The organism is Caballeronia sp. GAWG2-1, assembly GCF_023631405.1.
Taxonomy (GTDB): Bacteria; Pseudomonadota; Gammaproteobacteria; order Burkholderiales; family Burkholderiaceae; genus Caballeronia.
Window position 1 is genome coordinate 1 of record NZ_JALQDD010000015.1, and the last position, 194,086, is coordinate 194,086.

Genomic DNA, 194,086 nt, shown 5'->3' on the forward strand with positions numbered 1-194,086 from the left:
GCGACGGCAAGCGGCTGCAACTCATCCGGGGACTCGACGAGGATGGCGCGATCCGCGCCGATTGCAAGCGCCGTGCGCAGCGTTTCCTGGCATTGCGTGACGCCGCACGACACGGCGATCACTTCGGTTGCCACGCCCGCTTCTTTCAGACGCACCGCCTCTTCCACGGCGATCTCGTCGAACGGGTTCATGGACATCTTCACGTTGGCGATATCGACACCCGTGTTGTCCGACTTGACCCGGACCTTCACGTTGTAGTCGACCACGCGCTTGACTGGCACCAGAATTTTCATCCACACGCTCCAAAAGGGTCTCTCCGCGCTAACGGAGGAAGCTTGTTCTTCCGATTCCTTGCGGATTCGGCGATCGATTGAGTCAACCCAGCCTCACATTATACGAGCGCTGCGTGTGCGCTTCCCCCGCCGAAACGGGTGGGCGAGGCGACGCACGATCGGCATACACCGAATAATATCGAACGACCGTTCTATTCACTATCCCAAAAAACCCGCAGTCCGCTTTCTGCTGGCTTACCAGGCGGCAATCACCGCGCCCGAGTATTTGCCGGCGATGAACTGCTTCACTTCCGGCGAGTGATACGCGGCCACCAGCTTCGCAACCCAAGGCTTGTCCTTGTCCACCGCGCGAATGGCGATGATGTTGGCGTACGGACCATGCGGATCTTCGATCGCGATGGCATCCGCGTTCGGCTTGAGACCCGCTTCCATCGCGAAGTTCGTGTTGATCGCGGCGGCGTCCACGTCGGCGAGCGAGCGCGGAATCTGCGCGGCATCGAGTTCGACGATCTTCAGCTTCTTCGGATTTTCGACGATATCGATAGGCGTCGCCTTCAATCCGGCATCGGCGCGCAGCTTGAGCAAGCCTTGCTTTTGCAGCAGCAGCAATGCGCGGCCGCCGTTGGTAGGATCGTTCGGAACCGCAACGCGCGCGCCGTTCTGCAACTCGCCAAGCGACTTGATCTTCTTCGAGTAGATGCCCATAGGGAACGTCACCGTGTCGGCGACCTTGATGAGCTTGTAGCCGCGATCCTTCACCTGTGCATCGAGATACGGCAAGTGTTGATAGCTGTTCGCGTCGAGGTCGCCCGCGGACAACGCGGCGTTCGGCTGCACATAGTCCGAGAACTCGATGACCGTGATCTTCAGGCCGTTCTTCGCCGCGACCTGCTTCACGACATCCAAGATCTGCGCGTGCGGCCCGCCCGTCACACCGACCTTGATCGCGTCTTCGGCATGCGCGACGCCGCTGACCAGCATGACCGCGGACAACGCGGCGGCGAACTTCAGAATGAATCGACGTTGCATGAACTGACCTTTCGTTATGAGGTTGATGCGAACTTCACTTGTGACTGAGACGGCGCACGAGCCAGTCGCCGAACGACTGCACGAGCTGCACGAACACGATGAGGATGATGACCACCGTGAGCATCACTTCGGGCAAGAAGCGCTGATAACCGTAGCGGATGCCGAGGTCGCCGAGCCCGCCGCCGCCGATTGCACCGGCCATCGCCGAATAACCGACAAGCGAAACGAACGTGATGGTCAGCCCCGCCACCACGCCCGGCAACGATTCCGGCAGCAGCACCTTGAAGACGATCTGCCGCGTGGTCGCGCCCATGGCCTGAGCGGCTTCGATAAGCCCGCGATCCACCTCGCGCAACGCGGTTTCGACGAGCCGCGCGATGAACGGCGCGGCCGCGATGGTCAGCGGCACGACAGCCGCCGCCGTACCGATGGACGAGCCCACGACGAGCCGCGTAAAGGGAATGACCGCGACGAGCAGAATGATGAACGGCGTCGAGCGCACGGCATTGACGATGCCGCCGAGCACTCGATTCACGGCGAGATTGGGCAGCACGCCGTCGCGATCCGTCAGATACAGGAGCACGCCGAGCGGAAGCCCAAGCGCCGCGCCGATCAGCCCGGAGATGCCGACCATGATCAGCGTCTCCCAGAACGACTGCACGAACATGTCGAACATTTCACTCAACATGGGAAAGCTCCTCCACCACGACGCCTTGCGAGCGCAAATAAGTAATCGCCTCGGCGACCTTCACCGGCTGACCGCCCGCGAGCACCGCGAGCGAGCCGAACGCCTGGCCCTGAATCTCGTCGATCTGGCCATGCAGGATATTGAAGTCGAGCTCGTAGCGGCGGATGGTCTCGGAGAGAATCGGCTGATCGACGCCCGAGCCCGTGAACGCGAGCCGCAGCAAATGGCCGCTGCCGGTCTTGAGACGCTCGGCCACGCGCACCTTGAGCGCGGGCGGCAACTCGTGCGCGATGACATCGCCGATCAGCGCGCGCGTGACTTCGTGATGCGGTTGCATGAAGACATCGACCACCTTGCCCTCTTCGACCACGCGCCCGGCATCGAGCACGGCGACGCGATCGCACACTTGCTTGATGACGTCCATCTGATGCGTGATAAGCACGATCGTGAGCCCGAGCTCGCGATTGATTTTGCGCAGCAGGTCGAGAATGGAACGCGTGGTTTCGGGATCGAGCGCGGAGGTGGCTTCATCGGAGAGCAGCACTTTCGGCTTGCTCGCAAGCGCGCGCGCGATACCCACGCGCTGCTTCTGCCCGCCGCTGATCTGCGCGGGATATTTGTCCTTGTGCGTGGTGAGGCCGACGAGTTCGAGCAGCGGCAACACCACGGCCTCGATCTCCGCGCGCTTGTTGCCCGCGAGTTCGAGCGGCAGCGCGACGTTGTCGAACACCGTGCGCGACGACAGCAGGTTGAAATGCTGGAAGATCATGCCGATGTCACGGCGCGCGGCGCGCAAGTCGTGCTTGCCGAGCGTCATGAGATCGCGGCCATCGACCACGACGCTGCCTTCGCTCGGTCGCGTCAGCAGGTTGATGGTGCGCACCAGCGTGCTCTTACCCGCGCCGCTGCGCCCGATGATGCCGAACACTTCGCCGGCGGGAATCGTCAGATTGACGTTGTGTAGCGCTTCGACCCAGCCTCGTGGGCTCGCGAAACGCTGTGAGAGATTGCGGATTTCGATCATTCGACCAGGACGTGATTCATGCGTGGTCCGGAAAATACAAACGGCGGGAGGCTTTCGCGGACACTGTAGCGTCCGCGCAGCCAGCCGCCGCTCGTTCTAACTTCGTTGCTGTTCAGCCGCAGGATTTTACCGGAGCATCAACATTCTGTTTAATAATGAATTTCGATGATTTAATTACTGAATCGAATTTGCTTGATGCCTGGCCGCAGCCGATCACTTCGAAGCTCACCGCATGCCAACCAACGTCTACTCCACCAGCACCGTCACCACACGCCAGGGCGTCGAACTCTTCCTGCACCGCTGGCAGCCGAAGCCTCCACTGGAGCCGACAGCGCGCATCGCGCTCGTGCATGGCCTTGCCGAACATGCCGGCCGCTACGACGCGCTGGCGCTAGTGCTCAACGCGGCGGGCATCGAACTGTTCGCAATCGATCTGCGGGGTCACGGCAAGTCGTCGGGCGAGCGTGCGTGGGTGCGCGTCTTCACCGACTATCTGCTCGATGCCGAAGTGCTTCTCGAAGCCTGCGCCACGACACCGCCCGCCGACACGCCGCTCTTTCTGATGGGCCACAGCATGGGCGGCGCGATTGCCGCGCTCCATGCCGCCGAACGCGAGAGCGAGAAGAAGCTGGCTGGATTGATTTTGTCGAGCCCGGCATTGCGCATTGGCAGCGGCACGCCGCGCTGGAAGACGACGCTCAACCGCATCGTCGGCACGCTGATGCCGCGCTGGCCCGCGTTCTCGATCGATCCCGCGCTGCTCTCTCGCGCGCCCGGCGTCGTCGAGGCGAACCGGCGCGATCCGCTCGTGCATCATGGTCCGGTTCCGGCTCGCACGGGCGCGCAGATTCTCGCGGCGATGGAGCGCATCGCGGCAAAGCGCGATCTCATCAAGTTGCCGCTTCTGGTGTTTCATGGCACGGCGGATGTCATCTGCGATCCGGCCGGCAGCCGTGAATTCGAAGCCAACGCGGGCTCGACCGACAGCACGCTCGAAATGATCGACGGCAGCTATCACGAGACGCTCAACGACCTGGACCGCGATCGCGTGATTCGCGCGCTCATCGACTGGACGCTCGTGCGCGCCGACTATGCGCGCACGCATCCGTGACAGGCTAGATTTCGGCCAGCGCTCGAAGATGCGCGACGACGCTGCGCCCGAGCGCCGAGAGGTTGTAGCCGCCTTCGAGACAACTGACGATGCGCCCTTGTGCATGACGCTCGGCCACCGCGCGAATCTTTTCGGTGATCCACGCGTAATCGTCCTCGACAAGTCCCATGTTGCCGAGATCGTCTTCGCGGTGCGCATCGAAGCCCGCCGAGACGAACAGCATCTGCGGCTTGAATTCCTCGAGGCGCGGCAGCCACATCAGGTCGACCACTTCGCGTACTGCCATGCCCTTGGTGCGCGCGGGCAGCGGCACGTTGACCATGTTCGACGCGTGATTGTCCGCGCCCGTGAACGGATAGAACGGATGCTGGAAGAAGCTGCACATCATGACGCGCGAGTCGCCCGTGAACGCAGCTTCGGTGCCGTTGCCGTGATGCACGTCGAAATCGATCACGGCGACGCGCTGCAGACCGTGCACTTCGAGCGCGTGCCGCGCCGCAATGGCCACGTTATTGAAGAGACAAAAGCCCATCGCGCGCGCGGGCTCGGCATGATGACCCGGCGGACGCACACTGCAAAACGCGTTTTCGTATCGGCCTCCGATGACGGCATCGGTCGCCGCGATCGCCGCGCCCGCCGCACGCAAGGCCGCGCGATACGACTGCGGACACATCGACGTATCCGGGTCGAGTTCGCTTCTGCCATGCTCGGGCGTGCGGCTCTTGATGTAATCGATATGCGACTGCGTGTGCACGCGCGCTAGGTCGGTTTCCCCGGCGAGCGGTGCTTCCTCGCGCTCGACGAGCATGTCGATGCGGCTTGCGATCAGTTGATCTTCAATCGCCTGCAAACGCGCCGCGCATTCGGGATGCCACTCGCCGTTGTCATGCTTGAGGCAGTCGGGGTGGGAGTAAAAGCCGGTGGCCATGATGTCTCGCAGTGCCGTCGGGGTCGGCTCTCGTCTCGTGTTTTTTCGTCATACGCGTATCCCGCACCGCGCATTTGACGTTAAGTTACCACACCGTTCGAAACGGCCGCCTTCTCGCTCTCCACGGCAGTCCGGGCACCATGCGTCGGTTATACTGCCCCGAGCCGAAGGCAGCCTTGCATGCGTGCACGGCATGTCGCCGGCCGCTGCGTTCCGTTGAGAAACGTTGCGGATCGTTGCACCGTTCAGCAGGCGTCTGACCGTTCGAACATCCGGCTACGCCCCTTATCGCACAACCACGCAGACTATGACTTTTCAGTTCGCCCCGTTCGTCTCTCCTGTCTCGCTCAAGCGCGCCCTTCTCGCCTCGTTCGTTTGCGCGATCGCCACGTTTGGCGGCAACAGCGCGTGGGCGCAGTCGCAGCAACCGCAAACCGCAACGCCGCAAGGACAGGATTTCGAGGAAGAGATCGTTCCGCAGCGCTACGCGAACAACCCGAATGTCGATGCGTTCATCAACGACATGGTCGCGCGCTACGATTTCGACTCCGCCGCGCTGCACGACCTCTTCAATCACGTCAGTTATTCGGCGACGGCAGTCAAGCTAGTGCTGCCTTCGCCCACGCCGTCCGCGAAGAACTGGCGCGCGTATCAGGCGCGCTTCATCGAGCCGGTGCGCATCAACGCGGGCGTGAAATTCTGGCGCGCGAATCAGGCGACGCTGCAGCGCGCCTCCGAGCAGTTCGGAGTGCCGCCGGAAGTGATCGTCGGGATCATCGGCGTGGAGACGATCTACGGCAAATACATGGGCAACTTCCGCGCGCTCGACGCGCTGACCACGCTCACGTTCGACTACCCCAATGTGCCGAATCGCGTGGACCGTCAGGCGACCTTCCGCAAGAATCTCGAAGACCTGCTGGTCTGGACGCGCGACGCGCAAATCGACCCGACCACCGTGCTCGGCTCGTACACGGGCGCGATCGGCATTCCGCAGTTTCTGCCAAGCAGCATCGTGCAATATGCGGTGGATTACGACGGCAACAGCCGTATCGATCTGCGCACGAGTCCGGCGGATGCCATCGGCAGTGTCGCGAATTATCTGAAGCAGAACGGTTGGGAACCCGGGCGACCGGTGGTGTGGAAAATCGCGGGCGATGTCGGCAGTCAGGGTATCGCGGAAGCGGCCGCGAACGGTCAGCCGGAGCCGCGCTGGTCGCTCGCGCAACTGACGAAAGCGGGCATGATAATCGACCAGCCGGGCCTTAATGTCGATGCCGAAGCCGGCACGCCGCTTACGGTCGTCGATCTACCCACGCCGGGCCGCGCCACCGAATACACGCTCGGGCTCAGGAACTTCTATGCATTGACGCGCTATAACCGCAGCTTCTTTTATGCGCTCGCGGTGTATCAGCTTGGCGAGGCCGTGAAGGCGCGCATGGCAACAGGCGCGCAGTAAGGGCTTCTTTGGCACCAAGCAAAAACCCCGGCGCGCCGGGGTTTTTTTTTTTCGGCCGCGGAAGGACTCACGCGGGAAACACGCCTGTAGACAAATAGCGGTCGCCGCGATCGCACACCACGAACACGATGGTCGCGTTCTCGACCTGACGCGCCACGCGCAGCGCGACTTCGCACGCGCCGCCCGACGAAATGCCCGCGAAGATGCCTTCGACCGATGCCAGCCGGCGCGCCATCGCTTCCGACGCTGCCTGACTCACGTTCTCGACGCGATCCACGCGGCTACGATCGAAAATTTTCGGCAGATACGCTTCCGGCCATTTGCGGATGCCCGGAATGCGCGAGCCTTCCTCCGGCTGCGCACCGACGATCTCGATCTGCTCGTTCTTCTCTTTCAGAAACTGCGACACGCCCATGATCGTGCCCGTGGTGCCCATCGACGAGACGAAGTGCGTGATGCGTCCTTCCGTCTGCTTCCACAGTTCCGGCCCGGTGGTTTCGTAGTGCGCGAGCGGATTGTCCGGATTGGCGAATTGATCGAGGATGATGCCGCGGCCATCGCGCTGCATCTGGTCGGCCAAATCGCGCGCGTATTCCATGCCGCCCGTGACCGGCGTGAGGATGATCTGCGCGCCATACGCGCCCATGCTCTGCCGGCGCTCGATGGACAAGTCCTCCGGCATGATCAGCACCATCTTGTAGCCGCGCACTGCCGCAGCCATGGCAAGCGCGATACCGGTGTTGCCGCTCGTCGATTCGATCAGCGTGTCGCCGGGCTTGATGCGGCCGCGTTCCTCAGCTTTCCTGATCATCGACAGTGCCGGACGGTCTTTCACCGATCCCGCCGGGTTATTGCCTTCCAGCTTGCCGAGAACGACGTTGTTGCGGCTGCGGATTTCATCGTCCACGACGCGGACGAGTTGCACGAGCGGCGTGTTGCCGATCGTGTCTTCGATAGTCATGTAAGCCATAAGCGGACCGGATTCATATCCCGCCGAAAAGGTCACACCGCGTGCGATCTTCGTGGGGATTTGGTATGGGAATCCGTCGATTGTAGCCCAGCGGTCCTTTCCATGTTCTTCACCCCTCTTGCACGGATGGAATGCCGGGCGCATCGGCGTTCATGCAAAAACCCCGCGACGAGACAGACCGCGGGGAGCCCAAACCATCCGAGGCTGAAGGAGCTTTTTTGATGCGAGGAAAGAGCCGCCGGCTATTTCTTGACGACCACGGGCTTCGCCGCCGTCGATGCCGAGACCGGCGTCGCGTTCACGGAATTGGGCGCTGCCGCTTTCGGTGCCGCGCCGATGCTCAGTCCTTCGGCCTCCAGGCGCGATACGGTCTTGCCGCCCATGCCCTTCACGCGCGAGCCGAGATCGGACGCGTCCTTGAAGGGGCCGTGCGCCTGACGTTCATCGAGGATGGCTTTCGCCTTGGCCGGGCCGATGCCCTTGATGCCGCGCAGGGCGTCGGCGTTGGCGGTGTTGACATCGACCGCCGCGAGCGCGGAACCGATGGAAAAGGTGAGCGCGAGCGCGACGATCGTTGAGAATGCTTGCTTGAACATGACTGAGTCTCCAGAAGAACCGGCCGGCGAACAGTGCCGACCGCGAGACCCAGTGTAGAGAGACTTCGATTGCCTTTATAGCTGGCCGAATAGCCAACGCACGTAGCGATCGACACCCTCTTGCACCGTCAGAAACGGCGCGTCGTAACCGGCCGCGCGCAGATGCGACTGGTCCGCCTGCGTGAAGCATTGATACTTGCCGCGCAGCGCATCCGGGAACGGCACGTATTCGATCAAGCCGCGCTGCACGAGCTCCGCCAGCGAGAGCGCGGCCTCGCCATTCAGTGCGCGCAACGAGTTGACGACCGTCGAGGCGATGTCGTTGAACGGCTGCGCGCGGCCCGTGCCGAGATTGAAGATGCCCGACTTCTCCGGATGATCGAGAAAGTACAGATTCACCTTGACCACGTCTTCGACGGAGACGAAATCGCGCGTCTGCTCGCCTGCGGCATAACCGTTGTATTCGCCGAAGAGCTTGACCTTGCCTTCCGAGCGAAACTGATTAAAGTTGTGGAACGCCACGGACGCCATGCGACCCTTATGCGTTTCGCGCTGACCGTAGACGTTGAAGTAGCGAAAGCCGACGATCTGGCTGCCCGCCTTCGGCAACACCTGACGCACGATCTGGTCGAACAGCAGCTTCGAATAACCGTAGACGTTGAGCGGCTTTTCGTATTCGCGCTCTTCGACGAAGCGGCTCGAACCGCCATACGTCGCAGCCGAGGACGCGTAGAGAAACTGCGCGCCCTGTGCGAGACAGATATCCATCACGTCGCGGCTGTAACGGAAGTTGTTCTCCATCATGTAGCGGCCGTCGGTTTCCATCGTGTCCGAACAGGCGCCTTCATGGAACACCGCGCGCACCTGACCGAAGTCGCCGCGCCTGAAGCGCTCGACGAATTCGGTCTTGTCGAGGTAATCGTCTATCTCGCAATCGACGAGATTCTTGAACTTGTCGGCACGCGTGAGGTTGTCCACCGCGATCACGCGATGCTCGCCGCGCTCGTTGAGCGCCTTGACGATATTGCTGCCGATGAAGCCAGCCGCTCCGGTAACGATGAAGGTCATGATGGAGTTGCCCGAGTTGCCCGAAGAGTCAGGCGAAGAGTTCGTTGTAATCGACGGTCGCGGTGCCGAGCTTGCCAACCACGATACCCGCCGCGCGGTTCGCATAAGCCACGGAATCGACGAGCGGCACACCCGCGCCGAGCATGGTCGCGACGGTCGCGATGACGGTGTCGCCCGCGCCCGAGACATCATACACTTCGCGTGCTTCGGCCGAAGTGTGCAGCACCTGGTTCTCGGTGAAGAGTGTCATGCCCTCTTCCGAACGCGTGAGCAAGAGCGCGCTCAGGTCGAGTTCCGCGCGCAGCTTGTTCACGCGCTCGTGCAAATCTTCTTCCGACTTCCACTGCCCGATCACCTCGCGCAACTCCGCGCGATTCGGCGTGATGAGTGTCGCGCCGCGATAGCGGTCCCAGTCGTCGCCTTTGGGGTCGACCAGCACCGGCTTGCCTGCTTGCCGCGCCTCGCTGATCATCTGCGTGACGTGCGTGAGCCCGCCCTTCGCATAGTCCGACATGAGGATGACGTCGTGCTGCGGCAGCAGTTCCGCGAAGCGCGCGAGGCACGCCGCCAGCACTTCGTGATTCGGCGTGTTTTCGAAATCGACACGCAGCAGTTGCTGCTGCCGCGACAGCACGCGCAGCTTGATGGTCGTCAGCAGTTCGGGATCGCGTTCGAGATGGCCCGCGACCCGGCTCTCGCCCAGCAATTCGACGATGCGCTCGCCCGGTTCGTCATGCCCGACCACACACAAGAGGCCAGCCTGCGCGCCGAGCGCCGCCGCATTGCGCGCGACGTTGGCCGCGCCGCCCAAGCGGTCTTCCTTACGCTGCACGTGCACGACAGGCACGGGCGCTTCCGGCGAGATGCGATTCACGTCGCCGAACCAGTAGCGGTCGAGCATCACGTCGCCCACTACGAGCACGCGCGCCGCCGAAATGCGCGCGCGCGGCACCACCGGAATGTCGGCGGAATCAGCTGCGCTTGCCGTTACTGTCGAGAGCGACATGAGGACGTCCTATTGCGTAGTAATCGATGCCCATCTCGGACATCGCTTCCGGTTCATACAGATTGCGGCCGTCGAAGATCACCGGCATTTTCAACGCGCTCTTCAGATGCGCGAAGTCCGGGCTCTTGAACTCCTTCCATTCGGTCACGATGACGAGCGCATCCGCATCCGTCAGCGCTTCCTGCTGCGAGCGCACGAAGTGCAGACGCTTGATGTCGTCGGGCCGCTCGGCCAGATCGAGCGCGAGTACGCGTTCGGCTTCCTGCAATGCGACGGGATCGTAAGCGCGCACGGTCGCGCCGCGCGAGAGCAGCGCCTCGACGATGCGCCGGCTCGACGCCTCGCGCATGTCGTCGGTATTGGGCTTGAACGCGAGCCCCCACACGGCGAACGTGCGCCCGCGCAGATCCTCGCCCATGCGCCTGACGATCTTGTTGACGAGCACTTCCTTTTGCGCGTCGTTGACTTCCTCGACCGCTTCGAGAATGCGCAGCCGATGGCCGTTTTCACGCGCGGTCTGAACGAGCGCCTGCACATCCTTCGGGAAACACGAGCCGCCGTAGCCGCAGCCCGCATACAAAAAGTGATAGCCGATGCGCGGGTCCGAACCGATCCCGCGTCGCACCGCTTCGATATCCGCGCCGACCATGTCCGCGAGATTCGACAGGTCGTTCATGAACGAGATGCGCGTGGCCAGCATGGCGTTGGCCGCGTACTTGGTGAACTCGGCGGAATGCACGTCCATGTAAAGCGTGCGCTCGTGATTCCGGTTGAACGGCGCGTAGAGCCGCTTCATCTTCTCGCGCGCAAGCTTGCCGTTCTCGTCGTCGTCGATACCGATCACGATGCGATCCGGCCGCATGAAGTCGTCCACGGCGGCGCCTTCCTTGAGGAACTCCGGATTCGACACGACCGAGAAGCCGTGTTCGTCCGAACCTTCCAGTCCGCGCGCCTTTAGTTCGGCTTCGACCACGTTGCTGACCTGCAGCGCCGTGCCGACTGGCACCGTGGATTTATCGACGATCACCTTGAAGCCGTTCGAATAGCGGCCGATATTGCGCGCCGCCGCGAGCACGTACTGCAAGTCGGCGGAGCCATCCTCGTCGGGCGGCGTGCCGACCGCGATGAACTGGATCTCGCCATGCTCGACGCTTGCCTGCACGTCGGTGGAAAACTGAATACGACCCGCCGCGCGCGTGCGCCGGAGCATTTCCTGCAAGCCCGGCTCGTGGATCGGCACGCCGCCGTTGTTGAGAATATCGATCTTGCGCGGATCGACATCCACGCAAAACACGTCATTGCCGATTTCGGCGAGACACGCGCCGGTAACCAGACCGACGTAACCCGTGCCGACGATGGTGATTTTCATACGCTTTTAACTGATTCCTGAAATGCCGGTGGCGGAGACGACGCCTCGCGCTCTCGAGCGCGTCCGCCCTCAGGCGGAACTGGTGATCGGCTCCACGCGGCGCGGCGCGTAGGTTTCCCAGCCGCTGCAGCCGGGGCATTGCCAATAGAATAGACGCGCGCGGAAGCCGCAGGTCTGACATGTATAGCGCGGCAGATTCTTCGTGCGCTGTTTGACGAGCGTGCGCATGAGTTCGAGCTCGCCGCGGCGCGGCTCCTCGGCGGTCGCTTCCTGCGCTTCGAGCAGACGCGTCATGCCCGCGAGGTTCGGCGCGCTTTCCATTTGCTTCCTCGCAAGCGCGTGCGCCGCGTCGAGTCCGCGCAACTCCTGAACATGCTTGTACGCGACATCGAGCAAATCGTTCGATGGATAACGGCTCGCGTAATCGATCAACAAGTCGACGCCCTCTTCCTTGCGGCCAAGCGTGCTGTACGCCTTCATCAGCTTTTCGGCGACGAGCGGCAGATACGCTTCGTTCTGCGCCTCCACGCGCTTCCAGCTTTCGATCGCCGTTTCGACATTGCCGGCGGCGGCTTCGACATCGCCCGAGAGAATGGTTGCGCGCACGTTATCCGGATTCGACGCCAGCGCGAGCTTCAACTCGTCGCGCGCGCCTTCCGGATTCTTGCGCTGCAAAGCCTCCTGCGCAAGCTCGCAGTGGAAATGCGCGATCTCCATATGCAGCGACGGCGCGCCCATCTTTTCGATGCGCTCGGCGGTCGAGATCGACTTCGGCCAATCTTTTTCGATTTCATAGATGGTCAGAAGCGCACGTTGCGCGCCGAGCGAGTATTCGCCGGCTTCGAGCGAGCGGAAAGTTTCCTCGGCGCGATCGAGCAGCCCAGCCTTCAGAAAGTCCTGACCGAGTTCATAGAGCGCGTGATCGCGCTCGGCCACGGGAAGATCGGCACGGCTCAAGAGGTTCTGATGCACGCGGATCGCGCGATCGGTTTCGCCGCGCCGCCGAAACAGGTTGCCGAGCGCAAAGTGCAGTTCGATGGTTTCGGGATCGAGCTTGGCCACCTCGATGAACGCGTCGATCGCCTTGTCGTGTTGCTCGTTGAGCAGGAAATTCAGGCCGCGAAAATACGAGCGCGGCAGGCTCGCATTTTCGGATAGCAGCGTTTTCAGGTCATAGCGGGACGCCATCCAGCCGAGAGCGAAGGCAACGGGAATGACGAGCAGCCACCAGAAGTCTAGATCCATGCGCTTTTGTCGAAGAGTCGGTTAGGTGTCTGCTTTTTAACAACCCTCACGGCGCTCGCCGGGACAGTTGCGAATGATTTCTTTAGATGAGCGGCGGCATGGGCGGCTCTTCCTTCACCACCGGCGTCTCGCGTGCGACACGCAACTCGCGCTTGAGGCGCCCGTTTTCCATGCGCAAACGCAGCATCTTCGGCACAGCCGAAACCAGTCCCGCCAGCAAGCCCACGAGGAAAAATGCGAGGCCGATCAGGATCAACGGGGCTTGCCATTGAAATCCTCCGGGCGCGTTCAGCGTGACGGGGTCGCGATTCGCGAGCGCCAGCACGAGCAGAAGCACGAATACCAGGACACGGATCAGCCAGACGATGAATTTCATGTACGGTTTTCCAGGAGCGGTCGCGCGTGTCAGTGGTTGGCATGACGCCAAGCCCGCGCGGATGATAACCAGGTCAAAGTGACCGGTATTGTAATGGATGCCTTCGCGCGCCAGCACCTGCGGCGCGCCGACCTCAATTGGAACGCATCGGGCGCGAAAGGGCTATCACCAATCGTTGAAATTGATCAGCAGGCGATGGCTGAGCAAATGCCGCACCCGTAACGTGCCGCTATAAGGCCGCGCAAGTTGGGCCGGCAATAAAAAAAGCACCCCGCAGGGTGCTTTTCTGGTCGATTGCCTCGTGGCCGGACGCCGCGAACCTGAGATCAAGTTGATCACGGGGACGATGGGCGCCGATCAGAGATCGTCCGCATCGTCGTCATTCGACTCCTTCAGCGGCTCACCCGCACGACCATCCACGCGTTCACGCAACTCCTTGCCCGGCTTGAAGTGCGGCACGAATTTCTCCGGTACCAGCACTTTCTCACCCGACTTTGGATTGCGCCCGACGCGCGACGGACGGCGATTGAGCCCGAAGCTGCCGAAGCCGCGAATCTCGATACGATGACCGTTGGCCAAAGCCTCCGACATCGCATCGAGCATCGTCTTCACCGCGAAATCCGCATCCTTAAGGACAAGTTGCGGAAATCGCGACGCCAACTGGGCGACCAATTCCGATTTGGTCATACTGCAGCAGTACCGTTAAGGCTTAGCTGTTCTGGCCGTCAAGCTTGGCCTTGAGCAGCGCGCCGAGGTTGGTCGTGCCGGTGGCGGCGGCGTTCGAGTCCGAAGTCTGCAGACCACGAATGGCTTCCTGCTGTTCGGCCGAATCCTTCGCCTTGATCGACAGGTTGATGCCACGCGACTTGCGATCGATGTTGATGATCATCGCGTTGACCTTGTCGCCTTCCTTCAGCACGTTGCGAGCATCTTCCACGCGATCTTGCGCGATTTCCGAAGCACGCAAATAACCTTCGACGTCCGCCGTCAGGGTGATAACCGCACCCTTCGCGTCCACCGACTTCACCGTACCGTCGACGATAGCGCCCTTGTCGTTGATCGCGACGAAGTTGTTGAACGGATCGCCTTCGAGCTGCTTGATGCCGAGCGAAATACGTTCCTTGTCCACGTCGATGCCCAGAACCACGGCTTCGACTTCGTCGCCCTTCTTGTACTTGCGCACGGCTTCTTCGCCGGTTTCGCTCCACGACAAGTCGGAGAGGTGAACCAGGCCGTCGATGCCGCCCGGCAGACCGATGAACACGCCGAAGTCGGTGATCGACTTGATGGCGCCGCTGATCTTGTCGCCCTTCTTGAAGTTGCGGCTGAAGTCATCCCACGGATTCGGCTTGCATTGCTTCATGCCGAGCGAGATACGGCGGCGGTCTTCGTCGATTTCCAGAACCATGACTTCGACTTCGTCGCCCAGCTGCACGACCTTCGACGGTGCAACGTTCTTGTTCGTCCAGTCCATTTCCGACACGTGAACCAGGCCTTCGATGCCCGATTCCACTTCGACGAATGCGCCGTAGTCGGTGATGTTGGTGACCTTGCCGAACAGGCGCGTGCCCGACGGGTAACGGCGCGAGATGCCTTCCCACGGATCGTCACCCAGTTGCTTGATGCCGAGCGAAACGCGGTTCTTCTCTTGGTCGAACTTGAGGATCTTGGCGGTAACTTCCTGGCCAACCGACAGAACTTCGCTCGGGTGACGCACACGACGCCATGCGATGTCGGTGATGTGCAGCAGGCCGTCGATACCGCCGAGGTCAACGAATGCGCCGTAGTCGGTGATGTTCTTGACCACGCCTTCCACGATCGCGCCTTCCTTCAGCGTTTCGAGCAGCTTTGCGCGCTCTTCGCCTTGCGTCGCTTCGATGACAGCGCGGCGCGACAGCACGACGTTGTTACGCTTGCGGTCGAGCTTAATGACGCGGAATTCGAGCGTCTTGCCTTCGTACGGCGTCGTGTCCTTGACCGGACGCGTGTCGACCAGCGAACCCGGCAGGAATGCGCGGATGCCGTTGACCATCACGGTCATGCCGCCCTTGACCTTGCCCGTGATCGTGCCGGTCACGAGTTCGTTGTTGTCGAGGGCCTTTTCCAGCGACAGCCACGAAGCCAGACGCTTCGCCTTGTCGCGCGACAGGATGGTGTCGCCATAGCCGTTTTCCAGCGCGTCGATTGCGACGGAAACGAAGTCGCCCGCCTGCACTTCAACCTCGCCCGCGTCGTTCAGGAATTCTTCGAGCGGAATGTAGGCTTCGGACTTGAGACCAGCGTTCACGACCACGAAGTTGTGGTCGACGCGCACGACTTCGGCGGAGATCACTTCGCCGGCGCGCATGTCCTGCTTGGTCAGCGACTCTTCGAACAGAGCCGCGAAAGATTCGGTATTCGGGGTAGAGGTTTGCAGGTCGGACATAAAAATCGATATTTGCACGGCTTTTGCGCGATGGCCTTTGAAGTTTCCGAAGAGCCGGAATATGGCCGGATAAGTGCGCGAGGCGATGCGGGGTTAAGGGGTTAAAACACGCTCCGCCACATGGAAGAGCACCTTGCGTCTACAGCTGACTACTGTTCTTCACAACTCGCTAAAAACGAACCGCTATACACGAACCGCGCTGTACCAACCGATGATTTGTTCCACCGTCTGATCGACCGACAAACCGGAGGTGTCCAGCGTCTTCGCGTCCGCCGCGGCTTTGAGCGGTGCGGTGGCCCGGTTGGAGTCCCGGGCGTCGCGCTCACGCAAATCTCGCAGCAAGTCATCCATATTAGCAGAAAAACCTTTTTGCATCAATTGCTTATGCCGGCGTGCCGCGCGTGCTTCGACGCTTGCGGTCAGAAACACTTTCAACGTGGCATCGGGAAAGATGACGGTGCCCATGTCGCGGCCATCGGCGACCAAGCCCGGACGCTTGCGGAACGCCCGCTGCCGCGCGACGAGCGCCTGCCGCACTTGCGGATGCACGGCGATCGCCGACGCGCGGTTGCCGACTTCCTCGGCGCGAATCTCGCTAGATACATCCACGCCGTCGAGCTGCGCACAGCCCTCGCGGAAGGTGATGTGAAGCGCACCGATGAGCTTTGCGAGGGCGGCAGCGTCGTCCGTGTCGATGTCGTAGCTCAGGCTTGCCAACGCCGTCAGCCGATAAAGCGCGCCGCTGTCGAGCAGGTGGAAGCCGAGCGTGGCCGCGACGAGCGCCGCGACCGTGCCCTTGCCCGAAGCGGTCGGCCCGTCGATGGTGATTACTGGTGTGGGGTCGAATGGACGGGTCGGTTTCATTGCTCTCGGCCTTTCTGGCCCGTTATTACTGCTTTCGTTGAAGTCGAAATGGTCGCGTTTCATATTGCGGCGTTCGTTGGCGTTTGAGTCTTGGGCGTCTCTTTCAGGCGTGGGCGAGCGTCGCGAAGCGATCGAAATAATCGGGGAACGTCTTGTTCACGCACTTCGGATCGTTGATGCGAACCGGCACGCCGCCCAGACTCACGAGCGAAAAACACATGGCCATGCGGTGATCGTCGTAAGTATCGATCGCGGCGTTCGGCGTGAGTTCGGCGGGTGGCGTGACGACGAGATAATCCGCGCCCTCTTCCACCGTCGCGCCGACCTTGCGCAACTCGGTTGCCATCGCGGCGATGCGGTCCGTTTCCTTCACGCGCCAGCTAGCGATATTGCGCAGCGTGGTCGTGCCGTTGGCAAAGAGCGCGGCGACGGCAATGGTCATCGCCGCGTCGGGAATCAGGTTGAAGTCCATGTCGATGGGCGCGAGTTTGCCGTCGTCGGACTCGACGCCGCGCACTTCGATCCAGTCTTCGCCCATCATCACGTTCGCGCCCATGCGATTGAGCGCGTCGGCGAAACCGACATCGCCCTGGATGCTCGCCCGGCCCACGCCTTCCACGCGCACCGGACCGGCGCCGATTGCGCCCGCCGCCAGGAAATACGACGCGGACGATGCATCGCCTTCGACCATGATCGCTCCTGGCGACCGGTAGCCCGCGCCGGCCGGCACGGTAAAGCGCGCCCAGCCGTCGCGCTCGACCTGCACGCCGAAACGCTCCATCAGCCGGATGGTGATGTCGATGTACGGCTTCGAAATCAGCTCGCCTTCGACTTCGATGGTCACCGACGCGTCACGCCCCTCGATCACCGGAAGGCTCATCAGAAGCGCGGTCAGAAACTGACTCGATACATCGCCGCGTACGCGGATGGGTTGGTCGATGGCGATTTTCGCCGCATGAATCTTGAGCGGCGGGAAGCCGTCGTTGAGCTCGTAGTCGATTTTCGCGCCGATCTGACGCAAGCCATCGACCAGATCGCCGATTGGCCGTTCGTGCATGCGCGGCACGCCATGCACGCGATATTCGCCGCCGTTGACCGCGAGCGCCGCCGTGAGCGGCCGCACCGCCGTGCCCGCGTTGCCGAGAAACAGTTCCGCCGCCTTCGACGGAAACGCGCCGCCCGTGCCGTTCACGATGACGCGTTCGCCGTCGTTTAGAAGCGTAACGCCGAGCGTTTGCAGCGCGGCGAGCATCACGCGTGTGTCGTCGGAATCGAGCAGATTCGTGATCTGCGTTTCGCCGCTCGCGAGCGCGGCGAGCAAAAGCACGCGGTTCGAGATGCTCTTCGAGCCGGGCAGCCGCACCGTGCCGGACGCGCGGGAGAAGGGTCCGAGATCGAGATGTTCCATGGTCTTTCCTTATTTCGCGGCGGGATCGCCGGACGTCTTGATGCTGCCGCGTTCCTGCCATTCTTTTCTGGCGACACGCGAACGCGCGAACGCCGCTTCGAGCGCCGCGCCGTCCGACGCATCGATGGCCGCGCGAAACCGTGCGAGCACGGCGGCGTAATCGTCGAGTTCGGCGAGCAGCGCGGCGCGATTCGCCACGCAGATGTCGCGCCACATTTCCGGACTCGATGCCGCGATGCGCGTGAAATCGCGAAATCCGCCCGCGGCGAATGAGAACTTGAGCTCGGCGTCGGGTGCTTCCAAAATCTGCTCGACGAGCGCGAACGAGAGCACGTGCGGCAGATGGCTCACCGACGCGAACACGCGATCATGCTGCGTCTCGCTCATGCGATGCACCGCCGCGCCGGTCGCGCGCCACATCGCGGCGATGCGGTCGACATCGGCCGGCGCGTTTTCGGCGAGCGGACAAAGCACGACGTTGCGATCCACGTAAAGGTCGGGCAAGGCGGCATCGACGCCGCTCGATTCGCGCCCGGCGATCGGATGCCCGGGCACGAACTGCGCAAGCTTTACGCCGAGCGCCGCGCGCGCCGCCGCGACGACGTCGCTCTTGGTGCTGCCTGCGTCCGTGACGATGGTCCGCGCTTCGAGCAAGGGCGCGATGCGCGCGAGCAGCGGTTCGGTCTGCGCGACGGGCGCCGCGATCAAGACGAGATCCGCGCCGTGCAACGCGCGTGCGAGCGCCGCGTCGTCGTCGAGCGCGACGGCTTCGTCGATCACGCCGAGTTCGAGCGCGCGCTCGACCGAGCGCAGCGAGCGTCCGATGCCGACCACGCGGCCTTCGATTCCCGCGCGCTCGCGCAACGCGCGCGCAAGCGATCCGCCGATCAGGCCGACGCCGAAAATAACCAGTTTATTGAAAGAGAATGCGTCCACGGAACATCGATAAGTGCGCGCCGTTCGACGCTGGAAAAATCGGCCGCTGCCCAATCGAGCGGCGGCCCGCGAAAACTCGGGTCAACGCGCGCGCGGATAGGACCCGAGAATCTTCAGAAACGCGGCCTTGCGCCCAAGTTCATCGAGCGCGGCGGCGACGAACGCATCGTCGCGATGCCCTTCGATATCGATATAGAAGTAATACTCCCACGTGCCGGCGCGCGCGGGCCGCGATTCGAAGCGCGTCATGGAAACGCCGTGCTTTGCGAGCGGCTCCAGGAGCTTGAACATTGCGCCCGATTCATTGGTCACCGTCACGATGAGCGAAGTTTGATCGTGACCGCTCGGCCCCGTCGGTTCGCGACCGATGATCACGAAGCGCGTGCGGTTGTGCGGGTCGTCCTGAATCTGCGAATAAACGACGCCCAAGCCGTAATGCGTGGCCGCGCGGTCGCCAGCGATGGCCGCGACGGCCGGGTCGCCCACCGCGATACGCGCCGCTTCCGCGTTGCTCGAAACCGCCTGCCGTTCGAGCTGCGGCGCGTTCGCGGTCAGCCAGTGCTGGCACTGCGCGAGCGCTTGCGGATGCGCATAGACGCGCTTCACGCCTTCGAGCGTGCCGGACGCGGTCAAAAGATTGTGGTGAATCGGCAGCGCGAGTTCGCCGCCAATCAAGAGCGACGTTTCCAGCAGCAAGTCCAGCGTGCGCGACACCGCGCCTTCCGCCGAATTCTCGACCGGCACGACGCCATATTGCGCGGCGCCCGCTTCGACCGAGCGAAACACTTCGTCGATGGACGGACACGCGAGGCCCTCGATCGAATGACCGAAGTATTCGAACATCGCCTGTTCGCTATACGTGCCGACCGGGCCCAGGAACGCTGAACGGATAGTCTGTTCGAGCGCGCGGCTCGCGGCCATGATCTCGCGCCAGATTGCGGCGATGTGCGCGTCGGCGAGCGGGCCGTCGCTCATTTCCTGCAGACGCGCGATGACTTGCAGTTCGCGCTCCGGCCGAAACACGGGCGCGTTGAAATGCTTCTTCACTTCGCCGACTTCGAGCGCGACGGAAGCGCGCTGATTCAAAAGCGCGATGAGTTGCGCGTCGAGCGCGTCGATGCGTTCACGCAGCGGTTTGAGTCTTGAATTGAGATCGTCGTCCATGCGGTGCTTGGGGCAGAGGCAGTTAAAGGAGCGATGAGGCTTACGCGCTGGTCTGCTCGAATTCCTTCATGTACTCGACGAGCGCTTTCACGCCCTCGACCGGCACCGCGTTGTAGATCGATGCCCGCATGCCGCCGACGGACTTGTGGCCCTTCAGTTGCAACAGACCGCGCGCCTTGGCGCCGGTCAGGAAATCGGTATTGCGCGATTCGTCGGCGAGGAAGAACGGCACGTTCATGCGCGAGCGCGCGTTCCGGTCGACCTTGTTGACGTAGAAATCGCTGGAATCGATGGTGTCGTAAAGCAACGTCGCCTTTTCGAGATTGCGCGCTTCCATGGCTTCCAGGCCGCCCTGTTTCTTCAGCCACTTGAAGACGAGGCCAGCGACGTAGATCGCGTAAGTGGGCGGCGTGTTGTACATCGAATTGTTCTCCGCGACGATCTTCCACTCGAACGCGGACGGGCAGATAGACAGCGCGCGGTCGAGCAGATCCTCGCGCACGATCACGACCGTCACGCCCGCCATGCCGATGTTCTTCTGCGCGCCGCCGAAGAGCACGCCGTACTTGGCGACGTCCATGGGACGCGAAAGAATGTGCGACGACGCGTCCGCCACGAGCGGAATGTCGCCGAGATCGGGAATTTCGAAGGCCTCGACGCCGTCGATGGTTTCGTTCGTGCACAGATGCACGTAGGCGGGATCGTCCGAAAGCTGCCACTCGCTCAACACAGGCACGCGCGTGAAGCCCTGCTCGGTCTTGCCAGTCGCCGCGAGATGCGGCGTGCAGTACTTCTGCGCTTCCTTGAGCGACTTGGTCGACCATGAACCGGTGACGACGAAATCGGCGGTCTTCTTCGTACCGAGCATGTTCATCGGCACGATGGCGTTTTCGCCAATGCCACCGCCCTGCAGAAACAATATGCGATGCGACGCCGGCACCTTGAGCAATTCCCGCAGATCGGTCAGCGCCGCTTCATGGATCGACGTGAACTCCGCGCCGCGGTGACTCATCTCCATCACGCTCATGCCGCTGCCTTGCCAATCGAGCATTTCATCGGCGGCTTGCTTCAACACTTCTTCTGGCAAGGCGGCCGGGCCGGCGGAGAAATTGAACACGCGCATCTGGAGATCCCGATTTGTCTCGTTCGACAGACGCGGAGCCTGAAACGATGAGCCGAAAAGCTCGTTGTCCGCGCCTAAAAAAGAAATGGCTGCTTGCGCTTGCGCGCAAACAGCCATTATCGCACTGTCCTGAAAACCCGCCAATGCGCGAGCCTTCCAGACTATGCCACCGTGCTTACTTGCCCGGCTTGACGCTTGCCACTTCCTGGTCGGCTTGCGTGCGCGTTGCCTTGATGGCTTGCGGCATGTACTTCTGCATCAAACCATTGACCACGTCGCGACCAACTTGGTCTTGAACCTGAATGAACTTGCGGCCCGTCGTGCTCTTGTAGAACGAGGTCAGGTCCTTGATTTCATCGGTCGTGTAGTACTTCGCGTATGCGTCGTACTGAGCTTTCATTGCGTCCTGACGGAAGCTGTCAGTTGCGAACACCTGCCCTGCCGAGTCGACCAGCTTCGGCACTGCGTTCTTTTGCAGCGTCGGAACGGCAGCTTGCTTCTGCTTGTCGTTCAGCGACTTGTTTTCCGACAGCGCGTCCGACAGGATTGCCGGGACGAGTTGCTTCGACTGCATTTGCGCGCTGTTGCCGATCGCGCCGACCAGCTTCTGCGCGTCGATCGCGTCGAGCAGGTCCTTGATCGCGGCTTGCTTGGCCGGATCAACCGGGGCTGCTGCGGCCGGTGCCGGAGCTGCCGCCTGGTTCGGCGCCTGGTTCTGAAGCGACTGAGCCATCGCGAAAGTCGGCACGAAAGCGGCCAGCAACATCCACTGCTTGAAACGTCCTTGCATCATTACTCCCTGTAAAAAATATCCAGTTCTGCACCGGCGACGAGCCTTCAGATTTTCGACGCTGGCTTCGCACATAACGAAGCACAGCGCCGACAACAGGCCCGAGTCGCGCAGCTTAACCAATTCAGGCTTTCAAAAGCGAATACGAGAAGCTTGCGTCACAAAAAATATCAGGCGTCTTCGCCGTTTTCATCATTTTCTGAGTCGCCCGGCGCGGCGGCGGAGCCGTTCGTGCCGGTGTCGCCTTCGTCGAGTGCTTCAGCTTCTGCTTCCACTTCGGCTTCCGCCTCCGCGATATGCTGCAGTCCCGACAACTTGGTGCCCTCGTCAAGGCTGATGAGTGTAACACCTTGAGTTGCACGCCCCATTTCGCGGATTTCGGACACGCGCGTGCGGATGAGCACGCCCGATGTCGTGATCAGCATGATCTCGCTTTCCGGCTCGACGAGCGTCGCGGCGACCACGCGGCCGTTGCGCTCGGAAGTCTGGATCGCGATCATGCCCTTCGTGCCGCGGCCATGGCGTGTGTATTCGTTGATCGGCGTGCGCTTGCCGTAGCCGTTTTCCGTCGCGGTGAGCACCGACTGGATTTCGTCGCCGGCCACGAGCATGGCGATGACCTGCTGACCGTCTTCCAGTTGCATGCCACGCACGCCGCGCGCTTCGCGGCCCATGGCGCGCACGTCGTTCTCGTCGAAACGCACCGCCTTGCCTGAATCGGAGAACAGCATGACGTCATGCGCGCCGTCGGTAATGGCCGCGCCGATGAGAAAGTCGCCGTCATCCAGACCGACCGCGATGATGCCCTTCTTGAGCGGACGGCTGAACGCTTCGAGCGGCGTCTTCTTGACGGTGCCGAGCGAAGTGGCCATGAAGACGAACTTGTCGGCCGAGAAGTCCTTGATAGGCAGCACGACGTTGATCTTCTCGCCTTCCTGCAGCGGGAACATGTTGACGATTGGCCGGCCGCGCGAATTGCGCGAGCCTTGCGGCACTTCGTAGACCTTGATCCAGTACACGCGACCGCGGTTCGAGAAGCACAGCATGTGATCGTGCGTGTTCGCGATGAAAAGCGTGTCGATCCAATCGTCTTCCTTCATTTGCGTGGCCTGCTTGCCGCGCCCGCCACGCTTTTGCGCGCGATACTCGGAAAGCGGCTGCGACTTCACGTAGCCGGTATGCGACATGGTCACGACCATTTCCTGCGGCGTGATCAGGTCTTCGGTGTTCAGCTCGGTTGCATTCAACTCGATACGCGAACGACGCTCGTCACCGAACTCGGCGCGTACCTGGCCCAGTTCTTCGACGATGATCTGACGGATACGCTCCGGCCGCGCGAGGATGTCGAGCAAGTCGGCGATCTGCGCCATCACGTCACGATACTCGGCGACGATCTTGTCTTGTTCGAGACCCGTCAGGCGTTGCAGGCGCATCTGCAGAATTTCCTGCGCCTGGACGTCCGACAGCTTGTAGAGCCCATCTTCCTGCAGCCCGTAGGCTGGATTCAGTCCTTCCGGACGATACGCAATACGCCCGCCCGTCGCCTCGGTCTCGGTGCGCGTGAGCATTTCGCGCACGAGCGACGAATCCCACGGACGGTTCATCAACTCTTGCTTCGCCACAGGCGGGGTTGGCGCGGCCTTGATGATCGCGATGAATTCGTCGATATTCGCGAGCGCCACCGCGAGGCCTTCGAGCACGTGTCCGCGATCGCGCGCCTTGCGCAGTTCGTAGACCGTGCGCCGCGTGAGCACTTCCCGCCGATGCGACAGGAAGCATTCCAGCATTTCCTTCAGGTTCAGCAGCTTGGGCTGGCCGTCGACGAGCGCGACCAGATTCATGCCGAAAGTGTCCTGAAGCTGCGTCTGCTTATACAGATTGTTCAGAATGACTTCCGGCACTTCTCCGCGCTTGAGTTCGATCACGACACGCATGCCGCTCTTGTCGGACTCGTCGCGAATGTCGGAGATGCCCTCGATCTTTTTCTCGTTGACGAGTTCGGCGATGCGCTCGAGCAGCGTGCGCTTGTTCACCTGATACGGAATCTCGTCGACGATGATGGCCATGCGCTGGCCGCGGTCGATCTCTTCGAAATGCGTGGTCGCACGCATGACGACGCGACCGCGCCCCGTGCGATAACCGTCGCGCACGCCCGCGACGCCGTAGATGATGCCGGCCGTCGGGAAATCCGGCGCCGGCACGATCTCGATGAGTTCGTCGACCGTCGCCTCAGGCGTGGTGAGCAGATGCAGACAGGCGTCGACGATTTCGCGCAAATTGTGCGGCGGAATGTTCGTCGCCATGCCGACCGCGATACCGGCTGAGCCGTTGATCAGCAGATTCGGGATGCGCGCCGGAAGTACGAGCGGCTCGCTTTCGCTGCCGTCGTAGTTCGGGCCGAAGTCGACGGTTTCCTTGTCGATGTCGGCCAGCAGTTCGTGACCGATCTTCGCCATGCGGATTTCGGTGTAACGCATGGCGGCGGCGTTGTCGCCGTCGACCGAACCGAAGTTGCCCTGGCCGTCCACCAGCATGTAGCGCAGCGAAAACGGCTGAGCCATGCGAACGATCGTCTCGTACACCGATGCGTCGCCGTGCGGATGGTACTTACCAATCACGTCGCCGACGATACGCGCCGACTTTTTATACGCGCGATTCCAGTCGTTGTTCAGCTCGTGCATGGAATAAAGCGCGCGACGGTGTACGGGCTTCAGTCCATCGCGGACATCGGGAAGCGCTCGCCCGACGATCACGCTCATCGCGTAATCGAGATATGAGCGGCGCATTTCCTCCTCTAGGGAGATTGGCAGAGTCTCTTTGGCGAATTGATCCATTATCCGTGTCTTGAACTGTGCAGCAGCGACACAGCAGCGCGATCCGACGATTCGAAAACATTACCTCGAGTTTCGCCCTCGCCCGCCGGCCGCGCGACCCGCGCCGGCCAGGCGCGTAAGCCATACGCTGCGGCGCTGCGAACGCAGCGCATCCAAAGATTCTAACATGCGCGACATCCGCGTCCGGAGGCTCGGCGTATACATAGTGTATGGGACGCTCAACCGCCGTTCCCGATCTTGAGGAATGAGGGATAGATGCACTTGTTCCAATTACTTACAAAAACCAGGGAACGTTTCACTGATTTCGTCACTTAGGCGGGCTATGATGCCGCCTCGTCGTTTTGCTAAAGCAGTACAAACCCGACGATAAAGATACGCAGATATTGGCTCGCGGGCACATAAAGTGCGCACGTTTCGCGCCTTCCGCGGCCAAGACCGGCTCCTGTCCCTTTCTTGTTGCGCATGCACCACATAAGGTTGCGGGCGCAGAGGGTGCGGGGATATTTTTATCGTTGCAAGGGAACGATATGGCAAAATGCCAACGCACAAAGTTAGACACTGCTCGAAGTCTACACAGCCGCGTTTTGTTCCGTAGGGAATGTTATACTCCGAGCAATGTATGACTTGTCTTTGTCTACAGGCTCGCAGTAAACCTGCGGTAATCTCAATTTCGAGAGGAGAAATATGAATAAACTTTCAAAGCTCGCGTTCATTGCAGCTACCGCAGTTATGGCTGCATCGGCCTCGGCGCAATCGGTGCCGGCCTCGCGACAAGCCGTGAACGACAACTGGGTGAACGGCACGGGCGAGTATGTGTGGATGAACGGCACGAACGAACTCTGCTGGCGCGACGCATTCTGGACCCCGGCCACGGCCAACGCAAAGTGCGATGGCGCTCTGGTCGCAGTCGCGCCGACGCCGCCCGCACCGGTCGCTCCGCCGCCCCCGGTTATCCAAAGCCAGAAGGTCACCTATCAAGCTGACGCTCTGTTCGACTTCGACAAGGCAGTTCTGAAGCCGGCTGGCAAGACCGCGCTTGACGATCTCGCATCGAAGATCGGCGCGCTGAACCTGGAAGTCGTGGTCGCTACCGGCTACACCGACCGCATTGGTTCGGACAAGTACAACGACCGTCTGTCGCTGCGCCGTGCGCAAGCTGTCAAGGCTTACCTGGTCAGCAAGGGCATCGAAGCCAACCGTATCTATACGGAAGGCAAGGGCAAGCGCAACCCGGTCACCACGGGCTGCAACCAGAAGAACCGCAAGCAACTTATCGCCTGCCTCGCACCGGATCGTCGCGTGGAAGTCGAAGTTGTCGGCACGACGCGTCAGCCGCAGTAATTGCGCTGATTGCCGCAGGATCGAACCCCCGCTTCGGCGGGGGTTTTTTTATGCCTGCGATTTTTGTGAATCTCCGTGAGATGCCCGCATCGAATAAAGCGCAATAACCGTGGCCCCGGCGCAGGCGGCTTCGACGGCTATGGCACGGAACGAGCGAAGTTGTCGGCGACGCGTCACTTCAGCTTTTTGCCGCCCTTTTCCCGCGCCTATATACTCGATCCTTAACGATTCACGACTTAGAAGGGCAATTGAGAATATGACCAACGTCGATCCCCACGAACTGCAGAAATTTAGCGAGCTTGCGCATCGCTGGTGGGACCCGAACGCCGAGTTCAAACCGCTTCACGAATTGAACCCGGTGCGGCTCGACTGGATCGATGCGCACGCGCATCTGATGAGCAAGCAAGTGCTCGACATCGGCTGCGGCGGCGGCATTTTGTCGGAATCGATGGCGGCGCGTGGCGCGAAGGTCAAGGGCATCGACTTGTCGTCGAGTGCGCTTGGCGTCGCGGATCTGCATAGTCTGGAAAGCGGCGTGGAGGTGGCGTACGAGGAGATCGCAGCCGAAGCGCTGGCCGCGCGCGAACCCGCTTCCTACGACGTCGTGACCTGCATGGAAATGCTCGAGCACGTGCCGAATCCGGCGGGCACCGTTGCCGCGTGCGCCGCGCTGGTCAAGCCAGGCGGCTGGGTCTTCTTCTCTACGCTGAATCGCAACGCGAAGGCGTATATGTTCGCCGTGATCGGCGCGGAGTACATCGCGCGCATGTTGCCACGCGGCACGCATGACTACGCGCGCTTCATCAAGCCGTCCGAACTCGCTACCTTCGCGCGCACGGCGTCGCTCTTGCCGGTCGACATCAAAGGCATCACCTACCGTCCGTTCTCGCGCCACTTCGGGCTGTCTACTGACACGAGCATCAACTATATGATGGCCTGCCGCCGGGAAGCCTGACGCCATGACCCAAGAAGACCAGAACGGTGTTGTCCAGACGACGCCCCTGCCCGACGATCCCACCCCGCTGCCCCAGCGCGCCGCCGAGGGCGATTCGCTCGGGCTCTGCCAGGCCGTACTGTTCGATCTCGACGGCACCATCGCCGATACTGCGCCCGATCTCGTCGCGGCCGTCAACAAGATGCGGCACGATCGCGGACTCGAAATGCGCCCCCTCGAAACCCTGCGGCCTTACGCATCGGCGGGTGCGCGCGGGTTGTTGGGCGGCGCGTTCGAGATCAGCCCCGAGCATCCCGATTTCGCGGCGATGCGTGATGAGTTTCTCGCCAACTACGAAGCGGATTTGTGTATCGAAACGACGCTGTTTCCCGGCATCACCGAGTTGCTCGATCAGCTCGATGCACGCGGCGTGCGCTGGGGCATCGTGACGAATAAGGTGACGCGCTTCGCCGAACCGCTCGTCGCCCTGCTCGGACTGGATAAGCGGGCCGGTTGTCTCGTTTGTGGCGATACGACGGCGCATTCGAAGCCGCATCCCGCGCCGCTGCTGCACGCGGCCGAATTACTGGATGTGGCGCCGGAGCGAATCGTCTATGTCGGCGACGACTTGCGCGACGTTCAGGCAGGCTTTGCAGCCGGCATGATCACCGTGGCGGCGGCCTATGGCTATTGCGGCGACGACATTCCGCCGCACCGCTGGCACGCGACTCACGTAGTGGACACGCCAGAAGAACTGCAGCAATTGCTGCGCGATATCGCTTGAAAGTGGCCGCGGTTCGCCTCACATGGCTTTTCATGGGATAATCCCCGTTCTGCTTGGGGGCGACCTGGTTTCGACAGGGGTTGCGAAGCGGTCAGGGCATACCGAGGACCCGTCACCTCGTTAATCAATGGGAAAAACGTAACTGCAAACGACGAAACGTTCGCACTGGCAGCCTAAGGGCCGCCGTCCTCTCACTAACTTACTGACGGGTTAGGGTAGCAATACCACGAGAGGTCATATACGTCAGTTAAGCTTTGTCGGCGTCACGACGCCAAAGTCGAAAATTTAGTGAATCGCTGTAGCGAAGCGTGTTCGTCCGCGTTGCTACGGTTAAATCAAAAGATAGAACTAAGTATGTAGAACTGTTCGTAGAGTGCTTCTGGACGCGGGTTCGATTCCCGCCGCCTCCACCACCCCATTTGAAACCCGCGCATGCGAAAGCACCGCGGGTTTTTTCTTGCCACGGCTCGCCAACCCGCGCGAATAAGCGCATCCGCGAAACCCGTAGCCAAAAAAAAAGCCCCGCGCGGGGCGGGGCAAACATCCTTGAGAGACGTAGCTCTGGCAGAGACAACCTCGGCTACGGAAGAGAGAATAGTCGGCGGCCAGTACTGTTCGAATCAGAGCGGTCCTAAAACGCTGCCTTACGGCAGTTATCTTGATGCACGTAAGCCCGGCGCAAGGCGATGCCCTTCTATGCCGCGAGATTGGACGCGTCAGCCCCATTCATGTTCGCTCGGCCACTGACCGATTTCTCGTTCGCACGGCAATCTTCTGCTTTATTCTGTCGACGATCGGCGCGTCGATAAGCGCTTACGGGGAAAGCATGCGCAGAAGCATAGCGAGACGGTGGATCGGCAATCTGATTCTTTCTTTGATGTGGGCGCTATGCGGCGCGCTCCTCCCGGCTGGCGCCCGCGCGGCCCCGCCCGTCGCCGATTGCCACGCGGGCACTCTCATCACGGTAGTCGCCCACCTGGACGACGATCTCCTCTTCGTGAATCCCGGCATCAGCGACAAGCTCGACGCCGGCTGGTGCGTGACGACGGTTCACCTGATCGGCGGCGCAAACGGTGCGAAGTTCGATTACGTCGTGCTTCGCGAGACCGGCACGAAGCTCGCCTATGCGCGCATGGCAGGCGTGCCGGACAAATGGCAAGAATCGACAGTGATGCTCGCGGGGAAGCCCGTGCATCAGCTCGTGCTTACGCAGCAGCCGCGCGTGAAGCTGCTCGAATTGCGGTTGCCCGGCGGCGGTGTGCGCGGCGGCAAGGTGCCGCTCGGTCTGCTGTGGGATCGCGGGCAGACGCTCAATACCTATCCGCTGCAAGCGGACGGCACCGGTTCGACCACTTACGACCGCGCCGCCCTTTCCGCGACGTTGCGCGCGATCCTCTCGCAAGCCACGGAAATCTACACGCTCAATCCGGATACGGTCGCCTTCATGGAGCATCCGGATCACATTCTCGCGGCGCGCATTACGCGTGTGGTTGCGCAGAGCCTGAAGCGCGATGTGCCGATCGGCTATCACGTCACCTATCCGACGGGCGGCTTGCCGAAGAATCTCGACACCGCGCAGACGCTGCGAAAGCGCGATGTCGTCGGCAGCTATTTCGCGATCGATGGCAACGACGCCGGTCACGTCTTCGGCGAGTACATGTGGGACGGCAACTGGGTCGCGCGCCGCTACTGGAGCATGGCCCATGCGAACGACGCCGGTCCGGAGTTCCAGTTGCGCCCGTTCCAGCTCGTCAACGAATACTCGAGCCGCTGCCTGACATCGGCCGGTGCGGGTAAGGCACCGACGCTCGCCGCATGCACAGGCGCCACGACGCAAAACTGGTTCTGGCAACAGTTGCCCGCCGCGCCGGGCGCTAAAAACGATGCGCTCTTCGTGAGCGCGGCGACGCGCGGGTGTATCGCGGAACGGGAAAACGGGCTTGTCGAGGAAAGCTGCAAGCCGGAAAGCGCGGTACAGCACTGGACGCCGTGGGACTTCGGCTTCGTGTACACGCCGCTCGATCACTGTCTCGGCGAGAAAAACGACTTACTGACGGCAAGCCGCTGTTCGATGCTGACGGCGCAGTATCGTTGGTCGCCGTCATCGCAAACGGTGTGGACGGACACGCGGCAGGAAGGCGCCCTCTTCGGCGACGTTCGTGGCGAAGGCCGCGACAGCGCCGTGTATGTGCAGCGGCGCAAGGACGGGCCCGGCTTCAACGTATGGGTGGCGGAGATGTCGCGCTTCGACCGGGCGTCGCCGTGGTTTCTGAACGCCGTGCCGTTCGACCCGCAAGCCACCGCGCCGACCTGCAATGCCGATTCGCTTTGCTTCGACAGCGCGCGCTTTCTGTTGGGCGATTTCGATGGCGACGGCCGCGCCGATCTGATGGCGATCACGCCGCGCAACGGCGGCACCGCGTTCTGGCTTTTAAAAAGCGCCGGCACGCATTTCGAGGCGCCCCGTTTGTGGTTTCAGACGAGCGCGGCATGGACGCCCGAAATCGCGCAGCAATACGTGGCAGGCGATTTCAACGGCGACGGCCGCGCCGACGTGATGATCGCGCAGAAAAGCAAGGACGCGGGGCTCGACCTCTGGGTGCTGACGTCGGGCGGCGCGACGGCGAACGCGCCTGCGCTGTGGTTAAAGGCGAGCCAGTTGAGTCAGAGCGCGCGTTTCATGCCGGCTCGCGTCGCGCAATCGAAGCACGTGGGGCTTCTCGCGATCGAGAATATCGACGGCGCGCTCGCGCTCTCGCAATTCGCGAGTGACGGAAGCGCCTTCGCGCCGAGCTATCGCACGAACGTCTATCCGCAGTTGCGCGCGCCGTTCGCCAAGGTCGTGGCGGGCGATATCGATGGCGACGGCATCGACGATCTGGCCGTGCTCGAACCGCGTGGGGACAGCGCGAGCACGCGCGTCTTCACGATGAAAGGCGGCAAGGCGTTCGGCCCGGCCATCGAGACGACGACGCTCGCCGATACGTCCTACGCGGATTCAATGCCCGCAATCGCGCGCGTCACCGAACACGACGATCACGCCACGCTGGTGCTGTTCAAGCGCGCGAACGCGTTGCTCGGCGAGTTCTATTACACGGGCGGCGCGCCGAGTCTCTACGGCTACGAATTCGATACGGCGTTCAAGCTCGGGCCGGTGAAAATTTGGGGCGAATTGCCAGGGCTGTTTTCCGAGTCGCTGTGGCTCAAGACGCTGGCTTACTGGGGGCAGTGAAAGCGCGTTCGTCGTCACCAAATCAAACGCGCCGACCGGGCAACCGATGCGGCGCGTACTTGTTCAACAAGCCGACGCTCAACTTAGGCCCACGCGCAAGTTCAGAACGTCCCGCGCGATCGCCAGATACTTGTCCGCCGTGCTCTGCAGGGTCAGGCCGTTGAGCGGGCGCGTCGCGCGCGGCTGATTGAGCGCATCGAGCAAGGCGTGGCCGTAGGCGTCGCTGTCGGCGGTATCGAGTAATTGCACGCCGGGAAAACCACCCGCGAAGGCGAACGATGCAATCGCGCTCGCGACCACCGGAATGCCCGACGCCAGCGCCTCCAGAAAGCCGATGCTATGCGCCTCGAAGCTCGAAGGCATCGCGAACACGCTCGACGCCTTCAGAATCTGCGCGACGTTCATCTGCGGCCCTTCGATCTTCACGCGATCGCCAAGACCGAGCTTCGCGACTAGATCGACGACCGCCTTGTGATAGTCGAGATTTTCGATGACACCGCACAGCAGCAGTCGCGCATCCGGCTCGGCGCGCGCGACGCGCGCGAACGCTTCGACCGTCTGCAACTGATTCTTCTCGGGAATGTAGCGGCCCACCTGCACGATCTGCTTGGCGGCCACGGGAATGGACGGTTGCGCGTCGTCGGCGAAACGGGAGACATCGACGCCGTTGGGCACGACGATCATCGAAGGATGCAGCCCGATTTCTTGCACGTAGTTGTCGATATTCTTCTGCGACACGCCAATCACCGCCTTCGCCCGGCTCGACAGCAATCGCTCGGCGCGCAAAAGCGCCCGGTTCGCGAAATCGTTCGCGCCGGAGTGCATGACCCAGACGATCGGCACCCGCGTCGGCAAGGCGCGAACGTAGAGCGCGGGAATGGTGGCGTGCGCGAAGATGATGTCGGGCTTGAACTGACGGATCGCGCGATGCAAGAACAGCAAGCGTCCGAGCTTGCCAGGGTTTTTCGTCGGGAAAAGGCAGATCACGCCGTGCGAACCGAGTTCCGCGCTGATGTGTTTGAAGTCGTCGTGTTCCGGCATCAGCGATGCGATGCAGACGTCGTGGCCCGATCGCTGATGCCCGATCGCGACGCCTTTGGCAAGCACTTCGGCCCCGGATAGTCGGGGCGCCAGTATGACCTGGAGAATACGCATTTTGCAGTCCCTCGGCTGATCCGAAGTGCGCTCAGTGGCCACACGCTTTGCCCAAAGTATCGTGGTCCCCGTCGCCGCCCGCCGGTTCGCATCATCCGGCGGCCAGCGCACTTCCTGTTTTTTGTGTTTTATGACTAATGAGCCATGCCCACGCAAAACAGCACACGGGAGCACGCCGTCATAAGGTACTCCGGAGGTCATACCAAACGCCCGCCATCACATAGCGTTTTTCAGTCGATGCGTAAGACGTTGAAAGTGCATGTGTGACTGCGCGCACACGTCCTGCCGCGTCGCGTCAGTGCAAAGCGGTTATGGCACGAAGGTAAGGGGAAGATTTTGCTGCAACCGCACACGCTGTCCGGCATTCGGCAATGCGGTCGCAGAAGTGAGAATGGCGATCAGTTGGTGCCGTCCTTCGGGCACTTCAGATTGCAGCCGTCCGGGTCGCCGAGGTCGCCGCGACGGCGCATGGGCGAGCTGCCCTTTTGATACTTATCGGTTGGCGCGGAAGCCGCAAACTGCATTTGCGGATGCTCGTTGAGGCGGAACTGGTCTTGCAGCACGCCGCCCGGCACGCCAGGCGAATTCTGGGCAAACGCAACGGGAATCAGATAGAACGCACCGGCGACGAGCGCAGCGGTGGTGGAAGCGAGCAACGTAAGTTTCATGGCGGAATTTCGCGCGGGACAGCCGCGTCTGGAACAGGGTTGAGTCGACAGCAAAGCGTTAGGTTAACCCAATTCACCGCCGCCAGCAGTTTCTTCCGGGCCGCCATCTTCTTACCGTTCGTTTCTCCCGCGCGCGTCGGCGCGTGTCTCAACCGCGCAAGCCTTCTTCGATATCGACGAGCGAGCCGCAACGCGCCGGGTCGTAACCTTCCAGATGCGCCACGCTGTCGTTGAACGCGTCGCTGCGTAGCACGCGCAATACGGTGGCAAGCCGCGCCTCGTTGAGCCGCGCGCGTTCGCATGCGAAGAAGTAGTCCTCGTCGATGATCGGAATGAAGTCGAGCGCGAAGTGCTGCGCGGCGGGCTGCACGCCAAAGCCCAAGTCGGCCATGCCGCTCGCGACGAACGCGGCGATGGCCGAATGCGTGAGTTCGGTGGTCGCGTAACCGTTGATCTGATCGGGATCGACACCGACGCCGCGCAAGGACAAATCGAGCAGCATGCGCGTGCCCGAGCCCGGCTGACGATTCACGAAGCGCACGTCGCTGCGCGCGAGATCGCGCAGTCCCGTCACGCGCTTTGGGTTGCCCTTCGGCACGAAGAGGCCCTGCGTGCGCCGCGTGAGCCGAATGAGTTGATGCTTGCCCGCATCGAGATAAGGACGATAGCTCTCCGCACACGTCGCGCGAAACGGGCCGATCGGCAGATGAAATCCCGCCAGTTCGCACTCGCCGCGAGCCAGCGCACTCACGGCTTCGTAACTTTCGCGGTATTTGATGTCCACCGGCACGCGCTGTTCGCCGAGCGCGTGCACGAGCGTCGCGACCGCGTAGCCGTGCGAAGCATGAATGCGCACTTGTGCAAGACCACTGGCGAGTTTGCGATTGAGTTCATTGGCGACATCGCTTGCGACGGATTGCAACGGCGTTTCGAGCCGGTCGCCGCAAACGCGCTGCGCGCGCAACACGGACTCGCCAAGTTCCGACAAGACCGACCCGCGTCCGCGCGATTTTCGGATCAGCGCGCCACCCAGCCGCGCCTCGATTTCGCGCAACAAACCCCATGCATGCCGATAGGACAAACCCTTAGCGCTCGCGGCATTCGCGATGCTGCCAGTTTGAGAGACGAGCTTCAAAAGCGGCACAACCGCGCTCAGGCTGGTCTCCCGGCCATCGGCGTCGCGAAGGATGAGTTCGGCGCGGCATTCGACATCGACCATATGCATTGCCCCTTCCTATTGCCAAGATATATCACGACGCCTATTGTTCTTTTACCTGCTCGGTGCTTACGATTATATGATCGAAATATGCACTAATAAAACATATACCGAGCGTTGGAGGAGCCCCATGACACACACGCAGCCGTTGTCCGCCGCTGCCGCTGAAGACCTCGTGCGCCGCCATGCCGTGCACGACGCCACCTTGATGACCATCCTGCATGCCATCCAGGACGAAACCGGCTTCGTGCCGGAAGAAGTCGTCGCGCCGCTGGCGCGCGTCCTGTCGCTGTCGCGTGCGGAGGTTCACGGCACGATCACGTACTACCATCACTTTCGAAGTGCGCCGCCCGCGCGCGTGACCGTGCAGTTGTGCCGCGCGGAAGCGTGCCGCAGCATGGGCACCGAAGCGCTGAAGGATCACATCGAAGGGCATACCGGATGCCGTTTCGACAGCGGTCATACCGAAGGCACCGAGCTCGAATCGGTGTATTGCCTCGGCCAATGCGCGCTGTCGCCGTCGATGATGATCAACGGCGAGATTCACGCGCGCGTCACGCCGCAGAAGTTCGACCGTCTATACAAGGCAGCGAGCGAACAAAGCCAGAAGACAGAGGTGACGGCATGACGCGCATCTACGTTCCCTGCGATTCCGCCGCGCTCGCATTGGGCGCGGACGGCATCGCGAAGGCCATCGAAAGCGAAGCGGACAAGCGCGGCATCGACGTGCAGATCGTGCGCAACGGTTCGCGCGGCCTCTTCTATCTCGAACCGCTCGTCGAAGTGGAAACGCCGCAAGGGCGCATCGGTTATTCGAATGTCGATGAAGACGATATCGCCGCCCTCTTCGATGCCTCTTTCCACGAAGGCGGCGTCCACGCGAAGAACGTCGGCCTGGTGGACGACATTCCGTACCTCAAGAAGCAGCAGCGGCTGACGTTCGCGCGCATCGGTATCACGGACCCGCTTTCTATCGACGATTACACCGCGCTCGGCGGACTCGCGGGCCTGCGCCAAGTGCTCGACATGAACGGCGACGCGGTGTGCGAAGCGCTCGTCGATTCCGGCCTGCGCGGACGCGGCGGCGCGGCATTCCCCGCCGGCATCAAATGGAAGACCGTGCGCGGCGCGTATGCGGACCAGAAGTACATCGTCTGCAATGCGGATGAAGGCGACTCCGGCACCTTCTCCGACCGCCTCGTCATGGAGAGCGATCCGTTCATGCTGATCGAAGGCATGATCATCGCGGGCGTGGCGACGGGCGCGACCAAGGGCTACATCTACGTGCGCAGCGAGTATCCGCATGCCATCGCCACCCTGAATCGGGCGATCGAGCGCGCGCGCGATGCCGGCTGGCTAGGCGCGAGCGTGCTCGGCACCTCGCATGCGTTCGACCTGTACGTGGCGAAAGGCGCGGGCGCGTATGTCTGCGGCGAGGAAACGGCGTTGCTCGAATCGCTCGAAGGCAAGCGCGGCATCGTGCGCGCGAAGCCGCCGGTGCCCGCGCTCGTCGGTTTGTACGGCAGGCCAACTGTCATCAACAACGTCATCACGCTCGCCACCGTGCCGATCATCTTTGCGAAAGGCGCGGCGTTTTATCGCGACTTCGGCATGGGACGCTCGCGCGGCACGCTACCCTTCCAGCTCGCGGGCAACGTCAAGCAAGGCGGACTCGTCGAACTCGCGTTCGGTGTGAGCCTGCGCGAACTGATACATGAATACGGCGGCGGCACGGCGAGCGGCCGTCCGGCGCGCGCGGTGCAGGTGGGCGGTCCGCTCGGCACGTATCTGCCGGAAAGCCAGTGGGATATTCCGCTCGACTACGAGGAATACGCAAAGGTCGGCGCAGTGGTCGGCCACGGCGGTCTCGTGATCCACGACGACACCTCGAACCTCGCCGAACTGGCGCAATACGCGATGCACTTCTGCGCGCTCGAATCGTGCGGCAAGTGCACGCCGTGCCGCATCGGCTCGACGCGCGGTGAAGAGGTCATCGGCAAGATTCGCGACGGCGATACGTCGGTGAAACAGATCACGCTGCTGCGCGAACTGTGCGACACCATGGTCGCCGGCTCGCTCTGCGCAATGGGCGGCATGACGCCGTTCCCGGTGCTGTCCGCGCTCGATCACTTTCCCGAAGATTTCGGGCTGCCCCGCACGCCCGCCCGAAAAGCGGCCTAAAGCAAGGGAGACAAGAACATGTCCAACACCATCAACGACTGCGGCTCGGGCAATTGCGCATGCAAGAGCGCGGCCTCGGTTCAGCGCCGCGACCCGTTCGACGAAACCGATTACGGCACGCCGCTGCGTCACGCGGATATCGACGTGACGCTGGAAATCGATGGCCAGGCGGTCACGGTGCCGGCGGGAACGTCGGTGATGCGCGCGTCCATCGAAGCGGGCATCAACGTGCCCAAGCTCTGCGCCACGGATTCGCTCGAACCGTGGGGTTCGTGCCGCCTGTGTCTCGTCGAGATCGAGGGCAAGCGCGGCTATCCGGCTTCGTGCACGACGCCCGTGGAAGCCGGCATGAAGGTCCGCACGCAGACCGACCGGCTGCAGTCGCTGCGCCGCAACGTGATGGAACTCTACATTTCCGATCACCCGCTCGATTGCCTCACCTGTCCCGCCAACGGCGATTGCGAACTGCAGGACATGGCGGGCGTGGTCGGCTTGCGCGAAGTGCGTTATGGCTACGAAGGCGCGAACCATCTGAAGGACAAGAAGGACGAATCGAATCCGTACTTCACTTACGATCCGTCGAAGTGCATCGTCTGCAATCGCTGCGTGCGCGCGTGCGAGGAAACGCAAGGGACGTTCGCGCTGACCATCGCCGGGCGTGGTTTCGAATCGCGCGTGGCGGCAAGCGAAAACGTGCCGTTCATGGAGTCGGAGTGCGTGTCGTGCGGCGCGTGCGTCGCCGCGTGCCCGACCGCGACCCTGCAGGAAAAGACCGTCATCATGCTCGGTCAGGCGGAGCATTCGGCCATCACGACGTGTGCGTATTGCGGCGTCGGCTGCTCGCTCAAGGCCGAGATGAAAGGCAACACCGTCGTGCGCATGACGCCGAACAAGAACGGCCAGGCCAACGAAGGCCACGCGTGCGTGAAGGGCCGCTTCGCGTGGGGCTATGCCACGCACAAGGATCGCATCAAGAAGCCGATGATCCGCGCGAAGATCACCGACCCGTGGCGCGAAGTGTCGTGGGACGAAGCGATCAACTACGCGGCAAGCGAATTCCGCCGCATTCAGGACAAGTACGGGCGCGATTCCATCGGCGGTATCACCTCGTCGCGCTGTACCAACGAGGAAACCTATCTCGTGCAGAAGCTCGTGCGCGCGGCGTTCGGCAACAACAACGTCGATACCTGCGCGCGCGTCTGCCATTCGCCGACCGGCTACGGCCTCAAGTCCACGCTCGGCGAATCGGCGGGTACGCAGACGTTCGCGTCGGTCGAGAAATCCGACGTCATCGTCGTGATCGGCGCGAATCCCACGGACGGCCATCCGGTCTTCGGCTCGCGGCTGAAGCGGCGCGTGCGTGAAGGCGCGCAACTGATCGTGATCGACCCGCGCCGCATCGATATCGTCGATACGCCGCACGTGAAGGCATCGCATCATCTGCAATTGCGGCCGGGCACCAACGTCGCGATGGTCAACGCGCTCGCGCATACCATCGTGACCGAAGGACTGGTCGATGAACCCTTCGTCGCCGCACGCTGCGAAACGCGCGCGTTCCAGCAATGGCGCGATTTCGTCTCGCTCGAAGAGAACTCGCCCGAAGCAATGGAAGCCGTCACGGGCGTGCCTGCGAAGCTCGTGCGCGAAGCCGCGCGCGCCTACGCGAACTGCGGCAACGGCGCGATCTACTACGGTCTCGGCGTGACCGAACACGCGCAAGGCTCGACCACGGTCATGGGCATCGCCAACCTGGCGATGGTTACGGGCAACGTGGGCCGCGAAGGCGTCGGCGTGAATCCGTTGCGCGGACAGAACAACGTGCAGGGTTCGTGCGACATGGGCTCGTTCCCGCACGAGTTGCCGGGCTATCGGCATATCAGCGATGCCGCGACGCGCGCCCTCTTCGAGGAAGCCTGGGATGTGAAGCTGCAGCCGGAACCGGGTCTGCGCATTCCGAACATGTTCGATGCCGCCGCGCACGGCACCTTCATGGGCCTCTATTGTCAGGGCGAGGATATCGTCCAGTCGGACCCGAACACGCAGCACGTCGCCGACGCGCTCTCGGCGATGGAATGCATCGTCGTGCAGGACATCTTCCTGAACGAAACGGCGAAGTACGCGCACGTTCTGCTGCCAGGCTCGACGTTCCTCGAAAAGGACGGCACCTTCACCAACGCCGAACGCCGCATCTCGCGCGTGCGCAAGGTCATGCCGCCGCTGCCTGGTCTGGGCGACTGGGAAGTGACCATCAAGCTCGCGCGCGCACTTGGCTACGAGATGAACTACACGCATCCGTCCGAGATCATGGACGAGATCGCGCGACTCACGCCCACGTTTCACGGCGTGTCCTACGAGAAGCTCGACGAGCTCGGCAGCATTCAGTGGCCGTGCAACGAGCGTGCGCCGGAAGGCACGCCGACCATGCATATCGACGAATTCGTGCGCGGCAAGGGACGCTTCGTCATAACCAAGTTCGTGGCGACGCCGGAAAAGGTCACGCGCAGATATCCGTTGCTGCTGACGACCGGGCGCATTCTGTCGCAGTACAACGTCGGCGCGCAGACGCGTCGCACCGAGAACTCGCAGTGGCACGACGAGGACCGTCTGGAGATTCATCCGGTCGATGCGGAAGATCGCGGCATCAAGACGGGCGACTGGGTTGGTATCGAATCGCGTGCGGGACAAACCGTGCTGCGCGCGAAGATCACCGAGCGCATGCAGCCGGGCGTCGTCTACACGACCTTCCACTTCCCGGAATCCGGCGCGAACGTGATCACCACGGACTCGTCGGACTGGGCCACCAACTGTCCTGAATACAAGGTCACGGCGGTGCAGGTCATGCCGGTGGAACAACCGTCGCAATGGCAAAAGGAATATTCGCGCTTCAACACGCAGCAGCTCGAACTGCTCAACATGCGCGATGTCGCGGCGACTACGGGGAAATGACGCATGGACGTGGATAACCTGATCGACATGGCGAACCGCATCGGCGAGTTTTTCGATTCGATGCCGGATCGCCCCGAGGCCGTCGATGGCGTGGCGGATCACATACGCCGCTTCTGGGAACCGCGCATGCGGCTCGCGATTCTTGCCGCACTCGACAATCCGGAGGCGAGCGCGTCGATGCTGCCAATTTTGCGCGAGGCATTGACCGCGCATAAGGACGATCTTCAGCCGAAAGTGCCGGCTTAACCTAAGCGATGGCGTCGTACCGACGCCCTGCCCGCTTTCACGAGCGGCAGGGCGTTTTTCGTTTTACTCGCGATACTCGTGCACGGGTGGCTCGTTGTTATCCGCGCCCTGTGCGCTGAACCACGTCTCGCAGTGGCGCAGCAACGAGTGGACGTCCGAAGGCGCCCGCCCGCGCGCCGCGATATAACCATCCGGCCGCACGAGATAGAACGCGGGACGCGTGCGCCCGTAATTGTCGGTGAGCGAAGTCGCACCTTCGCCTTGTGTATCGGTGATACGCCATACGCGCACGGCATTCGGCATGAGCGCTTCGATGGAGCGCACGAGGCCGTCGAGATCGGGATCGCGCATCGCGTGCGCCACGGTGATGGTCGCCGGCGCCAGCGCGATGTCGTCCTCGCCCGACGGGTTCAGCAGCAGGAACAGCGAGAAGCAGCCCGGATCGTGCAGGTCGTAGAGACAGCCGACGCCGGGCAAGCGGCCGAGCGGGCCATCGACGACATGCACGCGTGCATCGGGCGCGCGTTCGCCGGCGCGCGGACCGCCATCGAGTAGACGTTCCAGCGTGAGCGGGCTCTTGCGATAGTTGATCGAAAGCTCGCTCACCGTGCGCCGCATGGCATCGCGCAACGGGCCGATAGCGGCGAGCATCGGCATGACGTGATCGCGCATGAGCTTCATCGGGCCGTGTTCCGCGCCCGCCATCTGCAACAGCATGTTCGACTGACGCAGCACGTCGCGCTCGATCGGATGCCGTTCCGCGTGATAGCTGTCGAGCAGGCGTTCGGGTGCACCGCCCGCGAGCATGCGCGCGAGTTTCCAGCCGAGATTGAACGCTTCCTGAATGCCCGTGTTCATGCCTTGCGCGCCTGCGGGGCTATGAACGTGAGCGGCGTCGCCCGCAAGGAAAATGCGCTCCACGCGCAGACGATCCACCATGCGGCTATTGACATGAAAGTACGCCGACCACGTGAGATCCGACAGCGTGACGCGATGATGCACGCGCCGCTCGACGATCGCGCGGCATTCCTCGATGGTGGGCCCTGCCTTCTCCTTGTCGTCGACGGGCGCGGGCAAGTCGGCGATGAGACGCGCGCGGCCATCGCTCATCGGAAAGAGCGCGGCGAGGCCTTCGCCCGACGCGAAGATATGGAGTTCGTCGTCGGGCCAGTCGGAATCGGCTTGCAGGTCGGCGAGCAGGAAGGTCTGGTCGAACGTCTTGCCGTCGAAGCCGATTTCCAGCCGATGCCGCACGAAGCTATGCGCGCCATCGGCGGCGATCATGTAGGACGGGCGCAGGATCTCATCGCGGCCATTGGCGTGCCGCAAGGTGGCTTGCACGCCCGCCGCGCCCTGATTGAAATCGACTAGTTCGACGCCGCGCTCGATCGTCACGCCCTGGCTTTCGAGATGCCCGGCAAGCAGGCGTTCGGTTTCGGATTGATCGAGAAACAGCAGATAGGGATAGCGCGTCTGCAGCGGATCGAAGTCGAGCCGCGCGAGGCGCTGACCGTTCGAATAGAGGTTCGCCACCCGTGAGCGGTGCCCGCGTTCGAGAAACGGCTCGACTACGCGATGCTGTTCCAGCAGTTCGAGCGTGCGCGCCTGAATGCCGATGGCGCGTGAATACGGCGAGCGCTCGTGCGCGCGGTCGATGAGCCGCACGGGAATATGCGCGCGCGAAAGGCTCATGGCGGCGGCGAGTCCCGTGGGACCGGCGCCGACGATCAGAACGGGCGCGACATCCAGCTTGTCGTTCGGATTCAGCTTTGGCGCAAACATGCGGTCCTCCCTGAAACGTCACGTTGTCGAGTGTACGCCGTGGCCGCGCCTCGGTGGACCTGGGCGCCGACCTCGGCGCACACGCGCGGCCGTGCCTTCAATGCGCGTGCGCGCGTTCCTGCTGCAGTACGCACTCGTGGCAGCTCATGCCGAGTTCCACTTGCAAGGTCGAATGATGCATCGAGTAGTCGCTTCGCAAGGTGGTCACGACGCCCTGCACGAAGGCATCGCCGGGATGGCCTTGCGGCATCACGAGATGCACGGTGAGCGCGTTCTCCGTGGTGGACAGCGCCCACACGTGCAGGTCGTGCACGTTACGCACGCCGGGCAAGCGCGTCAGATAGCCTTCGATACGCGCCAGATCCACGCTCGGCGGCACGGCTGCCATGGCAAGGCGCATCGCGTCGCGCCCGAGGCCCCACGTACCATAGACGATCACCGCGACCACGACGATGCTCATCACCGGATCGAGCCAGCTCATGCCCGTGAAGAGGATGACGAGGCCGCTCACGGCGACGGCGGCGGAGATCGCGGCATCGGCGGCCATGTGCAGGAAGGCGCCGCGCACGTTGAGGTCCTCCTTGCTGCCGCGCATGAAGAGCCACGCCGAGAAGCCGTTGACGACCATGCCGAGCGTCGCGACGATGAATACGTCGAGTCCCGCGACGGGCGCCGGATTCAACAGACGCTGGACGGCTTCGAGCACGATCGCGCCGCACGCGAAAAGCAGAAGCGCGGCATTGGCAAGCGAGGCGAGTATCGACGAACTTCCGAGGCCGAAGGTATAGCGCGCGCTCGGCCGGCGCGTGCCGAGCCATACCGCGCCCCACGCAAGCAAGAGACCGAGCACGTCGGAGAGATTGTGACCGGCGTCGGCGAGCAGCGCGGTGGAATGCGCGAGGAAGCCGTAGACGGCCTGCACGATCACGATCAGCACGTTCAGGCCGACTGCCAGCGCGAACGTGCGCCCTTGTCCGGCCTGCGGCGCGTGATGGTGATGATGTCCTCCCGCGCCGTGGTCGTGACCTTTGTGGTCGTGACCGGCGTGGTCGTGACCTTTGTGGTCGTGACCTTTGTGGTCGTGACCGGCGTGGTCGTCGCCGGCATGCTCATGACCGGCGTGGTCATGTCCCGCGTGATCGTGGTCTTCGTGGTCGTGCTGCATTTGCTTGTTCATCGTGGTGCCCGTGATTCGTTCGATCAGTCGATATCCGTCGCGTCCTGCGGCTGCGGCTCGGCAATGTGTTCCAGCAATTCGCCGAGCATCCCGCTGATATGGCGATCCGCCGCCACGTAAAAAACCTGCTTGCCCTGCCGCTCGGCCCGCACGATCCGCGCCGCGCGCAGGAGCCGCAAGTGATGGCTCACGAGCGAACCCGACAACCCGAGCCCCTCCGCGATCGCGCCCACCGCGCGCCTTTCAGCGACACACGCGAGCACGATGCGCAAGCGCGTCGGGTCGCCAAGCAAGCGAAACAGGTCGGCAAGCGGTACGACGCGGTCATCTGAAGTGATGCCGCCAGCAGGATTCAGTGGAGTCGAAGCCACGACTTGATCGTCAACATATGAATAGGTGTTCACATGTTAAGGACCATCGACGCGACATGTCAACCGTACAGGCGGAAATCGCTCGGGCCAGTGTGGGAAAATACGTGTGTTTTGCACAAACTTCCCGTCATGGACACCGTATTTGCCCGCGGCTTCGCGGCCCATCGTGACGGCCGCCTGACCGAGGCGGAGCGCGACTATCAGGCCGCGCTCGCCGCCGAACCCCTTCACGTCGACGCGCTCCACTACCTCGGCGTGCTGCGCCATCAACAAGGCCAGCACGAGGAAGCGGCTTCTCTCGTGCGCCGCGCGGTAGACCTGCGTCCGACCGATGCCGGTCTGCAACTCAACCTGGGCAACGCGCTCAAGGCGCTCGGCCGTATCGACGACGCTATCGAGCGTTTTCGTAACGCGCTCACGCTCGAACCGGGCTTTCCACTCGCGCAGTACAACCTCGGCAACGCGTACACGGCGGTCGGCCGCCATGAAGACGCCGCCGATGCCTTCGAGAAAGCGCTGCGTCTGCAGCCACGAGACGCCGCCGCGTGGAACAACTTCGGCAACGCGCTGGCGTCGCTTGATCGTCATGCGGATGCCGCGCGCGCGTTTCGCCGCGCGCTCGATTTACGGCCGCGCCACGCGGGCGCGCACAACAATCTCGGCATGGCGCTCAATGCACTCGGCGACTCGGTCGGCGCGGTCGCGCATTTTCGCGCGGCCATCGACGCGGAGCCGAATTACGTCGCCGCGCATTTCAACCTGGGCAATCTGCTCGACAAGACCGGGCACCCCGAAGAAGCGCTGCCCGCGCTGCACAAGACGCTCAGCTTGCAGCCGCGCTTTGCCCCGGCGCACTTCGGACTTGGCCACGTGCTTGCCAAGCTCAATCGCCACCACGAAGCGGTCGTGAGCTATGAGCGCGCGGTCGGGCTGGACCCGAAGTACGGCGTGGCGTGGCTGTGTCTCGGTAATTCGCAGCTCGCGCTCGCATCGCCCGCCGCGGCGATCCGCGCATTCGATCAGGCGTTGCGGCTCGACCCGCACATGCCCGCCGCGCATCTGAACCGTGGTCTCGCGCTACTCGCGCTCGGCGATTACGAGCGCGGCCTGCCCGCTTACGAATGGCGGCTCAAGACGCCGGGCGCCGACGACGCCCCGCCGCTGCCGCGCTGGAACGGCGAGCCGCTGCCGCAGCAGACCCTGCTCGTGCGCTCCGAACAAGGCTTCGGCGACACCCTGCAATTCGTGCGCCTCGTGGCGTTTGCGGCCAAGCGCGTCGGCAAGCTTGTGCTCGAAGTACAAGCGTCGCTGGTGCCGCTGATCGCGCCGGCGGCACACGCGGCGCGCATCGAGCTCGTCGGCAGGACGGAAGGCGTGCGCATCGTCGCCGATGCGTTCTGTCCGCTCCTCAGCCTGCCGCTCGCGCTCGGCATGACGACGCCCGAGGCGATCCCGGCGCGCACGCCCTATCTCGTGATTCCGGCCGACTATCGCCGGAAGTGGCGCGGGTCGATCGGCGGACAGGCGAAGCGCAAGATCGGCATCGCGTGGTCGGGACGGCTGCAGCCGGGCGAAACGCGCTCCATGCCGGTCGAAGCGCTCGCGCCGCTGTTGGCGCTCGAAGGCATCGACTGGGTCGTGCTGCAGCCGTTTCTCACCGAACACGAGCGCGACACATTGCGAAAGCATCCGAACGCGAAGTCGGCGCATCGCTTCGAGGGCAAGCTGGAGAATTTCGCGGATACCGCCGCCATCGTCGACCGACTCGACGCCGTGGTGTCGATCGATACCTCGATCGCGCATCTGGCCGGCGCACTCGGCAAACCGGTCATCGTCATGCTGCCGTTCGCGGCCGACTGGCGCTGGGGTATCAGCGGCGCGACATGCGTGTGGTATCCGCGCGCGCGGCTCGTGCGGCAGCAGGTGCCCGGCGACTGGCACGGCGTGGTCGAAAAGGTCGTGGCGGCACTGCGCGAGTGATGCCCGCAGGTTTCGTCGATGCAAAAAAATCCCTCGCCGCGACGAGGGATTTTTATTTCAGCCAGCTACGGACGTCAGGCTGTCTTGTACTGATTGCGCGCTTCCGGCGAGCGATACAGCACGAGCGTGGCGATCAGACCGCAGATGGCCGCGAGACCCATCCACAAGCCCGGCGCGGCCTTGTTGCCGGTCGAGTGAATCAGATAGGTCGAGATGGCAGGCGTAAAGCCGCCGATGGTCGTCGCGAGACTGTAGGCCATCGAGAAGCCGGTGGTGCGCACGTCGACCGGCATGACTTCCGTGAGCGCCACGACCATCGCGCCGTTGTAGCTACCGTAGAGGAACGACAACCACAGTTCGACGATCAGGAGCCGCCCGAACGATGGATCGGCGACGAGCCATTGCACGGCCGGATACGACGTGAGAATGGTCAGAATGGTGAAGAACAGCAACACCGGACGACGCCCGATGCGGTCCGACAACGCGCCCATGACAGGCAGCCAGACGAGGTTGGAGAGCCCGACGCATACGGTGACGACGAGTGCATCGATGGAAGACAGCTTCAGCACTTCCTTGCCGAAGGTCGGCGTGTAGGCGGTGATCATGTAAAACGACACGGTCGTCATGATGACCATGCCCATGCCCGCGAGCACGATCGGCCAGCTTGTTGCGATCGAGCGCGCGATCTCGGCCATGCCGGGACGATGCTTGCGCGCCAGGAACTCGTCCGTCTCACGCAGCGAACGGCGGATGATGAAGAGGAACGGCACGATCAGGCAGCCGATCAAAAACGGCACGCGCCAGCCCCACGCCGTCATCTGGTCGGCCGGCAGCAACTGGTTCATGACCACGCCGATGAGCGCGGCGAACACGACGGCCACTTGCTGGCTGCCCGACTGCCATGAACAATAGAAGCCCTTGTTGCCCTTGGTCGCGATCTCGGACAGATACACCGACACGCCGCCGAGCTCGACGCCCGCCGAGAAGCCCTGCAGAAGCCGCCCGAGAAGCACGATGATCGGTGCAATCGCGCCGATGGTGGCGTAGCCCGGCACTAGCGCGACGCAGGCGGTGCCGATAGCCATCAGCATCAGCGTGAGGATGAGGCCCTTGCGCCGCCCGTGATGGTCGATGTACGCGCCGAGTACGATCGCCCCGACCGGACGCATGAGGAAGCCTGCGCCGAATACGGACAGCGCGAGCATCAGCGAGGCGAACTCGTTGCCGCTCGGGAAGTAGGTTTTAGCGATGGCGGAGGCGTAATAGCCATAAACCATGAAGTCGTACATTTCAAGGAAGTTGCCGCTGACGACGCGGAAAACCGTCTTGAACTTCGATTCATTGGCGGGTGCAACGTGAGTCGTGGACATGGACTTTCTCGAATCAGGCTGAACGACGCATCGCGGTTCGCGAACCGCTTCTGGCCGTTGGCGAAGGGTTTTCGCTTGATTAGGGTTTACCCGTAATTCTTTTGTAAATTCACGAGTGCCTCAATCTTAACGCCTGCGGACGTTTCTCTGCACGCAACTTCGGTCAACATCACTCAAAAGAAGATTAACAATAGCTTACATATGCCTATCTCCAAGCCTACAAATTCAGCGATCGTTTTCAGGACCGCAACGCCGGCCGACACCGCTCTGATCGTGTCGATGCACACGCGCAGTTGGGTGGCCACCTATCGCGGCATCGTGTCGGATGTCTATCTCGATCGGGATATTCACGCCGAGCGCGCCGCGCACTGGCAAACCCGTATGCGGGAAATCGAGGCCGGCGTGGGTCGCGTGCTGATCGCCGAACATGCGGGTGAGCCGGTGGGTTTCGTATGTCTCGTCGAACCGGACGACACGGGCAGCGTGCTCGTCGACAATCTGCATGCGCTGCCGGGGCACAAAGGCCTTGGCGCCGGGACCGCGATGCTCGCCGAAGCCGCACGCTGGGCGCGCACACGTGGCGCGCGCGAACTGCACCTTTACGTGCTGGAAGACAACGCGGCGGCTATCGGCTTTTACGAGTCGCGCGGATGGACGCTCACTTCGCGTCAAGCCGACAACATGGCGGGCCTCGACCTGTTCTCGTTGCGCTACACGCTCTCTCTGGATTAAATGCGGCTCACAAGCAATGCTTCCGACATAGAAGCGGCCTTCTGTCAATAAGCATTCCTTTTAAGATCGAATCATTAGGATAAGTCTGGTCGTTTAGTTCAGTGCTGTTTCGTATGATCGCGAGTCAATCTAGCTGACCTCGGGCCGATGCCCGCACGTCCCAATCGTGCGCGCATCGGCGCATCCACCTGGAACACTCATGAACGAGCCTCTGATCGTCGTGGAAGGCAATCTACGCCTGCCAACGGTGCGCCCGCTCGCCGATCCATCGCTGAAATTCGGCCGCGAGTGGTCGCCCGCGCGCGCTCGGCCGAGTACGTCGCGCTCCGAGATTCCGCTCTACGGCGCACGGTTTAATACCAAGTACTCGCGCATGTCCGACTCGTCGGACTCGTTGCATGCGCGTTCTCCGTATCAAGCGACGAGTATCTGGGGAAAGCTCGCCAAGGGCGCCACGCGTCCTTCTACGTCGCGTATGAAAGAGCCTGCCGCACCGGTCGATGCGGCTGCGGAAAGAAAGCCCATGCGTATCGATCTGCGCACTCCGTCGCCGTTACGCAAGCGGCCTTACCGCATGGGCAGCTTTGAAAAATCCGCAATTGCCATCGCGGTTTCGGCGTTGTTCGTCTGGGTGCTGTTCGCGCATGAACAGTGGTTGGAACGAAGCGGGTCGAAGCCCCCGGTTGATGAAGCAGAACAGATGCAGATTGGACAAGCGGTGTCGCGCGACAGACCGGCGGATGCGACGCGCGTGCCCACGGTAAGTCAACCGGCGGACCCGCGCCCGGTCGACCCAACGCAGCCTGTCGCGGCGCGCGTTCTCATGGCAAGTCGGCCCGCGCATGCGCGTGAGTTAGAACCAGCGCCGGCTTCCGTACATGCCGAAGCGTCCCACACACGAACTCCTCGATACGTGAACGCGGGCGCACATCGCGCGAAGCGGGCAGCCACGAAACCGGTTATTCGATACGCGGCATCGACACATCGCGGCGCGAGCACGAAGCCCACGCAACTCACTGCGGCGCCGCGCACCACTGAGCCGCTGAACGTCGCCGCCCTCTACTCCATGCTCCAGCATTCGCCCACGCTCGACAGCAATGTCGCTTCACGTCCCGACAATGCATCGGCCAATCAGGCCCGGTGATGAATCGCTTAACTTTATCGGCATGAAGCCAACATGATCCACTTACGTTTCATTCGTCACGCAGTACTTGTCCTCGCTTTGTTCCTCTCCGGATTGCTTGCTTTTTTCGCCGATGCATCGGCTGTCACGAGCCCGGCTCCGGCTCCAAAAGCCGATCGAACAAACAGCGCACCGGCGCTATCGCCTGAAGACCTCTCCGATCTTCAGAGCGATGGCGCGTCGCCCTCCGCGAGCAACCTCGCCGAACTGCAGGACATGGTGCAGGCGGGCCGACTGACCGAGCTGCGCGTCACGCGCAATGGCAGCTATGGCGCGAGGCTCTATTTTCTGCCGCAAGAGATGCTCTATTACGTGGCGTTGTCGCAGGACTCGCATTCGTGGCGCGTCGTGAAGACGCAGGAGGAGAATCGCGCCGAATCGGTCTACGCGCAGTTCGCGCGCAAGACACATGATCTTGCCGATGGCGAGATTCGCCGTCTGCAGTTGCAGGCGCAAAAAGCGCTGCTCGACCGCGTGATCGCCGTGTCGGCGAATCGCGCGAACCGGTTATCCGCCGATCTCGCGCTCGCGCAGCAGCAGGACACGCAGGTGTCGGAACGTCAGCAACAATTGCAGGCGGAATCGGCTGCGCTGCAGAGCGACAAGCTCGAATCGGAACGCAAGCTGCGCGCATTGCAGATGCAGGTCGATCAGTTGCAGCGTGCGAGCGAAGCCGGGCTGGCTCCGGTGGGTTCGGCGCGGTGACTTTCTGATTCGGTGAGTTTGCGCGCGTGAGCGGATTTCACGGTCGCGGTACATCATCCCGACGTGCATTCTCGGCGTCACTTAGAACCAAAGTCGGTCGTCGACGACTATCACCCAAATCCGCGCTTCAACCCCAATCATGCAAAACAAAAAGGCCCGCTCATTACGAAGCGGGCCTCGATGCCAACGCACGTCCAAACCAACGCCCTAGAACCGCGTCTCCCGCGCCACGCGCAAAAACGTATCGAGCAGCGGCGTGCAATCGAGCAATTCCGATCCGCCCGCGCGATGAAACTCCGGGTGCCACTGCACGCCCACCACGAACGGCGCCTTGCGATACCGCACCGCTTCGATGATCCCATCCTGCGCCGAGACCGCCTCGACGTTGAGATCCCGCCCAAGGGACTTCACCGCTTGGTGGTGAATCGAGTTGACGATTGCATCGCGCTGATTCGGAAACATGTTGGCGAGCGTCGAGCCATCGGGAAAACGCAGCGAGTGCCGATGCTGATCGTAGTGCTCGTTCACGTGGATGCCCGCAGTCGGCACTTCGGTGGCGATATCGCCGTAGAGCGTGCCGCCGAATGCCACGTTGATGAGCTGACAGCCGCGACACACGCCGAGCACCGGCTTGCCTGACTCGATGAATTCGTGCAGCAGTTCCAGCTCATACATGTCGCGCACGCGATCGCCCGGCCACTCGGGGCGCGTCACGACCTCCTCGTAAGATTGCGGCGACACGTCCGCGCCACCCTGAAGCAGCAGCCCGTCGAGATTCTTCGCATAGTCGCGCAGCCGGATATTGCTTGGATGCAGCATGCCTTGCGTGCCAACCGTCGGAATCATGAACACGAGCACATCGCGCGACATGACCCAATGCGCGATGGATTCCTCCAGATATTGCAGCGTCTTGCCACGCAAACCCTTTGCGCCCGGCTCCGGATGAAAAATGCGCGCCGACACGCCGATCCTCAACGTGCGCTGCGTGATGCGCTGCCCTGCCCGGTCGAAAATTTGTCGCGCACGCGCGGCGATCACGCGCCCGAACACGGACCACGCCGAATCCGATTGCTTGAGATACGCAGGCGGCGCTTGCGTCGCGCCCGCTGTCTGCTGACCGGGCGGCGGCAAGGGCGGCGGATTGAGCGTGCCGAAATCCGGCGCGGCGGTGAACTCGGGCGGCAGAACGCTGGCCTTCACCGGTTGAGGTTCGGGTTCGGCTTCCGTGCCCGCGATGATGCTTTCGATATCGCTGCCCGCTTGCGCCTCGGTCGCGGCTTCGAGACTCTCGGCCAAGTTCGCTTTTGCATCGAGAGGCTTCGCGCGCACGACTGGTTCCGGCGCGACCTTGGCGTTTGCTTCGAGTGCCTCGGCCCGTCGCGCCGCTGCCTTATCGACGGGCTCAACGGTCGATGCGCTTGAAGGCGCATCCGTCGATGCCCGCTCGGTCGCGCTCGGGTCCGAACCCGGCGTGGTTGAAGTTTGAGGTGCCTGAGGTGCCTGAGGTGCCTGAGGTGCTTGCGGTGCGTGAGGTGCGCCATCTCGCGCCACGTCCGCCGCCGATGCATCCGCCCCACTTCGGCGGGCGTCGGGCGCCGCGCCGTTTGCGATGGAGCCTGAGTCGTTCGAGGTTTTGTTTTCGCTCATTCCGTTGTCCGGCGCGCGAACGCCAGGGAAAGAATCAACACGTTTCGATTATCCGCCTCTCGAACAGACGGGGCAAACCAGCACACATTTGCTCACATTATCGCGGCAATCGTAATGAATGGATGATTCCTTCAGTGATCGCGCGGCTCCTCGAAGGTTTCGCGCAACGCGATCTGCATGGTCGCGTGAATCTTCACGCACCAGCGCCAGAGTACCGTCAAGAGCAACGCCGCGCAGACGAGCACGGCCACCATCAATCCGAAAGGCGGCAAGATGCCGCCCGAAAGCGCGGCCACGAGCAGAAAGACGCCGAACATGGCGACGATGGGAATCAGCCCCGAGATGGCCGAACGAATCGCGCTCGTGAAGCGTCCGGCCTTCGCGGGTTGCACGCTGACTTCGGCGAGCAGGAGCGCAAGCGAATCCAGCTTGCGATACACCGCCACCAGAAACGGCAGCGCGATCAACAACGCCGCGCTCCACAACACGACGCGCTGCGCATTGTCCGATTCGAGCCAGCGCGCGAGGTAGCCGGAAGCGAACGGCGCCGAATACGACGCGCCCAGAAAAATCGCAGCCACGAGCGCCAGGTTCACCGCGATCTGCAGAACGATGCGCCGCGTCATCGAAAAGAGCGTCGGGCCGCCGGTCGCGGGCGTGAGACTCGCGAGCCACTGCGAGTAGAGGCCGAAGGTGTTGGCGAGCGGCGCGGGCATCGCGCGGGCAAGACGCATGGTGATGGGATCGGCGGCGCGAATCAGATACGGCGTGAAGAGCGTGGTGAGCGCGGAGACGGCGACCGCGATCGGATAGAGAAACGCGCTCGTCACCTTGAGCGACAACCCGAGCGACGCGATGATGAACGAGAACTCGCCGATCTGCGCGACGCTCATGCCGACGCGCATCGCCGTGCGCCCGTCCTTACCGGCGAGAAAAGTGCCGAGCCCGCACGATACGATCTTGCCGAACACGACCGCCACGGTGATGACCGCGATCGGCCACGCGTAATCGACGAGCACGGACGGATTCAGCAGCAAGCCGATGGTCACGAAGAAGATGGCCGAAAACATGTCGCGTACCGGCGCGATGAGATGCTCGATGCGCGCGAGATTCTTCGACTCCGCCATGATCGCGCCGATCAGAAAGGCGCCGAGCGCGATGCTGTAATCGAGCTTCACAACCAGCAAACAAAAGCCGAAGCAGAAGCCGAGCACGGTGACGAGCAGCATCTCGTCGCTTTTCGCGCGCGCCACGTAATCCAGCGCGCGCGGCACGATGAGAATGCCGACCACGAGCGACACGGTCATAAAAAGCAGCAACTTGCCGAGCGTGATGGCCGCGACGCCCGCTGTGACGGAACCTGTCTGCGCGATGCCGGAAAGCAGCACGAGCATTGCGATGGCGAGAATGTCCTCGACAATCAAGATGCCGAACACGAGTTGCGCGAACGGCTCGCCTTTCATCTTGAGCTCGGACAGCGCCTTCACGATGATCGTCGTCGACGAAATCGCCAGCACCGCGCCGAGAAAGAGCGAATCCATCGAATTCCAGCCGAACCAGCGGCCTATCTCGTATCCGATCCAGATCATCAGCACGATCTCGGACAGCGCCGCGACGAACGCCGTCGCGCCCACCTTGAAGAGTTTGCGCAGACTGAATTCGAGGCCGAGCGAGAACATCAGGAAGACCACGCCTAGTTCGCCGAGCGTCTGGATGGTGGCTTCGTCGTGAATCAGCTGAAACGGCGGCGTGTATGGCCCGATGATGACGCCCGCAACGATATAACCGAGCACGACCGGCTGACGCATGCGATGAAACAACACCGTCACGACGCCCGCGATGGCCATGATTACCGCGAGATCCTGAATGAAGCCGATCGCGTGATGCATCCAAAAAATCCTTACAAATTGGTAAACGGGATTCGATGTTACCGCACGGCAACGAAATCGCGCCGAGTTCGGCACTCAGTCGGGCGGATTGGAGATCAAGCAGGAGTCAAGCGGACGAGCGACGCGCATCGTGCTGGTGCATGCGATGCGGAAGAAGACGAGCCCGCGTGAGAAAAGCGGGCTCGATGGAACAGGGAAAACCTCGAAGCGCTCACACCGCCGCTTCGTTTTCCTCGCCGGTACGAATGCGAATGACGCGCTCGACTTCGGCCACGAAGATTTTTCCGTCGCCGATCTTGCCGGTGCGCGCCGCACCGATGATCGCGTCGATGACCTGATCGGTTTGATCGTTGGCGACGACCACTTCGATCTTCACCTTCGGCAGAAAATCGACGACGTACTCTGCACCACGATAGAGCTCGGTATGTCCTTTCTGACGGCCGAAGCCTTTGACTTCAGTAACCGTCAGCCCGGTCAGGCCTACTTCGGCGAGCGCCTCACGGACTTCATCGAGCTTGAACGGTTTGATGATGGCGGTGATACGTTTCATGGCGTGCCTCGCTTGAGTTCAAGAATCTTCGGAATGGGTCGTGTCCGCGAAGGACAGATGCTTTTGATTCTAGCAGGCTGCCGGTTATCGATTCAGCGCTTATGCGGCTGTTTTTCAGGCGTTTTTGGTGCATTCAACGCGAAGGGCTGCGTCGTGGCCGATACGTCGGCGATATCGCAAGTCCGCATTGCAGGCGCGCCGGTTGATTTTATGATGTGGATCGACCCGACGGCGCTTCGGAACGCGAGCAACGTCGAACAAAAACCAAGGAGGAGGCACAGCATGACCCGAACTCGAATCGCCGTGGCCGGAGCCGGATATATCGGACAGGCGCATATCGGCGTCCTGGAGAACAGCGCGACGTGCATGCTGTCGGCCATTGTCGATCCGTCGCCGGCTGCGCGCGCCATCGCGGAACGGGCGGACGTGCCGATCTACGCGACGCTCGACGAGCTCTTCGCACAGGACAAACCGGACGGCGTGGTGCTCGCAACGCCGAATCAGCTGCATGTGCCGCAAGCATTGCAATGCCTCGACGCGCGCGTACCGATGCTGCTCGAAAAGCCGATTGCGCCGACTGTCGCCGAAGCCGAAGCGCTCGTGCGCTCAGCGGATGAAGCGGGCGTGCCGATTCTCATCGGCCATCATCGCGCGCATAGTCCGATCATGGCGAAGGCCCGTGAGGTGATCGAATCCGGCGTGTTGGGGCGCCTTGTCGCCGTGACCGGCAGCGCGATGTTTCTGAAGCCCGATCATTACTTCACGGATGCGCCCTGGCGTCGCGAGCCTGGCGGCGGCCCGATCCTGCTCAACATGATCCACGAGGTTCACAACCTGCGCATGCTTTGCGGCGAGATCGTCGCGGTGCAGGCGTTTCTATCGCATGCGGCGCGCGGCTTTGCCGTCGAGGATACGGTCGCGATTAATCTGCGCTTCGAAAGCGGCGCGCTCGGCACGTTCCTGCTTTCGGATTCGGCGGCGAGCGCGCGCAGTTGGGAGCAGACCTCCGAAGAGAACAAGGCTTACGCGAGTTACGCCGACGAGGATTGCTATCTCGTCGCGGGAACCAACGGCAGCCTCGCCATTCCGACCATGCGTCTGAAAACCTATCCGCGCGATGAAGACCGTTCGTGGTGGAAGCCGTTCGAAGCGGGTGTCGTCGGCATGGTGCGGGACGACCCCATCAAGCATCAGATGGAGCACTTCGGCGCGGTTACGCGCGGCGAGGCGGCGCCGCTGGTATCGGCCCGCGACGGGCTCAGGAACCTGCGCGTGACGGAAGCTATCGTGGCCGCGGCGAAGTCGGGCGCGGTGATCGAGTTGCCACGGGATTGAAGGTTTCGAAGGCGTCGTGTGCATTCATCGCGCATACGACGCCCTTTCTGCGTGCAACGAACGTCACGACGCGTCAGGAATATTCTCCAGATCATCGAGCCAGACCGTAGCTTCCGAATCGCTCGGCGCGCGCCAGTCTCCACGCGGCGAGAGCGAACCGCCCGTTCCCACCTTCGGCGCATTCGGAATACACGACCGCTTGAACTGACTCAGCTTGAAGAAGCGATACAGGAAGATGCGCAGGTTCTTCTTGATCTGCGTGAGGTCGTATTCGTGATGAACGAGGTCGACATCGGCAGGCCACGCGCCCGCGTCCTTGTCGCCCCACGCCGTCGATGAAAGAAATGCCACCTTCGACGGCCGGAAACCGAAGCGAAGAATGTAGTAAAGGTTGAAGTCCTGAAGCTCGTACGGCCCGATCACGCTCTCGGTTTTCTGTTCGAGCGCGCCTTTCACCTTGCCCGGAATGAGCTCGGGGCTGATCTCGGTGGCGAGAATATCGTTGAGCACATCGGCGCCGTCGTTGCCGATCTGCGCCGTCTCGGCCACCCATCGCACGAGATGCGTGATGAGCGTCTTCGGCACGCTGGCGTTCACGCCGTAGTGCGACATGTGATCGCCGACGCCGTAGGTGCACCAGCCGAGCGCCAGTTCGCTCAAGTCGCCCGTGCCGATCACAATGCCATTGCTGTAGTTCGCGAGCCTGAACAGATGGTTCGTGCGCTCGCCCGCCTGCACGTTCTCGAAGGTGATGTCGTACTGTTCCTCGCCCGTCGAATACGGATGACCGAGGTCCTTCAGCATCTGGATGCAGCTCGGCCGGATATCCACTTCGGATGCCGAACAACCAACCACGTCCATCAGCCGGCGCGCCTGGGTGAGCGTGCGCTCGCTGGTCGCAAAACCGGGCATGGTCACGCCGAGAATGTTGGTGCGCGGCAGGCCGAGCCGGTCCATGGCCTTGGCGCAGACGAGCAAGGCATGAGTCGAATCGAGCCCGCCGGAGACGCCGATCACGACCTTCGAAATATTGCTCGAAGCGAGCCGTTGCACCAGCGCCTGAACCTGAATGTTGTAGACCTCCATGCAGCGCTCGTCGCGTCTGCTCGCGTCGATCGGCACGTAAGGGAAGCGCGGCACCGCACGTTGCAGAGGCAACACGGACGCCGCGGGCACGGCCACTTCACATCGCACGATACGGAACTTGCGCGCCTCTTCCTGATGTCTGCGCGCCGACTGAGCGAAGGTCGTCTGATGCATGCGTTCGCGCGACAGCCGCTCGACATCGACATCGCCGAAAATGACGTGCGATGCGTCGCTGAAGCGCTCCGACTCGGCGAGCTGCTCGCCGTTCTCGTAGATGAGCGCCTGCCCGTCCCACGCGAGATCCGTGGTGGATTCGCCCTTGCCCGCCGACGAATAGAGATACGCCGCGATGCATCGCGCCGATTGCTGCCCGACCAGTTGATGCCGGTACGACGATTTCCCGACGACGATATTCGATGCCGACAGATTGATGAGCACCGTCGCACCCGCGAGCGCGGCGAACGACGATGGCGGAATGGGCACCCAGACGTCCTCGCAGATTTCCACGTGGAAGCGGAAATACGGAATCGACGGAATATCGAACAGCAGCGATGAACCGAAGGGAACCTTCGCGCCGAGCAGATGGATCTCGTCGACCAACGCGCAATCGGCGGCACTGAATTGGCGCGCTTCGTAAAACTCCGCGTAATTCGGCAGGAAGCTCTTGGGAACCACGCCCTGCACGCGCCCGGACGACACCACGGCCGCGCAGTTGTACAACGCGTGATCGACGCGCAACGGCAAGCCAACCACCATGACGATATCGAGCGAGCGGGACTCTTCCACCAGCGCGGCCAGCGCGCGCTCGCACGCGACGAGCAACGCGTCCTGATGGAACAGGTCTTCGCACGAATAAGCGGACAACCCCAGCTCGGGAAACGCGACCAGCACGGCGCCGTTTTGCGCGGCCTGCCGAGCGAGCGCGATGGTCTCTCCGACATTGAACGATGGATCGGCCACCTTGCATTCCGGCACCGCGACGGCAACCCGCGCGAAACCATGGCTGTAGAGGTTCAGGAATTCGGTTTTCATTGTTTGCGTATCCTTTGGATACTCGTCATCATGCCGCACGCTTCAATCCGTCGCCATCTTCCTGAATGGCGTATGCGCTTCGAGTTCCTCGATATGCTGCGTCATCGCGGCGGTTTCTTCATCGAGAAACTCGCCGATCGCATGAGCAAAGCGCTGGTCGGCGATCCAGTGCGCGGACCATGTCGGCGTGGGCAACATGCCGCGCGACATCTTGTGCACGCCCTGCGCGCCGCCTTCGAAGCGCGCCAGCCCGTGCTCGATGCAATACGCGATGCCCTGCATGTAGCAGGTTTCGAAATGCAGCCCCGAAACGAACTCGCGCGTGCCCCAGTAGCGGCCATACATGGTGTCGCCGCCGATCATGTTGAGCGCGCAGGCGAGCCGCTCGCCGTCCGCTTCGGCGATGACGAGCAGCATGTTGTCGGGCGCATCGGCGTGAATTTGACCGAAGAACTCGCGCGTCAGATACGGCGCGTTCCAGTGCTCCTTGTACGTGTTCTCGTAGCAGCCATAGAAGAAGTCGAGCGCGCTTTTGTCGATCTGACGGCCGCGCAGCCACTTGTAAGTCACGCCCGCTTCGGTCACGCGGCGGCGATCCTGCTTCACCTTCTTGCGCTTGTCGTGGCTCATGGTGGCGAGAAACGCGTCGAAATTCTCGTAGCCCGCGCCCGGCAGATTCTCCCAATGAAACTGCACGCCTTCTCTCAACATGTAGCCCGCGTCCTTCAGCGCCTCGATGTCCTGTGCATGCGGAAACAGCACGTGCAGCGACGAGATGTCGAGTTGCCGCGTAAGCTCGATCGCACCGCGCGCGAGCAGCACGCGATCCGCGTGTTCGGCCGCGATGAGACGCGGACCCGTCACCGGCGAGAACGGCACGGCCGAGAGCGCCTTGGGGTAATAGCGCACGCCGTGGCGTTCGAAGGCATCGGCCCAGGCGTGGTCGAAGACATATTCGCCGCGCGAGTGCGACTTGAGATAAAGCGGCATGGCGCCGGCGAAGACGCCGTTGCGCTTCAGAATGAGGTGATGCGCCCGCCAGCCGGTGCGCTTGACCGCGCAATGCGTGTCCTGCAACGCCGACAGGAAGCCGTGACTGACGAAGGGATTCGCGCCCGCGAGGCGGTTCCACTCCTCGGGCGAAATGTCCTCTAGCGTGTCGACTACCTGGATTTCGACTTCGCGATTCAACGGAAGACCTCGAATGATGAGTTTTGCCCTTGCGGGCATGAACGGCTATTCTCGCGCAAGTTTTAATTCGTCGTTTAGTCGGGCGTGGCCGCTCTCGAAGGTTGCGCCGATTCGGCGATAATCCCGGCCATGCCCTGGTTTCTCTATCTCATCGAATGCGCCGATGGCAGCCTGTACACGGGCATCGCCACGGATGTAGAAGCGCGCTTCGTCGCGCATGCCGCCGGCAGGGGCGCGCGTTATACACGCGCGCGCAAGCCGCTGCGCGTCGTGGCGTCGTTCGAACTGCAGGGAAGATCGGAGGCGTTGCGCGCCGAATATTGGGTGAAGCAGCTCACCGCGCGGCAAAAGCGCGCGTTGATCGCCGGCGAGCGCACGCTCGATTCCGTGCTGCCGCCGCCCGCTGTCGCCGTCGTGGATGACAACCTGGACGAAGCCCACGACGCGCCCGCAAATTGAAACGGCCGCGCATCGAGCGCGGCCGTGCGGACCACTCGCATCGCGTCTACGCAACGCGACGCGCGAAAGCCAGGCTTACTTCTTGAAGTTAGCCGCGCCTTCCGAGATTTCCTTGTGCGCGGCTTCGATGCCGTCCCAGCCTTCGACCTTCACCCACTTGCCCTTCTCCAGCGCCTTGTATTGCTCGAAGAAATGCTTGATCTGGTCTTTGAGGTACTCGGGCACGTCGTCGATCGACTTGAGATCTGCCGTCATCGGGCAGATCTTGTCGTGTGCAACGGCGATCAGCTTCGCGTCGACGCCGGATTCGTCGGTCATCTTCAGCATGCCGAGCGCGCGCGAGCGGACCACCGAGCCTGCGAGCAGCGGGAACGGCGTGATGACCAGCACGTCGACCGGGTCGCCGTCGCCCGACAGCGTCTGCGGGATGAAGCCGTAATTCGCCGGATAGCGCATGCCGGTGCCGATGAAGCGGTCGACGACGAGCAGGCCCATGTCCTTGTCCGCTTCGTATTTCACCGGATCGCTCTGCGCGGGAATCTCGATGATGACGTTGAAGTCCTGCGGAAGATCCTTGCCGGAAGGTACGTTGTTGAAGCTCATGAGCGCTCTCTGATGAAGTTGAGTTCGGAAATCTGTCAGCGCCGCGCGCGCGAGGCATTCTCTTCGGCGCGGTGGCCGCGTTTCTGCGCATTCGCGCGGTCGCGCGAGGCGGCGTGGATGCAGCGAAGTGCAACCCGGGCATTATAGCCAAACGCGCCTGCGCGCCCTTTCGCTTGCCTTGGCGGGAGGATCGCCGGACGTTGCACGCCACACGTTCATCCGTGTTTTCCCCGATCCGAAACCCTCGCCTCGGCTTGCCGCCTGGCAGCTAGAATCCTTACGCGTCTGTAATCATCGAACGAACCCGAACGCGCAAGAGAAAGAGGAGACGACATGGCCCGCACCGCCGATTCAGTGCAAAGCCCCGCCACGGGCACGCCTTCCGCATTCGAGGAGGCAACCTACAAGAAGGTCGCATGGCGGCTCTCGCCGCTTCTGCTCATTTGTTATGTGGTCGCGTATCTGGACCGCGTGAACGTCGGCTTCGCCAAGCTGCAGATGGCCGCCGATTTGAACCTCTCCGATGCCGTCTATGGCTTCGGCGCGGGCATTTTCTTTTTCGGCTATTTCATCTTCGAGATACCGAGCAACGTGATTCTTCATCGCGTCGGCGCGCGCGTGTGGATCGCGCGGATCATGATCTCGTGGGGCGTCATTTCCGCGCTCACCATGTTCATCACCACGCCGACCATGTTCTACGTCATGCGCTTTCTGCTGGGCGTGGCCGAAGCGGGCTTCTTTCCCGGCATCATTCTTTATTTGACGTACTGGTTTCCGGCGCAACGGCGCGGGCGCATGACGACGCTGTTCATGACGGCGATCGCGTTGTCGGGGTTGATCGGCGGGCCGGTGTCGGGCTGGATCATGAAGCGTTTCGATGGCACGAACGACTGGCATGGCTGGCAGTGGCTGCTATTGCTGGAAGGCATTCCGTCGATCGTCGTTGGATTCGTCGTGTTCTTCAAACTCGACGACCGCATCTCGAAAGCGAAGTGGCTCACGGCCGACGAGCGAGCGTTGCTCGAACGCAATATCGCCGCCGATAACGTCGAGAAAGAGGACATGCCCATCGGCAAGATTCTGTCGAGCCCGAAAGTCTGGCTGATGAGCCTGATCTACTTTTCCTTCGTGATGGGTCTTTATGGCGTGAGCTTCTGGCTGCCGACGATCATCAAGGCCACCGGCGTCTCCGATGCGCTCACGGTCGGCCTCCTCTCCGCGATTCCCTACGGCGCGGCGGTGATCGGCATGCTGCTGGTCGCGCGCAGCGCGGACAAGCGCGGCGAGCGGCGCTGGCATATCGCCATTCCGGCGTTCATCGGCGCATTGGGGCTGGTGCTCTCGGTCGTGTGGTCGGCGAACACGCCGCTTGCCATGCTCGGACTCACGCTTGCGACCATGGGCATTCTCACGACCTTGCCGTTGTTCTGGAGTCTGCCGACTGCGTTCCTCGCGGGCACGGGCGCGGCCGCCGGCATCGCGATGATCAATTCGCTCGGCAATCTCGCGGGCTTTCTGAGCCCGTATCTCGTGGGATGGCTCAAGCAAGCCACGGCATCGAACGCAAGCGGCATGTATATGCTGGCCGGCTGTCTGATCGTGGGCGCGCTGCTCGTGCTGAGCGTGCCTGCGCGAATGGTCAATCGGTGAATCGAAGGAGAGCCGCCGTGCAAACGAGGCGGCCCTCCTAATGGCGCAGGCGGTACGTCGCCGCGATGATGCATCGCACTCCCGCGCTTTATAAGCTCCTATGTAGGAGTCTTGCCGGGCGTGTCGAGGAACTCGATCGACTCGATAATCTTCAACGCCTCCGGTATTACTCCGGTCTTGCTAAAGCGAGGTACCGCCACGACGGGTGCGCTGCCGCACAGGGCCACGGCTGCGCGAAGCAAACAGAACCCTAATGAGACACTTCGATTTTGCGGATCACCGACGATCATGCGCTGAAGCACTACTAAACCGGAACTTCCAACAGCCTTTACCGAAAGCCACTGCACAGCCGGAACCAACACCTTCTTGTCGCGTGCAGACACCCCCGATAAATCCCTGAACCAACGTCCTTTCTGTGCGTCATATCGAGCCAAGGTGTAGTCGCGAATTGAGCCCGCATCGGACGAACTTAGACAAACGAAGGTAATTGCAAGACTCCCGATGCCGGTTTTTTTGTACGGCAAGTCGTCTACCGCATAGCTGTTGCCGGATATCCATCCTCCGTAAGGATCTTTGAATCCAATGGAACAATGATGGTTACCGCTGCTAACAAGTAATTCCTTTCGCTCGTTTGGTTCAGACTTTGCGGATGAAGCGCTGTGCAGCCCGAGAGCAATGAAACAGATGGCCAAGCCTTTTGCGATTAACTGGCAAGCTTTAGAGCCACATAGCAGACATAATTTTTTATTCATCTTTGGCCTCTTCGCAGAATATCGTAATCTGGCGCGTCTGCCGCCTGACCCGGCGCGATCGGGAATTTCACTTCGGATAAGACTGCGAGAGCCACGTTGTAAGCCATACAGCGCGCCTCAAATCCGTTAAGCCGTATCGAATAGAGACTATCGATTGCCCCTGGCAAGTTCACCGATGCCGATGCTTTCCAAAAACTAGCGCTGCGGTAGTAACTATGCGCACGTCGATTTGCGGTAAGCCCTACTCGCTCCAGTACATGCGGCTCATCGGCATACCTGGCCATCCGCAGCTTCACCCAGTAAAAGCCTGCGCTCAACGCGGCATCCGACTGATCCGGAAGCGAGACGTTTGCCCGCCACTTATGCATGTCAGGTGTAAGAGCAGTCTCAGTGGCTTGCCAAACATCGTTGCTCCGTGAACGATCTGCCGCTCGCTGCGCAGTGAGAAGTTGTACACGTACAGCTGACGGGATTTGTGATGCTCGCCCGTGAAAATCCCAATGTCGAGGTAGTTGCTTGCCCATGTCAGCTGTAGGAAGCCGCGCCCAAACCAAGGGTAATATCTTTGAGTTGTAGGAGAGCCCTCTTCCAGCAGTTGCAACCATTGAGATTCTTGAATAGCGTTGCCAAAAAAACTTGCCATACGTAACGGCGTGTTGATGCCGTAGGTGCACATCATGCGATTTAAAACGACTCGCTGGTTCTTGAAGATATTTCCGCTAGTGAAAGTGCCTGGGACTAGCTCCCACAATGTTTGCCCGCCGTGCTTACGGACCGTAAAAGATGGTACTAGCTGCTTGAACTCTTTTTCACTCAACCACGCACACTTCCTAAAGTGTCGAATAAACGCCGTCGGATGAAAAAACCAAAGCTTATTCGCCTCGCCTAGCGGCGTCTGCTTTATAAACTGAAACTGCTTGACGAAGCTGAGGAAGTTTTCGTAGCCACGCGGATCGGTCTCCTTGCGCTTACCAAAGAATCCATTCGGTTCATTCAGCGCACGGAAGCGTTCCTCATTGTTGCTCGTATCCCATTCGCTTTTGGCGTGACAAATAAAGCCCTTGAGCTTGACTCGCACTTCCGCCTCGCCACGCACATAAGCCGCCAGTCGCTGGTCATGGTCGAACTCCGTTGGTGTTTGGGCATGTAACGCTAGGCGTGTATCGGTCACACCCGCAATCGTGCAAAGCTCGTCATAGCCACAAAACCCCTCTTGATTGAACGGCGTATTGCCCTCCTCGATTTTCTGCCAGCCCATGAAGAAAGGGAAGTCTGCATCCGACAGCTTTTGAATGCTGGCCAAATTCACGTCGATATAGCCCGTCGTACCTTGAGCAAACGGTACCTCGACCCAAGTAGCTCGATTGCCGGCGGGCAAGGTCGGTGTATCCGTGCTCAGGATGCGGCCGAAACGGAGCAACTCATAGCCTTCGCTTGGGCACGCTTCGTATAGCGTGGTTGCGCGCTCGTAAAGGTCATATTCATACTCCGCGAATTCATCCTGCACAGGTTCCGGAGTCAGCGAAACAAGCTTTCGATCGCCCTTGTCAATCCACGCACGCATGAAACGCTCGCCCCGGCTAAAGTACGTCTCGACGTAAAGCGTGCTGTTGGCATCCAAAGCGCCTGCGTTCAGTGCGGGGAAAAGCAGCTTGGGTGTGCGACCTTTCGTCTTCAGGTTTCCTTGGCCCGGCGGCGTGCTCATGAACGTGGAGCCCTTTGGAATAACAAAGTATGTGTGCCCCCAATAGTCCTTCGACGCTGGCGTGTTTGGCTGTGCATCACCCAACGCAACCTTATGCCCCACCTGATCGAACCACGCGGTGAAATCCGCCTCGGTCATGAAGATCTCAAAGTGCAGATGCTTCTCACCCTGACTTTGGCCGACAAAACCCAGGCGATCCTTCCGATAAACCTTCTTTCCACCGCCCGCTTGCACGCCTTCTGTCTCCCTGAGCAGCCAAGCGGCGAGCGCACCGGGGGAACTCTCAGGCATCGGATTATTTGGCTGCGACGCAAGCGCATTGGTGCTAATGACGTCAAGCAAGTGCATGTAAAGCGAATAGAAGGTGATGGTGCGGCCTTCGCCTGTTTCGGTCACGTGTTTGAGCAGCACGAAGCCGATGTTGCTGTTGAGCGCAAGGCTGCCGTCGGAATTTGTTTGGCCATCCGAGACGGCCTTCAAAGCGACGCGATAAGCAACGACTTCTCCATCTGCGATCGCCCGCACCGGTTCGAGTTGACCATCGCCCGCGAAAGGCACCAGATGCATGCCGCAATGCCAGCGTCGATCGAATGCGATTGGGAAAACACCACTATGCGATAACTCGAAGTCATCGACCTTATCCATCATTGGATCGGTCTTCCATTTTTCTATGGGCGTGATCAGGCCTTCGACGGGAAGTAAAGGGGGGCTAATGATCATTGGTGGACTCGGCAAGGCTACCTGCTGATTACGGTAGTGCCGGATTGTTGCGGAAAACCGGAACGAAACGCAGGGCGGAATCGCTTTTCCGCGGACATTTCAGATAATCCTCAAACTGCTTAGGACAGAGTCGCTCCTTGTATAAAGCACCCGCGCACCACGACGACGCACACCTCGCCACGATGCACCAAAAGCAACCGCGCCAGACGCCTCCGTCACGCTGTAATTCCTTCCCAAAAACTCCGCAAACCCATAGCCATCGGTCAAAAGCCCCCGATTGGCATAGCACTTGCAGAACCCCCTTGCTGGTCGCGGGCGTCGACGCTCACACCACGTCAAGCAAATACACATCGGCAAGGGGAACACACAAATGAAACGACGCAGTCTGCTGAAGTTCGGCTCCATGTCGGGCGCGCTCGCCCTCGCGGGTCAGCTTCCGATCACCAAGGCGCAAGCCGCCGATACGGGTCCGATCAAAGTCGGCATCCTGCATTCGCTGTCGGGCACCATGGCCATCTCCGAGACGTCGCTCAAAGACACGGCGCTCATGACCATTGCCGATATCAACAAGAGCGGCGGCGTGAACGGCCGCCAGCTCGAACCGGTGGTCGTGGACCCGGCGTCCAACTGGCCGCTCTTCGCCGAAAAAGCCCGTCAGCTTCTGACGCAGGACAAGGTCGCCGTCGTGTTCGGCTGCTGGACGTCCGTGTCGCGCAAGTCGGTGCTGCCGGTCTTCGAGGAACTCAACGGCCTGCTCTTCTACCCCGTGCAGTACGAAGGCGAAGAGATGTCGCGCAACGTGTTCTACACGGGCGCGGCGCCGAACCAGCAAGCGATTCCCGCCGTCGAATATCTGATGGGCGCGGAAGGCGGCAGTGCCAAGCGCTTCTTCCTGCTCGGCACGGACTATGTGTATCCGCGCACGACCAACAAGATCCTGCGCGCCTTCCTTCATTCGAAAGGAGTCAAGGATGAGGACATTCAAGAGGTCTACACACCGTTCGGACATAGCGACTATCAAACCATCGTCGCGAACATCAAGACCTTTTCCCAAGGGGGAAAGACAACTGTCGTCTCTACGATCAACGGCGACTCGAACGTACCGTTCTACAAGGAACTCGGCAATCAAGGCCTGAAGGCGACGGACGTGCCCGTGGTCGCGTTCTCGGTCGGTGAAGAAGAATTGCGCGGTATCGATACGAAGCCGCTCGTCGGCCACCTCGCCGCATGGAACTACTTCATGTCGGTGAAGAACCCGAACAACACGAAGTTCGAGAAGGAGTTCTTCGCGTACGCCAAGGCGCAGAATCTGCCGGGCGGCGACAAGCGCGTGACCAACGATCCGATGGAAGCGACCTTCGTCGGCATCCACATGTGGAAGCAGGCGGTCGAGAAAGCGAAGAGCGCCGATGTGGACAAGGTGCGCGTCGCGATGATCGGTCAGAGCTTCGCCGCGCCCTCGGGCTTCACCTTGACGATGGATGGCAACCACCATCTGCACAAGCCCGTGATGATCGGCGAAATTCGCGGCGACGGTCAGTTCAACGTCGTGTGGAAGACGAAGACCGCCATCCGCGCGCAGCCGTGGAGCCCGTATATCGCCGGCAATCAGGGCAAGCCGGACGTGGTCAGCTCGATTCCCTCGTTCCTGCGCCGCGCGCGCACGCGCACGGCCTAACCTATCGAGTCGAGGAAAGGGCCGCGCGTGTCATCGCGCGCGGCCAGTCACCATCAGAAAGGCCACCATGACCGGTTCGTTCGCCCGCCTCTTCCCGCGTATGCTGCTTGCGCTTTTCATCGCGCTCGCGCCGTTCTCCGCGCATGCGCTCACCAGCGACGATCTCGCGCCGCTCGCCGCCGACGACTTCGAGGCGAAGTCCGCGGCCATCGACAAGCTGATCGCCAACGCGGATGCGCCTTCGGTCGCCGTGCTCTCCGCGCTCGCGGACGGCTCGCTCGTCGCCACCGACAATGGCCACGTTTATCTGCAGACCGACGACGGCAACAAGGACCCGCTTACCGGCAAGGTCGTCGAAGCGCCCGACGCGCAGGCGATCACGCTCAACAACATCCTGCGCACGAAAGTGAACGGCGCATTGTCGGGCTTGCAGCTCGCTTCGCCGGATATCGCCAAGCGTCGCGATGCTGTGGCCGCGCTCCTGAAGAATCCCGATCCGTCGATGAAGCCGCTGATCGACCGCGCACGCGCCGGCGAAACCGATCCCGAGCTCAAGAAGCGTCTCGACACGCTCTGGGCGATGACCGCCCTGCACGACGCCGACGTCGTCAAGCGACTGGACGCGGTCAAGCTCGTCGCCGCGCGGCACGATCTCGACATGTACGAATTGCTGCGTCCGCTCGTCGCGAAGAAAGCGGACGGCACCTTCAACGAACCCGACGACCGCGTGCGGGCCGCGGCGCAAGCGGGCATCGAAGACCTCGATTCGATTCAGCATCGCGGCGAAATCTTCGGCACGCTGTTCGCGGGCCTTTCGCTCGGCAGCGTGCTGTTGCTCGCGGCGCTCGGTCTTGCCATCACGTACGGTCTGATCGGCGTCATCAACATGGCGCACGGCGAGTTTTTGATGATCGGCGCCTACGCGACTTATGTCGTGCAGAACCTCGTGCAGCATTACGCGCCTGCCGCGTTCAACTGGTATCCGCTCTTTGCCGTACCCGCGTCGTTTGCCGCGGCGGCGCTCGTCGGCATCGTGCTGGAGCGCCTCGTATTGAAGCATCTCTATGGACGTCCGCTCGAAACGCTGCTGACGACCTTCGGTATCAGCCTCATCCTCATTCAGGCGACGCGCACGCTCTTCGGTGCACAGAACGTGCAGGTGACCAATCCTTCGTGGATGAGCGGCGGGATTGCCGTCATGCCGAATCTGATCCTGCCGTATAACCGGCTCACCATTCTCGCCTTCTCGCTCGCCGTCGTGGCGATTGCATGGGGCGTGCTCACGCGCACGCGGCTCGGGCTTTTCGTGCGCGCGGTCACGCAGAACCGCCGCATGGCCGCGTGCGTCGGCGTGAAGACTTCGCGTGTCGATTCGTATGCATTCGCGTTCGGCGCGGGCATCGCGGGACTCGGCGGCTGCGCGCTTTCGCAGATCGGCAACGTCGGACCGGATCTCGGGCAGAGCTACATCATCGATTCCTTCATGGCCGTGGTGCTCGGCGGCGTCGGTCAACTTGCAGGCACGGTGATCGGCGGCTTCGGACTGGGTCTCGTCAACAAGGCGATCGAGCCGTTCTGGGGCGCGGTGCTCGCGAAGATCGCGGTGCTCGTGCTGATCGTGCTGTTCATTCAGAAGCGTCCTCAAGGCATGTTCGCCCTGAAGGGCCGCAGCGCGGAGGCCTGATCCCATGACTGCCTCGACCAATCTCTCGGCCAATCTCGACGTCGCGCCGCAACCCGACGAGAACGCCGCCCGCGCGGGCTTCGCGCTCGGCCTGCCGCCGCGCGCCGCGCTCTTGCCGCGCAACGGCTGGATCGCGCTGATCGCGCTCATCATCGCGATGGGCATCGTCGTGCCGGTCTCCGCGCTCGTGCTGCCGGAAACGAGCACGTTCCATCTGTCCGCGTATGCGATGACGCTCATCGGCAAGCTGATGTGCTATGCCATCGGCGCGCTCGCGCTCGATCTCGTGTGGGGCTACTGCGGCATTCTGAGCCTGGGTCACGCGCTGTTCTTCGCGCTCGGCGGCTACGCAATGGGCATGTACCTGATGCGCTCGATCGGTCGCGAAGGCACGTATCAGAGCGACCTGCCCGACTTCATGGTGTTTCTCGACTGGCACAAGCTGCCGTGGTTTTGGGAAGGCACGGAGCATCTTTGGTATGCGCTTTTGCTCGTCGTGCTCGTGCCGGGCGTGCTCGCGTGGGTGTTCGGCTTCTTCACGTTCCGTTCGCGCGTGAAGGGCGTGTATCTGTCAATCATCACGCAAGCCATGACCTTCGCCGCGATGCTGCTCTTCTATCGCAATGAAACGGGCTTCGGCGGCAATAACGGCTTCACCGACTTCAAGCGCATCGCGGGCTTTCCGATCACGCATCCGGGCACGCGCACCGGCCTCTTTCTCATCACGTTCGCGGTGCTGGTGCTCGCGTTTCTCGCGGCGCGCTGGATCGTCACCTCGAAGCTCGGACGCGTGGTGACCGGCGTGCGCGACGGCGAGACGCGGCTCATGTTCCTGGGCTACAGCCCGCTCGCATACAAGCTCTTCATCTGGACCGTGTCGGCGGTGCTGTGCGGCATTGCCGGCGCGCTCTATGTGCCGCAAGTCGGCATCATCAATCCGAGCGAGATGTCGCCCGCCAATTCCATTGAAATGGCGATCTGGGTTGCGGTAGGCGGACGCGGAACGCTCATCGGCCCGATCATCGGCGCGTTCGCCGTGAATGGCGCGAAGAGCTTCTTCACCGCTTATTTCGCGGAATACTGGCTGTTCTTCCTCGGCCTCATCTTCACGCTCGTGCCGCTGCTTCTGCCGAACGGCATCATGGGACTCATCGACATGGCGCGCCGCAAGAAGGCTCACGCAGGAGACGCCGCAGAATGACCGCACATAACGCACTGATCGTCGATCTGCCGCCGTTGCCGCAATCGGAGGAATCGAACGAACGCAACATGAACGGCATCACCGGGCTCGGCCATGTGCTCGCGCCCGGCGAGATCGACGTATCGCACGGCACCATTCTCTACCTCGAAGACGTGACCAAGAGCTTCGACGGCTTTCGAGCGCTCAACAAACTGACCTTGTCGATCGACGTGGGCGAACTGCGCTGCGTCATCGGCCCGAACGGCGCGGGCAAGACCACGATGATGGATGTCGTCACCGGCAAGACGCGTCCCGATACGGGCAAGGTCTTTCTCGGACAGACACTCGACCTCACGCGCATGTCGGAGCCGGTGATCGCGCGTACTGGAATCGGCCGGAAGTTTCAGAAGCCCACGGTGTTCGAGAATCATCCCGTGTGGGAGAACCTCGAACTCGCGATGAAAACGGACAAGCGCTGGTTCGCGTCGCTGCGTTCGCGGCTCGACCGCGCGGCGCAGGCACGTATCGAAGAGACACTGGAGCTGATTCGCCTTCATCATCAGGCCACGCGGCTCGCGGGCGAGTTGTCGCACGGGCAAAAGCAGCGGCTCGAGATCGGCATGTTGCTGATGCAGCAGCCTGCCCTCTTGCTGCTCGACGAACCCGCTGCCGGCATGACCGATCACGAGACCATGGAACTTGCCGAGCTGCTCAACAAACTGCGCGGCTCCTGTTCGATGATGGTCGTCGAACACGACATGGAGTTCGTCGCCGCGCTCGCGGGCGCCGATGGCAAGGTCACGGTCATGGCCGAAGGCAGCGTGCTCGCCGAGGGCACGCTGGAAGACGTTCAGCGCGATGAAGCGGTGATCGAGTCCTACCTCGGACGCTGATCTCACCGCCCGCACAGATCACCAGAGCGAAGCCCAAGGCACCCATGCTAGAAGTCGAATCCCTGAATCAGTACTACGGCGGCAGCCACATTCTTCGCGATGTGAAGATGACCGTCCCCGATGGCAAGCTGACGGTGCTGCTCGGCCGCAACGGCGTCGGCAAGACGACGCTCCTGCGCTGTTTGATGGGCGTCGTGCCGACGCGCAGCGGCATCATCACCTGGCGCGACAAGAAGATTTCGTCGATGCCCACGCATGCGCGCGTGACGAGTGGCCTCGCCTATGTTCCGCAAGGCCGGGACATCTTCGGCCGCCTCACCGTGGAAGAGAACCTGCTGGTCGGCGCGGCGAGCCGCAAGTCGCCATCGAAGATTCCCGATCACATCTATCAGCTCTTTCCGGTGCTGAAGGACATGAAAAACCGGCGCGGCGGCGACCTTTCGGGCGGTCAGCAACAGCAACTGGCTATCGGCCGCGCGCTGATGAGCGAACCGCAGCTGCTGATTCTCGACGAACCGACCGAAGGCATCCAGCCGTCCATCATTCGCGACATCGGCAGGACGCTGCGCCAACTCGTCGATGAAATGGGCATGACGGTCTTGCTCGTCGAACAGTACTACGACTTCGCGCGCGAACTCGCCGACCGCTACTGGGTGATGAGCCGCGGCGAGATCATCGCGGGCGGCGCGGGCTCCGAGATGGATGAACAGGGTGTGCGAGAGTTGATCGCCGTCTGACTTTTCGGCTTAACATGGCGGCTCACCTCGTCTGCTCAGTTCACTAGTCACTGCTCGCTCATGCATCATGAATCGCACGCGGCACTCGCTGCCGCGCAAATCGACGCCGATCCAAACGTCTGGCGCGGCCGGCTCGAACTCGGTTTCGAGCAGAAGCATGGGCGCACGGTCTTTTCGCATCGCAAACACGAAGGGCCGCTCAGGCTGCAACGTCCGCTCTATCCGGAAGACGGCATCTGCCACGCGGTGATCGTGCATCCGCCGGGCGGCGTCGCGGGCGGCGACCGGCTCTCCATCGACGTGAAGCTCGGCGAAGACACGCATGCCGTCGTCACGACGCCCGGTTCGACCAAGTGGTACAAGGCCAACGGCAAGCTCGCGACGCAGCGTATAGATATCGCGCTCGCCGCGCATGCGAAGCTCGACTGGCTGCCGCAGAACAACATCGTGTTCGAATCGTCGAACGTGAAGCTCGACTTCAGTCTGACGCTCGGCGAAGGCGCGAGCGCCATCGGCTGGGACGCAATGCTGCTTGGCCGCGCGGCGGCGGGCGAGCGCTGGACGCATGGACATATCGAAGCGGTATCGCGCATTGCGCATGCCGATGGCAAGCCGCTCTGGTTCGAACGCAGCCTGCTCGATGCGACCGATCCTCTTTGCGATGCGGCGCAAGGACTCGCGCGCTTTCCCGCTTACGGCACGCTATGGGCGATAGGTCCGGCTTGCGACGATGCGCTCGCCGAAGCCCTCACCGCCGAACTGCCCTTCGACGATACGTTGCGCGCGGCTGCATCGTGCATTACGCCTGGCGTGTTGATCGTGCGCGCCATCAGCCACTCGATGGAGCCGCTGCAACGCGCGATGACCGAATGCTGGTTGCGGCTGCGGCCTCTCGTGCATGGCGTGAAGGCGCAGCCGTTGCGGCTCTGGACGACGTGAGGACGCAAGCGGCCGCTTCGTTGAAACACTGACTTAGCGCACTCGACGCCGGGCTCTTACGATCAGCACGACGGCAAACAGCGCGGCGAGAATCAATACGCCAAGCCCGATACGCGCAGCGCTCGCCATGGGCGAGACCCGACCACCGGCACGCAACGTCGCCACATCCTGCGCCGTCACTTGCACATTCTGGCGCCCGAACTGCTGCATCAAATAGCTCGATAACGTGGCGATCTGCGTATCGGACAGCCGGTCTGCAAAGGCGGGCATGTCGACGCTATCAGACGCGCGGTTTGCGGACTCCGGATGCGACGCGCCCTGCAGAATCGACATCACGACATTGTTCGGCTGGCCGTTGCGAAAGACCGAGTTACGCGACAACGGCGGCAGCGCGCCATCGGCCGTACCTTGACCGCTCGCCTGATGGCAACTTGCGCAATTCGAATCGTAGAGTTGCGGGCCGTTCAACCGTTCGGGGTCGGCGGGCCACGGCGTCTGACGGACAGCATCCGGATCTTCGATAAGGCCGGACGCCACGTCGAGCGCGAGCGTATCGGCGTCGTCGTGGACGGCGGGAACCGTCTTCAGGTACGTGGCGATCGCTCCGAGGTCCGCATCGGTCAGATACTGCAGGCTGTGATTCACGGCCTCCGCCATCGGGCCGGCTGCCTGCGCCTTGCCCCGCACGACGCCCGTTTTCAGGTACGCGACGATATCCTGCTCGCTCCATCCGCCGATACCGCTCGTCGAGTCGGACGTGATATTGGGCGCGTACCACGCGCCGACCGCACCGCCCGCCAAGCCACGCGAGGTCTGCTCCGCCATCAGCAGATTGCGTGGCGTATGACAGACGCTGCAATGCGCAAGGCCTTCGACGAGATAAGCGCCGCGATTCCACTCCACGCTCTTTTGCGGGTCGGGCTTGAAGCGATCCTTGTCGACGAAGAGCAGATTCCACGGAATGAGCGATGCCCGAATGCTGAACGGGAACGGCAGATCGGTGTGCGGCACGGCGCTATCCACAGCGGGCACGGCCTTCATGAAGTACGTGTAAAGCGCGTGTACGTCGGGATCGGTGAGCTTCGCAAACGAGGTGTACGGCATCGCCGGATAAAGCTGTGCGCCGTCGGCACGCTTGCCGGCGCGCAGGGCATCGGCGAACTGCGCCTCGGTGTAGGAACCGATACCGTGCGTCTTCGATGCCGTGATGTTGGTCGACCAGATGGTGCCCATGGGAGAGGCAATCGCCAGTCCGCCCGCGAACGGCTTGCCGCCGGTCGCCGTGTGACAGGCCACGCAATCGCCCGCGCGCGCGAGATACTCGCCACGCTGAATCAACGCGGATTCATCGACTGCGGCTTCCGCGTGAGCGCTCGCCGGCATCCACCCGATGGCAAGCGAGGCGACAGCCACGCCAGCCGCCATTGCACGCTTGATGAAACTTCCGATGACGAACGCATGGCGTTCGACTGCGCTTGTTCGCGACATGATGTGTTCGTGCTTCATCGCGCTTCCTTCACGATGTGATCGACAGTGCGCAGCGCGAGCGCGGCGCCCGTGAGCGTCGAGTTGACGGTGGCGGCAGTCGGCATGACGCCGGTACTCGCGAGGAAGAGGTTTTCGTGATCGTGCGTGCGGCCCCAGGCATCGCACACGGAATCGGCCGGGTCCGCGCCCATCGAGAGCGTGCCGGTGATGTGCTGATTGTTGCTGTAGACGCCATCGGGACTGTGACGCAGGTTGGTGCCGCCCATGAGGTCGGCGACCTTCAGGTAGAAGGCTTTCGACGCCTGCATGCCCTTCTCGACGTAATCGCTCATGCGATATTCGACCGCCGGACGCGGCAGCCCGAGCGCGTCTTTCTGATCGCTGAGATAGATCCTGTTGCGCCGGTCGGGCAAGATTTCGAGCACGTTCTTCAGGCTGACCTGATGCGCCGCGCGCTCGCGCAATTGCTTCTCGAATTCCGGACCATAGATACCCTTGCCGATCAGGTCCTGCGTAATGGACAACACCTGCGACGAATTGCCGATGTCGACGCGAAACGCCGCGTGTTCACTGCGGAACGCGCCATCGCGCATCGACTGGATCGACGACGGGCTCATCGGCCCGCGACCGGCCCAGACCTCGTCTTGCGCGTCGAAGGTCAACGAGTTGCTCGGATGATCCATCAGGTTCTGGCCCAAGGTGCCCGAACTGTTCGCGAGACCATTCTTGAACTTGTCGCTTGCCGACATCAGCAAGAGGCGCGGACTTTCAACGCCGTTCGCCGCCAGAATGAAGGTCTTCGCCGTCACTCGAACCGATGCCTTCTCAGGCGTGTAGTAATGCACGGCGACGATCTTGCCGCTGGCATCGTGCTCGATCTTGTAGACCACCGCGTTCGGCAGCAGCTTCACGCCCGAGGCTTCGGCGGCATCGGCTGCAAGGCCACCGTGGTATTGCGCATCGATCGGGCAAATCGGCATGCAGTTGTTGTTGCCGCAGCAGGCTGGCCGGCCATCGTATGTGCGGCTGTTGCGTGCAGTCGTGTTCGTGATCACCGCGATGCCCGCCGGTGCAAGCCGCTCGCGAAAGCGCTGCTCCAGATACGATTCGGTCACGGGTTGCATCGGGAACGGCTTGCTGCGCGGCGAACCGTTGTCGGGTGCGCCGGAGACGCCCATCTTCACTTCCGCTTCGAAATAGAACGGCTCCAGGTCTTCGTAGGCAATCGGCCAGTCGCGGCCCACGCCATACAGCGTCTTCAGACGCATGTCGTTGGGCAGGACGCGCCAAGCCTGCGCCGCCCAGTGCCACGTCGTGCCGCCCACGGCGCGGATATATTCCGGCTCGTACGGATACGGACCGTTCTGCACGATGTAGTTGTTCTTGGTCGGCTTGTAGACCGGATGCGGCGACCACGACGAGAACGGATACGGCGACATGAAGTCGTTCTTGCGAGGCGAGTTGCGAAAGCCCGCCACGATCTGTTCGCGCGTGATGCGTGGACCCGACTCGAGGATCAAGACGGATGCGCCGTGCTGCGCCATTTTTTGCGCGGCAAGCGAACCGATGATCCCCGAACCGATCACGACGACATCGGCGCTGTTCGGCACGTTGGTTTGAGAGGACATGTTCGAGGCAATGAAAAGTGCCGGCGCGCGTGCGCTGCGGGCCGGGGCATGGATGGGAAACGTTTGGAGTGTGTTTGGCGCCGGAAAACCGGCAGTGCGGGTTCTGCTGGCTACACGCGCGCGGCAGCGGGAGCCACGAGCGGCGGCAGGCTCACCGTGCGGGGATCGACTCGCCAAGCGCCATAACCGCCGTAGGCATAACTCGGCGGACGCAGGCGGTCTTCGACGACGCGGTTCATCAGGCTGGTCGTGTAGGTGATGGCGCGCGCACGTTCGCCATCGCCGACCACGCCGACATACCAGGCCGTCACGATACGACGCGGCAAGGAGGCATAAGAAGCCTTGGCCGCATCCAGGTCCGCTTGCAGATGCAGCGGGTCGGGCTTGTTTGCCGTGAGATACGCCGCCAGTTGCTGGCACGCGGCGCCGAAGCCGGCATCGCCGTCGAGCAGCGCTTGCAGGAGTCGCGATGTCTGCGTCGGGTCGAGCGAGCGCTCGCCGATCAGATAGCGCGAGACATCGGCGAATGCACGAGTGGTCGCGGCGTCCGCACCCGAGCTTGCGCCCGCGGCAAAGACGGGACGCATGAACGTGACCGCGGGAACCAGGGTCAATGAAGCGACGACACCACCGACGATCAACCTGCGCAACGGGTTTGGTGTATCGGGAAAGAGCGAGGCGGAAGTGTGCGGGAAGGATACGACGCTAGAGTCGTGCAGCGACTCCAGGCGTTTTTTATCGGCAGACATAGAGGTCAAACATGAGGCTTCGTTGAGCGGACACATGGCCGGCATTCGGCCTGTGGCGATACATTGAACGAGGCGCTTTGCGGCCATGACAGGCGAAGCTTCAAGCGCGGGTCGGCACGTTCGACGGGTGGCTCATTCTGCCAGACAGGTACTTACGATTAGTGCATCGAGGCGTCGGCACGACGTAAATTCACATTTTCAGCAAGCGGACACGTCCGAGTTTACGATCCAGCCGCACGAGTCATTTCGCGCGACTTTCACCTGGATGGCATGGCAGCGGAAACGAATCCGCATGTCGTTCAATAAGACAGTGCCGCCGCCCGAACTTTACGCACCAAGAACAGGCACCCGCACGCCCCGCGATTGTGCAAGCGCATACAGCCGCCACGCCGGATCCTCCTGCCCACAAGCCGTGGGCCGCAATGGCATGACTTTCGCTTGAGACATCCTTCAGAAGCCGCGCTCTCCAACGCGGTCGATTCAAGAACGAAGGATCTTCGATGCACATCAAGCTTGCTCTCGCCCGCCGCCGCACGGCGTTCGCCGCGCTTCTCGCCGCCCCGCTCCTCGCACTGACACCGCTCGCCGCACACGCCGATGCACTCGACAACATCGCGAAGAGCGGCACGCTGCGCGTCGCGGTGCCCGAGGACTATCCGCCTTTCGGTTTCGTGGGCGCCGACATGAAGCCGCAAGGCTACGACGTCGATACCGCCGCGCTGCTCGCCAAGGCGTTGAACGTGAAGCTCGAACTCGTGCCGGTGAACAGCGCGAACCGCATCCCTTATCTCACCACCAACAAGGTCGATCTCGTGATCTCGTCGCTCGGCAAGACGCCGGAGCGCGAGAAGGTCCTCGATTTTTCCGCGCCTTATGCGCCGTACTACCAGGGCGTGTTCGGCCCCGCCGACATCAAGGTGACCGGTCCCGCCGATCTCACCGGCAAGACCGTCGGCGCCACGCGCGGCGCGCTGGAAGAAATCGCGCTCTCGCAGATGGCGCCCAACGCCACCATCAAGCGCTTCGAGGACAACAACGCCACCATCTCCGCATTCCTCTCGGGTCAAGTGCAGTTGATCGCCGCGGGCAACATCGTGGCTGCCGCGATCATCGCGAAGAATCCGCCGCGCCGTCCGGAACCGAAGTTCGTCATCAAGGACTCGCCGTGCTTCGTCGGCCTGAACAGGAACGAGCCGAAGCTGCTCGCGAAGGTCAACGACGCCATCGCCCAGGCGAAGAAGGACGGCACGCTCGGCGCGATGTCGAAGAAATGGTTCGGCCAGCCGCTGCCCGCAAGCCTCTGATCGAGGACTGCCCAAGCGATGGCCTATGAACTCCAATTCGGCGATCTCACGAACTATGCGGGCATGTTCGCGAGCGGCGCGGCGACGACGCTTGCGCTCACGGCCGTCTCGACGGTGCTCGGCGTAACCGTCGGCGTGCTCGGCGCGGCCGGTCGCAACAGCACGCGGGCGTGCTTGCGCGCATCCGTCGGCGGCTATGTCGAAGCCATCCGCAACACGCCGTTCATCGTGCAACTGTTCTTCGTGTTCTTCGGCTTGCCGGCGCTCGGCATCCACTTGAGCGAATACGTCGCCGCGATTCTCGCGATGACCCTCAATCTCGGCGCGTACAGCATCGAGATCATTCGGTCGGGGATTGCCGCCGTGCCGAAGGGTCATCACGAAGCGGCCGCTTCGCTTGCCATGTCGCGCGGCGAGATCTTTCGTCACGTCGTGCTGCCGCAAGCGATCGCCAAGGTGTTCCCGGCGCTCACGAGTCAGATCGTCATCACCATGCTCGGCTCGGCGGTGGTGTCGCAAATCTCCGTGCCGGATTTGACCTACGCGGCGAGCTATATCCAGTCGCGCAACTTCCGCGCGTTCGAGACGTGCTTCCTGATCACGGCGGCTTATCTCGCGCTCGCGCTGATACTGCGCGCGGCGTTGAACGCGGCAGGCAAGCGCTTTTTCGTCAACAGCCGGAGTCCCGCGCGATGATCGAATTCACTTTCGCTCAGATCGTCGAGAACCTGTTGCTGGCCGCGCGCTGGACTATCGTGCTGTCGATCGTCTCGTTCGTGCTCGGCGGTGTCGTCGGCTTCGCGCTGCTCGTGATGCGCGTGTCGAAGTCGGAGTTTTTGCGCACCGTCGTGAAGGGCTACATCCAGATTTTTCAAGGCACTCCCTTGCTGATGCAGCTTTTTCTCGTGTTCTTCGGCTTGCCGCTGATTGGTGTGGAAGTCTCGCCGTGGCTCGCGGCGACCGTGGGTCTCACGTTCTTCACGAGCGCCTATCTCGCGGAGATCTGGCGCGGCGCGGTGGAAGCCGTGCCGAAAGGTCAGTGGGAAGCGTCGTCCAGCCTGGCGATGAACTACTTCGAGCAATTGCGTCATGTGATCCTGCCGCAGGCGCTGCGTATCGCCATTGGCCCGACGGTCGGCTTCGCGGTGCAGGCGGTGAAGGATACGGCGCTCGTTTCTATCATCGGCTTCACCGAACTCACGAAAGCCGGCACGATGATCTCGAACGCGACGTTCCGGCCGTTCCTCGTGTACGGCCTCGTTGCGATCATCTACTTCGTGCTTTGCTATCCGCTCACGCGCTATGCACGGACGCTCGAAAGGAAATGGAATGCCGCTCGTTGAAACCCGCAATCTGCAAAAACAGTTCGGCTCGAATCAGGTTCTGAAGGGCATCGACTTTTCGGTCGAGCAAGGGCAAGTGGTGGCCATCATCGGGCGAAGCGGCTCGGGCAAGAGCACGCTCTTGCGGACCTTGAACGGACTGGAAAGTATCGACGAAGGTTCGATCGAGATCGATGGCGAACATATCGATGCGCGCCGCGCCGACCTCCGCGCGTTGCGTCTGAAAGTCGGCATGGTGTTTCAGCAGTACAACCTCTTTCCGCATCTGACGGCGGGACAAAACGTGATGCTCGCGCAGACGGTCGTCAAAAAGATCCACAAGGCGAAGGCGCGCGCCACGGCCCATAGCGTGCTCGAACGCGTGGGACTCGGCGACAAGTTCGACGCCTATCCCGAGCAGCTATCCGGAGGACAGCAGCAGCGCGTGGCCATTGCACGCGCGCTTGCCATGAAGCCGACCGTGCTGCTGTGCGACGAAATCACCTCGGCGCTCGACCCCGAACTCGTCGGCGAAGTGCTGGCGGTCGTCGAAAGCCTGGCTCGCGACGGGATGACGCTCATCATGGTCACGCATGAGATGCGCTTCGCGCGCAAGGTTTCCGACAAGGTCGTCTTCATGCACCAGGGGCGAGTCTGGGAATCGGGCGCGCCCGAAGAGATTTTCGAGCGGCCTTCGACGGTGGAGCTGCAAAGGTTCATTCAGTGAGGCTCGTTTGCCGCGATGCATGGGCTCGATTCCCCATTCCACCCTTGAACCAGTGCTAGCATAGATCACCCGCCCCCAAGCGAAGTCAACGTCCCTGACCGATGAAACTCACCCCTCGCGAAAAAGACAAACTGCTGATTTTCACCGCGGCGCTCTTAGCCGAACGCCGCCGCGCTCGCGGCCTCAAGCTGAACTATCCGGAAGCCATCGCCTTCATTTCGGCGGCGCTCATGGAAGCGGCGCGCGACGGTCAGACCGTCGCCGAGGTCATGCATTACGGCACTACGCTGCTAAGCCGTGACGACGTCATGGAAGGCGTGCCCGAAATGATCCCCGACATCCAGATCGAAGCCACCTTCCCCGATGGCACGAAGCTGGTCACGGTCCACCATCCGATCCCCTAAGCACATGATTCCCGGCGAATACTTTATCGACGACGGCGAGCACGAACTCAACGTGGGCCGCGAAACCGTTACGGTCACCGTCGCGAATCACGGCGACCGCCCCGTGCAGGTCGGCTCGCACTATCACTTCTACGAAGTCAACACGGCACTCAAGTTCGAACGGGAGAAGGCGCGCGGCTTTCGTCTCAACATCGCGGCCGGCACCGCCGTGCGCTTCGAACCGGGACAGGAGCGCACCGTCGAACTCGTCGCGCTCGCGGGCGATCGCCATGTCTATGGCTTCAATGGCCTCGTGATGGGCCCTCTCTGACCAGGATACCTACGATATGACGTTACGCATCGGCCGCCGCGCCTACGCGGAAATGTTCGGCCCGACCACCGGCGACCGTGTGCGCCTCGCCGACACCGACCTCATCATCGAAGTCGAACGCGACTTCACCACGTACGGCGAGGAAGTGAAGTTCGGCGGCGGCAAGGTCATTCGCGACGGCATGGGCCAGTCGCAGCGCCCATCCGCCGAAGTGGTCGATACCGTCGTCACCAACGCGCTGATCCTCGATCACTGGGGCATCGTGAAAGCCGACATCGGCATCAAGGGCGGACGCGTCTTCGCTATCGGCAAGGCGGGCAATCCCGACATTCAGCCGAACGTGAACATCGCGATCGGCGCGGCCACCGAAGTCATTGCGGGCGAAGGCATGATCGTGACCGCGGGCGGCATCGACTCGCATATCCACTTCATCAGCCCGCAGCAGATCGACGAAGCGCTCGCAAGCGGCGTGACCACCATGCTCGGCGGCGGCACCGGTCCCGCGACCGGCACCAACGCCACGACCTGCACGCCCGGCCCGTGGCATCTCGAACGCATGCTGCAAGCCGCCGATGGCTGGCCGGTCAACCTGGGCTTTCTCGGCAAGGGCAACACGAGCTTGGCGGAACCGCTCGTCGAACAGATCAAGGCGGGCGCGATCGGCCTCAAGCTGCACGAAGACTGGGGCACGACGCCCGCGGCTATCGACAACTGCCTTTCCGTCGCCGACGACACCGACACGCAAGTCGCCATCCACACGGATACGCTGAACGAAGCCGGCTTCGTCGAAACCACCGTCGCCGCGTTCAAGGGCCGCACGATTCATACGTATCACACCGAAGGCGCGGGCGGCGGTCACGCACCCGACATCATCAAGGTGTGCGGCGAGTCCAACGTGCTGCCCTCTTCCACCAATCCCACGCGCCCTTACACCATCAACACGCTCGACGAGCATCTCGACATGCTGATGGTGTGCCATCACCTCGACCCGTCGATTGCGGAAGACATTGCATTCGCCGAATCGCGCATTCGCCGCGAGACCATTGCCGCCGAGGATATCCTCCACGATCTGGGCGCGCTTTCCATGCTTTCGTCGGATTCACAAGCGATGGGCCGTGTCGGCGAAGTGATCATTCGCACCTGGCAGACGGCGCACAAGATGAAGGTGCAACGCGGCGCGCTGCCCGAGGACACCGGACGCAACGACAACTTCCGCGCGAAGCGTTATGTCGCGAAGTACACGATCAACCCGGCGATCACGCATGGCATCGCGCATGAAGTGGGCTCCATCGAGCCGGGCAAGTGGGCCGACCTCGTCTTCTGGGAACCGGCGTTCTTCGGCGTGAAGCCCGCGATGATCGTCAAGGGCGGGATGATCGCGGTGGCGCAGATGGGCGATCCGAACGCATCGATTCCTACGCCGCAGCCGGTGCATTATCGCGAGATGTTCGCCACGCGCGGCGGCGCGCTCGGCAAGACGTCGCTGACGTTCGTCTCGCAGATGGCGGCGGAAGCGCGCATTGCGGATCGCTACGGTTTGAAGAAGCAGGTCGTCGCCGTGAAAAACTGCCGCAATGTGACGAAGGCCGACATGATTCACAATGCATGGCAACCGTCCATCAGCGTCGATCCGCAGACCTATCAGGTGATCGCCGACGGACAACTGCTCGCTTGCGACCCCGCCACCGTTCTGCCGATGGCGCAACGCTACTTCCTATTCTGACGCACGCCATGCGCACTATCGATAAACGTCTTACCGCCAAGCTCGCACCTGTACTCGTCAAACGCGCGCCCACGCTCACGCTCGCCTTCGATGCGCGCTGCAAGAGCCGCCTTGCCGCCACGCTGGACCACGGCGAGGAAGTCGCGCTCGTGATGCCGCGCGGCACGGTGCTCGCGGACGGCGACATGCTCGTCGCGGACGATGGCGGTTTCGTGCGCGTGGTGGCCGCGCCGGAGGACGTGCTGATCGTGCGGGCGCCGAGCGTGCGTCTCTTGACACGCGCGGCTTATCACCTTGGCAACCGGCATACGCCGGTCGAAGTCGGCGCGGAGTATTTGAAGCTCGAAGCCGATCCGGTGCTCGAAGACATGCTCAGGCGTCTCGGTTGTATCGTCGGGCATGAGTCGCAGCCGTTTCAGCCTGAGACCGGCGCTTATGGCGGCGGGCACAAGCACGGCCACGATGAAACCTTCGGCGAGGACTATGCGCTCGCGCAGAAGGTTTATAGCGAGCATCACGGGCATTCGCACGACCATGACCACGAACACGAGCACAAGCACGCTCACGATGCCCATAATCACGATCACTCCCAATGCGGCCACGATCACTCGCATGATCATGGCCACGACCACAAGCACAAGCACAAGCACGATCACTGATGCAAACCGCTGAGCTCACCGCGCTGCTGCATCTGGCGTCGCCTGCGCTGCCTATCGGCGCGTTCAGCTATTCGCAAGGACTCGAAGCGGCCATCGAACACGGTTTCATCCACGATGCCGACAGTGCCCGCGACTGGATTGCAAGCGGGCTCGTCAACGTGCTCGCACGCGGCGAACTGCCGTTTCTCGCGCATCAGCTGCAACGCTGGCACGCGCACGACGAAGCCGCCTTGACCGCGGCGAACGACGAATACATCGCGAGCCGCGAGTCGTCGGAGTTGCGCCGCGAGACCGAGCAAATGGGCTGGTCGCTTGCGCAGTTGTGCGCGTCGCTCGAATGGGGCGATGCCGCGCGCCGCGCCACGCTTGCCGCGATCAAGCCGATTGCGCAACCGACGGCGTTTGCCTTTGCCGCCTTCGCGCACGATGCCGCGCCCGACGCGATGCTCGCCGCCTACGCGTTCAGTTGGGTCGAGAATCAGGCGGCCGCGGCGCTCAAGGCCGTGCCGCTCGGGCAACTTGCGGGGCAGCGCATCATCGTGGCGTTACGCGCGCCGATAGACGACGCCGTGCGCCGCGCGCTGGCGACATCGCCGAACCAGGTCAATACTTTCGCGCCGCAACTCGGCATTTTGTCGGCGCGGCACGAGTCGCAATATTCGCGGCTTTTCCGCTCCTGATCGCAGAAACCAAAGCACTTCAAACAACGCCCATGAACGCCCCTGCTTATTCTTCCGCCGCCCGTCGAACCAAGAAGCTGCCGCCGTTGCGCGTCGGCGTGGGCGGGCCGGTCGGCTCCGGCAAGACCACGCTGCTCGAAATGCTCTGCAAGGCGATGCGCGAGAAATACGATCTCGTCGCCATCACCAATGACATCTACACGAAGGAAGATCAGCGCCTCCTGACCGTTGCGGGCGCGCTGCCCGCCGAGCGCATCATGGGCGTGGAGACGGGCGGTTGCCCGCACACGGCCATTCGCGAGGATGCGTCGATCAACCTCGAAGCCGTCGATCGCATGGTGTCGCGCTTTCCGGATGCGGACATCGTCTTCATCGAATCGGGCGGCGACAATCTCGCGGCGACCTTCAGCCCCGAGCTGTCGGACCTGACCATCTATGTGATCGATGTCGCGGGCGGCGAGAAGATCCCGCGTAAAGGCGGACCGGGCATCACGAAGTCGGATCTGCTCGTCATCAATAAAACGGATCTCGCGCCTTATGTCGGCGCGAATCTCGACGTGATGGCAAGCGACGCAAAGAAGATGCGCGGTGAACGTCCGTTCGTGATGTGCAACCTCAAGGCGCTCGATGGCGTGGATACGGTAATCGGCTTCATCGAAAAGAAAGGCTTGCTGGTTTAAGCGCTTCGAGCGCCGTCAATGACGGTGCCGATGATGAATATCCGGAAAATGTGCATGCGTGTGCGTGATCGGCAGATGCCGATGCTGATGCACATGCGGCTCGACGCCATCCCATTCGAAATCGTGTTCATGCCGATGATGCTCGTCATGTCGATGCCGGTGCGTATGCGCGAGCGGCTCGTGCGTGTGGGCATGTTCGTGACGTTCCCGCAGATGCAGCCATACGCCGAGCGTCATTAGCGCGGCGGCGCACCAGAAGAGCATCGAGGGCGATTCCGGCCATAGAAGCAGCGAGAGCGCGACGCCGAAAACCGGCGCAACCGAAAAATACGCGCCGGTGCGCGCCGTGCCCAGATTGCGCAGCGCGACCACGAAGAGAACGAGGCTCACACCATATCCGGCAAATCCCGTAAGCATGGCCATGAGCGTATGCGACGCATCGGGAAGCCGCGCGCCGAGCATGCAGGCGATGCCGAGATTGACCGTCCCCGCGACGAGCCCTTTCACGCACGCGATGACGAAGGCATCGTTCGTCGATACCTTGCGCGTCAGATTGTTGTCGATGGCCCAGCAAAAGCACGCGCCCGCGACCAACAGCGCACCGGACGTCATGCCACCCGCGCCCGGCTGCCACGAAAGCACCGCGCCTCCGGCGACGATCGCGACCATGCCGAGGAACACCTGAAGATCGACGTTTTCCCGAAAGACGACCCACGCGATGACGGCGGTGAACACGCCTTCGAGATTCAACAGCAGCGAACTGGTCGCGGCAGGCGTGGCGGCGAGTCCCAGCATGAGCAGCGCCGGGCCCGCGACGCCGCCGGCCGCGATGGCGCCGACGAGCCACGGCGTTTCTTTTCGCGGGATGCGGATGTCGCCACGCTCGACGCGTGTGGCGGAAAGCGTCTGCCGCACGACCAACACGATGGCAAGCCCGATGCCGCTGCCGAGATAGAACAATCCGGCAACCATGAAGGGTGCAAGCGTGCCCAGGAGCGCCTTGGCTATGGGTGTGGTCGCGCCGAATAACGCGGCGGCGAGCAAGGCGGTGAAGGCGGCGTTCGGGCGAGTGGTCATCGATTTCTTGGTCCGGCTACATGTTTCCAAACCGCCCGTATCCGCCGCCCGCGATCCTCGAACAAATACCACCCGACGAGCGCCAGCACACCGGAAGTCAGCCCCGTCATCAAAGGTTCGAGAAACGGAACACCGTAGTGATTCGCATGCGAATAAGCGTCGCCGATCATGGTGAGAACACCGACGACGAGCGCATTGCCATATCGATTCAAAAACAGCCTGCGCGCCGGCGTGAACGTGATCAGCACAGCGAGAATGCCCGTGGCGAGCCCTGTCTTGAAAGCCAGCGTCCAGTGCGCGAGGCTCATGACGTTCATCCAGCTTCCCGGCATGCAGGTCATGCACGCGCTCGTCGGTTGCCAGAAGCGTTTCACGAACACGATGATGCGCCGCTTCCATTCGCTCGCCATGACGTGCCTTCTTCGTCCGATGATGATCTTCAACGACGCGCGGCCAGTAACTCCGCCGCATTTTCCGGCGGCTTTCTGCATCGCCACACCCCGTGCGGTAGCATACCGGCTTCCTCGATCCTCACGTTCGCCTGCGCCGAAATTGCGAGCGTGATACATGATGCCCACTGCTGCTTTGTCCGAACAACCGTCCACGAACCCTTTTCCAGGCCAAACCGGAATCGATTCCACGCCCGTCCCCGTCCTCTTCCACATCGTGGACTTCGGCGATGGCGGTATCGAGTCCTCGCTGATTCAATGGCTGCGCGTCTTCGACCGCACGCGCTTCGCCGTCACGTTGTCCGTCATGCACCCGTCGCCCGCGTTCGAAAACCGCTTTCGCGCGCTGGTGCCGCCGGACGTGAAGATCGAAATCCTCGCGGAAAAGCCGTGGCTCAACACCTTTCAGGCGCGGCGCTACGCGAAGCGCCTGGGCAAGCTCGGGCGCATCGGCCGCGATGTCTTCAATACGCTCGTCGTGCGGCCCTATGTGAAGCGTCGTGTAGAAACGCTCGCGCGCCAGCATGCGCTGATCGTCGATTACGACATGTCGCTGCGCCGGCTTGCGGGTCAGTTCGACATAGCGTGGCTCGGCGTGAATCATTTCAGCTTCGACGCGAGGCTTGCCAGCCGTCCGCGCCGACAACGCCGGCTTGCCGAGCAGTTCGCGCGCTACGACGGCGTCGCGGCGCTCAACGATCACATGGCGGCGGAAGCGCGCGCCATGTTCGGCAGCGGGCTGAAGCGGATCTTCGTTTTGCCGAACGCCATCGATATCGAGCGCATCCGGCAGAACGGACAGATCAGCGAAGCAGCGCCGTGCGACGCGCCGTATATCGTCTCCGTCGCGCGGCTCGACGAAATTCAAAAGGACCATCGCACGCTGTTGCGCGCTTATGCCGAACTCGTGCGCGACGGGCAGATCGTCGAACATCTCGTGATCGTCGGCGACGGCGCGTTTCGCCGCGAACTCGAAGGTCTCGCCAACGAACTGGGGATCGCGGCGCGCGTGCATTTCATGGGGTATCGAAACAATCCGCATGCGCTCGTCGCCCGCGCGCGCCTGCAGGTGCTGAGTTCGCGCTACGAAGGCATGCCGATGGTGCTGCTCGAAGCGCTCGCGCTCGGCAAACCGGTGGTCGCGAGCGATTGCCCGACCGGCCCGCGCGAGATTCTCGGCGATGGGCGCTTCGGTCTGCTGGTTCCGGTGGAATCCGTGGATGAAATGGCCAATGCGCTGCGCCGCGTCTTGACCGACGACACGTTATGCGCCGACATGCAGGCGCGCGCGCTGGAACGCGCGGAGGAATACGGCATCGCGGCGAGTAACGAACGCTTCGCGCGATGCGTTGCGGCCTTGCTGGCACGCTGAGTCATCGCCGTTGGCTCAACGCTCCGCGTCGCTCTCCTCGTCCAGCAACGCACCCAGAATAGACACCGTGCGCTCCGTCGCCCCGCGATGCCGCGCCGCGAACGCCGCAGCCGCCGCGCTCATTGCGAGACGCTGCGGCTTGTCGGTGAACAACTCGCGCAGGCCGCGCGCGAGTTCCTGCGGGTCTTGCACGCGCAACGCCGCGCCCGCCGCGATGGCATCGTTGGTCGCCTGCGTGAAGTTGAAGGTATGCGGTCCGATCAGCACCGGCACGCCCGCCGCGCACGCCTCGATCAGATTCTGCCCGCCAAGCGGCAACAAACTCCCACCGATAAACGCCAGATCCGACGCCGCGTAGTACGCGCCGAGTTCGCCCATGGAATCGCCGAGCAGAACCTGCACATTCGATGGCAACGGCTCCGGCACGTCCGCGCCCGATCCCGCCGCCACGGCCTTTGGCGCCCACACTGAACGGCGCGCGCTCTTCATGCCGGCGGCCGCGATCATCGCCGATACTTCGTCGAACCGTTGCGGATGGCGCGGCACGAGAATCAGCAACGCATCGTGCACGTTCAGCGCGGCGAACGCGCGCAGCACCAAAGTTTCCTCGCCTTCGCGCGTGCTTGCCGCCACCCACACCGGCCGATTGCCGATGGCCGCGCGCCAAGCCTGTCCGCGTGCGACGAGTTCAGGCGGCGCGCTCATGTCGAACTTCAGGTTGCCGAGCACCGCGACATTGCGCGCGCCAAGCGCGATGAGCCGCTCGGCATCCGAAGGCGTCTGCGCCAGCACGCGAGAAAAGCCGCCGAACACTTCGCGCACCGCGCGGCCGAAACGCGCCGCGCGCTTGAACGAACGCTCCGACATGCGCGCGTTCGTCAGCACGAGCGGCACGTCCGCGTGCTTGCATTCGTCGATGAGCGTCGGCCACACTTCCGTCTCCATCACGATGCCGAGCGACGGCCGCCAAGCACGCAGAAAACGCCGCACGAAACGCGGCGAGTCGTAGGGAAGATAAGCGCGCATGACGCGATCGCCATAAAGCTGCTCGCCGGTCGCGCGGCCGCTCGGCGTCATGTGCGTAATGAGCAGCCGCGCTTCGGGATGCGTCTTGAGCAACGCTTCGATGAGCGGTTGCGCCGCGCGCGTCTCGCCCACGGACACCGCATGCACCCAGACGAGCGGCGCGAGATCGTCGGCGCGGCGCGCGGGACCGCGACCGAAGCGCTCGGCAATATGCTCGCGATAACCGCGCTCCTTGCGCGAACGAATCAACAGGCGCAGCACGGCAAGCGGCGCGACGAGCCACCACGCCGCGCGATACACGAGCCTCATCAGCACCGCCGAGGCAGGCGGCGCGCCGGCTCCGATAGCTGCGCCGTTCAAACGAGCGCCCTGCCCTTGAGACGTTCGAGAATGCCGAGCGGCGCGCGCTCAGGCCGCGCCATCGACTTGACGGGCAGAAAGAACGTCTGCTCCATCATGAACTGGCCGGACATCACCGCGTGCGACGTCTGGTCGGAGAAACAGACCCATACGGAGCCGGGCGGAAACGGCATCGTCACTTGCGGCGAAACCTTTTGATAATCGAGATCGGCTTTCATCGCGTCGTGCAGATGCAGCATCAGGTGATCGTATTCGCTGCGCTTCGACTTCGTGATGTGCAGCAAATTCATGAGCCACGCCGCGCCCGGCGTCTGCGCCTTGATGTTCGGCAGGAAGCGCTTCGCCATGTCCTCGAACGGCTCGCCCACGCGCCACACGCGCGGCGCGCCTTGCGGGTTCACGTTGGTGAAGACGCGCAGAATGCGTTCGCCGTAATTCGGCCGCGACGGAAAGGCATCGACGTGAAGACGGCTGTCGTCCTTGCGCCAGGATGTCTCGCGCGTTTCCACCTGATGCAGCCGCAAGCTGGTTGGCGCGACGCGCAACTTGCCGTCGTATTCGGGGAAGAGGCCATCCACCAGGGAGCGCGCGTTCGTCTGATAGCGCGCGATGAGCGAGCGCACCGCCGACTGCATCACGTTGTCGCCGAGCACGCCAGCAAGCGCGCCGCCGTTGGGCGCGAGGCTGATGTTCTTGCGCTTCGGGTCTGCTATGCGCGGGTCGAGCAGCGCCTGTTCGCCGCCCGCAATCTCGAACCGCAGATTAGGAAAATAGAGGACTTTGCCGTTTTCGACGCTGGCGAGCAGCGTTTCGCGCGGTACGGAAAGATTTTTGCCGTGCCAATCGCACGAAGCGACTTCGATGATTTGAGATTCCGTCATGTGCCTTCGACCTTGAGTTGCTTGGCGCCTGAAAACGTAATGCGCGACGGGCACGCTATCACGGCACGCTACAAGAGACCGAAGCCCGCGAGCGCTGCCTTGACTTCGGACAACGTGGGATGCCGGCTCGCGTCGCCAAGATTGACGACCTTCGGCGACCAGTAGCCGCCGGTGCGCCAGGCGGTCGAGAAATTGTACAACTCGACGGTCGGACGCTTCAGCGCCGCCGCGATATGAACCAGTCCGGTATCGACGCCAACGGTCGCGGCCGCGCCATCGATCAGCCCGACGACCGCGGGCAGCGAGAGTTTCGGCGGCACGATGGCAGCCGCGCCGAATTCCTTCGCGAGTTTCTCGCTCGTCGCGCGTTCGGCTTCGTTGCCCCACGGCAGCACGATCGATGCACCGCGCGTGACGAGCGCCTGTCCGAGCTCGATCCACGCGGCTTCGGGCCATTGTTTGTCGGCGCGGGAGGTCGCGTGCACGAACACGACATAAGGCACCGGCAGATTCAGCCCGAGCTCTGAAATGGCGAGCGTTGCACGGCGCGTATCGATGCCGAAGTCGATATCGTCGGTGGGCTGCGGGCGCGGCAGATCGAGCGCGGCGGCCACGAGCTGGCGCGTGCGTTCGACCACATGCGTGCGCGGCTCGATCGGCACGCGGCGGTCGTAGAAAAAGCGCACGGGCCATTCAAAGCCCGCGCCTTCCGTGCGATTCGCCAGGCCGACGAGCGGCCCGCGCGCCCAGCTCGCGACCCACGCGGTCTTGATGAGCCCTTGACAGTCGATCACGAGATCGTATTTCTCGGCGGCGAGCTGGCGCTTGAACTTGCCGATCTCGCGCCAGTTCGCGGGCGACGCGAAACTCTTGCGCCAGCGCCGCAGCGAAAACGGGATCGCGCGATGCACGCCATCGACGAGTTCGACGAGACTCGCGAAACTTTCCTCGACGAGCCAGTCGATCCGCGCATCGGGATAACGGCGGCGAATGTCGGCGATGACCGGCATGTTGTGAACGACGTCGCCAAGCGACGACACGCGAACGATCAGGATCTTTTGCACGCTGATTGGGACAGGCGCGGATTCGCGTTCGGGCGATTCTCGCGGTGAATGGAGATGGGGAAACGGGATTTTAGCGCGGGTTGTGCGCGCGGCGGCGCTCGCTGTCTCCTGAAGCGATTTAAGGGCGCCAAAAAGCCGGTAACTTGACGATCACCGGGCAAGCTGTACCGGATATCCGATCACAAAGGGAGTTGCGATGGGAACGCGTTACGAACAGGACGTGGTGGCGTGGGCGCGGGAACAAGCCGAGTTGCTGCGGGCCGGTAAGTTCTCGGCCATCGATGTGGAACCTATCGCAGAGGAAATCGAGGACGTCGGCAAGAGCGAACAACGCGAGCTTTCCAGCCGTATGGCCGTGCTGCTTGCGCATCTTCTCAAGTGGCAATACCAACCGGGACGTCGTGGCTCGAGTTGGCAGCGTACGATCAAGGAACAGCGCCGCGCCGTCGGCGTCGCGCTGCAAAAGACGCCGAGTCTGAACACTTCGTTGCGCGACTCGGGCTGGCTCACCGGAACGTGGGCCGATGCCGCTTCGAAAGCCGCCGAAGAACAAGGACTAGATGCGTTCCCGGAAGAACTGCCCTGGTCGACCGAGCAAATTATTTCGGCAGAGTTTTATCCCCAATGAAAAACGGCGCGGTTTGCCCAACCGCGCCGCTTCCCAACCATCTAGACCCACTCCGTCCAAATCAGAACGGCAGCTTCGCGTCCGGCTTCTCCGCCAGAATCACGCGGCGGAAATCTTCCTGAATGCGCTTCAACGCCTCTTCGGTGTCCGCCTCGAAACGCATCACCACGACCGGCGTCGTGTTCGACGAACGCGCGAGACCGAAACCATCCGGATATTCGACACGCAATCCGTCGATGGTCAGCACATCGTCCGCGCCTTCGAACTTCGCCGACTTCTGCAAGCGTCCGATCAGTTCGAAGTTTTCGCCTTCTTCCAGCTTGATCTGCAATTCAGGCGTCGACAGCGAGTTCGGCAGGTCGTTCAGCAGCTTGCTCGGGTCGTCCACGCGCGAAAGGATTTCGAGGAGTCGCGCGCCCGTGTAAAGGCCGTCGTCGAAGCCGTACCAGCGGTCCTTGAAGAACACGTGACCGCTCATTTCGCCCGCGAGCGGCGCGCCGGTTTCGCGCAGCTTCGCCTTCACGAGCGAGTGGCCCGTCTTCCACATGACCGGCTCGCCGCCCTGCTCGCGCACCCATTTTGCGAGATTGCGCGTGCACTTCACGTCATAAATGATCTGGCCGCCCTTGTTGCGCGACAGCACTTCCTGCGCAAACAACATCAGCTGGCGATCCGGATAGATCATCTGGCCGTCCTTCGTCACCACGCCGAGACGGTCGCCGTCGCCATCGAATGCGAAGCCGATCTCGGCATCCGTTTCCTTTAGCGCCTTCATGACGTCCTGCAGATTCTCGGCATGCGCCGGGTCCGGGTGATGGTTCGGGAAGTTGCCGTCGATGTCCGTAAAGAGTTCGACCAGCTCGCAACCGAGCGCCTTGAACAGACGCGGCGCGAGACCGCCCGCGACGCCGTTGCCTGCATCGATGACGATCTTCATGCCGCGCACCGGCTTCACATCGGACAGGATTCGGTCGAGGTAGATCTGCTGGACGTCGAACTCGGTGTAGCTGCCTTCGCCCGTTTCGAAGTCGTCGTTGACGATCCGCTGATACAGGCTCTGAATCTGCTCGCCGTAGATGGCCGCGCCGCGCAGCACCATCTTGAAGCCGTTGTAGTCGGGCGGATTGTGGCTGCCCGTCACGACGATGCACGAATCCACGCGCCGCTCGCCCTCGGGCAAGGGCAGCGGCACGCTCGCGGCGAAGTAGCCGACGGGCGTCGGCACCATGCCGATATCGATGACATCGACGCCCGCCGCGCGCAGGCCGTCCGCGAGCGCGCCGACGAGTTCCGGGCCGGACAGACGGCCATCGCGCGCAACGACGACGGAATCGCCGCCCTGCTTGCGGATCTCGCTGCCGAACGCTTGGCCGATATTCTTCGCGACGTCCTTGTCGACCGTCTTGCCGACGATGCCGCGGATGTCGTAGGCCTTGAAAATGGATTGGGATACCTGGGTCATAAGATGGCTACCTCTTCTCGTTTGATTGATGGATTCTCGGCGATGCAGCCATGAGGGCGTGCAGGTCGAAACGTGATCGATGTAAAACGCGCCGGCATGCAAGCGCATGCCAGATGACGGTTCGAATTCTGCCTGCAAGTGTGCTTGCGCATCGCGACCGCGGCTTCGAGGATCGAGCTTCGGTTCGCACTTATAATCGCTGTCTTTCAGCGCTTTCCACGTTTTCATGCTGCGCGTCGCGGTAAAGCCTCGCGCGCTCATTCTAATCCAATGCCTAATCGCTCTTTCGCCTCGATGCCCGGGAATGAGGCGCCTTCGCGCGCCACCACACAAAACTATTTTCCGTTGCGGCGAACGTTTGTCACGAAGCTGGCGAAAATCGCGAAAGCGTCGGACCGTCAGGTTTTGCTAGCACACGGCATGCCCGACCACACCTCGGTATGCGCGGCATGAAGGCGTTGACGCGCTCGGGCAATCCGGACGTCGCGCGGGCGCTCGCCAACATCGTCTGGCTCGGGCTCGAAAGGCTGACGCAGATTGCGGTCGCCATCGTCATTTCGGGGCTGCTCGCGCGCTATCTCGGCCCGGACGCGTTCGGCAAATGGCAGTACGCGAATACGCTCTTGCTCGTTATCGCGCCGATCACGTGGGTCTGCGGCGCGGAAATCCTGGTGCCGACCATCGTGAAGGAACCGCCCGCGCGCACGGGCGTCGTGCTCGGCAGCGCCTTCGTGCTGCGCATCGCGGTCTCGGCGATTGCGCTCGTCATGACCTGGACATGGATCGCGGCGGGCTTCACCGACCCGCTCGTCGGCGCCATGCTCGCCGGTCTTGCGCTCACCATGTTGTTTCGCGAGCCGTTCATCGGCGTGATCAACGCGTGGCTGCAGAGCATGACCTACAGCAAGCCGCAATTGATCGCGAGCATGTTCACGGCCATCGTCAAGGCGGCGCTCGTCTATGCCTTCGTGCGCATGGCGATGAGCGCGGCGAGTTTCGGCTGGCTGTGGGCGCTGGAAGCGGCGGCAATAGGCGGCGTGCTTCTCGTGTATTACATGCGGCGGCACGGCGGCAGGCTCGGCTGGCACTTCGACCGCGCACTTTTCAGGCACTTCGCGAGCGCGGGTACGGTGTTCTGGATCGGCCTCATCTGCATGTATCTGTTCCTTAAACTCGACCGGCTGATGCTCGCGCATCGCGTATCGTTCGCGGAACTCGGGCTTTATTCCGCCGCGCAGCAATTGAACGAAAACTGGATCGCGCTTGCGCTGATGCTGGCGCAGACCATCGCGCCGGCGTTCGTTTATCGCGTGACGGACACCGCGCAACTGAAGCGCAATCTGTTGCGCCTCTTCGCGCTGACCGCCGTTTTGATGGTCGCCGGCGCCGCCGTGCTCGACGCCCTTGCGGGCTTCATCATCACGCGAGTCTTCGGGCCGAACTATGCGGGCGCCACGGAAATTTTCCGCTGGGCGGTGTGGCTTTCGGTGCCGGCGGGCATCGAGGCAATCGGCAATCTCGTGGTCCTGAAATTTCAGGCGAAGTACGTGCTGCTCGCGAAATGGCTGCTCGCGCTCGGCGTCGCGTTCGCGGTGAATGCGTTCGCCATTCCGCGCTTCGAAGGCTACGGCGCGTTGATCGGACTGGCTGCGGGTTATCTGGCGGCGGCGTCGGTAAATTTCTATTACATACGCTTGCGCCTGTCAGCATGAACGCTCTCTCCGATGTCGCCGTCCTCATTCCCGCGTACAACGGTCAGGCCGACCTGGAACGCACGCTCGCCTCGTTCGATGAAACGTCGCCCGTGCAAGTGCTGATCGTCGATGACGGCAGCACGCCACCCATCGTCGCGCCGATCATCGACGGCATGCGGATCGCGATTCTGCGACTGCCGGAAAACGGCGGGATCGAGCGCGCGTTGCAGGCCGGCATCGAAGCGCTTGCCGCGCGCGGTTTGCGCTACGCGGCGCGTATCGACAGCGGCGATCTCGCGACGCCCGGGCGGCTCGCGATGCAGCGTGCGTATCTCGAGGCGCATCCGCGTGTAGCCGCGCTCGGCATGTGGACGCACGTGGTAGCCACCGGCGGCGCGCCGCTCTTCGATCTCACGCCGCCGACCGAACCGGACACGATCCGCCGCATGATGCTCGCGCGCTCGTGCTTCGCGCATCCCTCGCTGATGCTGCGTGTCGAGGCGGTGCGCGAGGTCGGCAACTATCGCGCGGACTATCGCGCGGCGGAAGACCTGGATCTGCTGCTGCGTCTGCTTGCACGCTACGACGGCGCGAATCTGCCGGCGTTCGGTCTTTACTACGAGTTGAACGAGAACGGCATCAGCGCCACGAAACGCCGCACGCAGACGTTGTCAACGCTGCGCCTGCAATGGCGTTACTTGCGGGCGGGCAACGTGTTCGACTGGGCGGGCATCGGCAAGAGCATTGCGCATCTGCTGCTGCCGTATCGCGCGCTCAAGGCGTTGAAGGCGAAACTGCTGCGGCCTTCCACGCCCACGAAATAGTTGCACCCTGAACTTATTGTCGAATTGCTTTCGATTGATTTTTCGCTACGGTTGGCCGTGCACAAGCGCAAGCGCGCGGCGTGTTCCGCCTTGCACGGCGAACCGTAAAAAAACGACTCCCGGATGACGAAACCACCGCAGCGCCTTCGCATCGCCCTCGTGTGCAACACGGCATGGGCCATTTATACCTACCGGCGCGGCGTGCTGCGCATGCTGACGGACAACGGAGCCGAAGTGACGATCATCGCGCCGCGCGACCGCACGTTCGAGCCGCTGGAGGCAATGGGCTGCCGCTGCGTCGAATTGCCGGTGGCGTCCAAAGGCACGGACCCGCGTCAGGACCTGAAGACGCTCGTCGCGCTGTATCGCGAATATCGCGCGACGCGTCCGCATCTCGTTTTCCACTACACGATCAAGCCGAATATCTACGGCTCGCTTGCGGCCATGCTGGCGCGCGTGCCGTCGATTGCGGTGACGACGGGACTCGGCTACGTGTTCATCCAGAAAAGCCGCACGGCGCAGATCGCCAAGCGGCTTTATCGCTTTGCGTTCCGTTTTCCGCGCGAGATCTGGTTTCTGAATCAGGACGATCTCGCCGCCTTCAACGATGAAAAACTGCTTGTGCACCCGGATCGCGCGCGCCGTCTGCATGGCGAAGGCGTCGATCTCGACGAGTTCGCCTTCGAGCCGTTGCCCGAACGCGAAGACTTCGTGTTCATCCTGATCGGGCGGCTCTTGTGGGACAAGGGCGTGGCCGAATACGTGGAAGCGGCGCGACGGCTCAAGCGCCGCTATCCGCATGCGCGTTTCCAGTTGCTGGGGCCCGTTGGCGTCGATAATCCCAGCGCGATCGGCCGCACGGACGTAGAAGCGTGGGAGCGTGAGAATATCGTCGAATATCTGGGCGAAGCGAACGACGTTCGGCCGCTCGTCGCGGCGGCGGATTGCGTCGTGCTGCCTTCGTATCGCGAAGGCGTGCCGCGCACCTTGATGGAAGCCTCCGCGATGGGCCGTCCGATCGTCGCGACCGACGTGCCCGGCTGCCGCGAAGTGGTCGCGCACGGCGAAAACGGCCTGCTTTGCGAAGTCAAGAGCGCGGACAGCCTCACCGCGCAACTCGAAAGCATGCTGACGCTGCCACGTAGCGCGCGCGAAGCAATGGCGCAACGCGGCCGCGAGAAAGTCACCCGCGAATTCGACGAAAAAAATGTCGTCGAACGATACAAGGGCACAATACACGCCATAACCGGCATTTCACTCTGAATTTCGATTTCTGGGGAGCACACGATGAATGGCAACGGGGCGCATGAGAACGCGGCGCAGGACACGGCACAAACCACCTCGCGAGGCACGATTCTGGTGACAGGCGGCGCGGGCTTCATCGGCTCGCATACCTGCGTCGAACTGCTCGGCGCGGGCTACGGCGTGGTGGTCATCGACAATCTCGTCAACAGCCGCGCGGAGTCGCTCAAGCGCGTGGAGCGCATTGCGGGCAAGCCGGTGGCGTTTTATCAGGAAGACGCGCGCGACGAAGCCGCGCTTCGTCGAATTTTCGATGCGCACGAGATCACCGGCGCGATCCACTTCGCCGCGTTGAAGGCGGTGGGCGAATCGGTCGCGAAGCCGATCGAGTACTACAGCAACAACATCGGCAGCCTGCTTGCCGTGCTCAACGTGATGCGCGAGCGCAACGTGCGCAACTTCGTGTTCAGTTCGTCGGCAACGGTGTACGGCGTGCCGCAGAGCGTGCCGATCGACGAGAGTTTTCCGCTCTCCGCGACCAATCCGTACGGGCAATCGAAGCTCATCGCCGAGCAAATTTTGCGCGATCTCGAAGTGTCCGATCCTTCATGGCGTATCGCGACGCTGCGCTATTTCAACCCGGTCGGCGCGCATGAAAGCGGGCTCATCGGCGAAGATCCGGCGGGCGTGCCGAACAATCTGATGCCTTACGTGGCGCAAGTGGCGGTCGGCAAGCTGGAACGCCTGCGCGTGTTCGGCAGCGACTACGAGACGCCCGACGGCACCGGCGTGCGCGATTACATTCACGTCGTCGATCTGGCGCGCGGGCATATTGCCGCAATCGATGCGCTGAAGTCGCTCGACCGAAGTTTCGTCGTCAATCTCGGCACGGGACAAGGCTATAGCGTGCTGGATGTGGTCAAGGCATTCGAAACGGCGTCGGGCAAGCCCGTGCCTTACGAACTCGTGCCGCGCCGTCCGGGCGATGTCGCCGCTTGCTACGCCGACCCGGCCGCGGCGCTCGCGCTGATCGGCTGGCGCGCGGAACATGGCATCGAGCGCATGTGCGCGGATCACTGGCGCTGGCAGTCGCAAAATCCGCGAGGCTTTGCCTGAGGCGTCGCGGCGCCTTTGCTTCACTCGTATCAACTGGTCCTATTTCATGCTTAGTTTCGCGCTTGCTTTTCTGGTGTCGCTGCTGGTGACGTTGTTGATCGTGCGGTTCGCGCACCTGCATGAAGGCGTGCTGGGCGACACCGATCTTGCCGGCGTGCAGAAGTTTCATGCGCGACCGGTGCCACGCATCGGCGGCGTCGGCATTTTGTGCGGACTGACGGTATCGGCCGTGCAATTGCGATGGAGTTACCCGCTCGTTTCGGGCGGGATACTCGGCATCATCGCGTGCGGCATGCCGGCGTTTCTCTCCGGCCTGATCGAAGACATGACCAAGCGCGTGACGCCGCTCATCCGGCTTGTCTGCACCATGGCGGCGGCCGGGCTCGCGTATGCAGTTCTGAATATCGCGGTGACGCGCATCAGCGTGCCGCCGCTCGACTTTCTGCTTTCCTACGCGGTCATTTCCTGCGCGGTCACGGTGATCGCGGTGGCGGCGCTCGCCAACGCGGTGAATATCATCGACGGCTTCAACGGCCTCGCTTCGATGGTCACGTTCATGATGTTCGCCTCGCTCGCCTACGTGGCGTTTCAGGTGCACGATCCGGTCGTGCTGTCGGGCTCGCTCATCATGATGGGCGCGGTGATGGGCTTCTTCATCTGGAATTTTCCGGCGGGACTGATCTTTCTCGGCGATGGCGGCGCGTACTTCGTCGGTTTCATGCTCGGCGAACTGTCAATCCTGCTCGTGATGCGCAACCGCGATGTCTCCGCATGGTATCCCGTGCTGCTTTTCATGTACCCGATCTTCGAGACGTGTTTCTCGATCTACCGCAAGAAGTTCATTCGCGGCATGTCGCCGGGCATTCCGGATGGCGTGCATCTGCATATGCTGGTCTACAAGCGGCTGATGCGCTGGGCGGTCGGCGTGCAGAATGCGCGTGAACTCACGCGGCGCAATTCGCTGACTTCGCCCTATCTCTGGCTGCTATGCCTGATTGCGGTGATTCCCGCGACGTTGTTCTGGCGGCACACGCTGCATTTGTTCTGTTTCGTGATGGTGTTTGCGGCGACTTACGTGTGGCTGTACATCAGCATCGTGCGATTCAAGGTTCCGCGATGGATGGTGTTTCGACGGCCGCACGTGGTGCGCAAGTGAATCATGTTTTCTAAACCGCCCGTCTTGCACGGGCGGTTTGGTTTCAGGCGGGGGATTTGGGGCTGCGACCCAGATACTCCTTTAGAGCATCGCCGATTTCGCTGATGACCGTTTGCCAGATGGTGACGCTGTTCTTGTTGTCGTCTTTGTCTCCGAGTTGCCGGAATACCAGGCGGACGATGGGCAGCATGGACACGGCGACCAGTGAAGCCAGCACCACAAGCGGCGCCAGCAACAACTCGACATGCGATGAATAGTTTCGGGCTGAAGAACCGAAAATGCGCCAGCCGAACGTGATAATCCACGCGGCTAGCATGACGAGAAGAACTGCGATCAATCCGGCCATACCGATGAATGTGTAATGCCTGAACCTTCGATATTGCCGTCGGTCGGCAACCTGCTCTCTCAGTAAATACGGATGCACTATCGTTGTCACTGATAGCTCCTCAGCGTCGGTATCCAGATAGACCCGTTCGTCTCGCACTTTCGCCGACCCAGCTTCTGCGTTCATGAAACCCATCCCATTTGCCCCAACTTGATCGTCATTGCGCCTTGGCCGACATGAAACTGTTCGCTCAATCTTTTGATGCTCGTGATATTCCTTTTGTCGATAAGAATGTCGACCGCAAAACCCGGGATGAGCAGCTCCAGCGCGAAAGTATTGGCTTGTAACTCGACCAATCTTCGCGGCACTTCCACAAATTGCTTCGCCGTATCGACGAAGGAATTGCCATGTCTGAGAGCGAAGTGCCCAAGTTCATGCGCAATTGAAAATCGCTGCCGCCGTTTCCCCTCGCGCGAATTGATGTAGATATGCGGTTTGCCGTCCACTCTCTCGAAGCGCCCGAAAACCTCGCCCATATCAGGATCGAAGTTGACCGTTACGCCTGCCGCCCGCGCGATGGCCTCCGGATCGACCGGCAACCGACCATCCCAGTACTTCGAATATAGATACTCCGCCGTTCTTATCGGCATAATTCCTGCCCTCCATCAACAAAATAACCCTCGCGTCAATTACTTCGTCATCCTTCGCGATCCTGTCGTCTGGAGTCTATCATCCACGATACATCTATCCTGCGCACCTCATCCGAATGGCCAACGCGTAACGCGTGACTCGCCCGCAAGAACGAGTCACGCAAAGCCTGTTTAACTCTCGATGAAAGCCAGCAAGTCCGCATTCACCTTATCCGCCTCGACCGTGCACATGCCGTGCGCGCCGCCCGGATACACCTTCAACGTCGCATTCTTCACGATCTTCGACGCCTTCTCCGCCGCCGCGCCGATGGGCACGATCTGGTCGTCGTCGCCATGCAGAAAGAGCGTGGGCACGTCGAACTTTTCGAGGTCGGCCGTGTAGTCCACTTCCGAGAACTGCTTGATGCACTCGTAATGCCCCTTGATGCCGCCGCGCATGCCCTGCAGCCAGAAGAGGTCGCGCACGCCCTGCGAAATCTTCGCGCCTTCGCGGTTGTAGCCGTAGAACGGCATCGTCAGATCCTGATAGAACTGCGAGCGATCCGCCGCCACACCCTGGCGTATGCCGTCGAAAACGTCGATCGGCAGGCCGTCCGGATTTGCCTCGGTCTTGAGCATGAGCGGCGGCACCGCGCCGATCAGCACGGCCTTGGCCACGCGCTTCGTGCCATGCCGGCCGATGTAATGCGCGACCTCGCCGCCGCCCGTCGAGTGGCCAACGAGCGTGGCGCCCGTGATATCGAGCGTGTCGAGCAGCGCGGCGAGATCGTCGGCATAGGTGTCCATGTCGTTGCCTTCCGACGGTTGATCCGAACGACCGTGTCCACGACGGTCGTGCGCGATCACGCGGTATCCCTTGCCCGCGAGGAAAAGCATTTGAGCGTCCCAGGCATCGGCGTCGAGCGGCCAGCCGTGCGAGAACACCACCGGCTTGCCGCTGCCCCAGTCCTTGTAATAGATGGAGGTGCCGTCTTTCGTCTTGATCGTGCTCATCGTGTGGAACTCCTCGAAAATCCAACAATTGGGAGAAGCGCGGTTTCCGCGCTGCAGCCTGCGCCAATGGCGATGCCTATCACGCACGCGCGCGATTTCTGCAGTGAAGTGTGAAGCGATTGTGTGACCGGCGGACGTGATGCGAACGGCAAAGCGCCGCATCCGAAGCGCGTGCTTGCCGAAGCCTGGAAGGGATCGAGGCAATGGCGGTCCGGACAGCGACCGTGGCGCAAGCCCTCAATTGATACGCGAAAAATTATGAGTGCGCCAGTGTTGAATCGACGGGAGGATATGGACCGGCTTTACGCCATCGCGCCGCCCACAAGCCGCGCGTGATCGAAGACGCGGCGCAGGCGTTCGGTTCGAGCTGAAACGGCAAGCGGTCGCGTCTTCCGGATTCGGGAGGGAAGGACAGCGGCGCAATGGCCGCTTGCACGCAGCAGATGTGAAAAAACCTCGGCGCGGCGCCAGGTCGAACTTCACGCCGGCGCAATGCTCGACGAACGCCCGCCGCGTCAAGCCATCAACGATGAAACCTCAAGCCGGCGCGGCGCCACGCGGCAGCGCCTGCGTGACCTGACGCGCCACCGCGAGATATCGCGCGGCGGTATCGGCGAGCGTGAGCCCACCAAGCGGACGATGCGAGCGAGGCTCGGTCAGCGCACGCACGAGCGCGTCCGCATAAGCGTCGATATCGTCGGGATCGCAGAGATGCACGCCCGGAAAATCCGCCGCGAAGCTGAACGGCCGAATGGTGCTCGCCACCACCGGCACGCCGGACGCGAGCGCCTCCAGAAACGCGATGCTATGCCCTTCCGAACGCGACGGCATGGCGAACACGTTCGACGAGAACAGCAGTTCCGCGACATCCGAACGCGGACCTTGCAGACTCACGCGATCCGACAATCCGAGCTTGGCGATGAGATCGCCGACCGCCGCGTGATACGCCGGATCTTCGATCACGCCGCACAACAAGAGCCGCGCGGACGGCACTTTCTCGACGACGCGCTGAAACGCATGCACCGTGGAAAGCTGGTTCTTCACCGACGTATAGCGGCCGATCTGCACGATCTGCGCTTCCTTCGTCACGCTGCCGGCCGGGCGCTTGCCGAAGCGCGCCATGTCGACGCCATTCGGAATCAGCGTCATCGAAGGATGACGGCCCACCGCGTCCACATAATCGTCGATATTGGTCGGCGACACCGCGATCACCGCGCGCGCCCGCCGCGACAACAAACGCTCGACGCGCCTGAAGGCTTCGCTCTCGAAGTCGTTGGTGGCCGAGTGCATCACATAGACGATCGGCACGTTGAGCGGCAGCATGCGCGCGTAGAACGCGGGAATGGTCGCGTGCGCGAAGAGCACGTCGGCGCGCGCGTCCTTGATCGTGCGATACAGATTCCACAGCTTGCCGAAGCGCCCGTACATGCGCTCCGGGAACAGACACTCCACGCCATTCGCGACGAGTTCCGCCTTGAGCGCCGTGAAATCGTCGTGCGCCGGCACGAGTGAGGCCACCGCCACCGACTCGCCGCCCTTCTGCTGATGAATCGCCAGATCTTTCGCGAGCACTTCGGCGCCGGACAGACGCGGTGCAAGTACGAGGTGAACTATGCGCATTCAAGCCTCCCTGACGATACGAAACAGCATCCATGACGCCGCGGCGCCGAGACCGAGCGTCATGGCCCAGGCAATACCCGTCACGCCCCACAGATGTGTCGCGATGGGCACGGTCACGCACAGCACGATGGCCTGCACGATCGACGCGTGCGTCGCCACCTTCGGCATGCCGACCGCGCGCAGCCACGACACCAGCACCGCGATGATCGCGCCGATCGCCATGTTGATCACGAAAATACGGAAGAGCGGCACGGCCGAAAGCCATGCCGGTCCGAGCACGAGATTGAAGAGCGGCTCGGCGGCCAGACGCAGCACGATCACGAGCACCGTGAGCCCGACGCCCGCGATCAGCAGATAACGCGTGAAGAGCTTGCGCGCGCCTTGTGTATCGCGCCGGTGATGCTCGGAGAATGTCGGAAACAGATACTGCGACATGGCGATGGCGGCATCGGCGAGGAGCATCTGCGCGAGCTTCGACGACATTTGATACGCGCCCAGTTGCATCGGCCCGAGCAGCTTGGCGACGACCACCTTGTCGAACTGATTGAGCAGCAGATTGACCACGCTGCCCGCCCAGATCCAGCGGCTGAAACCCACGTAATGCGAGATGCCCGCAACCGAGAAACGCAGCGGCGGACGCGGCGACATGCTGCTCCAGGTGAGCGTGGTCTTGAGTATCTCGCCGGCGACGAGGCCGATCAGCACCGAGTAGGCGCCCGCGCCCGAGAGCGCGCAGATGAGGCCGACGGCGCAATCCGTGAAACTCGCGGAACACTCGACGCCCGCGAGCTTCTGGAAGCCGCGCTGCCGCGTCACGATGAAATACGCGGGCGATGCCACGCCGCGCACGATCGGCAACACGGCTGCAAGCAGGATCAGCCCGATCGAGCCGCTCATATGAAACTGGCTGCTCATGAACGGCGCGAGCACCGCGAGCAAGAGACCGATGAGCACGCCGCGCATCGCGAGCGTGGACCACACCGCGCCGAGCTCGTTATGCGTGGGCGCATCGCGGCCTTGCACGACGGCTTGCGCGAGCCCGGTATCGGACAAGGATTCGGCGATAGCCACCGCGAGCAGCGCGATGCTGACCGCGCCGATCGCCTCGGGTCCGAGAATCCGGCCGATGGCGAGAAACTTGACGGCGACGAAGCCGCGCACGACCACTTGCTGCAGAAGCACCCAGAATGCGGCGTCCTGCTGGAAACGCCCGCGCGCCGGTATGAAAGGTAGCCGGACAGATCTCACTCGAATTCCCCGCGCTGCTGTTATTTCGTTGGCGTGGCGTTCGCGCTTGAGGCCTGGCGCGCTCGACCACCTTGCGCGTCGCGCAACGCTCCCATTCCGGACGACGGGTGCGCGCGTGACGCCGCTTCTTCTTCAGGCGACTGTGCCAAAAGTATCGTGGCAGCGGTTGCGGCGGACGACAACGCGTAGTCGAAATCGGCCCGAAATGGGTGTCAATGCGGGTTGACGAATTTCAAAGCGTGTCCCCGCACACAGGGCGTACGCGGAAAAACGCTGAAATTTGGCCGTTGCGTACGCAGTGGCGATGCTATCGTCGGTTTCGTCGGCGTTATGGCGTGGCGCGAGCCATCTCGCGCTCAATGTGCGTTCACATCTGCCGGATGCAACGGTGAAATCAATGGCGAAAGATCAAGTCCTCATCATCGAGCCCAATTTCAGCGGGCATCGCTGGCGTTATGCCGAATGGGCCGCGAACGCTTACATGGAAGCGGGGTATCGCTGCATCATCGTGACCGAGCCTGGCAACGCGGCGCATCCGCTCGTGAAGAAGATTCAGGAGCAAGGCGGCGACGCGCTCGAAGTCATGATGGTCGCGCCGCCCGTGCGTCATGGGCGCGGCCTGCACTCGGTCAGCTACGTGCGCGCGCATCAGGACTTCAAGCATTTCTTCGATACCGCGAGCCGTGGGCGTTCCATCGCGCTCGTCGTGGTGCCTTACGTCGATTACTTCCTGCTCGCTTTGCCGTTCCTGCGCTCGCCGTTCGCAAAGACGCCGTGGGTCGGCATCACGATGCGTTCGAATTTTCATCATCATCTCGTGGGTGTGCGTGCGCCGCGCCGGCCGCTCGTGAATGCGGTGAAGGGAAGACTTTTTGCGCGCGCCATTCGCGTGGGCGGCATGAAGACGCTGCTGACCATCGACCCGACCTTGCCGGACTGGTGGAAGCGCAACGTATCGGCCGTGCGCGACACGACCTCGATCGAATATCTCGCCGATCCGTTTCCCGACGCACGCGCCGCCGAGCCCTCAGCGGCTCGCGAGCGCCTCGGCTTGTCCGATGGGCTGCATGTGCTCGTCTACGGTGCGATCAACGAACGCAAGGGCCTTTTCGAACTGATCGAAGCGCTCGCGCAACGCCCGAGTGCGCAGTCGCCGACGCTCGTCATTGCCGGCGCTCAGGACGAAGACGTGCGCGCTCGGCTCGCAACGGCAATCGCAAAGTTGCAGGCGCCCGTGCCCGTGGTGTTCGACCGCTTCATTCCCGCCGAGATGGAGCTGGATCTCTTCTCGGCCTGCGATGCCGTCTGGCTCGGATACAAAGGGCACTACGGCATGAGCGGCGTGCTCGTGCAGGCGTTCCGCTTCGGCAAGCCGGTGATTGCCACCGCGGATGGCTTGATCGGATGGTTCTGCCGCACGGGAGAGCTTGGGCCTGTGGTCGACGAGCTTTCGCCCGCGGCGATCAATCAGGCGCTCGACGATGTGCTCGCACGACGCGTGGCGCCGTTCGCTTCGGGGCATCTGCTGGAGCGCAACACGCTTCTGCAATTCAAGGAGACGTTGCGGCAGGCGGTTTGATGGCGTTTTGCGGTGCATCAACGAAAGAAGCCGCCTTTCCTCACGAAAGGCGGCTTCTTTTTTCCTGCTCCCGTAAGCCGATCAAGCCTGCGGCTCAACCGCCGAAACCGGCACCTCCGCCTTCCGCTTCGCCGGAAAGAGCGCGTCCCGAATCTTGAGGAACGGAAACTCGACAGCGCGCGTGGTCACGTATCCCACGACGATGGCAATAGCGAACTGCGCGCCCATGATCGCGAACCAAGCGGGAATGGCCGGCACATGCAGCGCCGCGGCCCGGCGAATGAGCATGTCGCCCGGAGCCAGCGCCAGCGAATGCCAAAGATAGATGCCGTATGAATACACCCCGATCCATCCGATCACGCGATAAATCTTGCTCTGCCTGGTCGACTTCGAATATTCGAGCGTCAGCACGATGAGCGCGCAGAATCCGATCGCCTGGATCGTATAGCCGATGCTCTGATCGAGCGCCACGTTGCGCGTTCCGAAGACGAGCCACAACACGACGCCGACGACCATCGCGATCAGCAAGTGCTTTTGCGCCGCAATCGAACGATAGATATTCGGCTTGAGCCAACGAACGGTCGCGAGCATCACGCCGAACAGCAAGCTGTCGATGCGGTACTGCGTATAGAAGAAGGTCTCCTCGAGATGCCCGTTATAAACCGCGATACTTCGTGCAACCAACACCACCACGCAGATCGATCCCAGTACGGCAAGAATCGTCTTGAAATCCGCACGCCACCGCGCCAGCACGATCAGAAGCAACGGCAGGAACAGATAGAAATGCTCTTCGACGGCAAGACTCCAGGTCTGTGCAATCGACGAACCAAAGAAGTTCTGCATGTGCGTGAGATTCTGCACGAGGAAGGTATCGGTCGGATGCCGTCCCGCCACCACATGAAACAGAATCAGCGCGTAATAAGCAGGCCAGATCTTGAAGATCCGACGCACGATGAAGCGCCCCGCATCGATACGTTCCTCTTGCGCGTATTGCCTGAGCAGCAATCCGCCGACGAGATAGCCGCTCAGCGTGAAGAACAGATTCACGCCTTCGTGCCCGAAGCTCTTGAGCGGATACTCGATCGCCGCGATAAACGCGCTACCCGTGGGATACGAATGGAAGTGATATCCCATCACCGCGATGATCGCGAGACCCCGGATGAAGTCGAGCTCGATCGAGCGACTCGCTCCCTGAATGCGCGGCACGCCGAACAGGCTCATGTCTTCCCCCTTCTGCGAAGGTCTTTCTGTTGTAGTTGACGCCGCATTTGACTGTCCCGTCGACGGCGCGCGCACGCACGCTCGTGCACGAAGAACGAGCATCGCGGCTGTCCAATAATCGGTCCAGACTATCGTTGCGATCCGCCAGAATCGCGCAGTTAGCCGACATCGGCGAATCTCGTATGCGCGCTCGGCAACAATGTCTTTAAGCGCTCACGGCGAGCGTGGTGCGGCGCACATGGGCGTCCGTCGTTTCGCGCCTAACGCTAGTCGCAAAACGCCGCCGCGACGGCATGCTCGAAAACCCGCTGATATATTCGACCCACAAATACGGGGCTCCCGGAACCGTCGCATCCATCAACAGCATCACGAAACGAAACGCGACTCAGGCTTTCCGGGTATGCAGCGGCAGACGCCGCGAGGATATGAAGCTCGAAGAGCTTTGCGATCTAAAGAGAACGCCATGCGCAACAAGTTCGCCGTCGTCTGGATCTGGCTCTTCCTGCTGCCGCTCGCTTTCGACTTCAAGGCCGCCGAGACAGCCAGCAAGGCCATCCAGATTCTTCTCACCGTGCCTTCCATCGGCGCCGCCATCGCGCTTATGCTGATCGGACCGCGCTTTGCTTATCGCTCGCGGCTGCGCACGGTCATCACGTCGCTCTTCATGCTCACCATGGTCGGCAGTATCGCCACGCAGGTGTTGCAGGGCAACGACTCCGGCAACTACATGCGTGTGATTCTGCCGTTCCTCCTAATGCTGCTCGGCTATTTCGTCGCATGCCGTCCGTGGGACTCTCAGCGTCTCGAACAGATCGAACGCGCAATGTACTGGTCGATGATCGCCTCGCTCGTCTTCAGCTTCGCCTACGGCATGGCAACCGGCGGCGGCCTCGACAGCGTGCGCTTTCGCATCGTCTCCGTGACGTTCCTCTGCTTGCAAGGACTGTTGCTGCATGAGTTCGTCATCGCGCGGCGCGTCACCAAGTTCACCGCGTTGCTGTTTCTCGGCACCGTCGTGATCGAACTGCTCAGCGTGACGCGCAGTCTGCTCGTCGGCACCATCCTGCTGTTCATTTATGCGACCTGGCTTGCCGCGCCGTCCATCCGCCATCTCTTCACGGCCGGCTTGCGCGCGGTCATGATCGCGGCGCTTCTCGGCGCGATGGTGGCCGCGTCTGCCGCGTTCTTCCCGAGTGTTGCCGAGCACTGGGCGCAGCGCATGTCGTTCTCGAAAGACACGGAGTCCGGCCGCGATCCGACCACCATCACGCGCCTTGCCGAGATGAAGGATCAATACGATCAGACGATGGCCTCGCCACTCTCCGTCGCGGTCGGTCTCGGTTACGGTCACGACTATCGCTATTCGCCGACGTATCTGCCGGACCTCGCCGGTCAAATGACCAAGAAGGATTTCTACGCGATCAAGGAATGGGCGGCCGGCCACAACTTCTGGGTCTATCAGTTCTTCGCGGGCGGCATCATGTTCGGCATTGCGTTGCCGATCGCGTTGCTGTGGGCGCTCTATCGCGGCTCCATGGCGTATCGCGCATGGAAGCATCGCGCGCCGGATGTGATGTATCTGCCGGTGCTCGGACGCGCGTTGCTCGTGGTCGCCTCGCTGCCCGCGACGTCGGTGGGTGGCAATCCACTCGGCAACCGTTTCTCGGGCATCGTGTTCGGCGTCGCGCTCGGTCTGCTGGTCGCCGCCTATGCGCGCATCGCTCATGCATTGCGCACGCGTGCGGCTGAGACGGCGGCGCCGCGGCCATCGTTCAGAAGTCCCTTCGGTCCCGTGCATCCCGACATGCAGCCGTTTTTCGAGCCCACGCCCGATGCCTTGCCGACGCACGCATCGCACGCACCGGGCCTCACGCATGGTCATCATGACGACGGCCGGCGCGAGTCGCCGCCGGGCGCGAGCACCTTCGCGCCGTCCGCCTGACACGAGCCAGTTCATACGCCATGAAGATTCTGCATCTGCTTTCCACTGTAGATCCACGCGCGGGCGGTCCCATCGAAGGCGTGCTGCAAAGCGGCATCAGCATGCAGACGATGGGCCATGAGATCGAAGTGGTCTCACTCGACGCACCCGATGCACCGTGGCTCGCGAGTTTTCCCCTGCGTCTTCATGCGTTGGGGCCGGCGCGCGGCTTCTACGGACTCACGCCGAAGCTCGTGCCGTGGCTCAAGGAACACGCAACGCGCTTCGATGCCGTGATCGTCAACGGTCTCTGGCAGTATCACGGCTACGGCACGTGGAAGGCTCTGCGCGACAGCAGCGTGCCCTATTACGTGTTTCCGCACGGCATGCTCGATCCGTGGTTCAAGCGCACGTATCCGCTCAAGCATCTGAAGAAAAGCCTCTATTGGCCGTGGGCCGAATATCGCGTCCTGCGCGATGCGCGCCGCGTGCTGTTCACGACGCAGGAAGAGCGACTGCTTGCACGCGAGTCGTTCAAACTGTATCGCGCGAATGAGGAAGTGGTCGCGTTCGGCACGCGTCCGCCGCCCGCCGATTCCACCGCGTTGCGCGAAGCGTTCCTGGCGAAGTTTCCGCAACTCGCGGGCAAGCGCACCATTCTGTTTCTCGGCCGTATTCACGAGAAAAAAGGCTGCGACTTGCTGCTGAAGGCGTTCGCCAACGTGCGCGATATCGACACGAACGCGCATCTCGTGATGGCCGGTCCCGACGACGGCGAGTTCGCCGCGAATCTGCGTACGCTCGCCAAGGAACTCGGCATCGAGACTCGCATGACGTGGACCGGCATGCTAAGTGGTGACCTGAAGTGGGGCGCGTTTCGCACGAGCGATGTCTTCGCGCTGCCTTCGCATCAGGAGAACTTCGGCATTGCGGTTGCGGAAGCGCTGGGTTCGCGCTTGCCGGTGCTGATCTCCGACAAGGTCAACATCTGGCGCGAAGTGAAGGAAGACGGCGCGGGAATCGTGACGACCGATACCGTTGAGGGCGCCGCCGATGCGTTATCGACCTGGCTGCGCATGGATACCGCCGCGGTCGAAGCCATGCGCGAGCAAGCGTTCAAGACCTTCATGCAACGCTTTCATGTCGACGCCATGTCGAAGGATCTCGTCCGCGTGCTGCGCGAAACGGCGGGACCGCGCGGCGGCAGGACCGATGCCTTGCGTTTGAAGCGGCAAGCCGGTTGATGCGTGCTTATTTCGCGACCAGATTGGCCTTCAGGTAATCGACGAAGCCGTTCTGCGTGGCGATGATCTTTTCCGCGCAGCCGTTGTAGTCCGAGCCGACGGTGCGCTCTTCGCCGTACATGTCGCGGCATTGTGCATATAGCACGATGGTTGCGCCACTGCCCTTCGCCGTGCGCGTCGCCGAATAGACCGGCTTGCCTGAGCCTGAAGGCATGTCGGTGTCGATCGCGACATCGTCCGCGCGCAACAGACGTTCCTTCGAACTTTTTTCCACATACGTCTTCGTCAGCTTCCAGGCCGCGTCGCATTGCGCGGCGTCGTTGCATTCGACGGTCGCGTTGCGCTGCGCCTCTTCGAGCGATTGCTCGGTGCGCGTGAAGCGGCCAGCCTTCTGCGCCTCGGTTTCGGAGAACGAGCAGGCTACGAGCAAGAGCTGGGCAAGTGTCAGGGCGATAAGCAGTTTCACGAGCGATATACCTAAAAAGCCGGGTGTGGACGGCGATTATAGCGATGCCCGCTCGCACGCATCAAAACGAAACGCCGCCGGTCCTCGACGACCGGCGGCGTTTTGCGCTTCAGGTGCTGCTGCCCTGCCTCACGCCTTGCTCAGATCACCCGGCATATGCATGGCCGATGCGGCCATCGGCATTTCCTCGGTGACGATACCCTTGAGCGGCGTGCCGGACGAAGAGACGAGCGTCGCTGCCGGCGTGCTTTCATCGTTCTTCAGCATGCGGCCGAGATGGCTACCGAGACGCAGGGTCATCGCGGCGATCGTGATGGTCGGGAAGTTTGCGCCAACCGTCGGGAACACCGAGCTGCCCGCCACATACAGGTTGCTCATGCCGTGAATCTTCAGGTTGCGATCGACCACGCCTTCCTTCTCCGAGTCGTGCATGCGCGTCGTGCCCATGTGATGCCATGTGCCTTCGAGCTGCGCGGGCCACGGCTTGCCTTCGAGCGGCTCGTCGAGCTCCACGTCGGCCACGCCGCCGCGCTTCAGTTCCTCGGCAAGAAGCGTCACCGTGCGATCGAAGGTGCGCTTCACGAGCTCGGTCACTTGCCAGTCCACCGACACGCGATTCATTCCGAGCGCGTCTTTCTGCGCCGAGAGCGTCACGCGGCTGTCGCGATTCGGCTCCGCTTCCACGATCGTCTGAATCTTCACTTCGGTGATGAGCGAACGCGGTTGCAACAGACGCGCAAGACCGAAGCACGCGGTATCGACGGGATGCGCCATCATGGTCATGAGGTCGCCCGCCATGCTGTAGCCCGGCTGATCCTTCTTGAGCATGGCCTGTTTCGCGCGGATCAACGCTTCGGAACCCTCGGTGTTCTCACCACGGAACACCGAATAGAACCACGAGCGCGCGTTCAGGAGCTTCTCGCGTTCCAGCACGGACTGCGTGAGCGCGAATTGCGAAGAGATGAACGTACCGTGCGCCGAGACCGCTTTGTTCTGATAGTGATACTTGATGTCGTAGAGCTTGTTGCGCGCCCATTCCTTCTTGAAGTTCACCTTCGCCGACATGATGCGCGGATGGTCCATGAAGTAACGGCCCACCAGATCGTTGCCGTTGCCGAGACCCGCCTTTTGCACCTTGTTCGACGACAACAACAGACGCGCGTTTTCGATACCGCCTGTCGCGAGCACGAAGACCTTCGCGCGAATCGCAAAGCGCCGGCCGCTGATGGTGCCGATATCGATCTTCGTGACGGTGCGTGCGTCGGTGTCGGTGTCGATGTTCATCGCGTTCGCGTACAGCATCACGCGCACGTTCTTCGCATCGAGCAGATGCTTGCGATACACCTTGCCGAAGCGCACCGGCGGGCTGAACTGCGAGATCGTGTCGCGCACCTTGCCCGTCGGGAATGGATGACGCTTGACATCCGAACGATGAATCGCCGCTTCCCAGTAGGCCGGATCGAAATTATTCTCGCCGAGCTGCAGCAGTTGATGCGTGCGCGCATAGTAAGGGCGCAACTCGTCCAGGCTGAAAGGCCAGCCGCTGTCTTTCACCCAGTCGCGCTTTTCGAAATCCCACGGATCGAGCGGACGGCACCAGCCGCCCCAGCAATTGCTGCTGCCGCCGAGAAAACGGCTGCGGCAACCGTCGGCGAACTCGTACGGCACGCCGACGTTCTCGCCGCGATACAGATCGCGCGTTTCGTCGTCCGCTTTGTACCCGCCGCTTTCCAGGAGGCACGCGTCGATGCCCTGCCTTTCGAGTTCGAGCGCCAGCGTGATGCCGGCCACCCCCGCCCCGACGATGCAGACCGTGGTATCGATTACCGCGCCTTGCTCTACGCTTCGGCTGTCAATGAACATGCCCCGTGCTCCTTCTTACTCGTGCTTAAGCGGTGTGCCATGTTGCCGGCAATGCACCGCGCCCCTGACCCGTTGTCCAAACGCCGCATCCGGTTGCGAGGCGTCGCTCGTCTTGGCGACGCATCTTCTTGCCGGATTCGAACGATCCCGACGGCGCCCTGTACGCCATATACGCGCTATTCGCGCTTGTTCGCGTGTGCTGCCGCAGGGCTCCGCATGAGCTTGCAAGTCTCCTTCGCTGTCGGTTCACGAAAGCCCGCCGTGATACGCGGCATCGAATGCCCGCATCACGCCGCGCGCGCTTTGTCTCCGTGCCTCAGATGTCTTGTGCTTTCAAAAACGACCGGGCCGCGTCGATCACGAAGCGCGCGACCGCGATAAAACTCATGCAGGGAAGCGTTTTTTGATGAAGCGCACTGGGTTGCCGCCATACACGCCTTCCGCATCGAGCGAACGATGCACGACGGAAAGCGGTGTGACGACTGCCGAGCGCCCGATGGTCACGCCCATCTGCACCACGCATTTCGAAGTGATCCAGACGCCGTCTTCGATCACGATCGGTGCGACCTGCAAGTCCATGTTGCCGCCCACGTCGTGCGAGCCGGTAGTGAGAAACGCGCCCTGCGAGATGCAGACGTTGGAGCCGATGCGAATCGTGGTCTGGTTGTAGATCCAGGCATCGACGCCGAACCAGCAGTTGTCGCCGACCTCGAGATTCCACGGCGCCTTCACGCGAATGGGATGCGGCATGCGGCAGTTGCTGCCGATACGCGCGCCGAATGCGCGCAGAAGCGCCACGCGCACAAACGAGACCGGAATGAGCTTGTTATTGATGAAGCATGCTTCGATGAAGAACCACACGAGCTCGGTCAGTAAGCCGCGCTTCGCAACGAAGTTGCCGGGACCCGCGAGCGACAGGTCGATGACCTTGCCCGACGCTGCCGCGCGCCGTGTGGCAGTCTCGCCAGCGTTGCCATTTCTGGCCGCGCCGATGCCACGCTCTTCGATCGCTCTGTCCATTAGGAACCCCCGCCCCAGTCACTCCGCTTCACTACTCGCCCAGCTGCCCGCATACTGCCGATTCATTGCTGTGCAGCGCTTGTCGCACGGTGCCTGTCATCGAGCGCGCTTTTGTTTTCTGGCGACTCGTGTTTGGCCTTGTCCTTAGGTACGCTTCAAGGCGTACTCGTCTTACCTTTTCTGATACGCATGATCGCTCGAGATGCCTTGCATGCCGCCCGCCCGTTGCCAGGGAAAGCATGCCTATGCAGCGCGGCTCAGGCGCATACGGTAGGTTGATTATCGGCGAAGGGTGCACGCGCCCGCGTGCGCTAATACACGAATGGCCGCATCTGCAGGGCTTTTGGCGGTAGTGATCGGTTCTGCGCCATATCCTGTTTTCATGTCCGATTTATTCGTTGCAAGCGTTGTATCCGGGTTCACCGAATCGATGCAGGAAGCGCACCGAATGAGGTCTTGCGACCAGACAATCACCTGCCGACTTGCGGAAACTTCGCACTACCGTTTTGGAGATTTCGATGAAAAACGCGCTACGTGTAGTGCTTTTACCGCTCATCGCCGCGACCGCGTTCGCCGCGGCGCCCTTTGCGCATGCAGGCAATTTCGCCGATGCCGCCATGAGCAACGGTCAGGCCGCGGGCGGCGCGGGTGAGATGGACTTGCTCGGAAGTCCATCGACGTATTCGGACCCGTATGGCGCGCCGACCAACGGCAAAGGTGGTAAGCGCGGACCCATCACGAACGGGCAGACCACTGAGGGCATCTCGCCCACCGACAAGTTGCTGGCCCAGCAGAACGGCTATGTGGGCAATCCCGGTGCGGGTGCGCAGTTGCGGGCAACGGGTCGAAGAAACGATGCAGCCACCGCCAAGGCCATGTTGATGCCGCAGGGCGCGGCGGCCACGCTCTATCCCACGCCGGCGGGACTCAAGCCTCCGGCCAATCCCGCGCGCGCTAGAGACATCTACAAGTCGCCCTACTAAAAACACAAGGGTTCGTCTTCGATGAAAGACGAACCCTTGCAATTCACGTGAAAGAGCCGGCGCGATGCTCTGCTATTCGATCTTCTCGACGACAGGCGCACGCTCGATAAACATATCCGTATCCGCCGGCCGCGCAGCCGCTTCCTTGATCCGCACCGGCGCCGCATGCGGAACCGGCTTGCCGATGAGCGAGATCAAGCGGTCTTCGAGGCGTGCAAACACGGAAGCCGGCGACAGACGTTCTTGTGCGAAGAGCCGTCCTTGCTCGCCATGCGAAGCCCGCAACTCCGGGTCGCCGATCAGCATTTCTATCGCATCGGTCAGGTCCTTTGCGCTCTCCGGCTTGATCACGACGCCACGTCCATTGACGGCTTCGTAGAGTTCCGTGCCGCCATGCGCCATGGCAATCACGGCGCGTGAACTGGCGAACATGCCGGTGAGCTTCGAAGGCATCACGAGATCGGCGACATCGCCGCGTTGCGGAAGCACGTGGACATCGGCGAGATTGAGCAGTTCGTTCAGACGCTCAACCGGCTGAAGGCACATGAAGCGCGTGTTCTTGAGACCCGCGCAACGCTTCTGCAATTCCGCCTTGGTCGCGCCGTTACCGCAAAACACGAAGACGATGTCATCGCGCGATGCGAGTGCGGCGGCGGCATCGGCCAATACTTCGAGGCCTTGCTTCGCGCCCATGTTGCCCGAATAGAGCACCACGCCCGTATGTTCTCCGATCCCGAGTTCACGACGAAACTCGCTCGGACGATCGAGCGGAAAGATCGCGCCGGTATCGACCCAGTTGGGCAGATGGAACACGCGCGTCAGCTCCACGCCCTTCCTCACCGCGCGATCGACCATCTTGTCGGAAATCGACGAGACCACGTCGAAGTGCTTCATCAGCCAGCGTTCGAAGCCGAGCGCCATGCGGCTGGCGCGCGCGTTCTTGAGCAGGCCGAGATCGAAGGCGGCATCGACCTCGAAATCCTGGATATGCAGCCATGAACGCGCGCCGGTCAGACGTGCCAACGCAAGTGCGCCAGGCGCGTTGGCGAGGCTCGGTGCAATGCTCATTACGATATGCGGACGCCACGCCACATGCGCCGCGAGCGCGGGCATGGACGCCAGCGCGAACGACGCAAGATGCAACATGCGCTTTGCGCCGCTCGGCTTCTTGGGCACCCATAGCGGCGCGCGCCATACACGCACGCCCTTGCGCGACTCGATACGATGAAGCCAGCTTCGATACCCCTCGCCGACCTTCCACTCTGGGTAGTAGGGCGGCGCGCAGACGACGCGCACTTCGTGGCCGCCCGCGGCCAGTGCTTCTGCCATCTCTGCCGTGTACTTGCCGGTTCCCGTCAGCTCGGGCGCGTAATTCAGCCCGTAGATCAGTATTCTCATTTGGTCCCTCGCCCGACTAACGCGCCTTTCGCTCCGAACGGCTTTCGCGTCCGGCAAGGCGCCAGCCACCAGGCGCGCAGGACCGCGCGTCTGGCAGCGTCTCTTCACTACCTGTGTGCGTCTTCCTCCATCTACCGTCCCGCTTTGGCCACCCGCTTAGTTGGTCAGCAAGAGCGCGCAGCCTCGCGCGATATTGGCAGCCGCCGTGGGCGGATCGAAGCGCTGAATCACGTCGGTGCAACGGCTCGCCGTGCCCGCCGTATCGGCGAACGCTTCCAGCGACTTGAGCATCGTGCGATGCAAGGCCGCCACATCGCCCGCAGGGAAGGAGTAACCCGATACCCCTTCCACCACGAGTTCCGGCACGCAGCCGCAGCTTTCGCTGACGATGACCGGACAACCATGACTCAATGCTTCGTTCGTGACGAGACCCCACGGTTCACGCCGGCTCGGCAACACCATGCACGTCGCGCTGAAATACTCGCGCGACAGAGGCGCGTCTTGCAGGCTGCCGAGAAACTGCACGGATTCCTCGAGACCAGCCTCTTTCACTTGCTGCTTCAACGCGTCCCCGAGCGGGCCCGTACCCACGATACGCAGCTGGGCATCCGGCACGCTCTTCTTGAGCGTACTGAACGCTTCGACCAGCGTATCGATGCCCTTCTCGGCGGACAGACGTCCGACATAGAGGAACACCGGCTTGTTGCCTTGCCGATGTAGAAGCCGGTCATCACCCACCGTCTTCGGTGAAAACGAACGCGGCAGCGCGGCAGCCTGACAAGGGATGAAAATGTTCTCCTGCTTCGCACCGAGCGACATCAGATACTCGCGGCTGCGCGTACCGAAAGCGAAGTAACCATCGCACAGCGCGAAGAACACGCGCTTCGGGATGGAGGTCAACATGCGGCGCGGATTGTCACGTGCAGTCGAATCGCAGAACACGGCGCGGCGCTTTCCGGTGAGGATGCACGCGGCCATCATCGCCCAATATTCCGGACGGTGATACCCCGGCAAAACCACGAGATCGGACTTCGCCTTGAGCACTTCCCAAGTGAGACGCATGGTCATGCGCCAGGTCGGCACGTCTTCATAGCAGCCGCTGTATAGCTTTCTCATCGGGTAGCGGTGGAACGAATAGTCGACATCGGAAAAGCCGATGCGATCGTGCTCCGTATCCGCGATCTGCACCATCGAATAACGAATAGAGCCGGACCCCGAGATGTTATGCAACGCGGACAAAACTTCGCCTTTATGCCGCGACCACACGACGTTATGAAAAATGGTCACTGATGCTGACATTTCTTTTGCGTCCTTTGGAAAGGATTCGATATGTTCGCGGCTGGCTATGCGGCGACCGGCGTTTGCATCGATTCGTCACGCGAGAGGAAGTCCCCGTACGTCGCGCGGATGCCTTCTTCCAGTGCGATCGACGCCTTCCATCCCATGCCTTCGAGCTTTGAAACATCGAGCAGCTTGCGCGGCGTGCCGTCCGGCTTGCTGGCATCGAACTCGAGTTGACCGTCGAAGCCGACCACTCGACAAATCGTATGCGCGAGTTCGCGGATGGTCAGGTCTTCACCTGTCCCGACGTTGAATACGCCTTCGCTGATGTCGCTTTCCATGAGGAAGGTCGCGGCATCGGCGAGATCGTCGACATGCAGGAACTCGCGACGCGGCGTGCCCGATCCCCAGACCGGCAATGTCGCGTCCCCTCGTTGCTTCGCTTCGTGTGCCTTGCGAATCAGCGCGGGCAGCACGTGACTGCTCTTCAGATCGTAGTTGTCGTTCGGGCCGTAGAGATTCGTCGGCATGACCGAGACGAACTTCGTGCCGTACTGACGGTTGTACGCCTCGCACATCTTGAGGCCCGCGATCTTCGCAATCGCATAGGCTTCGTTGGTCGGCTCAAGCGCCGATTGCAGGAGATATTCTTCCTTGATCGGCTGCGGGCAGGCCTTCGGGTAGATGCACGACGAACCGAAGAACACGAGCTTGCTCACGTTCCAGCGGCAGGCCGCGTGGATCACGTTGGTCTGGATCGCTAGGTTCTCGTAGATGAACGAGGCGGGCATCGTCGAATTCGCGAGGATGCCCCCTACGCGCGCCGCCGCGAGAAACACCACGTCGATATGCTCTTCCTCGAAGAACAGGTTCACCGCGCCCTGGTCGGTGAGATCGAGATGCGCCTTCGTGCGCGTCACGATGTTGCGGTAGCCGGCCTTGTTGAGCCGGCGCACCAGCGCCGAGCCCACCATGCCGCGATGTCCCGCTACGAAAATGCGTGCGTGCTTGTCCATGCGCTTTACTCGTGATGTTCCAGGGCCTTGAAACCGGCGAGCGTGACGAGTGCGTCGCGTCGGGCAATCTGATAGTCCGCGCGCACCATCTCCTTTACGAGCGTCTGGAAGGTGGTCTGCGGACGCCAGCCGAGCTTGGCATGCGCCTTCGACGGATCGCCGAGCAGCGTTTCCACTTCGGTCGGACGGAAGTAGCGCGGATCGACACGCACGATCACCTGACCCGGCTTCAGTTTCGTCTCGCGGCCCTCCACTCGATCGACGATACCCACTTCATCCACGCCCTCGCCTTCGAAGCGCACGTGTACGCCGAGTTCGGCCGCTGCCTGTTGCACGAATTCACGCACGCTGTATTGCACGCCCGTTGCAATCACGAAGTCTTCCGGCTGCTCTTGCTGCAGCATCATCCATTGCATCTCGACGTAGTCGCGCGCATGGCCCCAGTCGCGCAGCGCGGACATGTTGCCGAGGTACAGATCGTCCTGCATGCCGACCGCGATACGCGCGATGGCGCGCGTGATCTTGCGCGTGACGAAAGTCTCGCCGCGCACCGGCGATTCGTGGTTGAACAGAATGCCGTTGCATGCATACATGCCATACGCTTCGCGGTAGTTCACCGTAATCCAGTAGGCGTAGAGCTTCGCGACCGCATAGGGGCTGCGCGGATAGAACGGCGTGGTTTCGCGCTGGGGAATTTCCTGCACGAGACCATAGAGTTCGGAGGTCGATGCCTGATAGAAACGCGTCTTCTTTTCGAGGCCGAGAATGCGGATCGCTTCGAGAATACGCAGCGCCCCGAGACCGTCGGCGTTGGCCGTGTATTCCGGTTCCTCGAACGACACTGCGACGTGGCTTTGTGCCGCGAGGTTATAGATTTCGTCGGGCATCACGCGCTGGATGATACGCACGAGGCTCGTCGAATCCGTAAGGTCGCCGTGATGCAGAAACAGACGCTGGTCCGGATCGTGCGGATCACGATACAGGTGATCGATGCGGTCAGTGTTGAAGAGCGAACTACGGCGCTTGATGCCGTGCACCTCATAGCCTTTTTCGAGCAGCAATTCGGCCAGGTACGACCCGTCTTGCCCCGTGATGCCCGTGATCAAAGCGACTTTGCGGTCCATGCTTAACCTCTCGTATGCGGTCTGAGTGTTGGCGCGCCCATGCACATGGTGCGCGCCGGTCATTGTTCTTACAGGCGGCGTCCGGTTTTTATTCTGCGATGCTTTCGTAGCCGTAATAGCCAGCGTAGGTGCTGCCCATCAACATCTTCGATTGCGGTACATCCGTGAGCAGTACGCCCTTCATGTTCACGCCGCCGTGATGCAGGCGCTTCATCGTTTCCCCGATTTCCTGCACCTGATTCTTGCCATGCCGCACGACGAGAAGACTCGTGCCCGCATGCTTGCCGATCACCGTTGCGTCGGTCACCGCCAGCACCGGCGGGGTATCGACGATCACGAGGTCATACAGTTGCTTCAAATGCTCGAGCACTTCGCCCAGGCGATCGCTTGCCAGCAGTTCCGACGGATGCGAAGGCAGCGAGCCCTTGGTGATCAGGTCCACGCCCGGCAGGACATCGTGCAGAATCGCGCTCGTCACGTCCGCGCCCATCAGCACATCCGACAGACCCGGCGAATGACGCACGCCGAAATGCGAGTGAATGTCGCCACGGCGCATGTCGCCGTCGATCAGAAGCACGCGCTTTCTCGTCGATGCAACCAGCGTCGCCAGATTCACCGAGAGGAACGACTTGCCCGCTTCAGGACGCGAACCGGTGAGCATCACCACGTTGTTGCGCGCATCGGCCAGTTGCAGGTTGAGCGACGTGCGCAGGCCGCGAATGCCTTCGACAGCGGCATCTTCCGGCGCTTGCGCGGCAAGCACGTGCAGTCCTTCGCGGCGCATGCCCACCTTGCGTTGCAGACGCAGTTGCTGGGTGCTGCGCGGCACGATGGCGAACACACGCACGCCGAGTTGCTTTTCGATCTCTTCCGGACGTTCGACACCGCCGTACAGGGACTTGCGCACGAAGGCGATCAGAATGCCGAGCACGAGGCCGATACCGGCTGCGATCAGGATCACGATCACGCGCTTCGGACGGACAGGATCATCCGGCGCTTGCGCATAGTCGACCACGCGCACGTTGCCAATCTGCCCGGCCTTCGCAATGCGCAGTTGCTGCGCACTGTTCAGGAGGTTCGTGTAGAGCTCGGTGTTGACACGCACGTCACGCAGATAACGCAGCGCGGTCTGCTCGGTATCCGGCAGCGTCGAGACGTTCTTGCCGAGACGCGTTTGCGCGCCGGTGAGCGAAGCGATCTGCGCATCGAGCGCCTGCACCGACGGATGGTTGGCCGTAAAGCGCAGCGACAGTTCGGCGCGTTGCTGTTGCAGGTCCGTGAGCTTGGTCTTGTTATCGACGATCTGTTGCAGCAGCAGGCGGCTTTCCTCGGAAAGGTCGACCGTGCCTTGCTTGTTGCGGAACGTGTTGTACTTCTGCTCGGCTTCGTCCAGTTGCTTCTTCAGAATGGGCAACTGCTGATCGAGGAACGACAGCGTGTTCTCGGCTTCGGCGGAACGCTTGTTGGCGTCCTGCGCGACGTAGCGATTAGCGATGTTGTTGACGATCTGCGCGATTTCCTTCGGGTTGCCGCCTTCGAGGCTCAAACCGATGATGCCCGATTGCAGCGCCGTTTCCGCCACCGTCAGACGCTTCTGCAGATTGTCGATGGTCGTGAGCGTCGAGAAGCGTTGCAGTTCGAACTGCACGCCTGCCGGGCTTTCGAGCTTGTCCACCTTGAGCTTGACCGGACCGAACGCGGTCACGCCCGCGGCTTCCTGGCCGACCTTGCCGGTGAGAATGGAAACGCCGTCCGGGTCGTTCAGCACGTAGGTGCCGTTTTCTCCGGCGACCAGCGTGAACTTCTTTTCGTAGAGTTCCTTCGGCGTGTCGAAGAGCGGCACGTCGATCTGTTCATTGCCCCACGCAAAGCGTGAGAGGTAGCCCGAGGGAATGGGCATGTTGAACATGTTGAACATGTTGAACACGCTGCCAACCACACCGCCTACGAAGGGCATGGTGTGCGGAAGCGCGCTGATGTCGAGGTGCAGACGGCGCACCGTGTCGTCGACGACAAGGCGCGAGCGCAGCAGTTCGATCTGCGCGGCCGTGGTCGACTTCGCGTCGAACATCTGCGAGACGGCCTGCAATGCGTTGGGGTTCGCTTGAGCATTGCCCGCGTTATTCGACTCTTCCACCTGGATCAGCGCGTCGGCCTTGTAGGTCGGCGGCGCGATGAAAGCGTACGCGGCACCCAGTGCGACCACCGCGAGCATCACGGTCATCACGAGCTTCCAGTTGCCCAGTACAGCGGCCAGGTAGTCGGATAATCGCAACTCGTCGCCGGTCGAGACGTCCGAGTATCGTGTATCAAAGTTCATGGCCATGGTCTCGCTCGCTCTTTCTTTAAGTCGCACAAGGTGGACCGGCGCGCCCCTGCGCACCGGTCTTGACGCTTACTTTGTAATCACGGCCGCGGTCAGGCCTGCATTGATCGCCGGCAGCAACAGGTTAAGCACGCGGCTGAAACGGACGAGTCCGTTGTTATCCACGTAGACGACATCCTTCGGTTGCAATTCGAAACTGTTCGCAAGCAGCATGGACACAGGCGAACGCGCGTCCAGCTTGTAGACTTCAGGCGTATCGGTCTGGCCATTGCGAATCACGTACAGCTCCTTCGGATCCGAAGTCTCGGCGTTGAAGCTGCCGGCTTGCGAGATCGCGTCGGACAAGGTCAGCTTGCCGTTGCGCATCGGGATCACGGTGGCGGGCTTGGTCACTTCGCCCATCACGTAGACGCCGTTCTCGTCGCGCGAATCGATACGCAGCGCATCGCCCGGCTTGAGCATGATGTCGGACGGGCTGCGGCCCTTCGAGGTCATGCTGGCCATGTTGATGTGATACGTGACGCCATCGCGGATCAGCGTGACGCGGCTCTGGTCCGCCGTCGTCGCGAAACCGCCCGCGCGTCCGATCGCCTCGGTCAACGTCATCGGAATGTCGTTGATCTGTTGCGAGCCGGGCGTACGCACGTCGCCGTCGATATACACCTGCGAAGCGCGGAACGAAGCCACGCGCACCGTCACCTGCGGCTTCACGAAAACCTTCGACAACTCCGAGTACAGCTCGCGCTGCACTTGCGATTCCGTCTTGCCCGCGACGTGCAGCGTGCGGTTCACGTACGGGAACTGCAAGTTGCCGTCGGCATCGACGATAAAGCCGGGAGCGGCATCCGCGATACGCGTCTGCTGGGCCGGCTGGCCGAGCGCGGCCACGAGTTCCGGGTGATCCCATACCGTGATCTGCAGCACGTCGCCCACGCCGAGCTTGTACGGCGTCGCCTTGCCGTAGAGGCTCGCATTCGGATCGTCGGTGGCCGACGGTTGCGCGGCCTTCAACTTGCGCACGAGCGAGAGATCGATCGGCGTGATCGGAATGTTGACCGTGGTTGCCGGGTCGCCCTGGTCCGTCGAAGTCTCGACGAGAGCCGCGGGCTTCTCCATCTTCATACCCGGTGCGAGACCGCAGCCTGCCATCACGACGCAAAGCGTGGCTGCCGCCGCAAGGCTGCTGAGCCGGAAGCCCGACGACTTCGACATTTGGATATTGGCGGCCATGGAGATGCTGCCTGGTTGTTGTTGGTTGTGCATGTAGGTCGTCCCCTGCATCAGTAAGCGTTGGTGTGGCGTAGTCCCTTGAAGATCGTAGCGGCGATGATTCTCATATCGAGTCCGAACGACCAATTACCGAGGTAGTACAAGTCATGAGCGACGCGTCCTTCCATTTTTTCGATGCGGTCGGTTTCCCCGCGAAAGCCGTTGACCTGAGCCCAGCCGGTGATGCCCGGCTTGATCCGGTAACGATGGATGTACCCCGACACGACCTTTTGATAAAGGTCGTCATGTTCGAGTGCGTGCGGACGCGGGCCCACGACCGACATGTCGCCGCGCAGAACGTTGAAGAACTGCGGCAGCTCATCGAGGCTGGTACGGCGCAGGAACGCTCCGACACGAGTCACGCGCGGATCATTGCGCGTGGCCTGACGAAGCACTCCGGCCTGTTCCGTGTGCATGCGCATCGAACGGAACTTGTAGATGTTGAAGACGCGGCCATCCGCGCCTTTACGGCGTTGCGTGAAGAGCACCGGACCGCGCGAAGACAGCTTCACGGCGATGGCGCAGGCAATCAGCAAGGGAGCGACGGCGATGATCGCGGCAAGCGCGAAGGCGCGGTCGAAGAGTTCTTTCTGCAGAAGCGCGCTGGGCGACAACGGCGACGCGACGAGATTGATGGCGGGTTCGCCGAGCAGATCCGTCACACCGCTTTCGAAGAGCGCGAGGCTGCGCACGTCGGGAATGAAACGCACGTTGACGAGGTCGTTGCGGAACTCGTTCACGAAACGAAGGATGGTGCGTTCTTCCGAGAGCGGCAAGGCGAGCCAGACTTCATGCACGTTCTGGGTACGCACGTAGTCGACGAACGCGTCGAAGTCTTCGTACACCGGAACGCGCGTGTTGAGACGGCCCTGACCGGGCGTTGCGTTGAACGCGGCGCTGGCGCGAAAGCCGGCGTCGGTCGTGCGGTCGATCTTTCTGACGATGGAATCGCAATGCTTGCCGCAACCGACGATCGCCACCTGGTGCAGGTTGAGACCGGCGTTGCGTACATTGGCGAGGACCGCATGGGTGAGCAGACGGCCGGCGATCAGAAGCGCGCCGGACATCGCGGTCCAGTAGGCGAACCAGAGGCGCGAGACGTAGTCGAGGCGATGCAGCGAGAACATCAGCGCAAGTGCGCAGCCCTGCACGATGAGCCAGCCCAGTGAAACCTGGCACGCGAGCATGAGCTTGCTACGGCCGCGCCACGATTCGTAGACGCCAAAGCCGGGAAACAGCGCGAGCGAGAAAGCCGCCGCAAAGGCGACGAACGCCACCGAATAGGCGTGTGCCTCTATGTACTCGAACCGGATCTGCGACGCCACAGCGGCGCCGCCGACGATCATGGCCACGTCAAAAAGACGCGCCAGCAATCCTTGTAAATCGCGCATGTCATTCCCCCGAACGCAATCGCTTGTTGCCTGACACCACCTGCCTCTTATGTCCTCCCTTCGCGTAACGGTCTTTATGTCGTTGGTTACCGCTGCAAAGAAGACTGCCTTGTTCGTATGCGCCGTCGATCAGCTGCGGCCATACGTATCGTCGAAGCGCACGATGTCGTCTTCGCCGAGATAACTGCCGGACTGCACTTCGATCATTTCGAGCGGTACCTTGCCCGGGTTTTCCAGACGGTGACGCACGCCGAGCGGAATGAAGGTCGATTCGTTTTCCGAGAGCAGGAACTGCTCTTCGCCACGCGTGACGAGCGCCGTGCCGCTCACGACGATCCAGTGCTCCGCGCGATGGTGATGCATCTGCAACGAGAGCTGCGCGCCCGGCGTCACGACGATGCGCTTCACCTGGAACCGCTCACCATGTTCGATGGAGTCGTAGAAGCCCCACGGACGGCGCACCTTGCGGTGAGTGTCGGCTTCCGGCGCATGCTGCTCGCGGATACGCGCGACGAGACCCTTGATGTCCTGCACGCGGGAACGGTCGGCCACGAGCACGGCGTCATCCGTTTCCACGACGATGATGTTGGTCGTGCCGACGCAGGCCACGAGACGGCCGCCCTCGGAGCGCGCATAGCTCGAGGTCGCGCCTTCGAACACCACGCGGCCGCTTGCCACGTTGCCCGAGTCGTCCTTGTCCATCGCGTCCCACACGGCGTCCCACGAACCGAGGTCCGACCAGCCCGCGACGAGCGGCACCACCACGCCTTCGCACGGCGCGCTCGGCGTCCCGATGTGTTCCATGACTGCGTAGTCGATCGAATCGGACGGCGCGCGGCCGAATTGCGCGGCCTGCGGACGGATGAACTTGCCGTCGTCCTTGCCTTCCGAAATCGCGGCGCAGCAGGCCGAGTGCATGTCGATGTTGAGCTTCTCGAGCGCGGCGAGCCAGACACTGGCGCGCACGACGAAGATGCCGCTGTTCCACCAGTACGTGCCCGCGGCGACGTATTGCGCGGCGAGTTCGGCGGCGGGCTTTTCGACGAAGCGGTCGATCTGATGCGCGCCGTCTTCGAGCGCCTGACCGATACGGATATAACCGAAGCCCGTATCCGGGCGCGTCGGCGGAATACCGAGCGTGGCGATCACGCCGCGCTCAGCGTGTTCGGCGGCAATCGCGATTGCGCGATGCAGCGCCGGCAAGTCGGCGATGGAGTGATCGGCGGGCATCGCCACCATGATCGCGTCGTGACCGCCCTTCACGGCTTGCAGCGCGGCGAGCGTGAGCGCGGGCGCCGTGTCGCGGCGTGCCGGTTCGACGATGATGCGTGCGTTCACGCCGCTTTCGCGGGTCTGCTCTTCCGTCGTGAAGCGATGCTCTTCACCGCACACGATGATCGGATCGGCTTCGACCTTGAAGTTGCCGGAGAAGCCCTTGAGGCGTCCGACCGTGGCTTGCAAAAGCGAATCGCGGCCAACGATGCCGATCAGTTGCTTCGGGAATTGCTCGCGGGACATCGGCCACAGGCGCGTGCCCGAGCCGCCGGCGAGAATGACGGGCACCAGGCGCCGGCATGCCTCGGCCGTCGTGGCCGAAGACGCTTCTGCGTTCGCTGCGTTCACCGTCACTTCGCTTTCCGTGCGTGCATCATTGCTCATATCAGGACTCCTGCCTGCAAGTTCGAACGCGCAGCATCTGCCGCCCGAGAATGATTGAGTCCCGGACCAATCTGGTCCGGCCAAATGTTCGACGCTAAACGCCATCCTTGTCCGCTACCCCACAGAAGGCGGGGTCTGTCGAACCGGCGTCCAGTCCGAGTGGATCAACCGTTAGCTTCGCGCCGGCTCTGCATCCGATATTCGGTCGGAGAGATCAGAAGGCGCTTGCGAAAAATCTTGGCGAGCCGGTCGCCGTTGCCCATGCCGCTTCTGCGCGCGATCTTGTCCACCGGCAGTTCCGAGTCGGTGAGCAGCGCGCAGGTCACGGCGAGGCGTGCCTGCAACAGATAATCGGACGGCGTGATGCCCATCTCGATCTTGAAGCGGCGCAGAAAGTTGCGCTCGCTCATCGCGGCGACCTGAGCCGCATCGACGACGGAGATCGGCCGCTCGCAGTTGTCCTGGAGCCAGCGCGCCGCCGCGCGAATCTTGTCGCCCGCGGATGCCGCGCCGCTGTCGCCCAGGATGGACACGAGCTTGGCGGCGGACCCCGGCATCAGGCGTTCGGCCACGTTGCGCGAGATGTCCAGCCCAAGGTCGCGCTTGACGAGCAGGAGCGCGCCCTTCATCGATTCGTAGCGATCGCCGCCATCGGCGGACGGTTCGTCGCGCACGAGGTGGATCATGCTGTTGCCGTAGCGCGCCTGCGGGTCGTTGAGGCCCGGATGCACGCTGCCGATACCCGCGGCTTCCAGCACCTTGCGGCCTTCGGAGATCGCCTTGACGACAGTGGTCTTCGAATTCACGCGGCGCACCCATTCGATGATGCGGTCGTCGCGGGCCGCTTCATCCGCGCCGCGACCGCCGGCCACGAAGAGCGCATCGAAACCGCCGTAGTGACGAGCATCGAGACCGTCGGTCCAGACGCGCACCGACGACGAGCACGCGACGTTGCCGCCCTCCACCGAGAGAAAGCGCACGTCGTACTTGCAGTCGGCCTTCGCTTTCACCGACGACAGTTCGTTCGCCATGTGAAAAACTTCCGCGACGATTCCCGCGCCGAGGAGCGAAAATCCGTCGAACAGCAAAATCGCGATGCGTTTCACCTCGGTCTGAGACGGTCTCGTCGCGGGCGGCATCCAACCCATCACTGCGGGTTCGAGAGTGGCGTAAGGCATGGTCATCCTCTGCTGCTTTTTTGTTCCAGGAGTACGGCTTGCGTTCTCGGCCATTGCATTGCATCAAGGACTTTCCCGAACTGCGCCGGGTTGTCGTGACCGATGGGAACGAGAGGTTGGCGGAATCGATCCGTTGGTGTGAATAATAAGCAGACAAAGTTTTTTGTGGTGCGGATTTTCGCTCTTAAACCACAAAATCTGTTCGGTTGTGAGGGTGACCGCACATTGATATCTATCCCCAAATTCTTTTAGCGCAATCGTCCAAAGACTGACGAAACAAATACCGCGATTCATCATACAAACTTTATGCAAAGCGCCGGCTTGAAAAGAATTCGCGTATCGCAGAAACCGCTTTAGAAACTCCCGCCAAGCCCTAGCGCACGGCCCTGTGCGGCTCACAGACGATTGCGCCCTCGTCGGGGAAGCGTCGAAACTGATTCATCCGTGCAACATCGCATGCTTGGCGACTGTTCAGACGTTTCATCGGAATCGGAAATTTTTGGTTAATCCTCGATCCGGCGCCTATTCTCCAATTGATTAATTAGCTGTCTCGAATTAGATAAGTTTTGGAACGCTAATAATATTTCCTGGATTATATGAGCGCGCCAATCCGGATTATCAAAAGCGCTTTGGACGTGGGAATCAAAAGCCGAATTTAATTAACTTTTGAAAGATTTCCTAAGACCTATCCTGCTGCATTGCAAGGCCGCGTTTCGCCGCAAACCACCGTGCACGTTAGACGTGCGCAGCGTGCTTATCCGCCAATGATTAGTCATTTGCGGCGGTTTCTGTTCTGAGCCTCTTTTTTGAATGACCGATTGAAAGAATCTGTAATCTGCAATGCCTGATTCACAATTAATGGGCGTAATCGCGTATTTGACTGATCAGCGAATTCTTCGCACCGGGTCCCGCGCCGGTGGTCAACTTTTCCGCGCCCGCCGGGACCTTCGTTACGATTTGGAACGCCTTGGGTGTTTCACTCCTGATAAGCGCGCGGTCGTTCTCGAAGATCGGTCTTTTCGACACGATGAAGCTGCTATCGCACGCCGGTGGCCTGTATTCATCGGACGAAGCGGGCTTGCACGTGCGCGCGCGCACGCAGTGGAGTAAGAAGTGGACGGCATCATCGCTTCTGAGCGGCACCACGCGCGCGCGAGAAACGTTTCAGTTTCGTAGCATCGGCGGCGCTTGGCGTCACGGCTTGCTCCTCATATCTCCCATACGGCCAAGGTCACGCGAACGATGAACGGATTACTCGCACCCCGCTTCACCGCCCTTCGCGTTGGCTGCCTCGCGTTTGCGCTCGCCTTCCTTGCGTCGATGACCGGCTGCGACGACGCCGCGTCCGAGGAAGCGGCGCCTGCCGCCAGCGCGGTGATCATCGACGGCGCCGCGTGGATTCCCTGCGCCGCCGAATACGGCGTCTGCACATTCGAAGGCGCCACGCGCGTGTTGTACGGCACGCCCGCGCAGCACGCGATCAAGACCTTCACGGGCAGCGCACGCTGCGACAACAGCGCCTTCGACGACCCCGCTCCCGGCGTCGAAAAACATTGCTGGTATGCGAGCACGACCAAGACGGCAGCGCCCCGCGCGCAGTCCGCCGCGGCCGAACAACAAACCGCTCCCGCCGATACCCCGCCGCTTCGCTGCAGCGCGCCGACACCGCCCGTATCGGCGTCAGTGAGCGGCGACATGCTCGAAGCGGACACGCCTGGCAGCGACGGCACGCGCATGTTCGCGCTGGAGAGGCCGGTGCGCGTGGCCATCACCACGCGCGCCAAGGGCGCCGATACCGTCACATGGCAGATCCGCGACGCATGGAACACGGTCAAGGCGAGCGGCCAGTTTGCCGTCGATGCGCGCCCCGCGACTTATACGATCGTCTGCACGTCGGAGGCGGCGGGTTACTTCGCGGTGAGCGCATCGCTCAAGTCGGGTAAGAGCGCGTTGCCAACGCGCGGCACACGGCCCACCGGCATCGCCACGTTCGGTGTGCTGCCGGTGGTGGCTCCGGCGCTGCCGCCCGTGGCGTTCGAGCATCCGGATCAGCATCGCTTCGGCGGACAAGGCGCGGCGTATCTCAAGCCGGGTCAAAGCTGCTGTTCCGGCGACGGTTATCGTCCGCTCTATCCCGAGCTAGGTCTCACCTGGGTCAACGACAACCGCAACTGGTACATGACCGAGGAAAAAGGCCCGAACACCTTCAACGCGGCAGCGGACAACCTCGCGCCCTACTTCAAGCCGGGCGATCTGCTGCGCCTCATCCAGCTCGATGGCATTCCCGCATGGGCGAGCCCCACGCACGAGCGCACGCACAGCTACGCGCCTTCCTCGCTCGATGCATACAGCGCCTACATGAAACGTGTCGGCGTGGAATCGAATGCGGTGAGAAAGCGCTGGTTCCCGCAGCAAGCGCACAACTACTACCAGGTCACTTGGGAACCGGACTACGAAGGCGGTCTGCCCTGGCGCGACACGGACGCCAATCTCGTCGCGATGTACAAGGCCACCGCCGAGGCCATTCACGCGGGCGACCCCAACGCCGTCGTAATGGGCCTGACGCTGTCGAATCTGGCTTCAAACACGACGTGGCTCAAGCGTCTGGCGCCGCTTGGCATCGGCAAGTATCTGGATGGCGTGAGCGCGCATGGTTATTACGACGTGGGCACGTCGCCGTCGCACCCGCCGGAACGTTTCGATGCCGACGCCTCCACCGCATCGAAAGCGATGCCCGCCGCGATGCGCGAGCTGCGCCGCACGATGACCGAAGTCGTGAAGCCGGGCGCAAAGCTCTTCGTCACCGAGACAGGTATCAGCTACGACCTGAACACGAAGTACGGCCCGGCGACGCCGAACTGGAACGTGCTCTATGCACAAGGCGCGGTGACGGCGCGCGCGCATCTGATATTGCTTGGCGAAGGCGCGGACGTGAGCTTCGTGTTCTATTCCGCCGATCCGCCCGAGGTGGGCTATGGCGTGTTCTTCGATCTCGTGAATGCGCAAGGCGGCTACGGGCAGACGCAGATAAGCCCGAAGCCCGCCGCGATGGCCGTGGCCGCCATGACGCGTCTGATCGACGGCACGACCACGCTCGGCTATGTGAACGGCACGCCCAAAGGCGTCTATGCCTACGCGTTCCAGCGGCTGAACGGCGGCAAGGTGGTCACCGCGCTCTGGACCCATAGCAATGCGGTATGGCCGGGACCGAAGGGCTTCGATGCGTCGCATGGAGCGAACTACAGCCTCATCGTCGATGCGCCCGCGAAGTCCGGCACTGTGACGGTATTCGACATGATGGGCAATGCATCGGCCATGAAGTACAGCGACGGACGCCTGCCGCTCGTGCTGACCGAGGCGCCCATATACGTCGTCTCCGATAACGCCGATGCCATGCGCGCCAACGTCACGAAGCCCGCCGGATACACGGGTCGATGAGCCCTTGGCGAGCGGAAAAACGCGTGGCACACGTGGACGATCTTTCGGCGCTTTTCGCCAGTGTCGTGCATGCCTGTCGCGAGAATTCGCGCGCTACACTGAACGCGCGCCGTGCATATCGCGCGAGCAGCATCCATAACGATTAAAAGCAAAGACCAATGGAGCAGCAATGCTGAACGTGGACGATTTCATGACGGTGGTCCGGCTCACGCCGCTCATTTCGATCGACCTGATCGTGACCGACGGCAACCGCCGGGTTCTGGTCGGTCATCGCCGCAATCGACCCGCACAGGGCACGTGGTTCGTGCCGGGCGGGCGCGTGGACAAGGACGAATCGCTCGATGCCGCGTTCAAGCGCGTCGTCAGTAACGAACTGGGCGTGGCGAGCGTCGAGCGTTCGTCGTCGCGCTTTTATGGCGTGTTCGAGCATCGCTACGACGATAACTTCGCCGGCGAGCCCGGCTTCGGCACGCACTACATCGTGCTTGCCTACGCGATGAACCTGAGCGGCACGGTGCCCATCGGCCGCTTCGATCAGCACAGCGATTATCGATGGCTGCTGCCCGATGAACTGCTCGCACTCGAAGACGTGCACGAGAACACGAAGGCTTACTTCCGCTAAGCCGTGCAGCAATAAAAACGGCGCGCATCGCTGCGCGCCGTTCTCATCGAAACGAAACAGATGATGCTTCAGGCGATGACCGTGGAGTCTTCGCTCGTGTCGTCGACATCCACATCGGTGCGGACTTCTTCTGCTTGCGCCGCTTCCAGCTTGCCGAAATGCGCGTTCAGGTAGGCGGCGAACTCATCGCGCACTTCCGGATGACGCAGGGCGAATTCGACCGTCGCCTTCAGATAGCCGAGCTTGCTGCCGCAGTCGAAACGCTTGCCGTGATAGCGATACGCGAGCACCTGTTCCTGTTCGAGCAACGCGGCAATGGCGTCCGTCAGTTGAATCTCGCCGCCTGCGCCCGGCTTCTGCTGACGCAGGAAGTCGAACACGCGCGGCATCAGCACATAGCGGCCAACCACGCCGAAGTTCGAAGGCGCGAGCGCCGGTTCCGGCTTTTCGACCACGCGCGAGAGCTTGAAGAGACCATCGTCCCAGGGCTTGCCCTCGATCACGCCATACGAGCGCGAATCCTTGCGGTCGATCTCCTCGACGCCGATCACCGACGAATGATAGTGGTCGAACACATCGACCATTTGCGAGAGCACGGGCGGCTTGCCGTCGAGCAGGTCGTCCGCGAGCACGACCGCGAACGGTTCGCCGCCGACGAGCTTTTCCGCGCACAACACGGCGTGACCGAGACCGAGCGCTTCGGCCTGACGCACGTACATGCAGGTGACATGGCTCGGCAAGATGCCGCGCACGAGTTCGAGCAGCTTGTCCTTGCCGCGCGCTTCGAGTTCGGCTTCGACTTCATAGGACTTGTCGAAGTGGTCTTCGATCGCGCGCTTGCTGCGCCCGGTCACGAAGATCATCTCCGTGATGCCAGCGGCCATCGCTTCTTCGACCGCGTACTGAATCAGCGGCTTGTCCACGACGGGCAGCATTTCCTTCGGACTCGCCTTCGTTGCGGGCAGGAAGCGCGTGCCGAGACCGGCTACTGGGAATACCGCCTTGCGTACCTTGAGCATCGGCTCACCTCGGTTGTCGGTTGCACGAGGCGTTGCGACGCGTCTTGGAGCGTTCGCGGCCGCCTCTTGTTGTGGGATATGTAGTGGAATCAATCGCCCGATTTCATCAGACGACATGAGTGATGCCAGCTTATCGTCCGAATATCGAAATCATCTGCCAACAGTTCGCCATTATCCGACGATGGCGACGGCGTTTGCTGCCTGCCGCGTATAGTGCCACGCATATAGCTTGGTTTTCCCTCTGCTTTTCGCTCCACCAGGGAGATTACGACACAGGGGATGAACAGGAGAAAGTCGATGGTATATGCCAACGGTATGGGCCGGCTGCAGGTCGTGCGCTCGCCCGAAACCGACGCGCCGCCCGCCGATGTGCCCAGCATGGCGAAGCGAATCGGCATTCTGATCTTCGAGGACTTCTCGCTCGTCGAAGTCAGTTCTATTTCCGAAGTCTTTTCGCTTGCCAACCAGGTTCGCCTGCCCGCTCATGCGGGCTCGAACGCTGCGGCGCCGAACTATTCGCTGATGTTCGTGTCCAGTGAAGGCGGGAGCGTGGCGAGCAGCTGTTCCATGCGCATCTGGAGCGAAAGCCTCGAAAACCGCTGGATGAACGAGTGCGATGCCCTTTTCATCGCGGGCGGCGAAGGCGCGCGGCACGCGCGGCACGACGTCATGTTGCGCAAACGCCTTGGGCGTATCGCACCGAAGATCCCGTTCATCAAGGCTATCGGCGAAGGCGCGCACATTCTGGCGGCGGCCAATCTCACGCTGCAGAACCGTTCGCTCGATTTCGGCGATGAACCCGCGCAGGACGCGTTGTCCTCGGCCTTGTCGCCTGCGTTGTCGAACGCACTTTTCATCGCGGAACAAACGCTTACGCTGGACGATCCTAAAGGCCCGATCGCGGCGGCGTTGTCCATCGTCAAGCGCGATCACGGCGCGGCGGTAGCGCGCGAAGTGTCGGAGCGCACGCTGCCGGGCGCGTGGCACAAGCTTGCAACCGTGCTGGAAGACACCGACAGCGGCGGCGTGCGCCAGAAGATCGACGCAGCCGCGCGCTGGATGCGCGAGAACTACGTGAAGCCGATTTCGATCACCGATGCGGCGCGCGTCGCGGCCATGAGCGAACGCAACTTCCTGCGCCGCTTCAAGGCGCAAATCGGGCTCACGCCTTCTGAATATCTCTTGCGCGCGCGACTGGACGCGAGTTGCATGCTTCTTGCGGGAACGGACTTACCGGTGGACAAGATTGCGCGCCGATGCGGCGCGGGCAGTGGCGACGGCCTCGCGAAGATCTTTCGCAAGCGGCTGTCGATCTCGCCGACGGAATACCGCATGGCGGGACGGCGCAAGCAAGCGGCCGACACGACATAGACTTTATGGCGGCATAAGCTTAAACAGCGCATGGACCGATGCGCGCCAGGACGGGGTAACGAAAAAAGCATGGAAACGAAAATACTCTGGATTTTTTCCAATCTCGGCGACGCGGCGCTCCTTTTGCCGCTCGCACTCGTTTGCGCACTGTGGTTGCGCTCGGTGGACATGCGGCTCGCCATTCGCTGGGCCGTGCTGCTGACGGCCGGCATGGGTTTGGTCGGCCTTTCGAAGATTCTCTATGCAGGCTGCGGCCTCGAAGTGCCGGCCATCGAATTTCGTATGATCAGCGGGCACACCATGCTCGCGGCATCGATCTATACGGTCGCCGCAGGCTTGCTCGCGGGCGGGCTCGGAAGAGCGTGGTATCTGCTGGGCGCGGCAGCGGGACTCGTGCTCGCGGCGCTGATCGGCGCAAGTCGTATTCTGCAGGACGCGCACACGCCCGCCGAAGTCGTGGCTGGCTGGCTGCTCGGCGGCCTCATCGCCTTCCTGTTGTTGCGCCATGTGTTTGCCGTGCCGCGCAAGATGCCGCGCGCGCTCGTGGCGGGCCTCGGGCTGCTCGCCGTCTCTTCGATCGCTTACGGTCATCACGCGCCGTTCCAGCGGATGATCGAACACTACTCGTGGTGGCTGTGCCGCGGACTCGGACTGTCGTGATCGTGCGCGCCGGCCACGGTTGCTGCGCGGCTGGCGGGTTCCAAAGTATGATCCCCGCTTGATCAACAGTTCGACCGCCGTGCATGCCTGCATCTTTGCGCGCGCGGCCGTGATTGCAGACGAGTATGGATCGCTTTCTCGCCATGAAGGTCTTTGCGCGCGTCGTCGAGGCGGGCAGCTTCTCCAAGGCCGCCGATGCGCTGCGCCTGCCGCCCGCGAGCGTATCGCGCACGCTGCAAGCGCTCGAAGCGCATCTCGGCGCACGCCTCATCAATCGCACCACACGCAGCATCAGCATCACCGAAGACGGCGAGGCTTACTACGATCGCTGCGTGCGCGTGCTGGGCGAGATCGACGACATGGAAGCGTCGCTCTCGCATTCGAAGCTCAGTCCCAAGGGCAACGTCAAGGTCAGCCTGCCGCAGGTCATGGCGAAGAGCACCATCATTCCCGCCTTGCCGGAATTCTTCGCGGCCTATCCGGATATCGGCGTCGAATTGCTTTTGACGGACCGCTCGGTCGATCTCGTCGAGGAAGCCGTGGATTGCGTGGTGCGCGTCGGCGCGGTCGGCGATGTCGGCCTCGTGGCCAAGCGCATTGGCGCGTATTCGCAGATCACGTGCGCATCGCCCGGCTATCTCGAGAAGTACGGCACGCCGCGCACGCTCGACGATCTCGAACAGCATCTCGCGGTCGGCTACGTGCTCAACAAGTCGGGGCGCGTGCGCAACTGGGAATTCGTCGTCGATAACGAAACGCGCACCATCGCGATGAAGCACAAGATCGCGGTGAACGACGGCGATTCGTACATTGCGTGCGGCGTCTCGGGCCTCGGACTCATCCAGAGTTCGAGCTACACGCTCGACCCTTATGTGAAAAGCGGCGCGCTCGTGGAAGTGCTGAACGAGTATCCGTCGTATGCGCGCGTGGTGTCGGTGCTGTATGCGGCGAACCGGCATCAGCCACGGCGCGTGCGCGTATTCATCGACTGGGTGGCGGAGCTCTATGGACGCTTGCCCGCGTTTCAGGCGAGCGGCAAAACGGTCTCGCCGTCGTGACGATCGGCATGGTGCGCCAGTCGTAGGCGCCATACACACGTTCGAGCGCGCGAAGGTCCTGCGCTCGGGCACTCGCGTGAATCCCTTGCAGCTCGCTCAGTTCGAACTCCACTGCATGACAGTTGGCGTAGTCGCGCGAGCGTAACGCTGCGCCGATGGTCGTGAAGAAAGCCGTCGTCGGCACGTCGAAGCCCGCTGCGATATGCAGCGCGGCGGTATCGGGCGTCGCCAGATAACAGGCGTGTCCGATCCACGCGATGAATTCCGCCGTATCCCTGGAACGCGCCGCGATGTCGCGATAGTGCGGGTGATCGATCGCGCCGAAGCCATACACGGGCAAGCCGAATTCGTCCCACAGACGCGCGACGATGCGCCCACGCGCCGCCTGCGGCACGCTGCGCACTGGCGTGCTCGCGTTGGGACAGAACAGCACATACGCCGCGTCGGCTGCGTGACGCGCGGGCAAGGGCAAGGCCAGATCACGCAGCCAGCGATTGCGCTTGTCTTCCGGCGCTACGCTTAGCGGGTCCACGCCTAACGCGCGGATGAAGAAATCGATCATCGGCATCGAGGCGAAGCTCGGCCAGAAGAGATGATTGCCGAGGTCGATCTTCGGTTCATCGGCGGGCAGGCTTGCGAGCGGCACCGGCAGATCGATCACATCGCCCCCTACGAGCGGCGCGGCCAGTTCATACAAGCGCTTCACGTAGCCTGGAGCATGAGCCGGCCGATAAATCGTAAACTTGAGATGCGGCCAGCGACGCTTGATCGCGAAGAGCGCGGACAGGCCGATGATCGAATCGCCCAGCGTCACACCGAACGCGTTGATGAGATGAACGCGGCGCGCGGCTGCATAGTTCGCCGTGAAGGGAGTGGAGACGGCGCAGAGAATGTCGCGCCGCGCGTCGTGTAATGAAGTGAAGCCGGAGGCATCGCTACCGGTGGCTTCGAGATCGTAGGACGCGACGATCTCGCCGTGCCTCGATAACAACGAACCCGCATGGGTCAGCGCATGGACTTCGTCGAAAGTCGTCATGCGCTGTTGGCTCCGTCAGAGCGACGTGCCGCGCTCGTTGGCCACTTTCGCCACTTTCGCAACCGGCACGCTTTGCAGCGTGGGGTTGGTCACCGTCTGATACTCCGGCACCCAGCGACGCAGATCGCGCCGTACTTCGTCATCCGCGAGCACGCGATGCTGCATGAGCCACGGCAACAATTCGTCGATGAAGTTTTCGGGCACACCTCGCGCCTGCGCGATCCGCAGTTTGGGATGCGGCGTGCGCGTGGTGGTTTCGTCGTCGGCGAGTAGTTCCTCGTAAAGCTTCTCGCCCGGCCGCAAGCCGGTGAACACGATGCGAATCTGTTCTTCGCTGTAACCGTAGAGCCGGATCAGATCGCGCGCCAGATCGACGATCTTCACGGGCTGACCCATATCCAGAATGAAAATCTCGCCGCCACGTCCCATGCTCGATGCCTGCAACACGAGTTGCGCGGCTTCGGGAATGGTCATGAAGAAGCGCGTGATTTCCGGATGCGTCACCGTGACCGGGCCGCCCTTCGCAATCTGCTGCTGGAACTTGGGGATCACGCTGCCCGCGCTGCCGAGCACATTGCCGAAGCGCACCGTCTCGAACTGCGTGTGCGGCGCGGCCTGCTGCAAGGCCTGACACGCCATCTCGGCAAGCCGCTTGCTGGCGCCCATCACGTTGGTCGGGTTGACGGCCTTGTCGGTGGAAATCAAAACGAAGTGGCGCACGTCATGGCGAATCGCCGCGCGCGCGACGCGCAGCGTGCCGAGCACGTTATTGCGCACGGCTTGCCAGGCGTTCTGCTCTTCCATCAGCGGCACGTGCTTGTAGGCGGCCGCATGAAACACGATATGCGGCGCAAAGCGCGCCATGGTCTGATCGAGCAGCAGCGAATCCTTGGCGTCGCCGACGACCGGAATCACCGAGCAATCCGTGAATTTCTCGTGCAACTCCTCGATCAGGCGATACATCGCGTATTCGCTTAGATCGTAGGCGACGAGTTGCGCCGGCGAGAAACGCAGAATCTGCCGGCAGAGTTCCGAGCCGATGGAACCGCCCGCGCCCGTCACCATCACCACACGACCGTGCAGCAACTGTTCGACGTGCGGCATGTCGATTTTGACGGGCTCGCGGCCGAGCAAATCCTCGAGATCGATCTGCCGCACGCGCGACAGGAAACCGCCCTCACCTTGCGTCAATTGACTAAGCGCGGGCAGCACCATGACCTTCACGCCCGCGCGCACGCACAGCGTGGCGACGCGACGCTGCTCTTCCGCCGATGCCGAGGGAATCGCGATGATCGCGTAATCGGTCTTGTATTGCTCCGCGACCTGCTGCAAGTCGCCGAAACTTCCGAGCACCTTGTGGCCGAGCACTTCGCGGCCTTGCTTCGAGCGATCGTCATCGAGCAGGCCGACCAGACGCCATTCGCTCGAACGCGCAAGTTCACGCGCCAGCATGGCGCCCGCAGTGCCCGCGCCGAGTACGATCACAGGCTTGCCCTGCCCGACGAGCCCGCCATAGAGATAGAACTCCTTGGTCGCACGATAGAGCGCGCGCGCGCCGCCCATTGCGAGAAACAGCAACAGCGGCTCGACGATCAGCACCGAGCGAGGAATGACCGGCGTTGGTTGCGCCATGACCGCGCCGATCATGACGACGAGCGCGCCGACGGCGACCGACTTCGAGATGCGCATCAGATCGGGCAGACTCGCGAACACCCACATGCCGCGATAGAGGCCGAAGACGCGGAACATGACGCCGTAGACAGGCAGCACCCAGATGAGCGCCATGAATGCGCCGTGCTGAAACTCGGGCGGCACGGCGCCGTTGAAGCGGATCATGTAGGCGACGAGCCATGTCGCGGCAACCGCGCACAGATCGAACGCGAAGGCTCCGGCGGAAAGCCAAGGAGCTTTGTATCGAATCATCCGCGTGTACCTCTAGGTTGTCCGGAGTGAAGCGCTTGATGACGGCGCCAGCAAACATCGACGACTGAGCCTGCCGCCACGACAACGACCACCCATACTGCGACCGCCAGCCACTGGCTCGCGGGAGACCACGCGAGCGCCGAGATGGCGAGCACGACGCCCGCGAGCATCAGCAAATACCACGCAAGCGCCGTCCGCGCGTGGCCGGCGCCGGCTTGAACCATGCGTTGATAGTAATGCTCCCGGTGAGCCTGCCAAAACCTTTCTCCGCGCGCGAGACGCTTGAGCAGCGTCACCGACGCGTCGCCGATGAACGGCGAAAACACCAGCGCCGGAAACCAAACGGGCCACGTGCCCTTGAGCCAGCCCCAATATCCGAATGCTCCAGCCAAGAATCCTAAGGGAATCGACCCCGAATCTCCCAGAAAAATCCTAGCTGGATGAAAATTGAATAGCAAGAAGCCCGCTGCGGCACCGGCGAGCGCCGCGCTCGCGACGCCTAAATCGATCTGCGGCACGGGCCCGGAGAGCGCCGCGACGGCGTAACCGCCGAAACCGAATAGCGCCATGCCGCCTGCAAGGCCATCGGAGCCATCCATGAAGTTGTAGAGGTTGACGAGCCAGACCATGAGGAAGCCGACGGCAACCAGCGCCCACCAAGGCACCGGCGCGGGATTCAGCGCGATGAGCAGCGCAACGGCGGCCACGTGCGCGCCGAAGCGCACGCGGGCGGGCAAGCCGCGACGATCGTCGATTTGCGATACAGCCGCGAGCACTACGGTCAAGAGCGCGGCAAGCCACAGCGTGGGCGTGGCGACCAGCATGGCGATGACGGCAACCGGAACGATTCCCCATCCGCCGACACGCGGCGTCGGACGGCTATGAAGCGAACGTTCGTTCGGAATATCGATGGCGAGGCGCCAGGCCAAGCCCGTGCGAAGCAAGGCTGAGAGGATCGCGGCGCATGCTGCGAGCGATCCCGCCGCGACTAAAGCGGCGGCAATCCATGGAGAACTGACGACAAAGGGTGACAGCGGCTGGGTCATTTCCCGGAAGTTGCAAGGTGAGTTTCTTTCGACTGTGACAAATCATGCCCTCTTCGACGCGGTGCGCGTGTTACCGGGGCTTATCCGTTGTTACCGGACGTTAACTCGACATAATTAGCTCGGAATTATGTTTTCCGCAGACGATACGCGCGATACCAGTCCGCCGTTGCGGCGAGGCCTTCGTCGAGCTTGTACGGCGGGCGCCAGCCTAGCACATCGCGGATGTGAGTCGAGTCGATCTGGAGGCTGCCGGTCAGGCGGGCGATTTGAGGGGATTTGCCGGTGAGTCTGCCTGCCAGTTTCAAGGCGCCGACCGGCACGGACACCAGCCGCGCGGGCTTATGCAGATGATGCCCCAGACGCCGGGCCAGGTCCGCGACACCGGGATCTTCGCCATCCGTGACATGGAATAGCTGATTCGCGGCGCGCGGATGCGTGGCGCAGGTGACGAGCGCATCGGCGAGATTCATCACGTAGCAAAGGCTTCTGCGTGCTTCCACCGCGCCGATGGGCAACGGCATGCCCTTGGCGATCGCGCCCATCAGACTCAAGAAATTGGCGCGCACATCGGGTCCATAGACCAGCGGCGGACGCGCGATCACGATTTCCAGGCCGGTGCGCGCGCCGAACTCCTTCAGCCTGATCTCCGCTTCGAGCTTGGAGACGCCGTATGGATCGGGTGGATGCGGCGTATCGGTTTCCTTGAGCGGACGGCCATCGTCCAGTTCGGCGAGCGCCTTGATGCTGCTCACGAAGATGAAGCGCCGCGCGCCTGCGCGATGTGCCGCGTCGGCGACGCTGAGGGTGCCATCGACGTTGATTGCGCGAAAGGCGGCGAGCGGGTCGGTGGCCGCGTCGCTCATGACGTGGACGCGCGCGGCCAGATGAATCACCGACGCGCAATCTTCGAAGGCTACGGGCGTGATTGCGTCGAGCGAGCCGATGTGCACGGGCGTGACGCCCGGCTCGACCGCTGCACCCTCGCGCACGATGCCTACAGGCTCTTTGCCCGCATCGAGCAGCAAGCGCGACACGGCCCGCCCGACGAACCCGTTTGCTCCGGTCACGCCGATGCGCTCGCTCATAGCCATTTCCAGCCGAAGCGGTTGAAGAACCTGCACGCCGATGTGACGAAGAGCTTGATGTGTTTGAAGCCCTTGCGCGCCGCGTCGCCGCCATGATGCAGCACGCGTACCGAGGGCACGTAGGCCACGCGGGCAATTTCGTGGGTACGCAGGCTCAGGTCGTAGTCTTCGAAATAGAGGAAATAGCGCGGGTCGAAGCCGCCGAGTTTTTTGAGAACCTCGGTGCGGAATAGCATGAAGCAGCCGCTGACGATGGGCGGGTCCCAAAGGATGTTTTCGTCGTTGATGACGTCGCGCATTTCGTAACGGGCCAGGCGCTTTTCAAAGGGCGCGCGAAGGCGTGCTGGGAGAAAGCCGCGCACGAAAAGATCGAGGACGGTTGGGAAGCGGCGGCAAAGGAATTGTTGATGGCCGGTGTCGTCGATGATCATCGGAGAGACGAGACCCGCCTCCGGGTGAGCTTCCAGGAACGCGAGCGCGCGTACGAGCGCTTCGGGGTCCAGCTCGATGTCGGGGTTCAGTATCAGGTGGTAGCGGCTCGTTGCGCGCTCGATCGCGAGGTTGTGGCCGCGACCGTAGCCGACGTTCCCTTGACCTTCGATGATGGTTGTCGACAGGTCGACGTGGCGGATGAGGTCGGCGAGGTCGATGCCTTCGTCGGTTCCGTTGTTGATGAGGTATAGGGGCGCGGACGTGCCACTCGTGACGGACAAGCGATGCAGTGCGGTATCGAGCGTGCGCAGCGTGCGTTCGAGAAGTTCGCGGTGCGGTCGGTAGACGACGACGGATGCGGTTATCAAATCGGCCGAGCTTGCGTTATCGGAGTGGAAGTTCAACTGCGTCCTTGGTGACAGGGATTCTAGATTTGTGGCCGCGATTCAAAGGGCAACGGCAGTCATCATTTTCACCGAGATGAGGCGGGGAACATTAGATATGGCGCAATCGTCGTTTAAAACGAAAAAGATCGCGACAAGTTCCGACTTAGCGACTGGTTCAAGCTCGGTTGCAAAGGCAGTCGATTCGACGTCAGCCTGACAACATCACCGTTCGCCAATGTCGCGGACGCCTTGAGCGAGTCGCGACAATCAACGAACAGACAACCGCTCTGCCTTGAAAGATTCGCAAGGTTGCCTCGCGTTTTACACCGCAGTTATCCAGACGCGAGAAGCCACCCTTAGTGTCCGCTCGGGGCTCGATCCGACGCCCGCTGCTGTGCTAGCGCCGCAAGCCCTTTTGATAGAAGCTGTCGGTATAGATGCCTACTCCAGCATTCAAAAAGCGATCGACCACGTTCGGCTCATTCACGGTATGAACGAACGTCTGTGCACCCACGCGCCGAAGCTGGTCCGTGTAGTCTTGCTCCCAGTACGGATAAGCCATGGTCACTGCCGAGATCTCGGGATGTTGGGCTACAAAAGCCACGACCTCGGCTTTACTTGCCGGTTTGTCAAATCGGTAGAGCGTCAGGATCGACCGCTTGAACTTCATTTTTTGCTCGATGCCAATTTCAGAGAAGTTATAGAGTTGCGGAATCACGCGATCTTTGCAGTCGATGTGTTGTGCAGCGAGCTCGGTGCACAGCAAGCGGAGCGTGGATTCGTTCCCATCTTTGACATCGGTCACAAGATACCAGTCCCGTTTTTGCTGCATCAGCCGCCCAATTTCCGCTCCGTCAACCGGCGTAAATTTTCCGTCTAACTTCCTCGACATGAATTGCGCATGAGTGAAGTTCATCGGGAGCCCGAACCGCTTTTCAAGGCCGTCGTGCATTGCCACTACCCGATGGTCTGGCGTGGATAGCAAGTCAATCTCAAATAACCGAAAACCGGTTGCATAGCTATGTAGAAAGCACTCTTTGCAATTTAGATAAGCATCCCCGTCGATTGCCCCAAGCGCGTGAGCTACGAACAATCCAGGTACGGGCCGTCGACCCGAAGCATTGGAGTTCTCACTGGCCGAGACAGCCATAAAAAGCAGCAGTACCGCAACAAATACGCCCAAACGTCTCATGTACGATGCCTCACAAGTCGGTATAAATGCAATGCGCGACTTTCTTCGCTCAGCATCGATGATAAACCTCTTGACTACTATAAGAAGCAAACGAGGCTGGAAATAAAAACGATCTCGATGCACGACCTTTGGCTTAGCGCCGTCCGTCCTAAAGAGGCGACCCTCGGTATCGCGGAAGGCTTCCCTTCTGAATCCCGACACAGCATGCAGAGAAATTGGGCAACGCTGCAATACACTAAGAATTTGGGTCTTAAGATTCTTCGTGCCAATTTCGTTTGCTCAACCGACGGTCTCGCATCGGGACATTCTGCTTCTGGGATAACCGACCCGTTTATGCGGCGCATAGGTTCGACGAAGCGTGTCTTAGTCTCCCTTGGACCCGGTCATTTCCCATCTCGACTACTGGAGGTCTGGGACCGAGTTGCCAACGACCCGACAATTATTCAGCGGGGGCTCACACTGCGCGGTTCACTCTCACGGCTGTTCGGCTTCCGTCGGAATTCGTTAGCGGCAGCTTAGCGGACTTAGAATACATCGAACGAAGGCGCTACATTCATTCTCGGCGATTCACTTCAGTCAGACTTTTCGGCTAACCGCCGGGCGTCGTCGCAAAGGCTTCAGCGCGAGGAATCTCTTCTCGACCAAATGCCAGGATGCCGCCGCGAGCAGAAGTGTCGGCACAAGCGCCAGTCCGAAGTTTAGAAATGGTTTGCCTTGAGTTTGAAGCACGAACGATATGGTTTGTTGGACAACGAAGCCATACACATACACTCCGTACGAAAAGTCCCCAAGCCGTCCCATCCATCCGAATGCCGCTGGCTTGGCAAGCGAGAAAGAAAGGATCGCGTAGGGCAACACTATGTACAGTGCAATCTCGTGCGCTATCGAGCTCTGCGGGATCGTAGCCAGCAGCAAGACAGCTAACAACGCCGTTTGCAAGTCGAATGCCTCTTTAGGTGCCGCGATCTTCCAGGCGGCACCAAGGAAAAAATAAGGAGCAGCATCCAGTGCAGAAACAATGCTCGTCGCGTAAAAGACAATGGGCTTTTGCGGAGGAGCGAAGCGGACCAAGTACAAGCCCAGAACACACAGCACGAAGGAACCAATAACAATACGAACTTTCTGCCCTCTGCCCCAAAGTACCACTAGCGGTGCAATCAGGTACATTGCGAATTCAACGGGCAAACTCCATAGCGAGCCGTTGACAGCATTCGGGTAAGCAATATGCTCGAACACACCGGGCAATGCGTACGACGGATAGAGTGCCATGTTACCGAGGTAACGAACAAACCAAGGATTCCTGAAATATTCCGAGACTGGCAGCCTGGTGACAACAGGACCAAGCACAAAGGCACTCAAAAGGATACAGACTATCAATCCGGGGAAAATTCGTAGGCATCTCTTCCAAAGATAGTGGCCCCATGACGGATCCCGCATCCAGCTTCCCATGACAAGGTAGCCACTGATGCTGAAGAAAACCTTCACTGCAAGCGTTTGGACTTCGTTCCCAAAGAGCGCAGGGCTCGGCACACCTGACAGAGGAAAGGCGTGACCATACAAAACAACCAATGCCGCAATTAACCGAATGGCGTCGAAGTTGTCTTTTGGATGAGTCAACTGAAGGGTTGCAGGCAGATCGCTGCTCATGTTGGAATTCTGCATTGGTCCGCTGGCTGGGTTATTAACGCCAAGGCACCTCCGTGAGCTGCCCACTTTGGCCGCGATGATACTACACAAGGTTTCTGGGCTGATCCAGAACACCCATGACGTGCCGGTTTTTGGCTGAGCGACTGCCTTGCTCCACTAGAAAAAATCGAAGTATCGTTCATAGAGAGGCCACGTCGGGCGGCCGAAGCTAAGGCCGATGCCGCCGGCTGAGATGCTGCGCTTCGCATCCTGTTCGCGCTGAGAGATTCTCGTAGAGCTTGTTGTCAACAGTGTTGTTTTCGACGAAGGAACTGGTCAAGGAAGACTATGAATGACCATCAACGACACGAATAGCTGCAGAGATTGGCCTCATAATATTGCACTATCGCATGCTTGCACACTTACCACGACAACAGCCCTTATTCATGAAGCGAAATCCTCCGAGCACCTCAGGCCGCGAATCCGTCCCCGCAAAGCGCCAGGGTCCTCTACGTGGCCTATTCGCGCTGCGCCATTCTCGCGACGGCATTGCAGCCGCTTGGCGGCTTGAGAGCTCGTTCCGGCAAGAGGTGTACGTTGCAATAATATTGCTTCCAATCGCCGCCCTTCTCCAAGTAAGCCCACCCGAACGGGCGTTGCTCGCAGCAACTGTTTTGCTGGTGTTGCTGGTTGAGTTGATTAATTCGAGCGTAGAGGCGGCGATCGACCGAATCTCCCTCGACTATAACGAACTGTCCGGCCGCGCCAAAGATTGCGGAAGCGCGGCAGTAACCGTCGCACTGATCATCTGCGTCATGACGTGGTGCATTATCGTTGGGCCGCCCGTCATGGCATGGTTCCACAGATAGTGTCTGTGGGATTATAGTGCGACGAGCTACTGGGACCACTGTGCCGAGATCTGCTCGACGTGTATTTACACGCAAATGCTCTGTAGCGTCGCGTGTGATTCTGCCTCATTGAGGCACATTCTCGGTGGAAGCGCGAGTCGTATTGCTGTCTGCTACTTTGAATGAACCACGTTTGGAAACCGCGTCCGCAAAAGCGATCGATGGGCGATCAACAAAACGCTGAAATAGGGTTGCGACAACAAGCGCAGTCGCCATGTAAACACTAAAGGCGAAAATCGACGAAGTTAAAAATGAGCAGCCGTGGCTTTGCGCCCAGCGAGCAGTCCTCAAGCCCACCGACATTAAGATCGGCACATGAACAACGTACAGCGAGAAAGAAATTTTTCCCAGATAAACGGGTATTCTTTCCGAAAATACTTGATTAACTCTCGCGCTACCTATCACACCAGAAACCAATAATATGGCACCCGCAGTGTTCCAAAATAGGCGCTGGTTCAGATCAAAATTTGGCCCGTAGGGGGACAAGTTCGGCAAGTGAAGAACGCGCAAGAATGCGAAGACCGAATTATGGCTGTACGCTAGTCCGATTAATCCAGTTAAAGCAAAAACAGCGCATAACGCCGGACGCTTGAGTAGCCAGGGTCTCGCATAATTGAGCATTGCTCCAACCAAAAACGAGACGTAAAACAGCATATTCGGACTCATGAATCCGAGCAGTGCCGCGAAAAAAATCGACCACAGTGTAAGTGGAAGTAAGCGTCGACCAAAGACAGCAAGCATTGAGAACAAAAAAATCGAACCGATTAGTTCGACCTGTATTGTCCACAATGGAGGGTTGAGACTGGTGTGAGCAAAGAGAGGCGCCCCGATCAAACCGTCGAATAACGCACCAAAGAACGAAAATGGGCCGACATACCAAGCGGGCACCCATCCAGCGACGCCTATCGTGGCAGAATCACGCGTGATAATCGCGCCCGAAGTCGCCAATGCCCATGCAAATATGACGGACGCACAGCTTGGTAAAACGAGCCTTAAATAACGCTTTGACGCGGCCGCCTGTAGTACCGAAACATTATCAGTGGCGAGAAATTTGGTAGTTAGTACGTATCCGCTCATAACAAAAAATACACAAACCGCCGCCTCAGCGCTAAAAAATATCGAGAAGGGCGGATACTGAACCCACCTCTCGAAGTTAAATGTGGGGACAGATCCTGGAACAGGGATGAAAACGCTGCCTAAATATGGAAAAAACACGAAGGTGAAGTGACCGATCGCGACGATCAAGCTTGCGATACCTCGCAGTCCTTCGAGCCCAAGATTTTTTTTAGCGGCCATTAGACTTAGGTTCGCCGAGCGAGCGCCGACATTGCCGACTGAATGACTCTTTTGATTCTTCGCGCCGGGCGAATATCTTCGCGGTCGGAAACTACTTTGTGTCTGTCAACGGAATCTTGATTGATCTCCGATTTCCGCGCAACCAAATGCGCGAAATAAGTGGGTATCACACCCGTGTCGGATAGCGCCTGATCAATCCCCAGGATGTGACGCACGAGTTCCACGCCCTCAGGCGTCTCGTAAAGCGCGTCGTGGTTAAGCCCCCAGAAAGTGATGAAGGCAAAACCACCGTACAACGATGTAATCTCCAGATTGCCGAACAAAGCTTTCACGGTCGCCTCGATTTGCGACGAGCAGGGCGCTTCCGTGGGATCAACTGCGGCGACTTCTTCGGGACTGGGAAGCGGTAATTCCGAATGCCAGGGATTCTTGAGAGCGGGAGGAAGCTGTCTAAAAAACGCTCTTGCAATGTCGGCGTGAGTTTTTGGGTAATTAAAACGGTCCGGCCCAATGTATTCATTTGCACACCACACGAGCCCGCCGTCTTTTAATGCTCGGCGTACTGTCTTAAGTGTCTCGTCAAGTGGCTGCATATGATGCAGCGACGCGACGAACGTCACTAGATCGTAAGCCCCGTCCTCTAATACGGCTTCACCAACTGGCATGCAGTGACAAGTTAGTCTTTCTCCCAACCCGAGTTTTTCGGCACACGCTTTGGCGTAGTTGAGGCCGACCGGACTCACGTCAAAAAGATCGTAAAAGTCAACAGCACCATTTTGGAGCAGGGCAACTTCCGTCTCAGCGCGTCCTACCCCGATTCCTATGGCACGCTTTACTGACTTTCCACCGAGATACTTTTGCGCAAACCAGACTTCGCGCATTTGTCTGTTCTGAATAACGAACTGTCGTTCGATAGAGAGCGGATGCGCTTGCCATTCCTGCCTATTGAAGCTTTGCGAGAAATAGTTCTGCCCCCAATGGCTAGCTGTCTGCGTAAGCATTCGCGAGACTCCAGTTTGACGACGACGCGCTAAGCGTCTTCGCCATAATGTTCGAACTCAAGCCTTATGTTCTAACAACACGATTCGGCGCCGCCGAACCTTTCGACTTACCACGCCTTCGTCAAACGGAACCTGCCACCTTGACCGCTCAAACTCAATATACCTTAAACTCCACTGAAGTATAAAAGAAAGTCTTATCACTGAGGCCTGTTCGCTCGCTCGGGTTTTACCTTAGTCCTTCAGAACATCAGTTGGAACAAACGGATAAACATTGCCAGTGAATTTTCAACCGATCTCTGCGCTTGTGCATCGTTGACGTCAGCTTTGGAAAAACTCGCCTCTTGATCGACAACTCCTGCGCCTACTCCATCCGATGAAGGTTTGCCAAGGAAATACCCCCCTTGCGGACTGTTAGCGTGGAAGCCTCTGAACACTTTGTTAAGTCCTGCTGTCGGTGCGACCGCAAGGACCACGCGATTTCGGGATAAATAGATGGCGCGCGCGAACGCTTTTTCGGTCAGGTAAGAGCTGATATCGTCAACACTTCCGTCAGTATCGAATTTGATCAAGAAATAATTTATCAGACCAAATTTCTCGAACGGCGCGACCGTGAATACTTGATCTCCCAGCGTTACTGTTCTCGGACGTACTAGGATCGGCTCTGCGTGCTTAATGGAACTGTTCCAGCGCGATCCGACATAGTCTTTCACTTGCTTTGAATTAACGACTGACTCTAGAACATCAGGCGCGAAATGCGTAGGTAGAAAGCCCTGTGCGTTGCTCAACAGCGACTGTCCCATGCCAATTCTCGTATTTCCGGTAAACCCAAGCGCCTCCAGCACAGTCGGACCTATGTCAAAGTGGGTTCCCATTGTATCAATGTCGCGATGCTCACCGCCTGGCTGATTGATGAGCAGCGTCAAGCGTCGGTTCGTTTCCGGGCCAAACCGCTTAAGGGCTTCAAGGGTGAAGTTTAGGTGGTCCGACATTGCGACGATAGTAGTATTCTCAGAACCGGGGGACTGGCGGATGTGCTCAATAAAGCGAGAGATTGTCTGATCCGAACAATGAGCGGCGTTGTAAAGATCAACGCCGGCACCGTACTTTTGGCAAGACTTTGACAGCATGTCAAAGTTAGGATGATTATCGACTGTCAACGTGGAGATGACAAACGGTTGTCCTGTACGCTGCCATTCTTTTACGGCTTCATCGTAGTGTTTCTCCACTATTGGAAACAGTATGTCGTCATGGATTCCCCAACCTTCGTCCTTATCTGCTTCGCTGACTTTCTGATCAATCGTGCCACGACCGATCACCGTGTCATAGCCGTGTTGCGACAAAAAGGGGCCTTTCCCACCAAACCTAACGTCAGCCGCATTATAAAACGATAAGGTATAGCCATTTGTTCTTAGAATATCGCCCAGACAATGCGCGCTTGGCATGAACCGGGGCATAGCCGAGCCTAACTCATTTAACTCAAAATCGTACTTCCCGAATAAAGGGATACCGCACTGCGACGAGACCATCCCACCCATGGTCCACCCAGTGTTCGGCATCTGGCGTAGATTAGTAAAATTAAGCGATTTAGCCTCGATGCGTGACAGGGCTGGCATCATATCCGGCTGCTGCTGACTCACGAAGTAAGTGCGCTCAAGCGACTCCATGTAAATAAACACAAGGTTCCTAGGCTTCATGGGCTTTACTGGTAACCTCTTATCCGCGAACCGCGCCGCGAGAACTGTGGTTACCGTAGTGTTGACGTGCGACACCTTCCAGATATGAGAAATCAGTGAATCAAACGGCGGAAACGCGGAAATACCAAGCACTAACATGCCCGCCGTAAAACCCAATTTTTTTATCGAGTTCTTTTGCTTCTCAAGCCGTCTTGGCCGACTCAGTATCCATATGAATATCAAAAGCGCGAGACTTCCGCCCACCAACAAATAAATTCGCGAATCTGAGAATAAAACAGATGGATCCAAATGATAAAAGAACGCGTCGTTGAAACCCTGCCCCTGAATTGCGACCGACGACATGTAAAGCAGGTTTAAGACGACCGCTACGAGCAACAATAGTCGTGTGGTGAAACGTACAGCTGTTGAAGACGAGCTAAAGAGTTCCACCATGGAAGCGGAGATGACTATTGACGTGACAATCCATACCGGATCGACGCGATACATCTTTATCGCCGCGAATGCGGGAAAACAAAAAAGCGGAATCAGAAGATAATGAATACGGCTCTGCACATTCTGCATATAGACTCGGAAGATAGTACAATCTAACCCGGAGTATGGCACATCTCATTTATGCGTGACAAATAAATGACCGAGGCAAACCTTCCCGTAATTATTGAAAATTTAGAAAGCGAGTAGAAGGCGTTTTAGCTGAAATTGTCAGCTAGTCTCTTAAGACGATCGTTGCCGAATGCGCTGAATTTTTCGGGCAATGGAGCGCAAAAGAAATGCAAAACGCGATTGCGCGCCAAACATTCGTGTCAGTACTGGGTATTTAGCGGCTACGCGTCTGGCTTCACTCTTTGAAAGATAAACCAAGGCCTGTGATCGGACCTGCTCGTCAACCATGGCGACGATCTCGCGTGGTGAAAGCGTCACTCGCATCGCCCTCTGCATCTCCGTAGCAACAGCGTAACTATGGTGAAGCTTCGCCTGACGCTCGGTTGCAACGTTGCGTGATTGCGGAACCCGAGCTCTCGAGGTCGTCTTGGGTACAGCCAAGAAATCGCCATCCAGTGCATAACGCGTCCACAAAAGCCAATCTTCGAGCTGGTCCATCGATTCGTCAAACCCGCCATGACGCTCGTAGAGTTTTCGGTTGAATACGACTGATTGAATCGTGACCAGATTCTCCTGCCACATCGCGAGTTGCGAAAAAGGACGAAAGTGGACATATGGCTCGCCTTCCTCGATCTTCACCCCACCGTCAATAGCTGGACTGATAGCTGACGGCACAAAATCGGCTGCACCGTACGCTGCATTCGTCTGGTTTGTCAAGGCAGCCCTAATTAGCAACTCGAGATGATCACCATACAACTGGTCGTCGTCATCCAGAAAGCACATCCACTCCCCTTGCGCCGCTGCAAGCGCGCGATTCCCGGCCGCACTCCGGCCCACCGCACTGCCGGTTGCTTCATACCTTAATTGCAAACGCGAAGCAAACTCGGCCTCGATCATTGCTTGCGCTGTAGGAGCACCGTCCTCGACCACGATAACTTCGACGTTGGAGTAGGTTTGGTGAACGACAGAGAGCAACGCATAACGCAATATCTCGGGTCTTGCGTGCGTCCGCACAAGTACGCTCACCAGCGGACAGTCAGCCTTAGAGTGTAGTGTCGTGTCCTGCGCAACGAATGCACCAAGACGACGGCGACCATAGTTCCACAGCGCAAATTCAGGACAAAATCCCCGGACACGCCACGAGGCCGCATCGGAACGGAAATAGCGAAAATCTCGCGCGAAACGCCTGAGAGCATCTAAAACCGCACGGCGTCCACCCGGAAGTCGTCGATAGCCAGTCAGTTCGAAAAGACACAGTGCTACGCCTGATGCAATATCGCCCCATCGTCCGAATCTCGTTCGCAAGCAAAGCGACGCGTAGACACCGTTCACGATCTGAGTAGGTTTGACTTCGCCAGCTATCGCATATGTCCGGTGTATAGCCGCTGCACGCGGAACATATTTCAGCGTGTACCCGCGTGCGCGCAAACGCCAAGAAAGATCGACATCTTCGCCATAAAGGAAAAATCTTGCATCGAAGCCGCCAACGGTCTGAAACGCATCTCGCCTAAACAGCACAGCCGCGCCGCTTACCCAGTTCGTCGTTAGGAGCGATGGGTCGTAATCCTTGGGATGCTCGAATGGTGTTTGTCGCATCTCCCACGCGGCATCGGAAGTGTCCGGGGTGACTTCGGCAAACAACTCTTCCAGCGCGTTCGGGAACAGCTCGACGTCCGGATTGAGGATGAGCACGAAGGGCGCAGTGCCAAGAGCCACATTAGCGTTATGCGCCCGACCGAAGCCGAGGTTCGCGCTGGAATGCGAAACTGTGATGAACGAGGCTGGCCTCGCTGCCGTGTTACGAACGGCAGCGAACGCGTCCCACTGGCTGACAGAAGCCGCATCGTTGTTCCACAAAAAGACGCGCAGAGTGAGCGCGTGCGCGACCGTCTGTCGTTCGATACTGTCGATCAGACGCCCCACCTCCTCGGTCGTGTTGCGATAAACGACAATCGAAACGTCGGTGGCTTGTTGCGTTGTCACGAAAGCATCGCTGTGGCTCCCAAGCGAACCCTGAACAGCGCCCTCACTCAACGCAACCGCCGCACGATTCTTCGGCCGATCTGACGCGCAAGTTTGTTCGATCGGGAAGCAAGCATTAGTAGCGTTGGGTGACGATGCAAAAACTCTAGCGTGGAGCGCTTAGCGGAAACGGTGCGACGAGTGCGTGCGAGATCTCCCTCGAGCTTCAGGATCCACTTGCGTTGATCGTTGATTAGCTTAATCGTTCCCGGCGGGAAGACGTGATATTGCCGATCAAAGTTGCTCAGGATGGCGCCGTAGTCACGCTCCCATTCCGATTGCGAGTGAATTGAATATGAAGATTCACCCTTTTTCCACTTGTGATAAATACAAGTGATCTCGGGCGATGCTTCAAATCCGCAAAGCATTACGCAACGCAGTTCGAAGTCCCAATCCTCCGCTGTGTTCAATGTCTCGTCGAATCGCAAGCCTAACTCGTGGTAAGCAGCGCCAGGAAATGCGAGAGCAACAGGAGGCGAGTAGTTCTGAAGGAAGTGGGCATAGAGATCGTAATGTTTCGGAAACGGATGACGGATCGCCGCGACGACTGCGTAGCCGCTGCCACCTGCAGCAGTCTCCGGGGTTTCAGCGATGTCCTGCTCCGCTGCCACGACCCGCAACATGCGACCCGGTGACTTCTCGGCTAGCTTCTTGAACGTCTCGACCCAGTGGGCAAAGATCATTTCGTCGTCGTCGAGGATCGAGATGTAATGACCACGCGCCAGCTCGAAGCCAAAATTGAGTGGTGTCGTGCGTCCGCCGCGATCGCACGGAACAACACGTGCGCGGCTCCGAATATTTGTGGGCATGTCTTCCACTATGCGTTCGATCAGCTTTTGCGTCTCGAACTCGACCTTGTGTGGGATGACGATCAACTCGAAGTCTTGGCACGTTTGAGCCGTCAACGCCAGCAGAAGGTCACGGAAAGTGGCTAAACGTCGCCCTTGCGTGCGCATGACGATCGACAGAAACGGGCGTTTGGCATCCGGCTCGACCACGAGCGACCCGGGCTTTACCGGTCCAGGCAGGAACGCGCGCACGAGTTCGTTGATGGATGAGAATTCGTCCGCACCTTCACGTATCTGCCCAATAAAACGATTGAGAGGTGTTGCGTCCGACACCACCGGGTCGAATTTCGGGAAATATTGATCGCTGCGCTGGCGGTGGAAATCAGCGCGCGAAACCTCGGTCCATCCTGCGCCGGACATCATCGCACCCAGCAGGCGATCGGTATGGTGGATGACATGCGTGTGATCCAGCAAGCCTTCGACTGTGTAGTCCCAACGGCCTGTCAGGAGCTTCGCGGCCAAGTCCCTATGCGCGACGTTAGGCACGGCGAGCACGAAAAGCGCCGCGCGGTTCTCGACAAATTCCCGTAGCGCACGAAGAAAAGCGGGACCATTTGTAATATGTTCGAGCGTATCGATCATGCTGATCGACGTGAGCTTTCGCTCGCCGAGCGCCTCTCGCAGCGACACGATAGCCGCTCTCTCATCGGAGAGGTCGATCGCGTGCGTTTCGAAGCCTCGCGCGTTCAGCGCTTCCAGGCGTGCGGTGTCCAAATCGAAACCGACGTAGGTCAATCCCGCCTCGCGCAGAGGTTCGGCAATGGCGCCGTAGCCACAGCCGATGTCAATGTGCACGCCGTCGGTTCCCGCGTGCGCGCCGAGTAGTTCGATCACTCGACTGTAGACGGTACCGGATTCATAAGGATGGTCGTAAACGGTGCTCATGTCGTCCGGTCAGAATCTATGTTTGCTGTAGAAGCCATCGATGAACTGCGCCACTTTGTGGCCTGGATCGATTTGCACTGGTAAATTCCCGCTTTCCTTCAAAGACTGGAATTTGCGGGCCGCTTTCTTTTCTGCTTCGCTACCGGCGTCTAGCAACTGACGCTCGATACGATCCGCAAGATCCGCGCGAGAATACTTGTAAGCGAGGAGCATGGCAGCTTCGGCCGAGAAGTATTCTTCGGCGGCACCGACCATCCACTTGCCTTCTTGCGAAAGTCGTTTGTCGTGAAAGATCACAGCGGACGGCTGGAACACGAGCTTATAGCCCGCTAATCTGATTCGCCACGAAAAGTCGACGTCGTCGCAGTATAGGAAGAACGATTCGGAGTCGAATCCATTTACTTCCTTGGCGACCGCTGCCGTCACAAGAGCGCACGCAGTCGTGACCCAGCCAGTCTCTCCCGAGGCGATGCTGTAGTCTTTTGGGTGCTCGATGGGAACTTGCCGCGCCTCTACCACAGCTACGCGTTGACGTTCCAACATGGGCTTGGTCAACTCGATGAAGAGGTCCGGCGCTACGATGGTGTCAGGATTGAGAATCAGGACCAGGTCTGAGTCGAGTCCTTCCAGCAAACGGTTATGTCCAGCGGCTGAGCCGAGATTCTTATCATAGAACTCGTATTGGATGTCGCCGAGCCCTTGAGGCGCATATTGTTTGCTTCGCTCGGCGATCTCCTCCTCCGTGAAGATGCGATCGGGCGAACAGTCGCCAAATGCCAATTCGACCTTGGACAACGCGCCCGAAGAGATGGCCAACTCCACCGCTCGTGCGAGGCTCGCAAGCGATTGATCGACGTGCTGCCTGGTATTGCCGTAAAGAATCGACTGGATGCGTAGCGATGCCGCACCCTGCAGTTTGGTGTCGTGAATCAAGCGGTGCTCCTAGGCCTGTTTGGTTTCTTCGCTGGCAATCCAGTCCTGCAGGTCGGCAAGACCTGCCTCCAACGTTACCTGAGGCTTCCAACGCAAGCTGGCGAGCGTCGAAGATAGATCGCAGGCGGCATGGCGGACGTCGCCGTCTCGGAACAGGCCATTCACCTGAGGCGCCGGTGCCCCGTAATACGCAGCGATCAGATTGGCCAACGTAAGAATCGAAGTTGCGACTCCCGAGCCAACGTCGAAGTACTGATGTGCGGCTGGCGGCGTCGCCAGTGCCGCGACGATAGCCGAAGCAACATCGCGAATGCAGACAAAGTCCCGGGTGACTTCGCCATCTTCATAAAGCGGAATGAACTTTCCAGCTCGCGCAAGACGAGAGAAAAGTGCAACGATGCCGGTGTAGGAATTCGTGAGCGACTGGCCGGGACCGTAGACGTTCTGCAAACGCAGGATGGAAAGCGGCACCTTCATCGAAAGGGCCCACGCAGCCAGAATGTGCTCTTGCGCGAGTTTGGTCGCACCGTACACGCTCGTCGGATGCGGCACGGTCGTCGCCACGCTCGAAGGGAGGGAAGTCGCGCCAGGGAAATCCCAAGCCGCAGCTTCAAGTTGAGTTCGACCGCGCTGACCCGGGTAGGTTATTTGACCATCCTTGCTTTGCCACGCGCCCTCACCATATACGGCGCGGCTGCTCGTCAAAAGGACATGCTCAACGTTGACCTTATGACGACCGAAGGCATCGGTCATCTGGGTGGTGCCGACTACGTTGACAAGACCATGGCGACTTGCCTCGGTCAGCGACTGCCCCGTACCCGTTTCGGCCGCGAGATGGACCACGACTTCGGGCTGAAACTCAGCGAGAAGCGCATCCCAGTCCGTCGGAACCGTCACGTCGCCGACAACCAGTTCGGCACGTTTATGGAGAGCTTCGGGGCGCGTCTGCGTCTTGTGAACCTGCGGATGAAGATTGTCCATCACGACATAACGCGCTGCACTGGCGGCAAGCAACTCGGCGATTGCACAGCCGATAAACCCGGCACCTCCTGTTACGAGGATGCGCTTGCCTGCAAAGTGTTCCGTTGTGTTTTTATCGGTCATATCACCCCCAAATGATTTCAGAATGCTAATGCGGCTCTCGACCCGCTACACCCACGTTGCAGGTCAGGCCTGCTCATGCACCGCCGCTTTTTCCAGTTCCACCGACCGCATCGGCAGACCGAGCAAACCCGTGGCGACGCTCGTCGAATGCGACTTGAATATGATCGCATCGTGCACCCAGTCGTGGACCACGTGATCCTCCTGCGTGCCATTGGCTATGGCTGCAGTGATTGAATAGTCCCCGACTGGCATCCGCGGCATGTGGAAGCGAAACCGCGCGGTCAGCACCGTGCGGGCTTCTGTATGAAGAGGCGAATGCTGCGTCGTGATGTAGGTATTGTCGCCGAACAGATTTTGTCCCAATCTGTCTCGGACGATGAATCCGATGATGGGACGCTCCAAAGGTTCAATTGTCTCGGCCCGAACTTCAATGCTCACGGACTCGCCGCCGACGGCCCAGGTGAGACGCCGGCCCTCGTCGTCTACCAATCCGACGTGCGTAATTTTCGCGCCTCCAAGGCCAAAGCCCTTGCTTTGCTCCCGAAACTCGAAAATCTCCAGATCATTTCGACACACTGAACTATTGATCAGGTCGGCCCTTTGATCGTGGAAATGTTCACTCACTTCCACCGATCCGCTCAGTACTGCGTTTTTCTGACCGCCCGCAATTGCACCGGAGGCTTCGTGTTGAGTTTGATAGTAAGCCTCGAGATACTGTTCGCAGATCTCCTTTGCTGGACCTGCCGCTTGTACGGTTCCTTTGTCTAACCATACGACGCGCTCGCACAGATTGATTACTGCGTTAGTGTCATGGCTCACGAAAAGCACGGTCCCGTGTTCCATGAACGAACGCAAGAAACGCATGCACTTCTGCGTGAAGAACGCATCGCCGACGGCAAGCGCTTCATCGATGATGAGCACATCCGCGTCGACGTGTGCGAGCACGGCAAATGCAAGGCGCACATACATGCCGCTGGAGTATTTCTTGACGGGCTGATCGACAAACTCGCCAATGTCGGCGAATTTGAAGATTGCGTCGAGACGCTCGTCGATTTGCTTGCGCGTAAGACCTAGCAAGGCCGCATTCAAATAAACATTTTCACGCCCGGTGAATTCTGGATTGAATCCTGCACCCAACTCCAGCAGCGCAGCCACGCGCCCATGCACTTGGACGTCGCCAGTGGTCGGAGCCAGCGTCCCGCAGATGATTTGCAGTAACGTCGACTTACCTGAGCCATTACGCCCGATCACACCGACCGTTTGCCCTCTGGCTATTTCGAGCGAGACATCGTTGAGTGCATGAAACTCGGTAGCTGCCTGGTGTGCACGATCGGCAAAACCTGGCAGCCATCGGCCGAGCCGGGCGAACATGGCTCGCTTAAGCCGGTCTTGAGGTCGATCGTAGATTGAATAGCTTTTGCCGACATGACGCACGCGTATCGCCAACTTCTCAGAGGACATCGGCGAACCCCCTTCGGGTGGACTGGAACCACCAATAGCCCGCCCACGCCACCAGGATACTCACGCAGTAATAAAGCCCAAGTGTGGGAAAGTCCGGCAATTTGCCACTTACGAGAACGGCGCGACTTTCCTCAATGAAAAACGTCAACGGGTTGAGCTGCAACCAGATTCTATATTTTTCCGGCAATGCCGAAATGGGATAAAAGACAGGCGAGAGAAACATGAGCACCGACGCGAGAAATGCCGTGGCTTGTGCAATATCTCGGACATAGACGCCCGTTGCAGCCAGGAACCAGCCGACTCCAAGCGAGATCATGAAAAGCGGTAGCACGACGGCTGGAAAGAACAGCACCGTCCAATGCACCGATCCGCTCACAAAGAGCAATCCAACGATCAGCACCACAACGCTAATGAACATGTGGAAGACCGCCGAGCACAACGCAATGACGGGAAATATCTCCAGCGGAAAGATGACTTTTTTGACATAGCTGGCATTTTGCAGAACCAGCAATGGTGAGCGGTTGATACACTCCGCGAAAAGCGCGTGCACGGTCATGCCGACAAACAGCATCATTGCAAATTCGCCTCGACCGATCGGCGATGCGTCGCCTCCCCAGCGGGACTTGAAGACGAACGAAAACACGAATGTGTAGACGGCCAGCATTAGCACGGGGTTGAAGAACGACCACGCAAGCCCGAACACCGAGCCTCGATATCGACCTACGACTTCACGCTTGGTCATCTGAAAGATGAGCCCGCGGTTACGGTGCAATGACGCCACCAGCGATGGCGGAGATTTCGAAATTACGTCCATATTTGAAAGGGATAACCTCTTAGCCGTTCCGGCCGCACTAGCCTGCCGATTGACGCACACGGTCTCGATTCACCGAGAAATCGCAAGCAAGTTGTCCAGGCACAGTTGCATGCCAACGTCCCAAACAGGTAGCTGGATTCCGAAGCGTGCATGTAATGCGTCGTTCGAGAGCAGCGAGTTGGCCGGACGAGGCGCAGGAAGAGGATACTCGCTGGTTTCAATGGCAACGACCCGCTTGACCGGAAAGCCGACCTCCGGTTGCAAATGGCGAGCTCGCGCAATGATTGCGTCGGCGAAGCCATGCCAGCTAGTCGACCCTCTCGCGGTCATATGTAAAAGCTGAGATTGGAATGCGCCAGCTCGGCGTTCAGCTTGTGCGGCAGCTACGATGTGTGCCGTCCCGTCGGCGATCGACCGCGCCCACGTTGGCGCGCCGAACTGGTCTCCGACAACCCGCAACTCTTCGCGGCTGCCTGCAAGCCGTAACATGGTGCGCAGGAAATTAGCTCCCCGGTCCGTGTACACCCAAGTTGTTCTGAGCACTAACCAGTCGCCACCGGCTTCTTTGGTCGCAATTTCGCCCTTGAGCTTGCTCCGGCCGTACGCATTAATAGGGCAAGGCGTATCGGTTTCGAGGTACGGACCGAGCTTGGTTCCATCGAACACGTAGTCGGTCGAATAGTGGACGAATAGGGCACCGACATCGCGCGCCGATTTGGCGAGTTCGCCCACCGCCTCGCTATTGACCGTTGTTGCCAGCGGTTCGTCGCCTTCTGCTTTATCCACTGCGGTGTAAGCAGCAGCGTTGACAACGACGTCCGGTCGGATTTGGATCAAGCGCTCACGCAACGTTGCGGGGTTCGACAGATCCAGCATTGTACGATCGGCGGCGATGACTTCACCAAGCACGGACAGGCTGCGTGTGAGCTCCCATCCAACTTGCCCGCTTACTCCGGTGACAAGGATCTTCACGCAAACACCTCGGCTTCGCTCAAACCCTTCCCCGCCGCGTCCTTCGCCGCCAACAACGGCTCAAAGTCAATCGGCCACTCAATACCAATCTCCGGATCATTCCAGACGATGCTTCTCTCGTGCGCCTGATACCAATAATCCGTAGTCTTATAAAGGAACTGCGCCGTCTCCGACAACACGACAAAGCCATGCGCAAACCCCGGCGGCACCCACAACTGCCGATGATTTTCTTCCGACAGATTCACGCCCACCCACTTGCCGAAGTTCGGCGAACTCTTGCGAATGTCCACCGCGACATCGAACACTTCGCCTTCTACCACGCGCACGAGTTTGCCTTGCGGGTGCTGAATCTGATAATGCAAGCCCCGCAGCACGCCCTTTGCCGAACGCGAATGATTGTCCTGCACGAACTCGACGCCCGCTTCGACTTGTTCCGCGAACTCACGGCCATTGAAGCTTTCGTAGAAGAAGCCACGTGCATCGCCGAATACCTTCGGTTCGATGATCTTGACTTCGGGCAGCGCCGTAGCAGTTACTTGGATGGCCATGCGACTTGGTCCTTCGGAAGATTGAGCAGATATTGACCGTAAGCGTTTTTCGAGAGCGGCTTGGCAAGCGCCAGCAACTGCTCTTCTCCAATCCATTCCTTGCGATATGCGATCTCTTCAGGACAAGCCACCACGAGTCCCTGCCGCTTTTGCAGCGTCGCGATGAACGTGGCAGCTTCGATCAGCGAATCGTGCGTGCCGGTGTCGAGCCACGCATAGCCACGTCCCATGATCTCGACATCAAGCTTTTTGTCCGCGAGATAACGCGAATTTACGTCTGTGATTTCGTACTCGCCACGCGGCGACGGCTTGATGTCGGCTGCAATATCGCACACCTTGTTGTCGTAGAAGTAAAGACCCGTCACCGCGTAGTTCGAACGCGGCTGCGCGGGCTTTTCCTCGATCGACAGCGCGCGGAACTTCTGGTCGAACTCCACCACGCCATAACGCTCGGGATCATGCACGTGATAGGCAAACACAGTCGCGCCCTCGGTGCGCGCGTCCGCACTTTCGAGCTGCTTCGCGAGATCGTGACCGTAGAAAATGTTGTCGCCGAGAATAAGCGCGGACGGATCGTTGCCAACAAAGTCGCGGCCTATGACGAACGCCTGCGCTAGGCCATCCGGCGACGGTTGCACCGCGTACTGGATATTCATGCCCCACTGACTGCCGTCGCCGAGCATCGACTCGAAACGCGGCGTATCTTGCGGCGTCGAGATCACGAGCACGTCACGAATGCCTGCGATCATGAGCGTGGACAGCGGATAGTAGATCATCGGCTTGTCGTACACGGGCAGGAGCTGCTTCGACACCGCATGCGTAATCGGATAAAGCCGCGTGCCGGAGCCGCCGGCGAGAATGATGCCCTTGCGCGCCATTGTCAGTTCCTCACGCGCGCTGCGCGTAGTTCGTCTCGACCCACTTCCGATACTCACCGGAAGCCACTTCGTCAGCCCACGCCTGATTGTCCAGATACCACTGAACCGTCTTCTCGAGCCCCGTTTCGAACGTCTCCGCAGGCTTCCAGCCGAGCTCGCGCTCGAGCTTGCGCGCGTCGATAGCGTAGCGGCGGTCATGGCCCGGACGATCCTTCACGTACGTGATCTGATCGCGATACGAACTGCTCGCCTTAGGCTTCAACTTGTCGAGCAAATCGCACAGCGTATGCACGACTTCGACGTTCTTTTTCTCGTTCCAGCCGCCGACGTTATACGTCTCGCCAAGCGCACCGCGCGCCAGCACTTCGCGAATAGCCGAACAATGGTCGCCCACGTAGAGCCAGTCGCGCACGTTCTGACCATCGCCATAAACGGGCAGCGGCTTGCCGCCGAGCGCATTCGCGATCATCAGCGGGATCAGCTTTTCCGGGAATTGGTACGGGCCGTAGTTGTTCGAGCAGTTGGTCGTGACAACCGGCAAGCCGTATGTGTGGTGATACGCGCGCACCAGATGATCCGAGCCGGCCTTCGTAGCCGAGTACGGGCTGTTCGGTGCGTACGGCGTGGTCTCGGAGAACTGTGGATCAGTTGCGGACAGCGAGCCGAATACTTCGTCGGTCGAAACATGCAGGAAGCGGAAGGCTTGCTTCTCGGCTTCAGGCAGCGCGCTCCAGTACTGGCGCGTGGCTTCGAGCAGAACGAACGTACCGACCACATTGGTCTGAACAAAATCTTCCGGGCCGTGGATCGAGCGGTCTACGTGACTCTCGGCGGCAAAGTGCAAAATGGCGCGGGGCTTGTGCTTCGCGAGCAGTTCGTCCATGGCCGCGCGGTCGCAAATGTCGGCACGCGCAAACACATGACGGGCGTCGCCCTTGAGCGACTGAAGCGTTCCGAGATTCCCCGCATACGTCAGCTTATCGACGTTCAAAACGGGTTCGTCAGAGCCATTGAGCCAATCCAACACAAAGTTGGCGCCGATAAAACCAGCACCGCCCGTCACGAGAATCATAAAAGCCCTCTTCACCGCTCACAGTTTTGCTCGACTGAAAGCGCGCTCGAATTATGGAAAAAATTGCGCATTTCGCGCGATGTGCGCCTTCCAGCGAAAACATTGACCGATTGTCACCAATCTTGATTCGCCGGATGCCCCACTTTGGTAAGCCGTCAATTATAAGGCCACCAAGTGCAAAAACTACACGGCTAACAACTTGATACAGCTAGCGATTATCGATTACAAGCCAATCCCGCCGCGTCGTCACGCACGTAGTAGAAGGTTCGCGGAATGCTTAATGAAGCGGCAGCCAAGTCGTATTCGCCTGTTTCATAATGCTCGGTACCCGACGCCGCGCGTCCACCGTCTCACCTTTTCAATCGATGACCGACGTCACCAACGCCACCGTAATTCACGCTAGCTCCGCCCCGCTCGTCTTCGGCGACCTGCAAGGTTGCTGCGATCCCTACCATCGACTGCTTAAAAAAGCCGCGCCCGATGCCGATACGCCTCTCTGGTTCGCAGGCGACCTCATCAATCGCGGACCGAAGTCGCTGGAAACGCTGCGCGAGATCATCGCGCTCGGTTCGCGCGCCACCGTCGTCCTCGGCAATCACGACCTGAATCTGCTGTCGGTCGCGGCTGGCCTGCGCAAGCCGAAGAAAGGCGACACGCTCGACGACATCCTCAACGCACCCGACGTGGCTGACCTGATCGAATGGGTACGCCACAAGCCCGTCGCGCACTTCGAGGACGGCGCGCTCATGGTTCACGCTGGCGTGCTGCCGCAATGGGACGCGACGATGACGCTCGAACTCGCGCACGAACTCGAAAAAGCGTTGCGCGCGCCCGACTGGAAAGCGACGCTCGCCACGCTGTATGGAAACGAGCCGCATCGATGGGATGAGTCGCTCACTGGCGCCGACCGCCTGCGCGTGACTTATAACGCGCTGACACGCATCCGTTTCTGCACCGCCGACGGCGCGATGGAATTCGCCAACAATGGCGGCCCGGATGCCGCGCCGCCCGGCTATCTGCCGTGGTTCGACGTGCCCGGTCGCAAGACGCAGGACGTGACGGTGGTGTTCGGACACTGGGCCGCGCTTGGTCTGATGGTCCGCAACGACGTGCTGTGTCTCGATTCAGGCTGCGTCTGGGGCAACAAGCTCTCAGCGGTGCGGCTGACCAAAGACCCGGCTCAGCGCGTAATCACGCAGGTGAGTTGCGCGATGAAGCCGAAACAGCGTTGAGCGATTCAGGGAGCGGCATGGGATCAGCCGCCGTTGCCGCGCCGCCACGCATGGTTTCGAGCGCGGCGAGAATCGCGGCTTGGGCTTCGCTCGCAAGCAGACGGCGGTCAGCGCCCGGCGCGAGCGGATTGCACACATAGAGATGCGCCGTGAGCGGCGTCGCGTTCAGAAGCGCGTCGAGGGAATCGCTCAGCGTCATGTCGCCGATATACGCCGGCGCGAGCGACTGCTTGCCGTGCGCATCCTCGTACATGATGCACACCGGCTGCACCGGACACGATGCCGATACCGCCGCCTGGAACATGTTCGCGTGGAACGGCAGGAGCGCCTGACCATCGCTGGTGGTGCCTTCGGGGAACACGCACATCATCTCGCCCGCGAGCAGGCGGTTCGAGAGTTCATGCATGATGCGCTTCGCGTCGCTACGCTTCTCGCGCTGTACGAACACCGTGCCCAACTGATGCGCGAGCCATCCAACAACCGGCCAGTTGCGAATCTCCGCCTTCGAGACGAACGGCGTCGGCCGCCATGCATTGATGACGTAAATGTCCATCCACGAAACGTGATTGCCGACCACCAGCACGCCGCGATCGAGCCGCGCTTCGTCGTTGTGCACGACGAGTTTCATGCCGGACAGACGCAGCATCTCAAGCGACCACGCGCGATTCATCGCGCTCCGCTCATCCACCGATGCGCGCGGAAAACGCCGCGCCACGACCCACATGCCATACAGCAGATGGACCAGAAGCCGCAGCTTGCGTAATGCCTGGTTCATGCGCGACTCGTGTGCTTAACGGCTTTCGTAAGCCAGATGACCGCCGACGATCGTCGCGCGCACACGCGCCGGCAACTCGTAGCCGAGGAACGGCGAGTTGTGGCCCTGGCTCTTGAGCTTCTTCGGATCGACGCGCCACTCGGCGGCGGCATCGAACACGCACAGGTCGGCGAGCGCGCCCACGGTAATGCGTCCGGCCGGCAGCTTCAGCACGTCGGCGGGCGCGGACGTGATGCGCGCCAGCGCCTTCGCGAGCGGCAAGTTGGCTTCGTGCGCCCACTTCACCGTCAGCGAGAGCAGCAGTTCGAGGCCGGTCGCGCCCGGCGTGGCTTCGGCGAAAGGCAGGAGCTTTTCGTCGTCGTCGAGCGGCGTGTGATCGGAACAGATCGCGTCGACGGTGCCGTCCGCGAGACCCGCGCGTATTGCTTCGCGGTCGCGTTGCTGACGCAGCGGCGGATCGAGGCGGAACTGGGAATCGAAGTAGCCGATATCCACGTCCGTCAGATGCACGTGGTTGATCGTGACATCGCACGAGACCGCGATGCCTTCGGCCTTCGCCGCGCGCACGAGCGCGATGCCCGCCGCCGACGACAGATGCGACAGATGCACGCGCGCGCCCGTCACGCGCATGAGTTCGAAGATGGTATGCAGCGCGATGGTCTCCGCCGACACTGGCACGCCCGACAGACCGAGCCGCGACGCCACCGCGCCGCTTGCCGCCACGCCGCCTTTCGCCATGAACGCGTCTTGCGGACGCAGCCACACGGTATAGCCGTAAGTGGTCGCGTACTGCAACGCGCGCAGCATCGTGCGCGTATCGACGATAGGGTTATCCGCCTGCGAAAAGCCGATGCAACCCGCCTCGGTCAACTCGACCATCTCGGTAATCGCCTCGCCCTTCAAGCCGACAGTCAGCGCGCCCAGCGGATAGACATGCGCCTGATGCAGCTTCTGCGCGCGAAACTTGAGCATTTCGACGAGGCCGGGTTCGTCGAGCGTGGGATCGGTGTCGGGCGGACAGACGAGGCTCGTCACGCCGCCTGCCATCGCCGCGGCCATTTCGGATTCGAGCGTTGCCTTGTGCTCGAAGCCCGGTTCGCGCAGACGCGCCGCGAGATCGACGAAACCCGGCGCGATATGCAACCCGTTGGCCGCGATGACCTTGGCCGCGTGAAAGTCGGCCGGTGCGTCGCCAATCGAAACGATGCGGCCCGCCGCGATGAACACGTCCTTGCGCGCTTCCGTGCCCGCAACCGGGTCGATGATCGTGCCGCCTTGAATCTGGATCTTCATGTCGCGTTCTTAGTCACTGTTGCCGGCCACGATGCCCATGACCGCCATGCGCACGGCGATGCCGAAGGTCACCTGATTGAGAATCACCGACTGCGGGCCGTCGGCCACTTGCGAGTCGATTTCCACGCCGCGATTCATCGGCCCCGGATGCATCACGATGGCATCGGGCGCGGCGAGCGCAAGACGCTCGGGCGTCAGTCCCCAGCTCTTGAAATACTCCTGCGCGGAAGGCAAGAGCGCGCCGCTCATGCGCTCGTTCTGCAGGCGCAGCATGATGATGACGTCGACGCCCTTCAAGCCTTCGTCGAGGTTGTGGTAGACGTGCACGCCCATCTGGTCGAGATTGCCGGGCAAAAGCGTGCGTGGTCCGATGGCCCGCACTTCCGGCACGCCGAGCGTGGTCAGCGCGTGAATGTCCGAACGCGCGACGCGCGAATGCAGAATGTCGCCGACGATCGCCACGCGCAGCTTGGTGAAGTCGCGCTTGTAGTGGCGAATGGTGTACATGTCGAGCAGGCCTTGCGTCGGATGCGCGTGACGGCCATCGCCCGCATTGATCACGTGCACGTGCGGCGCGCAATGCTCGGCGATCAGATACGGCGCGCCGCTCGACGCATGACGCACGACGAACATGTCGGCATGCATGGCGGAGAGATTGTTGATGGTGTCGAGCAGGGATTCGCCCTTGCTCGTCGACGACGCGTTGATGTTCAGGTTCAGCACGTCCGCCGACAAGCGCTTGGCCGCGATCTCGAAGGTCGTGCGTGTGCGCGTCGAGTTCTCGAAGAAGAGGTTGAACACCGACTTGCCGCGCAAAAGCGGCACCTTCTTCACTTCGCGATCCGTGACGCTCACGAACTGCTCGGCGGTATCGAGAATATGCGTGACGACGGCGCGCGGCAGTCCTTCGATGGTCAGCAAGTGCTTCAGCTCGCCGTTCTTCGTGAGCTGCGGATTGCCGCGTAGAAAGCCGTAGCGGAACTTGTCGGCGGCAGCGGGCGCGCCTGCATCGGCGGAACCCTGAGTGGCGGTGTTCATGATGATCCCGGTGTTGCCTTGAATGGGTTACTGAGCGCGCGATTCAGTGGTGAAGTCGAAGCCGCCGTCCGCGCGTCGCGCGAGCACGAGGCCTTCGTTCGCGGGTACGTCCACCGTGCCGCCGACGAAGCGCGCCGCAATGGGCAACTCGCGTCCGCCGCGATCGGCGAGCACGGCGAGATCGACCGAAGCGGGACGCCCGTAATCGTAGAGTTCGTTGATGGCCGCGCGCACCGTGCGTCCGGTGGACAGCACGTCGTCGATCAGCACGATACGGCGGCCGTCGACCGCGAACGGCAACGAAGTCGGGCTCGCCTGGCTATGCAGGCCCTTCTTCGCGTAGTCGTCGCGATGCAGCGCCACGTTCACCACGCCGAAGTGCGGCGCGTTGAACTCCTTGGCGAGACGCTCGGCAAGCCACACGCCGCCGCTGTAGATGCCGACGAGCGCGACACCCTCTTCTTCGGCGAGCGCGTTCTCATACGCGGCATGAATCGATTCGACGAGCGCGCGATACAGCGCTTCGGCGTCAATGGAACTCATGATCGTCGGGAAGTCCGTCGAGGTATTGTTGAAGAATGACGCGGGCGGCTTCGGCGTCGATGTCGTCGAAACGGCCGCGCGCGTTCGGACGCACGCCGCGCGCACGAAGGTCGGCTTTGGCATCGACGGAACTGTAACGTTCGTCGACCCATTGCACGGGCACGTTGAAACGCCCGTTCACCTGATTGCCGAAGCGCTTGGCCTGCGCGCTCATTTCGTGCGGCGTGCCGTCCGGATGCAGCGGCATGCCGACGACCACCGTTTGCGGCTTCCACTCGTCGAGCAGTTTGCCGACTTCATCGAAACGATAGTCGCGGTTGCGGTTTTCGAGCACGGCGAGTGCGCGTGCCTGCTTCGTCAATGTATTGCCAACGGCGACACCAATGCGCTTCTCGCCGTAATCGAATGCCAGCAGCGTGGCTGCCCCGCTCATGCGTGCCCTGCTTCGCCGGAAAGCATGGAACGCGATACGCCGAGCAGCGAGAGCGCCGCTTCGAGGCGATCTTCGGCGGGCACGTCGAAGATGATGCGCGAGTCCGCTTCCACCGTGAGCCAGCCGTTCTTGGAGATTTCTTCTTCGAGCTGACCGGCGCCCCAGCCTGCGTGACCGAGCGTCAGCAAGAAGCGCTGTGGGCCCTTGCCGCTAGCGACTGCTTCGAGTACATCTTTTGAAGTGGTCATGGCGAGGCCGCCGGGTACACTCATGGACGAGCTATACGGTTCGCCGTCGCGTTCTTCATGCAGCACGAAGCCGCGCTCGGTCTGAACGGGACCGCCGAAGTACACGGGCAAGTGAACGAGAGGTTCGATTTCGAGTTTGAGATCGATACGATTGAACAGCGACTGGAGGTCGATATCGGTCGGCCTGTTGATGACGAGACCCAGCGCACCGCGATCGGTGTGATCGCAAAGGTAGACCACGGTTCCTGAAAACGTCGGATCGGCCATGGACGGCATGGCGATCAGGAACTGATTCGTCAAATTGATGCGATCGGAAGTCTTGGACATAATTCAGGATTTTAACAAAGGCGCTGACAGATGGCCGACTTTGATGTGGGTCTGGTGTGGATTCGGCGGGACCTGCGCGCAGCCGACAATGCTGCACTCTATCACGCGCTTACAAGGTGCCGTCGGGTGCTGTGCGCGTTCGTTTTCGACCGCGACATCCTCTCGCCGCTTGCGCGAAACGACCGGCGCGTGCCGTTCATTCATGCGAGCGTGGTGGAACTGGATCGCACGTTGCGCGACGCTGGCGGGACGCTGATGGTTCGACATGGCGTGCCTTCGCATGAGATACCCGAGCTTGCGGTCGAATGCGGCGCGAACGCGGTGTTTGCAAATCGCGATTACGAACCGAGTGCGAAGGCGCGTGACGAGGCAGTGGCGCAGAAGCTGGCGAGCAAGGACATCGCGTTTTTCACGTTCAAGGATCAGTCGATCTTCGATCATGACGATGTGCTCACAGGCAGCAGCAAACCCTATACCGTCTTCACGCCGTACAAGCGCAAGTGGCTCGCGACACTCACGCCGGACGCGCTCAAGCCGTACGCATCCGAAGATCATTTCAACGTGCTCGCGAAGCCGCCGGGTAACGTCAGGCACGCCATTCCCTCGCTTGACGCGCTCGGCTTCGGCGCGGAGCACGCGCCCGCCTTTCCCGCTGGCACGAGCGGCGCGTATGAGCTTTTCGATGACTTCATCGACCGCATGGCCGACTACGATCACGCCCGCGATTTCCCCGCGCTGAAGGGCCCGAGCTATCTCGGCGTTCATCTGCGACACGGCACGGTTTCGATTCGCGCACTCGCTCGCACCGCGCACGATGCGCAGCGTCACGGCAACAAGGGCGCGGAAACCTGGTTGTCGGAGCTTATCTGGCGAGACTTTTATTTCTCCGTGCTGCACCATTTTCCGCATGTCGGCGTGCCGGGCGATCATCGTGCATTCAAGCCGGAATACGACCGCATCCAGTGGGAGACGGGCGACGCCGCCGACGCGAACTTCGCCGCATGGTGCGCGGGACAAACAGGTTATCCGCTCGTCGATGCCGCGATGCGGCAAATCAACCAGTCAGGCTATATGCACAACCGCCTGCGCATGGTCGTGGCGAGTTTTCTGACCAAGGACCTCGGCCTTGACTGGCGGCGCGGCGAAGCCTATTTCGAAGCGCTGCTGAACGATTTCGAACTGTCGTCGAATAACGGCGGATGGCAGTGGGCATCATCGAGCGGCTGCGATGCCCAGCCGTATTTCCGCATCTTCAATCCGACGACGCAGTCGAAGAAATTCGACGCGGCGGGCAAGTTCATCCGCCACTACGTGCCGGAAATCGCGGGCTTGTCGGATCGGGACATTCACGCGCCGTGGCTCGCCAAGCCCGACGCACTCTCGAAGGCGGGGATTTCGCTTGGCGCGGACTATCCGCAGCCGGTAGTCGATCACGACGCCGCGCGCAAACGCACGCTCGCGCGATACGACGTGGTGCGCGGACCCGCGAAGCGCGCCGACGATTCACGCAGCAGCAGCGCGGACGCCGCCGACGAACCGCACGCCGAAGCTAGCGATTGACCGCGGCGGGCCGCTCGATCATGGCGGTGAGCGCGGCAATCGACGCGCGGCCTTCCGACGGCGCAATGCCGGCCGCGGCCTGGTGCAGCATGGAGCGCAGCATCTGGGCCGCGCGTTCGGGAACGGTGGCATCGAGTTCGCGCGCGACGCCATCCGCCGATTCATGCGCGCCCTGATGCGCGACGCGCCGCCATGCGAGACCGAGTGTATCGGCGAGCAACGCGACATGGCCCAAGCCGAGCGCGCAAGCCGCCGCGCCCAGCCGGTGCGACGCGTTCGCCGAGTGCAGCGCCGCGTCCGCGTCCACCGTGCCTGTTTCGCTTGCTTGCGAACCGCGCTCGACCAGTCCCTCGATGGAGGCTTCCGCGCTCTGGAGAAAGTCTTCGTAAGCCGTGGCGTTCACGCGCAGCGCACCCAGATCGCGCGATGAACCGTCGCGGGCGTTTTCCTCGATCGCCTGCGCCGCGCCCTGCTCCCACGCGGCCTCCGACGCGGGATTCGCCGCGACATGCCACGCCACCGTCAGACCATAGTCCCGCAAGACGTCGACCCGTTCCGCGTCTTCCGGCATCGCGCCGTAGAGTGCGAAGTCGCGCCAGAGGAGCGCAAGCGTCGCGCGTACGAGCGAGCGCGGCGCATAGGTCGACGCGTGCGCCTGATCCGCCAACACGAGATTGAAGCGCGCGTAAAGGCGCTTGGCGTCGGCGTTTGCGGCGAAATCGGCGTCGCCTCGACGCTCCGCGCGCTCGCGCAGCGCCCAAATAGTGTTGAGCGCGAGCCGCCAGAAGTCGTAAGGATCGGGGCCGCCGAGCTCGCCCAGGCACTCGTCGAGGCGCGCGAAGGCATCGGCGGATTCCTGCTCGGGCCCGCGCAAGAGCTTGAGCAGGGCCTGTTCGTAGTGCGCCCGAACGCGCGCAAGCCGCTCGGGCGCGATGCCGCGCAACGTCGCGGGCGCGATGGCGCGGCCCGCGAGCGCGAGGTCATCGTAGGAAACCGGCGCGACGCGCGTATGCATGGCGAGCAACGCATGCAGCCCGCGATAGTGATCGAACAACACGGTCGAGCACGACAACTCGCGCAGATTGTGGCGCTCCACCGCCGCGCCGAAGTCCGCGAGCGCAGCCGCGATGCGTGCACGCGTCGGCTCCGATTCCTCGCCGAGCGGCGCGACGAGCGCGAGCGCTTCCGCGAAACGCTGCGCAGGCAGCCAACCCGCCGAATGCAGCGCGGAGATCGCGCGCTTCAACGCGGGCGCGGTTTCGCCCTGACGCTGGAACGCGTGATGGGCGTCGGTCAGCGCCATTTCGGCGAGCCGCACCGAGCCGCCGCGCGGATTGGGCAGAGCTTCGAACGTAACTGGAAGATCGGGACGAGATGTCATATCTGGCGCTCACAAACCGGTTCGCAGGCGCCGTGAGTCGAACATGGGCGCGCGCGGTGAAATAGCATCATCGATGAAAGCGTCGGTACTTGACCGCGCTCACGATTTTATCGACCGACGGACCGCTTACTGCCTGCGCCCGTCTCGCCGAACCACGGACCAGCCTCAAGCGTATGCCTTCAGGCGCCGGTTCGCATTGGCATCGGCACGCGTCGTGGCGCCCATGCAGCTTGCAGCGGCCAAACATGCGACCGGCGCGCGCATCGATTTCGACGCACGACGCAACACCGGCAGCGCTGCCGGACAAAAACAGCAACGAAAGCAGCGAACGAAAAAGCGGTCCGCAAAAAAACGCGCGCCGCATGACGCGAGTCATGCGGCGCGGTAGAGCGTGCGGATCAGATCTGGACCATCTCAAAATCTTCCTTGCGGGCTCCGCATTCGGGACAAGTCCAGTTGATTGGAACGTCCTCCCAGCGCGTACCCGGCGCGATGCCCTCTTCGGGCAATCCCGCCTCCTCGTCATAGATCCAGCCGCAGATCAGGCACATCCAGCTTCTATATTCCATACTTATGCCGCGTCGAAATGGTCGATTGAAATTAGGACATGATGGTACCGTGTTGGCGTGTCAATGCCTAGCGAGATGCCCGTTCACGCGTGGCCAAGCCTTCGACCGCCGTACTGGCTCTCTCAAGCGCCGCCGTACCGGAAAAAAGTGCGCAAAGACTGTAGCCTGACGGCGTTAGGCCGCATAATCGAAACATTGAACCATAGTCGAACCACGGTCGAATCATGACCGAGCTGGCCGCCGCCAGTGCACTTCGAGGCGCGGGCGTTCGCGGCCCTTCCGTTCCATTCGTGCAATCAAGAAAACAATGTCCGCTTTTGCCATGACCGGCGACTCCCCACCGATCGTTCTCACCTTCGGCCTGACGGACCCCACAGGCGGTTCGGGGCTTCAAGCCGACGTGCTGACGCTCGCAAGCATGGGCTGCCACGGCGTGACGGTGCTGACGGGCTACGCGGTGCGCGACTCCGCGAGCTGCGACGAAGTCACCGGCATCGATCCCGACGTCGTCGCCACGCAGGCGCGCATGTTGCTGGAGGACATGCCGATCGCCGCGTTCAAGATCGGCGCGGCAACGCGCGCGGAGGTGGTTTCCGCTATCGCCGAAGTGGTGTCCGACTACGACGACGTACCGCTGATCCTCGCGCCGGACTTCACACTAGACGATGAACATGTTTTGTCCGCCGACGAGCTGCGTGAGTCGCTTGCCGACCTGCTCGTGCCGCAAACGACTATGTTGATCGCCGATCACGCCACGTTGTTGCAGCTCGCGCAACCCGACAGTGACGCCGAAGCGCCAACGCTGGATGCCGCGATCTCGCATATCCTGGCGCAGGGTTGCGAATATGTGCTCGCAATGGAAACCGGCACGCATCGGCACGTGAACACGCTGTATAGCGAGGAAGGCCAGGTGCGGCAAGATACGTGGGATCGCGGTGTGCATCGCATCATGGGGCTGACGGATACGCTTGGCGCCGCGGTCGCGGCCTTGCTTGCCAACGGACAGGAACCCGCCGAGGCCGCACGCGAGGCTCAAGAGTATGTGTTCCAGGCGGCGCGAGCCGCGTTCCGTCCGGGCATGGGCGCCTATTTGCCGGACCGGTTTTTCTGGGCGCGCTCTAACGATGCAGACGAAGAAGGCGAGACGTCGTCCCTCCCCGACGAGTCGGCGGGACTGCCTGGGGAAGTACGCCATTAGCCCAAAACACTGACCAATCGAGTCGCCGGGAGAACGCATGCCGTACCGACTGCCCCATCTGCACAAGCCCGGCCCGCAAGGCGCGATCCGTATCGGCTGCGCGGGTTGGGGTTTGTCGAGCGCCGTGTCGTCGAGCTTTCCGCATGAAGGCACGCATCTCGAACGCTATGCACACGTGCTGACTTGCGTCGAGATCAATTCGAGCTTCTACAAACCGCATCGCGAATCGACTTACGCGAACTGGGCGCAGAGCGTGCCCGAGTCGTTTCGCTTCTCGGTGAAATTGCCCAAGTCCATTACGCACGACGCGCGGCTCGTCGGCACCGAGGCGCTCCTCGACGAATTCTTGCAAAGCGCGGGGCAACTCGGCGACAAGCTCGGTTGCTGGCTCGTGCAACTGCCGCCCAGTCTGCCCTTCGATCAGGCCACGGCCGAAGCCTTCATCAAGGCGTTGCGCGAGCGCACGAAGTTGCCGATTGCAATCGAGGCGCGGCATCCGTCCTGGTTCACCACCCACACGGCCGCGCTCCTGAAGGCGCATCACATGGCTTATGTCGATGCGGACCCGATCCCCGACGAGTGCGAGATCAAGCATCGCGCGGACACTTCGCTCGTGTATGTGCGGCTGCATGGCTCGCCCGAGCTCTACAAGTCTTCCTATAACTACACCTATCTCGACGACCTCGCGCGCACGCTGCACACGCGCGCGAAGAAAACGCCCGAGGTCTGGTGCATCTTCGACAACACCGCCGAAGGCAATGCGCAACCCAACGCGCTGCATATGATCGAGCGCCTGCGCACCCACCATCGTTAGACCGATTCGTTCACGAGGAGCATTCCCGATGCATCGATCAGCAAGACGAATTGCACGCCTTTTTCAAGCCACGATGTTCGCCTCGCTGATTTACATCGCCCTGCCTGCAAACGCGCAGCAAAGCACGGCGCCGCCCGCCACACCGGCTGGCGACGGCACCTTCCTGCTGACCATCTTCCTCAAGCACGATCAAAGCAAACCGCTTCCGAAGATCAACGAGCAGTTGAAGGAGCAAGGCTTCTTCAAGACGTTTCCGCCGCCGGGAATCGAAGTGGTGTCGTGGTACGTGATGATGGGCGTCGGTCAGGTCGTGACCTTGCGCGTGCCGGCCGATCGCCTGCGCGAAGTGAATCGCGCGATCGAAACCACCGCGTGGGGCGGCTATACGACGGAGTTTTATCCGACCTACGACTACAAGGCCGCCGCGCAAAACTTGCGCGATCAGATGAACAAGTAACGGTCCGCGTTTGCCACGGACGAAAAAAAACCCGCATTGCTGCGGGTTTTTCTTTGCGGCGTGAGCTTCCTTCGAAACCCACGCCCTGAGGATGAAGCAAGTAACCGGTCGAAGCCGAATTACATGTCCATGCCCATGCCGCCCATGCCGCCGGGCATGCCACCAGGCATGGCCGAGTCTTCCTTCGGCAGTTCCGCGACGGCTGCGTCGGTCGTCAGCAGCAGGCCTGCCACCGATGCCGCGTTTTGCAATGCCGTGCGCGTCACCTTGGTCGGGTCGACGACACCGGCTTCCACCAGGTCACCGTACTCGCCCGTTGCCGCGTTGTAGCCGTAGTTGCCCGTGCCCGCAGCAACAGCCGCCACCACGACGGAAGCTTCTTCGCCGCCGTTCGTGACGATCTGGCGCAGCGGCTCTTCCATCGCACGCAGAACGATGCGGATGCCCGCGTCCTGGTCCGAGTTCAGGCCCTTCACGCCTTCGACAGCCTTGCGAGCGCGGATCAGCGCGACGCCACCGCCGGCCACGATGCCTTCTTCCACAGCCGCACGAGTTGCGTGCAGTGCGTCTTCGACACGTGCCTTCTTTTCCTTCATTTCGACTTCGGTCGCAGCGCCGACCTTGATCACTGCCACGCCGCCAGCCAGCTTGGCCACGCGCTCTTGCAGCTTTTCACGGTCGTAATCCGACGTTGCTTCCTCGATCTGCGTGCGCACTTGCTTCACGCGCGCTTCGATGCTTGCTGCTTCGCCAGCGCCGTCGATGATCGTCGTGTTTTCCTTGCCCACTTCGATGCGCTTTGCTTGACCCAGTTCAGCCAGCGTAGCCTTTTCGAGCGTCAGGCCGGTTTCTTCCGCGATCACTTGACCACCGGTCAGGATAGCGATGTCTTCCAGCATGGCCTTGCGACGGTCGCCAAAGCCCGGAGCCTTGACGGCAACGGTCTTCAGAATGCCGCGGATGTTGTTCACGACCAGCGTAGCCAGCGCTTCGCCTTCGACGTCTTCAGCGATGATCAGCAGCGGACGGCCAGCCTTCGCGACTTGTTCCAGTACCGGCAGCAGATCGCGGATGTTCGAAACCTTCTTGTCGTGCAGCAGCACGAACGGGTTTTCGAGCAGGGCGACTTGCTTGTCCGGGTTGTTGATGAAGTACGGCGACAGGTAGCCGCGGTCGAACTGCATGCCTTCCACGACGTCCAGCTCGTCTTCCAGCGACTTGCCGTCTTCAACCGTGATCACGCCTTCCTTACCGACCTTGTCCATTGCTTCAGCGATACGGTCGCCGATGGACGTGTCGCTGTTCGCCGAAATCGCGCCGACTTGAGCGATTTCCTTGTTCGTCGTGCAGGGCTTGCTGATCTTGCGCAGTTCTTCGATAGCTGCAGCCACTGCCTTGTCGATACCGCGCTTCAGGTCCATCGGGTTCATGCCCGATGCAACGTACTTCATGCCTTCGCGAACGATGGATTGCGCCAGAACCGTAGCGGTCGTGGTGCCGTCACCGGCGTTGTCGCTGGTCCGGGAAGCGACTTCCTTGACCATTTGCGCGCCCATGTTCTGGAGCTTGTCCTTCAGTTCGATTTCCTTCGCGACCGAGACACCGTCCTTGGTGACCGTCGGGCCGCCGAAGCTGCGCTCGAGCACGACATTGCGGCCCTTCGGACCCAGCGTGACCTTGACCGCGTTGGCCAGAATGTTCACGCCTTCGACCATCTTGGCGCGTGCGGTATCGCCAAAAGTGACTTCTTTAGCTGCCATATTCAAACTCCTTGAGTCGATTCAGTTTGGAGGCTTCGGGCGGCAGGCTCCAATGGAGCGGCTCTGCGGCGAAGCCGAAGTGCAGGAAGGTGCTTACTTGACCAGAACGGCCATGATGTCTTCTTCGCGCATCACGAGCAGTTCTTGCCCGTCGACCTTGACGGTCTGGCCGGCGTACTTGCCGAACAACACGCGGTCGCCCACCTTCACGTCGAGGGCGTTCTGCACACCCTTGTCATCGCGCTTACCCGGGCCGACGGCCAGGATTTCGCCTTGATCCGGCTTTTCGGCTGCAGCTTCGGGGATGATGAGGCCCGAGGCAGTCTTGGTTTCCTGATCCAGACGTTTAACGATGACGCGATCGTGCAAAGGACGAAGATTCATACACACTCCTCTCTTGATTGAGACTGAAAACGCGGGGGAAACCCGCCCGGTAGGCGAAGCTGCCCGAGCGGCAATTTGTTAGCACTCTCGTGCAGTGAGTGCTAATTATATGGACCGAGTTTGACAATTTCAAGGACGCGGACAGACGGGCATTCCCTATTTCGCGTACTTTTGTCTGGACACGGGGAAATTAATGGATTTCGTAAGGTCGATTGGCTGGATTAATGTCAATCCATCAATTCTGATTTCGCTTAATTAGGGTTTCTACTAGGGTCGGCGAGGCCTAGACTGCATTTCAACGACGAAGCAGTGAAGAGACAAACTCTCCACCCGCAACGTTCCCGAGATCAGTACATAGGAGGTTCATCGTGTTCAAGTCGATCATCCCCGCAATCGCCGTTGCTGCCGTCCTTGCAGTCCCCGCTTTCGCCCAAGCGCAAGAAAACGCGCCGGTGACGCGTGCTGAAGTGAAGGCTCAACTGGTTCAACTGGAACGCGCAGGCTACAACCCGGCCAGCGATCAAACCCAATACCCCGCCAACATTCAGGCCGCGCAAGCACGCCTGAACGCGCAACAAGGCACGGCTGCATCGTCGTTTGGCGGTGTCGGCGAAGGCGCTGCCGCTTCGGGTGCTGCCCGCCGCGCGGCTATCGACCCGAATCCGGTCGACTTCAATCGCCCGTAATCGTCAATTCGCGTAACGAAGCCCGGCACGCACGCCGGGCTTTTGCTTTTTGCGCATCCCGAAGGAAAAGTTTCTGTAATCCATGGATTCGACGATGTTTTTGGACTACGTTTTTTTCTCGTGCAGTCGGAGGGCACTACAATTTGTGTTTGTTGCATCACAAATTTCGTCTTCGTTGCCTCTCATGCCTATGTCGTCGTCGCTGCGCGTTGCCTTTCTCTCCCTCGGAATTCTCGCCCTTGCCGCCTGTGGCGGACGCGCGGCGACCACGCCGAGCTATCAGCAAGAACTCTTTGACTCCGGTGCAAGCCCGTTCGCGCGCAACTTCGACGCCACCGTGAACGAAACCTGCGAGGCGGCCCGCCGCGCGCTGCTTTCGCAAGGCTTTCTCACGACGATGGCGCAAGCCGATACCGTCGACGCCACCAAGAACTTCCAGCCGTCCACCGAAACGCACGTGGTCGTCTCATTCCATGTGGTCTGCACGCCCGGCGAAAACACGACCAATACGAGCATCGCTTATGTGAACGCGGTGCAGGACGGCTATGCACTCAAGAAGAGCGATACCTCCGCAAGCGTGGGCTTGAGCGTCTTGGGCTCGCTTTCGCTGCCGATCCGTTCGAACAGCGATGCAATGGTCAAGATTTCCAGCGAAACCGTGCCCGCCGGCAAGTTCTATGACCGATTCTTCGGGCTGATGGGGCACTATCTGAGCACGGTGCCGCGCAGTTCGCCCATCGCATCGGATGAGGTCAAGAGCAAGCCGCTCGCACCGTCGCTGATCGTGAGTTCACCGGATCTCACGCCAACGCCTATCGTCGTACAGGCGCCCGCCGCGGCGGCGACGGCCATCCAGTCATCCGACGCGAAACACGCCGCGTCCGAGGGCGTCGCGGCATCGGCGCCGGTTCAGTGAGATCGAGCGCGCGCGTCGTTCCGGAATACGCTTCGTCGATGCAAGCGTCAAGCACGCGGGCAACGGCGGCTGCAGCTGCGTGATCAGCTCACCGCAAACCTCATTCAGCACCCGTCGCCGTTCGCAAAATGTACCCGCGTGGCCTGTGACGCCTCGCTCATCGCGCAGCTAGCCCACCCGGACGCATCGAGGCGGCGCGCTCATCACGCGCCGCCTAAAGCTGAAGCTCCGCCTGCCGCCGACGGCGACGCCAATCCGCACGCCACTCCCATCACCCCTCAATTCGGCACATTCACCACGCCGCCATTCACCGAAATCGCATTCGCGCCGGGGCTCGCCGCGATCGCCGGGAGATTCGCCACCGTCAATTGAGGCGCCGCGCCCGGCGTGCCGCCGCGCGCCACCGTATGCACGACTTGCGACGGCGGCAACGGCGCGTTGTTCTTCAGGTGAGCCCACATCAAATTGAGCGCCTGAAGGTTGTAGTAGTGCACGGGCACGAAGCGCGTATCGAAGCCAGCCACGCTCAGGAACGCATCGAAGTGCTGACCGTTCGTGATTTCGTACAGTGAGAGCTGGCTATTGTTGCCTTCCACCACCTTGTTCGCGCCGAGATACGGCCGCGAGGCATGGTTGATCGGCACGAGCGCATCCGACCTTCCCTGCACGATGATCGCCGGCTTGCCACGCAGATTCGCGTTGACGCGAATCGCGTTCACGCTCGCCGTCATCGTCGGATTGCCGTTCGCCCAAAGCGCGCGCAGGCAGGCCGCGCCCGCGAAGCTCGCATCGGGCGTCGCAAGCCGATGATCCGCCGCGCCCGATGTCCCCGCGTTATAGACGAGGTTGATGCCGTTGGTCGGCGGCACGCCATTGCCGTTGCCGAAGACCGTGGGCATCGGCGAAACGAGCGGGTTCACGCCCGCCGCGCCGGTCAGCGCGTTGGTCGTGCCGAAGCTGAAGTTGCACAGGTTGTCGGCGACGCTCGCCAGCATGTAGGCATCGGCGTAAGTCACGGCGACGGCCGGCACGGCCTGCGAGTCCCACATCGGCGCATGTAGCGCGTCGGAGTCGGCTTCGTAGCCCGCCTGATGCAGCTTCGCGAGCGCGTCGTTGGCTTGCGAGAGCGTATCGCCGCCGGCAATCGCGCCGCTCGCCGCGAGCGTCGTGCAGCGTGCGGTGCGAATCGCCACGGTGGTCGCGAGCGGCAGTGCCGTCAGATACGGCGCGCCGACCGCCGCCGTCGCTAGCGCCGCGCACGGCTGAAGCAGGTTCGCGTAGGTCATGTAATCGGCAAGCGGACGCCCGAACGAACCGACGGCCTGGCCGCCTTCGCGCACCGCAACCTGCGCCGGCAGATTCATGTTGATCTGCGGTTCGCCGACGACGACCGCGCTTATCCAGCCATCGGTGTCTTGTTCGGCGGCTGCAAGCGCCGCGCCGCCGCCATTGCTCACCGATGCCGCGATCGTCGTAATGCTGCCCTTCGAGTAGCGCGCGGAGTGCGTCGAGCCGTTGACCACGCCATAGGTATCGTTGAGCGCCCAGTACGCGAACTGAATCGCCTGCAACGTATTCTTGCCCCAGTCCTTTTCGGGATTCTGCTGCGAGTGAGCGTGTTTGAAAGCGTAGCGATTCGGATACGCCGAGTTGTAAGCCGAAAGCGCCGATTGGCTCAGGTTCGCCTTGAAGATCGCCGAATTGCCCGCGAAGGTCGCATTGGAAAGCGTGCCGTCGATCAGCGTGACGAGATTGGTCGACAACTCGTGCGCGCCGTTGCCGCTGCCTTTGTCCGTGTACGCAACCGCGCAGCCGCGCTTCAAGCCCCACTCGCCCGCTGCCGAAATCGCGCCATATATGCCGCGCGATCCCGACGATGTCGCCGTCACGATGCACGGCTGGTCCGGATTGAAACTCGTCGGAATCTGCACGAGCAGGCTGACGTTCTTCGTGCCCGAACCGTCGTCCGAGAAGGCCAGATACTCCTTGCCCGCGATCTTGCCTTCGCCGAGCGTGTCGCCGCCGTTCAGATCGACATTCGGTCCCCAGAAGCGCCCGTAGCCGCCGTTCGCCGACATATCGACGAGCGCACGATAGTTCGAATAGATAGCCAGGCGCCGCAGTTCCGCCGCTGTCGGCGCGGCCGCATTGGCGATTGAAGGCGGCGTCGCCGACGCAAGTCCTGTCTTGCCGAGTCCGGCGGTCAGCAGGTCGTCGGTATTGCCGTCGTAAGTCTGCGTCTTCACCGTTCCCGAGACGAAACTCGGCAAGGTGTTGGACGGGAACTGCGGGCCGTCGTCATCGCCGCCGTGACACGCGACGAGCGTGGTCGCCGCAAATGCCGCCAGCACGGCGAGCGTCGCCGCGCGTGACAACCCGTGGACTCGTGCGAATCTTTTCATTGTATGTCTCCGCCATCCGGTCGCTTGTTGTTGATCGACTTCTGCACCGTGCCGCACGCACGGCCTTGCCGACAACAAGTATTACGCGCAAACGGCCATCGCGTAATTGCTGAACTTCCCTTAGAGCAAAGAGAAGTCAGAGGATGTCAGAACGACAACGGGCCCCGGCGTGATGCCGGAGCCCGTCGAGTGACCCGCATGAAGCGCCGCCGATGACAGCGCTAAACCGCGCCGCGAAAAATGGCGCAGCGGCGTGCTTAGCCTCCGCCGTTCTGAACGCCGAGCGAAATCTTGTTGGAAACCGACTTCACGCCCGGAACGCCCTTGGCCACTTCTTCTGCCTGGGCTATCTGGCCGCCTTCCGGCACGGTGCCCGAGAGCACGACAGCGCCGGAGCGCGCGCGTACGAATACGTTGGACACGTCGAAGCCTTGCGCCTTCGACAACGCACGGCGCACGTCGTAGCCGAGCTTGCGGTCGGTCTTCTTGGTCGCCGATTTCTGAGCCTTGGTCGGCGCGGCCGACGTGGCGTCCGCATCGCTCGCTTGAGCATAAGCGCTCGACGCCACGGCCACGCACACCACCACGCCCAGCACCTTCAACAGATCGACAGCTTTCATGATTTCTCCTTTTGTTTCGCTTATTGACTTCGCACAGTTACTACTTCACTCGTTGGCACATCAAAACAAACCGAACCGCTTTCGTGCAACAGTCCGGCGGCGGCCCCGAAGGACACGCCGCAGCCTCGAATGCGCCTTCCACCGAGGATGGCTCGATGACAAGACGCTCGATGCGGCCTGATGCTGCAATGCGGTGCTGCGAGAGACTGGCGAAATTAACAAACTGACTACGGCCGGTTACTTGGGGCAAGTGCCCGTCGGCTCGAATATGTGGCCTGCCGTATGGCGGATGCGGAACAGGAAACCGTCGCGCGACACTCCGAAGAGCATGGCGTTCGCCCAATTTACCCACATGCCGGGAAACTGTCCGGCGCATGAGCGGGCTACGACGCGCATGGTTCCCGCCAACTGGCGGCGAACGTCAATTTAGCCCAGCGCGGCCTTAAGCGCAAAACATTTAACGTTGCAAGGAACTGGATGCGGCGTGGCGCAACATCGGCGGCACGAGTGCTGCGGCATGCACACACGCGTGTCACACTCGTGGTTTGCACGGCCGCCGAGCCAACGACTCGCACGCGTGGCATGGCGCAACTCGACGGCATCTTGAATTCGGATGGCTTCAGGTAAGCTCGCGGAAACCTCGAAACTTCCATGCTTATTCAAGTTTGCCGCCGCGATGATTCAACCTCCAGGACACCAACCCGAAGACCCCGCTCACAAAGCCACGGGACGCAAGCCGCAGAGGATCGTCGCGCGCTTCGTCGCGATCTCCTGGCGCGATCTCGCGCTGACCTTCGGTCCGATTCTGCTCGTCAGTATCGCGGCGCTCTATCTTGCCGTGCGGCTGATCCAGCCCGCGCCGCCAAGCACGCTGACGATAGCGGCAGGCCCCAAGGGCAGCTCGTTCTGGAACAGCGCGCAGAAGTACAAGGCAATCCTCGCGCGCAACCGCGTCACGCTCAACGTGCTGGAAACGCAAGGCTCGCTTGACAACCTCACGCGCCTCGAAGATCCAAAATCCGACGTGGATGTCGGTTTCGTGCAAGGCGGCATGACGCCGGACGCGGCGAGCGATCAGCACGCAAACCTGGAATCGCTCGGCAGCGTGTCGTATGTGCCGCTCGCCGTGTTCTATCGTGGCGCGACCGTCACGCGCTTGTCCGAACTGAAGGGCAAGCGGCTCGCCATCGGCGCGGAAGGCAGCGGCACGCGCGCGCTTGCGCTCACGCTTCTGAAGGCGAATGGCATCGAGCCGGGCGGCAATACCGAACTGTTGCCGCTCGCCGGCGACAAGGCCGCGGCCGCGCTCGAAGACGGCACGATCGACGCCGTGTTCCTGACGGGCGATTCCGCGCAACCGCCGACGATGGCCAAGCTCCTGCGCACATCTGGCATCCGTTTCATGGACTTCACTCAAGCCGATGCCTACGCGCGCCGCTTCCCCTATCTCACCGAAATCGAACTGCCGATGGGTGCATTCGATTTCGCCCGCAATCTGCCGCCGCGCGCCGTTCACACCATTGCGCCGACGGCCGAACTGGTGGCGCGCGACAGTCTGCATCCCGCGCTCTCGGATCTTTTGATCGAAGCGGCGCGCGAAGTGCACAGCCGCGCCAACCTGCTGCAGCGCGCAAACGAATTTCCCGCGCCGCTCGTCCACGAATTTCGCATCAGCGACAACGCCGAGCGCTATTACAAGTCGGGCAAGAGCTTTATCTACCGGACGCTGCCGTTCTGGATGGCGAGTCTCGCGGATCGCGTGCTAGTCGTGCTGGTGCCGCTGATCGTCGTGCTCATCCCGGGCTTGCGGCTGGTGCCGGGGCTTTATCGCTGGCGCGTGAAATCGCGTATCTACAAGTGGTATGGCGCGCTCATTGCGATCGAACGGGAAGCGATCAGCGGCCCGGACACCGCGCAGCGCGACGCCCTGATCGACCGGATCGACGCGATCGAATCGGCGGTCAATCGCATGAAAATGCCGCTTGCCTTCGCCGATCAGTTCTACGTGCTGCGCGAACATATCGGCTTCGTGCGCGAACGGCTCGCGCATGCGCCCGTCGCCGAAACGGAGCCGCGCCGTGAACCGGCGCAGGCAGACAGCGAGCCGAGCAGCACGTAATATCGCCAGGTAGGATCGAAAGATGCGAGCGGAATAAAGGCGCGGGTCCACGTAGCAGCCTGCGCGATGCGGTCGGACAATGAATAAGCCCGAAAAGCCGGGCGCGGCAGGATCAAGGGAGAAATCTAGATGAGCGCAGCGCATGCCAACGGCCCTGGCCAGCCGTACTTTTTCTTCGATTTCATATCGCCGTTCTCGTATCTGCTGCTGGAGCAACACGAAAAGTGGCCCGACATGCCGTTCGAGTTCGTGCCGGTGCAGTTGTTGAAGCTGCTCGACCGCTGGGGACAGCCGCACGCGGCGACCATTCCGTCGAAACGCGTGTTTACGTATCGGCATGCGCTCTTTCGCGCCGAGCAGCTTGGCATTCCGTTCAAAATGCCGCCCGCGCATCCGTTCGATCCGCTCAAGGCGCTGCGGCTCGCGGTAATCGCAAATGGCGATCTCGTCTGCGTGCGCGAAATCTTCCGCTATATCTGGCGCGAAGGACGCGATCCGTCGACGCCAGAAGGCTTTCGCGGCTTGTGCGAGCGGGTCGGCATGCCCGAAGCGGAAACGCGCGTCGAAGACGAAGACATCAAGGCGAAGCTGCGCGAGAACACCGACCGCGCCGTCGCGATGGGCGTCTTTGGCGTGCCGACGTTCGTCGTCAACGACCAGCTCTTCTGGGGCGAAGACACCTTGCCGATGGTGCTTTATGTCGCGCGCTCGCCGAACTGGCTCGATGGCGCCGAAGTGAAACGCATCAGCGCGCTGCCGGTCGCGCCGCGAGACGCGGACTTCAGCTGACGCTTCGCGGCTCGGCGGCTGATGCCACGCATAGCGCATGCGCTATGGCGTTAAAAAGCGGAAAGCGTTTAACCTCGGGTTAAGCTGCGTGACTACTTTGTGAACGGTGATGCATCGGGGCGCGCAAACGCACGCTTCGGCATTCCGCGTTCGTTGCGATCAGCCGCCGTGTCCGTCTTCAAACCGCAGCTTCGCCCATGAACGATCCCGCCGACTCACTCGATATCTGGCTCATCCGCGTCTTGCGCACGCTGCTTCTGGAGCGCAGCGTGACGCAGACCGCGCAGCGGCTGAACCAGACGCAGCCGGCCATCAGCACCGCGCTGCGGCGGCTCCGCGAGATCCTCAACGACCCTATTCTCGTGCGCGGCAAGCAGGGAATGGTGCCGACCGAGTACGGCGAATCGCTGCTTGCGCCGGCGCAGCGCGCTTTGCGCGAAGTCGAATTCGTCGCGACACCGCACGGCGAATTCGATCCCGCGAGTTCGCGTCGCACTTTTCGCCTTGCCGCGCCGGATTATCTGAACGATTTCTTCATGCCGACGCTCGTCGCCGCCTTCCGCGATGCAGCGCCCAACGCGCGGCTCGAAATCGAATCGCTCAATCCGATGCGCGATCACGAACGCGCGCTCGACGAAGGCGAGATCGACGTGATGATGGCCAACTGGACCAAGCCCGAGCCGCGCTTCGAAAAGCAGGATCTTTTCGCCGACGTATTCGTCTGCCTGATGCGCGCGAACCATCCGCTCGCGCGCGAGCCGCTCACGGTCGAACGCTACGCACTCGCCGCGCATCTCGCGCCGACGCCTTATAGCGGAGCGAAGCGGCATCCGATCGATATCGGCCTGGCGCGCGCGGGCGTGAAGCGGCGCATCGTCGCGACCATTCCGTACTTCGGACTCGTGCCGCAAGTGCTGCTGCAATCCGATCTGATCTTCACCGCACCGCGCCGTTTCGCGCAGCATTACGCGTCCATGCTGCCGCTTGCGGTGCTCGATTCGCCGGTGCCGTTTCCGCGCATCAAGTGCTATCAGCTCTCGCTGCCGCAACCCGATCAGCCGACAGACGTCGCATGGCTGCGCGAAATGATCGCGAGCGTCTCCGAGACGCTTACCGGGCGCAAGAAAAATGCAAGCATCGAAGAACTGCTGAGCCTCGCCGCCAAGTAGTGACGGCGCGGGCGCATCTCCGCTACCATCGGCGAAACAAGAACTATTCTTTCGCGCATGGACGCCCTCGATCGACTCATTCAGCTTGCGCGCCTTTCCGGTGCGCTCGATCTCCGCTGCCTGCTTGCCGGGCCGCTCGAACTCGACCACGCGCCGGGTGCGCCCGGCGAGGCGCTCTATCACGTCGTGCTGGAAGGCGCGTGCACGGTAGAGCGCAAGGGGCATGCGAGCGTCGCGCTGAACGCGGGCGATATCTTCATGCTGCCGCGCGCCGATGCGCACGTGGTGAGCATCGGTCCCGTCGATGCGAGCGAGAAAATCGGCGCCATGACTTCGCGCGATAACGGCGCCATCACGGTGCGGACCAATGTGGACGGTCGGGAAGCGGCGCTGGATTTGTTGTGCGGACGCTTTCTGTATGCGCCGCGCGCCCTTCTCATCGACGTGTTGCCCGACTTCGTGCACGTGTCGTTCACGAATGCATCGGCGCCCTATCTCGGGCCGCTCGTCGCGGCGATGCGGCGCGAGGCGGAGGAAGCGCAGCCCGGTGCGCCGTCGATCGTCACGGCGCTCTCCACCGCGCTTTTCACGATGGTGCTGCGTGCATGGCTCACCGAGCAGCCGTCGCTCGCGGGCGTGCTGGGCTTGTTGGCGAACCGGCGTCTGGGCGCGGCGGTGATCGCCATGCTCGAACGGCCTGCCGATCCGTGGACGCTCGAAATGCTGGCGAAGGAAGCGGCGATGTCGCGCGCCACCTTCATGCGCGCGTTCTCGGCGCATTCGGACAGCTCGCCGCTCGCGTTGCTGAGCCACGTTCGCATGCAGCTTGCGAGCACCATGCTCATGCACACGAGGAAAAGCGTCGCGGATGTCGCCGCGGACGTGGGCTATCAGTCCGAGGCGGCTTTCTCGAAGCGATTCAAGGAGTTGTACGGCGTGGCGCCGGGTCGTTTCCGGCAGACGAACGGCCTGAGCTGAATCCGCGTTTCAGGCGGCCAACCGCGCCGCCTTGAGCGCCGGCAAACCGAGCCGCGCCGTCATTTCCCTCACGCGCAGCAACTGCGCCGCCACCGCCAGCGCGATCGAACCCGGCGCTTTATCGACGATTCCCTCGACGCCGATCGGACACGTGATTTCCGGCAGACGCTCCGCCGAAAGCCCGCGCTCCGTCAGGCGCCGCTCGAACTTCACGCGCTTGGTCTTCGAGCCGATGAGGCCGAAGTACGCAAAGTCCTCGCGGCGCATGATCCGCTGCGTCAACGAAAAGTCGAGCGAGTGATCGTGCGTCATCACGATGAAATACGCGCCCGCCGGCGCTTCATCGACGATGGCGTCGGGCAGATCCGTGGCTTCGATCTGCACGTTCGCGGGGACTTCGTCGGGGAAAAGTTCGTCGCGCGCGTCGACCCATTGGACGACGCACGGCAGCGTGCCGAGCACTTTCACGAGCGCGTGGCCGACGTGACCCGCGCCGAACAGAACGATATGCATCATGTCCGTGCGCTCCTCACCGCGTTCACTGCCTTAAGAATTTCTTCGGCGGTCGCGGGCGCGTTCAGCGGCGGATTCACCTTGTGATCGCCCACGGCGGATACGGCGTCGCGAATCGCGAAGAACACCGAAAACGGCAGCAGCAACGGCGGCTCGCCCACCGCCTTCGAGCGATGGATGCTGTCTTCCGCGTTGCGGTTCTTGAGAAGCGACACGCGAAAATCAGGCGGCATGTCGTTGATCGTCGGAATCTTGTAGGTGGACGGCGCGTGCGTCATCAGCTTGCCGTTCTGATTCCACCAGAGTTCCTCGGTCGTGAGCCAGCCCATGCCCTGCACGAACGCGCCTTCGACCTGGCCAATATCGAGCGCCGGATTCAGCGATGCGCCCACGTCGTGCAAGGCATCCGCGCGCAGCACGCGCATTTCGCCCGTGAGCGTGTCGATCACCACTTCCGCGACCGCCGCGCCATACGAGTAGTAGAAGAACGGACGGCCCTGCATGGTCGCCTGATCCCAGTAGAGCTTGGGCGTGGCGTAAAAGCCGTCGGACCACAACTGCACGCGCGCGAGGTAGGCCTTCTGCACGATCTCGCCGAACGGAATGACGTCTTCCCCGACGATCACGCGGTCGTTCGCAAAGCGCACTTGCGACGCTTCCACTTTGCCGCCGCCGAACTTTTCCGCCGCGAATTTCGCAAGCCGCTCGCGCAGTTGACGCGCGGCGTCCTGCGCGGCCTTGCCGTTCAGATCGGTGCCGGTGGAAGCCGCCGTCGCCGATGTATTCGCCACCTTGCTCGTGTCGGTCGCCGTCACGCGCACGCGGCCGAAATCCACGCCGAGCTCATGCGCGACCACCTGCGCGACCTTCGTGTTCAAACCCTGGCCCATCTCGGTGCCGCCGTGGTTCACGAGCATCGAGCCATCGGTATAAATATGAACCAACGCGCCGGCCTGATTGAAGTGCGTCACGTTGAACGCAATGCCGAACTTCACCGGCGTCAGCGCCAGCCCTTTCTTCAGGATCTCGTTGTTCGCATTGAACTCGCGCACGGCTTCGCGGCGACGCCGATACTCGCTCGACTCGGCCAGCTCACCAATCAACTCCTGCAGCACGTTGTCTTCGACGGTTTGTCCGTAAGGCGTCTTGTTGTTTTCCGTTTTGCCGTACAGATTGTCGAAGCGCACATCCAGCGAATCGCGACCGACCGACCGCGCGATGTTGTCCATGATGTACTCGATGGCGAACGCGCCCTGCGGCCCGCCGAAGCCGCGAAACGCGGTGTTCGACTGCGTGTTGGTCTTGCCGCAATAGCCTTCGATCTTCACATCCGCGAGCCAGTACGCATTGTCGAAGTGGCAGACCGCGCGCGTCATCACCGGGCCGGAAAGGTCCGCCGAGAAACCGCAACGCGATGTCATGTCGAGCGCGACGCCGTCGATCACGCCGCGATCGTCGTAGCCCACTTCGAAGTCGTACTGGAAGTCATGGCGCTTGCCGGTGATCATCATGTCGTCGTCGCGGTCCGGACGCAGCTTCACCGGGCACAAGAGCTTCCACGCGGCAAGCGAGGCGCAGCACGCGAAAATGCCCGACTGCGATTCCTTGCCGCCAAAGCCGCCGCCCATGCGCCGGCATTCGACCAGCACGTTGTGCGAATGCACGCCGAGCACGTGCGCCACCAGATGCTGCATTTCGGTCGGATGCTGCGTCGAGCAGTACACGTGCATGCCGTCGTCGTCCTTCGGCACGGCATACGCGATCTGTCCTTCGAGATAGAACTGTTCCTGACCGCCGAGCTTCATCGCGCCGCGTTCGTGATGCGCGGCTTTTTGCAGACGGCTCGCTGCATCGCCGCGCGAGAGCTTGAGCGGATTCAGCACGTAGGATTCGGCTTTGCGCGCGTCTTCGGCGGTCAGCACGGCCGGCAATTCCTCGTATTCGATGTTCGCGCGACGCGCCGCGAGCCTCGCCGTATCATGCGACGTCGCGACGACGATGAACATCGGCTGCCCGACGTATTGCACGATACCGGGCGCGAGCACCGGATCGTCGTGGATGATCGGGCCGCAGTCGTTCACGCCCGGGATGTCCTCGGCGGTGAAGACGGCGACGACGCCGGGCGTGGCGCGCACGGCGTCGAAGTTCATCGACACGATCTTCGCGTGCGCCTTCGGACTCATGCCGAGCGCGGCGTGCAGCGTGCCCGCGACGACAGGAATGTCGTCCGTATAGCTCGCGCGCCCGCTCACATGCAGATGCGCCGACTCGTGCGGACGCGAAACGTGGACCTGCTTGAAATCGTCGGCTTCGTTGGCGAGCGACTGGGCTTCGGCGAGAAAGGCTTCGGCTTGTTGGTTCATGTTCTTATCGGCTCCTTACTTCACTTCGACGAGTTCGATTGCACGCACATCCAGCTTCGACTTGGGCATCGGATTGTGCGGACGCGTCTCCAGCCAGAATCGATACAGCACGCTCTTCGCGGTATCCAGCCGATAGTCGCTGCTCGCGCGCATGTCGGTGAGCGGCGCGTAGTCCTTGCCGAGCGCTAGCATCGCGGCCTGCGCGGTGGCTTCGTGCCAGTGCGCGTCGGCGAGTACGCTTTCGGCGTGCGTGGCGCGCTTGGGCGTCGCGGCCATGCCGCCGAAGACGAGACGCGGCTCGCGGATCGTGTCGCCATCCGCGATAAACGAGAACGCGGCATACACGGCGGAAATGTCCGAATCGAAGCGCTTCGAGAGCTTATAGGCGCGAAATTGCAGCTTCGCGCGCTGGCCGCCGCGCGTCGGCACGCGGATGGCGGCGACGAACTCGTTCTCCGCCATGTCCTTCTTTTGATATGCAATGTAGAGATCTTCGAGCGGCATCTCGCGCGGGCCATCGACGCTCATCAACACGACGCGTGCGTTCAACGCGATGAGACCGGGCATCGAATCGCCGATGGGCGAGCCGTTGGCGACGTTGCCGCCGAGCGTGCCCGCATTGCGGATGGGCAGCGAGGCGAAGCGCTGACGCGTCTCTTCGAGTTCGGGATACGTCTTCACGAGTTCGGCATACGCGCGCTCGACCGACACGCCCGCGCCGATCTCGATCCACTCCTCGGTCGTCTCGACATGCTTGAGCGCCTCGATCTGTCCGACATAGACGATGTCGCCGAGATCGCGCAACTGCTTCGTCACCCACAAGCCGACGTCCGTGCTGCCCGCGAGAATGCGCGCCGTTGGCTTTTCGGCTCTGAGTTGCGCGAGCGCGTCGACGGTGCGCGGGGCGTCGAACTGGCGGCCCGCGTGCTCGTAGTGGAAAGTGTCGTCACGCGCGATGCCGTCGAGCGAACGCGCCAGCGCCTCGACGTTCAACGGCGCGAGCGGCGCGTGATCGAACATCTGCTCGGCAGCCTCGATGATCGGCCGATACCCCGTGCAGCGGCACAGATTGCCGGTCAGCGCGTTGCTGATCTCCTGGCGCGACGGCCGCGTTTTGTCGCAAGCCTGCGCACAGCCTTGCGTTGCATGACCATGCTTTTCGTAGAGCGCGAACATCGACATGGCAAAGCCGGGCGTGCAAAAACCGCACTGCGAACCGTGACAATCGACGAGCGCCTGCTGCACCGGATGCAGCGAACCATCCGGCTGGCGCAGGTCTTCGACAGTGAAGAGCGCGCGGCCGTCGAGCGTCGGCAGAAACTGCACGCACGCGTTGACCGCCTTGAACGCGACGCCGCCCGCGCCGTCCGGCTCACCGATGACGACCGTGCACGCGCCGCAATCCCCTTCGGCGCAACCTTCCTTGGTGCCGGTGCAGCGCGCGTCTTCGCGCAGGTATTGCAGGACGGTGCGCGTGGTCGACGCGCCGCTTACTTCGCGGATCGCATTGCGATGGTAAAAGCGGATCGGCTGGGTCATGAAATTCTGTCTCGCGGGGCTTCGATGATTCTTTTTTGCTGGTTGCGCGGAGTGCGCAGCCGGTGGCTTCGGATGGTTCCGGCGCTTTCTCGGATTACTCCTAGCGCTTCGATGATTCGAAAGCTATCACCGCCAAAATCCGGAACCCATAGGCGACATTGCATGTACGACATACTCCCATCGCGATAAGTCGTGAAACCCTTATGCAGCGCGGCTTCCCGACATGCTGTCCGACCGTTCGGACAGGCAATTTGGACCACGTGGTTACAAAACTGGCGCGACATCGGGTCGCAAGCTATGTGACAATCACGCTTTCGCGTCGAAATCAACCCCGTAGTAACCCGCGTCTTTCTATGTCCACCCAACCCGCCACCGCGCCGCAAGGCGACTTCGCCGTCACGCTTCGAATCGTGTCGGTCGTCGTGTACACGTTCCTTTGCTATCTGACCATCGGCATCCCGCTGGCGGTCTTGCCGGGCTTCGTGCACACGGATCTGGGCTACGGCTCGGTGATGGCGGGCGCCGCGATTAGCGTTCAGTACTTCGCCACCTTATTGTCGCGGCCGCTCGCCGGTCGTTCAGCCGATACCGCCGGCCCCAAGCAAACCGTGCTCTACGGTCTCGTGGCCTGCGCGATCAGCGGCGCAATGCTCCTGACCTCCGCGCTCGCGACGCAGTGGCATGCGGTGAGTCTCGTGCTGCTGGTGATCGCGCGGCTCGTGCTCGGAGTCGGCGAAAGTCTCGTCGGCACGGGATCGATCACGTGGGGAATCGGCCGCGTGGGCGTCTCGCACAACGCGAAAGTGATTTCGTGGAACGGTATTGCGACATACGGCGCGCTGGCCATCGGCGCGCCGCTCGGCGTGGCGATCGACAATTCGCTGGGCTTTTCCGCGCTTGCGCTCATCGTGATCGCGCTGGGCGGCCTCGGTTACTGGCTCGCGAAGCGCATGGAAAGCGTGCCGGTGGTGCATGGCGAGCGCATGTCGTACCGCAGCGTGTTCTTCCGCGTGCTGCCGCACGGGATCGGGCTTGCGCTGGGTTCGGCGGGCTTCGGTTCCATTGCGACTTTCATCACCCTCTTCTATGCCGCGCACAACTGGCCGCACGCGGCGCTCTCGCTCACGGTGTTCGGCACGACGTTCGTCGGCGCGAGGCTTTTGTTCGCCAATACGATCAAGGTGTATGGCGGCTTCCGCGTGGCGATTGTCTCGTTCTGTTTCGAATGCGCGGGCTTGCTGATGCTATGGCTCGCAGCCGAGCCGACCTTCGCGCTGGCAGGCGCTGCGTTGACCGGCTTCGGCTTCGCGCTCGTGTTTCCGGCGCTGGGCGTCGAGGCGGTGGGACTCGTGCCGCCGGCTTCGCGCGGCGCGGCGTTGTCGGCCTACTCGGTGTTTCTGGACTTGTCGCTGGGATTGACCGGGCCGTTGGCGGGTTATGTCGCTGGCGAGTTTGGATACGGGTCGGTGTTCTTGTTTGCCGCGCTGGCTGCGGCGTTGGCGGTGGGCTTGTCGGTGGCGCTTTATATGCGTGGCGGGCGCGGTCTGGGTGGGCCCGCAACGGCGTGAGTTGATCAGGCGCCGGCTTTCGAGCCATGCAATTGCAGGCCGAGGGCTTTGACTACTTTGAGGATGGTTGCGAAGCTGGGGTTGCCGTCTTCCGAGAGCGCTTTGTAAAGCCCTTCGCGGCTGATGCCTGTATCGCGCGCCACCTGCGCCATGCCGCGCGCTCGCGCAATCACGCCAAGCGCGTGTGCGATAAACGCGGAATCGTCGCCGCCTTCTTGAAGACATGCATCGAAATACTCAGCAAGGTCCTCCTCGGTCTTAAGGTGCTCGACCGAGTCCCAGGGACGAGTTTTGATCTTGGTTGGGGTCATTGATTACTTCATGTCAAGGTGAGGCAGCATGGCGTGTGCGGACTTGATGTCTCTGTCTTGAGTCGACTTATCGCCCCCACATAGCAGGATCACCAACACGTCTCCACGATTAACGTAATAAACACGATAGCCTGGTCCATGATCGATCCGCATTTCAATCACCGGTGAGCCGGCCGAGTTAGTGTCGCCTGGATTGCCCGACGCGAGTCGGTCGATACGAGCTTGAATTCGGCGTTTTGCGATGCGGTCCTTCAATGCAACGAACCAGTCGTCAAAAAGCTCCGTGGTCCGAATGTTAAGCCTGGAAGTCATCGTAATCCATGGTTCACAAACCGTCAACCACAGTTGACAGGTCAGTCTATCTAATAAGAAGTTCACGGCAAGGATTTGCCTCTGTCTATTTTTCGCAGGGACACCGTAAAAGTCGCCACCCGCGTCAGGGAGTAAGTCTCGAATCGATCGCCGCTAGAGGCCAGCCGCCGAGCCATCGCGCCGCTCATCAAAAACCCCCCAACGATCCGCACACCTTTGCCTTAAAATCACCGCTCGGCCCACAAGCGTCCGCTTTATGAACCAGACCTCGGAAGACCGCTGGCGTGACCTGCGCCCGGACCCGGACAGCGACACTCCGCTCTATCTGCAACTCGCACGCAAGCTCGCCAACGCCATCCACGACAATCGCTGGAACGCAGGCGAAGCCCTGCCCTCCGAGCGTGTGCTGTCCGAAGCGCTGGGTGTCTCGCGGATCACATCGAGGAAAGCCATCGCATTGCTCGTCGAACAAGGGCTGATTCGCCGTGAACAAGGCGCGGGCAGCTTCATCACGCCGCGCTACGAAGACCCGCTCTCGCGTCTGTCGAGCTTTTCGGAGATGCTACGCCGCCGAGGTTTTACGCCGAGCTCGCAATGGCTCTCGCGCAAGATCGAGCCTGCCAATCGCGACGAAGTCATTCAACTCGGCCTCTCGCCCGCCGCCGCCGTCACACGCCTTAAGCGCCTGCGTCTCGCCGACGACATCGTCATGGCGGTCGAAAACTCCACGTTTCCGGCCTCGCTCATTCCCGATCCGTTGGTCATCGGCGACTCGCTCTACAGTTATCTCGACACGCGCGGCCTCTCGATCGTGCGCGCGCTGCAGCACTTTCGCGCGGTGAACGCGAGCGCGGAGATCGCGCAGCAGATGGGCATCGCGCCGCACGACGCGCTTCTGCTCATCACGCGCGTAGGCTATACCGCCGATCAACGCGCGATCGAACTCACCGACACCTACTGCCGCAACGACTACTACGACTTCGTCGCCGAGTTGCGCAAGTGACTCACGCGCCGACGCGCCCATGACCGACATCGCTGCCACGCCGCCTTCGGAACGCTCACTCACCGTCATGCTGTGGCTCGTCGCCACGGGCTTCTTCATGCAGACGCTCGACTCGACCATCGTCAACACGGCCTTGCCCGCGATGGCGAAAAGTCTCGGCGAAGCGCCGCTGCGCATGCAAGGCGTCGTGATCGGCTATTCGCTCACGATGGCGATGATGATCCCCGTGTCTGGCTGGCTCGCCGACAAGCTCGGCACGAAGCGCGTGTTCTTCAGCGCGATTCTCGTGTTCACCATCGGCTCGCTCTTGTGCGCGAACGCGCAGTCGCTGACGGCGCTGGTCGCGTTCCGCGTCGTGCAAGGCATCGGCGGCGCGATGCTGTTGCCAGTCGGACGTCTGGCCGTGTTGCGCGTGTTTCCCGCCGAACGCTATTTGTCGGCGCTCGCGTTCGTCGCCATTCCAGGGCTTATCGGGCCACTCATCGGGCCAACGCTCGGCGGCTGGCTCGTGCAGATCGCGTCGTGGCACTGGATTTTCCTCATCAACGTGCCGGTGGGTGTGGTGGGCTGCATCGCGACGAAGATGTTCTTGCCCGATAGCCGCAATCCCGCCACCGCGCCCTTCGATCTTGCCGGCTATCTGCTGCTCGCCGTCGGCATGGTCGCGCTGACGATCTCGCTCGATGGCCTGGCCGATCTCGGTCTGCCGCATGCCATCGTCATCGTGTTGCTGGTGTTGAGCCTCGGATGCTTCGTCGCCTATGGTTTGCATGCAACGCGCGCCGCGCAACCCATCTTCTCGCTCGATCTATTCAAGATCCACACGTTCAGCGTCGGCCTGCTCGGCAATCTCTTCGCGCGCATCGGCAGCGGCGCGATGCCTTATCTGATCCCGCTGCTCTTGCAGGTGAGCCTCGGCTACACGCCGTTTCAGGCGGGCATGATGATGCTGCCGGTCGCCGCGGCCGGCATGCTGTGCAAGCGGCTCGTGACGCGGCTGATCGAAAAGCATGGTTATCGGCGCGTGCTGGTCGTGAACACCGTGCTCGTCGGGCTGATGATGGCGAGCTTCGGACTCACGAGCGAACATCAGCCGCTTTGGCTGCGTCTCGTGCAACTGGCGATCTTCGGCGGCGTCAACTCGATGCAGTTCACCGCCATGAACACGCTCACGCTGAAAGACCTCGGCACCGGCGGCGCGAGCAGCGGCAATAGCCTGTTTTCGCTCGTGCAGATGCTGTCGATGAGCCTTGGCGTGACCATCGCCGGCGCGATCCTCGCCACCTTCACCGGCATCCTCCCGCGCGTGACGGAAACCAATTCGCTGCCCGCGTTTCACGCAACCTTCCTTTGCGTGGGCATCATCACGGCGGCAACGGCGTGGATTTTCGGACAGCTTGCGCCGGAAGTGCGCTCGACGAAGCGAAAGACAGATCCTTCTGAGGCGAACTAAGCCGGGGTTTCGTCGGCTCGGCCGAAAATTTTCGCCGCGCCATCCGATTGTGCGTTTCGCACCGACAGAGTGCGGACAGCACCGCTACACGACCTTCAAGCGGCATGCCGCCGCATCGTGCATTTCCGTCCGGCCGTGCGCCGAGCCAATGTACACACAAAAGCGCGCCGATTAATCGCGCTCCCCCGCTTGCACATTGAATTCGCACGCTTTTTGCTCGAACGTGATGTGCCCGATCTTGTAAACTGTCTCATTAAGTAAATTGCCCGGCCCTCGACACCATGAGCATGGTTGACATCGATCCACCCCGCTTCCAGTCTCCGCGTCCCGTCGCGGGCGATGACGGCTCGCGTCGCACCGTGCTGTACGGCGAGTACACCGTGTTCAGCGTGTTTCAGCCGGTGTTCTCGGTGTCGCATCGGCGTGCGATCGGCTATCACGCGTCCTTGCGTGCACGGGACGAGACACATCGTCATGTACCGTCACACGAAGTGTTCACCCAGGCGGCACGGCGCGGCGATCTTCTGGAACTGGGACGATTGGCCGAGTCCCTTCATCTGGGCAACTTCAACGCGTTCGACAGCCACGACGAATGGCTCTTTCTGAGCCTCCACCCCGCCGCGCTGATGGACACGAGCTACGGCGACGCGCTCCTCGCCGCGTTGAAGGACATCGGCTTGCCGCCGCAACGCGTGGTGCTGGAAGTGCCCGAACAGGCGGGCGGCGAGACGACGCGCTTCACCGAAATCATCGACTCCATGCGCAAGTCGGGGTTTCTGATCGCGCTGGATGGCTTCGGCGTGAAGCATTCGAATATCGATCGCGTGTGGCAGTTGCGGCCTGACATCGTGACGCTCGACCGCTGCATTCTCCAGCAGGCGACCGAGCATTCGCATATCGAGCGTGTGTTGCCCCGGCTCGTATCGCTGCTGCATGAATCCGGGCAACTCGTGTTGATGGGCGGCCTCGCGACCGAGCGCGACGCGCTGATCGCGCTCGAATGCAATGTCGATTTCGTGCAGGGCGCGTACTTCGCGCAGCCGAGCGTCGATGCCGTGCATCCGCAAGTCGCCGCAGGCGTGATGGATGCGTTGTCGGCTGCGTCGCGCGAACGCGTGGGCGCGCGCGACCGGGCGCAAGCCGCGCGTCTCGAACCCTACGTGAGCGGCCTCGAACGCGCGGCAGTCAAGCTGATGGAAGGCGAAACGCTGGCCGCCGCGACGAGCGAGCTGCTGCAACTGGTCGATACGGCGCGCTGTTTTCTGCTCGATCAGGAAGGCCGGCAGATCGGCGATAACGTCGTGCCGGTCGTGCGTACATCGCAGCGCGCGAAGCGTTTCAGTCCGCTGCTGCATTCGGAAGGCGCGAGCTGGGAGCGTCGGCCGTATTTCATCGAGGCGTTGCGCGCGCCAGGACGCGTGCAGTTGACCGCGCCGTATCTGTCCATCAACGAGGCGCATCTTTGCGTGACGGCATCCATCGCCGCGCAGACGCCGTATGGCTTGCAGGTGCTATGCGTCGATATCAATTGGGAAGCGGTGCCGCGGCGGCGCTGAATCGCGGGATTACGACCGGCGCTCGGCGTCCGGCTTGACGATATCGAACCCTGCAAGCGCGAGCACGCCGGACAGCACGATCAACGCGGTGGAATGGCGTCCGAAATATAAAAGCGCCGCAGCGGACCATGCGGCGAGACAGAGGGCGAGAAAGCGTTTCATCGTGATATCACGCGTGAGGGCCGACCCAAGCGATGCGGCACGGCCGATCAAAGCGACATTCTAGATTTCCCGGCGGCAAGACGCAGAAACCGACGACGCGCGAACGTTCCTCGCCATGCAAAAAGCCCTCCGTAGAGGGCTTTTCGTTCGATCCGACATCGCGAACGACGATGCGGGATCGGCGCAAACCGTAAGCCTTAAGCCCCGAAATTCTTCGAAGCGAAGTCCCAATTCACGATGTTCCAATACGCTTCGATGAACTTCGGACGCGCATTGCGGTAATCGATGTAATAAGCATGTTCCCACACGTCGATGGTCACGAGCGGCTTGGCATCCGTCGTGAGCGGCGTGGCGGCGTTGCTGGTGGAGACGATATCGAGCGAGCCGTCCGTCTTCTTCACGAGCCACGTCCAGCCCGAACCGAACGTGCCGGTCGCGACCTTGGCGAACTCTTCCTTGAAACTGTCGAACGAGCCGTACTTGGCGTTGATCGCGTCAGCCAGCGCGCCCGTCGGTGCGCCACCGCCGTTCGGCGACAGGCTGTTCCAGAAGAACGTGTGATTCCAGACTTGCGCCGAGTTGTTGAACACGCCGCCCGACGACTTCTTCACGATCTCTTCGAGCGAAAGGTTCTCGAATTCGGTGCCCGGAATCAGTTTGTTGAGGTTCGTCACATAGGTCTGGTGATGCTTGCCATAGTGATACTCGAGCGTTTCTTCCGACATGTGCGGAGCAAGCGCGTTCTTGTCGAACGGCAACGGCGGGAGGGTATGTTCCATGATTGCAGCTTCCTTTTCTATGTGATTTGTAGGGACGGTGGGGAGTGAAGCGCTGGAGCAATGGATTGTAGGCGACTTGGGATAACCCCGCAAACCGCCTGCCTTTATGAGCAAGATTGCTTTCCAAAGCTCGAATGCAGCGTCAAAAGTGCTCCTGCGGCACTTGGCGGCTTCGTCAAAAGGCCGGTGTCGAGGCCGTCAGAATTCGTCGGACAAACGCGGCTGGACATCGGCGAGAAGGACATCGGCAGAGCCTTCCGCGAGATGCACGGTCATCGGACGCTTCGGTTTGAGTGCGTTCGGCGCGCGCAGCGCACGGCCGGTTTGGGTATCGATCAGGGCGGCGTAACCGCGCTCGAACGTGCGCTGCGGACTCAGCACCTGCAAGCGCGCCGCAAGCTCGGACACACGCGCGTTCGCACGCTCATGACGACGCTCGCGCGCACGCTGCATGCGCTCGGCCAAACGGCCGAGATGCTCGATCTGCGTCGCGACATCCGGCCTTCTGCGTTGCCATCGATACTGCACCAGCGCGAAATGCGCGCGTGCATCGCGAACCGGGCGGGGGCCCGCCGGGGGGGGGGGGGGGGGGGGGGGGGCGCCCCCCCCCCCCCCCCCCCCCCTCCTCTGACCGGGCGTCCCCCCGCTCCCCCCGCCGCCGGCGAGCCCG

At 61.5% G+C, this 194,086-nt stretch carries 170 protein-coding genes, 1 other RNA gene and 1 pseudogene; 68 read left to right on the forward strand and 104 right to left on the reverse strand.

Annotated features, from left to right (window positions below; translation table 11 throughout):
* The 4 genes from NCR98_RS10010 to NCR98_RS10025 all read right to left on the reverse strand — a co-directional run.
* On the reverse strand, positions 1-293 hold a 293-nt coding region (locus tag NCR98_RS10010), incomplete at its 3' end, for an electron transfer flavoprotein subunit beta/FixA family protein (RefSeq protein ID WP_502799736.1).
* A gap of 234 nt (positions 294-527) precedes the next feature.
* Positions 528-1,322, reverse strand: coding sequence for a MetQ/NlpA family ABC transporter substrate-binding protein (locus NCR98_RS10015; RefSeq protein WP_250526108.1), 795 nt, complete (start codon positions 1,320-1,322; stop codon positions 528-530).
* Between the two features lie 34 nt (positions 1,323-1,356).
* Complete coding sequence (locus tag NCR98_RS10020; protein WP_244825900.1) at positions 1,357-2,010, reverse strand: methionine ABC transporter permease; 654 nt, start codon at positions 2,008-2,010, stop codon at positions 1,357-1,359.
* Positions 2,000-3,034: a methionine ABC transporter ATP-binding protein gene (locus tag NCR98_RS10025; RefSeq protein ID WP_250465313.1), complete on the reverse strand. Its 1,035-nt coding sequence runs from the start codon at positions 3,032-3,034 to the stop codon at positions 2,000-2,002. Before NCR98_RS10025 ends, NCR98_RS10020 begins: the two co-directional genes overlap by 11 nt.
* 232 nt (positions 3,035-3,266) lie before the next feature.
* Here NCR98_RS10025 and NCR98_RS10030 point away from each other — a divergent pair, with 232 nt between their 5' ends.
* Positions 3,267-4,145, forward strand: a complete 879-nt coding sequence (locus NCR98_RS10030) for an alpha/beta hydrolase (protein ID WP_250526109.1) — start codon at positions 3,267-3,269, stop codon at positions 4,143-4,145.
* 4 nt (positions 4,146-4,149) lie between these two features.
* On the opposite strand, the gene NCR98_RS10035 is transcribed toward NCR98_RS10030, so the two are convergent.
* A complete protein-coding gene (locus tag NCR98_RS10035; protein WP_250526110.1) occupies positions 4,150-5,073 on the reverse strand; it encodes a histone deacetylase family protein in 924 nt (307 codons plus the stop codon).
* 307 nt (positions 5,074-5,380) lie between these two features.
* Between NCR98_RS10035 and mltB the strand changes: the two genes are divergently transcribed.
* Complete coding sequence (gene mltB / locus NCR98_RS10040) at positions 5,381-6,529, forward strand: lytic murein transglycosylase B (RefSeq protein WP_244825905.1); 1,149 nt, start codon at positions 5,381-5,383, stop codon at positions 6,527-6,529.
* Between the two features lie 67 nt (positions 6,530-6,596).
* Here the strand turns inward: mltB and cysM are convergent, their stop codons facing one another.
* From cysM to NCR98_RS10075, 7 genes are all read right to left on the reverse strand, one after another.
* The gene (cysM, locus tag NCR98_RS10045; RefSeq protein ID WP_250465316.1) at positions 6,597-7,499 is read right to left on the reverse strand and encodes a cysteine synthase CysM; all 903 of its coding nucleotides are present in this window, start codon (positions 7,497-7,499) and stop codon (positions 6,597-6,599) included.
* A 242-nt stretch (positions 7,500-7,741) separates the two neighbouring features.
* Positions 7,742-8,095, reverse strand: coding sequence for a ComEA family DNA-binding protein (locus tag NCR98_RS10050; RefSeq protein ID WP_244825907.1), 354 nt, complete (start codon positions 8,093-8,095; stop codon positions 7,742-7,744).
* Positions 8,096-8,170: 75 nt separating this feature from the next.
* Positions 8,171-9,163, reverse strand: a complete 993-nt coding sequence (gene rfaD / locus NCR98_RS10055; protein WP_250465318.1) for an ADP-glyceromanno-heptose 6-epimerase — start codon at positions 9,161-9,163, stop codon at positions 8,171-8,173.
* 28 nt (positions 9,164-9,191) lie between these two features.
* Complete coding sequence (gene rfaE1 / locus NCR98_RS10060) at positions 9,192-10,169, reverse strand: D-glycero-beta-D-manno-heptose-7-phosphate kinase (RefSeq protein WP_250526111.1); 978 nt, start codon at positions 10,167-10,169, stop codon at positions 9,192-9,194.
* Positions 10,135-11,538 carry a UDP-glucose dehydrogenase family protein gene (locus tag NCR98_RS10065; protein WP_250509354.1) on the reverse strand — a complete coding sequence of 468 codons (1,404 nt, stop codon included), beginning with the start codon at positions 11,536-11,538 and terminating at the stop codon, positions 10,135-10,137. Before NCR98_RS10065 ends, rfaE1 begins: the two co-directional genes overlap by 35 nt.
* A gap of 69 nt (positions 11,539-11,607) precedes the next feature.
* The gene (lapB, locus tag NCR98_RS10070; protein ID WP_250526112.1) at positions 11,608-12,783 is read right to left on the reverse strand and encodes a lipopolysaccharide assembly protein LapB; all 1,176 of its coding nucleotides are present in this window, start codon (positions 12,781-12,783) and stop codon (positions 11,608-11,610) included.
* A gap of 82 nt (positions 12,784-12,865) precedes the next feature.
* Positions 12,866-13,159, reverse strand: coding sequence for a LapA family protein (locus NCR98_RS10075; protein WP_244825914.1), 294 nt, complete (start codon positions 13,157-13,159; stop codon positions 12,866-12,868).
* A 78-nt stretch (positions 13,160-13,237) separates the two neighbouring features.
* On the opposite strand from NCR98_RS10075, the gene NCR98_RS10080 reads away from it, so the two are divergent.
* Positions 13,238-13,381 carry a hypothetical protein gene (locus NCR98_RS10080; RefSeq protein WP_250526113.1) on the forward strand — a complete coding sequence of 48 codons (144 nt, stop codon included), beginning with the start codon at positions 13,238-13,240 and terminating at the stop codon, positions 13,379-13,381.
* Between the two features lie 135 nt (positions 13,382-13,516).
* On the opposite strand, the gene NCR98_RS10085 is transcribed toward NCR98_RS10080, so the two are convergent.
* From NCR98_RS10085 to gyrA, 9 genes are all read right to left on the reverse strand, one after another.
* A complete protein-coding gene (locus NCR98_RS10085; RefSeq protein WP_244825916.1) occupies positions 13,517-13,846 on the reverse strand; it encodes an integration host factor subunit beta in 330 nt (109 codons plus the stop codon).
* A 22-nt stretch (positions 13,847-13,868) separates the two neighbouring features.
* Positions 13,869-15,602, reverse strand: a complete 1,734-nt coding sequence (gene rpsA / locus NCR98_RS10090; RefSeq protein ID WP_244825917.1) for a 30S ribosomal protein S1 — start codon at positions 15,600-15,602, stop codon at positions 13,869-13,871.
* A 165-nt stretch (positions 15,603-15,767) separates the two neighbouring features.
* Positions 15,768-16,448 carry a (d)CMP kinase gene (gene cmk / locus NCR98_RS10095; RefSeq protein ID WP_244825918.1) on the reverse strand — a complete coding sequence of 227 codons (681 nt, stop codon included), beginning with the start codon at positions 16,446-16,448 and terminating at the stop codon, positions 15,768-15,770.
* A gap of 103 nt (positions 16,449-16,551) precedes the next feature.
* The gene (gene aroA / locus NCR98_RS10100; RefSeq protein WP_250526114.1) at positions 16,552-17,856 is read right to left on the reverse strand and encodes a 3-phosphoshikimate 1-carboxyvinyltransferase; all 1,305 of its coding nucleotides are present in this window, start codon (positions 17,854-17,856) and stop codon (positions 16,552-16,554) included.
* 9 nt (positions 17,857-17,865) lie between these two features.
* Positions 17,866-18,792 (reverse strand): prephenate dehydrogenase, encoded by a 927-nt coding sequence (locus tag NCR98_RS10105; protein WP_250526115.1) that lies wholly within the window; start codon positions 18,790-18,792, stop codon positions 17,866-17,868.
* A gap of 81 nt (positions 18,793-18,873) precedes the next feature.
* A complete protein-coding gene (pheA, locus tag NCR98_RS10110) occupies positions 18,874-19,956 on the reverse strand; it encodes a prephenate dehydratase (RefSeq protein ID WP_244825924.1) in 1,083 nt (360 codons plus the stop codon).
* 40 nt (positions 19,957-19,996) lie between these two features.
* Positions 19,997-21,079 (reverse strand): 3-phosphoserine/phosphohydroxythreonine transaminase, encoded by a 1,083-nt coding sequence (gene serC / locus NCR98_RS10115; protein ID WP_250526116.1) that lies wholly within the window; start codon positions 21,077-21,079, stop codon positions 19,997-19,999.
* Positions 21,080-21,254: 175 nt separating this feature from the next.
* Positions 21,255-21,869, reverse strand: coding sequence for a DUF2059 domain-containing protein (locus NCR98_RS10120; RefSeq protein ID WP_244828095.1), 615 nt, complete (start codon positions 21,867-21,869; stop codon positions 21,255-21,257).
* A 170-nt stretch (positions 21,870-22,039) separates the two neighbouring features.
* A complete protein-coding gene (gene gyrA / locus NCR98_RS10125) occupies positions 22,040-24,703 on the reverse strand; it encodes a DNA gyrase subunit A (RefSeq protein WP_250526117.1) in 2,664 nt (887 codons plus the stop codon).
* Positions 24,704-25,387: 684 nt separating this feature from the next.
* Between gyrA and ompA the strand changes: the two genes are divergently transcribed.
* The 5 genes from ompA to NCR98_RS10150 all read left to right on the forward strand — a co-directional run bounded on the left by ompA (position 25,388) and on the right by NCR98_RS10150 (position 30,994).
* Positions 25,388-26,044, forward strand: a complete 657-nt coding sequence (gene ompA / locus NCR98_RS10130; protein WP_244825927.1) for an outer membrane protein OmpA — start codon at positions 25,388-25,390, stop codon at positions 26,042-26,044.
* Positions 26,045-26,300: 256 nt separating this feature from the next.
* Positions 26,301-26,999 carry a bifunctional 2-polyprenyl-6-hydroxyphenol methylase/3-demethylubiquinol 3-O-methyltransferase UbiG gene (gene ubiG / locus NCR98_RS10135; protein ID WP_244825928.1) on the forward strand — a complete coding sequence of 233 codons (699 nt, stop codon included), beginning with the start codon at positions 26,301-26,303 and terminating at the stop codon, positions 26,997-26,999.
* A 4-nt stretch (positions 27,000-27,003) separates the two neighbouring features.
* A complete protein-coding gene (gene gph / locus NCR98_RS10140; RefSeq protein ID WP_244825929.1) occupies positions 27,004-27,762 on the forward strand; it encodes a phosphoglycolate phosphatase in 759 nt (252 codons plus the stop codon).
* Between the two features lie 55 nt (positions 27,763-27,817).
* Positions 27,818-28,175, forward strand: a transfer-messenger RNA (tmRNA) gene (gene ssrA / locus NCR98_RS10145).
* A gap of 413 nt (positions 28,176-28,588) precedes the next feature.
* Complete coding sequence (locus NCR98_RS10150; protein WP_250526118.1) at positions 28,589-30,994, forward strand: FG-GAP repeat domain-containing protein; 2,406 nt, start codon at positions 28,589-28,591, stop codon at positions 30,992-30,994.
* Between the two features lie 78 nt (positions 30,995-31,072).
* On the opposite strand, the gene NCR98_RS10155 is transcribed toward NCR98_RS10150, so the two are convergent.
* The 3 genes from NCR98_RS10155 to NCR98_RS10165 form a co-directional block, all read right to left on the reverse strand.
* Entirely contained in the window at positions 31,073-32,149 is a 1,077-nt protein-coding gene (locus NCR98_RS10155) for a glycosyltransferase family 4 protein (RefSeq protein ID WP_244825931.1), read from the reverse strand.
* A 398-nt stretch (positions 32,150-32,547) separates the two neighbouring features.
* On the reverse strand, positions 32,548-32,817 hold the full coding sequence (locus NCR98_RS10160; protein WP_244825932.1) for a hypothetical protein: 270 nt from the start codon (positions 32,815-32,817) through the stop codon (positions 32,548-32,550).
* 148 nt (positions 32,818-32,965) lie between these two features.
* Entirely contained in the window at positions 32,966-34,036 is a 1,071-nt protein-coding gene (locus tag NCR98_RS10165; RefSeq protein WP_250465493.1) for a substrate-binding domain-containing protein, read from the reverse strand.
* Between the two features lie 127 nt (positions 34,037-34,163).
* Between NCR98_RS10165 and NCR98_RS10170 the strand changes: the two genes are divergently transcribed.
* Genes NCR98_RS10170 through NCR98_RS10185 form a run of 4 tightly spaced genes read left to right on the forward strand, consistent with a single transcriptional unit; the run spans position 34,164 to position 39,406 of the window.
* Complete coding sequence (locus NCR98_RS10170; RefSeq protein ID WP_250526119.1) at positions 34,164-34,661, forward strand: NAD(P)H-dependent oxidoreductase subunit E; 498 nt, start codon at positions 34,164-34,166, stop codon at positions 34,659-34,661.
* Complete coding sequence (locus NCR98_RS10175) at positions 34,658-36,214, forward strand: formate dehydrogenase beta subunit (RefSeq protein WP_250509360.1); 1,557 nt, start codon at positions 34,658-34,660, stop codon at positions 36,212-36,214. The genes NCR98_RS10170 and NCR98_RS10175 overlap by 4 nt, the downstream gene beginning before the upstream one ends.
* A gap of 18 nt (positions 36,215-36,232) precedes the next feature.
* Positions 36,233-39,160 (forward strand): formate dehydrogenase subunit alpha, encoded by a 2,928-nt coding sequence (gene fdhF, locus NCR98_RS10180; protein WP_250526120.1) that lies wholly within the window; start codon positions 36,233-36,235, stop codon positions 39,158-39,160.
* 3 nt (positions 39,161-39,163) lie between these two features.
* A complete protein-coding gene (locus tag NCR98_RS10185; protein WP_250526121.1) occupies positions 39,164-39,406 on the forward strand; it encodes a formate dehydrogenase subunit delta in 243 nt (80 codons plus the stop codon).
* 63 nt (positions 39,407-39,469) lie between these two features.
* Here NCR98_RS10185 and NCR98_RS10190 read toward each other — a convergent pair whose 3' ends face one another.
* The 3 genes from NCR98_RS10190 to NCR98_RS10200 form a co-directional block, all read right to left on the reverse strand.
* Positions 39,470-41,188: an FAD-dependent monooxygenase gene (locus tag NCR98_RS10190; protein WP_250526122.1), complete on the reverse strand. Its 1,719-nt coding sequence runs from the start codon at positions 41,186-41,188 to the stop codon at positions 39,470-39,472.
* 97 nt (positions 41,189-41,285) lie between these two features.
* Positions 41,286-42,365: a cation diffusion facilitator family transporter gene (locus tag NCR98_RS10195; RefSeq protein ID WP_250526123.1), complete on the reverse strand. Its 1,080-nt coding sequence runs from the start codon at positions 42,363-42,365 to the stop codon at positions 41,286-41,288.
* Positions 42,366-42,388: 23 nt separating this feature from the next.
* Positions 42,389-42,736, reverse strand: a complete 348-nt coding sequence (locus tag NCR98_RS10200; RefSeq protein ID WP_244825944.1) for an ArsR/SmtB family transcription factor — start codon at positions 42,734-42,736, stop codon at positions 42,389-42,391.
* 129 nt (positions 42,737-42,865) lie between these two features.
* Between NCR98_RS10200 and NCR98_RS10205 the strand changes: the two genes are divergently transcribed.
* Positions 42,866-44,716 (forward strand): tetratricopeptide repeat protein, encoded by a 1,851-nt coding sequence (locus NCR98_RS10205; RefSeq protein WP_250526124.1) that lies wholly within the window; start codon positions 42,866-42,868, stop codon positions 44,714-44,716.
* Positions 44,717-44,790: 74 nt separating this feature from the next.
* Here the strand turns inward: NCR98_RS10205 and NCR98_RS10210 are convergent, their stop codons facing one another.
* Positions 44,791-46,086, reverse strand: coding sequence for an MFS transporter (locus NCR98_RS10210; RefSeq protein WP_244825947.1), 1,296 nt, complete (start codon positions 46,084-46,086; stop codon positions 44,791-44,793).
* A 201-nt stretch (positions 46,087-46,287) separates the two neighbouring features.
* Here NCR98_RS10210 and NCR98_RS10215 point away from each other — a divergent pair, with 201 nt between their 5' ends.
* The 3 genes from NCR98_RS10215 (at position 46,288) to NCR98_RS10225 (ending at position 48,706) form a co-directional block, all read left to right on the forward strand.
* A complete protein-coding gene (locus tag NCR98_RS10215) occupies positions 46,288-46,818 on the forward strand; it encodes a GNAT family N-acetyltransferase (RefSeq protein ID WP_284503816.1) in 531 nt (176 codons plus the stop codon).
* Positions 46,819-47,017: 199 nt separating this feature from the next.
* Positions 47,018-47,962, forward strand: coding sequence for a hypothetical protein (locus tag NCR98_RS10220; protein WP_250526126.1), 945 nt, complete (start codon positions 47,018-47,020; stop codon positions 47,960-47,962).
* A 33-nt stretch (positions 47,963-47,995) separates the two neighbouring features.
* Positions 47,996-48,706 carry a DUF2968 domain-containing protein gene (locus NCR98_RS10225; RefSeq protein ID WP_250526127.1) on the forward strand — a complete coding sequence of 237 codons (711 nt, stop codon included), beginning with the start codon at positions 47,996-47,998 and terminating at the stop codon, positions 48,704-48,706.
* A gap of 207 nt (positions 48,707-48,913) precedes the next feature.
* Here NCR98_RS10225 and NCR98_RS10230 read toward each other — a convergent pair whose 3' ends face one another.
* From NCR98_RS10230 to glnK, 3 genes are all read right to left on the reverse strand, one after another.
* On the reverse strand, positions 48,914-50,353 hold the full coding sequence (locus tag NCR98_RS10230) for a gamma-glutamyl-gamma-aminobutyrate hydrolase family protein (protein WP_250526128.1): 1,440 nt from the start codon (positions 50,351-50,353) through the stop codon (positions 48,914-48,916).
* A gap of 131 nt (positions 50,354-50,484) precedes the next feature.
* A complete protein-coding gene (locus tag NCR98_RS10235; protein WP_250465342.1) occupies positions 50,485-52,242 on the reverse strand; it encodes a cation:proton antiporter in 1,758 nt (585 codons plus the stop codon).
* A gap of 211 nt (positions 52,243-52,453) precedes the next feature.
* Entirely contained in the window at positions 52,454-52,792 is a 339-nt protein-coding gene (gene glnK, locus NCR98_RS10240) for a P-II family nitrogen regulator (RefSeq protein WP_086969848.1), read from the reverse strand.
* 282 nt (positions 52,793-53,074) lie between these two features.
* Between glnK and NCR98_RS10245 the strand changes: the two genes are divergently transcribed.
* Positions 53,075-54,127 carry a Gfo/Idh/MocA family protein gene (locus NCR98_RS10245; RefSeq protein WP_250526129.1) on the forward strand — a complete coding sequence of 351 codons (1,053 nt, stop codon included), beginning with the start codon at positions 53,075-53,077 and terminating at the stop codon, positions 54,125-54,127.
* A 63-nt stretch (positions 54,128-54,190) separates the two neighbouring features.
* Here NCR98_RS10245 and NCR98_RS10250 read toward each other — a convergent pair whose 3' ends face one another.
* Both NCR98_RS10250 and NCR98_RS10255 read right to left on the reverse strand, forming a co-directional pair.
* Complete coding sequence (locus NCR98_RS10250; protein WP_250526130.1) at positions 54,191-56,245, reverse strand: NAD(+) synthase; 2,055 nt, start codon at positions 56,243-56,245, stop codon at positions 54,191-54,193.
* A gap of 42 nt (positions 56,246-56,287) precedes the next feature.
* Positions 56,288-57,436, reverse strand: coding sequence for a GNAT family N-acetyltransferase (locus tag NCR98_RS10255; protein WP_250526131.1), 1,149 nt, complete (start codon positions 57,434-57,436; stop codon positions 56,288-56,290).
* 129 nt (positions 57,437-57,565) lie between these two features.
* On the opposite strand from NCR98_RS10255, the gene NCR98_RS10260 reads away from it, so the two are divergent.
* Positions 57,566-57,895 carry a GIY-YIG nuclease family protein gene (locus tag NCR98_RS10260; RefSeq protein ID WP_250526132.1) on the forward strand — a complete coding sequence of 110 codons (330 nt, stop codon included), beginning with the start codon at positions 57,566-57,568 and terminating at the stop codon, positions 57,893-57,895.
* 75 nt (positions 57,896-57,970) lie between these two features.
* Here NCR98_RS10260 and ppa read toward each other — a convergent pair whose 3' ends face one another.
* Positions 57,971-58,498 carry an inorganic diphosphatase gene (gene ppa, locus NCR98_RS10265; protein WP_250526133.1) on the reverse strand — a complete coding sequence of 176 codons (528 nt, stop codon included), beginning with the start codon at positions 58,496-58,498 and terminating at the stop codon, positions 57,971-57,973.
* 333 nt (positions 58,499-58,831) lie between these two features.
* Between ppa and NCR98_RS10270 the strand changes: the two genes are divergently transcribed.
* Complete coding sequence (locus NCR98_RS10270; RefSeq protein WP_250526134.1) at positions 58,832-60,148, forward strand: MFS transporter; 1,317 nt, start codon at positions 58,832-58,834, stop codon at positions 60,146-60,148.
* Positions 60,149-60,246: 98 nt separating this feature from the next.
* Here NCR98_RS10270 and NCR98_RS10275 read toward each other — a convergent pair whose 3' ends face one another.
* Both NCR98_RS10275 and NCR98_RS10280 read right to left on the reverse strand, forming a co-directional pair.
* Positions 60,247-60,900: a hypothetical protein gene (locus NCR98_RS10275; RefSeq protein WP_250526135.1), complete on the reverse strand. Its 654-nt coding sequence runs from the start codon at positions 60,898-60,900 to the stop codon at positions 60,247-60,249.
* A gap of 313 nt (positions 60,901-61,213) precedes the next feature.
* Positions 61,214-63,325 (reverse strand): lysozyme family protein, encoded by a 2,112-nt coding sequence (locus NCR98_RS10280; protein WP_250526136.1) that lies wholly within the window; start codon positions 63,323-63,325, stop codon positions 61,214-61,216.
* Positions 63,326-63,695: 370 nt separating this feature from the next.
* On the opposite strand from NCR98_RS10280, the gene urtA reads away from it, so the two are divergent.
* From urtA to NCR98_RS10310, 6 genes are all read left to right on the forward strand, one after another.
* Positions 63,696-65,003 carry an urea ABC transporter substrate-binding protein gene (gene urtA, locus NCR98_RS10285; RefSeq protein WP_244825971.1) on the forward strand — a complete coding sequence of 436 codons (1,308 nt, stop codon included), beginning with the start codon at positions 63,696-63,698 and terminating at the stop codon, positions 65,001-65,003.
* Positions 65,004-65,070: 67 nt separating this feature from the next.
* The gene (gene urtB / locus NCR98_RS10290) at positions 65,071-66,687 is read left to right on the forward strand and encodes an urea ABC transporter permease subunit UrtB (RefSeq protein ID WP_250465349.1); all 1,617 of its coding nucleotides are present in this window, start codon (positions 65,071-65,073) and stop codon (positions 66,685-66,687) included.
* Positions 66,688-66,691: 4 nt separating this feature from the next.
* Positions 66,692-67,888 carry an urea ABC transporter permease subunit UrtC gene (urtC, locus tag NCR98_RS10295; protein ID WP_250465351.1) on the forward strand — a complete coding sequence of 399 codons (1,197 nt, stop codon included), beginning with the start codon at positions 66,692-66,694 and terminating at the stop codon, positions 67,886-67,888.
* 68 nt (positions 67,889-67,956) lie between these two features.
* A complete protein-coding gene (gene urtD, locus NCR98_RS10300; protein WP_244828098.1) occupies positions 67,957-68,760 on the forward strand; it encodes an urea ABC transporter ATP-binding protein UrtD in 804 nt (267 codons plus the stop codon).
* A 44-nt stretch (positions 68,761-68,804) separates the two neighbouring features.
* Entirely contained in the window at positions 68,805-69,497 is a 693-nt protein-coding gene (gene urtE, locus NCR98_RS10305; RefSeq protein ID WP_250526137.1) for an urea ABC transporter ATP-binding subunit UrtE, read from the forward strand.
* A gap of 60 nt (positions 69,498-69,557) precedes the next feature.
* Positions 69,558-70,436 carry an urease accessory protein UreD gene (locus tag NCR98_RS10310; protein WP_250526138.1) on the forward strand — a complete coding sequence of 293 codons (879 nt, stop codon included), beginning with the start codon at positions 69,558-69,560 and terminating at the stop codon, positions 70,434-70,436.
* A gap of 33 nt (positions 70,437-70,469) precedes the next feature.
* Here NCR98_RS10310 and NCR98_RS10315 read toward each other — a convergent pair whose 3' ends face one another.
* From NCR98_RS10315 to NCR98_RS10325, 3 genes are all read right to left on the reverse strand, one after another.
* The gene (locus NCR98_RS10315; RefSeq protein WP_250526139.1) at positions 70,470-71,924 is read right to left on the reverse strand and encodes a c-type cytochrome; all 1,455 of its coding nucleotides are present in this window, start codon (positions 71,922-71,924) and stop codon (positions 70,470-70,472) included.
* Positions 71,925-71,938: 14 nt separating this feature from the next.
* Positions 71,939-73,552, reverse strand: a complete 1,614-nt coding sequence (locus NCR98_RS10320) for a GMC family oxidoreductase (RefSeq protein WP_250526140.1) — start codon at positions 73,550-73,552, stop codon at positions 71,939-71,941.
* Between the two features lie 110 nt (positions 73,553-73,662).
* Complete coding sequence (locus NCR98_RS10325) at positions 73,663-74,388, reverse strand: sugar dehydrogenase complex small subunit (protein ID WP_350029504.1); 726 nt, start codon at positions 74,386-74,388, stop codon at positions 73,663-73,665.
* Positions 74,389-74,801: 413 nt separating this feature from the next.
* On the opposite strand from NCR98_RS10325, the gene NCR98_RS10330 reads away from it, so the two are divergent.
* From NCR98_RS10330 to ureG, 10 genes are all read left to right on the forward strand, one after another.
* Positions 74,802-75,605 carry a transporter substrate-binding domain-containing protein gene (locus tag NCR98_RS10330; protein ID WP_250526142.1) on the forward strand — a complete coding sequence of 268 codons (804 nt, stop codon included), beginning with the start codon at positions 74,802-74,804 and terminating at the stop codon, positions 75,603-75,605.
* Between the two features lie 18 nt (positions 75,606-75,623).
* Complete coding sequence (locus NCR98_RS10335) at positions 75,624-76,301, forward strand: amino acid ABC transporter permease (protein ID WP_250526143.1); 678 nt, start codon at positions 75,624-75,626, stop codon at positions 76,299-76,301.
* Positions 76,298-76,948 carry an amino acid ABC transporter permease gene (locus NCR98_RS10340; protein ID WP_250526144.1) on the forward strand — a complete coding sequence of 217 codons (651 nt, stop codon included), beginning with the start codon at positions 76,298-76,300 and terminating at the stop codon, positions 76,946-76,948. Before NCR98_RS10335 ends, NCR98_RS10340 begins: the two co-directional genes overlap by 4 nt.
* Positions 76,935-77,654, forward strand: coding sequence for an amino acid ABC transporter ATP-binding protein (locus NCR98_RS10345; protein ID WP_244825991.1), 720 nt, complete (start codon positions 76,935-76,937; stop codon positions 77,652-77,654). Before NCR98_RS10340 ends, NCR98_RS10345 begins: the two co-directional genes overlap by 14 nt.
* Before the next feature lie 101 nt (positions 77,655-77,755).
* Positions 77,756-78,058: an urease subunit gamma gene (ureA, locus tag NCR98_RS10350; protein WP_244825992.1), complete on the forward strand. Its 303-nt coding sequence runs from the start codon at positions 77,756-77,758 to the stop codon at positions 78,056-78,058.
* Between the two features lie 4 nt (positions 78,059-78,062).
* Positions 78,063-78,368 (forward strand): urease subunit beta, encoded by a 306-nt coding sequence (locus NCR98_RS10355; protein WP_250509380.1) that lies wholly within the window; start codon positions 78,063-78,065, stop codon positions 78,366-78,368.
* A gap of 16 nt (positions 78,369-78,384) precedes the next feature.
* Positions 78,385-80,091, forward strand: coding sequence for an urease subunit alpha (gene ureC, locus NCR98_RS10360; RefSeq protein ID WP_250526145.1), 1,707 nt, complete (start codon positions 78,385-78,387; stop codon positions 80,089-80,091).
* A gap of 8 nt (positions 80,092-80,099) precedes the next feature.
* Positions 80,100-80,750, forward strand: a complete 651-nt coding sequence (ureE, locus tag NCR98_RS10365; RefSeq protein WP_250526146.1) for an urease accessory protein UreE — start codon at positions 80,100-80,102, stop codon at positions 80,748-80,750.
* On the forward strand, positions 80,750-81,430 hold the full coding sequence (locus tag NCR98_RS10370) for an urease accessory protein UreF (RefSeq protein ID WP_250465363.1): 681 nt from the start codon (positions 80,750-80,752) through the stop codon (positions 81,428-81,430). Before ureE ends, NCR98_RS10370 begins: the two co-directional genes overlap by 1 nt.
* Before the next feature lie 32 nt (positions 81,431-81,462).
* A complete protein-coding gene (gene ureG, locus NCR98_RS10375; protein ID WP_244826002.1) occupies positions 81,463-82,110 on the forward strand; it encodes an urease accessory protein UreG in 648 nt (215 codons plus the stop codon).
* A 15-nt stretch (positions 82,111-82,125) separates the two neighbouring features.
* On the opposite strand, the gene NCR98_RS10380 is transcribed toward ureG, so the two are convergent.
* Together NCR98_RS10380 and NCR98_RS10385 are read right to left on the reverse strand one after the other, a co-directional pair.
* Positions 82,126-83,187, reverse strand: a complete 1,062-nt coding sequence (locus tag NCR98_RS10380; RefSeq protein WP_250526147.1) for a DMT family transporter — start codon at positions 83,185-83,187, stop codon at positions 82,126-82,128.
* Positions 83,184-83,597 carry a hypothetical protein gene (locus NCR98_RS10385; protein ID WP_244826006.1) on the reverse strand — a complete coding sequence of 138 codons (414 nt, stop codon included), beginning with the start codon at positions 83,595-83,597 and terminating at the stop codon, positions 83,184-83,186. Before NCR98_RS10385 ends, NCR98_RS10380 begins: the two co-directional genes overlap by 4 nt.
* Positions 83,598-83,757: 160 nt before the next feature.
* On the opposite strand from NCR98_RS10385, the gene NCR98_RS10390 reads away from it, so the two are divergent.
* The gene (locus NCR98_RS10390; RefSeq protein WP_502799738.1) at positions 83,758-85,008 is read left to right on the forward strand and encodes a glycosyltransferase; all 1,251 of its coding nucleotides are present in this window, start codon (positions 83,758-83,760) and stop codon (positions 85,006-85,008) included.
* A gap of 15 nt (positions 85,009-85,023) precedes the next feature.
* On the opposite strand, the gene waaA is transcribed toward NCR98_RS10390, so the two are convergent.
* From waaA to waaC, 3 genes are all read right to left on the reverse strand, one after another.
* Positions 85,024-86,346, reverse strand: a complete 1,323-nt coding sequence (gene waaA, locus NCR98_RS10395; RefSeq protein WP_250526196.1) for a lipid IV(A) 3-deoxy-D-manno-octulosonic acid transferase — start codon at positions 86,344-86,346, stop codon at positions 85,024-85,026.
* Positions 86,347-86,390: 44 nt separating this feature from the next.
* On the reverse strand, positions 86,391-87,275 hold the full coding sequence (gene kdoO, locus NCR98_RS10400; protein WP_250526149.1) for a Kdo hydroxylase KdoO: 885 nt from the start codon (positions 87,273-87,275) through the stop codon (positions 86,391-86,393).
* 68 nt (positions 87,276-87,343) lie between these two features.
* Positions 87,344-88,339: a lipopolysaccharide heptosyltransferase I gene (waaC, locus tag NCR98_RS10405; protein ID WP_250526150.1), complete on the reverse strand. Its 996-nt coding sequence runs from the start codon at positions 88,337-88,339 to the stop codon at positions 87,344-87,346.
* A gap of 196 nt (positions 88,340-88,535) precedes the next feature.
* Here waaC and NCR98_RS10410 point away from each other — a divergent pair, with 196 nt between their 5' ends.
* Complete coding sequence (locus NCR98_RS10410; RefSeq protein WP_250526151.1) at positions 88,536-88,967, forward strand: DUF29 domain-containing protein; 432 nt, start codon at positions 88,536-88,538, stop codon at positions 88,965-88,967.
* 61 nt (positions 88,968-89,028) lie between these two features.
* Here NCR98_RS10410 and NCR98_RS10415 read toward each other — a convergent pair whose 3' ends face one another.
* Positions 89,029-90,429, reverse strand: coding sequence for a phosphomannomutase/phosphoglucomutase (locus NCR98_RS10415; RefSeq protein ID WP_244826013.1), 1,401 nt, complete (start codon positions 90,427-90,429; stop codon positions 89,029-89,031).
* Positions 90,430-90,878: 449 nt separating this feature from the next.
* Between NCR98_RS10415 and NCR98_RS10420 the strand changes: the two genes are divergently transcribed.
* The 5 genes from NCR98_RS10420 (at position 90,879) to NCR98_RS10440 (ending at position 96,461) form a co-directional block, all read left to right on the forward strand.
* A complete protein-coding gene (locus NCR98_RS10420; protein WP_250526152.1) occupies positions 90,879-92,141 on the forward strand; it encodes an oligosaccharide flippase family protein in 1,263 nt (420 codons plus the stop codon).
* Positions 92,138-92,947 carry a glycosyltransferase gene (locus tag NCR98_RS10425; RefSeq protein WP_250509389.1) on the forward strand — a complete coding sequence of 270 codons (810 nt, stop codon included), beginning with the start codon at positions 92,138-92,140 and terminating at the stop codon, positions 92,945-92,947. The genes NCR98_RS10420 and NCR98_RS10425 overlap by 4 nt, the downstream gene beginning before the upstream one ends.
* A 123-nt stretch (positions 92,948-93,070) precedes the next feature.
* Positions 93,071-94,210 carry a glycosyltransferase family 4 protein gene (locus NCR98_RS10430; RefSeq protein ID WP_250465381.1) on the forward strand — a complete coding sequence of 380 codons (1,140 nt, stop codon included), beginning with the start codon at positions 93,071-93,073 and terminating at the stop codon, positions 94,208-94,210.
* A 24-nt stretch (positions 94,211-94,234) separates the two neighbouring features.
* Positions 94,235-95,305: a UDP-glucose 4-epimerase GalE gene (galE, locus tag NCR98_RS10435; RefSeq protein ID WP_244826017.1), complete on the forward strand. Its 1,071-nt coding sequence runs from the start codon at positions 94,235-94,237 to the stop codon at positions 95,303-95,305.
* A gap of 46 nt (positions 95,306-95,351) precedes the next feature.
* Complete coding sequence (locus NCR98_RS10440) at positions 95,352-96,461, forward strand: MraY family glycosyltransferase (protein WP_244826018.1); 1,110 nt, start codon at positions 95,352-95,354, stop codon at positions 96,459-96,461.
* A gap of 43 nt (positions 96,462-96,504) precedes the next feature.
* Here the strand turns inward: NCR98_RS10440 and NCR98_RS10445 are convergent, their stop codons facing one another.
* The 5 genes from NCR98_RS10445 to NCR98_RS10465 all read right to left on the reverse strand — a co-directional run bounded on the left by NCR98_RS10445 (position 96,505) and on the right by NCR98_RS10465 (position 101,297).
* Positions 96,505-96,972, reverse strand: coding sequence for a hypothetical protein (locus tag NCR98_RS10445; RefSeq protein ID WP_250526153.1), 468 nt, complete (start codon positions 96,970-96,972; stop codon positions 96,505-96,507).
* A complete protein-coding gene (locus NCR98_RS10450) occupies positions 96,969-97,436 on the reverse strand; it encodes an ImmA/IrrE family metallo-endopeptidase (RefSeq protein ID WP_250526154.1) in 468 nt (155 codons plus the stop codon). The genes NCR98_RS10445 and NCR98_RS10450 overlap by 4 nt, the downstream gene beginning before the upstream one ends.
* Positions 97,437-97,607: 171 nt before the next feature.
* Positions 97,608-98,429, reverse strand: a complete 822-nt coding sequence (locus NCR98_RS10455; RefSeq protein ID WP_244826023.1) for an alpha/beta fold hydrolase — start codon at positions 98,427-98,429, stop codon at positions 97,608-97,610.
* 537 nt (positions 98,430-98,966) lie between these two features.
* Positions 98,967-100,049, reverse strand: a complete 1,083-nt coding sequence (locus tag NCR98_RS10460) for a glycosyltransferase family 4 protein (protein ID WP_244826025.1) — start codon at positions 100,047-100,049, stop codon at positions 98,967-98,969.
* Positions 100,050-101,297 carry an oligosaccharide flippase family protein gene (locus NCR98_RS10465; protein WP_244826027.1) on the reverse strand — a complete coding sequence of 416 codons (1,248 nt, stop codon included), beginning with the start codon at positions 101,295-101,297 and terminating at the stop codon, positions 100,050-100,052. It abuts the gene before it with no gap.
* Between the two features lie 397 nt (positions 101,298-101,694).
* On the opposite strand from NCR98_RS10465, the gene NCR98_RS10470 reads away from it, so the two are divergent.
* Positions 101,695-102,876: a glycosyltransferase gene (locus tag NCR98_RS10470; RefSeq protein WP_250526155.1), complete on the forward strand. Its 1,182-nt coding sequence runs from the start codon at positions 101,695-101,697 to the stop codon at positions 102,874-102,876.
* Positions 102,877-102,957: 81 nt separating this feature from the next.
* On the opposite strand, the gene NCR98_RS10475 is transcribed toward NCR98_RS10470, so the two are convergent.
* A complete protein-coding gene (locus tag NCR98_RS10475) occupies positions 102,958-104,097 on the reverse strand; it encodes an acyltransferase family protein (protein WP_250509395.1) in 1,140 nt (379 codons plus the stop codon).
* A 463-nt stretch (positions 104,098-104,560) separates the two neighbouring features.
* Here NCR98_RS10475 and NCR98_RS10480 point away from each other — a divergent pair, with 463 nt between their 5' ends.
* Both NCR98_RS10480 and NCR98_RS10485 read left to right on the forward strand, forming a co-directional pair.
* Entirely contained in the window at positions 104,561-106,039 is a 1,479-nt protein-coding gene (locus NCR98_RS10480; RefSeq protein WP_244826031.1) for an O-antigen ligase family protein, read from the forward strand.
* A 20-nt stretch (positions 106,040-106,059) separates the two neighbouring features.
* Entirely contained in the window at positions 106,060-107,262 is a 1,203-nt protein-coding gene (locus NCR98_RS10485) for a glycosyltransferase (RefSeq protein ID WP_250526156.1), read from the forward strand.
* A gap of 7 nt (positions 107,263-107,269) precedes the next feature.
* On the opposite strand, the gene NCR98_RS10490 is transcribed toward NCR98_RS10485, so the two are convergent.
* The 3 genes from NCR98_RS10490 to NCR98_RS10500 form a co-directional block, all read right to left on the reverse strand.
* Positions 107,270-107,728, reverse strand: a complete 459-nt coding sequence (locus NCR98_RS10490; RefSeq protein WP_244826034.1) for a hypothetical protein — start codon at positions 107,726-107,728, stop codon at positions 107,270-107,272.
* 129 nt (positions 107,729-107,857) lie between these two features.
* Complete coding sequence (locus NCR98_RS10495; protein WP_244826035.1) at positions 107,858-109,591, reverse strand: FAD-dependent oxidoreductase; 1,734 nt, start codon at positions 109,589-109,591, stop codon at positions 107,858-107,860.
* Between the two features lie 384 nt (positions 109,592-109,975).
* Positions 109,976-110,611, reverse strand: a complete 636-nt coding sequence (locus tag NCR98_RS10500) for a DapH/DapD/GlmU-related protein (RefSeq protein WP_244826036.1) — start codon at positions 110,609-110,611, stop codon at positions 109,976-109,978.
* 518 nt (positions 110,612-111,129) lie between these two features.
* Between NCR98_RS10500 and NCR98_RS10505 the strand changes: the two genes are divergently transcribed.
* Positions 111,130-111,594 carry a hypothetical protein gene (locus NCR98_RS10505; RefSeq protein WP_250526157.1) on the forward strand — a complete coding sequence of 155 codons (465 nt, stop codon included), beginning with the start codon at positions 111,130-111,132 and terminating at the stop codon, positions 111,592-111,594.
* Between the two features lie 72 nt (positions 111,595-111,666).
* Here NCR98_RS10505 and NCR98_RS10510 read toward each other — a convergent pair whose 3' ends face one another.
* The 9 genes from NCR98_RS10510 to NCR98_RS10550 form a co-directional block, all read right to left on the reverse strand.
* Positions 111,667-112,992, reverse strand: a complete 1,326-nt coding sequence (locus tag NCR98_RS10510; protein WP_250465403.1) for a glycosyltransferase WbuB — start codon at positions 112,990-112,992, stop codon at positions 111,667-111,669.
* A gap of 156 nt (positions 112,993-113,148) precedes the next feature.
* Entirely contained in the window at positions 113,149-114,291 is a 1,143-nt protein-coding gene (locus NCR98_RS10515) for a glycosyltransferase family 4 protein (protein ID WP_250465405.1), read from the reverse strand.
* A 44-nt stretch (positions 114,292-114,335) separates the two neighbouring features.
* A complete protein-coding gene (locus NCR98_RS10520) occupies positions 114,336-115,289 on the reverse strand; it encodes a GDP-L-fucose synthase family protein (protein WP_244826040.1) in 954 nt (317 codons plus the stop codon).
* 5 nt (positions 115,290-115,294) lie between these two features.
* On the reverse strand, positions 115,295-116,413 hold the full coding sequence (gene gmd / locus NCR98_RS10525) for a GDP-mannose 4,6-dehydratase (protein WP_244826041.1): 1,119 nt from the start codon (positions 116,411-116,413) through the stop codon (positions 115,295-115,297).
* A gap of 88 nt (positions 116,414-116,501) precedes the next feature.
* Entirely contained in the window at positions 116,502-118,739 is a 2,238-nt protein-coding gene (locus NCR98_RS10530) for a polysaccharide biosynthesis tyrosine autokinase (protein WP_250526158.1), read from the reverse strand.
* 69 nt (positions 118,740-118,808) lie between these two features.
* Entirely contained in the window at positions 118,809-119,969 is a 1,161-nt protein-coding gene (locus tag NCR98_RS10535) for a polysaccharide biosynthesis/export family protein (protein WP_244826045.1), read from the reverse strand.
* Between the two features lie 50 nt (positions 119,970-120,019).
* Positions 120,020-121,399: an undecaprenyl-phosphate glucose phosphotransferase gene (locus NCR98_RS10540; RefSeq protein ID WP_250526159.1), complete on the reverse strand. Its 1,380-nt coding sequence runs from the start codon at positions 121,397-121,399 to the stop codon at positions 120,020-120,022.
* A gap of 129 nt (positions 121,400-121,528) precedes the next feature.
* Positions 121,529-123,058 (reverse strand): mannose-1-phosphate guanylyltransferase/mannose-6-phosphate isomerase, encoded by a 1,530-nt coding sequence (locus tag NCR98_RS10545; protein ID WP_250526160.1) that lies wholly within the window; start codon positions 123,056-123,058, stop codon positions 121,529-121,531.
* A gap of 164 nt (positions 123,059-123,222) precedes the next feature.
* Positions 123,223-124,236, reverse strand: coding sequence for a GlxA family transcriptional regulator (locus tag NCR98_RS10550; RefSeq protein ID WP_244826049.1), 1,014 nt, complete (start codon positions 124,234-124,236; stop codon positions 123,223-123,225).
* A 1,242-nt stretch (positions 124,237-125,478) separates the two neighbouring features.
* Here NCR98_RS10550 and NCR98_RS10555 point away from each other — a divergent pair.
* Positions 125,479-127,674, forward strand: coding sequence for a hypothetical protein (locus NCR98_RS10555; RefSeq protein ID WP_250526161.1), 2,196 nt, complete (start codon positions 125,479-125,481; stop codon positions 127,672-127,674).
* A 169-nt stretch (positions 127,675-127,843) separates the two neighbouring features.
* Positions 127,844-128,296: a GDP-mannose mannosyl hydrolase gene (locus NCR98_RS10560; protein WP_250526162.1), complete on the forward strand. Its 453-nt coding sequence runs from the start codon at positions 127,844-127,846 to the stop codon at positions 128,294-128,296.
* A gap of 68 nt (positions 128,297-128,364) precedes the next feature.
* Here NCR98_RS10560 and galU read toward each other — a convergent pair whose 3' ends face one another.
* Positions 128,365-129,315: a UTP--glucose-1-phosphate uridylyltransferase GalU gene (gene galU, locus NCR98_RS10565; protein ID WP_244826053.1), complete on the reverse strand. Its 951-nt coding sequence runs from the start codon at positions 129,313-129,315 to the stop codon at positions 128,365-128,367.
* 297 nt (positions 129,316-129,612) lie between these two features.
* Between galU and NCR98_RS10570 the strand changes: the two genes are divergently transcribed.
* The 3 genes from NCR98_RS10570 to NCR98_RS10580 all read left to right on the forward strand — a co-directional run bounded on the left by NCR98_RS10570 (position 129,613) and on the right by NCR98_RS10580 (position 132,404).
* Positions 129,613-130,686, forward strand: a complete 1,074-nt coding sequence (locus tag NCR98_RS10570; RefSeq protein WP_250526163.1) for a GlxA family transcriptional regulator — start codon at positions 129,613-129,615, stop codon at positions 130,684-130,686.
* A gap of 69 nt (positions 130,687-130,755) precedes the next feature.
* Complete coding sequence (locus tag NCR98_RS10575; protein ID WP_244826057.1) at positions 130,756-131,346, forward strand: phosphatase PAP2 family protein; 591 nt, start codon at positions 130,756-130,758, stop codon at positions 131,344-131,346.
* A 125-nt stretch (positions 131,347-131,471) separates the two neighbouring features.
* Positions 131,472-132,404, forward strand: coding sequence for a LysR family transcriptional regulator (locus NCR98_RS10580; RefSeq protein ID WP_250465414.1), 933 nt, complete (start codon positions 131,472-131,474; stop codon positions 132,402-132,404).
* On the opposite strand, the gene NCR98_RS10585 is transcribed toward NCR98_RS10580, so the two are convergent.
* From NCR98_RS10585 to NCR98_RS10615, 7 genes are all read right to left on the reverse strand, one after another.
* The gene (locus NCR98_RS10585) at positions 132,328-133,440 is read right to left on the reverse strand and encodes a glycosyltransferase family 9 protein (RefSeq protein ID WP_250526164.1); all 1,113 of its coding nucleotides are present in this window, start codon (positions 133,438-133,440) and stop codon (positions 132,328-132,330) included. The genes NCR98_RS10580 and NCR98_RS10585 overlap by 77 nt on opposite strands.
* 15 nt (positions 133,441-133,455) lie before the next feature.
* Positions 133,456-135,363 carry a polysaccharide biosynthesis protein gene (locus NCR98_RS10590; RefSeq protein WP_250526165.1) on the reverse strand — a complete coding sequence of 636 codons (1,908 nt, stop codon included), beginning with the start codon at positions 135,361-135,363 and terminating at the stop codon, positions 133,456-133,458.
* On the reverse strand, positions 135,360-136,409 hold the full coding sequence (locus NCR98_RS10595) for an MraY family glycosyltransferase (protein ID WP_250526166.1): 1,050 nt from the start codon (positions 136,407-136,409) through the stop codon (positions 135,360-135,362). The genes NCR98_RS10590 and NCR98_RS10595 overlap by 4 nt, the downstream gene beginning before the upstream one ends.
* Before the next feature lie 125 nt (positions 136,410-136,534).
* Positions 136,535-137,494: a UDP-glucose 4-epimerase family protein gene (locus NCR98_RS10600; protein ID WP_250526167.1), complete on the reverse strand. Its 960-nt coding sequence runs from the start codon at positions 137,492-137,494 to the stop codon at positions 136,535-136,537.
* Positions 137,491-138,330 carry a glycosyltransferase family 2 protein gene (locus tag NCR98_RS10605; protein ID WP_244826065.1) on the reverse strand — a complete coding sequence of 280 codons (840 nt, stop codon included), beginning with the start codon at positions 138,328-138,330 and terminating at the stop codon, positions 137,491-137,493. Before NCR98_RS10605 ends, NCR98_RS10600 begins: the two co-directional genes overlap by 4 nt.
* 379 nt (positions 138,331-138,709) lie before the next feature.
* Positions 138,710-139,504 (reverse strand): PI-PLC domain-containing protein, encoded by a 795-nt coding sequence (locus NCR98_RS10610; protein WP_250526168.1) that lies wholly within the window; start codon positions 139,502-139,504, stop codon positions 138,710-138,712.
* Between the two features lie 576 nt (positions 139,505-140,080).
* The gene (locus NCR98_RS10615) at positions 140,081-141,151 is read right to left on the reverse strand and encodes an acyltransferase family protein (RefSeq protein ID WP_250526169.1); all 1,071 of its coding nucleotides are present in this window, start codon (positions 141,149-141,151) and stop codon (positions 140,081-140,083) included.
* 425 nt (positions 141,152-141,576) lie between these two features.
* Here NCR98_RS10615 and NCR98_RS10620 point away from each other — a divergent pair, with 425 nt between their 5' ends.
* Positions 141,577-141,999: a diacylglycerol kinase gene (locus NCR98_RS10620; RefSeq protein WP_250526170.1), complete on the forward strand. Its 423-nt coding sequence runs from the start codon at positions 141,577-141,579 to the stop codon at positions 141,997-141,999.
* 105 nt (positions 142,000-142,104) lie between these two features.
* Here NCR98_RS10620 and NCR98_RS10625 read toward each other — a convergent pair whose 3' ends face one another.
* The 13 genes from NCR98_RS10625 to rfbB all read right to left on the reverse strand — a co-directional run bounded on the left by NCR98_RS10625 (position 142,105) and on the right by rfbB (position 158,166).
* Positions 142,105-143,334, reverse strand: a complete 1,230-nt coding sequence (locus tag NCR98_RS10625) for an acyltransferase family protein (RefSeq protein WP_250526171.1) — start codon at positions 143,332-143,334, stop codon at positions 142,105-142,107.
* Between the two features lie 5 nt (positions 143,335-143,339).
* Positions 143,340-144,335: a class I SAM-dependent methyltransferase gene (locus tag NCR98_RS10630; protein WP_250526172.1), complete on the reverse strand. Its 996-nt coding sequence runs from the start codon at positions 144,333-144,335 to the stop codon at positions 143,340-143,342.
* Positions 144,336-144,574: 239 nt separating this feature from the next.
* Positions 144,575-146,590 carry a sulfatase-like hydrolase/transferase gene (locus NCR98_RS10635; RefSeq protein WP_250526173.1) on the reverse strand — a complete coding sequence of 672 codons (2,016 nt, stop codon included), beginning with the start codon at positions 146,588-146,590 and terminating at the stop codon, positions 144,575-144,577.
* 150 nt (positions 146,591-146,740) lie between these two features.
* Complete coding sequence (locus tag NCR98_RS10640) at positions 146,741-148,612, reverse strand: glycosyltransferase family 2 protein (RefSeq protein WP_250526174.1); 1,872 nt, start codon at positions 148,610-148,612, stop codon at positions 146,741-146,743.
* A gap of 47 nt (positions 148,613-148,659) precedes the next feature.
* Positions 148,660-150,384 (reverse strand): methyltransferase domain-containing protein, encoded by a 1,725-nt coding sequence (locus NCR98_RS10645; RefSeq protein WP_250526175.1) that lies wholly within the window; start codon positions 150,382-150,384, stop codon positions 148,660-148,662.
* A gap of 9 nt (positions 150,385-150,393) precedes the next feature.
* Positions 150,394-151,317, reverse strand: coding sequence for a glycosyltransferase family protein (locus tag NCR98_RS10650; protein WP_250526176.1), 924 nt, complete (start codon positions 151,315-151,317; stop codon positions 150,394-150,396).
* A gap of 9 nt (positions 151,318-151,326) precedes the next feature.
* Positions 151,327-152,421 carry an NAD-dependent epimerase/dehydratase family protein gene (locus tag NCR98_RS10655; RefSeq protein WP_250526177.1) on the reverse strand — a complete coding sequence of 365 codons (1,095 nt, stop codon included), beginning with the start codon at positions 152,419-152,421 and terminating at the stop codon, positions 151,327-151,329.
* Between the two features lie 63 nt (positions 152,422-152,484).
* Complete coding sequence (locus NCR98_RS10660; RefSeq protein ID WP_250526178.1) at positions 152,485-153,882, reverse strand: ABC transporter ATP-binding protein; 1,398 nt, start codon at positions 153,880-153,882, stop codon at positions 152,485-152,487.
* On the reverse strand, positions 153,872-154,696 hold the full coding sequence (locus NCR98_RS10665) for an ABC transporter permease (RefSeq protein ID WP_502799737.1): 825 nt from the start codon (positions 154,694-154,696) through the stop codon (positions 153,872-153,874). The genes NCR98_RS10660 and NCR98_RS10665 overlap by 11 nt, the downstream gene beginning before the upstream one ends.
* Before the next feature lie 69 nt (positions 154,697-154,765).
* Positions 154,766-155,668, reverse strand: a complete 903-nt coding sequence (rfbD, locus tag NCR98_RS10670; RefSeq protein ID WP_250526180.1) for a dTDP-4-dehydrorhamnose reductase — start codon at positions 155,666-155,668, stop codon at positions 154,766-154,768.
* Positions 155,665-156,216 carry a dTDP-4-dehydrorhamnose 3,5-epimerase gene (gene rfbC, locus NCR98_RS10675; RefSeq protein WP_244826094.1) on the reverse strand — a complete coding sequence of 184 codons (552 nt, stop codon included), beginning with the start codon at positions 156,214-156,216 and terminating at the stop codon, positions 155,665-155,667. The genes rfbD and rfbC overlap by 4 nt, the downstream gene beginning before the upstream one ends.
* The gene (gene rfbA, locus NCR98_RS10680) at positions 156,201-157,094 is read right to left on the reverse strand and encodes a glucose-1-phosphate thymidylyltransferase RfbA (protein ID WP_250526181.1); all 894 of its coding nucleotides are present in this window, start codon (positions 157,092-157,094) and stop codon (positions 156,201-156,203) included. The genes rfbC and rfbA overlap by 16 nt, the downstream gene beginning before the upstream one ends.
* Before the next feature lie 10 nt (positions 157,095-157,104).
* Positions 157,105-158,166, reverse strand: a complete 1,062-nt coding sequence (gene rfbB, locus NCR98_RS10685; RefSeq protein ID WP_250526182.1) for a dTDP-glucose 4,6-dehydratase — start codon at positions 158,164-158,166, stop codon at positions 157,105-157,107.
* Between the two features lie 365 nt (positions 158,167-158,531).
* On the opposite strand from rfbB, the gene NCR98_RS10690 reads away from it, so the two are divergent.
* Positions 158,532-159,398: a symmetrical bis(5'-nucleosyl)-tetraphosphatase gene (locus NCR98_RS10690; RefSeq protein ID WP_244826099.1), complete on the forward strand. Its 867-nt coding sequence runs from the start codon at positions 158,532-158,534 to the stop codon at positions 159,396-159,398.
* On the opposite strand, the gene NCR98_RS10695 is transcribed toward NCR98_RS10690, so the two are convergent.
* From NCR98_RS10695 to NCR98_RS10720, 6 genes are read right to left on the reverse strand one after another with little or no spacing between them, the layout of a single operon-like run.
* The gene (locus tag NCR98_RS10695) at positions 159,358-160,173 is read right to left on the reverse strand and encodes a lysophospholipid acyltransferase family protein (protein WP_244826100.1); all 816 of its coding nucleotides are present in this window, start codon (positions 160,171-160,173) and stop codon (positions 159,358-159,360) included. The two genes, NCR98_RS10690 and NCR98_RS10695, sit on opposite strands and share 41 nt — an antisense overlap.
* Before the next feature lie 15 nt (positions 160,174-160,188).
* Positions 160,189-161,466, reverse strand: a complete 1,278-nt coding sequence (locus NCR98_RS10700; RefSeq protein ID WP_250526183.1) for a dihydroorotase — start codon at positions 161,464-161,466, stop codon at positions 160,189-160,191.
* A gap of 9 nt (positions 161,467-161,475) precedes the next feature.
* Positions 161,476-162,504, reverse strand: a complete 1,029-nt coding sequence (locus NCR98_RS10705) for an aspartate carbamoyltransferase catalytic subunit (protein ID WP_244826104.1) — start codon at positions 162,502-162,504, stop codon at positions 161,476-161,478.
* 27 nt (positions 162,505-162,531) lie between these two features.
* Complete coding sequence (pyrR, locus tag NCR98_RS10710) at positions 162,532-163,047, reverse strand: bifunctional pyr operon transcriptional regulator/uracil phosphoribosyltransferase PyrR (protein ID WP_244826106.1); 516 nt, start codon at positions 163,045-163,047, stop codon at positions 162,532-162,534.
* Positions 163,034-163,480: a Holliday junction resolvase RuvX gene (gene ruvX / locus NCR98_RS10715; protein WP_250465470.1), complete on the reverse strand. Its 447-nt coding sequence runs from the start codon at positions 163,478-163,480 to the stop codon at positions 163,034-163,036. The genes pyrR and ruvX overlap by 14 nt, the downstream gene beginning before the upstream one ends.
* Positions 163,477-164,055, reverse strand: a complete 579-nt coding sequence (locus tag NCR98_RS10720) for a YqgE/AlgH family protein (RefSeq protein WP_250526184.1) — start codon at positions 164,053-164,055, stop codon at positions 163,477-163,479. Before NCR98_RS10720 ends, ruvX begins: the two co-directional genes overlap by 4 nt.
* Positions 164,056-164,085: 30 nt before the next feature.
* On the opposite strand from NCR98_RS10720, the gene NCR98_RS10725 reads away from it, so the two are divergent.
* Positions 164,086-165,615 (forward strand): cryptochrome/photolyase family protein, encoded by a 1,530-nt coding sequence (locus NCR98_RS10725; RefSeq protein ID WP_250526185.1) that lies wholly within the window; start codon positions 164,086-164,088, stop codon positions 165,613-165,615.
* On the opposite strand, the gene NCR98_RS10730 is transcribed toward NCR98_RS10725, so the two are convergent.
* A complete protein-coding gene (locus tag NCR98_RS10730) occupies positions 165,605-166,996 on the reverse strand; it encodes a FimL-related protein (protein WP_244826113.1) in 1,392 nt (463 codons plus the stop codon). The genes NCR98_RS10725 and NCR98_RS10730 overlap by 11 nt on opposite strands.
* Before the next feature lie 223 nt (positions 166,997-167,219).
* Here NCR98_RS10730 and NCR98_RS10735 point away from each other — a divergent pair, with 223 nt between their 5' ends.
* Entirely contained in the window at positions 167,220-167,384 is a 165-nt protein-coding gene (locus NCR98_RS10735) for a hypothetical protein (protein ID WP_250526186.1), read from the forward strand.
* A gap of 10 nt (positions 167,385-167,394) precedes the next feature.
* Here the strand turns inward: NCR98_RS10735 and NCR98_RS10740 are convergent, their stop codons facing one another.
* On the reverse strand, positions 167,395-167,565 hold the full coding sequence (locus tag NCR98_RS10740; RefSeq protein WP_025527884.1) for a rubredoxin: 171 nt from the start codon (positions 167,563-167,565) through the stop codon (positions 167,395-167,397).
* A 322-nt stretch (positions 167,566-167,887) separates the two neighbouring features.
* Here NCR98_RS10740 and NCR98_RS10745 point away from each other — a divergent pair, with 322 nt between their 5' ends.
* The 3 genes from NCR98_RS10745 (at position 167,888) to NCR98_RS10755 (ending at position 170,034) form a co-directional block, all read left to right on the forward strand.
* Positions 167,888-168,763: a hydroxymethylpyrimidine/phosphomethylpyrimidine kinase gene (locus tag NCR98_RS10745; RefSeq protein ID WP_244828100.1), complete on the forward strand. Its 876-nt coding sequence runs from the start codon at positions 167,888-167,890 to the stop codon at positions 168,761-168,763.
* A gap of 37 nt (positions 168,764-168,800) precedes the next feature.
* Positions 168,801-169,577 (forward strand): DUF72 domain-containing protein, encoded by a 777-nt coding sequence (locus NCR98_RS10750; RefSeq protein ID WP_244826116.1) that lies wholly within the window; start codon positions 168,801-168,803, stop codon positions 169,575-169,577.
* Positions 169,578-169,650: 73 nt separating this feature from the next.
* A complete protein-coding gene (locus NCR98_RS10755) occupies positions 169,651-170,034 on the forward strand; it encodes a hypothetical protein (RefSeq protein WP_250526197.1) in 384 nt (127 codons plus the stop codon).
* Positions 170,035-170,153: 119 nt separating this feature from the next.
* On the opposite strand, the gene groL is transcribed toward NCR98_RS10755, so the two are convergent.
* Together groL and NCR98_RS10765 are read right to left on the reverse strand one after the other, a co-directional pair.
* Positions 170,154-171,794: a chaperonin GroEL gene (gene groL / locus NCR98_RS10760; protein WP_244826118.1), complete on the reverse strand. Its 1,641-nt coding sequence runs from the start codon at positions 171,792-171,794 to the stop codon at positions 170,154-170,156.
* A 93-nt stretch (positions 171,795-171,887) separates the two neighbouring features.
* A complete protein-coding gene (locus NCR98_RS10765) occupies positions 171,888-172,178 on the reverse strand; it encodes a co-chaperone GroES (protein WP_244826120.1) in 291 nt (96 codons plus the stop codon).
* Between the two features lie 368 nt (positions 172,179-172,546).
* Here NCR98_RS10765 and NCR98_RS10770 point away from each other — a divergent pair, with 368 nt between their 5' ends.
* A complete protein-coding gene (locus NCR98_RS10770; protein WP_244826121.1) occupies positions 172,547-172,864 on the forward strand; it encodes a DUF4148 domain-containing protein in 318 nt (105 codons plus the stop codon).
* 184 nt (positions 172,865-173,048) lie between these two features.
* Positions 173,049-173,780: a DUF2242 domain-containing protein gene (locus NCR98_RS10775; protein WP_250526187.1), complete on the forward strand. Its 732-nt coding sequence runs from the start codon at positions 173,049-173,051 to the stop codon at positions 173,778-173,780.
* A 278-nt stretch (positions 173,781-174,058) separates the two neighbouring features.
* On the opposite strand, the gene NCR98_RS10780 is transcribed toward NCR98_RS10775, so the two are convergent.
* Positions 174,059-176,182, reverse strand: a complete 2,124-nt coding sequence (locus NCR98_RS10780; protein WP_250526188.1) for a D-(-)-3-hydroxybutyrate oligomer hydrolase — start codon at positions 176,180-176,182, stop codon at positions 174,059-174,061.
* Between the two features lie 257 nt (positions 176,183-176,439).
* Positions 176,440-176,802, reverse strand: a complete 363-nt coding sequence (locus NCR98_RS10785) for a BON domain-containing protein (RefSeq protein WP_250526189.1) — start codon at positions 176,800-176,802, stop codon at positions 176,440-176,442.
* Between the two features lie 676 nt (positions 176,803-177,478).
* On the opposite strand from NCR98_RS10785, the gene NCR98_RS10790 reads away from it, so the two are divergent.
* From NCR98_RS10790 to NCR98_RS10805, 4 genes are all read left to right on the forward strand, one after another.
* A complete protein-coding gene (locus NCR98_RS10790; protein WP_250526190.1) occupies positions 177,479-178,921 on the forward strand; it encodes a TAXI family TRAP transporter solute-binding subunit in 1,443 nt (480 codons plus the stop codon).
* A 129-nt stretch (positions 178,922-179,050) separates the two neighbouring features.
* Complete coding sequence (locus tag NCR98_RS10795; protein WP_250465482.1) at positions 179,051-179,710, forward strand: 2-hydroxychromene-2-carboxylate isomerase; 660 nt, start codon at positions 179,051-179,053, stop codon at positions 179,708-179,710.
* Between the two features lie 197 nt (positions 179,711-179,907).
* Positions 179,908-180,879 carry a LysR family transcriptional regulator gene (locus tag NCR98_RS10800; RefSeq protein ID WP_244826130.1) on the forward strand — a complete coding sequence of 324 codons (972 nt, stop codon included), beginning with the start codon at positions 179,908-179,910 and terminating at the stop codon, positions 180,877-180,879.
* A gap of 57 nt (positions 180,880-180,936) precedes the next feature.
* Complete coding sequence (locus NCR98_RS10805) at positions 180,937-181,857, forward strand: AraC family transcriptional regulator (protein WP_250526191.1); 921 nt, start codon at positions 180,937-180,939, stop codon at positions 181,855-181,857.
* A gap of 9 nt (positions 181,858-181,866) precedes the next feature.
* Here NCR98_RS10805 and xdhC read toward each other — a convergent pair whose 3' ends face one another.
* The 3 genes from xdhC to xdhA are packed head-to-tail and all read right to left on the reverse strand — an operon-like array spanning position 181,867 to position 186,272.
* Positions 181,867-182,373, reverse strand: coding sequence for a xanthine dehydrogenase accessory protein XdhC (gene xdhC / locus NCR98_RS10810; protein ID WP_250526192.1), 507 nt, complete (start codon positions 182,371-182,373; stop codon positions 181,867-181,869).
* Positions 182,370-184,733, reverse strand: coding sequence for a xanthine dehydrogenase molybdopterin binding subunit (xdhB, locus tag NCR98_RS10815; RefSeq protein WP_250526193.1), 2,364 nt, complete (start codon positions 184,731-184,733; stop codon positions 182,370-182,372). Before xdhB ends, xdhC begins: the two co-directional genes overlap by 4 nt.
* A 15-nt stretch (positions 184,734-184,748) precedes the next feature.
* Positions 184,749-186,272: a xanthine dehydrogenase small subunit gene (gene xdhA / locus NCR98_RS10820; RefSeq protein ID WP_250509438.1), complete on the reverse strand. Its 1,524-nt coding sequence runs from the start codon at positions 186,270-186,272 to the stop codon at positions 184,749-184,751.
* A 353-nt stretch (positions 186,273-186,625) separates the two neighbouring features.
* Here xdhA and NCR98_RS10825 point away from each other — a divergent pair, with 353 nt between their 5' ends.
* Entirely contained in the window at positions 186,626-187,840 is a 1,215-nt protein-coding gene (locus NCR98_RS10825) for an MFS transporter (protein WP_244826137.1), read from the forward strand.
* A 5-nt stretch (positions 187,841-187,845) separates the two neighbouring features.
* On the opposite strand, the gene NCR98_RS10830 is transcribed toward NCR98_RS10825, so the two are convergent.
* Together NCR98_RS10830 and NCR98_RS10835 are read right to left on the reverse strand one after the other, a co-directional pair.
* Entirely contained in the window at positions 187,846-188,151 is a 306-nt protein-coding gene (locus NCR98_RS10830; RefSeq protein WP_250465486.1) for an addiction module antidote protein, read from the reverse strand.
* 3 nt (positions 188,152-188,154) lie between these two features.
* Positions 188,155-188,463 carry a type II toxin-antitoxin system RelE/ParE family toxin gene (locus NCR98_RS10835; protein WP_250526194.1) on the reverse strand — a complete coding sequence of 103 codons (309 nt, stop codon included), beginning with the start codon at positions 188,461-188,463 and terminating at the stop codon, positions 188,155-188,157.
* 256 nt (positions 188,464-188,719) lie between these two features.
* On the opposite strand from NCR98_RS10835, the gene NCR98_RS10840 reads away from it, so the two are divergent.
* The 3 genes from NCR98_RS10840 to NCR98_RS10850 all read left to right on the forward strand — a co-directional run bounded on the left by NCR98_RS10840 (position 188,720) and on the right by NCR98_RS10850 (position 192,475).
* Positions 188,720-189,466 carry a GntR family transcriptional regulator gene (locus tag NCR98_RS10840; protein ID WP_244826142.1) on the forward strand — a complete coding sequence of 249 codons (747 nt, stop codon included), beginning with the start codon at positions 188,720-188,722 and terminating at the stop codon, positions 189,464-189,466.
* Positions 189,467-189,485: 19 nt separating this feature from the next.
* On the forward strand, positions 189,486-190,919 hold the full coding sequence (mdtD, locus tag NCR98_RS10845) for a multidrug transporter subunit MdtD (RefSeq protein WP_250492674.1): 1,434 nt from the start codon (positions 189,486-189,488) through the stop codon (positions 190,917-190,919).
* Positions 190,920-191,200: 281 nt separating this feature from the next.
* On the forward strand, positions 191,201-192,475 hold the full coding sequence (locus tag NCR98_RS10850; RefSeq protein WP_244826144.1) for an EAL domain-containing protein: 1,275 nt from the start codon (positions 191,201-191,203) through the stop codon (positions 192,473-192,475).
* A gap of 9 nt (positions 192,476-192,484) precedes the next feature.
* Here NCR98_RS10850 and NCR98_RS10855 read toward each other — a convergent pair whose 3' ends face one another.
* The 3 genes and pseudogenes from NCR98_RS10855 to NCR98_RS10865 form a co-directional block, all read right to left on the reverse strand.
* Entirely contained in the window at positions 192,485-192,637 is a 153-nt protein-coding gene (locus NCR98_RS10855; RefSeq protein WP_244826145.1) for a hypothetical protein, read from the reverse strand.
* Positions 192,638-192,834: 197 nt separating this feature from the next.
* Entirely contained in the window at positions 192,835-193,416 is a 582-nt protein-coding gene (locus NCR98_RS10860) for a superoxide dismutase (RefSeq protein WP_250526195.1), read from the reverse strand.
* A gap of 198 nt (positions 193,417-193,614) precedes the next feature.
* Positions 193,615-193,989 (reverse strand): annotated as a pseudogene (locus NCR98_RS10865) (exodeoxyribonuclease VII large subunit); the annotation flags it as partial.
* Positions 193,990-194,086 lie beyond the last annotated feature (97 nt).

Excerpts from the sequence above, each read along its gene's own strand:
- NCR98_RS10015 (WP_250526108.1), bottom strand. The coding sequence starts at position 1,322 with ATGCAACGTCGATTCATTCTGAAGTTCGCCGCCGCGTTGTCCGCGGTC.
- NCR98_RS10020 (WP_244825900.1), bottom strand. The coding sequence starts at position 2,010 with ATGTTGAGTGAAATGTTCGACATGTTCGTGCAGTCGTTCTGGGAGACG.
- NCR98_RS10025 (WP_250465313.1), bottom strand. The coding sequence starts at position 3,034 with ATGATCGAAATCCGCAATCTCTCACAGCGTTTCGCGAGCCCACGAGGC.
- NCR98_RS10030 (WP_250526109.1), top strand. The coding sequence starts at position 3,267 with ATGCCAACCAACGTCTACTCCACCAGCACCGTCACCACACGCCAGGGC.
- NCR98_RS10035 (WP_250526110.1), bottom strand. The coding sequence starts at position 5,073 with ATGGCCACCGGCTTTTACTCCCACCCCGACTGCCTCAAGCATGACAAC.
- mltB (WP_244825905.1), top strand. The coding sequence starts at position 5,381 with ATGACTTTTCAGTTCGCCCCGTTCGTCTCTCCTGTCTCGCTCAAGCGC.
- cysM (WP_250465316.1), bottom strand. The coding sequence starts at position 7,499 with ATGGCTTACATGACTATCGAAGACACGATCGGCAACACGCCGCTCGTG.
- NCR98_RS10050 (WP_244825907.1), bottom strand. The coding sequence starts at position 8,095 with ATGTTCAAGCAAGCATTCTCAACGATCGTCGCGCTCGCGCTCACCTTT.
- rfaD (WP_250465318.1), bottom strand. The coding sequence starts at position 9,163 with ATGACCTTCATCGTTACCGGAGCGGCTGGCTTCATCGGCAGCAATATC.
- rfaE1 (WP_250526111.1), bottom strand. The coding sequence starts at position 10,169 with ATGTCGCTCTCGACAGTAACGGCAAGCGCAGCTGATTCCGCCGACATT.
- NCR98_RS10065 (WP_250509354.1), bottom strand. The coding sequence starts at position 11,538 with ATGAAAATCACCATCGTCGGCACGGGTTACGTCGGTCTGGTTACCGGC.
- lapB (WP_250526112.1), bottom strand. The coding sequence starts at position 12,783 with ATGGATCTAGACTTCTGGTGGCTGCTCGTCATTCCCGTTGCCTTCGCT.
- NCR98_RS10075 (WP_244825914.1), bottom strand. The coding sequence starts at position 13,159 with ATGAAATTCATCGTCTGGCTGATCCGTGTCCTGGTATTCGTGCTTCTG.
- NCR98_RS10085 (WP_244825916.1), bottom strand. The coding sequence starts at position 13,846 with ATGACCAAATCGGAATTGGTCGCCCAGTTGGCGTCGCGATTTCCGCAA.
- cmk (WP_244825918.1), bottom strand. The coding sequence starts at position 16,448 with ATGAAACCGACCCGTCCATTCGACCCCACACCAGTAATCACCATCGAC.
- aroA (WP_250526114.1), bottom strand. The coding sequence starts at position 17,856 with ATGGAACATCTCGATCTCGGACCCTTCTCCCGCGCGTCCGGCACGGTG.
- pheA (WP_244825924.1), bottom strand. The coding sequence starts at position 19,956 with ATGGACGACGATCTCAATTCAAGACTCAAACCGCTGCGTGAACGCATC.
- serC (WP_250526116.1), bottom strand. The coding sequence starts at position 21,079 with ATGCGCGTGTTCAATTTCTCCGCCGGCCCGGCCGCCTTGCCAGAAGAA.
- NCR98_RS10120 (WP_244828095.1), bottom strand. The coding sequence starts at position 21,869 with ATGCAAGGACGTTTCAAGCAGTGGATGTTGCTGGCCGCTTTCGTGCCG.
- gyrA (WP_250526117.1), bottom strand. The coding sequence starts at position 24,703 with ATGGATCAATTCGCCAAAGAGACTCTGCCAATCTCCCTAGAGGAGGAA.
- ompA (WP_244825927.1), top strand. The coding sequence starts at position 25,388 with ATGAATAAACTTTCAAAGCTCGCGTTCATTGCAGCTACCGCAGTTATG.
- ubiG (WP_244825928.1), top strand. The coding sequence starts at position 26,301 with ATGACCAACGTCGATCCCCACGAACTGCAGAAATTTAGCGAGCTTGCG.
- gph (WP_244825929.1), top strand. The coding sequence starts at position 27,004 with ATGACCCAAGAAGACCAGAACGGTGTTGTCCAGACGACGCCCCTGCCC.
- NCR98_RS10150 (WP_250526118.1), top strand. The coding sequence starts at position 28,589 with ATGCGCAGAAGCATAGCGAGACGGTGGATCGGCAATCTGATTCTTTCT.
- NCR98_RS10155 (WP_244825931.1), bottom strand. The coding sequence starts at position 32,149 with ATGCGTATTCTCCAGGTCATACTGGCGCCCCGACTATCCGGGGCCGAA.
- NCR98_RS10160 (WP_244825932.1), bottom strand. The coding sequence starts at position 32,817 with ATGAAACTTACGTTGCTCGCTTCCACCACCGCTGCGCTCGTCGCCGGT.
- NCR98_RS10165 (WP_250465493.1), bottom strand. The coding sequence starts at position 34,036 with ATGGTCGATGTCGAATGCCGCGCCGAACTCATCCTTCGCGACGCCGAT.
- NCR98_RS10170 (WP_250526119.1), top strand. The coding sequence starts at position 34,164 with ATGACACACACGCAGCCGTTGTCCGCCGCTGCCGCTGAAGACCTCGTG.
- NCR98_RS10175 (WP_250509360.1), top strand. The coding sequence starts at position 34,658 with ATGACGCGCATCTACGTTCCCTGCGATTCCGCCGCGCTCGCATTGGGC.
- fdhF (WP_250526120.1), top strand. The coding sequence starts at position 36,233 with ATGTCCAACACCATCAACGACTGCGGCTCGGGCAATTGCGCATGCAAG.
- NCR98_RS10185 (WP_250526121.1), top strand. The coding sequence starts at position 39,164 with ATGGACGTGGATAACCTGATCGACATGGCGAACCGCATCGGCGAGTTT.
- NCR98_RS10190 (WP_250526122.1), bottom strand. The coding sequence starts at position 41,188 with ATGTTTGCGCCAAAGCTGAATCCGAACGACAAGCTGGATGTCGCGCCC.
- NCR98_RS10195 (WP_250526123.1), bottom strand. The coding sequence starts at position 42,365 with ATGAACAAGCAAATGCAGCACGACCACGAAGACCACGATCACGCGGGA.
- NCR98_RS10205 (WP_250526124.1), top strand. The coding sequence starts at position 42,866 with ATGGACACCGTATTTGCCCGCGGCTTCGCGGCCCATCGTGACGGCCGC.
- NCR98_RS10210 (WP_244825947.1), bottom strand. The coding sequence starts at position 46,086 with ATGTCCACGACTCACGTTGCACCCGCCAATGAATCGAAGTTCAAGACG.
- NCR98_RS10215 (WP_284503816.1), top strand. The coding sequence starts at position 46,288 with ATGCCTATCTCCAAGCCTACAAATTCAGCGATCGTTTTCAGGACCGCA.
- NCR98_RS10220 (WP_250526126.1), top strand. The coding sequence starts at position 47,018 with ATGAACGAGCCTCTGATCGTCGTGGAAGGCAATCTACGCCTGCCAACG.
- NCR98_RS10225 (WP_250526127.1), top strand. The coding sequence starts at position 47,996 with ATGATCCACTTACGTTTCATTCGTCACGCAGTACTTGTCCTCGCTTTG.
- NCR98_RS10230 (WP_250526128.1), bottom strand. The coding sequence starts at position 50,353 with ATGAGCGAAAACAAAACCTCGAACGACTCAGGCTCCATCGCAAACGGC.
- NCR98_RS10235 (WP_250465342.1), bottom strand. The coding sequence starts at position 52,242 with ATGCATCACGCGATCGGCTTCATTCAGGATCTCGCGGTAATCATGGCC.
- glnK (WP_086969848.1), bottom strand. The coding sequence starts at position 52,792 with ATGAAACGTATCACCGCCATCATCAAACCGTTCAAGCTCGATGAAGTC.
- NCR98_RS10245 (WP_250526129.1), top strand. The coding sequence starts at position 53,075 with ATGACCCGAACTCGAATCGCCGTGGCCGGAGCCGGATATATCGGACAG.
- NCR98_RS10250 (WP_250526130.1), bottom strand. The coding sequence starts at position 56,245 with ATGAAAACCGAATTCCTGAACCTCTACAGCCATGGTTTCGCGCGGGTT.
- NCR98_RS10260 (WP_250526132.1), top strand. The coding sequence starts at position 57,566 with ATGCCCTGGTTTCTCTATCTCATCGAATGCGCCGATGGCAGCCTGTAC.
- ppa (WP_250526133.1), bottom strand. The coding sequence starts at position 58,498 with ATGAGCTTCAACAACGTACCTTCCGGCAAGGATCTTCCGCAGGACTTC.
- NCR98_RS10270 (WP_250526134.1), top strand. The coding sequence starts at position 58,832 with ATGGCCCGCACCGCCGATTCAGTGCAAAGCCCCGCCACGGGCACGCCT.
- NCR98_RS10275 (WP_250526135.1), bottom strand. The coding sequence starts at position 60,900 with ATGAATAAAAAATTATGTCTGCTATGTGGCTCTAAAGCTTGCCAGTTA.
- NCR98_RS10280 (WP_250526136.1), bottom strand. The coding sequence starts at position 63,325 with ATGATCATTAGCCCCCCTTTACTTCCCGTCGAAGGCCTGATCACGCCC.
- urtA (WP_244825971.1), top strand. The coding sequence starts at position 63,696 with ATGAAACGACGCAGTCTGCTGAAGTTCGGCTCCATGTCGGGCGCGCTC.
- urtB (WP_250465349.1), top strand. The coding sequence starts at position 65,071 with ATGACCGGTTCGTTCGCCCGCCTCTTCCCGCGTATGCTGCTTGCGCTT.
- urtC (WP_250465351.1), top strand. The coding sequence starts at position 66,692 with ATGACTGCCTCGACCAATCTCTCGGCCAATCTCGACGTCGCGCCGCAA.
- urtD (WP_244828098.1), top strand. The coding sequence starts at position 67,957 with ATGAACGGCATCACCGGGCTCGGCCATGTGCTCGCGCCCGGCGAGATC.
- urtE (WP_250526137.1), top strand. The coding sequence starts at position 68,805 with ATGCTAGAAGTCGAATCCCTGAATCAGTACTACGGCGGCAGCCACATT.
- NCR98_RS10310 (WP_250526138.1), top strand. The coding sequence starts at position 69,558 with ATGCATCATGAATCGCACGCGGCACTCGCTGCCGCGCAAATCGACGCC.
- NCR98_RS10315 (WP_250526139.1), bottom strand. The coding sequence starts at position 71,924 with ATGTCGCGAACAAGCGCAGTCGAACGCCATGCGTTCGTCATCGGAAGT.
- NCR98_RS10320 (WP_250526140.1), bottom strand. The coding sequence starts at position 73,552 with ATGTCCTCTCAAACCAACGTGCCGAACAGCGCCGATGTCGTCGTGATC.
- NCR98_RS10325 (WP_350029504.1), bottom strand. The coding sequence starts at position 74,388 with ATGGCCGCAAAGCGCCTCGTTCAATGTATCGCCACAGGCCGAATGCCG.
- NCR98_RS10330 (WP_250526142.1), top strand. The coding sequence starts at position 74,802 with ATGCACATCAAGCTTGCTCTCGCCCGCCGCCGCACGGCGTTCGCCGCG.
- NCR98_RS10335 (WP_250526143.1), top strand. The coding sequence starts at position 75,624 with ATGGCCTATGAACTCCAATTCGGCGATCTCACGAACTATGCGGGCATG.
- NCR98_RS10340 (WP_250526144.1), top strand. The coding sequence starts at position 76,298 with ATGATCGAATTCACTTTCGCTCAGATCGTCGAGAACCTGTTGCTGGCC.
- NCR98_RS10345 (WP_244825991.1), top strand. The coding sequence starts at position 76,935 with ATGCCGCTCGTTGAAACCCGCAATCTGCAAAAACAGTTCGGCTCGAAT.
- ureA (WP_244825992.1), top strand. The coding sequence starts at position 77,756 with ATGAAACTCACCCCTCGCGAAAAAGACAAACTGCTGATTTTCACCGCG.
- NCR98_RS10355 (WP_250509380.1), top strand. The coding sequence starts at position 78,063 with ATGATTCCCGGCGAATACTTTATCGACGACGGCGAGCACGAACTCAAC.
- ureC (WP_250526145.1), top strand. The coding sequence starts at position 78,385 with ATGACGTTACGCATCGGCCGCCGCGCCTACGCGGAAATGTTCGGCCCG.
- ureE (WP_250526146.1), top strand. The coding sequence starts at position 80,100 with ATGCGCACTATCGATAAACGTCTTACCGCCAAGCTCGCACCTGTACTC.
- NCR98_RS10370 (WP_250465363.1), top strand. The coding sequence starts at position 80,750 with ATGCAAACCGCTGAGCTCACCGCGCTGCTGCATCTGGCGTCGCCTGCG.
- ureG (WP_244826002.1), top strand. The coding sequence starts at position 81,463 with ATGAACGCCCCTGCTTATTCTTCCGCCGCCCGTCGAACCAAGAAGCTG.
- NCR98_RS10380 (WP_250526147.1), bottom strand. The coding sequence starts at position 83,187 with ATGACCACTCGCCCGAACGCCGCCTTCACCGCCTTGCTCGCCGCCGCG.
- NCR98_RS10385 (WP_244826006.1), bottom strand. The coding sequence starts at position 83,597 with ATGGCGAGCGAATGGAAGCGGCGCATCATCGTGTTCGTGAAACGCTTC.
- NCR98_RS10390 (WP_502799738.1), top strand. The coding sequence starts at position 83,758 with ATGCCCACTGCTGCTTTGTCCGAACAACCGTCCACGAACCCTTTTCCA.
- kdoO (WP_250526149.1), bottom strand. The coding sequence starts at position 87,275 with ATGACGGAATCTCAAATCATCGAAGTCGCTTCGTGCGATTGGCACGGC.
- NCR98_RS10410 (WP_250526151.1), top strand. The coding sequence starts at position 88,536 with ATGGGAACGCGTTACGAACAGGACGTGGTGGCGTGGGCGCGGGAACAA.
- NCR98_RS10415 (WP_244826013.1), bottom strand. The coding sequence starts at position 90,429 with ATGACCCAGGTATCCCAATCCATTTTCAAGGCCTACGACATCCGCGGC.
- NCR98_RS10420 (WP_250526152.1), top strand. The coding sequence starts at position 90,879 with ATGAAGGCGTTGACGCGCTCGGGCAATCCGGACGTCGCGCGGGCGCTC.
- NCR98_RS10425 (WP_250509389.1), top strand. The coding sequence starts at position 92,138 with ATGAACGCTCTCTCCGATGTCGCCGTCCTCATTCCCGCGTACAACGGT.
- NCR98_RS10430 (WP_250465381.1), top strand. The coding sequence starts at position 93,071 with ATGACGAAACCACCGCAGCGCCTTCGCATCGCCCTCGTGTGCAACACG.
- galE (WP_244826017.1), top strand. The coding sequence starts at position 94,235 with ATGAATGGCAACGGGGCGCATGAGAACGCGGCGCAGGACACGGCACAA.
- NCR98_RS10440 (WP_244826018.1), top strand. The coding sequence starts at position 95,352 with ATGCTTAGTTTCGCGCTTGCTTTTCTGGTGTCGCTGCTGGTGACGTTG.
- NCR98_RS10445 (WP_250526153.1), bottom strand. The coding sequence starts at position 96,972 with ATGAACGCAGAAGCTGGGTCGGCGAAAGTGCGAGACGAACGGGTCTAT.
- NCR98_RS10450 (WP_250526154.1), bottom strand. The coding sequence starts at position 97,436 with ATGCCGATAAGAACGGCGGAGTATCTATATTCGAAGTACTGGGATGGT.
- NCR98_RS10455 (WP_244826023.1), bottom strand. The coding sequence starts at position 98,429 with ATGAGCACGATCAAGACGAAAGACGGCACCTCCATCTATTACAAGGAC.
- NCR98_RS10460 (WP_244826025.1), bottom strand. The coding sequence starts at position 100,049 with ATGCGCATAGTTCACCTCGTACTTGCACCGCGTCTGTCCGGCGCCGAA.
- NCR98_RS10470 (WP_250526155.1), top strand. The coding sequence starts at position 101,695 with ATGGCGAAAGATCAAGTCCTCATCATCGAGCCCAATTTCAGCGGGCAT.
- NCR98_RS10475 (WP_250509395.1), bottom strand. The coding sequence starts at position 104,097 with ATGAGCCTGTTCGGCGTGCCGCGCATTCAGGGAGCGAGTCGCTCGATC.
- NCR98_RS10480 (WP_244826031.1), top strand. The coding sequence starts at position 104,561 with ATGCGCAACAAGTTCGCCGTCGTCTGGATCTGGCTCTTCCTGCTGCCG.
- NCR98_RS10485 (WP_250526156.1), top strand. The coding sequence starts at position 106,060 with ATGAAGATTCTGCATCTGCTTTCCACTGTAGATCCACGCGCGGGCGGT.
- NCR98_RS10495 (WP_244826035.1), bottom strand. The coding sequence starts at position 109,591 with ATGTTCATTGACAGCCGAAGCGTAGAGCAAGGCGCGGTAATCGATACC.
- NCR98_RS10500 (WP_244826036.1), bottom strand. The coding sequence starts at position 110,611 with ATGGACAGAGCGATCGAAGAGCGTGGCATCGGCGCGGCCAGAAATGGC.
- NCR98_RS10505 (WP_250526157.1), top strand. The coding sequence starts at position 111,130 with ATGAAAAACGCGCTACGTGTAGTGCTTTTACCGCTCATCGCCGCGACC.
- NCR98_RS10510 (WP_250465403.1), bottom strand. The coding sequence starts at position 112,992 with ATGAGAATACTGATCTACGGGCTGAATTACGCGCCCGAGCTGACGGGA.
- NCR98_RS10515 (WP_250465405.1), bottom strand. The coding sequence starts at position 114,291 with ATGTCAGCATCAGTGACCATTTTTCATAACGTCGTGTGGTCGCGGCAT.
- NCR98_RS10520 (WP_244826040.1), bottom strand. The coding sequence starts at position 115,289 with ATGGACAAGCACGCACGCATTTTCGTAGCGGGACATCGCGGCATGGTG.
- gmd (WP_244826041.1), bottom strand. The coding sequence starts at position 116,413 with ATGGACCGCAAAGTCGCTTTGATCACGGGCATCACGGGGCAAGACGGG.
- NCR98_RS10530 (WP_250526158.1), bottom strand. The coding sequence starts at position 118,739 with ATGGCCATGAACTTTGATACACGATACTCGGACGTCTCGACCGGCGAC.
- NCR98_RS10535 (WP_244826045.1), bottom strand. The coding sequence starts at position 119,969 with ATGGCCGCCAATATCCAAATGTCGAAGTCGTCGGGCTTCCGGCTCAGC.
- NCR98_RS10540 (WP_250526159.1), bottom strand. The coding sequence starts at position 121,399 with ATGCGCGATTTACAAGGATTGCTGGCGCGTCTTTTTGACGTGGCCATG.
- NCR98_RS10545 (WP_250526160.1), bottom strand. The coding sequence starts at position 123,058 with ATGAGCAATGATGCACGCACGGAAAGCGAAGTGACGGTGAACGCAGCG.
- NCR98_RS10550 (WP_244826049.1), bottom strand. The coding sequence starts at position 124,236 with ATGCCTTACGCCACTCTCGAACCCGCAGTGATGGGTTGGATGCCGCCC.
- NCR98_RS10555 (WP_250526161.1), top strand. The coding sequence starts at position 125,479 with ATGAACGGATTACTCGCACCCCGCTTCACCGCCCTTCGCGTTGGCTGC.
- NCR98_RS10560 (WP_250526162.1), top strand. The coding sequence starts at position 127,844 with ATGCTGAACGTGGACGATTTCATGACGGTGGTCCGGCTCACGCCGCTC.
- galU (WP_244826053.1), bottom strand. The coding sequence starts at position 129,315 with ATGCTCAAGGTACGCAAGGCGGTATTCCCAGTAGCCGGTCTCGGCACG.
- NCR98_RS10570 (WP_250526163.1), top strand. The coding sequence starts at position 129,613 with ATGGTATATGCCAACGGTATGGGCCGGCTGCAGGTCGTGCGCTCGCCC.
- NCR98_RS10575 (WP_244826057.1), top strand. The coding sequence starts at position 130,756 with ATGGAAACGAAAATACTCTGGATTTTTTCCAATCTCGGCGACGCGGCG.
- NCR98_RS10580 (WP_250465414.1), top strand. The coding sequence starts at position 131,472 with ATGGATCGCTTTCTCGCCATGAAGGTCTTTGCGCGCGTCGTCGAGGCG.
- NCR98_RS10585 (WP_250526164.1), bottom strand. The coding sequence starts at position 133,440 with ATGACGACTTTCGACGAAGTCCATGCGCTGACCCATGCGGGTTCGTTG.
- NCR98_RS10590 (WP_250526165.1), bottom strand. The coding sequence starts at position 135,363 with ATGATTCGATACAAAGCTCCTTGGCTTTCCGCCGGAGCCTTCGCGTTC.
- NCR98_RS10595 (WP_250526166.1), bottom strand. The coding sequence starts at position 136,409 with ATGACCCAGCCGCTGTCACCCTTTGTCGTCAGTTCTCCATGGATTGCC.
- NCR98_RS10600 (WP_250526167.1), bottom strand. The coding sequence starts at position 137,494 with ATGAGCGAGCGCATCGGCGTGACCGGAGCAAACGGGTTCGTCGGGCGG.
- NCR98_RS10610 (WP_250526168.1), bottom strand. The coding sequence starts at position 139,504 with ATGAGACGTTTGGGCGTATTTGTTGCGGTACTGCTGCTTTTTATGGCT.
- NCR98_RS10615 (WP_250526169.1), bottom strand. The coding sequence starts at position 141,151 with ATGAGCAGCGATCTGCCTGCAACCCTTCAGTTGACTCATCCAAAAGAC.
- NCR98_RS10620 (WP_250526170.1), top strand. The coding sequence starts at position 141,577 with ATGAAGCGAAATCCTCCGAGCACCTCAGGCCGCGAATCCGTCCCCGCA.
- NCR98_RS10625 (WP_250526171.1), bottom strand. The coding sequence starts at position 143,334 with ATGGCCGCTAAAAAAAATCTTGGGCTCGAAGGACTGCGAGGTATCGCA.
- NCR98_RS10630 (WP_250526172.1), bottom strand. The coding sequence starts at position 144,335 with ATGCTTACGCAGACAGCTAGCCATTGGGGGCAGAACTATTTCTCGCAA.
- NCR98_RS10635 (WP_250526173.1), bottom strand. The coding sequence starts at position 146,590 with ATGCAGAATGTGCAGAGCCGTATTCATTATCTTCTGATTCCGCTTTTT.
- NCR98_RS10645 (WP_250526175.1), bottom strand. The coding sequence starts at position 150,384 with ATGAGCACCGTTTACGACCATCCTTATGAATCCGGTACCGTCTACAGT.
- NCR98_RS10655 (WP_250526177.1), bottom strand. The coding sequence starts at position 152,421 with ATGACCGATAAAAACACAACGGAACACTTTGCAGGCAAGCGCATCCTC.
- NCR98_RS10660 (WP_250526178.1), bottom strand. The coding sequence starts at position 153,882 with ATGTCCTCTGAGAAGTTGGCGATACGCGTGCGTCATGTCGGCAAAAGC.
- NCR98_RS10665 (WP_502799737.1), bottom strand. The coding sequence starts at position 154,696 with ATGGACGTAATTTCGAAATCTCCGCCATCGCTGGTGGCGTCATTGCAC.
- rfbC (WP_244826094.1), bottom strand. The coding sequence starts at position 156,216 with ATGGCCATCCAAGTAACTGCTACGGCGCTGCCCGAAGTCAAGATCATC.
- rfbA (WP_250526181.1), bottom strand. The coding sequence starts at position 157,094 with ATGGCGCGCAAGGGCATCATTCTCGCCGGCGGCTCCGGCACGCGGCTT.
- rfbB (WP_250526182.1), bottom strand. The coding sequence starts at position 158,166 with ATGATTCTCGTGACGGGCGGTGCTGGTTTTATCGGCGCCAACTTTGTG.
- NCR98_RS10690 (WP_244826099.1), top strand. The coding sequence starts at position 158,532 with ATGACCGACGTCACCAACGCCACCGTAATTCACGCTAGCTCCGCCCCG.
- NCR98_RS10695 (WP_244826100.1), bottom strand. The coding sequence starts at position 160,173 with ATGAACCAGGCATTACGCAAGCTGCGGCTTCTGGTCCATCTGCTGTAT.
- NCR98_RS10700 (WP_250526183.1), bottom strand. The coding sequence starts at position 161,466 with ATGAAGATCCAGATTCAAGGCGGCACGATCATCGACCCGGTTGCGGGC.
- NCR98_RS10705 (WP_244826104.1), bottom strand. The coding sequence starts at position 162,504 with ATGAACACCGCCACTCAGGGTTCCGCCGATGCAGGCGCGCCCGCTGCC.
- pyrR (WP_244826106.1), bottom strand. The coding sequence starts at position 163,047 with ATGAGTTCCATTGACGCCGAAGCGCTGTATCGCGCGCTCGTCGAATCG.
- ruvX (WP_250465470.1), bottom strand. The coding sequence starts at position 163,480 with ATGAGCGGGGCAGCCACGCTGCTGGCATTCGATTACGGCGAGAAGCGC.
- NCR98_RS10720 (WP_250526184.1), bottom strand. The coding sequence starts at position 164,055 with ATGTCCAAGACTTCCGATCGCATCAATTTGACGAATCAGTTCCTGATC.
- NCR98_RS10725 (WP_250526185.1), top strand. The coding sequence starts at position 164,086 with ATGGCCGACTTTGATGTGGGTCTGGTGTGGATTCGGCGGGACCTGCGC.
- NCR98_RS10730 (WP_244826113.1), bottom strand. The coding sequence starts at position 166,996 with ATGACATCTCGTCCCGATCTTCCAGTTACGTTCGAAGCTCTGCCCAAT.
- NCR98_RS10735 (WP_250526186.1), top strand. The coding sequence starts at position 167,220 with ATGCAGCTTGCAGCGGCCAAACATGCGACCGGCGCGCGCATCGATTTC.
- NCR98_RS10740 (WP_025527884.1), bottom strand. The coding sequence starts at position 167,565 with ATGGAATATAGAAGCTGGATGTGCCTGATCTGCGGCTGGATCTATGAC.
- NCR98_RS10745 (WP_244828100.1), top strand. The coding sequence starts at position 167,888 with ATGACCGGCGACTCCCCACCGATCGTTCTCACCTTCGGCCTGACGGAC.
- NCR98_RS10750 (WP_244826116.1), top strand. The coding sequence starts at position 168,801 with ATGCCGTACCGACTGCCCCATCTGCACAAGCCCGGCCCGCAAGGCGCG.
- NCR98_RS10755 (WP_250526197.1), top strand. The coding sequence starts at position 169,651 with ATGTTCGCCTCGCTGATTTACATCGCCCTGCCTGCAAACGCGCAGCAA.
- groL (WP_244826118.1), bottom strand. The coding sequence starts at position 171,794 with ATGGCAGCTAAAGAAGTCACTTTTGGCGATACCGCACGCGCCAAGATG.
- NCR98_RS10765 (WP_244826120.1), bottom strand. The coding sequence starts at position 172,178 with ATGAATCTTCGTCCTTTGCACGATCGCGTCATCGTTAAACGTCTGGAT.
- NCR98_RS10775 (WP_250526187.1), top strand. The coding sequence starts at position 173,049 with ATGCCTATGTCGTCGTCGCTGCGCGTTGCCTTTCTCTCCCTCGGAATT.
- NCR98_RS10780 (WP_250526188.1), bottom strand. The coding sequence starts at position 176,182 with ATGAAAAGATTCGCACGAGTCCACGGGTTGTCACGCGCGGCGACGCTC.
- NCR98_RS10785 (WP_250526189.1), bottom strand. The coding sequence starts at position 176,802 with ATGAAAGCTGTCGATCTGTTGAAGGTGCTGGGCGTGGTGGTGTGCGTG.
- NCR98_RS10790 (WP_250526190.1), top strand. The coding sequence starts at position 177,479 with ATGATTCAACCTCCAGGACACCAACCCGAAGACCCCGCTCACAAAGCC.
- NCR98_RS10795 (WP_250465482.1), top strand. The coding sequence starts at position 179,051 with ATGAGCGCAGCGCATGCCAACGGCCCTGGCCAGCCGTACTTTTTCTTC.
- NCR98_RS10800 (WP_244826130.1), top strand. The coding sequence starts at position 179,908 with ATGAACGATCCCGCCGACTCACTCGATATCTGGCTCATCCGCGTCTTG.
- NCR98_RS10805 (WP_250526191.1), top strand. The coding sequence starts at position 180,937 with ATGGACGCCCTCGATCGACTCATTCAGCTTGCGCGCCTTTCCGGTGCG.
- xdhC (WP_250526192.1), bottom strand. The coding sequence starts at position 182,373 with ATGATGCATATCGTTCTGTTCGGCGCGGGTCACGTCGGCCACGCGCTC.
- xdhB (WP_250526193.1), bottom strand. The coding sequence starts at position 184,733 with ATGAACCAACAAGCCGAAGCCTTTCTCGCCGAAGCCCAGTCGCTCGCC.
- xdhA (WP_250509438.1), bottom strand. The coding sequence starts at position 186,272 with ATGACCCAGCCGATCCGCTTTTACCATCGCAATGCGATCCGCGAAGTA.
- NCR98_RS10825 (WP_244826137.1), top strand. The coding sequence starts at position 186,626 with ATGTCCACCCAACCCGCCACCGCGCCGCAAGGCGACTTCGCCGTCACG.
- NCR98_RS10830 (WP_250465486.1), bottom strand. The coding sequence starts at position 188,151 with ATGACCCCAACCAAGATCAAAACTCGTCCCTGGGACTCGGTCGAGCAC.
- NCR98_RS10835 (WP_250526194.1), bottom strand. The coding sequence starts at position 188,463 with ATGACTTCCAGGCTTAACATTCGGACCACGGAGCTTTTTGACGACTGG.
- NCR98_RS10840 (WP_244826142.1), top strand. The coding sequence starts at position 188,720 with ATGAACCAGACCTCGGAAGACCGCTGGCGTGACCTGCGCCCGGACCCG.
- mdtD (WP_250492674.1), top strand. The coding sequence starts at position 189,486 with ATGACCGACATCGCTGCCACGCCGCCTTCGGAACGCTCACTCACCGTC.
- NCR98_RS10850 (WP_244826144.1), top strand. The coding sequence starts at position 191,201 with ATGAGCATGGTTGACATCGATCCACCCCGCTTCCAGTCTCCGCGTCCC.
- NCR98_RS10855 (WP_244826145.1), bottom strand. The coding sequence starts at position 192,637 with ATGAAACGCTTTCTCGCCCTCTGTCTCGCCGCATGGTCCGCTGCGGCG.
- NCR98_RS10860 (WP_250526195.1), bottom strand. The coding sequence starts at position 193,416 with ATGGAACATACCCTCCCGCCGTTGCCGTTCGACAAGAACGCGCTTGCT.